This window comes from Rhodococcus sp. 14-2483-1-2 (assembly GCF_002259405.1).
Lineage (GTDB): Bacteria > Actinomycetota > Actinomycetes > Mycobacteriales > Mycobacteriaceae > Rhodococcoides.
In genome coordinates, this window is record NZ_NPFW01000021.1 from 1 (window position 1) to 230,686 (window position 230,686).

General features: G+C 64.6%; 185 protein-coding genes, 6 tRNA genes, 1 rRNA gene and 2 pseudogenes (1 of these 194 cut by a window edge). 110 read left to right on the forward strand and 84 right to left on the reverse strand.

The genetic code is table 11. The annotated features are described in order from the left end of the window. Positions 1 to 97, forward strand: a 5S ribosomal RNA gene (rrf, locus tag CH295_RS18590); the annotation flags it as partial. A 398-nt stretch (positions 98 to 495) separates the two neighbouring features. Here the strand turns inward: rrf and CH295_RS18595 are convergent. Continuing rightward, a complete protein-coding gene (locus CH295_RS18595; protein WP_094741819.1) occupies positions 496 to 2,085 on the reverse strand; it encodes an adenylate/guanylate cyclase domain-containing protein in 1,590 nt (529 codons plus the stop codon). A gap of 42 nt (positions 2,086 to 2,127) precedes the next feature. Between CH295_RS18595 and nucS the strand changes: the two genes are divergently transcribed. Then, the gene (gene nucS, locus CH295_RS18600) at positions 2,128 to 2,799 is read left to right on the forward strand and encodes an endonuclease NucS (RefSeq protein ID WP_032394670.1); all 672 of its coding nucleotides are present in this window, start codon (positions 2,128 to 2,130) and stop codon (positions 2,797 to 2,799) included. 41 nt (positions 2,800 to 2,840) lie between these two features. Then, positions 2,841 to 3,158 carry an Rv1322 family protein gene (locus CH295_RS18605; protein ID WP_094741604.1) on the forward strand — a complete coding sequence of 106 codons (318 nt, stop codon included), beginning with the start codon at positions 2,841 to 2,843 and terminating at the stop codon, positions 3,156 to 3,158. Between the two features lie 29 nt (positions 3,159 to 3,187). Here the strand turns inward: CH295_RS18605 and CH295_RS18610 are convergent, their stop codons facing one another. Together CH295_RS18610 and mce are read right to left on the reverse strand one after the other, a co-directional pair. Beyond that, positions 3,188 to 4,138 (reverse strand): coiled-coil domain-containing protein, encoded by a 951-nt coding sequence (locus CH295_RS18610; RefSeq protein WP_037193363.1) that lies wholly within the window; start codon positions 4,136 to 4,138, stop codon positions 3,188 to 3,190. 59 nt (positions 4,139 to 4,197) lie between these two features. Further along, entirely contained in the window at positions 4,198 to 4,680 is a 483-nt protein-coding gene (mce, locus tag CH295_RS18615; protein WP_373453564.1) for a methylmalonyl-CoA epimerase, read from the reverse strand. A 105-nt stretch (positions 4,681 to 4,785) separates the two neighbouring features. Here mce and CH295_RS18620 point away from each other — a divergent pair, with 105 nt between their 5' ends. The 3 genes from CH295_RS18620 to CH295_RS18630 all read left to right on the forward strand — a co-directional run bounded on the left by CH295_RS18620 (position 4,786) and on the right by CH295_RS18630 (position 7,407). After that, entirely contained in the window at positions 4,786 to 5,976 is a 1,191-nt protein-coding gene (locus CH295_RS18620; protein WP_037193362.1) for an acetyl-CoA C-acetyltransferase, read from the forward strand. A 67-nt stretch (positions 5,977 to 6,043) separates the two neighbouring features. Beyond that, positions 6,044 to 6,415 carry a DUF3817 domain-containing protein gene (locus CH295_RS18625; protein WP_170945994.1) on the forward strand — a complete coding sequence of 124 codons (372 nt, stop codon included), beginning with the start codon at positions 6,044 to 6,046 and terminating at the stop codon, positions 6,413 to 6,415. A 104-nt stretch (positions 6,416 to 6,519) separates the two neighbouring features. After that, a complete protein-coding gene (locus tag CH295_RS18630) occupies positions 6,520 to 7,407 on the forward strand; it encodes a tetratricopeptide repeat protein (RefSeq protein ID WP_094741820.1) in 888 nt (295 codons plus the stop codon). A 9-nt stretch (positions 7,408 to 7,416) separates the two neighbouring features. Here CH295_RS18630 and CH295_RS18635 read toward each other — a convergent pair whose 3' ends face one another. Genes CH295_RS18635 through CH295_RS18645 form a run of 3 tightly spaced genes read right to left on the reverse strand, consistent with a single transcriptional unit; the run spans position 7,417 to position 13,085 of the window. Continuing rightward, complete coding sequence (locus CH295_RS18635) at positions 7,417 to 8,865, reverse strand: neutral zinc metallopeptidase (protein WP_094635628.1); 1,449 nt, start codon at positions 8,863 to 8,865, stop codon at positions 7,417 to 7,419. Beyond that, positions 8,866 to 11,067: a 1,4-alpha-glucan branching protein GlgB gene (gene glgB, locus CH295_RS18640; RefSeq protein WP_094741821.1), complete on the reverse strand. Its 2,202-nt coding sequence runs from the start codon at positions 11,065 to 11,067 to the stop codon at positions 8,866 to 8,868. An 11-nt stretch (positions 11,068 to 11,078) separates the two neighbouring features. Beyond that, positions 11,079 to 13,085 carry an alpha-1,4-glucan--maltose-1-phosphate maltosyltransferase gene (locus CH295_RS18645; RefSeq protein WP_094635627.1) on the reverse strand — a complete coding sequence of 669 codons (2,007 nt, stop codon included), beginning with the start codon at positions 13,083 to 13,085 and terminating at the stop codon, positions 11,079 to 11,081. A 205-nt stretch (positions 13,086 to 13,290) separates the two neighbouring features. Here CH295_RS18645 and glgP point away from each other — a divergent pair, with 205 nt between their 5' ends. Continuing rightward, positions 13,291 to 15,819 carry an alpha-glucan family phosphorylase gene (gene glgP, locus CH295_RS18650; protein WP_094741605.1) on the forward strand — a complete coding sequence of 843 codons (2,529 nt, stop codon included), beginning with the start codon at positions 13,291 to 13,293 and terminating at the stop codon, positions 15,817 to 15,819. Between the two features lie 7 nt (positions 15,820 to 15,826). Here the strand turns inward: glgP and CH295_RS18655 are convergent, their stop codons facing one another. Continuing rightward, positions 15,827 to 17,875: an ATP-dependent DNA helicase gene (locus CH295_RS18655; protein WP_094741606.1), complete on the reverse strand. Its 2,049-nt coding sequence runs from the start codon at positions 17,873 to 17,875 to the stop codon at positions 15,827 to 15,829. Positions 17,876 to 17,925: 50 nt separating this feature from the next. After that, positions 17,926 to 19,182 carry a nicotinate phosphoribosyltransferase gene (locus CH295_RS18660; protein ID WP_252342119.1) on the reverse strand — a complete coding sequence of 419 codons (1,257 nt, stop codon included), beginning with the start codon at positions 19,180 to 19,182 and terminating at the stop codon, positions 17,926 to 17,928. Between the two features lie 150 nt (positions 19,183 to 19,332). Between CH295_RS18660 and clpS the strand changes: the two genes are divergently transcribed. The 8 genes from clpS (at position 19,333) to CH295_RS18700 (ending at position 25,182) form a co-directional block, all read left to right on the forward strand. Further along, a complete protein-coding gene (gene clpS, locus CH295_RS18665) occupies positions 19,333 to 19,692 on the forward strand; it encodes an ATP-dependent Clp protease adapter ClpS (protein WP_306437425.1) in 360 nt (119 codons plus the stop codon). A gap of 38 nt (positions 19,693 to 19,730) precedes the next feature. Then, complete coding sequence (gene aosR, locus CH295_RS18670; RefSeq protein WP_094741608.1) at positions 19,731 to 20,300, forward strand: oxidative stress transcriptional regulator AosR; 570 nt, start codon at positions 19,731 to 19,733, stop codon at positions 20,298 to 20,300. Positions 20,301 to 20,309: 9 nt separating this feature from the next. Continuing rightward, positions 20,310 to 21,395, forward strand: coding sequence for a P1 family peptidase (locus CH295_RS18675; protein WP_094741609.1), 1,086 nt, complete (start codon positions 20,310 to 20,312; stop codon positions 21,393 to 21,395). A gap of 59 nt (positions 21,396 to 21,454) precedes the next feature. Continuing rightward, positions 21,455 to 22,084: a rhomboid family intramembrane serine protease gene (locus tag CH295_RS18680; protein ID WP_037193347.1), complete on the forward strand. Its 630-nt coding sequence runs from the start codon at positions 21,455 to 21,457 to the stop codon at positions 22,082 to 22,084. Between the two features lie 112 nt (positions 22,085 to 22,196). Continuing rightward, the gene (locus CH295_RS18685) at positions 22,197 to 22,955 is read left to right on the forward strand and encodes a cyclic nucleotide-degrading phosphodiesterase (protein WP_179274635.1); all 759 of its coding nucleotides are present in this window, start codon (positions 22,197 to 22,199) and stop codon (positions 22,953 to 22,955) included. A 21-nt stretch (positions 22,956 to 22,976) separates the two neighbouring features. Continuing rightward, positions 22,977 to 23,762 carry a ribonuclease PH gene (rph, locus tag CH295_RS18690; protein WP_037193345.1) on the forward strand — a complete coding sequence of 262 codons (786 nt, stop codon included), beginning with the start codon at positions 22,977 to 22,979 and terminating at the stop codon, positions 23,760 to 23,762. Beyond that, positions 23,755 to 24,369 carry an RdgB/HAM1 family non-canonical purine NTP pyrophosphatase gene (rdgB, locus tag CH295_RS18695; RefSeq protein ID WP_094741610.1) on the forward strand — a complete coding sequence of 205 codons (615 nt, stop codon included), beginning with the start codon at positions 23,755 to 23,757 and terminating at the stop codon, positions 24,367 to 24,369. Before rph ends, rdgB begins: the two co-directional genes overlap by 8 nt. A 3-nt stretch (positions 24,370 to 24,372) precedes the next feature. Beyond that, complete coding sequence (locus tag CH295_RS18700; protein WP_094741611.1) at positions 24,373 to 25,182, forward strand: esterase/lipase family protein; 810 nt, start codon at positions 24,373 to 24,375, stop codon at positions 25,180 to 25,182. 2 nt (positions 25,183 to 25,184) lie between these two features. On the opposite strand, the gene CH295_RS18705 is transcribed toward CH295_RS18700, so the two are convergent. From CH295_RS18705 to CH295_RS18735, 7 genes are all read right to left on the reverse strand, one after another. Then, positions 25,185 to 25,538 carry a DUF3817 domain-containing protein gene (locus CH295_RS18705; RefSeq protein WP_037193340.1) on the reverse strand — a complete coding sequence of 118 codons (354 nt, stop codon included), beginning with the start codon at positions 25,536 to 25,538 and terminating at the stop codon, positions 25,185 to 25,187. Further along, positions 25,535 to 25,936: a transcriptional regulator gene (locus tag CH295_RS18710; protein ID WP_170945973.1), complete on the reverse strand. Its 402-nt coding sequence runs from the start codon at positions 25,934 to 25,936 to the stop codon at positions 25,535 to 25,537. Before CH295_RS18710 ends, CH295_RS18705 begins: the two co-directional genes overlap by 4 nt. A gap of 89 nt (positions 25,937 to 26,025) precedes the next feature. Then, complete coding sequence (locus tag CH295_RS18715; RefSeq protein ID WP_094741823.1) at positions 26,026 to 26,682, reverse strand: maleylpyruvate isomerase family mycothiol-dependent enzyme; 657 nt, start codon at positions 26,680 to 26,682, stop codon at positions 26,026 to 26,028. Positions 26,683 to 26,767: 85 nt separating this feature from the next. Next, positions 26,768 to 26,849, reverse strand: a tRNA-Leu gene (locus CH295_RS18720). A gap of 13 nt (positions 26,850 to 26,862) precedes the next feature. Continuing rightward, positions 26,863 to 27,327 (reverse strand): hypothetical protein, encoded by a 465-nt coding sequence (locus tag CH295_RS18725; protein WP_212556193.1) that lies wholly within the window; start codon positions 27,325 to 27,327, stop codon positions 26,863 to 26,865. Then, entirely contained in the window at positions 27,320 to 27,679 is a 360-nt protein-coding gene (locus tag CH295_RS18730) for a hypothetical protein (protein ID WP_094741612.1), read from the reverse strand. The genes CH295_RS18725 and CH295_RS18730 overlap by 8 nt, the downstream gene beginning before the upstream one ends. Continuing rightward, positions 27,676 to 28,983, reverse strand: a complete 1,308-nt coding sequence (locus CH295_RS18735; RefSeq protein ID WP_094741613.1) for a PepSY-associated TM helix domain-containing protein — start codon at positions 28,981 to 28,983, stop codon at positions 27,676 to 27,678. The genes CH295_RS18730 and CH295_RS18735 overlap by 4 nt, the downstream gene beginning before the upstream one ends. A gap of 255 nt (positions 28,984 to 29,238) precedes the next feature. On the opposite strand from CH295_RS18735, the gene CH295_RS18740 reads away from it, so the two are divergent. Continuing rightward, positions 29,239 to 30,030, forward strand: coding sequence for a TetR/AcrR family transcriptional regulator (locus CH295_RS18740; protein ID WP_037193335.1), 792 nt, complete (start codon positions 29,239 to 29,241; stop codon positions 30,028 to 30,030). Here the strand turns inward: CH295_RS18740 and CH295_RS18745 are convergent. Further along, positions 29,940 to 30,728, reverse strand: a complete 789-nt coding sequence (locus CH295_RS18745) for a DUF8548 family protein (RefSeq protein WP_094741614.1) — start codon at positions 30,726 to 30,728, stop codon at positions 29,940 to 29,942. The genes CH295_RS18740 and CH295_RS18745 overlap by 91 nt on opposite strands. 435 nt (positions 30,729 to 31,163) lie before the next feature. Between CH295_RS18745 and CH295_RS18750 the strand changes: the two genes are divergently transcribed. Then, complete coding sequence (locus CH295_RS18750) at positions 31,164 to 40,463, forward strand: type I polyketide synthase (RefSeq protein WP_094741615.1); 9,300 nt, start codon at positions 31,164 to 31,166, stop codon at positions 40,461 to 40,463. Next, positions 40,463 to 40,855 carry a holo-ACP synthase AcpS gene (gene acpS / locus CH295_RS18755; protein ID WP_008715184.1) on the forward strand — a complete coding sequence of 131 codons (393 nt, stop codon included), beginning with the start codon at positions 40,463 to 40,465 and terminating at the stop codon, positions 40,853 to 40,855. The genes CH295_RS18750 and acpS overlap by 1 nt, the downstream gene beginning before the upstream one ends. Before the next feature lie 77 nt (positions 40,856 to 40,932). Here acpS and CH295_RS18760 read toward each other — a convergent pair whose 3' ends face one another. Next, positions 40,933 to 41,574: a TetR/AcrR family transcriptional regulator gene (locus tag CH295_RS18760; RefSeq protein ID WP_371828451.1), complete on the reverse strand. Its 642-nt coding sequence runs from the start codon at positions 41,572 to 41,574 to the stop codon at positions 40,933 to 40,935. A gap of 380 nt (positions 41,575 to 41,954) precedes the next feature. Here CH295_RS18760 and CH295_RS18765 point away from each other — a divergent pair, with 380 nt between their 5' ends. Then, a complete protein-coding gene (locus CH295_RS18765; protein ID WP_141217056.1) occupies positions 41,955 to 43,346 on the forward strand; it encodes a hypothetical protein in 1,392 nt (463 codons plus the stop codon). 61 nt (positions 43,347 to 43,407) lie between these two features. Beyond that, on the forward strand, positions 43,408 to 44,772 hold the full coding sequence (locus CH295_RS18770; protein WP_094741617.1) for a dipeptidase: 1,365 nt from the start codon (positions 43,408 to 43,410) through the stop codon (positions 44,770 to 44,772). Between the two features lie 4 nt (positions 44,773 to 44,776). Here CH295_RS18770 and bcp read toward each other — a convergent pair whose 3' ends face one another. Next, positions 44,777 to 45,250, reverse strand: coding sequence for a thioredoxin-dependent thiol peroxidase (gene bcp, locus CH295_RS18775; RefSeq protein ID WP_094741618.1), 474 nt, complete (start codon positions 45,248 to 45,250; stop codon positions 44,777 to 44,779). A gap of 76 nt (positions 45,251 to 45,326) precedes the next feature. On the opposite strand from bcp, the gene CH295_RS18780 reads away from it, so the two are divergent. From CH295_RS18780 to CH295_RS27550, 3 genes and pseudogenes are all read left to right on the forward strand, one after another. After that, the gene (locus tag CH295_RS18780) at positions 45,327 to 45,548 is read left to right on the forward strand and encodes a DUF3618 domain-containing protein (RefSeq protein ID WP_032375974.1); all 222 of its coding nucleotides are present in this window, start codon (positions 45,327 to 45,329) and stop codon (positions 45,546 to 45,548) included. 92 nt (positions 45,549 to 45,640) lie between these two features. Continuing rightward, a tRNA-Lys gene (locus CH295_RS18785) sits at positions 45,641 to 45,714 on the forward strand. Between the two features lie 439 nt (positions 45,715 to 46,153). Next, a pseudogene (locus CH295_RS27550) lies at positions 46,154 to 46,429 on the forward strand (hypothetical protein); the annotation flags it as partial. Positions 46,430 to 46,536: 107 nt separating this feature from the next. On the opposite strand, the gene CH295_RS18790 reads toward CH295_RS27550, so the two are convergent. The 3 genes from CH295_RS18790 to CH295_RS18800 all read right to left on the reverse strand — a co-directional run bounded on the left by CH295_RS18790 (position 46,537) and on the right by CH295_RS18800 (position 48,785). Next, positions 46,537 to 46,797 carry a substrate-binding domain-containing protein gene (locus tag CH295_RS18790; RefSeq protein ID WP_252342126.1) on the reverse strand — a complete coding sequence of 87 codons (261 nt, stop codon included), beginning with the start codon at positions 46,795 to 46,797 and terminating at the stop codon, positions 46,537 to 46,539. Between the two features lie 321 nt (positions 46,798 to 47,118). Continuing rightward, positions 47,119 to 47,892, reverse strand: a complete 774-nt coding sequence (locus tag CH295_RS18795; RefSeq protein ID WP_094741619.1) for a 2,3-dihydro-2,3-dihydroxybenzoate dehydrogenase — start codon at positions 47,890 to 47,892, stop codon at positions 47,119 to 47,121. Next, entirely contained in the window at positions 47,889 to 48,785 is an 897-nt protein-coding gene (locus CH295_RS18800) for an isochorismate synthase (RefSeq protein ID WP_252342103.1), read from the reverse strand. Before CH295_RS18800 ends, CH295_RS18795 begins: the two co-directional genes overlap by 4 nt. 501 nt (positions 48,786 to 49,286) lie before the next feature. Here CH295_RS18800 and CH295_RS28290 point away from each other — a divergent pair. The 14 genes from CH295_RS28290 (at position 49,287) to CH295_RS18865 (ending at position 78,289) form a co-directional block, all read left to right on the forward strand. Further along, positions 49,287 to 50,996: an ABC transporter ATP-binding protein gene (locus tag CH295_RS28290; RefSeq protein WP_170945974.1), complete on the forward strand. Its 1,710-nt coding sequence runs from the start codon at positions 49,287 to 49,289 to the stop codon at positions 50,994 to 50,996. 11 nt (positions 50,997 to 51,007) lie between these two features. Further along, positions 51,008 to 52,768: an ABC transporter ATP-binding protein gene (locus CH295_RS18810; protein WP_094741824.1), complete on the forward strand. Its 1,761-nt coding sequence runs from the start codon at positions 51,008 to 51,010 to the stop codon at positions 52,766 to 52,768. Positions 52,769 to 52,832: 64 nt separating this feature from the next. Next, on the forward strand, positions 52,833 to 53,495 hold the full coding sequence (locus CH295_RS18815) for an isochorismatase family protein (RefSeq protein ID WP_094741622.1): 663 nt from the start codon (positions 52,833 to 52,835) through the stop codon (positions 53,493 to 53,495). Next, positions 53,492 to 55,111 carry a (2,3-dihydroxybenzoyl)adenylate synthase gene (locus CH295_RS18820; protein ID WP_252342104.1) on the forward strand — a complete coding sequence of 540 codons (1,620 nt, stop codon included), beginning with the start codon at positions 53,492 to 53,494 and terminating at the stop codon, positions 55,109 to 55,111. Before CH295_RS18815 ends, CH295_RS18820 begins: the two co-directional genes overlap by 4 nt. Next, positions 55,108 to 68,310, forward strand: a complete 13,203-nt coding sequence (locus CH295_RS18825) for a non-ribosomal peptide synthetase (protein WP_094741623.1) — start codon at positions 55,108 to 55,110, stop codon at positions 68,308 to 68,310. Before CH295_RS18820 ends, CH295_RS18825 begins: the two co-directional genes overlap by 4 nt. Before the next feature lie 83 nt (positions 68,311 to 68,393). After that, on the forward strand, positions 68,394 to 69,428 hold the full coding sequence (locus CH295_RS18830; RefSeq protein WP_094741624.1) for an ABC transporter substrate-binding protein: 1,035 nt from the start codon (positions 68,394 to 68,396) through the stop codon (positions 69,426 to 69,428). 81 nt (positions 69,429 to 69,509) lie between these two features. Continuing rightward, complete coding sequence (locus CH295_RS18835) at positions 69,510 to 69,737, forward strand: phosphopantetheine-binding protein (RefSeq protein ID WP_094741625.1); 228 nt, start codon at positions 69,510 to 69,512, stop codon at positions 69,735 to 69,737. Positions 69,738 to 69,764: 27 nt separating this feature from the next. Continuing rightward, the gene (locus tag CH295_RS18840; protein WP_094741626.1) at positions 69,765 to 71,576 is read left to right on the forward strand and encodes a siderophore-interacting protein; all 1,812 of its coding nucleotides are present in this window, start codon (positions 69,765 to 69,767) and stop codon (positions 71,574 to 71,576) included. A 670-nt stretch (positions 71,577 to 72,246) separates the two neighbouring features. Further along, a complete protein-coding gene (locus tag CH295_RS18845) occupies positions 72,247 to 73,428 on the forward strand; it encodes an alpha/beta fold hydrolase (protein WP_170945976.1) in 1,182 nt (393 codons plus the stop codon). 271 nt (positions 73,429 to 73,699) lie between these two features. After that, a complete protein-coding gene (locus tag CH295_RS18850; protein WP_170945977.1) occupies positions 73,700 to 75,082 on the forward strand; it encodes an alpha/beta fold hydrolase in 1,383 nt (460 codons plus the stop codon). Between the two features lies 1 nt (position 75,083). Further along, positions 75,084 to 75,923, forward strand: coding sequence for a trypsin-like peptidase domain-containing protein (locus CH295_RS18855; RefSeq protein WP_094741629.1), 840 nt, complete (start codon positions 75,084 to 75,086; stop codon positions 75,921 to 75,923). 73 nt (positions 75,924 to 75,996) lie between these two features. Beyond that, positions 75,997 to 76,167, forward strand: coding sequence for a KOW domain-containing RNA-binding protein (locus tag CH295_RS27870; protein ID WP_170945969.1), 171 nt, complete (start codon positions 75,997 to 75,999; stop codon positions 76,165 to 76,167). Positions 76,168 to 76,250: 83 nt separating this feature from the next. Next, positions 76,251 to 77,279 (forward strand): LLM class flavin-dependent oxidoreductase, encoded by a 1,029-nt coding sequence (locus CH295_RS18860; RefSeq protein WP_094741630.1) that lies wholly within the window; start codon positions 76,251 to 76,253, stop codon positions 77,277 to 77,279. Between the two features lie 194 nt (positions 77,280 to 77,473). Further along, positions 77,474 to 78,289: a universal stress protein gene (locus tag CH295_RS18865; protein WP_170945978.1), complete on the forward strand. Its 816-nt coding sequence runs from the start codon at positions 77,474 to 77,476 to the stop codon at positions 78,287 to 78,289. A 9-nt stretch (positions 78,290 to 78,298) separates the two neighbouring features. Here the strand turns inward: CH295_RS18865 and CH295_RS18870 are convergent, their stop codons facing one another. Next, positions 78,299 to 79,006: an enoyl-CoA hydratase-related protein gene (locus CH295_RS18870; protein WP_094741632.1), complete on the reverse strand. Its 708-nt coding sequence runs from the start codon at positions 79,004 to 79,006 to the stop codon at positions 78,299 to 78,301. Between the two features lie 59 nt (positions 79,007 to 79,065). Beyond that, entirely contained in the window at positions 79,066 to 80,184 is a 1,119-nt protein-coding gene (locus tag CH295_RS18875) for a hypothetical protein (protein WP_252342106.1), read from the reverse strand. Between the two features lie 122 nt (positions 80,185 to 80,306). Here CH295_RS18875 and CH295_RS18880 point away from each other — a divergent pair, with 122 nt between their 5' ends. Beyond that, positions 80,307 to 80,588, forward strand: a complete 282-nt coding sequence (locus CH295_RS18880; protein WP_094741633.1) for a DUF7218 family protein — start codon at positions 80,307 to 80,309, stop codon at positions 80,586 to 80,588. Between the two features lies 1 nt (position 80,589). Here CH295_RS18880 and CH295_RS18885 read toward each other — a convergent pair whose 3' ends face one another. From CH295_RS18885 to CH295_RS18895, 3 genes are read right to left on the reverse strand one after another with little or no spacing between them, the layout of a single operon-like run. Continuing rightward, complete coding sequence (locus CH295_RS18885; RefSeq protein WP_094741634.1) at positions 80,590 to 81,078, reverse strand: SRPBCC family protein; 489 nt, start codon at positions 81,076 to 81,078, stop codon at positions 80,590 to 80,592. A gap of 20 nt (positions 81,079 to 81,098) precedes the next feature. Next, the gene (locus CH295_RS18890) at positions 81,099 to 82,052 is read right to left on the reverse strand and encodes an ABC transporter substrate-binding protein (protein WP_252342107.1); all 954 of its coding nucleotides are present in this window, start codon (positions 82,050 to 82,052) and stop codon (positions 81,099 to 81,101) included. 41 nt (positions 82,053 to 82,093) lie between these two features. After that, entirely contained in the window at positions 82,094 to 83,782 is a 1,689-nt protein-coding gene (locus tag CH295_RS18895) for a nitroreductase family deazaflavin-dependent oxidoreductase (protein ID WP_094741635.1), read from the reverse strand. Positions 83,783 to 83,901: 119 nt separating this feature from the next. On the opposite strand from CH295_RS18895, the gene CH295_RS18900 reads away from it, so the two are divergent. After that, positions 83,902 to 84,489: a TetR/AcrR family transcriptional regulator gene (locus tag CH295_RS18900; RefSeq protein WP_230596355.1), complete on the forward strand. Its 588-nt coding sequence runs from the start codon at positions 83,902 to 83,904 to the stop codon at positions 84,487 to 84,489. Between the two features lie 98 nt (positions 84,490 to 84,587). Beyond that, positions 84,588 to 86,207, forward strand: a complete 1,620-nt coding sequence (locus CH295_RS18905) for an MFS transporter (protein ID WP_094741827.1) — start codon at positions 84,588 to 84,590, stop codon at positions 86,205 to 86,207. Here CH295_RS18905 and CH295_RS18910 read toward each other — a convergent pair. The 13 genes from CH295_RS18910 to CH295_RS18970 form a co-directional block, all read right to left on the reverse strand. Continuing rightward, entirely contained in the window at positions 86,200 to 87,096 is an 897-nt protein-coding gene (locus CH295_RS18910; protein WP_094741636.1) for an SDR family oxidoreductase, read from the reverse strand. The genes CH295_RS18905 and CH295_RS18910 overlap by 8 nt on opposite strands. A gap of 154 nt (positions 87,097 to 87,250) precedes the next feature. Then, entirely contained in the window at positions 87,251 to 87,613 is a 363-nt protein-coding gene (locus CH295_RS18915) for an STAS domain-containing protein (protein WP_094635597.1), read from the reverse strand. Between the two features lie 193 nt (positions 87,614 to 87,806). Beyond that, positions 87,807 to 88,736 carry an aldo/keto reductase gene (locus CH295_RS18920; RefSeq protein ID WP_094741637.1) on the reverse strand — a complete coding sequence of 310 codons (930 nt, stop codon included), beginning with the start codon at positions 88,734 to 88,736 and terminating at the stop codon, positions 87,807 to 87,809. 5 nt (positions 88,737 to 88,741) lie between these two features. After that, on the reverse strand, positions 88,742 to 89,314 hold the full coding sequence (locus tag CH295_RS18925; protein WP_252342108.1) for a giguanylate cyclase: 573 nt from the start codon (positions 89,312 to 89,314) through the stop codon (positions 88,742 to 88,744). 120 nt (positions 89,315 to 89,434) lie between these two features. Further along, positions 89,435 to 90,520 (reverse strand): glycosyltransferase family 4 protein, encoded by a 1,086-nt coding sequence (locus CH295_RS18930; RefSeq protein WP_094635594.1) that lies wholly within the window; start codon positions 90,518 to 90,520, stop codon positions 89,435 to 89,437. A 54-nt stretch (positions 90,521 to 90,574) separates the two neighbouring features. Then, complete coding sequence (locus CH295_RS18935; protein WP_094741639.1) at positions 90,575 to 91,834, reverse strand: hypothetical protein; 1,260 nt, start codon at positions 91,832 to 91,834, stop codon at positions 90,575 to 90,577. Beyond that, positions 91,821 to 92,930 (reverse strand): glycosyltransferase, encoded by a 1,110-nt coding sequence (locus CH295_RS18940; RefSeq protein WP_094741640.1) that lies wholly within the window; start codon positions 92,928 to 92,930, stop codon positions 91,821 to 91,823. The genes CH295_RS18935 and CH295_RS18940 overlap by 14 nt, the downstream gene beginning before the upstream one ends. Continuing rightward, positions 92,920 to 94,152, reverse strand: a complete 1,233-nt coding sequence (locus CH295_RS18945; RefSeq protein WP_094741828.1) for a YveK family protein — start codon at positions 94,150 to 94,152, stop codon at positions 92,920 to 92,922. Before CH295_RS18945 ends, CH295_RS18940 begins: the two co-directional genes overlap by 11 nt. A 273-nt stretch (positions 94,153 to 94,425) precedes the next feature. Further along, positions 94,426 to 95,952: a flippase gene (locus tag CH295_RS18950; RefSeq protein WP_094741641.1), complete on the reverse strand. Its 1,527-nt coding sequence runs from the start codon at positions 95,950 to 95,952 to the stop codon at positions 94,426 to 94,428. Next, positions 95,952 to 97,004 (reverse strand): glycosyltransferase family 4 protein, encoded by a 1,053-nt coding sequence (locus tag CH295_RS18955; RefSeq protein WP_094741642.1) that lies wholly within the window; start codon positions 97,002 to 97,004, stop codon positions 95,952 to 95,954. The genes CH295_RS18950 and CH295_RS18955 overlap by 1 nt, the downstream gene beginning before the upstream one ends. Further along, positions 96,914 to 98,287 carry an O-antigen ligase family protein gene (locus tag CH295_RS18960; RefSeq protein WP_094741643.1) on the reverse strand — a complete coding sequence of 458 codons (1,374 nt, stop codon included), beginning with the start codon at positions 98,285 to 98,287 and terminating at the stop codon, positions 96,914 to 96,916. Before CH295_RS18960 ends, CH295_RS18955 begins: the two co-directional genes overlap by 91 nt. Before the next feature lie 40 nt (positions 98,288 to 98,327). Continuing rightward, positions 98,328 to 99,767: a sugar transferase gene (locus tag CH295_RS18965; protein ID WP_252342109.1), complete on the reverse strand. Its 1,440-nt coding sequence runs from the start codon at positions 99,765 to 99,767 to the stop codon at positions 98,328 to 98,330. 196 nt (positions 99,768 to 99,963) lie between these two features. Next, complete coding sequence (locus CH295_RS18970) at positions 99,964 to 100,671, reverse strand: GAF domain-containing protein (protein WP_094741644.1); 708 nt, start codon at positions 100,669 to 100,671, stop codon at positions 99,964 to 99,966. A gap of 169 nt (positions 100,672 to 100,840) precedes the next feature. Here CH295_RS18970 and CH295_RS18975 point away from each other — a divergent pair, with 169 nt between their 5' ends. Together CH295_RS18975 and CH295_RS18980 are read left to right on the forward strand one after the other, a co-directional pair. Beyond that, positions 100,841 to 101,959 (forward strand): endo-1,4-beta-xylanase, encoded by a 1,119-nt coding sequence (locus tag CH295_RS18975; protein WP_094741645.1) that lies wholly within the window; start codon positions 100,841 to 100,843, stop codon positions 101,957 to 101,959. A 43-nt stretch (positions 101,960 to 102,002) separates the two neighbouring features. Beyond that, entirely contained in the window at positions 102,003 to 102,923 is a 921-nt protein-coding gene (locus tag CH295_RS18980; RefSeq protein WP_094741830.1) for an alpha/beta hydrolase, read from the forward strand. Here the strand turns inward: CH295_RS18980 and CH295_RS18985 are convergent. Continuing rightward, the gene (locus tag CH295_RS18985) at positions 102,917 to 107,068 is read right to left on the reverse strand and encodes a bifunctional nitrate reductase/sulfite reductase flavoprotein subunit alpha (protein WP_094741831.1); all 4,152 of its coding nucleotides are present in this window, start codon (positions 107,066 to 107,068) and stop codon (positions 102,917 to 102,919) included. The genes CH295_RS18980 and CH295_RS18985 overlap by 7 nt on opposite strands. A 259-nt stretch (positions 107,069 to 107,327) precedes the next feature. Between CH295_RS18985 and CH295_RS18990 the strand changes: the two genes are divergently transcribed. After that, positions 107,328 to 108,521, forward strand: a complete 1,194-nt coding sequence (locus CH295_RS18990; RefSeq protein ID WP_037193631.1) for a L,D-transpeptidase — start codon at positions 107,328 to 107,330, stop codon at positions 108,519 to 108,521. Between the two features lie 19 nt (positions 108,522 to 108,540). Here CH295_RS18990 and CH295_RS18995 read toward each other — a convergent pair whose 3' ends face one another. From CH295_RS18995 to orn, 3 genes are all read right to left on the reverse strand, one after another. Next, positions 108,541 to 109,290 carry a M23 family metallopeptidase gene (locus CH295_RS18995; RefSeq protein ID WP_230596352.1) on the reverse strand — a complete coding sequence of 250 codons (750 nt, stop codon included), beginning with the start codon at positions 109,288 to 109,290 and terminating at the stop codon, positions 108,541 to 108,543. Positions 109,291 to 109,615: 325 nt separating this feature from the next. Continuing rightward, positions 109,616 to 109,691 (reverse strand) — tRNA-His (locus tag CH295_RS19000). Between the two features lie 78 nt (positions 109,692 to 109,769). Continuing rightward, positions 109,770 to 110,381, reverse strand: coding sequence for an oligoribonuclease (gene orn / locus CH295_RS19005; RefSeq protein WP_094635673.1), 612 nt, complete (start codon positions 110,379 to 110,381; stop codon positions 109,770 to 109,772). A 95-nt stretch (positions 110,382 to 110,476) separates the two neighbouring features. Between orn and CH295_RS19010 the strand changes: the two genes are divergently transcribed. Then, the gene (locus CH295_RS19010; RefSeq protein ID WP_094741832.1) at positions 110,477 to 112,201 is read left to right on the forward strand and encodes a helicase HerA-like domain-containing protein; all 1,725 of its coding nucleotides are present in this window, start codon (positions 110,477 to 110,479) and stop codon (positions 112,199 to 112,201) included. 48 nt (positions 112,202 to 112,249) lie between these two features. Here CH295_RS19010 and cmrA read toward each other — a convergent pair whose 3' ends face one another. The 3 genes from cmrA to CH295_RS19025 are packed head-to-tail and all read right to left on the reverse strand — an operon-like array spanning position 112,250 to position 115,646. Next, a complete protein-coding gene (gene cmrA, locus CH295_RS19015) occupies positions 112,250 to 113,053 on the reverse strand; it encodes a mycolate reductase (protein WP_094741646.1) in 804 nt (267 codons plus the stop codon). Positions 113,054 to 113,076: 23 nt separating this feature from the next. Then, on the reverse strand, positions 113,077 to 115,122 hold the full coding sequence (locus CH295_RS19020; protein ID WP_094741647.1) for an NADPH-dependent 2,4-dienoyl-CoA reductase: 2,046 nt from the start codon (positions 115,120 to 115,122) through the stop codon (positions 113,077 to 113,079). After that, positions 115,119 to 115,646, reverse strand: a complete 528-nt coding sequence (locus CH295_RS19025) for a PadR family transcriptional regulator (RefSeq protein WP_094741648.1) — start codon at positions 115,644 to 115,646, stop codon at positions 115,119 to 115,121. The genes CH295_RS19020 and CH295_RS19025 overlap by 4 nt, the downstream gene beginning before the upstream one ends. An 83-nt stretch (positions 115,647 to 115,729) precedes the next feature. Here CH295_RS19025 and CH295_RS19030 point away from each other — a divergent pair, with 83 nt between their 5' ends. Next, a complete protein-coding gene (locus tag CH295_RS19030) occupies positions 115,730 to 117,052 on the forward strand; it encodes an MFS transporter (protein ID WP_094741649.1) in 1,323 nt (440 codons plus the stop codon). Here CH295_RS19030 and CH295_RS19035 read toward each other — a convergent pair. After that, entirely contained in the window at positions 117,049 to 117,873 is an 825-nt protein-coding gene (locus tag CH295_RS19035; RefSeq protein WP_037193197.1) for an alpha/beta fold hydrolase, read from the reverse strand. The genes CH295_RS19030 and CH295_RS19035 overlap by 4 nt on opposite strands. 29 nt (positions 117,874 to 117,902) lie before the next feature. Continuing rightward, a complete protein-coding gene (locus tag CH295_RS19040) occupies positions 117,903 to 118,553 on the reverse strand; it encodes a TetR family transcriptional regulator (RefSeq protein ID WP_230592413.1) in 651 nt (216 codons plus the stop codon). Positions 118,554 to 118,726: 173 nt separating this feature from the next. On the opposite strand from CH295_RS19040, the gene CH295_RS19045 reads away from it, so the two are divergent. From CH295_RS19045 to CH295_RS19055, 3 genes are all read left to right on the forward strand, one after another. Next, on the forward strand, positions 118,727 to 119,839 hold the full coding sequence (locus CH295_RS19045) for a ferredoxin reductase (protein ID WP_094741650.1): 1,113 nt from the start codon (positions 118,727 to 118,729) through the stop codon (positions 119,837 to 119,839). A 61-nt stretch (positions 119,840 to 119,900) separates the two neighbouring features. After that, positions 119,901 to 121,085: a fatty acid desaturase family protein gene (locus tag CH295_RS19050; protein ID WP_037193192.1), complete on the forward strand. Its 1,185-nt coding sequence runs from the start codon at positions 119,901 to 119,903 to the stop codon at positions 121,083 to 121,085. A gap of 23 nt (positions 121,086 to 121,108) precedes the next feature. Next, the gene (locus CH295_RS19055; RefSeq protein WP_032394788.1) at positions 121,109 to 121,342 is read left to right on the forward strand and encodes a hypothetical protein; all 234 of its coding nucleotides are present in this window, start codon (positions 121,109 to 121,111) and stop codon (positions 121,340 to 121,342) included. Positions 121,343 to 121,430: 88 nt separating this feature from the next. Here the strand turns inward: CH295_RS19055 and CH295_RS19060 are convergent, their stop codons facing one another. From CH295_RS19060 to CH295_RS19095, 7 genes are all read right to left on the reverse strand, one after another. Next, positions 121,431 to 122,558: a methyltransferase gene (locus tag CH295_RS19060; protein ID WP_094741651.1), complete on the reverse strand. Its 1,128-nt coding sequence runs from the start codon at positions 122,556 to 122,558 to the stop codon at positions 121,431 to 121,433. Further along, on the reverse strand, positions 122,555 to 123,697 hold the full coding sequence (locus CH295_RS19065) for a N(5)-(carboxyethyl)ornithine synthase (RefSeq protein ID WP_094741652.1): 1,143 nt from the start codon (positions 123,695 to 123,697) through the stop codon (positions 122,555 to 122,557). Before CH295_RS19065 ends, CH295_RS19060 begins: the two co-directional genes overlap by 4 nt. A 1,025-nt stretch (positions 123,698 to 124,722) precedes the next feature. Next, positions 124,723 to 126,480, reverse strand: coding sequence for a UvrD-helicase domain-containing protein (locus tag CH295_RS19080; RefSeq protein ID WP_170945979.1), 1,758 nt, complete (start codon positions 126,478 to 126,480; stop codon positions 124,723 to 124,725). Further along, positions 126,473 to 128,452: an ATP-dependent nuclease gene (locus tag CH295_RS19085; RefSeq protein WP_094741656.1), complete on the reverse strand. Its 1,980-nt coding sequence runs from the start codon at positions 128,450 to 128,452 to the stop codon at positions 126,473 to 126,475. Before CH295_RS19085 ends, CH295_RS19080 begins: the two co-directional genes overlap by 8 nt. Before the next feature lie 328 nt (positions 128,453 to 128,780). Continuing rightward, positions 128,781 to 129,587, reverse strand: a complete 807-nt coding sequence (locus CH295_RS27555; RefSeq protein ID WP_141217060.1) for a hypothetical protein — start codon at positions 129,585 to 129,587, stop codon at positions 128,781 to 128,783. 179 nt (positions 129,588 to 129,766) lie between these two features. Next, a complete protein-coding gene (locus tag CH295_RS19090; RefSeq protein ID WP_170945981.1) occupies positions 129,767 to 130,879 on the reverse strand; it encodes a DUF4062 domain-containing protein in 1,113 nt (370 codons plus the stop codon). Between the two features lie 593 nt (positions 130,880 to 131,472). After that, positions 131,473 to 131,548 (reverse strand) — tRNA-Arg (locus CH295_RS19095). A 160-nt stretch (positions 131,549 to 131,708) separates the two neighbouring features. Between CH295_RS19095 and CH295_RS19100 the strand changes: the two genes are divergently transcribed. Both CH295_RS19100 and CH295_RS19105 read left to right on the forward strand, forming a co-directional pair. Further along, on the forward strand, positions 131,709 to 132,866 hold the full coding sequence (locus tag CH295_RS19100) for an XdhC family protein (protein ID WP_094741658.1): 1,158 nt from the start codon (positions 131,709 to 131,711) through the stop codon (positions 132,864 to 132,866). Positions 132,867 to 132,910: 44 nt separating this feature from the next. Beyond that, on the forward strand, positions 132,911 to 134,989 hold the full coding sequence (locus CH295_RS19105) for a bifunctional copper resistance protein CopD/cytochrome c oxidase assembly protein (protein WP_094741659.1): 2,079 nt from the start codon (positions 132,911 to 132,913) through the stop codon (positions 134,987 to 134,989). Positions 134,990 to 135,002: 13 nt separating this feature from the next. On the opposite strand, the gene CH295_RS19110 is transcribed toward CH295_RS19105, so the two are convergent. Continuing rightward, positions 135,003 to 135,428, reverse strand: a complete 426-nt coding sequence (locus CH295_RS19110) for a MarR family winged helix-turn-helix transcriptional regulator (protein ID WP_052047913.1) — start codon at positions 135,426 to 135,428, stop codon at positions 135,003 to 135,005. A gap of 130 nt (positions 135,429 to 135,558) precedes the next feature. On the opposite strand from CH295_RS19110, the gene CH295_RS19115 reads away from it, so the two are divergent. From CH295_RS19115 to CH295_RS19150, 8 genes are all read left to right on the forward strand, one after another. Further along, a complete protein-coding gene (locus tag CH295_RS19115; RefSeq protein ID WP_094741660.1) occupies positions 135,559 to 137,307 on the forward strand; it encodes an ABC transporter ATP-binding protein in 1,749 nt (582 codons plus the stop codon). A 10-nt stretch (positions 137,308 to 137,317) separates the two neighbouring features. Next, complete coding sequence (locus tag CH295_RS19120; RefSeq protein WP_252342110.1) at positions 137,318 to 137,968, forward strand: IMPACT family protein; 651 nt, start codon at positions 137,318 to 137,320, stop codon at positions 137,966 to 137,968. A 165-nt stretch (positions 137,969 to 138,133) separates the two neighbouring features. Beyond that, positions 138,134 to 138,607, forward strand: a complete 474-nt coding sequence (gene ssb / locus CH295_RS19125) for a single-stranded DNA-binding protein (RefSeq protein ID WP_094635579.1) — start codon at positions 138,134 to 138,136, stop codon at positions 138,605 to 138,607. 125 nt (positions 138,608 to 138,732) lie between these two features. Then, positions 138,733 to 140,412 (forward strand): energy-dependent translational throttle protein EttA, encoded by a 1,680-nt coding sequence (gene ettA / locus CH295_RS19130; protein ID WP_032402531.1) that lies wholly within the window; start codon positions 138,733 to 138,735, stop codon positions 140,410 to 140,412. Between the two features lies 1 nt (position 140,413). Next, a complete protein-coding gene (locus tag CH295_RS19135; protein ID WP_094741662.1) occupies positions 140,414 to 140,824 on the forward strand; it encodes an acyl-CoA thioesterase in 411 nt (136 codons plus the stop codon). 139 nt (positions 140,825 to 140,963) lie between these two features. Continuing rightward, positions 140,964 to 145,802, forward strand: a complete 4,839-nt coding sequence (locus CH295_RS19140; protein WP_094741663.1) for an NAD-glutamate dehydrogenase — start codon at positions 140,964 to 140,966, stop codon at positions 145,800 to 145,802. Positions 145,803 to 145,866: 64 nt separating this feature from the next. After that, the gene (locus CH295_RS19145) at positions 145,867 to 146,331 is read left to right on the forward strand and encodes an acyl-CoA thioesterase (RefSeq protein ID WP_094741664.1); all 465 of its coding nucleotides are present in this window, start codon (positions 145,867 to 145,869) and stop codon (positions 146,329 to 146,331) included. Continuing rightward, a complete protein-coding gene (locus CH295_RS19150) occupies positions 146,324 to 147,013 on the forward strand; it encodes a DUF8185 domain-containing protein (RefSeq protein WP_037193180.1) in 690 nt (229 codons plus the stop codon). The genes CH295_RS19145 and CH295_RS19150 overlap by 8 nt, the downstream gene beginning before the upstream one ends. Here the strand turns inward: CH295_RS19150 and CH295_RS19155 are convergent. After that, positions 147,010 to 148,698: a glycoside hydrolase family 13 protein gene (locus tag CH295_RS19155; protein WP_502694515.1), complete on the reverse strand. Its 1,689-nt coding sequence runs from the start codon at positions 148,696 to 148,698 to the stop codon at positions 147,010 to 147,012. The genes CH295_RS19150 and CH295_RS19155 overlap by 4 nt on opposite strands. 106 nt (positions 148,699 to 148,804) lie before the next feature. Here CH295_RS19155 and CH295_RS19160 point away from each other — a divergent pair, with 106 nt between their 5' ends. Beyond that, complete coding sequence (locus CH295_RS19160; protein ID WP_094741833.1) at positions 148,805 to 149,272, forward strand: cupin domain-containing protein; 468 nt, start codon at positions 148,805 to 148,807, stop codon at positions 149,270 to 149,272. Between the two features lie 19 nt (positions 149,273 to 149,291). Here the strand turns inward: CH295_RS19160 and CH295_RS19165 are convergent, their stop codons facing one another. Together CH295_RS19165 and CH295_RS19170 are read right to left on the reverse strand one after the other, a co-directional pair. Continuing rightward, entirely contained in the window at positions 149,292 to 149,687 is a 396-nt protein-coding gene (locus CH295_RS19165; RefSeq protein ID WP_037193178.1) for a globin, read from the reverse strand. Between the two features lie 50 nt (positions 149,688 to 149,737). Beyond that, positions 149,738 to 150,667, reverse strand: coding sequence for a mechanosensitive ion channel family protein (locus tag CH295_RS19170; protein ID WP_502694521.1), 930 nt, complete (start codon positions 150,665 to 150,667; stop codon positions 149,738 to 149,740). 261 nt (positions 150,668 to 150,928) lie between these two features. On the opposite strand from CH295_RS19170, the gene CH295_RS19175 reads away from it, so the two are divergent. The 3 genes from CH295_RS19175 to CH295_RS19185 all read left to right on the forward strand — a co-directional run bounded on the left by CH295_RS19175 (position 150,929) and on the right by CH295_RS19185 (position 152,387). After that, a complete protein-coding gene (locus CH295_RS19175; protein WP_170945983.1) occupies positions 150,929 to 151,591 on the forward strand; it encodes an HNH endonuclease in 663 nt (220 codons plus the stop codon). An 81-nt stretch (positions 151,592 to 151,672) separates the two neighbouring features. After that, a complete protein-coding gene (gene ctaJ / locus CH295_RS19180; RefSeq protein ID WP_037193173.1) occupies positions 151,673 to 151,924 on the forward strand; it encodes an aa3-type cytochrome oxidase subunit CtaJ in 252 nt (83 codons plus the stop codon). Beyond that, positions 151,911 to 152,387, forward strand: coding sequence for a DUF5130 family protein (locus tag CH295_RS19185; RefSeq protein ID WP_037193172.1), 477 nt, complete (start codon positions 151,911 to 151,913; stop codon positions 152,385 to 152,387). Before ctaJ ends, CH295_RS19185 begins: the two co-directional genes overlap by 14 nt. Before the next feature lie 91 nt (positions 152,388 to 152,478). On the opposite strand, the gene pepN is transcribed toward CH295_RS19185, so the two are convergent. Then, positions 152,479 to 155,052: an aminopeptidase N gene (pepN, locus tag CH295_RS19190; protein ID WP_094741666.1), complete on the reverse strand. Its 2,574-nt coding sequence runs from the start codon at positions 155,050 to 155,052 to the stop codon at positions 152,479 to 152,481. A 158-nt stretch (positions 155,053 to 155,210) separates the two neighbouring features. Between pepN and CH295_RS19195 the strand changes: the two genes are divergently transcribed. Further along, the gene (locus CH295_RS19195; RefSeq protein ID WP_037193170.1) at positions 155,211 to 155,828 is read left to right on the forward strand and encodes a mycothiol-dependent nitroreductase Rv2466c family protein; all 618 of its coding nucleotides are present in this window, start codon (positions 155,211 to 155,213) and stop codon (positions 155,826 to 155,828) included. Between the two features lie 74 nt (positions 155,829 to 155,902). Here the strand turns inward: CH295_RS19195 and CH295_RS19200 are convergent, their stop codons facing one another. Then, positions 155,903 to 156,565 carry a DUF429 domain-containing protein gene (locus CH295_RS19200; protein ID WP_094741667.1) on the reverse strand — a complete coding sequence of 221 codons (663 nt, stop codon included), beginning with the start codon at positions 156,563 to 156,565 and terminating at the stop codon, positions 155,903 to 155,905. A gap of 16 nt (positions 156,566 to 156,581) precedes the next feature. Here CH295_RS19200 and CH295_RS19205 point away from each other — a divergent pair, with 16 nt between their 5' ends. Continuing rightward, entirely contained in the window at positions 156,582 to 157,061 is a 480-nt protein-coding gene (locus CH295_RS19205) for a ribose-5-phosphate isomerase (RefSeq protein ID WP_094741668.1), read from the forward strand. Beyond that, positions 157,062 to 157,856 (forward strand): Fpg/Nei family DNA glycosylase, encoded by a 795-nt coding sequence (locus CH295_RS19210; RefSeq protein ID WP_037193168.1) that lies wholly within the window; start codon positions 157,062 to 157,064, stop codon positions 157,854 to 157,856. Here CH295_RS19210 and CH295_RS19215 read toward each other — a convergent pair. Continuing rightward, the gene (locus CH295_RS19215; RefSeq protein WP_094741669.1) at positions 157,853 to 158,617 is read right to left on the reverse strand and encodes a hypothetical protein; all 765 of its coding nucleotides are present in this window, start codon (positions 158,615 to 158,617) and stop codon (positions 157,853 to 157,855) included. The genes CH295_RS19210 and CH295_RS19215 overlap by 4 nt on opposite strands. A gap of 109 nt (positions 158,618 to 158,726) precedes the next feature. After that, positions 158,727 to 158,800 (reverse strand) — tRNA-Gly (locus CH295_RS19220). Between the two features lie 169 nt (positions 158,801 to 158,969). Between CH295_RS19220 and CH295_RS19225 the strand changes: the two genes are divergently transcribed. The 6 genes from CH295_RS19225 to clpX all read left to right on the forward strand — a co-directional run bounded on the left by CH295_RS19225 (position 158,970) and on the right by clpX (position 163,535). After that, positions 158,970 to 159,043 (forward strand) — tRNA-Pro (locus CH295_RS19225). Positions 159,044 to 159,155: 112 nt separating this feature from the next. Next, positions 159,156 to 160,535, forward strand: a complete 1,380-nt coding sequence (tig, locus tag CH295_RS19230) for a trigger factor (RefSeq protein WP_094741670.1) — start codon at positions 159,156 to 159,158, stop codon at positions 160,533 to 160,535. Positions 160,536 to 160,635: 100 nt separating this feature from the next. Further along, a complete protein-coding gene (locus tag CH295_RS19235) occupies positions 160,636 to 161,268 on the forward strand; it encodes an ATP-dependent Clp protease proteolytic subunit (protein ID WP_032379221.1) in 633 nt (210 codons plus the stop codon). A 47-nt stretch (positions 161,269 to 161,315) separates the two neighbouring features. Further along, positions 161,316 to 161,957: an ATP-dependent Clp protease proteolytic subunit gene (locus tag CH295_RS19240; protein ID WP_008715342.1), complete on the forward strand. Its 642-nt coding sequence runs from the start codon at positions 161,316 to 161,318 to the stop codon at positions 161,955 to 161,957. Positions 161,958 to 162,021: 64 nt separating this feature from the next. Continuing rightward, positions 162,022 to 162,168 carry a hypothetical protein gene (locus tag CH295_RS27875; protein ID WP_155292938.1) on the forward strand — a complete coding sequence of 49 codons (147 nt, stop codon included), beginning with the start codon at positions 162,022 to 162,024 and terminating at the stop codon, positions 162,166 to 162,168. A gap of 86 nt (positions 162,169 to 162,254) precedes the next feature. Further along, positions 162,255 to 163,535, forward strand: coding sequence for an ATP-dependent Clp protease ATP-binding subunit ClpX (clpX, locus tag CH295_RS19245; RefSeq protein ID WP_027497577.1), 1,281 nt, complete (start codon positions 162,255 to 162,257; stop codon positions 163,533 to 163,535). Between the two features lie 77 nt (positions 163,536 to 163,612). Here the strand turns inward: clpX and CH295_RS19250 are convergent, their stop codons facing one another. The 3 genes from CH295_RS19250 to CH295_RS19260 form a co-directional block, all read right to left on the reverse strand. Then, on the reverse strand, positions 163,613 to 164,425 hold the full coding sequence (locus CH295_RS19250) for an N-acyl homoserine lactonase family protein (protein ID WP_252342111.1): 813 nt from the start codon (positions 164,423 to 164,425) through the stop codon (positions 163,613 to 163,615). Positions 164,426 to 164,433: 8 nt separating this feature from the next. Further along, positions 164,434 to 165,792, reverse strand: a complete 1,359-nt coding sequence (locus CH295_RS19255; protein WP_094741671.1) for an MFS transporter — start codon at positions 165,790 to 165,792, stop codon at positions 164,434 to 164,436. Between the two features lie 179 nt (positions 165,793 to 165,971). After that, positions 165,972 to 166,649 (reverse strand): TetR/AcrR family transcriptional regulator, encoded by a 678-nt coding sequence (locus CH295_RS19260; protein WP_052047858.1) that lies wholly within the window; start codon positions 166,647 to 166,649, stop codon positions 165,972 to 165,974. A gap of 110 nt (positions 166,650 to 166,759) precedes the next feature. Here CH295_RS19260 and CH295_RS19265 point away from each other — a divergent pair, with 110 nt between their 5' ends. Next, the gene (locus CH295_RS19265; protein ID WP_094741672.1) at positions 166,760 to 167,647 is read left to right on the forward strand and encodes a shikimate dehydrogenase; all 888 of its coding nucleotides are present in this window, start codon (positions 166,760 to 166,762) and stop codon (positions 167,645 to 167,647) included. Then, on the forward strand, positions 167,644 to 169,533 hold the full coding sequence (locus CH295_RS19270; RefSeq protein ID WP_094741673.1) for a sugar phosphate isomerase/epimerase and 4-hydroxyphenylpyruvate domain-containing protein: 1,890 nt from the start codon (positions 167,644 to 167,646) through the stop codon (positions 169,531 to 169,533). The genes CH295_RS19265 and CH295_RS19270 overlap by 4 nt, the downstream gene beginning before the upstream one ends. Before the next feature lie 4 nt (positions 169,534 to 169,537). On the opposite strand, the gene CH295_RS19275 is transcribed toward CH295_RS19270, so the two are convergent. The 6 genes from CH295_RS19275 to pcaH are packed head-to-tail and all read right to left on the reverse strand — an operon-like array spanning position 169,538 to position 175,458. Beyond that, a complete protein-coding gene (locus tag CH295_RS19275) occupies positions 169,538 to 170,749 on the reverse strand; it encodes an acetyl-CoA C-acetyltransferase (protein WP_094741674.1) in 1,212 nt (403 codons plus the stop codon). After that, the gene (locus tag CH295_RS19280; protein WP_037193155.1) at positions 170,742 to 171,563 is read right to left on the reverse strand and encodes an IclR family transcriptional regulator; all 822 of its coding nucleotides are present in this window, start codon (positions 171,561 to 171,563) and stop codon (positions 170,742 to 170,744) included. The genes CH295_RS19275 and CH295_RS19280 overlap by 8 nt, the downstream gene beginning before the upstream one ends. Further along, entirely contained in the window at positions 171,560 to 172,741 is a 1,182-nt protein-coding gene (gene pcaDC / locus CH295_RS19285; RefSeq protein ID WP_094635567.1) for a bifunctional 3-oxoadipate enol-lactonase/4-carboxymuconolactone decarboxylase PcaDC, read from the reverse strand. Before pcaDC ends, CH295_RS19280 begins: the two co-directional genes overlap by 4 nt. After that, positions 172,738 to 174,087, reverse strand: coding sequence for a 3-carboxy-cis,cis-muconate cycloisomerase (pcaB, locus tag CH295_RS19290; protein WP_094741675.1), 1,350 nt, complete (start codon positions 174,085 to 174,087; stop codon positions 172,738 to 172,740). Before pcaB ends, pcaDC begins: the two co-directional genes overlap by 4 nt. A gap of 23 nt (positions 174,088 to 174,110) precedes the next feature. Next, positions 174,111 to 174,749, reverse strand: coding sequence for a protocatechuate 3,4-dioxygenase subunit alpha (pcaG, locus tag CH295_RS19295; RefSeq protein WP_094741676.1), 639 nt, complete (start codon positions 174,747 to 174,749; stop codon positions 174,111 to 174,113). Continuing rightward, positions 174,742 to 175,458 carry a protocatechuate 3,4-dioxygenase subunit beta gene (gene pcaH / locus CH295_RS19300; protein WP_037193146.1) on the reverse strand — a complete coding sequence of 239 codons (717 nt, stop codon included), beginning with the start codon at positions 175,456 to 175,458 and terminating at the stop codon, positions 174,742 to 174,744. The genes pcaG and pcaH overlap by 8 nt, the downstream gene beginning before the upstream one ends. Before the next feature lie 108 nt (positions 175,459 to 175,566). Here pcaH and CH295_RS19305 point away from each other — a divergent pair, with 108 nt between their 5' ends. Then, the gene (locus CH295_RS19305) at positions 175,567 to 176,316 is read left to right on the forward strand and encodes a CoA transferase subunit A (RefSeq protein WP_179274629.1); all 750 of its coding nucleotides are present in this window, start codon (positions 175,567 to 175,569) and stop codon (positions 176,314 to 176,316) included. Then, positions 176,313 to 176,960, forward strand: coding sequence for a CoA transferase subunit B (locus CH295_RS19310; RefSeq protein WP_037193144.1), 648 nt, complete (start codon positions 176,313 to 176,315; stop codon positions 176,958 to 176,960). The genes CH295_RS19305 and CH295_RS19310 overlap by 4 nt, the downstream gene beginning before the upstream one ends. On the opposite strand, the gene fdhD is transcribed toward CH295_RS19310, so the two are convergent. Both fdhD and malQ read right to left on the reverse strand, forming a co-directional pair. After that, entirely contained in the window at positions 176,937 to 177,782 is an 846-nt protein-coding gene (gene fdhD / locus CH295_RS19315) for a formate dehydrogenase accessory sulfurtransferase FdhD (protein ID WP_094741677.1), read from the reverse strand. The two genes, CH295_RS19310 and fdhD, sit on opposite strands and share 24 nt — an antisense overlap. A 34-nt stretch (positions 177,783 to 177,816) precedes the next feature. Beyond that, a complete protein-coding gene (gene malQ / locus CH295_RS19320; protein ID WP_170945997.1) occupies positions 177,817 to 180,024 on the reverse strand; it encodes a 4-alpha-glucanotransferase in 2,208 nt (735 codons plus the stop codon). Positions 180,025 to 180,173: 149 nt separating this feature from the next. On the opposite strand from malQ, the gene CH295_RS19325 reads away from it, so the two are divergent. From CH295_RS19325 to proB, 12 genes are all read left to right on the forward strand, one after another. After that, complete coding sequence (locus CH295_RS19325) at positions 180,174 to 180,605, forward strand: ATP-binding protein (RefSeq protein ID WP_037193139.1); 432 nt, start codon at positions 180,174 to 180,176, stop codon at positions 180,603 to 180,605. Beyond that, on the forward strand, positions 180,605 to 181,390 hold the full coding sequence (locus tag CH295_RS19330; RefSeq protein ID WP_037193137.1) for a SigB/SigF/SigG family RNA polymerase sigma factor: 786 nt from the start codon (positions 180,605 to 180,607) through the stop codon (positions 181,388 to 181,390). Before CH295_RS19325 ends, CH295_RS19330 begins: the two co-directional genes overlap by 1 nt. Positions 181,391 to 181,450: 60 nt before the next feature. Then, positions 181,451 to 183,442 carry a S9 family peptidase gene (locus tag CH295_RS19335; protein ID WP_037193135.1) on the forward strand — a complete coding sequence of 664 codons (1,992 nt, stop codon included), beginning with the start codon at positions 181,451 to 181,453 and terminating at the stop codon, positions 183,440 to 183,442. 9 nt (positions 183,443 to 183,451) lie between these two features. Further along, positions 183,452 to 186,127, forward strand: a complete 2,676-nt coding sequence (locus CH295_RS19340; RefSeq protein WP_094741678.1) for a valine--tRNA ligase — start codon at positions 183,452 to 183,454, stop codon at positions 186,125 to 186,127. Next, on the forward strand, positions 186,128 to 187,558 hold the full coding sequence (gene folC / locus CH295_RS19345; RefSeq protein ID WP_094635560.1) for a bifunctional tetrahydrofolate synthase/dihydrofolate synthase: 1,431 nt from the start codon (positions 186,128 to 186,130) through the stop codon (positions 187,556 to 187,558). Then, a complete protein-coding gene (locus CH295_RS19350; protein ID WP_037193130.1) occupies positions 187,555 to 187,944 on the forward strand; it encodes a DUF4233 domain-containing protein in 390 nt (129 codons plus the stop codon). The genes folC and CH295_RS19350 overlap by 4 nt, the downstream gene beginning before the upstream one ends. Positions 187,945 to 188,012: 68 nt before the next feature. Beyond that, the gene (gene ndk, locus CH295_RS19355) at positions 188,013 to 188,426 is read left to right on the forward strand and encodes a nucleoside-diphosphate kinase (RefSeq protein WP_032394582.1); all 414 of its coding nucleotides are present in this window, start codon (positions 188,013 to 188,015) and stop codon (positions 188,424 to 188,426) included. A 503-nt stretch (positions 188,427 to 188,929) separates the two neighbouring features. Then, complete coding sequence (locus CH295_RS19360; protein WP_094741836.1) at positions 188,930 to 192,361, forward strand: translation initiation factor IF-2 N-terminal domain-containing protein; 3,432 nt, start codon at positions 188,930 to 188,932, stop codon at positions 192,359 to 192,361. Between the two features lie 234 nt (positions 192,362 to 192,595). Then, on the forward strand, positions 192,596 to 192,907 hold the full coding sequence (gene rplU / locus CH295_RS19365) for a 50S ribosomal protein L21 (RefSeq protein ID WP_032394581.1): 312 nt from the start codon (positions 192,596 to 192,598) through the stop codon (positions 192,905 to 192,907). A 59-nt stretch (positions 192,908 to 192,966) separates the two neighbouring features. Then, positions 192,967 to 193,230 carry a 50S ribosomal protein L27 gene (rpmA, locus tag CH295_RS19370; RefSeq protein WP_032379202.1) on the forward strand — a complete coding sequence of 88 codons (264 nt, stop codon included), beginning with the start codon at positions 192,967 to 192,969 and terminating at the stop codon, positions 193,228 to 193,230. A gap of 174 nt (positions 193,231 to 193,404) precedes the next feature. Continuing rightward, entirely contained in the window at positions 193,405 to 194,856 is a 1,452-nt protein-coding gene (obgE, locus tag CH295_RS19375; protein ID WP_037193128.1) for a GTPase ObgE, read from the forward strand. A 2-nt stretch (positions 194,857 to 194,858) separates the two neighbouring features. Then, complete coding sequence (gene proB / locus CH295_RS19380) at positions 194,859 to 195,998, forward strand: glutamate 5-kinase (RefSeq protein WP_170945984.1); 1,140 nt, start codon at positions 194,859 to 194,861, stop codon at positions 195,996 to 195,998. On the opposite strand, the gene CH295_RS19385 is transcribed toward proB, so the two are convergent. The 5 genes and pseudogenes from CH295_RS19385 to CH295_RS19400 all read right to left on the reverse strand — a co-directional run bounded on the left by CH295_RS19385 (position 195,971) and on the right by CH295_RS19400 (position 201,500). Next, the gene (locus CH295_RS19385; protein ID WP_037193597.1) at positions 195,971 to 196,837 is read right to left on the reverse strand and encodes a Sir2 family NAD-dependent protein deacetylase; all 867 of its coding nucleotides are present in this window, start codon (positions 196,835 to 196,837) and stop codon (positions 195,971 to 195,973) included. The two genes, proB and CH295_RS19385, sit on opposite strands and share 28 nt — an antisense overlap. 103 nt (positions 196,838 to 196,940) lie before the next feature. Further along, a complete protein-coding gene (locus CH295_RS19390; protein ID WP_032379201.1) occupies positions 196,941 to 197,339 on the reverse strand; it encodes an ectoine synthase in 399 nt (132 codons plus the stop codon). Between the two features lie 40 nt (positions 197,340 to 197,379). Next, positions 197,380 to 198,657, reverse strand: coding sequence for a diaminobutyrate--2-oxoglutarate transaminase (gene ectB, locus CH295_RS19395; protein ID WP_052058464.1), 1,278 nt, complete (start codon positions 198,655 to 198,657; stop codon positions 197,380 to 197,382). Positions 198,658 to 198,705: 48 nt separating this feature from the next. Further along, positions 198,706 to 199,278 (reverse strand): annotated as a pseudogene (gene ectA / locus CH295_RS28295) (diaminobutyrate acetyltransferase); the annotation flags it as partial. A gap of 104 nt (positions 199,279 to 199,382) precedes the next feature. Then, positions 199,383 to 201,500, reverse strand: coding sequence for a RecQ family ATP-dependent DNA helicase (locus tag CH295_RS19400; RefSeq protein WP_094741679.1), 2,118 nt, complete (start codon positions 201,498 to 201,500; stop codon positions 199,383 to 199,385). Between the two features lie 107 nt (positions 201,501 to 201,607). Here CH295_RS19400 and crcB (CH295_RS19405) point away from each other — a divergent pair, with 107 nt between their 5' ends. Together crcB (CH295_RS19405) and crcB (CH295_RS19410) are read left to right on the forward strand one after the other, a co-directional pair. After that, on the forward strand, positions 201,608 to 202,027 hold the full coding sequence (gene crcB, locus CH295_RS19405; protein ID WP_052047906.1) for a fluoride efflux transporter CrcB: 420 nt from the start codon (positions 201,608 to 201,610) through the stop codon (positions 202,025 to 202,027). Beyond that, the gene (gene crcB / locus CH295_RS19410; protein WP_094741680.1) at positions 202,024 to 202,398 is read left to right on the forward strand and encodes a fluoride efflux transporter CrcB; all 375 of its coding nucleotides are present in this window, start codon (positions 202,024 to 202,026) and stop codon (positions 202,396 to 202,398) included. The genes crcB (CH295_RS19405) and crcB (CH295_RS19410) overlap by 4 nt, the downstream gene beginning before the upstream one ends. 22 nt (positions 202,399 to 202,420) lie before the next feature. Here the strand turns inward: crcB (CH295_RS19410) and CH295_RS19415 are convergent, their stop codons facing one another. From CH295_RS19415 to CH295_RS19425, 3 genes are read right to left on the reverse strand one after another with little or no spacing between them, the layout of a single operon-like run. Then, positions 202,421 to 202,825: a VOC family protein gene (locus CH295_RS19415; protein WP_094741681.1), complete on the reverse strand. Its 405-nt coding sequence runs from the start codon at positions 202,823 to 202,825 to the stop codon at positions 202,421 to 202,423. Between the two features lie 9 nt (positions 202,826 to 202,834). After that, positions 202,835 to 203,296, reverse strand: a complete 462-nt coding sequence (locus tag CH295_RS19420) for a helix-turn-helix transcriptional regulator (protein WP_094741682.1) — start codon at positions 203,294 to 203,296, stop codon at positions 202,835 to 202,837. Continuing rightward, positions 203,293 to 204,120 (reverse strand): ribokinase, encoded by an 828-nt coding sequence (locus CH295_RS19425; protein ID WP_502694522.1) that lies wholly within the window; start codon positions 204,118 to 204,120, stop codon positions 203,293 to 203,295. The genes CH295_RS19420 and CH295_RS19425 overlap by 4 nt, the downstream gene beginning before the upstream one ends. A gap of 138 nt (positions 204,121 to 204,258) precedes the next feature. Here CH295_RS19425 and CH295_RS19430 point away from each other — a divergent pair, with 138 nt between their 5' ends. From CH295_RS19430 to CH295_RS19470, 9 genes are all read left to right on the forward strand, one after another. Continuing rightward, positions 204,259 to 205,524 (forward strand): aspartate aminotransferase family protein, encoded by a 1,266-nt coding sequence (locus CH295_RS19430; protein WP_037193116.1) that lies wholly within the window; start codon positions 204,259 to 204,261, stop codon positions 205,522 to 205,524. Next, positions 205,521 to 208,433 (forward strand): FAD-binding and (Fe-S)-binding domain-containing protein, encoded by a 2,913-nt coding sequence (locus CH295_RS19435; protein ID WP_094741683.1) that lies wholly within the window; start codon positions 205,521 to 205,523, stop codon positions 208,431 to 208,433. Before CH295_RS19430 ends, CH295_RS19435 begins: the two co-directional genes overlap by 4 nt. Next, positions 208,430 to 209,905, forward strand: coding sequence for an NAD-dependent succinate-semialdehyde dehydrogenase (locus CH295_RS19440; protein WP_037193114.1), 1,476 nt, complete (start codon positions 208,430 to 208,432; stop codon positions 209,903 to 209,905). Before CH295_RS19435 ends, CH295_RS19440 begins: the two co-directional genes overlap by 4 nt. Before the next feature lie 15 nt (positions 209,906 to 209,920). Next, the gene (locus CH295_RS19445; RefSeq protein WP_230596347.1) at positions 209,921 to 210,634 is read left to right on the forward strand and encodes a GntR family transcriptional regulator; all 714 of its coding nucleotides are present in this window, start codon (positions 209,921 to 209,923) and stop codon (positions 210,632 to 210,634) included. Between the two features lie 222 nt (positions 210,635 to 210,856). Next, complete coding sequence (locus CH295_RS19450; RefSeq protein ID WP_037193586.1) at positions 210,857 to 212,035, forward strand: M24 family metallopeptidase; 1,179 nt, start codon at positions 210,857 to 210,859, stop codon at positions 212,033 to 212,035. A 2-nt stretch (positions 212,036 to 212,037) separates the two neighbouring features. Next, positions 212,038 to 213,396, forward strand: coding sequence for an aminotransferase-like domain-containing protein (locus CH295_RS19455; protein ID WP_230596346.1), 1,359 nt, complete (start codon positions 212,038 to 212,040; stop codon positions 213,394 to 213,396). Then, positions 213,393 to 214,589 carry a M20 family metallopeptidase gene (locus CH295_RS19460; protein ID WP_094741684.1) on the forward strand — a complete coding sequence of 399 codons (1,197 nt, stop codon included), beginning with the start codon at positions 213,393 to 213,395 and terminating at the stop codon, positions 214,587 to 214,589. Before CH295_RS19455 ends, CH295_RS19460 begins: the two co-directional genes overlap by 4 nt. Positions 214,590 to 214,703: 114 nt before the next feature. Continuing rightward, positions 214,704 to 216,134, forward strand: coding sequence for an MFS transporter (locus CH295_RS19465; RefSeq protein ID WP_252342112.1), 1,431 nt, complete (start codon positions 214,704 to 214,706; stop codon positions 216,132 to 216,134). 2 nt (positions 216,135 to 216,136) lie between these two features. Continuing rightward, a complete protein-coding gene (locus CH295_RS19470; protein WP_094741685.1) occupies positions 216,137 to 217,096 on the forward strand; it encodes a D-2-hydroxyacid dehydrogenase in 960 nt (319 codons plus the stop codon). Positions 217,097 to 217,104: 8 nt separating this feature from the next. On the opposite strand, the gene CH295_RS19475 is transcribed toward CH295_RS19470, so the two are convergent. After that, complete coding sequence (locus tag CH295_RS19475; RefSeq protein WP_170945986.1) at positions 217,105 to 218,232, reverse strand: NADH:flavin oxidoreductase/NADH oxidase; 1,128 nt, start codon at positions 218,230 to 218,232, stop codon at positions 217,105 to 217,107. Positions 218,233 to 218,344: 112 nt separating this feature from the next. Here CH295_RS19475 and CH295_RS19480 point away from each other — a divergent pair, with 112 nt between their 5' ends. The 11 genes from CH295_RS19480 (at position 218,345) to holA (ending at position 229,033) form a co-directional block, all read left to right on the forward strand. After that, positions 218,345 to 219,622, forward strand: a complete 1,278-nt coding sequence (locus CH295_RS19480) for a glutamate-5-semialdehyde dehydrogenase (RefSeq protein WP_094741686.1) — start codon at positions 218,345 to 218,347, stop codon at positions 219,620 to 219,622. A 46-nt stretch (positions 219,623 to 219,668) separates the two neighbouring features. Further along, the gene (locus CH295_RS19485) at positions 219,669 to 220,550 is read left to right on the forward strand and encodes an AAA family ATPase (RefSeq protein ID WP_037193103.1); all 882 of its coding nucleotides are present in this window, start codon (positions 219,669 to 219,671) and stop codon (positions 220,548 to 220,550) included. Between the two features lies 1 nt (position 220,551). Then, positions 220,552 to 221,967 (forward strand): vWA domain-containing protein, encoded by a 1,416-nt coding sequence (locus CH295_RS19490; protein WP_094741687.1) that lies wholly within the window; start codon positions 220,552 to 220,554, stop codon positions 221,965 to 221,967. 107 nt (positions 221,968 to 222,074) lie between these two features. Continuing rightward, positions 222,075 to 222,788, forward strand: coding sequence for a nicotinate-nucleotide adenylyltransferase (nadD, locus tag CH295_RS19495; RefSeq protein WP_052047902.1), 714 nt, complete (start codon positions 222,075 to 222,077; stop codon positions 222,786 to 222,788). Then, positions 222,785 to 223,177 (forward strand): ribosome silencing factor, encoded by a 393-nt coding sequence (gene rsfS, locus CH295_RS19500; RefSeq protein WP_037193100.1) that lies wholly within the window; start codon positions 222,785 to 222,787, stop codon positions 223,175 to 223,177. The genes nadD and rsfS overlap by 4 nt, the downstream gene beginning before the upstream one ends. Beyond that, positions 223,174 to 223,827 (forward strand): histidine phosphatase family protein, encoded by a 654-nt coding sequence (locus CH295_RS19505; RefSeq protein WP_094741688.1) that lies wholly within the window; start codon positions 223,174 to 223,176, stop codon positions 223,825 to 223,827. The genes rsfS and CH295_RS19505 overlap by 4 nt, the downstream gene beginning before the upstream one ends. Continuing rightward, positions 223,814 to 224,560 carry a diglucosylglycerate octanoyltransferase gene (octT, locus tag CH295_RS19510; RefSeq protein ID WP_037193095.1) on the forward strand — a complete coding sequence of 249 codons (747 nt, stop codon included), beginning with the start codon at positions 223,814 to 223,816 and terminating at the stop codon, positions 224,558 to 224,560. The genes CH295_RS19505 and octT overlap by 14 nt, the downstream gene beginning before the upstream one ends. Next, positions 224,557 to 225,405, forward strand: coding sequence for a DegV family protein (locus CH295_RS19515; protein WP_094741689.1), 849 nt, complete (start codon positions 224,557 to 224,559; stop codon positions 225,403 to 225,405). The genes octT and CH295_RS19515 overlap by 4 nt, the downstream gene beginning before the upstream one ends. 109 nt (positions 225,406 to 225,514) lie before the next feature. Continuing rightward, complete coding sequence (locus CH295_RS19520; RefSeq protein ID WP_094741690.1) at positions 225,515 to 226,417, forward strand: ComEA family DNA-binding protein; 903 nt, start codon at positions 225,515 to 225,517, stop codon at positions 226,415 to 226,417. After that, positions 226,414 to 228,006, forward strand: a complete 1,593-nt coding sequence (locus tag CH295_RS19525) for a ComEC/Rec2 family competence protein (RefSeq protein ID WP_094741691.1) — start codon at positions 226,414 to 226,416, stop codon at positions 228,004 to 228,006. Before CH295_RS19520 ends, CH295_RS19525 begins: the two co-directional genes overlap by 4 nt. A 52-nt stretch (positions 228,007 to 228,058) precedes the next feature. Then, positions 228,059 to 229,033: a DNA polymerase III subunit delta gene (holA, locus tag CH295_RS19530; RefSeq protein ID WP_082323756.1), complete on the forward strand. Its 975-nt coding sequence runs from the start codon at positions 228,059 to 228,061 to the stop codon at positions 229,031 to 229,033. Positions 229,034 to 229,114: 81 nt separating this feature from the next. On the opposite strand, the gene rpsT is transcribed toward holA, so the two are convergent. Beyond that, complete coding sequence (rpsT, locus tag CH295_RS19535) at positions 229,115 to 229,375, reverse strand: 30S ribosomal protein S20 (protein WP_027497522.1); 261 nt, start codon at positions 229,373 to 229,375, stop codon at positions 229,115 to 229,117. Positions 229,376 to 229,589: 214 nt separating this feature from the next. Between rpsT and CH295_RS19540 the strand changes: the two genes are divergently transcribed. Further along, positions 229,590 to 230,686, forward strand: partial view of a circularly permuted type 2 ATP-grasp protein gene (locus CH295_RS19540; RefSeq protein WP_082323755.1) — the 5' portion only. Its footprint extends 598 nt past the window's final position; 1,097 of the gene's 1,695 nt are visible here — the first part of the coding sequence; the start codon lies at positions 229,590 to 229,592; the stop codon falls past the right edge of the window.

The following is a 230,686-nucleotide window of genomic DNA, read 5'->3' on the forward strand; positions in this document are numbered from 1 at the left end:
GGAAACGCCCGGTCCCATTCCGAACCCGGAAGCTAAGCCCTCCAGCGCCGATGGTACTGCACTCGACAGGGTGTGGGAGAGTAGGACACCGCCGAACACAATTTGCCAGAACACCCTCAGACCACTGGTCTGGGGGTGTTCTGCATTTCGAAACCACCCACACACCCCACCAATGAATGCCGACACGCGCGCGCATCCGCTATCCGCGTGCACAATCGCACCCCGAACACTCACCATTCCCCGCGCACCCGACATACGCACGCGCATTCGCTCGTCGCCAGGCCGGACGTGACCGTCACACCGACGCACCCCCGGCGCTGCCCGGCACCGCGACTGCCGCCCCCACACCCCGACAAACGCGCGCGCGTTCGCCATCCGCGCGCACAATCGCACCCCGAACGCTGACCATTCTCCGCGCATCTCACAAACGCGCGCGCATTCGCGGGCCGATGCTGACGCTGAGTCCGCATCGATGGAGACGACCGTCGACAGGAATCAGGCGTGCACGGCGACAGGCTTGTCGGCGGCGACTTTCGCATCCTTCGGATTCGCGAGGACCGTCTCGGCGGAGCGTCCACGGAGGGTTACTGCATCACCGAATTCCCAAAGGTGCGCCTCGTCGTCCGCGGCACCGTCGACTGCCGTTTTGGAGGCCAGGATCGCTCCTGGAGCGTTCTTCGCCAGTTCGGACAGGCGGGCGGCCTCGTTCACCGGGTCTCCGATGACCGTGTACTCGAATCGGGACTTCGCACCGACGTTGCCGGCCACGGCGCGACCTGCTGCGACACCGACAGCGGCACTGCATTCGGGTACTTCGACCAACAGCCGTCGGGCGATTGCCCGAGCTGCGGCCAACGCTGAGCCGCAGTGGTCGGCAATTTCGTTCGGGGCACCGAAGATGGCCAGCGCCGCGTCGCCCTCGAATTTGTTGATGAAGCCGCCGTGTTCGTCCACCTCGTCGACGACTACTGCAAAGAATCGGTTGAGTAGGTCCACGACCTCGGTGGGGGGCCGGGATGCCGCCAGCTCCGTCGAACCTACGAGGTCGATGAAGAACACAGCTATGTCGCGTTCCTGGCCACCGAGTTCGCTGTCGGACTGCAACGCCTTCTCAGCAACTTCGTGTCCGACATGTCTGCCGAACAGGTCGCGGATCTTCTCCCGATCGCGCACTCCGTCGGCCATCCGGTTGAACCCACTCTGCAGTTCCCCGAGCTCGGTGCCGTCGTACACCGCGAGACGGACATTCATGTTGCCCTTCTCCACCTCTGCCATGCCGGCCCGCACGTTGTTGATGGGGGAGGTGGTCGCGAAGCCGCCGAGGACGGTCAATGCGAAACCGAAGACGATGGTGATTCCGCCCAGAGCGAGGATGGACACGGCGAGTTGGTTGGCACTCGTCTCGGGTCGGAGGAAGCGGAAAACCGCGATCATCATGAGTCCGGAGACCGGAACGCCGGTTCCCAACAACCACGACAAAATGGAGCGACCCATGACACCGGCGATACGGATTCGACGTGGGTCACCCGCCTCGAGTGCTCGGGCCGCGATGGGGCGAAGCGCGAACTCACTGAGCAGGTAGCTGAACGCGCAGACGACTGTGCCGCCCGCGGCGATCGTGAATGCAACTTTGGGTATCGCCTGAGGATCGATGATGCCGTCGATCGTGGTCAACAGAATCAACGCGCCGATCCAGAGCGCTATCTGCATGCGCGTCAGGCGCCACGGCATCGCGAGAGTCGCCACCTGCTCGGATCGTGTGGGTTGGCGATCCTCGATGCCCCACCGCAGGCTGCTCAGCGCGCTCGTGGTGCCCCAGACGACGCCGACCAGGAATGCGAGGAAGACGTACACCGGGACGACGATGAAGTTCACCCACCAATAGCGATCCATCTCCAGAACGTCCGGTCCGGGAACGACGACGCTGATCAGAACGCCCACGATGACTGCGCCGATCAGGTTCGACAGGACCAAGAAGACGGTCAGCAGCAGCTGAATTCGGATCCGTCGTCGACGTGGCGACTCGGAGGTGTCGCCGAGCAGTCGGGAACCAAGGGGAGCGGCAGATCGTCTCAGTTGCGGCATGGTCGTCACAGACTAACGGGGCACCTGCCTTAAGGTGGTCGAGTGCGTCTAGTTATTGCTCGTTGCCAAGTCGACTACGTCGGCCGCCTCACCGCACACCTCCCGTCGGCTCGGCGTCTACTCCTCGTCAAGTCCGACGGATCGGTCAGCGTGCACGCGGACGACAGGGCCTACAAGCCGCTCAACTGGATGTCTCCGCCCTGCTGGACGGTCGAGACCACCGAGGGCGAGACGATCAAGTGGGTCGTCACCAACAAGGCCGGCGAGGAACTTCGCATCACCATCGACGACGTGGAGCTCGACTCGAGTCACGAGCTCGGCATCGATCCCGGTTTGGTGAAAGACGGTGTGGAGGCACATCTTCAGGAGTTGTTGGCCGAGCACGTCAGCACCTTGGGTGACGGATACACGCTCGTCCGACGCGAATACATGACGGCTATCGGTCCGGTGGACCTACTGTGCCGCAACGCCGATGGCGGAACCGTGGCCGTCGAGATCAAGCGACGTGGTGAGATCGACGGCGTCGAACAGCTGACTCGGTATCTGGAGCTGCTCAATCGTGATCCGCTGCTGGCTCCGGTCAGCGGAGTGTTCGCTGCACAGGTCATCAAGCCTCAGGCGAAGACGTTGGCCACCGATCGCGGCATTCGTTGTCTCACACTCGACTACGACGTCCTGCGGGGAACCGACAGTACCGAGTTCCGACTTTTCTGACGACTGTCGGCACGAATCGGACTGTTCTCTACACTGGACGGGTGCCCCGTCGTAACCAACCCCGCCGACCGAATCGGAGCGGCCCGAGTGACCTCGGTCCGGCGACCGACTCCGTGTTGGGCGGCAACCGGGTCGAGGTCGGTCCGGACGGTGACACGTACACGACGCCGATGGTTCCGGGTGCCAAGGCCGTGAAGACCTACCGATGCCCCGGCTGTGATCACGAGGTGCGGCCGGGCGTCGCACACATCGTCGCGTGGCCGTCGGACGATTTCGGCGGTGCCGACAATCGCAGACACTGGCATACCGGATGTTGGTCCGGCCGAAACACGCGAGGCCTCACCCGCAGATGGTCGTAGCGGGGAGGCCAGGCGGGGGATCTGCTTAGTCAGGACGCCGAGTCGGCCGATTCCTTCTCGGCCTCGGCTTTCGCGGCTGCCTTCTCTTCTTCCTTCTTCAGGATGGCCGTCGGGTCGGGATTGTCGAGCAGTTCGCTCTCGCGATTGACCGAGGCGAGCATCGCCGGAACCGAATCGAGCTGGCCCCGAATTCCGAGCAGCTGTGCCAGTACGCGACTGCGGAGCACACGCAGCTCCTCGGCCAGTTCTTTGGAGTGCGCGATGCGACGCTCGGCCTGCTCACTCGCGGACTGAAGCCGTCGAGCAGATTCGGTGGTTGCTTCCTCGATGCGGCGAGCAGCATCGGCCTTGCTGGACGCTTCGAGTTCCTCGAGGGCGGTGAGCACCTTGGTGCGGCGCTCGGCCATCGTGATCTCGAAGTCTTCCTGGACCTTGGCTCGCTTGGCCTCGGATTCGGCAGCCAACTTGTCGCGCTCGGCCTGCGCGGCCTCGACCACTCGAGCTGCTTCGGTACGGGCCTGAGCCATGGTCTGCTGGTGTTCGGCTTCGAGTGCCGTTCGGCGCTCTTCGAGTTCGGCCACCAGTGACTCGTGCCGGCCGCGAAGCCGGGCACTCTCTTGCTGCGCAACGGAGATCATTTCCTCGGACTCCGAATGCGCCTTGGCACGTACTTCGGATGCCTCGTCCGAGGCCAGCCGCAGCATCCGTGAGATCCGATCGCTCATCCCCTCCGCTGTGGTGGGCGGAACCGACAGCCGATCGATGTCCTTGCGCAGTTCGTCGATCTCGTCACGGGCGTCGTCGAGTTGCTTGGCTAGATCACGAGCCTGGGCTGCGGCCGCATCACGGTCAGCGGTTGTCAGCCGGAGCTCGGCGTCGAACCGCTCGAAGTAATTGGTGACTTCGTCGCGATCGAACCCCTTCCGGACGATGGAAAAGGGAAGTTGCACCGTGGAAGTGCGCTCATGATCGATGGCCATGGCCGTCAATTTACCGGTGAGTCAAGTGGAGAGCCATACGGCTGATTCACAGAGTTGGATCAGTGCGCGTCGGGGTTCGGTTCGACAAGTTCGATGAGCACGCCACCGGCGTCCTTCGGATGGACGAAGTTGATCCGAGAATCGGCGGTGCCCCGGCGTGGGGCGTCGTACAGCAACCGAACGCCGCGAGCGCGCAGCTCGGTCGAGATCTCTTCGATGTCGGTGACGCGGTAGGCCAACTGCTGCAGTCCCGGGCCGTTGCGTCCGATGAACTTGGCGATGGTGGACGACTCGTCGATCGGCGCGAGCAACTGCAGTGCAGCGGACTTCTCGGTGGCTCCGGGGAAGGAGAGCATCGCCTCGCGAACGCCCTGCTCCTCGTTGATCTCCTCGTGCACCGCAACCATGCCGAGGTGGTCGGTGTACCAGGCGATAGCGGCGTCGAGATCAGGCACCGCGACACCCACGTGATCGATAGCCGTCACCAGATCGGAGCGCAGTGGAGCTCCCGTGTAAGACTGCGTGCTGGAGGTCATGGCCATGACGTTAGCGCCAGCTACGTTTCGGTGCTCCGCCCGGCCGGTATCGGCAGGGGGCGTCGGAGCGTTGATCTCGACAAGGCCGTCTTCATACTTTCGGAGGAAATCGTGACCACAACAGTCATCGTCGCCGGCGCTCGCACGCCCGTGGGACGTTTTTCGGGTGCCCTGAAGGACTTCTCGGGATCGGACCTCGGCGGAATCGCCATCAAGGGTGCACTCGACAAGGCCGGTGTCGCGCCGGATCAGGTCGACTACGTCATCATGGGCCAGGTTCTCACCGCTGGTGCCGGCCAGATTCCGGCCCGTCAGGCTGCGGTTGCTGCGGGTATCCCGATGACCGTGCCTGCGCTGACGATCAACAAGGTGTGCCTGTCCGGCGTCGACGCCATCGCACTGGCCGACCAGCTGATCCGCGCCGGTGAATTCGAGATCGTCGTCGCAGGCGGTCAGGAGTCGATGACCCAGGCACCGCACATGCTCGAGAAGTCGCGGGCCGGATTCAAGTACGGCGATGTCACCATGCGTGATCACCTCGCCTACGACGGGCTGTACGACATCTTCACCGATCAGGCCATGGGTGCACTGACCGAGCAGCGCAACCAGAGCACCGAGGTCATCACTCGCGAGGAGCAGGACACCTTCGCCGCCGCGTCGCATCAGAAAGCTGCTGCGGCCTGGAAGAACGGCGTCTTCGACAACGAGGTGGTCCCGGTGTCGATTCCGCAGCGCAAGGGTGAGCCGATCCAGTTCACCGCAGACGAAGGCATTCGCGCCGACACCACCGTCGACTCCCTCGGCAAGCTCCGCCCCGCCTTCGACAAGGCAGGCACCGTCACCGCCGGCTCGGCGTCGCAGATTTCCGACGGTGCCGCCGCCGTCGTGGTGATGAGCAAGGAGAAGGCCGAATCGCTCGGACTGACCTGGCTCGCCGAGATCGGCGCGCACGGAGTGGTGGCCGGTCCGGACTCCACACTGCAGTCGCAGCCTGCTCGCGCGATCGCCAAGGCGTGCGAGAAGGAAGGCATCGACCCGAAGGACCTCGACGTCGTCGAGATCAACGAGGCTTTCGCAGCGGTCGGAATCGCGTCGACCCGCGAACTCGGCATCGACTCCGAGATCGTCAACGTCAACGGCGGAGCGATCTCCATCGGACATCCCCTCGGCATGTCCGGCGCTCGCATCGCCTTGCATCTGGCTCTCGAGCTGCAGCGACGCGGCGGCGGAGTGGGCGCGGCCGCACTGTGCGGCGGCGGTGGACAGGGCGACGCCCTCATCGTTCGAGTACCCAAGAAATAGCGCGTCGGTGGCTCTGGTCGTTGGTGAGACCAGAGCCACTACGTTCTGTCGTAGCAAAACGGGCACAATAGCGGGCATGACCAACTTCTTCGACCTGAGCAGCACGGCCAAACGTTTCCGTTTCATCGCTGTGCTCGAAGCGTTCACCTGGCTGGGCCTGCTGATCGGGATGGCGTTCAAGTACATCCCCGCCGACGGCAACGAGATCGGCGTGAAGATCTTCGGACCGATCCACGGTGGCGTGTTCGTGGTGTATCTGGCCGTTGCCGTATTGACGGCAGTGAAGCTCAAGTGGGACGTCAAGGCAACCTTGCTGGCGCTCGTTGCAGCGTTTCCCCCGTTCGGCACCGTCGTCTTCGAGATCTGGGCCGCGCGTACCGGCCGTCTCGCCGAGCTGAGCACCGGCCGGCCCGCCGCCGACGCGAAGGTTCTGTCCTGACCGCCCGCCAGTGGATGACGCATCGTGTTAGTGACAAACTGTAGGGCGTGACTCGACCCGGTTCCCGTCCTCCCGCCCGCCCGTCAGCCGTCGTTCCCGCATCCATTGCCGGTGCCGTCGACCTGTCCGTTCTCAAGGACCGTCCGGCACCTGCACCTGCGGCCGAATCCGGGGGCGACGCGGGAGGTCTGGCACCGATCGTCGACGTGACTGCGGCTACGTTCGAGGCCGAGGTTCTGCAGCGGTCGACGCAGGTACCGGTGATCGTCGACCTGGGTTCGGCGCGTTCGCCGCAGTCCCAGGCGTTGACGCGTCAGCTCGGACAGCTGGCCGTGGAGGCCGCGGGTACATGGGTGCTCGCGCGGGTCGACGTGGACTCCAATCCGCAGATCGCGCAGGCGTTCGGTGTGAAAGCCATTCCGACGGTGGTTGCCGTTGCAGCCGGCCAGCCCCTCGCCGACTTCGAGGGAACGCAGTCGGACGAGCAGCTGCGTCAGTGGCTACAAGCGGTCGAGCAGGCGACTGCGGGAAAGCTCACCGGGCCTCCCGGGGCGGCCGCTGCCGAACCGGAACCCGAGATCGAGGATCCGCGGATCGTCGCAGCCGAAGAAGCCATCGACGACGGCGATTTCGACAAGGCAGAAGCTGCCTATCAGGCCATCATCGACGCCGAACCGAAGAACACCGAGGCCGTCGCGGCGCTGCGTCAGGTCAAGTTCCTGGCTCGGGTGCAGAACCTGGCACCGGACGCGATTGCAATCGCCGACGCCGACGCCGGAAACGTGCAGGCTCGGATCGATGCAGCGGACGCCGAGATGGCCGGTCAGCAACCGGAACAGGCCTTCGCTCGTCTGATCGACGGGATCAGGATCAGCGCAGGCGACGACCGCACTGCGCTGCGCACCCGTCTGCTCGAGCTGTTCGAGTTGTTCGACTCGGCCGATCCTCTTGTGGTCTCCGCGCGGCGCAAACTCGCGTCCGCCCTGTACTGACAGCGGTACTCAGCTGTAGCGCGCGTCGCACCGATCCTTGCCGCCGAGAACTCCCGAACGGAACGCATCGACTCGGGAGAAGCCGGACGGCAGCGTCGTACCGTTGACGTCGCTGGCGGCGAGGCCGTCGTTGAGCAGTCCGGACACGGCTTCGTCGAGATCGCCGGGGGAGAGCCAGACTTCGAGGTCCGTCGTTCCGCTCTCGACGCTCATCGCCGAGGTGATCACTCCGGACAGGCAGGCCGAGCGTAGGGCGGCCTGCGGATCGTCGAGCGTCTGGCCTGCTTCCTTCTGCACCGCGAGCGTGTAGCGCGAGGCGAACAGTACGTAGGCGCTGTAGTCGCCGGAAACGTTGAGCGGCAAGATGTCTCCGCGTCGGGGAGTCTCGGGCATTCCCTGCTCGGCGAGGCCCTCGACGTCGACACCGATGGTGTTGGTCGCCGGGCAGTACGACACCGGTGCGGTGGCCTCTGCGTCGGAGCATCCGGTGGCCGAACCGGAGTAGTCGACGGTCGGCGGATCGGCGACGGGCAACACCTTCTCGAAGGATCGGGTGAAGGCACCGAGGGAATCCTCGGTCACCGGTAGCTCACCGGAGTCGTCGGGGTCGCTGAACTTCTGCGGCAACGATGCTCGACGCGAATCGATTTCGGCCTCATCGATGCCGGTGCAGGCCGCCGCGCCGTCGGTGAAGCCGATCTGAACGGCGGTGACGCGCTCGAATGCCGAGCCGTGCACCGATTCGGGATCGTTGGGATCGACGTCGCGCACGGCGACCGTCGCGGCGAGTACGCCGTTGAGTCCGTCCGAGGTGTTGATCGTGAAGTGCGGCGCATCGTCTTCGGCGACGTGGCGGATGAACGCACCGGCGAAACAGTCGGCCTGTTGCTCGGCCACGATGGTCGGGGTGTCGTCGCCGACGAGCCCCGACTGATGCTGAATGGCGTGGCCGTATTCGTGGGCGATCACCATCACGACCGACATCGGTCCGAACGCGTCGACCAGAGCCGGGAGCAGAATGGTCCGATCCCACCCGATCGAATCGTCACGGGTGCAGTAGGCGGCGTTGGGGATACCGCCGGTTCGGTCTCCGCAGAATCTGATACCCGATCCCTCGTCCTCGGACGCGTCCCACGAGACGACATTCGAGACCGGGGTGAACGACCCCTTGAACAAGCTGGAGTACTGCTCGGCCCAGAACTGTTGGATGTCGTCGATCGCGTTGGTGGCGAGAATGTCCGAATCGGTGCCCTCGGCGTTCTCCACCTCGATCGTCGAATCGGGGACTCCCGGACGCGGCCCGCTCGGTCCGCTCGTGACCGGGAGTCCTGCGACGGTGAACGGGTTCTCGTAGATCGATACCGCGTTCCCGCCGACGGTCTGCGCGCACGAGGTCAGCAGGAGCAACCCTGCAGTGGCGGCCGCGGCCAGTAGTCGGGGTGTGCGGCCGCCACTCATCTATCGCTCCAGTTTTATCCAGATCGCCCCGTTGGCGGGTAGTGCGACCTGGCCTGACGCCGGTCGACCGTGCCACGAGTGCGATGTTGCCGTCACTTCACCGAGGTTGCCCACGCCGGAGCCCCCGTACTCCGTTGCGTCGGTGTTGAGGATCTCTGTCCAACGGCCGGGTTCCGGTAGTCCCACACGATAGCTGCCGTGCTCGTTTCCGGAGAAGTTGAAAATACACGCGATGACCGAACCGTCGGATCCGTACCGCAGAAAGCTCAGCACGTTGTTCTCGGTGTCGTTGGCGTCGATCCACGAGTATCCACTCGGCGACGTGTCGAGCGTCCACAGTGCGGGGTGGGACTTGTACGTCGAGTTGAGATCGGACACAAGGGTTTTGACGCCGTTGTGCAGAGGTTCCTCGTCGATCTGGTACCAGTCGAGGCCACGCTCCTCGGACCACTCACGGGTCTGCCCGAACTCCTGTCCCATGAACAGCAGTTGCTTACCGGGGTGCGCCCACATGTAGGCGAGCATGCCGCGCAGGCCGGCCGCCTTGGCGTAATCGTCGCCCGGCATCCGCGTCCACAACGTGCCCTTGCCGTGCACCACCTCGTCGTGGCTGATGGGGAGAAGGTAGTTCTCACTCCACGCATAGACCAGAGAAAAGGTGATCTCGTGGTGGTGGTAACTGCGATGAATGGGATCACGCCCGAGGAAGCCGAGGGTGTCGTGCATCCAGCCCATGTTCCACTTCATGTTGAACCCGAGTCCGCCGACGTTCGTCGGGCGGGTGACGCCGGGCCATGCCGTCGACTCCTCGGCCACGGTGACGACGCCGCGGTGCTTCTTGTGCACCGTTGCGTTCATCTCCTGCAGGAAGGTCACGGCCTCGAGGTTCTCGCGGCCACCGTAGATGTTCGGCGACCAGCCGCCCTCGGGGCGAGAGTAATCCAGGTACAGCATCGACGCGACGGCATCGACGCGCAGTCCGTCGATGTGGAACTCGTCGATCCAGTACAGCGCGTTCGCGACCAGGAAGTTGCGCACTTCACGGCGCCCGAAGTCGAACACCAAAGTGCCCCAGTCGAGTTGCTCGCCGCGCTGCGGGTCGCCGTGCTCGTACAGTGGGCCGCCGTCGAACCGGGCCAGGGCCCATTCGTCCTTGGGGAAGTGCGCGGGAACCCAATCGACGATGACGCCGATTCCGGCACCGTGGAGGTGGTCGACGAAGTAACGGAAATCGTCGGGGCTGCCGAAGCGCGATGTCGGTGCGTAGTACGACGTCACCTGGTAACCCCAGGACCCGCCGAACGGGTGCTCGGCGACCGGGAGCAGCTCCACGTGGGTGAATCCGGTTTCGGTGATGTATTCGGCCAACTGCTCGGCGAGCTCGCGGTACCCCAGACCCGGTCGCCAGGACGCCAGGTGGATCTCGTACACACTCATCGGTGCCTGCGTCGGCTCGATGCCGGCCCGGGTGTCGAGCCAGGACTCGTCGTTCCAGTTGTACGAGGACGCGGTGACGACCGAGGCCGTCGACGGTGGGATCTCGGTGGCGAAGGCCATCGGGTCGGCCTTGTCCTTGACCGAACCGTCGGCACCGTGGACGCGGAACTTGTACAGCGCTCCCGGCGCGATGTCGGGAACGAAGAGCTCCCACACACCGGTCGAGCCCAGTACGCGCATCGGCCAGCTGCGGCCGGTCCAGCCGTCGAAGTCGCCGACGAGGGTGACGCCCTGCGCTGCGGGGGCCCAGACCGCGAACGAGGTGCCGGTCACGGCACCGTCCGGAGTCGCATACGACTGTTGGTGCGCGCCGAGAATGTCCCACAGACGCTCGTGCCTGCCCTCGCCGAACAGGTGCAGATCGAGTTCGCCGAGAGTGGGCAGGAAGCGGTATCCGTCGGCGGATTCGGAGACGTGTCCGCCGGGCCACGTCACCACGAGGCGGTAGTCGATCAGGTCCTCGAACGGGAGCAGCGCCGAGAAGACTCCGTGCGCGACGTGGGTCAACTCGTGGTCGACGCCACCGACGCGGGCGACGACCTTCTCGGCGTCGGGCTTGAGGGCGCGGATCGCCGTTCCGCCCGGCACAGGGTGGGCACCGAGGACGGAATGCGGGTTGTAGTGCCGCCCGGCAGCGATGAGGTCGAGATCGTTGTCGGACGGGGCTGCGACGGTGTCTTCGGGTGTTCTCGGATTCTCGGTCACGTTGAATCCACTCACTTTCGGTTGCCGCGGTAGGCCAGTTCGATACGAGCCGGGTATGGGATGTGGGGGAGCGTGAAGATGTGCGCCACCGACGTCCAGGGCTCGAGCCTGACGAAATTGGTGTGGCCCCAGTCGTAGTGGACGCCGCTCACTTCGTCCTTGATCGTGAGGGTGTCCTGCCAGTCGTGGCCGAGGGCAGGCATGTCCAGGTGGATGGTGCCTTCTTCGGCACCGAAGGGATTGAGGTTGATCACCACCAGGATCGAGTCACCGGTCTGCGGGTCGAACTTGGAATAGCCGATCAGCGCCTCGTTGTCGATGGTGTGGAAGTGGATGTTGCGGAGCTGCTGCAGCGCCGGATGCGCACGCCGAATCGCGTTCAGCGTGGTGATCCAGGGCTCGAGTGACTCGCCGCGGGCCAGCGCACCCTCGAAATCGCGTGGGCGCAACTGGTACTTCTCCGAGTCCAGGTATTCCTCGCTGCCCTCTCGCACCGCCTGGTGCTCGAACAGCTCGTAGCCCGAGTAGACGCCCCAGGTGGGTGCCATCGTCGCCGCGAGAGCTGCTCGGAGAGCGAACATTCCGGGTCCGCCGTGTTGCAGGCTCTCGTGCAGGATGTCCGGGGTGTTGACGAACAGGTTCGGCCGCGCGTCGTCGGCGCGTCGAGCATGCTCCTCGGCGAACTCGGTCAGCTCCCACTTGGCGGTACGCCAAGTGAAGTACGTGTACGACTGCGTGAAGCCGCGCTGCGCGAGCCCGTACATGCGCACCGGTCGAGTGAACGCCTCGGCGAGGAACAGCACGTCCGGGTCGGTCTTCTTGACCTCGGCGATGAGCCATTCCCAGAAGTCCGGCGGCTTGGTGTGTGGGTTGTCGACTCGGAAGACCTTGACCCCGAGAGAGATCCAGTATCGGACCACGCGCAGCACTTCTTCGTAGATGCCACGTCGGTCGTTGTCGAAGTTGACCGGGTAGATGTCCTGGTACTTCTTCGGCGGATTCTCGGCATAGGCGATCGTGCCGTCCGGTAGCACCGTGAACCACTCGGAATGTGTTGCAGCCCAGGGATGGTCGGGAGCAGCCTGAAGGGCGAGATCGAGGGCCACTTCCAGGTGGTGCTCCTGTGCGGCGGCGACGAACGCGCGAAAATCGTCCTCGGTGCCCAGTTCCGGATGGATGGCGTCGTGCCCGCCGTCCTCGGAGCCGATGGCCCACGGCGATCCGACGTCCTCGGGACCGGGGGTCAACGTGTTGTTCGGGCCCTTGCGGTTGATGGTGCCGATGGGGTGGATCGGCGGCAGGTAGACGATGTCGAATCCCATCCGCTCGATGCGGGGCAACTGCTCGATCGACGTCGCGAACGTGCCGTGTCGAGGAGAGCCGTCCTCGTTCCATCCGCCGGTGGACCGAGGGAAGAACTCGTACCACGCACCGTTGAGGGCGAGATTGCGATCGACCCACACGTTGACCGCGCGAGAACGAGTCACCAGTTCGCGCAGCGGGTGAGCGAACAGCAACTCGGCGACCGACGACGCGAACGCGGAGGAGACCCGGGCAGGCAGCGGGCGATCGGTGTCGCGCAACGCGGCCGCGACATCGGCCAGCATCTGCCTGCTCTCGGCAGGAACGCCGGTGGCAGCCCGCAGGAAGAGCCGCGCCCCGATCTCGAGATCGTTCGCGAGCTCGTGAGCACTCTGGCCCACTCCGAGCTTGGCTTCGACGGCATGGCGCCAGGTGCTGATCGGATCGCTCCACGCTTCGATGCGGCAGATCCAGTAACCCGGCCGAGAGGGGACGAACACCGCGTCGAACGTGTCGGGTTCGCGGCCCGGTGTCATCGGGATGCGTTCGAGTTTGCCTCCCGGTCCGCGCACCGACAGTGTCGCGGCCACCGCGTCGTGACCCTCGCGCCAGACGTCGGCGGAGACTGGAAACGTCTCGCCCACCACCGCTTTCGCGGGGTACTTCCCGGTCGTCGTATCTGGAAGGACATTGTCGATACCAAGTCGACCTGTCACTTCACACTCCATTCTTCGCTAGAGGTATGGCTGCGCGGGCGCAACCTCTGATCGAACCGATATTGGTGTGCTTCTATTCGTCAACCGTAATGCAGCAATGCAGATGGCGCGTGCGCCGACGCATACTGCCCGTGACGGGCACCGCGGAGCAGATTTCGTGCAAGCCGCCCATCGACACAGGTGTCCGTGGGTAGGGTTCGACCCTGTGAAAGCTTTGCGCCGATTCACCGTCCGAGCCCACCTTCCCGCCCGCTTGAATGCCCTCGCCGAGCTCTCGACAAACCTCAGGTGGTCGTGGCACTCGTCGACGCAGGATCTGTTCGAGCACATCGATCCACTGTTGTGGACCGAACTCGAGCGCGATCCGGTGGCCGTACTGGGAGCCGTCGCACCGGCGCGGCTCGAGGAACTCGCGGCCGACGAGCGCTTTCTGGCCGAGCTGGACGCCGCCGAGGCGGATCTGCACGACTACCTCGCCCGTCCGCTCTGGTACCAGAACGAACTGGCCGAGGGACGTGCTCTGCCGTCGGGCATCGGGTATTTCTCGATGGAGTTCGGCGTCACCGAGGTGCTGCCCAACTACTCCGGCGGCCTCGGGATTCTGGCCGGCGACCACCTCAAGGCTGCCTCCGACCTGGGACTGCCGTTGATCGGTGTCGGGTTGCTCTACCGCTCGGGCTACTTTCGCCAGTCGCTGACGGCCGACGGCTGGCAGGCCGAACGCTATCCGTCACTCGACCCGCACGGTCTGCCGCTGCGATTGCTCACCGACGACGGCGACTCACCGGTGCTCATCCACGTGTCCATGCCCGGATCTCGGGTTCTGCGGGCACGGGTGTGGATCGCCCAGGTGGGACGCGTCCCGCTGCTGCTGCTCGATTCCGACATCGCCGACAACGACCCGGAGCTGCGTGGGGTCACCGACCGGTTGTACGGCGGCGACCAGGACCACCGCATCAAGCAGGAGATACTCGCCGGTATCGGCGGCGTTCGAGCGATCCGGGCCTACACCCGTGCGCACGGACTGCCCGATCCCGAGGTGTTCCACATGAACGAGGGTCATGCCGGCTTCCTGGGCGTAGAACGTATCCGCGAACTCGTCACCTCGGGAACCCTGGACTTCGACGCGGCGCTGGCCGCGGTGCGGGCCGGCACCGTCTTCACCACCCACACCCCTGTCCCCGCCGGCATCGACCGGTTTCCGGCCGATCTGGTGCGGCATTACTTCGGTAGTGCGGACGGCGGCGCGGACTCGGCGCTGCTGCCGGGTCTGCCGATGGATCGAATCCTCGCCCTCGGCGGCGAGAGCGACGCGTCGGTGTTCAACATGGCGCACATGGGGTTGCGTCTGGGACAACGCGCCAACGGTGTGTCGAAGCTGCACGGCATCGTCAGCCGCGAGATGTTCAACGACCTGTGGCGGGGATTCGACGCATCCGAGGTGCCTATCGGATCGGTCACCAACGGCGTCCACGCTCCGACGTGGTCTGCTCGGGAATGGGCAGAGGGGGAGCCGGGGCCGCTGTCCTCGGATCAGGTGTGGTCCACACGCAACGCCCTGCGCGCGCAACTGGTCGACGAGGTACGGCGCAGGGTGCGGCGCTCGGCTCTCGAACGCGGCTCGACCGAGGCCGAGATCAGTTGGACAGCAAATGTTTTCGATCCCAACGTACTCACCGTCGGCTTTGCGCGACGGGTACCGACGTACAAGCGTCTGACCCTGATGCTCCGCGAACCCGAGCGGCTGCGCGCCATGTTGCTGGACCCGGTTCGTCCGGTCCAGCTGGTGGTCGCGGGCAAGTCGCACCCCGCCGACGACGGTGGAAAGGCGCTCATCCAGCAGATCGTCAGGTTCGCCGATCAGGCCGACGTACGGCACCGCATCGTGTTCCTGCCCGACTACGACATGTCCATGGCGCGATTCCTGTACTGGGGATGCGATGTGTGGCTGAACAATCCGTTGCGACCGCTCGAAGCGTGCGGCACCTCGGGCATGAAGTCCGCGCTCAACGGCGGCCTGAACCTGTCGATTCGCGACGGGTGGTGGGACGAGATGTACGACGGCGAGAACGGCTGGGCCATTCCCACCGCGGACGGCGTCACCGACGACAACCGCCGCGACGATCTCGAAGCCGCTGCACTCTACGAACTACTCGAACAGGCAGTGCTACCCAAGTTCTACGACCGCGGGGACGACGGTGTGCCGAGCCGCTGGATCGAAATGGTGCGGCACACGCTCGAGCAGTTGGGCCCGAAAGTGTTGGCGTCGAGAATGGTTCAGGACTACACACTGGGCTACTACGCGCCCGCAGCGGAATCCGCCCGCGCGGCATCGGCCGATGATCACCGCGGTGCCACGGATGTCGCGTCGTACCGCCGCCGCGTCGAACAGGCCTGGGGCGCAGTGAAAGTCACCCGCGTCGACAGCGAGGGTCTGCCGGACACTCCGGTGATCGGTGCTGAGCTCTCGCTGCGCGCCAACGTCGATCTCGGCGGCTTGGACGCGTCGGACGTGGTGGTGCAGGCGGTCGTGGGACGCGTCGACGAGGACGAGAACCTCACCGACATTCGCACGACAGCCATGACGCACGTGGGAACGGGCGGCGGCGAGCACGTGTATGCGGGCGAGACGCGGCTGCCGCACAGCGGCACGGTGGGATACACGGTGCGGGTGCTACCTCATCACCACGGTCTGGCCTCGGATGCCGAGCTGGGTCTGGTGGCGACGCCCTAGGGAGCAGCTACTTTCCGGCGAGACGGGTGAGGGCCTTGCGGACCACCTCCGGGTCCGAGGTCTCCCAGAACGGCGGCAGCGAGGCACGTAGGTAGTCGCCGTAGCGGGCGGTCGCCAGGCGCGAATCGAGAACGGCGACAACACCTTTGTCGTCGACGCTACGAAGCAGTCGGCCGACGCCCTGCGCCAGCAGCAGGGCCGCGTGGTTGGCGGCGACCGCGAGAAAGCCGTTGCCGCCACGTGATTCGACGGCCTGCTGCCTGGCCACCAGCAGCGGATCGTCGGGCCGCGGGAACGGAATGCGGTCCAGGATCACCAGACTCAACGACGGGCCGGGGACGTCGACGCCCTGCCACAGAGACAGCGTCCCGAACAGGGAGGTGGCCTCGTCGTCGGCGAACTTCTGCACCAGTGCGCCGGTGGAATCGTCGCCCTGGCACAGGATCGGCGTATCGAGGCGCTCCCGCATCTCCTCGGCGGCGGCCTTGGCGGCGCGCATGGACGAGAAGAGTCCGAGCGTTCGGCCGCCTGCGGCGCTGACCAGCGACTCGATCTCGTCGAGGGAGGACTTCGAGAGGCCGTCACGTCCGGGTGGCGACAGATGCTTGGCGATGTACATGATGCCGGCCCTGGCGTGGTCGAACGGCGACCCGACGTCGAGCGAATTCCACCTGATCGACCCGGTGTCGGACGGTGGTTCCACGCCCGATGCCATCGCGGTGTCACTGCGCGACGGCTTCTCTGCGGGAAGCCCCCAGTTGACGGCCAACCCGTCGAACGATCCGCCGACGGTCAAGGTCGCGGAGGTGAGCACCACGGTGGACTCGGCGAACAGGCGCGCTCGGAGCAGCCCGCCCACCGACAGCGGGGCGATGCGGACGGTGCGTTTGACGTTGCCGCGGAAATCGTCGACGGCATGCCAGACCACGTCCTTGCGTTTGGCCGGGTCGGGTTCGTCGAACGCCGTGAGGACGCGTACGGCACTGTCGTGCACCTCGTCGACCGCGACGAGTGCGGCGCTGCGAGCCGCGGCAGCCTCGGGATCGCTGGCCGCCATGCCCTGCTTGTTGGGGCCGATCGCGGTGCGGACCGCCCAGGCGGCGTCGCGAATGGAGGCGAGCGCGGGGCCGACGCCGTCGGGCAGAGACTGCCAGCGGCTCGGGGGTAGCTCGTCCAGAATCGCGGCCCAGTTCTCGGCGGCTCCTTCGAGCTGATCGACCGTCTCTTCTTCGATCAACTTCGCGCTACGGCGCGCCGCGGCGGTGACGGTCGCGGCAGACAGCTCCTCGGTGGCAACGCCGGTCACTCGGTCGACCAATTCGTGGGCCTCGTCGACGACCACGACATCGTGCTCGGGCAGGATCTGAATTCCGGTGATCGCGTCGATCGCGAGCAGGGCGTGATTGGTCACCACGACGTCGACCTGGGCAGCCTCGGTGCGCGCGCGCTCGGCGAAGCAGTCCTCGCCGACGGGGCAGCGGGACTTGCCCAGGCATTCGCGGGCAGTGACGCTGACCTGACGCCAGGCCTGATCGCTGACCCCGGGCACGACGTCGTCGCGGTCGCCGGTCTCGGTCTCGGACGACCACTTCGTCAGCCGTACCACCTCGCGTCCCATCCGCGAGACGGCGAACGGGTCGAACAGTTCCGCATCCGGTGCCTCTTGCGCAGCCCCGGTGTGGATCTTGTTCATGCACAGATAGTTGTTGCGGCCCTTGAGGATTGCGAACTTCGGGCGGCGGCCGACGGCCTCGGTCAAGGCGTCGGACAGGCGCGGTAGATCGCGGTCGACCAGCTGCCGCTGCAGCGCGATGGTGGCCGTGGAGACGATGACGGTCTTGCCGGATTCCACGGCGTGCCGAATGCTGGGAACGAGGTACGCGAGGGACTTGCCGGTTCCGGTGCCTGCCTGCACCGCGAGATGCTCCCCGGTATCGATCGAGTGCGCCACCGCCGAGGCCATCGTCAGCTGATTGCTGCGTTCCTTGCCGCCGAGGGAGTGCACCGCGACCTGCAGGAGAGCGGGAACGGGTGGCAACTCGGTCTTCGACGGCACCGAAGCAGACTACTGCCGATCGCCCACCCGGTTCGGTACCGACACCGCTGTCACCCCTCGACGAAGCGAGTGGGTATGGCCGGTTCGCCCTGGGACAGCTTCAAGCCCTCCCACGGGAGGCTGACCAGGCGTCGGGCCAGCAGGTCACGGCCGTCGGCGAGTGTCGGTAGGTCGGCGACTCGTTCTCCTCCGCGGACCAACGGCGTGGTCAACGTCTCCACCGTCAGATCGCTCTCGACGGTCGGGGGAGCGTCGAACGGGTGCACGATCTCCTCGACTGCGGTGCCGGTGCGGCGCGCGGTACGCAGTGCCGCCTTGGTGCCACCGCGCGACTCCTTGTGGCTGCTGCGCTTGGCGACGGGAATGCCGTCGACGGTGACCAGCTTGTAGACCATGCCCGCCGTCGGTGCACCGGAACCGGTGACGAGCGAGGTGCCGACGCCGTAGGAGTCGACCGGCTCGGCGCGCAATGCGGCGATGGCGTATTCGTCGAGGTCACCCGAAACGACGATTTTGGTCTTCGGCGCACCGAGGGCATCCAATTGGTCGCGTACCTGCCGCGCGAGTACACCGAGGTCGCCCGAGTCGATGCGCACACCGCCGAGTTCGGGGCCGGCCACCTCGATGGCGTTGGCGACGCCCTGGGTGATGTCGTAGGTGTCGACGAGCAGGGTGGTGCCCACACCGAGCGCACGCACCTGAGCCGCGAATGCGGACCGTTCGTCCGGGCCGTCGGCGGTGGTGTGCAGCAGCGTGAAGGCGTGCGCCGACGTACCCGCGCCTGGGACGCCGTGGCGTCGGACGGCTTCGAGGTTGGACGTCGCGGTGAACCCGGCGAGGTATGCCGCGCGCGAGGCGGCGACAGCTGCTTCCTCGTGGGTGCGCCGCGATCCCATCTCGATGATCGGTCGAGATTTGGCCGAGGTGACCATCCGGGCTGCAGCGGACGCGATGGCGCTGTCGTGGTTGAGGATCGAGAGCACCACGGTCTCGAGAACGACGCACTCGGCGAACGTGCCGCGGACCGTCAGAACGGGGGAGCCGGGGAAGTACAGCTCGCCCTCGCGATAACCGTCGATGTCGCCGGTGAAGCGGTAGTTGCGCAGCCACTCGACGGTATCTGCGTCGAGAAATTCGGCCACGATGCGTAGCTCGTCCGGGCCGAACCGAAAGCGCGCGATGGCGTCGAGTATCCGGCCGGTGCCCGCGAGAACCCCGTACCGGCGGCCTGCGGGCAACCTGCGCGCGAAGACCTCGAAGCTGCAGACACGATCTGCGTTGCCGCTGGCCAGAGCGGCCGACAGCATCGTGTACTCGTACTGATCGGTCAGCAGCGCGGTACTGACGTCGTCGGTGAAAATCGCGTGATCTGTGGTCGCGTCGTTGCTCACCTCGCCCACACTACGAGCGAAGGGGCGAGCGTGTGACGCTGGCCCGACACGCCGTACCCTGTGGACATGCCTTGGTTGACGGTGGATGGAACGCTTCTGCCCGTGGACGGCTTCTCGGCAGGTGGGGTCGTCGCCGCGTCACCGCAAGCGGTTCCGGCCCAGACCGAGGCCGTCGCTGCCGACGAATCCCACGACACCCCCTGGGTCACCATCGTGTGGGACGACCCGGTCAACCTGATGCATTACGTCACCTACGTCTTCCAGAAGCTCTTCGGCTACAGCAAGGCCAAGGCCACCGAGCTGATGATGCAGGTGCATTCCGAAGGCAAGGCCGTGGTGTCGAGCGGTGAGCGCGACGCGATGGAGAACGATGTTCGACGGCTGCACGCGGCGGGTCTGTGGGCCACCATGCAGCAGGACAAGTAGAAGCTCCCCCCTCTTCGTCAGACAGGACATCAGCAACAGTGCGCACGTGGACGAGACGGAATTCGCTGTCCGGGGTCAAGATCAAGTCCGAGATCGATGCTCGTGAGGCCGCCGTACTCCGTTCGCTGGTCGGCTCGGTTCTCGGATTGCTGCGCGACCGTTCCGCCGCTGCGCCCACCGACGAACTCGCGGCGCTGACCGGTCTGCGTACCGGGCACAACAGCCCGCCCGAGGACGCCGCACTGGCTCGGCTGCTGCCGGACTTCCACCGCGCCGACCCCGGCCGCGACGAGGAGGACCCGGCAGACCTCAACGGTGCACTGCGCGGACTTCACGAGCCCGAGATCATCGACGAGAAGATTGCCGCCGGATCGACGATCCTGGCCACCCTTCCCGAGTCCGGTGGCAAGATCGTGCTCACCCAGGAGCAGGCGGATGCATGGTTGACTGGCCTCAACGACGTGAGGTTGGCGCTCGGCACGACGCTGGGGATCAGCGCGGATACACCCGATGTCCTCGACGAGGGCGATCCCCGCGCTCCACATCTCGACGTCTACCACTGGCTGACCTGGATGCAGGATTCACTCGTACAGGTCCTCATTCCCTAGGACGCACGCGTGACCGCTGCATTCCAGACTCCCGGACCGCGGGATTCCCTGACCGACGTGGCAGGTCTGCTGGTCGGTCATCATCACGAACGAGACGACGATGCCACCATGGGTTCCGGTTCGGCGACCGGCTGCACGGTGGTTCGTGCACTCGGAGGTGCGACGGCGGCAGTCGATGTTCGCGGCGGCGGGCCGGGGACTCGCGAGACCGATCTGCTCGATCCGAGTCATTCCGTCCAGCACGTCAACGCGATCCTGTTGACCGCGGGCAGTGCCTACGGACTCGCCGCGGCCGACGGCGTCATGCGGTGGCTCGAAGAGCACGGCCAGGGGATTCCGATCGGCAGTCCCGACCTCGTCGTACCGATCGTGCCGGCCGCGGTGATCTTCGATCTTCCGGTCGGTGAGTGGACTGCGCGTCCGACGGCGGAGTTCGGCTATCTCGCGGCGGCAGCAGCAGCGACCGACTTCGCGACGGGATCGGTCGGGGCAGGAGTCGGTGCCCGCGCCGGAGTGCTCAAGGGAGGTGTCGGTACGGCCAGCACGGTGATCGAGGGCGGGCCGGCCGACGGGGTCACGGTCGCGGCGCTGATGGTCGCCAATCCGGTGGGCGCAGTGTTCGATCCGCGTACCGGACTGCTGTGGGGTGTCGGCACGCTCGGGCCTGCGGCGTTCGGTATGCGCAAGCCCGACGTGAATCAGCTGTGGGCCGCGCTCGCCCTCGAACCCAAAGGCACGGCACTGAACACCACGATCGGGGTTGTCGCCACCGACGCTGCGTTGTCGTCTGCGTCGTGCAAGCGGATTGCCGTCGCCGGTCACGACGGTCTGGCGCGGGCCGTTCGACCGGCACACTCGCCGCTCGACGGCGACACGATCTTCGCCGTGTCCACCGGCACCAGACCCGTCACCGCAGAGTCGTCGGTGCCCGCCGCGTTCTCGACGGAACTACCGATACTGGCCGCGGTCACCGAGGCCGCAGCGATCGTCGTCGAGCGAGCCATCGTCCGGGCCCTGCTCGACGCCACCTCGGTGGCCGGGATCCCTACCTACCGCCAGATCTTCCCGTCGGCGTTCGGTGGATCGGGAGCCTGAGCGCGGCTCACGCGATACCTCTGCCCGGTACCGTGGAGGGACCGAATCCGGAGGCGATCATGAGCGAGATCAGTAACCGTCCAGCCGAGCGTGAGCGGCCGGTCTGGATGCGGGCCGCGGTGCTGGTGGGAGCATTCACCGTGCTGCTGTGGGTCATCGAGTTCATCGATGTGGCCAGTGGGTCGAGGCTCGAACGCAACGGGATCCAGGCCCGCTCGGTCGAGGGGTTGTGGGGCATTCTGTTCGCGCCCGTGCTGCACGACGACTGGCAGCATCTGATCGCGAACACCGTGCCGATCGCCGTGCTCGGGTTTCTGGTGTTGCTCTCCGGACTGGCGCGTGGTCTGGCTGCCACCGGGATCATCTGGGTGGTCGGAGGGTTCGGTACCTGGCTCACCGCCGGTTCCTATACGAACACGATCGGTGCGTCGATTCTGATCTTCGGTTTCATCGCATACCTGTTGGTGCGTGGCTTCTTCACCCGCAAACTGGGGCAGATCGCGATCGGCGTCGTGGTGTTCCTGCTGTACGGCAGCGCCCTGTGGGGCGTGCTCCCGAGTGAGCCGAACGTGTCGTGGCAGGGGCATCTGTTCGGCGCGGTGGGCGGAGTGGTTGCCGCTCGGCTGTTGTCCGCCGACGCGCGAGCCGAGAGGGCGCGCGCGAAATCGCTCGATCGGCTCACTCCGTAGGCGCGAGGTAACTGCAGACACACCTGTGGTCGTCGGTGAATTTCGCCGACTCGCGCTGTGAATACTGCCCGAACGTTTCTGGTGATGCGCTCGGCGTGGCAGCATGGCTTTCATGCGAATTACCGTCCTGGGATGTTCGGGCAGTGTGTCCGGACCCGATTCACCCGCGTCGGGCTACTTGTTGGAAGAAGAGGAGACCGCGCCGGTCGTCCTCGACTTCGGTCCCGGCATCCTCGGGGCGTTGCAGCGCTACGCCGATCCGGGAGATGTGAGCGTTCTGCTCTCGCATCTGCACGCCGATCACTGCCTGGACGTTCCGGGTCTGCTGGTGTGGCGTCGCTACCACCCCACTCCGCCGGAGGGACGAGCGATCGTCTACGGACCCAAGGACACGGCGTTCCGGCTCGGAGTCGCCTCGGCCGAGTGCGGTGGGCAGATCGACGACATGTCCGACACCATCGACCTGCGTCGCTGGGTGGACGGACGCACCGTGGAGTTCGGGAAGTTGTCGATTCTGGCTCGGCAGGTGTTCCATCCGCCGGAGTCGTACGGCATGCGGGTCACCACTGCGCAAGGCCGTACGTTCGCGTACAGCGGAGACACGGGAATGTGCCAGGCAGTCCGGGATCTGGCGCACGGGGCCGACATGTTCCTGTGCGAGGCGTCGTGGACCGACAGTCCGGAGCGGCCCGAGGGTGTGCACCTGTCCGGCACCGAGGCGGGCCGAATCGCGCGCGAGGCAGGGGTAGGGGAGCTGCTGCTCACCCATATTCCACCATGGACCTCACGGGAGGACGTCATCGCCGAGGCGAAAGCAGAGTTCAGCGGACCGGTGCACGCGGTTCTGCCAGGGGACGTCTTCACCGTCTGACGACGCGCTAGGCTTCGAGTCGTGTCCAGACGAGAAGACGGCAGGGCGGACGACGAGCTCCGCAACATCAAGATCACCCGCGGATTCACCAGCCACCCGGCAGGGTCGGTGCTGGTCGAATTCGGCAACACCAGGGTGATGTGCACGGCCAGCGTCGAGGAGGGCGTCCCGCGCTGGCGGAAGGGATCCGGCCTCGGTTGGCTCACCGCCGAGTACGCGATGCTCCCCGCTGCCACCCACACCCGCAACGGCCGCGAGTCCGTCAAGGGCAAGGTCGGTGGGCGCACCCAGGAAATTTCTCGCTTGGTCGGGCGCTCACTGCGAGCATGCATCGACCTCGCTGCGATCGGCGAGAACACCATTGCCCTCGACTGCGATGTACTCCAGGCCGACGGCGGTACCCGCACCGCGGCTGTGACCGGTGCGTTCGTCGCGCTCAACGACGCGGTCACATACCTGCGAGCAGCGGGGCGACTGGCCGATCCGCAGCCCATCTCGTGCATGATCGCCGCAGTCAGTGTCGGCGTCGTCGACGGCCGAGTGCGCCTCGATCTGCCCTACGAAGAAGATTCGCGCGCCGAGGTCGACATGAACGTCGTCGCCACCGATACCGGCACGTTGGTGGAAATCCAGGGAACCGGAGAGGGCGCGACCTTCCCTCGAACCACACTCGACAAGTTGCTCGACTCCGCATTCGTCGGCATCGAGAAGTTGTTCGAGGTGCAGAAGGAAGCACTGGCGTTGCCGTACCCCGGCGAACTGCCCGAGCCTGCGGCCGCGGAACCGAAGAAGAAGTTCGGTGCCTGACTCGAAGCTTCTGGTCGCGAGCCGGAACGCGAAGAAGTTGCGCGAACTCCGGCGGGTGCTCGACGCCGCCGGAGTGGCCGGAATCGAACTGGTCGGCCTCGACGAGGTGCCGCCGTTTCCGGAAGCCCCCGAGACCGGAGCGACCTTCGAGGAGAATGCACTCGCCAAGGCGCGTGATGGCGCGGCGGCCACCGGATTGCCTTGTGTGGCAGACGATTCCGGAATCGAAATCGATGCCCTGAACGCGATGCCCGGAGTGCTCTCGGCTCGCTGGTCCGGTACGCACGGGCAGGACGAGGCCAATACCGCGCTGGTTCTGGCGCAGTTGAGTGATACCCCTGACGAGCGTCGCGGAGCCGCATTCGTCTCGGCGTGTGCCCTGGTGATTCCCGGCGGTGCCGAGACGGTGGTCCGCGGCGAGTGGCGCGGTGTGGTGGGCCGAGAGCCGATGGGGGAGAACGGCTTCGGCTACGACCCCATCTTCGTTCCCGAGGGCGACGGCCGCAGCGCCGCGCAGCTCAGCCCCGAGGAGAAGGACGGCGCCTCGCATCGTGGCCGCGCGCTACGCAAGCTCGTTCCCGCGCTCGAAGAACTGACGGGGCGGTAGCTCGTGCGGGCGCGTGCAGTGCTGGGGCGTACGTCGGTTGCACTCGCAGCCGGCGCGTTGTGCCTGACGGGTATCCCGGCCTCGGCCACACCCGCGGCAGGCTCGTTCGCCGAGGCCCTCGCCTACTCGATCGCGCACCCGGGAGTGACTCCTCCGGGCTCGAACGACTTCTCGTGTGTTCCGAGCGCGCACCATCCCGAGCCGGTGGTGCTGGTGCACGGATTCCTGGAGAACTCCTACGCCAACTGGGCGTCCCTGTCGCCGAAGCTGGCCGAGGCCGGATACTGCGTGTTTGCGATCGACTACGGCAACACCGGGCCGGTCCAGGCCCTCGGTGCGCTCGAACCCATCCCCGAGAGTGCTGCGGAACTGTCGACGTTCGTCGATTCCGTGCTCGCGGCGACGGGCGCGCAGAAGGTGTCGATCGTGGGCCACTCGAAGGGCGGCACGGTGCCGCGCTACTACGCCCGCTTCCTCGGTGGAGACCGCACGGTCGCGCGGATCGTGGCGTTGTCTCCGCCGAACTACCCGACGGCAGGCCCCCCGGTGCAGGACGACGTGCTCGAACGACTGAACGAGGGCGGCGATACCGTCTCGGGCATCGACTACACCACGATCGTCACCCGATACGACCAGGTCGTCGTTCCGTACACGGCCTCGTTGCTCAGCGGCGCGGGAAACACGAATGTGGTGTTGCAGGACGTGTGTCCGTCCAACGCCGTCGAGCACACGGGAATCTCGTACGATCCGCTGGCTCAGCGACTGGTGCAGAACGCATTGGATCCGAAGAACGCGCAGTCGATCGGCTGCTGACGTCAGACGCCGAAGTCGGCTTTGACCTGCTTGGTGCGCTTGTGCTCGACGTAGAAGGACAGGAACGGGATGGTCCCGGCGAGCAGTGTGCCGATCGTGCGGGCGGCAGGCCACCGCACCTTGATGGCGAGATCCACCGTGAGCACGAGGTACACGAGGTAGACCCAACCGTGCACGACGGCAATCCAATTGGGCACGTTCTCGACCTTGAAAATGTACTTCGCGACCATCTCGGTCACGAGAACGAGCAGCCAGATTCCCGTGGCGTAGGCCAGAACTCGATAGCGCAGCAACGCGGATGCGATCTTCTGGGTCTTGTTCGCAGACGCCTGCGCCTTCTCCGGTGCCGAACTCACGTGGTGCTCCTGTCGATCCCGCGGGATTCGTTCAGCTCCGCGAGGTAGCTGTTGTATTCGAGTAGTTGCCTGGCTTCGGGATCGTCGAGGTCCTTTGCGTCTGCCGCCGGCGCGCTGCGCTGGGGGAGCAGGTCGAGGGGTACCTCGGTGGGTCCGTCGGGCCGAGCTGCAGCTGCTTCGTCGGAGTCCTCGTCCTCGAGACGGACGAACTTGCGGTAGGCGTAGACCACGAACACTGCGAACAGGGGCCATTGGAACGCGTATCCGAGGTTCTGACCGTTACCGCCTACTGCCTCGAAGCGTTCCCACTGCCACCAGCCGAGGCCCAGGCACACCGCCGCGGACACGATGACCAGCGCGATCAGCGCTGGCCGACGGTTCGGGCGGGATGAAGTCACCCCTCGACGGTACCGGAGGTACTACTACTGGAGGTAGTCGCGTGCTGCGGCCCGGCGGTGATTCTCACCATGGACGGTTCGGGTGCGGCTCATGCCCGACGACGGTTGGCCCGTGCCTGGGCGAGTTGCTCGGCACCGGGCCCGGTCACGTCCGCCAGAGCGCTGCTGCGTCCGGTCAGAACCAGGGCCAGGGTGCCGGCCGATCCTTCGATGACCGGGCCCTCGCCGCGGCTCCAGTCGAGATCGGTCGCGCGCCACTGCAGACGAAGTTCGGGGCCCTTGAACGGTGCGGCACCGCTCGCGGGCACCAGGAAGTCGAGCATCGTGATCATGCGGTGGTCGGGAACGTGGTGCTCGATTCCCAGCGGCCTGCACACGTCGAGTCCGTGCACGATGACGTCGGACAAGGGGGCCAGCGGACCGTGGCCGGGCGGGGTGAATTTCTTGTCGGCGTGAGCGGTGAGCAAGGCAGGCAATTCGTCTTCGTGCTCGCGACGAACGCGTGTGGTCATCAGTTGATTGGCTCGGTCGAAGTTGCCTCGGGTGCGCACCATGACGAGTCCGAACTGCCAGAGCGGGACGATCAGTGGCACCACCAGATGGGCGGCGACGTCGCGGACCGTCCAGGCCTCGCACAGCGATGGGGTGTCCCATTGTTCAGGGGTGAGAGACTCGAGAGTTCTTGCGAGAGAACGTCTCTCGTCTGTGATCTCGGCGAAGATCGCGTCGTTCGCTTCCTCGGGCATTCGAACCGCCTTCACGTGTCGGTGCTTGTCGACCCTGGACCTGACCGAGCCAGGAGCATGTGAAAACCGGCCCGAACGACCGTCGTGCGCGAGGGGGGACTTGAACCCCCACGTCCTGAGACACTGGAACCTAAATCCAGCGCGTCTGCCAATTCCGCCACTCGCGCGTGCCGGTGCAGTCTACAACCGATCGATCTGCACCGGCGACGCGGTTCGTCGGCGGATCGATCTCGCATCAGCGGTCGCCCGGGCGGGTACGGCGGTCCAGAGCAGCGCCAGGATCGGCAGTACCGCTGGAAGGTAGCCGTAGCCCGAACCGAAATGCGACCAGACGGTGGGCTCGGGAAACGCCGCAGGATCGAGGTACGTCCACGATCCGACGATGAGCACCCCGATCAGTTCGATTGCGAACACCCAGCGGCGCGATCTTCTGTGTCGAGGTGCGCCTGCCGACGACGCTGCTCCCAGGCAATAGGTGATCGCGGCGACAGCCGACAGTGAATAGGCAAGCGGCGCGCGTGATGCCTCGGTGGCCAATTGCACTGCACTGCGGCCTCCGGCCGCGAGTACGAACACTGCGTAGATCAGTATCAGGACTCGTTCCGGCCCAGCGGTTTTCGGGTCAGCGTTGTTCGGATCAACCATGGGCCCATGTCGTCTGCATCCGCATGACCACCACCACGACCGCGACGAGTGCGACAGCCACCGCGGTCGACGCCCAGAACGAGGTGTCGCGACCGACCACACCGAAGGCGATGGGGATCAGCAACACCGACGACGCGGTGTAACCGAGGTGCACTGCGGGTTCGATGGGTGCGACGCCGTCGAGGCGGGCGATCACCACGTGCAGGGCCTGCGCCAGAAGGCACAGTTCGAGCACGGCAACGGCGGTGGTTAGATGCCGGGACCGCGTTCGTGCGCGCGCGCCGTCCACCAGAACGACCACCGCCAGTGCGAGCGCGTACAGCGCGCATGCCGCAGCGAACGTCGCATTCATACGGCTGCCGCTCGTGCCGCCCTGGCTGCCTTCTTGTTCTTCGTCACTCCTCGTTTGTAGAACCACGTCGACAGGCCGGTGATCATCAGTACCAGTGGAGTCGATCCGAAGACGAACCAGATGATGCGCCACCAGCCGTTGACGCCGAATCCGTAGTGCCCGTAGGGCGTCGACCATTCGTCGAGAATGCGGTTGGACAGGGAGCTGCTGTCTCCGACCAGAAGGGCCGTGTGGGTGGCGTCGTAGCGGTCGACGGCCACATATCGGTCACCCGGATACGGTCCGTGCTCCCACGGGTCGTTGCCCTCTGCGATGTAGATGCCGAAGTATCCGGCCGGGTCGTCCGCCTCGGGTGGATACACGTTGGCGACCGGGCCGGACACAACGGATTCTGCTGCCGCGACAGCGTCGTCCACCGAGATATCGGATGCGGAGTCACCCTCGGGCACAACGGATTCGAACTCGTATCGGCTGTCGGGAACTGCTGTACCACCGGTCAGCGCGTACCAACCGTTCGCAATCCCGGGAAACTCGAAGTTGGTTCCGGTCAACGCCCACATGAGCAGAAACGGGACGGCCACCATGCCGATCACCTGGTGCAGGTCGTAGTCGCGGGCGAACCGTCCCTTGGATGTGCGCACTCGAAACCCGTGGGTCCACCGTCGGATTCCCGGCCACCACAGCACGGCACCGGACACCGCCAGGAACAGCAACAGCAGACCACCGACGCCCAGCAGCAGCGAACTCCAGGTGATTCCGATCAGGAACGACGTCCCGAGTGTGGGAACGTCGTCGAGCAGAAATGGAATGTGCCCGGGGTATTCCTCGCACGCGAAGAAGCACTCGTGAATCTGGTTCATCAAGCCCATGAATCCACGGTTTCGGTCGAACGACCCCGTGATTCGTCCGTCGGAGGGGTCGACGCCGAAGACGGTGGGTGAACCGGTGGTGGTGCCTACCTCGTACACGCCACCGAAGACGTTGATCGTGTCTGCGCCGAGTTCCGGGTGAGCCTGCCGAACGATGTCCAGTGCCTGTCCGGCCGTCACCGTAGCGGGTGCGGCACTCGCGGAGTAGACATCCGAGTGTGTCCACCGTTGCCATTCGGGGGTGTACAGGACGATTGCGCCTGTTGTCGTGATCACCACGAGCAGGAGGCCGAGTGTCAGCGACGCCCAGCGGTGCGTCACGATGATCGAGCGCTGGACTCGCTTGCGTGGCTTGGCTCTGGTGCGTGCCGGTCGGCGAGCCACCGGAGGGACGGTCCTGGATCGGGGCGCTTCGTCGGGGGTGATCACGGACATGATCGATCTCCTCTGTGTCGCCGAAGCGAGTCGTTGCCGCGCTATGTAGGGCAGCCTTAATTAGGCAAGGCTATTCATAATGGGAGGCGTCTCGAAATGCAAGCGCGCGCAACGAATTTGAACTAGAGATTGCATATTCTTTAATCTCCTCGGGGGTGGCCGAGACTCGGCGCGTCGGGCATGCGCTCGTACGCCCGTCGATGGAACCGCCGAACCGGGGCACGGCGTGCGGTCGGGCACGTTTAGGCTCGCCGGGTGGCACCGAAGAAGGAGAACTCGTACGACCCAGCGCGCATTCTCGAGTTGCTCTGGCGAGTCGACGCCAAGCCGAGCCGTACCGGACTGAGCGTGGATGCGATCGTCGATGCCGCCATCGAGCTGGCCGACGCGAACGGTCTCGAGTCGGTGTCGATGCGGAACGTGGCCGAGCATCTCGGGGTCGGCGCGATGTCGCTCTACACGCATGTACCGGGCCGGGAGGAGCTGGCCGATCTGATGATCGATCGAGCGCGTGCAGACCTCTACTCGCACGTCGACGAGCCGTCCTCCGTGGTCGGCGGATGGCGTCCCGCGATGCGTTTCGTCGCCCAACGCAATTGGGCTCTGTACCAACGGCATTCGTGGCTTCTCGAAGCGGAGGGCGCACGGCCCGTGCTCGGTCCGCACACCAACGACAAGTACGAGGCCGAGGTGCGCCCCCTCGACGGCATCGGCCTGGGTGACGTCGAGATCGACTCCGTTCTCACGCTGGTTCTCACGCACGTCTCCGGTACCGCGCGAGCTCTCGCCGGCGTGACGCGTGTCAAGGAGCAGTCGGGCATGTCCGACGCCCAGTGGTGGGCGGCCACCGCACCGATCCTCGGACGGGTGATGGACCGCGAACGCTTTCCGGTGTCGTCCCGGGTCGGGACGGCCGCGGCGACGTCGTACGACGCCGCCAGCGACCCCGTGCACGCCTACCGGTTCGGGCTGGAGTGCATTCTCGACGGTGTGGAGGCTCTGATGTCTCGCGGTCGGCCTGCCGATCGCAGTTGCGCTTCGGAGTGACGCTGCTTCGCCCTGCGTGATGTGTGCTGGTATCGCCACACTGCGTGCTCGAGCGAGGCGAGGTCGGTGCCGAGTGCGTTCGCTGCGGCTCCGAGGATCACGGGGGAGCGGTCCTCGGCGACTCCTGCAGCGAGGTTGTGGTGCAGTGGTTCGAGCGCGTCGGCGACGAACGAGCGCAGGTGCTCGGCTGCTTTGTCGGTACGTACGCCGAGGTGCACGAGCATGCATTCCCAAGTGGTTTCGCCGAGACCGGGAATTGCGCAGAACGCGTCGAATTGCTCGTCGGTGTGCTGCTCGAAGTCGGTCGAACGGGTCAGCCCCACCGATACCAACGTCTGTGCCGCCACGGCCGCGGCCGCACCCTTGGTTCGACTGTTCCCCGGAACCAGTTGACGGTTGGACAGAATCTCCACGAGTAGATCCGGTGTAGTGGCCAGTTCGGCGAGGGTTGTCAAATCGTCGAGTCGGTTGTCGCCGCGATGCGATCTCCATCGCTGGACCACCGCGGGGACCCCGCTGGTGGGGCCGCCGTAGGGAGCGCGCGCCGAGAAGATCGCATCCAGCAACGCCACCTCGCTCTCGCCGCGCCATCCCGGCGTCCAGTGTGGCGAACGAGATTGTGGCGCATGCGTTTCGATGTGTTCGAGCACCGCGTCGAGTTCTTCCACGGTGCAGATGTCCGTTACCGATGAATACATGAATTCCCCCCGGATTTCGTCGACCGCTCCCCTGATGTGCGGCTCGCTCGCACAAGGCAGGGGACCGCACCGACAAGGTCGCGTATCGCTTGTCCGTGCTCGAGATCACATCACGAAAAGATAACGAAAAATGCGAGGCTTTCCTCATGTTCTGGCGTCCCGGTCGATGCTCTCGCCAGCGTGGATGCGGGTTACCGGCGAGTTGGGTAAACAAAAAGTAAAGCCGCCTGGACCGACGTACTCGCTGGTAGCACTCGGACGTCCGAGCAAACCTGAGGATTTCCTCATGATTTTGTGTCAACCTTGAGCAGCGCGGAAGAGACCTGTCGACGAAGACCGGCTCACCGCTTCGACCCTGTAGCCCACGACGCACCAGGGCAGTCATCACAGCGAACGCCCCGACCCCCGAGGCGTCCACGAGAGGAATCTTCAGCCTTGACGATCAACGAGAGCACACCATCACACGGACGAGGCTCGCGAAGCTCCGGCAACGCAGACAAATCCCCTAGAAGCAATGGCGGCTCTCGGACTCTGGCAGATCGTTTCGCCGCGGGCGAGCCGTACGCACTGGCCTTCGGTGGCCAGGGTGCACCGTGGCTCAGCTCCCTCGAAGAACTGGCTCGCGACTCCGCGCTCGAACCCGAACTGACCGATCTCGTCAACGAGGCTGCAGTCACTCTCGCACCCGTTGCCGACGAGCTGCTGGTCGTCCGCTCCGTCGGCTTCGACCCGATCGGCTGGATGCTCGAACAGGACCTCGCCGACGACGACACCGCCGGCTCGTACGGACCGTCCGAGGCCGCGCTGACCTCCGCTGCCGTCTCGCTTCCCGGAGTGTTCCTCACTCAGGTCGCAGCACTGCGCGCGCTGAAGCTGCAGGGACTCGATCCCGCCCAGACCCCGCCCGTCAAGGTCGTCGGACACTCGCAGGGTCTCATCGCCGCGGAATCCGTCGCCGCCGACGGCGCACAGGACGCGAGCTTCCTCGCGATCGCCCAGCTCGTGGGTGCTGCCGCAGGTCTCGTCGGCCGCCGCCGCGGCATCATCGGTGCCGGAGACCGCGCGCCGATGGTCTCGGTTGCCAACGTCGAACCCGCACGACTGCAGGCGATCATCGCCGAACTCGCGATCGACGGAGCGCCGGAGCGATCCGCCGCCCTCGCCATCCGCAACGGCCGTCGCCGCGTCGTACTCTCGGGACCGCCGGCCCAGCTGGCCCGCGTCCAGGAGAAGTGCGAGCAGATTGCTGCCGAGGAAGAGCGTGAACGCGACGCCAAGAAGCGTGGCGGCGCGGTGTTCGCCCCGGTCTTCGAGCAGCTTCCGGTCGAGATCGGCTTCCATCACCCCGCCCTGGCAGACGCTGTCGAACTCGTCAGCGCGTGGGCACAACGTTGTGGACTCGATGTCGAGCTCGCACGCGACCTCGCACAGAAGATCCTCGTGGACTCCGTGGATTGGGTCGACGCCATCGACGGTGTCGTCGACGCCGGTGCCGACTGGATCCTCGATCTCGGTCCGGGTGACCTGCTCACCCGTATGACCACCCCGGCTCTGCGTGGACAGGGCGTCGGCATCATCGCCGCGTCCTCGCGCGGCGGCCACCGCAATCTGCTCACCCCGGGAGCTGCTCCCGAGGTCCAGCCCGCATGGTCCGCGTTCGCTCCCACCCCTGTCACGTTGCCCGACGGCCGCGTCGTCGTCGAGACCTCGTTCACCAAGATGACCGGGCGCTCGCCGATCCTGCTCGCCGGCATGACACCGACGACGGTCGACGCGAAGATCGTTGCCGCAGCCGCCAACGCAGGCCACTGGGCCGAGCTCGCCGGTGGCGGACAGGTCACCGAGGACATCTTCACCGATCGTGTCGCCGAGCTTTCCACCCTTCTCGAGCCCGGCCGCGCAATCCAGTTCAACTCGCTCTTCCTCGATCCGTACCTGTGGAAGTTGCAGCTCGGCGGACGCCGCATCGTGCAGCGTGCCCGTGCAGCGGGTGCGGCCATCGACGGCGTCGTCGTCACCGCAGGCATCCCGGAACTCGAAGAGGCAGTGGCCCTCATCGAAGAGCTGTCCGAGGCAGGCATCAGTTACGTCTCGTTCAAGCCCGGCACCGTCGCGCAGATTCGCGCCGTCATCCGCATCGCCAACGAGGTTCCGTCCTACCAGGTCAACGTTCACATCGAGGGCGGCCGCGCAGGCGGACACCACTCGTGGGAGGACCTCGACGACCTGCTGCTGACCACCTACGCGGAGCTGCGGTCACGGCCCAACCTCGTCGTCTGCGTCGGCGGCGGCATCGGCACACCCGAGCGGGCAGCCGAGTACCTCACCGGAACCTGGTCGGCCGTGCACGGCTACCCGAAGATGCCGCTCGACGGCATCCTCGTCGGCACTGCAGCGATGGCGACCCTCGAGGCCACGACGGCTCCCGAGGTCAAGCAGCTTCTGGTCGACACACCCGGAACCCCCGACTGGGTCGGTGCCGGTACCGCGAACGGCGGAATGGCCTCGGGCCGAAGCCAGCTCGGTGCCGACATTCACGAGATCGACAATGCCGCGTCGCGGTGTGGCCGACTGCTCGACGAGGTCGCCGGCAACGCCGACGCCGTGGCCGAGCGTCGTGACGAGATCATCGCCGCGCTCGACGGCACTGCCAAGCCCTTCTTCGGCGACGTCGCCGAGATGACATACCAGCAGTGGCTCGTCCGCTACCTCGACCTGGCCATCGGAACCGACTCGCGCAGCGATTTCGATTGCGGCGGCGAGTTCACCGATGCCGTGTCCGAGGCACGCGAATCGGTGTGGCTCGATGTCACCTGGCGCACCCGCTTCCTGGAGATGCTCCAGCGCGCCGAGGCTCGGCTGCACCCGGTCGATCGCGGACCCATACCCACGTTGTTCGCCGACGCCGAGGTTCTCGAACGCCCGCGCGCAGCACTGAAGTCGCTGCTCGCACAGTTCCCCGACGCCGCCGACGTGGTTCTGCACCCGGCCGACATCACCTTCTTCACCTCGCTGTGCCGCATGCCAGGCAAGCCGGTCAACTTCGTCCCCGTCGTCGACGGTGATGTGCGCCGCTGGTGGCGCAGTGACTCGCTGTGGCAGGCACACGACGCGCGCTACTCCGCCGACCAGGTCTGCATCATCCCCGGAACCGTCGCCGTCGCGGGCATCACCCGTGTCGACGAGCCCGTGGGCGAGCTGCTGAACCGTTTCGAGAAGGCCACCGCCGACCAGCTTCTCGCCGAGGGCGTCGAGCCCACGGCCATCGCGAGCCGTCGCCACGCCGAGATCGCGCCCGGACTGCTGGGCATCGTGCTGGCTGCTCCCGACGTCACGTGGGCCTCGCGTATGACGCAGAACCCCGTTGCACGCCTGGGTGATCCGGCCGAATGGACCGTGGAATCCGAGACGGTTGCGGCGCACCCGCAGACCGGTTCGTCGCTGACCGTGCTCGATGCCGAGCACGTGGAGCTGCTGGTTCCACTCGCCCCGGGCAAGGAAGTTCGGATCCGTCTGACGGTTCCGGCCTCCACGATCGACGGCGGCGCTCCCGTCGTCACCGCGCAGGATGCTCAGCAGGCCATGTCGGCTCTGCTCGGAGTTGCTGCAGGCCAGGAGCTTCCGGCTGTCAAGGGCGGCGTTGCCCGGCTGAACATCGCCTGGATCCCCGATCTGATCGCCGATCACGCAGGCGTCACCGGATCCGGACTGCCGGACTCGCTGACCGTCAGCGGCAAGGCTGTTCCCGACGTTCTGGTCGGTGCCTGCTGGCCCGCCGTCTTCGCCGTCCTCGGCGCGACCCGTAACGCCGAAGGCATCGACGTCATCGAAGGCATGCTCGACCTGGTGCACCTCGATCACAGCGTGAATCTGGTCGGCGAATTGCCCACCGACACCTCGATTCTCGTGGTCAAGGCTGCGGCAGGAGAGGTGCTCGACACCGACCTCGGCCGCGTCGTCGAGGTCACCGTCGAGATCGGTGCCATGCTCGGCGAGGGCCTCGACGCTCCCGCCGTCGCAACTCTGGTGGAGCGCTTCGCCATTCGTGGACGCACCGGCAAGGGCGAGCTCGTCGACCCGGCTCGTGCAGGCGGCTCGGTGAGCGCCGACGCACAGGACACCCCGCGTCGTCGTCGCCGTCAGGCAACCATCGTCGCCCCGCGCAACATGGCTGCGTTCGCTCAGGTCTCGGGCGATCACAACCCCATCCACACCTCGGACGCCGCAGCACTGCTCGCCGGTCTCGGCAGCCCGATCGTGCACGGCATGTGGCTCTCGGCCGCTGCGCAGCAGACGGTCACCGCAGTCGACCACGCGGACACCAAGACTCCGCCGCGTCGCCTCACCGCCTGGACCGCGCGCTTCCTCGGCATGGTTCGCCCCGGAGCCGAGATCGACGTTCGCGTCGACCGCACCGGATTCGACCAGGGCGCCGAACTGATCGAGGTTTCCTGCCGTGTCGCAGGCGAACTGGTCATGGTCGCGACCGCTCGTACCGCTCCGCCGAAGACCGTCTACGCCTTCCCGGGCCAGGGCATCCAGCGTGCGGGCATGGGCCTGGACGCACGGGCTCGCTCGAAGGCCGCACGTGAAGTGTGGGAGCGTGCCGACAAGCACACCCGCAGCGCACTCGGATTCTCCATTCTCGCTGTGGTGCGAGACAATCCGACGTCGCTCAAGGCGCGCGGCGTCACCCACAAGCACCCCGACGGTGTGCTGCACCTGACGCAGTTCACCCAGGTTGCGATGGCCGTTCTCGGCGTCGCACAGGTTGCCGAATTGCGTGAATCCGGTGCGTTCGTGGAGAACTCGATTCTCGCCGGCCACTCCGTCGGTGAGTACAACGCCCTTGCGGCTGTTGCCGGTGTGCTCCCGCTCGAAGCAGTCCTCGAGGTCGTCTTCCAGCGTGGTTCGGCCATGCACGCGCTGGTTCCGCGTGATGCCAGCGGCCGCAGTGACTACCGCATGGCGGCCATTCGCCCGTCTCAGATCGGCCTGGCCGACCAGGACGTGCAGGGCTTCGTCGCCGGTGTCGCAGAAGAATCCGGTGAGTTCCTCGAGATCGTCAACCTCAACCTGCGCGGTTCGCAGTACGCCATCGCAGGCACGGTTGCCGGCCTCGGCGAGCTGGAGAAGAAGATCGCGATCCGCCGAGCCGAGTTCGGTGGCAAGGCCGCCTACATCATGGTTCCCGGCATCGACGTGCCGTTCCACTCCACGGTGCTGCGCGGCGGAGTCGACGATTTCCGCAACCGCCTCGAGACCCTGCTCCCCGAGCAGATCGATCCGGCGATCCTGGTGGGGCGCTACATCCCGAACCTGGTGCCCAAGCCGTTCTCGCTGAATCGCGAGTTCGTCCAGGAGATCGCCGATCTGGTTCCGTCCGAGCCACTGAACACCGTTCTCGCAGAATTCGATTCGTGGGCAGCACGGCCGAGCGCTCTGTGCCGGGTGATCCTGACCGAGCTGCTGGCATGGCAGTTCGCCAGCCCGGTGCGCTGGATCGAAACCCAGGACCTGCTGTTCGCAGACGAGTCCGACGGCGGCATGGGCGTCGAGCGCTTCGTCGAGATCGGCCTGGGGGCAACCCCGACCGTGGCGAACCTCGCGTCGCAGACCCTCAAGCTGCCGGGCCGCTTCGGCCACCCGGTCGAGGTACTCAACCTCGAGCGTGAGGCTGCGATCATCTACGGCACCGACACCGACCCGGCTCCGGCCGACGAGGAAGAGTCGACTCCCGTGGAGGCCGCTGCTCCTGCGGCGGCCGCAGCTCCGGCTTCGGCTCCCGCACCGGCAGCAGCACCGTCCGGCGGACCTCGCCCGGACGACATCGCGTTCGTCGCGGCCGATGCGACCAAGATCCTCATCGGCCTGTGGACCAAGCTGCAGCTCGATCAGATCGGGCCTGCCGACACCATCGAGGCACTGTGCGACGGTGTGTCCTCACGTCGTAATCAGCTGCTCGTCGACCTCGGTTCCGAGCTCTCGCTCGGTGCCATCGACGGTGCTGCCGATGCCGACATGGGCGCGCTCTCCGGCACGGTGAACAAGCTGGCTCGTACCTACAAGCCCTTCGGCCCGGTACTCAGCGATTCGATCAACGATCACCTCCGCAAGGTCTTCGGCCCCTCGGGTCGACGTCCGGCATCGATCGCCGATCGCGTCAAGAAGACCTGGGAACTGGGCGACGGCTGGGCGCATCACGTCACTGCCGAGGTCGCACTCGGCACCCGTGACGGTGCCTCGGTCCGCGGCGGTGCACTCGGCGGCCTGGCCGACGGCGCTCTCGCCGACGGCAATGCTGTCGACAACGTCATCGATGCGGCAGTAGCTGCGGTGGCCGCACGTCGCGGCGTCGCAGTCTCGATGCCGCAGGCAGGCGGCGGAGCCGGCGGAACCGTCGACGCTGCTGCTCTCGGTGAGTTCACCGAACACATCACCGGCCGCGACGGCGTCCTCGCCTCCGCTGCCCGGCTGGTGCTCGAGCAGCTCGGACTCGCGGATGCGCCCAACGCACTGCTGGCCGACGATCCCGATGCCGCTCTGGTGGAGCTGGTCTCGGCCGAGCTGGGATCCGACTGGCCTCGCCTCGTCGCCCCGGCGTTCGACGCCAAGCGCGCCGTCCTGATCGACGACCGGTGGGCCACCGCCCGTGAGGACCTGGCCAGGTTGTGGCTCGGTACCGCAGGCGATATCGCGGTCGAGTCCTTCGCCGGCGCGGGTAATGCCGCTGCGTCGCAGGCACAGTGGTGGAAGGCCAAGGCCGACTACGAGAACAAGACGGTGCTGGCCGAAACCTTCGGACGCATCGCGGACATCGCGGTCGCATCCGAGGACAAGGGTCAGTGGGCCGACGAGGTCGCAGTGGTCACCGGCGGCAGCAAGGGCTCCATCGCAGCTGCGGTGACCGCCAAGCTGCTGGGCGGGGGAGCGACGGTCTTCGTCACCACCTCCAGGCTCGACGACGAGCGACTCGGCTTTTACCGCAGTCTCTACCGCGACAACGCACGCAGCGGAGCGTCGCTCTGGGTGGTTCCGGCCAACATCGCGTCGTACACCGACGTCGATGCGCTCATCGAGTGGATCGGCAGCGACTTCATCGACACTGCCGGTGGCGCAAAGACTCTGGTCAAGGCCGGCGTCACACCGACGATGCTGTTCCCGTTCGCCGCACCTCGGGTCATGGGCGAGATGTCCGACGCCGGAGCTCGCGCCGAGATGGAGATGCGCGTGCTGCTCTGGTCGGTCGAGCGCCTGATCACCGGACTGTCGAAGGTCGGCTACGACAACGACATCGACACGCACCTGCACGTGGTGCTGCCGGGATCGCCGAACCGCGGAATGTTCGGTGGCGACGGTGCCTACGGCGAATCGAAGGCTGCACTGGATGCGGTTGTCGCCAAGTGGGGTTCGGAGAAGAACTGGGCCGAGCGGGTGTCCATCGCCCACGCTCACATCGGGTGGGTTCGCGGAACCGGCCTGATGGGTGGCAACGATCCCATCGTCGAGGCCGTCGAGGCCGAGGGTGTTCGCACCTGGTCGACCGACGAGATGGCGACCGAACTGCTCGAACTGTGCACGCCTACCGCTCGTCGTCAGGCCGCGCAGGAGCCGATCGTCGTCGATCTCACCGGTGGATTGGCCAGCACCAAGCTCAATCTCGTCGAACTCGCTCGGGACGCGGCTGCGGCCGCCGCCGAGAAGACCGAAGAGGCATCCGACGATTCGGTGATTGCGGCACTGCCCGCACCGCCGCGGCTGTCGACGTCGACCACCGCCCCCGCGTGGCCGACACTCGATGTCGACCCGAAGGATCTGGTTGTCATCGTCGGTGCAGGTGAGCTCGGACCGTACGGTTCGGCGCGTACCCGCTTCGAGATGGAGGTCGACGAGCAGCTCTCTGCCGCAGGCGTTCTCGAACTCGCATGGAACACCGGCCTGATTGCATGGGAGAACGATCCCAAGCCGGGTTGGTACGACATCGAGTCCGGTGACCTGGTGCCCGAGGAGGACATCGCCGACAAGTACCACGACATCGTGGTCGAGAAGTGCGGTATCCGCACCTACGGCGACGACGGCGCGATGGTCGGCAACACCGCTCCGCTGATGACCTCGATCTTCCTCGACAACGACCTGACGTTCGTGGTCGGAACCGAGATCGATGCCCGGTCGTTCGCAGCAGCGGATCCCGAGCACACGTTGATCACGCCGGTCCCGGATTCGAGCGACTGGCAGGTCACCCGCAAGGCGGGCACCGAGATTCGCGTTCCGCGCAAGATGAAGCTCACTCGCACCGTCGGTGGGCAGATTCCGACCGGATTCGATCCCACCAAGTGGGGCATCTCGCCCGACATGGCCAGCTCGGTCGACCGTGTCGCACTGTGGAACATCGTCACCACGGTCGACGCGTTCATCTCCTCGGGCTTCAATCCGTCGGAACTGATGCGCTGGGTGCACCCCACGCTGGTGGCCAACACGCAGGGCACCGGCATGGGTGGCATGGAATCCATGCGCTCGCTGTACATCGACACCCTGCTCGGTGATGCTCGTGCGAACGACATCCTGCAGGAGGCTCTGCCGAACGTCGTTGCCGCACACGTTGTCCAGTCGTACATCGGTAGCTACGGCGCGATGGTTCACCCTGTCGCCGCCTGTGCGACCGCGGCCGTCTCCGTCGAAGAAGGCGTCGACAAGATCAAGCTGGGCAAGGCTCAGCTCGTGGTCGCCGGCGGCTTCGACGACCTGAGCACCGAAGGCATCATCGGCTTCGGTGACATGTCGGCCACCGCGGACTCGGCAGCGATGACCGCCAAGGGCATCAGCGATCGACGGTTCTCCCGGGCCAACGACCGCAGGCGCGGTGGATTCGTCGAATCCCACGGCGGCGGAACGATTCTGCTCGCTCGCGGAGACCTGGCACTCGAGATGGGCCTGCCGGTCCTCGGAGTGGTGGCCTACGCACAGTCGTACGGCGACGGAGTGCACACGTCCATCCCGGCTCCGGGACTCGGCGCGCTCAGTGCCGGGCGCGGCGGCAAGGATTCGGCGCTCGCGCTCTCGCTGAACGCCTTGGGTGTCAGTGCAGACGACGTGGCCGTGATCTCCAAGCACGACACGTCCACTGCAGCCAACGACCCGAACGAGGCGGAACTGCACACTCGCCTCGCCAAGGCCATCGGCCGTTCGGACGGCGCTCCGTTGTTCGTCGTCTCGCAGAAGAGCCTCACCGGACACTCGAAGGGTGGAGCGGCTGCCTGGCAGCTGATCGGCCTGTGCCAGGTGCTGGCCAACGGCGTCATCCCGCCGAACCGCAGCCTCGACTGCGTCGACGACAAGATGACCGCGTTCGAGCATCTGGTGTGGGCACGGGAGCCGCTGCGCTTCGGTGACTCGGTGCCGCTCAAGGCAGGTCTGCTTACCTCCCTCGGGTTCGGTCACGTGTCCGGACTCATCGCTCTGGTGCACCCGCAGGCATTCCTCGAGGCCGTTCCGGCGGAACGGCGTGCGGAGTACATCGCCACGGCGAACGAGCGCCGAATCGCCGGTCAGCGCAGGCTGATCTCCGCGATGGTGGGAGGAGACTCCCTCTACGAGCGGCCCGACGATCGACGGCTCGGACATGACGGGACGCCGGCCAAGGCGTCACGCGAACTGGAGGCAAACGTGTTGCTCAACGAGTCCGCTCGCCTCGGCGAGGGCGATGTCTACTCCTCCGGTTTGCCGGGTGCCATCTGATGGCGATCCTGGGAGTGGGTTTCGACCTGGTGACGGTGTCCGACTTCGCCGAGCAGATGGAGAAGGTCGGCACGACGATGATCCGCGACAGCTTCACCGCGGGCGAGCGGCGTCATGCCGCGACGAAGAGTTCCGACCCGACCCGCCACTACGCAGCACGGTGGGCCGCCAAGGAAGCAGTGCTGAAGGCATGGGCGACATCGCGATTCGCTCGGCCGCCGCAGATCGGTGACAACCCGTATCCGTTGATCGAGGTCGTCAACGATGCGTGGGGCCGGCCGTCCATCAAATTGCACGGGATGGCGCAGGAGTTCCTGCCGACGGTGAAGATTCACCTGTCGCTCACGCACGACGGCGACATCGCCGCCGCGGTGGCAATTCTGGAGGAGTGAGTTCGCTCCGAAAACGAGTCAGGCCCGTCCGATCCAGGTGATCGGGCGGGCCTTTCGTCTGTGCGGGCTCGGGTTGCTCAGCCTTGCTCGTTCTCGCTCGCCGAGCCACCGGAACGCCTGCTCTCTTTCTCTGCGACGAGCAGATAGGCCATCATGATGCGTTTGAGCTCGGCGACGGCGTCCTCGTGGCTCTGGCCGTCCTGCACGGAGAAGTTGAGCATCGAGTAGACGATGTGCACCAACACCTGGGCCATGAGGTTGCGGCGATGCCGAGGCGTGCGGGGAGTCAGCGGTCCGAGCATGCGCGAGACCTGCTCGGCGAACTCCCGCTCGTGAATCACCCCGGTTGCGCGCGTCGACGGTGTCGACTGCATGGCGAGCCACACTTCACGGCGAGACGGATCGGTCATCCACATGCCGGCCATGTGGTCGACGAAGTTGTTGAGGAACCGCACCCAATCCAGAGATGGGACCTCGCCGTCGAACTCGGCGAGTTCCTGTTGCACCCCCACGAGGTCCTGGCGGTTGAGCTCGCAGACGATGACGTACTTGTTGGCGAAGAACTGGTACAGCGTTCCTATCGGGAGTTCGGCGCGCGACGCGACTTCCTCGCAGGTGAACGACTCGAAACCCACGTCACTGAGCAGCTCGCGTGAGGCCTGCAGCAGCGCATCGAACTTGCGCTGGCTCCGCTCCTGGGTCGGACGTCGTCGCGGCATGAGCTCCTGAGTCTGTGCCGTCGACTCGAGCGCGGCGTCGAGACGGCGCGAGGACTGGGCACGAGCAGAGGATTCCACCCGGTCAGGCTATCCGGCGAGAGCGCTCGTTATCCACAACGGTCCGGTAGGTCACGTCCGCAGTCTCCGGTTCCGGGTCGGAGACGTGGGTTTCAGCCGGAGGTTTCGAAGAAACCTGGGGTCGACGACAATTGCTGGTTCCCATTGCTGTGACAAACTCCAAGACGGATCTGGACCAATTTAACCGTCAACAGGTATGGTTCAGGTAACAGAATCAAATTCCGTGCAGGGTGCTCGTCGTTCGGATCCGCTGGATGACGTTCATGGTCGGGTGCCTCCACCCTGAGCACAGGGAGACTGCCATGGCAACCATTGGTATAGCGATCGAATCTGGCTCGATGCAGACGATTCTTGTCGAGCCGGCCTCAGGCGAGGTTCTCGCCGATCGGACGACGCCACTCGACCCAGACGCGGCCACTGTACTGACCGAAGCGATCGAGATCATGCGTGCCGAGGCCGCGACCCTCGACGCCGACGTCGACGCAGTGGGCGTGGTGTATCGAACCGAAACCGAGCGCGCCGAGTTCGCAGCAGCCCTGGGGGACGAATCCGCGGTGCTGTCGTCCGCGTCCGAGTCGTTCCTCGGCTGGCTCGCAACCTCGAAGGAGTTCGCCGACGCGAAGACCGTCCTTCTGTACTACATGGGCGAGGCGGGCGTCTCCATCTCTCTCGCCGACGCAGCCGACGCCTCGATCACTCCGGCGAAGACTGCTGCGCTGGACTCCATGTCGCCCGAGCGAATCGGCAGCACCATTCCACTGGCGTGGGAAGTGGTGGATCAATCCGGCAAGAAGCCCGAGTTCGTGGCCCTGTTCGGTGACTCGTCGAGTAGTCGAGACCTGGTCGACATCCTGTCCCTCGGGCTCGGCGTTGCCGTCGTACGCGTGGGTGCTGCGGACCAGGTCGCGGCGCGAGGAGCTGCGCTGCTGGCACGTCGGGACGAGCCGGCAGTGGTGGCCGCTGCGCCGGCTGCATCGGCGATCGCCGACTCGACGTCGGTCGAAGCCGCGGACGCCGAGGTCGTCGCAGCCGACGAGGCCGATGCCGAGATTGCCGACGCCGAAATTGCGGACGCCGAACCCGAGGCCGAGGAGACCGTCGAGGTAACGAAGGCTGCGGATCTCGACACGGCGGTAACGCCGCTTCCGGTGCCCGCAGTGCTTTCGGTTGCAGGCGCGAAGCCGGCCCGGTCGGCAGGATCCGGACGCAAGCTCGTGCTCGCCGCAGTGCTGCTGGCCGGGGTGCTCTCCGCAGGTGTCGCGGTCGCTGCGACGTTGCCGGGTGAATCCGAGACGACTGCAGAGCAGAGCGTCGATCGACGCGATGCCGGTGCGGATCTGGCGGGGGCAACCAGGCAGGCGGATCCGACGACGTCCGATCCCGTTGCGGTGGTGGTGCCGCCGGTGCCGGCCGTTGTGCCGCCGCTCGAGACGATTCCCCCGACAGTGGACGCATCGACAGTTGCCGAGCCTGCACCGACGACCCAGGCCTGGGCAACGCAGGATCCGCCACGTCCGGCTGCCGAAGCCCCGCAGCCGGCACCTGCACCGACCAGGGTGGATCCGCCACAGTTCACCGTTCCTGTTCCCGTTCCTGAGCCGGGCAAGTCACCCGAACAGCTCGAGCAGGAAGCGTGGGACCGGCACTGGCAACAGACGGGGCAGTGGTTCGAGCAGGAGTTCTCCGGCGGCTGACGGTGACGAGTGATGACAGACTGGCTACGGCCCGTCTGTCATTTTCTCGTTTGGAGGATTCATGCCCGCCGATGCGCGACCCGTCGACGTTCGATCTGCAATCGCATCGCAGATGCCCCGAGCGAAATCGGAGTTGGCAGAGTTGGTCCGGTTCGCCTCGGTGCACGATCCCCGGCAGTTTCCGGTCGAGGAATGCACGGGTGCGGCGCAGTGGGTGCAACGGGCCTTCGTCGACGCAGGCATTCCCGACGTCCAACTGATCGAGACGGTCGACGGCTCTCTGGCGGTGGTCGGTTCGCGGCCGGCTCGCGCGGGAGCGCCGACCGTTCTGCTGTACTCGCACTACGACGTTCAACCTCCGGGTGACGGATCACTCTGGGACACCGAGCCTTTCGATCTGACCGAACGGAACGGTCGTTGGTACGGGCGGGGTTCGGCGGACTGCAAGGGCAACGTGATCATGCATCTGCTGGCGCTACGGGCGCTGGGGGAGTCGCTCGAGGTCGGCGTGCGGATCGTCTGTGAGGGTTCGGAGGAGATGGGCACCGGCGGGTTGGAAGCGCTCGTGGAGCAGCGCCCCGAACTGTTTTCGGCAGACATGGTGGTCATCGCCGATACCGGCAACGCGAAGGTGGGTCTACCGACGGTCACCACCACGCTCCGCGGTATCGCGAACGTCGTAGTGTATGTGGAAACCCTTGCCGGAGAAGTGCACTCGGGCATGTACGGCGGGCCAGCGCCCGATGCTCTCGCCGCGTTGGTGCAGGTGCTCTCGACGTTGCGCAACGAGCAGGGCGACACCGTGGTCGACGGACTGGACGGAACGCAGACCTGGGACGGGGTCGAGTACGACGCCCAGCAGTTCCGTGCCGATGCCGGCGTGCTCGATGGCGTCGGGCTCGCGGGTTCGGGCTCGGTGGCCGAGGCGGTGTGGGCGCGGCCTGCTCTGACGATTCTGGGGATCGACTGCCCACCGGTCGTGGGTTCGGCTGCTGCGATCTCGCCTCGTGCGTCGGCACGGCTCAATTTGCGGGTGCCGCCGGGAATGGAACCGCAGCGGGCTCAGGATGCGTTGGTGGCTCACCTGGAGGCGCGTACGCCATGGAATGCGCGGGTCACCGTCGAGCGTGAGGCGATCGGGTCGCCGTTTCGGGCCAGAACCGACGGGCCGGGTTACGCGGCGCTGTCCGAGGCGTTGGAGGAGGCCTTCGGGCATCCCATGGGGACGGCGGGGCAGGGCGGGTCCATTCCGCTGTGCAACGCGTTGGCTCAGGTGCTGCCGGACGCCGAAATCGTGCTGATGGGCGTCGAGGAACCTCGGTGCCGGATCCACGCTCCCAACGAGAGCGTGGACCCGACGGAAATCGAGAAGATGGCCGTCGCGGAGGCGTTGTTCCTGCAGCGGTTGGCCGGCTCGGACGAGTGAGGTCTCAGACCGCTAGATCGCGGCGGAGCTTGGCGACGTGGCCGGTGGCGCGGACGTTGTACTGCGCCACCTCGATCTTGCCTGCTTCGTCGACGAGGAACGTGGAGCGGATGACGCCCTCGTAGACCTTGCCGTAGTTCTTCTTCTCCCCGAATGCGCCCCACGCCTGCAGGGTCGTCTTCTCCTCGTCGGAGAGCAGCGGGAACGTCAGCTCTTCCTTGTCGCGGAACTTGGCGAGCTTGGCCGGCTTGTCGGGGGAGATGCCGATGACCTCGAGGCCTTCGCCGTTGAGCTCGGCGAGACTGTCGCGGAAGTCGCAGGCCTGCTTGGTGCAGCCCGGGGTGCTCGCGGCGGGGTAGAAGTACACGATCACCTTCTTGCCTGCGTAGTCGGCGAGAGAGACGTCGTTGCCGTCGGCATCGGGCAGGGTGAACGCCGGAGCGGTGTTGCCCGGCTCGAGCTTGCTGTATTCGGTCACCGCACGAGAGTATCGAAATATCGTCGTGCTCTAGGCTCGACTGCGACCGAGACTATTTGCAACAGCTGGAGGACACGTGGCCAAGGACACCGACCGAATCGAGCGCGAGATCGAGGCCGCTCGCAATCAGCTCGCCAGCACCCTGGACGAGCTGAGCGTCCGTGCCAGCCCCAAGAACATCGTCGCCAACACCAAGCAGTCCGTGGTGGCCAAGCTCAACGAGCCGGCAGTGAAGTTCACCCTCCTCGGAGTGGGCGCAGTGGTGGCAGTTCTCGTGGTTCGCAGGATCTTCAACTGACACGACAGGCGCTCCGACCAGCCGATTTCACATCTGGCGGCATCTGCTGTTAATGTTTCTCCCGCACCGCAGAGAACACGCGGTGCGGATCGGCGCCATTAGCTCAGTTGGTTAGAGCAGCTGACTCTTAATCAGCGGGTCCGGGGTTCGAATCCCTGATGGCGCACAACGAGTGCCCTTGAACAGCGTTTACGCTGGTCAGGGGCACTTTTTGTTGTCCGTATATGTCTGGGAGTCGGCGAGCTTCGCGAAAATGGACAGCTCCGTGACCTGCGGGTTCTCAAGCGGCGTAGGGAGTTTCGGAGACTTGACTCTTAATCGCGAATACTGGGAGTCAGGTTCCGGCTGCTATGCCGATGACCTGCGAGTTGTGTACCGGATTCGCACCGCCGGGCAGCTGATGGACGCGTGTGGATGCTCCAGTCATCACTTACTCATCACTTTGAGTCTTCACGATCCCAACCGGCCAGTTTCCGTGGGCACTTTGCGTGGCCGCAGCCATTCCGCTCCACCGCGTTGGCCGTGGACCCGGGCTCGGGGAGTCCACGTTGACCACGCAGGACGACGTGCTGCTCACGGGCACATCGGCGCAGCCACGGGGTCGGCTCTACCACCTATTGTTTCCGAGTCCGGCCAAGGAGCGGGCCGAGCACCGCGACAAGTACGGCGACAAGTCCGGGTTATCGGCGAACCAGTTCTTTTACGGTCTGCGCCAGGGTGACGAACAGAGGGTGCGGTTGGAGAAAGGAGACGACCTGCTGATCGGACTCGAGGCCATCTCCGAGCTCGACGAGTCCGGGATGCGGACAGTGATGTGCATTCTAAACGGGCAATTGAGGCCAGTATCGGTGCGGGACAGGTCGATCTCCCCGACAACACCGCGTCCTGCATATCGGACGCTGGGTCGCCGGTTACGTAGTCCGAGATCGCGCCCACTCGTCGACTGCGCGGACTCGGGGATGGGGGCGATGTTGGTCAGTTCGCTGTATTACTCCTCGCCGATCGGTTGGCGGCCAACGATCAGGTCGGGTGCAGCCAGGGCGATCGCTTCTAGTTGCACGTCGCCGAGTGCGGTGACACCGATGGACGGTAGCTCCTGCGATGCGGTTCTGACGAGTGTGTGCAGTCCACCGCCGAGGGTTCCTGTCGCGACGACCGGGGCTCCGAGTTCGTCGAGTGTCTGCAATCCGACGTATGCGTCCAGGCTTACCACTTGCTTCGGGGTAGCCGGGATTTCGACTGGACCCATCGACGTGTCGATTGTGCGAGTGGGGTTTTGTGCGGTGGGGGATCCGCCTCCAGTTCGACGCCGTAGGCGGTCGAAGTCAGCGATCAGCCAGAAGGCCGACGTGCGGGGTTCGCTCGGCCAACCTGTGGATTTGGAAAAATCACGATGTCAGTATCGACCCTGCCCGGCAGTGAATTTTTACAACTCAGAGAGGTGAGCGCGGACTCGAACGGGCGCGTGCTGCCATGGAGTGCCTCAGCTCAGGATGGCTGCCCGCGATTGGTGTTTCGAAACGCGAGCGAATCTACAGGCGCACGCCGGGCCTCTCGTCTTCACGGAACGTCACGCACGCAATGTAGCTCCACCATCAACGTAGAGAGATTGCATGGTGATGTGGCGTGCGCGCGTCGACAGCAAGAACTCGATGGCATCGGCAACGTCCTCTGGTGAAGCGATACGTCCCAATGGAATCCCAACCTTGTAGGTTGGAAGGTCCCCGTCGATCACACCACGCGCATTGTTGTCGTCACTCGGGTCGTCCCACATCGAACGCTGCATGTCGGTGTCGGTGGAGCCAGGAGCGACGATGTTCGCTCGAATTCCATACTGAGCGAGTTCGAGTCCCAGGATCCGCGTCAGCATTGTCGACGCGGCCTTGGATGATCCGTATGCGCCCATCGACATCCTGGGCACCCCTGCGGAATTGGATCCGACGACGACGATCGACCCGCCGCGTCGCTGCCTCATCTCCCGGCCGACGGCCTGGACCACGTTCAGTAGTCCGAAGAAGTTGACGTCGAATACCTCTCGAAACTCCTCGATGCTCGAGTCGAGGATGCTTCCTGTGTCGAGTATTCCGGCGACGTGCGCGAGCGAGGTGATCGGGCCGACCGTCGATTCGATCTCGGTGACGGCGGAGAACACCGAGTCCCGGTCGCGTACGTCGAGCACATGGGTGGTGACGGGTTGCTGCGAGGTTTTTGTTGCGTCTGAAGTCTCGTCGAGCCGATTCTGATCGAGATCGACGAGTGCGAGGCGGTGGCCTGCGGTTGCCAATCCGGTGGCGACAGCACGACCGATTCCGCTTCCGGCACCGACCACGAGAGTGATTGTCACAGCTGCACTCCCAGTGCGTTCAAGACGGTGCCGAACTTTGTGGTCGTCTCGCGTAACTCCGCTTCGGGGTCCGATTCAGCGACAATTCCACCTCCCGCGTAGGCCACGACATCGCGGCCGTCGCCGCTGATCTCGGCGCATCGAATGGATACCATCCATTCGCCGTCGCCATTGTGATCGCACCAGCCGACGGCACCGGCATAGAAGCCTCGCTCGCCTTCGAGTTCGTCGATGAGGCCGTATGCCAGCTCGGTCGGGGTGCCGCATACGGCGGGCGTGGGGTGCAGGGCAAGGGCCAGATCGAGTGCGGTGGTTGTCTGCTCGCGTAAATCGCCGCGTATCGGTGTGCCGAGATGCCATAGCTGTGGTGTGTGGGTGACGGTGGGAGTGTCGGGTATATCGAGATCGTGGCAGAAGGGCGACAGCGCGGCACGAATGGCGTCGACGACGAACGCATGCTCGCGTAAGTCCTTCGGGGACTGCGAGAGGCGTTGGCACGCATTCCAATCCGTTGTCGGGTCGGGATCCCGTGGTGCCGATCCTGCCAACGGGTGGCAGGTCACGACTCGTCTCTGTTTGCGTACCAGTACCTCAGGGCTCGAACCCACCAGTGAGCGTCCGACGTACGAACCCCCGGCTGCGCCGAGGTCGACGTAATACCCGTTGCGGGAGGGGTTGTCGGCGATGAGTGCTGACAGCAATGAACGGGGATCGACGACGCCATCGGGTCGAAGGGTGAGTGTTCGCGCGAGTACCACCTTCTGCAGCGGTGTCGACTCGCAGCGTAGGACGTCCAGTGCGGTGCGGAGTCGGTCGAGGTGTTCGACCTCTCGAGGATCGTCGACGACGAATCCTGGCAGATCCGGCAGAGCGCTCGCTGGTGACCACGGCATCGCTGACACGGTGAACTCCAGCGGAGCAGTCAGCGCGCTCGGTGATCGCCTGGAGAATGGAAGTGCGCCGACGATGGCATCGACTGCTCGTCCATGAAGGGCCTCGGCGGCCGCTTCGGCGTCATCGAATTCTGCTCGGACACCAGCTGCTGTCACTGTCCGGTGGGGCCGAGACAGGACGAATGTGTCTGTGAGCCATGGTTTTGCAGTATCGATGGTAGAAAACGCCGTTGCGGAGTGAAAAGTCATGTCGTCCTTCGTCTAGTCCCGGCTCCAACTGTTGGCCGGCCCTCGCGGTTGAGCCCTGGGGTATGCACTCCCAAGCATGCTTCCATGTAGGTTAGGGTAGGTTACGCTAATTACTTCACCTGACAAGGATGCACTGTTTCGAATGAAGAGCTTCACTTGCGGCGTACCGGATACTCGGGGAACCGGTCTCGTGGCGTCCCTCGCGGAACTACCTGTAGGTCGTGCACCGCTCGCGGACGAACTCACATGCCGATGAAGCTACCGATCCTGTTCGACGCGCCCGCCGAGCCGCTGCGTACCGGTGACATCGCCGTCACGAGTGCGACCACCCCTCGTCAGCTGACGGTCCGCACCATGTTCTCGGCGAAGAAGTACACGGTCCCGGCTGGGGTCCTGCTCGTAACGCATCAACTGGGTGCTGCGCTGATTCCCGTCATCATGGGACTTGCGATCGACCGTGCGATCAGTGCCCGCGACCCGAGACAGCTGATTCTGTGGACTGCGGTGCTGGCCGTCGACTATGCGTTCGTATCGTTCACCTTTCGTTTCGGTGGCCGCATCGGTTTTCTGGGCATGAACGCTGTTCAGCACCGAGTGCGCACCGAGATCACCGACCGCATCCTCGATGCCCGAGGAATGGCCGGGCCGGACCGGCAGCCGGGCATGTTGTTGAGCATCGCAACCTCCGATGCCCGTCACATGGCGATGGCCGTCGCAATCGTTATCTACCCCCTGGGCGAGTTCGCAGCGGTGGTCTTTGCGGCGCTGATACTGCTGTACGTCTCCTGGCCGCTCGGAGTGGCGATCGCCATCGCGACTCCCCTGATGTTGTGGCTGATGGACCGCGCGGGCAGCCCACTGCGTCGACGCAGCGTTCGACAACAGCAGGTAGCCGGCGAAGCGGCGGGCACCGCAGCGGATCTCGTCAACGGCTTCCGCGTGGTCAAGGGCCTCGGTGCCGAACGCGAAGCGGGTCGTCGGTATCGCGCCGCCAGTGAGCGGGCGCTGCAGGGAACGTTGAGAGCCAATGTGGCGCGCGGCGGTTATCTCGGATCGATGGATGCCGTCTCCGGCTTGTTCATCGCCGGTGTTGCTGTCGCAGCCGGAATGATGGCGCTGAACGGTGCGATGACAGTAGGTCAGTTGATCACCGTCGTCGGGGTTACCCAATTCGTTCTCGGGCCCCTGCAAGCGTTCGCTTCGAACTTCGGGACGATCTGGGCAGGTGCACTCGCCTCGGCGGAACGCGTACTGACTGTGCTGCAGGCACCACCGAGGACGAGGAACACACAGACGCCGGATACTCCCCGCGGCTTCGATCTCGAAGTCTCCGCTGTGCCTTGCGGCCGCGAGTCTGTCGCCGACTTCCTGGTGCGTGAGGGAGAGCTCGTGGCCATCGAGTCGGATGCGCCGACGACGGCGGCGTTGGCGGAGGTGCTTGCGGGTCTGGTTCGGCCCGTCTCCGGAACGGCGACGATCGGCGGCGTCGGCATCGACAGTATCGAACGGAGTTGTCGCAGAAAGGCTTTGATTGTCGCGCCTCACGAAAGCGATTTGTTCGAGGGAACTATCGCGGACAATATCTCGATGTCCGGGCAAGTTTCGGGCGATGCGGTTGCCCGAGCACTCTTGGCCGCCGCGTGCGACGACGTGGCCGCATCGCTGCCGGACGGACTCGATACCGATGTGGGCGAAGCCGGTCGATTGCTCTCCGGCGGCCAGCGGCAAAGGGTTGCGTTGGCTCGGGCGCTGGCGTCGGACCCAGAGATTCTCGTTCTTGTGGATCCGACGACAGCCGTCGACTCGGTCACGGAATCGATCATCGCACAGCGTATTACGCAGGCACGCAGTGGTCGAAGGACTCTGATCTTCACTTCGTCACCAGCGTTGCTCGCTGTTGCGTCGAGACAACTCGGAGTCGGACCGACGTCGCAGGACGAGACTCTGGAGAACGCTCGGTGACCGTTCGCACAATGTCCGCACCTTCCGGGGCGCTTCCTGTCGCCGACGCACGCGCAGTGCGAGCGGAAGTTCTCCGTTCGCTGCGCGGACAGGGACTTCGACTTCTCGCTGTAGTGGTGACCATGGTGGTCGGAGCAGCGCTGGGACTCGTCGCCCCCTGGGCCCTCGGCCGGACTGTCGACACCGTTCTCGATGACGGCAGCGCGCGGGACATCTGGCAGCTGGGTCTTGCAATGGTCGCTGCCGCAGCGGGATTCGCCGCCTTCACAGCACTGGGCGTCGTGCTCTCGTCGAGGCTGTTCGAGACGGCGCTCGCTCGGCTGCGGGAAAAAATGTTCGCAACGAGTGTCGGTCTCCCGCTGGAGCGGGTGGAACGGTCGGGTAGCGGCGATTTGATCTCTCGCGCCACCGACGACGTCGACGAGGTGTCGTCAGCGATCGGAACCGTCGTCCCGGCGTTGTCGAGCTCGTTGTTCACCATCGCGGCGACCACCGTGGGGCTGACAGCGCTGGACTGGCGATTCCTCGGTGCCATCGTGTTGGTGGTTCCGGTGTACGCACTCGCAGTGAGGTGGTATCTGCGCACTGCGCCCGGAATATACGCGTCCGAGCGAGCGGCCATGGGTGCCCGGGCGCAGCAAGTTCTCGGTTCGGTCCGAGGCCTGCGCACAGTGCACGAGTACGACGTCGGCCCGACGCTGGCGTCCCGGATCGGCACCCACTCGTGGGAAGTGGTGCGATGGTCGATGCGCGCCCGGATCGTGCAAAATCGCTTCTACGGCAGATTGAACGCCGCCCAGTTCCTGTCCATGGCCAGTTTACTGGTGATCGGCTACTACCTCGTCGGAGCCGAGGCACTCACGGTCGGCGCAACGACGACGGCAATGCTGTTCTTTCTCAGGCTGTTCGAGCCGATCGAGAGCCTGTTGCTCGTCATCGACGAACTGCAGTCTGCGCTGGCATCCCTCGCGCGCATCGTCGGAGTGATCGACACCGGTGCCGACAAAGGAGCGCTCACGAGAACGCCGACGATGCCGGATTCCTTTGTGTTGGAGGCGAAGAATGTCACGTTCGGGTATTCGCCGAGCCGACCGGTTCTGAGCGGCGTCGACATCCGTCTGGAGCCAGGGGAGAAGGTCGCACTCGTGGGCGCGTCGGGAGCGGGAAAGACCACGCTTGCGGCCGTGCTTGCCGGGGTGCGGTCACCCGACTTGGGCCACGTCGACTTCGGTGGCATCGACCTCAAAGATGTTCCGGATACCGAACGTGCACAGTGGATCACGCTCGTGACGCAGGAGGTTCATGTGTTCACCGGTACGCTACGCAGCGATCTCGCGTTGGCGAACCCGAGCGCAGACGATGCCGACATGGAAGCAGCGTTGCGAACCGTTCTCGCGGGGGACTGGTTCGACCTACTTCCCGACGGGTTGGACACCCAGATCGGCGACGCCGGCCATCCGCTGACTCCGATGCAAGCGCAGCAACTGGCGTTGGCGCGCGTGGTACTCGCCGATCCGCCCGTCGCGATTCTCGACGAAGCGACCGCGGACGCGGGCAGTGCGGGGGCCTCCCTGCTGGAACGCTCGGCCGATGCTGCACTCGAGGGTCGCAGTGCGCTGATCGTGGCGCACCGCCTAGGGCAGGCGCGTCGAGCAGATCGAATTCTGTTGATGGACAACGGGAAGATCGTCGAAGAGGGCGTGCACGAAGCGCTGATGGAGAGTGGCGGCGAGTACGCGCAACTGTGGGAAGCCTGGAGTCGGCACCGCTAGTGACCGGGCTGCACGCGCACATCTCCGCAGAATGAGAACACATGCGAAACGAGAGGGACGAGACATGGCCATACCGAAGATTTCGAGTTACACCATCCCCGCGCGGGACGAGATTCCGGACAACACGGTCGACTGGGAGCTCGACACGAGTCGCGCTGCGTTGCTCGTGCACGACATGCAGAACTACTTCATCGACGCGTACGCCGATGCTCCCGAACTGATCACCCCCGTCGTCGCCAACATCCGTTCAATGCGAACGCTGGCTGCCGAACTCGACATACCTGTCGTTTTCACCATGCAGCCGGGAGATCAGCACCCTTCTCGGCGCGGCATCCTCGCCGATTTCTGGGGGCCCGGTCTCGGCGCCGGGCGTGACACCGAGGTCATCGACGCCCTCAGCCCCGAGCCTGGCGACATCGAGGTCACCAAGTGGCGTTACTCGGCGTTTCAGCGGACCGACCTACGCGAGCTGCTCGGACACCACGGACGAGACCAATTGATCGTCACAGGTGTGTACGCGCACATGGGGTGCATGCTCAGTGCGGCAGAGGCATTCATGTCCGACGTGAGTCCCTTCTTGGTGCTCGACGCGACGGCGGACTTCTCGAGGGACGAGCACATCATGGCAGCAACGTACGCCGCGAAACGCTGTGGCGCAGTTGTGACCACCGAGAATGTTCTGCGCTCTCTTCGACGTGAATCCGTGTCGGCCGGAGCTGCATCTTGAACGTATCCATCACCGAGCAGATCAATCCACTGGAATTACCAGGGGTAGTCGCCTATCCCGACGAGTTCGCTGCGTACTACCGCGAGAAGGGGTACTGGATCGGCCAGACTCATTCGGATCTGTTGGCATCGGCGGTGGCAGAGTTCGGTAGTCGTCTCGCAGTGGTCGACTCGGGCCGCAGTCTCACCTACGCCGAACTCTCCGCGCGCGTGCAGGTGATCGCGGGAGAGTTTGCGCGCCGCGGTATCAGCCGAGGTGACCGCGTCGTGGTGCACATGCCCAACACGGTCGAGTTCGTCGAGGTCGTGTTCGCGTTGTTCGAGATCGGGGCGCTCCCTGTCTTCTCTTTGGCTGCGCACCGCGCCGGCGACATCACTGGTTTTTGTGCTGCGACCGGAGCCGTTGCGTACGTCACCGTCGACCGATTCGGTGCAACCGATTATTCCGCCATCGCCGCCGAGATCGCACAGGCACACCCGGGTCTGTTTACAGTCGTGATTCCGGTCGGTGACGAGAGCTGGGCGATCGGTCCCGAATTGCCGCGGCGGAACAGGTCGTTGGCGTCGGATATCGCATTTCTTCAGTTGTCCGGTGGCACGACGGGAACCCCGAAACTGATTCCCCGCACGCACGACGACTACCTCTATTCGGTTCGCGAAAGCGCACGTATCTGCGGAATCGACGAGACGTCGGTGATGCTCGCGGTCCTCCCCATCTCGCACAACTTCACGATGAGTTCACCGGGGCTGCTGGGCATGATCGCGGCCGGAGGAGCAGTCGTCATGGCACCGGATCCGAGCCCCGACACCTGTTTCGCACTGGTGGAGCAACATTCGGTCACCCATGTGGCGCTTGTGCCTCCGCTGCTCGTTGCGTGGCTCAACTCGTCGCTGCGCAGCCAGCGCGACATCGGCTCGCTGGAAGCCGTCTGGGTCGGTGGTGCAAAACTTTCCGCCGAAGTGGCGCGGCGTGTCACCCCGGAGCTGGGATGCGTTCTGACCCAGGTGTTCGGCATGGCAGAGGGACTGGTGAACTACACACGAGCAGGCGACGACGACGAGACTATCTTCACCACCCAGGGGCGGCCCATCTCGCCCGACGACGAAGTGCGTGTGGTCGACGACGCCGGAGCCGAGGTAGCTGTCGGCGAGCCGGGGAACCTGCAGACTCGTGGGCCCTACACGATCCGCGGATACTACGACGCACCGGAACACAACGAGAAGTCCTTCACAGCCGACGGATTCTATTCCACCGGCGACGTCGTGATCCGCGATGATCGCGGATACCTCCAGGTAGTCGGACGTACGAAGGACCAGATCAATCGCGGCGGTGAGAAGGTGGCGCCCGCGATGGTGGAAAACCACCTCCTGGCGCACGAGGGTATCCACGACGTGTCGGTCGTGGGCGTGCCCGATCCTGCGCTCGGCGAGAAGACGTACGCGTACGTGATCCGGCGTGATCCGCACTCGGAGACGCCGACCGCATCGCAACTACGGTCGTTCCTTCGCGCCGAACGCAAGGTTGCCGCCTACACCATCCCCGACACGTTCGAGTTCGTGACCGAGTTTCCTACCACCTCGGTCGGCAAGATCGACAAGAAGAGCCAGAGCCGATGACCGTTACCGACGACACCCGTACCGACGAGTCCAAGTCGCTGCTGCCACTGACAGGGGCACAGTTGGGCATCTGGAATGCCCAACGCCTCGAACCGGATTCGCCGTACTACCTCGTCGGTGAGGTTCTCGAGATCGACGGAACCCCCACCGAGGTTCCCATCGACCTCGTCGCACTCGTCGACGCCATCGAGGCAACCGTCGGGGAGGCGGAGACCATGCGTCTGCGCTTCACCGATACCGAGAACGGGCCGCGTCAGTGGATCACAGAGGCGGGCTCGCTGACGATTCCCGTTCTCGATCTCTCCGAATCGGCGGATCCGTACGTGCGCGCCGAGGAGCGGGTGTTGCAGTGCCGTACCGAGGCCGCCGAGGCATGCCGAGAGATGGTGGACCGCCCCCTGTTCGCATACACCCTGCTGCAGCTCTCGCCCACGGAGGTTTGGTGCGTGCAGCTCTACCACCACCTTGTCGTCGACGGGTATTCCGCGGCGATGATCTCGCGCCGGCTCGCCGCGCGGTACACCGCGACCGTTGCAGACAAGCCGTTGCGTCCGAACGCATTCGGATCCTTCTCCGCAGTGGTGGCCGAAGACGTTGCCTACCGCGAATCCGAGGCCGCTGTCGCCGACCGTGAGTTCTGGTCTACCTCGTTGACACCATTGCCGGAGCGGCACGGGCGAGGCGGAGGAAGCGACACACCGGCGGAACGCACGCACTCGGCGAAATCCGTGCTCGACGCCGACGCGATGCACCGCATCAAGGACATCGCCGACGAATGCGGCTGCACCTGGGCCGATGTACTGATCGGCGGATACGCAGGATTCGTTGCGCGCGCGCTGGGCACCTCCGACGTCGTGATCGCCTTTCCGGTCATGGTGCGCACCACTCGAACGACACTGACCACTCCGTCCATGGCCGTCAACGTGTTGCCGCTCAGAGTGACGATCGGACTCGGTGACGACATCACAGCGCTGGCGACCGCGACGGCGTCGGCGTTGAAGGACTTACGGGAGCATCAGCGGTATCGCGGCGAGGACATCGTCCGCGACCTCGCTTCGCCCGGTGCCGGCGCGTTGTTGCACGGTGTCGGAATCAATCTGAAGGCATTCGACTTCTACCTGAACTTCGCGGGCGCTGTCGGCAGGCTACGCAATGTCGCCGGTGGCCCGCCCGAAGAATTCGGTCTCACAGCCACCCCCATCGACGGTGGCCGGGTGATGTTGGGATTCGAGGTCGACGCCAGGCAGCTGTCCGAATCCACGGTTCGTGCGCGTGCCGACGGTCTAGTCGGACTGCTGTCCGCGCTGTGTTCGCCGAAGCGACCCCCGCTGGGGAACATCGACGTTCGGCCGGGTGGGCTCGACCCTGCCTGGACGCCCGCACCGACCCCTGACGCAGGGCAGGAATCGGTCGCCGAGATGTTCGCCGCCATGGCCGCTGCGCATGCAGACGACATCGTGCTCACCGACTCCGGTAGGTCCTGGACCGCAGCGCATTTGGCCGAGCGAGTGCACAGGATCGCCCGCCTCGTCCGTAGCCGCGGAGTGGGACCCGACGACGTCGTGGCGCTTGCTCTTCCTCGCTCGCTCGACATGGTGGCAAGCATCTTCGCGGTCTGGGAGGCGGGCGCAGGCTACGTCGTGCTCGATCCGGCGTATCCCGCAGCGCGACTGAACGATCTCGCGCAACGTGCACGTCCATCGATTCTTCTGTGCGACAAACTATCTCCTGTTCCCGAGGTCGACGTGACAGTCATCGCGCTCGAGAGTGAACGCATTCGAGCCGAATTGGCGTCCCTCTCCGCCGGACGACTGGCAGCTCACGAGCTCGCAGCACCGCGGCACCGCGATCACACTGCCTACATTCTGTTCACGTCCGGATCCACCGGCACACCCAAGGGCGTCGTCGTCCGTTGCGGTGGCCTCACGCACCTCGCTGCCAGGCACCGCCACACGCTCTACGCCGACGCTGCGCGCCGAGCGGGCGGTCGCGCTCTCGCCATCGCTCACACGACATCGTTCGCGTTCGATGCATCGCTCGACCCGTTGCTGTGGATCCTCGACGGTCATCGGATTCATCTGTACGACAGTGATGTTCAGCGAGATGCGGATCTACAGGTCGAACGGTTCGCTGCCGACGGCATCGACGTCGTCGACACGACTCCTTCGATGGCGGCGTTTCTGGTCGACGCGGGTCTGGTCGGTGTAGGACCAGTAGGCCACAAGGCGGTGAGCACCATCGTCATCGGTGGTGAAGCGTTGCCCTCAGCGCTCGCCGGGCAGTTGAGTGCTGCCGATGCTGTCGTCCACAACATGTACGGACCCACCGAGGCCACCGTGGACGCCATCGTCGACCGGGTGACCGGAGCGGACGTCCGCATCGGGCGGCCGCTGGAGGGTACCGCGGCGTATCTTCTCGACGGAGCGCTGCGCCCGGTCCTCGACGGAGAGACCGGTGAACTGTATCTGGCCGGACCGCAGCTCGCCCGCGGGTACCTCGACATGCCGGGCGCTACTGCCGATCGCTTCGTCGCGGACCCGTTCGATCCGGCGGGCGGTCGGATGTATCGCACGGGCGACCTCGCTCGTTGGGACCCCGCGACCGGGTACGAGTACCGAGGACGCGCCGACGACCAGGTCAAGATTCGCGGACACCGCGTCGAACTACGGGAGGTCGAGACCGCGTTGGCCGCGATCGACGGCATCGGCGCGACCGCCGCAATGGTGACCGGAAGTGGTTCTTCGGCCAAGCTTCTCGGGTACGTGGTGTTCGAGACCGGCACAGTGTCCCTGTCCGGGGACGACATCCGCCGCGACCTGCTCAGACGGCTACCCGACCACATGGTGCCCTCGGTCGTCACGGTGCTCACCGAGATGCCGCTCACCGTCAACGGCAAGGTCGACCGCGCACAACTTCCCGCGCCGCGCGCGGTCGATGTCGGCGGTGGCCGGCTTCCGAGCACCGCGTCGGAGTTCGCTCTGTGCGCTGTTCTCGCCGACGTCCTCGGCCACGACAATGTATCGCTCGACGCAGACCTTTTCACGCTCGGCGGCGACAGCATTGCTGCCATCAGTATCAGCAGCCGGTTGCGCGCACACTCGGTGGTGCTGACGCCCAAAGAAATCCTCAGCGGACGTGATCTCGCAACCCTCGCCGCAACGAGCCGCACCATCTCGGTCGGCGTCGAAAACGCTGCCGAGGACGTGGCCTTCGGAATCACGCCGGCGACCCCGATCCTGCGACGCGTGGTGGAGAGCAATTCTCCGGCTGCGGTCGCCTCCTATGCACAGTGGACCGTCGTCGAGGTGACCGACGAGATCGAAACGGAGGCGCTGCGGACCGCGGTGTCGGCCGTCCTCGAACGGCATGCGGCACTGCGAATGCGCGTGACTGCGGTGAGCGATGTCGAGATCGAGCGGACCGCAGCACCGGCGGACGTTGTCGAGTACGGTCCGGTCGACTCCAGCCGATTCGGTTCGAATATCAAGGAATTGGCACGGGACCTCGCAGCCGACCTCGCACCCGCTGCCGGCCGTCTGTCGAAAGTGGCCCTGATCCGGATGTCCGACGGGTGCGACCGGGTACTGACGGTCGTGCACCACTTCGCCATCGACACCGTGTCGTGGGCGGTCCTGCTGACCGACCTGTTCGTTGCTGTCCGCTCTCGTGCGCTACCTGCCGCAGTGGGGGCGTCGTGGCGTCGTCGGGCCGAGGACTTGGCCGAACGCGGGTCGGCGCACCGGTACCTGAACGAACTCGACCACTGGACGGCCGTCCTCGGCGGCGAGCCGTCTCCACTGTGCGACGCAGTCCTACGGCCCGGGATCGACACACACGCGACCTCGTCGATCACCTGGACGAGATACTCGGCTGCGACTACCTCCGCAGTTCTCGACGACCTGTGCGCACAGTATCGAGCCCGCCCAGACGAGGTGTTGCTCGTCGCCGTGACCCTGGCCGTTCGGGCAGTCCGGGGGCGTGCCATGGGAGACTTCGCAGTGCTGATGGAGGGCCACGGGCGCGACGGCGACGGTGCCGAGGATTTCGGTTCGACCGTCGGATGGTTCACCACCGAGTACCCGATCTCGGTACCCGCCGGCGCAGTCGATTCGCCGGATCTCGTCGCGGAAGCATGGGCCGGGGGAGCTGTCGTGGCCGAACTCGTTCACGAGATCAAGGCGCGCCGCCGCGCCGGCCGCGACGAGGGGCTCGGGTATGGAGTCCTGCGATATCTCGACGACGCAGGCAGGGCGCTGGCGACGTCAGCGGAACCGCAGATCGTCCTCAACTACCTCGGCAAAGCCAGCGGGATGTTCGGGAACGGCTGGAAAACAGCATCGGCTGACGCGTTCGGCGTCGTGGAACCGCCAGATCGGATGCTCACGGAGGTGCTCGCGCTCAACGCCTTCGTCCGCGACTCCGACGAGGGCCCAACGTTGTCGGTCGAGTGGACGGCCGCGAACGAGCTCTTACCGAGCGACGACGTCGTCGTCTTGCAGGAGTATTTCCGGCAGTCGCTAGACGGCCTCGCGGCGCACTCCGCGCTGTTCGACGGTGGGCTCAGCGCCGTCGACGCCGAGGGCGTAGTCGTCACTCAACAGCAGATCTCGGCGCTGGAATCGCGGACGGGCCCGCTGGCTCGGCTGTTGCCGCTGTCGCCGCTGCAAGAGGGACTACTCGCCCACTCGGCGCGTTACAGCGACCAGGACGTGTACACGCTGACCGCCGTCGTGGACCTCGCAGGCAGACTCGACCCAGCTCGACTTCGGCGCGCCTTCCTCCATGTGGTGCGGCGTCACCCCAACCTGGCGGCGAGCTTTCATTTCGACTCTGTCGACGAACCCCTTCAGGCAATTCCCCGGACGGTCGAGATCGACTGGCGGTCTACCGACCTCTCGCACCTGACGGCATCCACGGCCGATGCTGCGGCGAATGAAGCCGGCCGGATCGCGGCGAGCCGCGTGTTCGACGTCGGCTCCGGCCCGCTACTGGCCGGACACGTTTTGTCGTTGCCCAGCAATCGAACGCGGCTGTTGCTGAACGCACATCACCTCGTGACCGACGGGTGGTCGACGCCGATCGTGCTGCGCGAACTGGTGCAGCTGTACAACGACGACGGTGCGCTTCCACCGCCGCCGGACTACGGCGACTACCTGGCGTGGCTTGCCGAACGCGATCGTGGTGAACAGCTGGACGCATGGCGTCGGCGACTGTCCGGGCTGACCGAACCGTCCTTGGTCGCGCACGGAGAGGCCACAGGTGAAGCCACGATCTCCCGGGAAGCTGCGTTACGCGACGGCGTGGGTGAGCAGCTCTCGACCTGTGCACGCGAGAACGGTCTGTCCGTCAACACCCTGGTGCAGGCAGCCTGGAGTGCGGTCGTGGCGGCGCTCGTCGGTCATCGCGACGTCGTATTCGGGACGACCGTGTCCGGTCGTCCCGCCGACCTTGCTTCGATCGAACAGATGGTGGGACTGTTCAGCAACACGGTTCCGGTTCGGCTGCAGTTGGACGACCGACCGCTCGCGGAGGTGCTGCGACGTAGTCAGAGCGAGCAATACGACCTCGGCGACGCCGAACATCTACCGCTGCCCGAGATATCAGCCTGCAGCGACGTGCCGAGCGGCACCGCATTGTTCGACACTCTCGTCGTGTTCGAGAACTACCCCAACCTCGTCGGCGACGATCCCGAGGAGCGGGAGGGGTATACCCGAATCGTCGACATCGGCAATCTCAGTCTCACTCAGTACCCACTGTCGTTGCTGGCTCCGCCGGGTGACCGATTCCGTCTCGTCGTCGATCACGACCCGACCGTCGTGGACAATGCCGTCGCGGCAGCGGTAGCCGAGGCGCTGCCGGCAATTCTCGAACAAATTCTGGTGGGACTCGGCGCTCCTGCGCACGAATTGATCCCGCAGTCGCTTCCGGTGCTACCGACTCGGGCACGCGGGCGGACTCTCCCGAGCCGTGTCGACCACACGACGTCGACGCCCGCGGTCTCGGCCGTGACGAAACTGCTGGCCGACGTGCTCGACACACCATTGGACGCCGACGACGACTTCTTCGAACGCGGCGGGCACTCTCTTGCAGCGATGCGCGCCGTCAGCGGACTGCGCAAGATCGGCGTCGTCGTGAGCGTGACGGACATCTTCGCCGCACGTACGCCGCGTGCCCTCGCCGCGAGGTCCGGTCAGGTGACCGAGGTAGAGGAACCGGTCGAGGAACTGTCCGTGGTCCCGGTCCTCTCGTCCGCTCAAGAGCGCCTCTGGATCGTGGCTCAGCTCGAAGAGCCGTCTCACACTCACGACGTCCCTGTTGTGCTCGAGCTGACCGGATCCGTCGATGTGGCAGCGCTCGGCCAGGCGTGGTCGGATGTGCTCGAGCATTGGAAGATCTTGCGCACGTGCTACCCGGCCACGCCCAGCGGAGAGCCGTCGGTGCGGGTAATCGATGCGGGCGACGCGCCGACGCTGTCGTGCGTCGTGACAGAGTTGCCGATGCAGGACGCCATTCGTGAGGTTCTCGACAGCCCCGAGTCGGTGTTCGACATTGCGAACGCCGCCCCGGTGCGCGCGGTTCATCTCGATGGAACCGATTGGGCAGCATTGATTCTGGTGGTGCACCACATCGCTATCGACGGTGCATCCGTTCCGATGGTGCTCGACGCGCTTGCCGTCGCCTACCGAGCACGAGCTGCCGGAAACCGGGTGCAGTGGTCGACACCGGGTCCCGATTTCGCCGAGTTCGCTGTCGCCGATCGCGCGCGCTCCCGCTCCGCAGACGTTCGCCGCGGATTGCAGTACTGGGTTTCGCAGTTGACGGCTCTGCCGACCGAGCTCGAGTTGCCGTTCGATCGGCCGCGCCCCCGGATCGCTACACACCGGGCGGTCGGAGCTTCTCGGGTGGTCCCCGCTGACGTGGCCGGTGGACTACGCGATGCAGCGATCACGCACGGCGTGAGCTCGCTGATGATCGTCGAAGCCGCTGTGGCGCTGACGTGGCAACGCTTCGGCGGCGGAGATGACGTTCCGCTCGGCACGACGGTGTCCGATCGAGAATCCTTCGGGAACGGGAAATTCCAGAACACCGTCGGATATCTGGTCAACACCGTGGTGCATCGAATCGACCTGTCCGGGAACCCAACTGTGTCACAGGTCCTGGACAGAGTGCGGGCGGCGAGCCTGGGGGCGCTCGAGCACAGCGGTGTTCCCTTCGATCGAGTGGTCGACGCGCTCGCACCCGACCGTGCGCAAGGACGTCATCCACTGTTTCAGACTCTTGTCGGTCACGAATTCGTCGGTGAGCCCATCGAACTGGGCGAGGCGCGCGCTGTACCGGTCGAACCCGTCGACCCACCCGCACGCATGGATCTCGTGGTGTGGTTGCGAGAGAACGGATCTCGGCCCGAGATCCGCGTCGGGGGTGCAGCCGATCTGTTCGACATTGCTACTATCGAACATCTGCTCGACGAACTGTTCCTAGTCCTCGGCCACGTAATTTCTGGGCCCGATTCCACCATCGATCGCATCGGTGCACGGGTCGCCCATTCGGACGCACGCCGCGGCAACAGGCCGCAGTCGGTGATCGCGCGATTCACCGAGCAGGTGCGCGACCGCCAGCACGAGGCTGCGATCGTCCACGACGACGTGACCATCAACTATGGCGATGCCGGCTCGATGGTGGATCGGCTTGCCCGCGAGCTACTTTCGTCCGGAGTGCGCGCCGGATCGGTGGTCGGGGTAGCAGTCGGCCGCGATCACCACCTTCCGGTTGCGCTTTTGGCGGTCCTTCGTCTCGGGGCTGCCTACCTGCCGCTCGACGTCGACTACCCTCGTGAGCGACTGCAATACATGATCGATGACGCCGACCCGGTCTGCGTCCTGGTCACTGCCGGAACGGTCGATGCGGTGTCCTGGATCGGAACAGCGCTCGTGCGCGCAGATTCCGCCGGTGACCCGGGTGACGGTGCGTTGCCGCCGATCCGCGCTGCCGGTGATGAGCTGGCGTACATCATTCACACCTCGGGGACGACCGGGCAACCCAAGGGCGTCATGGTCACGACGGCGAACCTCGCAGCATTCGCGGCGGCAGTCGAGGAGCAGGGTTGGGTGCGGCAGGAGGATCGGCTCGTCTCGGTGACCACTGTCTCGTTCGACATCGCCGTGTTGGAACTGCTGTGCCCGTTGACTGTCGGCGCGGCAGTTGTCGTCGCCCCGCGCGCCTCCGTCGTCGACCCGGCCGCATTGTCGGCGTTGATCTCTTCGTCCGAGGCGACGGTTCTCCAGGCGACTCCGTCGTTGTGGCGATTACTGGTCGGAGGCGGTTCCACCGCTGACCTCGGGTCGTTACGTGCCCTGGTGGGCGGTGAAGCGGTGCCGGCCGAACTGGCCGACAATCTGACCGGAGCATGCTCCGAGGTGTGGAATGTGTACGGTCCCACCGAGGTCACGGTGTGGGCCACGGCCGACACGCTCGTCCCGGGAGCGGACGTCACTATCGGCGCACCGTGGTCGGATGTGCGTGCCCGCGTTCTCGACCAACTGTTACGCGACGTTCCCGAGGGAGCTCACGGGGAGCTCTACCTGGGCGGAGCGCAGGTGGCGCGCGGATATCTGAACCGAGCTGCGCTGACGGCCGGACGTTTCGTTGCGGACCCCGATCATCCGGGCGAAAGGCTTTATCGCACTGGTGATCTCGTCCGACGCCGCGGTGGCCGCATCGAATATCTGCGACGTACCGACGATCAGGTGAAGGTCCGTGGGTTCCGTATCGAACTCGGCGAAGTCGACACTGCACTGCGGGCACTGCCGGGTGTGCTCGACGCTGCTGCCAAGGTTGCCCAGATCGACGACGGTTCTGCACGACTGTTCGGCTACGTCGTACTGGGCGACGGCGCAGTGCTCGATTCGGTGCGGATCCGCCGGAAACTCGCGGCCACAGTGCCCGATCAGTTCGTGCCGCAATCGATCACGGCGATCGATCGTCTACCGCGGACGCTGAACGGCAAACTGGACCGCGCCGCACTTCCCGAGCCGAAGGCGGTTGTGCAGGCCACCGAAGCCGCGCAGCGCGCTGCGACCCCGTTGTTCGACGACGTAATGGATTCTGCCGCCGAGGTTCTCGGCTTCGACGTCGACCCGAATTCCAGCTTCTTCGAGCTCGGCGGTGACAGTATCGCCGCGGTCCGCTTCGCGGCAGCGGCTGCCGGCCGAGAGGTGGCCTTCTCCGTGGCCGATGTGTTCGACGTGGGCAGTCTGTCCGAACTCGTCGAGAGGGCCACACGTGTGGCATCGGGTTCGACGGAACTCGATCGCACATCGGATCTGGTCGCTCTCGACGATGAGGCGCGCCGCACCCTCGACGCGGAGTACCCGGGATGGCAGCAGGTGGTACCGCTGACACCCCTGCAGCGCGGAATGTACTTCCAGGCGGTGTCGAGTGGGGTGCGCACGACCGACAACTACCACGTCCAGCACCGGTTCGTGTTTGCCGACGTAATCGATCGTGCCGCGCTGGTCAGCGCCACCGATGCACTGTTGGAGCGATACCCCAACCTCGGTGCAGCGTTCAACCACACAGCATCAGCCGAGCCTGTATCGATCATCGGCAGGTCTACCGTGACCATCGCCGAAGCAGATGCCGAATCCGTGTCGGCAACCGACGCTCTCGCGGCGACGGAGTTCGCGCGCCCGTTCGCGCTCGATCGTGCACCGCTGCTGCGGATGCTGATCGTCACCGAGGGAGACGGGCCGCAGACGCTTGTGGTCACCCAACACCACATCTTGACCGACGCGTGGTCTCAATCGATCATGTTCGGTGAACTGTTCGTGCTCTACGGGGTGGCTCGCCTGAGCGCGGGCCTACACCCCGACGGAACGGATCTGTCCGCAGCGCTGGCTCGTGTTCTGGACCCGGCTGCCGATTTCACCGATCACCTCAGAGTTCTCGCCGGGCGGGACGCGGCCGTGTCCACCGAGAAGTGGGCCGGCTACCTCGCTGAGCTTCCCGAGCCGACTTTGCTTGCGCCGGAGCCGGATCGACAGACGATGTCGCTGCCGAATCGGATCACGCGCACAGTCGAGTCGACGATCGTCGAGGCCGTGACCACACAGGCGGCGGAGTACGGTGTCACCGTCGGCACCGTGGTCGCGCTGGCGTGGGGTCTGACGTTGCGCCGTGCCACGGGCTCGGACGACGTCGTCTTCGGATCGACGGTGTCCGGTCGGGACCCGTCGGTGCCGTCCATCGACCGGATGGTCGGTCTGACGCTCAACACCGTTCCAGTTCGGGTGCGTGCCGCTCCTGGACTGCTGATACCAGATACGTTGTCGCAGATGCTCTCGGAGCAGGGCGCGTTGATCGAGCATCAGTACCTAGGACTGGGTGAGATTTCACGAGCCGCCGGATTCGCGACGTTGTTCGATACTTTGCTCGTGTTCCGCAACATCGGTGGTGACGCAGCCCGGTTCGGGGTGTTCGAGCGAGTAGGAATCACTGCGGCAGAGGCCACCGACGCGACCCACTACGCCGTCACCGTCGATGTCGACCCGCGCAGTCGGAGTGGCGGTTTCGAGGTGACGATCGAACATCGGCGTGATCTGGTCGACGACGAGGCCGCCGAATCGTTGCTATGCACGATGATCGACATGCTCGAGGGTATCACGGGAGTGAACTCGGCCGTTACGACGGTTGCCGATACCGGTCGATCTCGAACCGCGCTCGACCGGACGCCCTTGACCGCACCCCGGGTATCGGTGCCCGTGCCGGGCGAGCGCGGCGGCAGCATCGACGCGCTGTTGTCCGAGCGCGCTGCAGCAACGCCCGACACGCCCGCGTTGACGTGTGGAACACAGACACTCACAGCACGGGAGCTCGACGAGCGAGTGACGGCAATGGCTCGATATATCGGAGGTTCGGGTATCGGAGCCGGCGATGTCGTCGCACTGATGCTGCCGCGCATCGCCGATCACGTCGTCGCCATTTTCGCTGTGATGCGCACCGGGGCGGCGTATTTGCCGCTGGATCTGCAGAACCCACCGGAGCGTCTGCGAGAGATCGTGATCGACAGCGGAGCGTGTGCGGTCGTCACACTCGGCGGGGAGACCAGCGGTTCGAGCATCGTGGATCTCGATGGGATGACCGTGTTCGACCTTTCGGACTCTGGCTTTCGCGACGTGCTCGACGGACGTTCTCCTGCGCCGGACGTGCCCGCCGAGGGCCCCCGTCATGCCGATCAACTCGCCTACGTCATCTACACGTCGGGGTCGACCGGCAAGCCGAAGGGCGTACAGGTCGGCCACCGCGGACTGACTGCGATGTATCACAATCATCGTGACGAGATATTCGCTCCCACCGAAGAATCCGTCGACGGACGACAACTGCGAATCGCCCACACGGTGTCGTTCTCTTTCGACATGTCGTGGGAGGAACTGTTCTGGATGTTGGCAGGTCACCACGTGCACGTCATCGACGAGAACGCACGGGCGAACCCGCTCACACTGGTGCAGCACTACCGCACCGTCGGCATCGATGTCGTCAACGTGACGCCCACGTACGCCCGGGAATTGCTCGCAGCAGGTCTGTTGGACGACGATCATGGACCTGTACTGGTCATGCTGGGCGGTGAGGCGGTGCCACAGGAGTTGTGGACTCGGCTGCGTGAACAAGCCGGCGTCACCGGTTACGACCTGTACGGGCCGACCGAGTTCACGATCAACGCGATGGGATCGTCCGTCGAGGACAGTGCGAGTCCGTGTCTCGGCAGGCCGGTCCGCAATGCTGTTGCCCGCGTGCTCGATTCGGGTCTGCGCCCTGTCGCGATCGGGGCAGCGGGAGAGCTGTACATGTCCGGTGACGGAACGGCCCATGGCTACCTCGGCCGAACCGGCCAGAGCAGCGCTGTATTCGTGGCCGATCCATTCGGGTCGGGGGAGCGGATGTACCGCACCGGTGATCTAGTACGGTACGGGCGCGGCGGCCGACTCGAATACCTCGGGCGCGCCGACCGGCAGGTGAAGATTCGCGGGATTCGTATCGAACTCGGCGAAGTCGAATCTGCACTCGAAAGCCTGGACGGGGTAACGCGGGCAGCCGCTACCGTTCGTTCCGATGGTCCGGTGAGCAGATTGATCGGATACGTCGTCGGTGACGTGACGGAGCTGGGTGACCTCCGGGCCTTGCTGCGGGATCATGTACCGCCGCAGCTCATTCCGGCGCAGATCGTCGTCGTCGACTCGATTCCATTGACTGTCAACGGCAAGCTCGATCGGACTGCGCTGCCCGAACCCCCCAGCCGCGACGCAACGGCGACACTGCACACCGACACCGAGCACGCAGTGGCGGCGGTGTACAGCGAAGTGCTCGGCCTCCGTGACGTGGGCGCAGACGACGGATTCGCCGACTGCGGCGGAGATTCCCTCGCCGCGATGCGTTTGGTCTCACGGCTCGAACGTGAGACCGGGGTTCGATTGGAGGTATCGGAGCTGCTGCGCCGTCAAACGGTGCGCTCGGTGGCGGACTACACGGACCGTCACCGTGAGGGGAGAACGACCTCTCGGACTGATGTAATCGAATGGGGGCGCGAACGCAGCGGGTCACCCGTGTTCTGCGTCCATCCCGCCGGGGGGTACGCGTTCCAGTTCGCGCCTTTGGCGACGATGCTCGAGCGGCCTGTCGTCGGGCTGCAGCTGCCCGACGATCACCGTCCGACATCGTTCGACGGACTCGTCGAGCTCTACCTGCAGGCCGTTCGCCGCATCCAGCCGCACGGGCCTTACCGTCTGCTCGGGTACTCGTTCGGGGGCACTGTCGCCCACGCGATGGCTGCACTACTGACTGCGGACGGTGAGTCTGTGTCGTTCGTCGGTGTGGTCGACTCGGCACCGCTCGGCGACGACATCGAGTGTGAGGAACAAGACCCACAGAACCGCGGGCCGCGTGAGGTGCCTGCAGAGTTCGTCGACGCTGTCGAACGCAATATCGCCTATACCGCATCGTTGCTCCGAACGGCTACTGCGCCGAAGTATTCCGGCACAGTGACGCTGTTCGAAGCGCAACGACACAAGCCTGTTCGTGGATTCGCCGAGCGTTGGGCTCGAATTCACGACGCGGAACTCGTTGTCCATCAGTTGGACTTCGATCACGACGGGGTGGTGACGGCAGCGGGGTGGGAGCAGATCGTGCCCTGCTTGCCCGACTGAACCGCCATGTCACCCATCACCACCCGACGGCGGAGCGCCGTTCGGACTGAACCGAAAAACGATAATCCCGAAAGGATTTAGCAGTGTCCAATCCCGCAGTGTCCAATTTCAAGCCTCGACGACGAGGGATTCGCCTCCTCGCCAGTGTGTCGGTAGCGTTGATCGCCCTCGGTCTGACCTCGTGCAGTACCAGCTCGGACGGTGACGATGGTGCCCCGGCCGGTGAGTCGACGACCAGTGAGACCCGTGTGATCTCCACCGACAGGGGCGATGTGACGGTGCCGGCCGATCCGCAGAGGATTGCGGTTCTCTCTGCCGGCTTCGCCGGATATCTGTACACGCTCGACGCGCCCATCGCCATTACCGACACCCGGCTACTGGGAGTGACGAACCTCGACGGAGGGTTCCCTCCGCAGTGGGCCGAGAAGGCGAAGGCGCAGGGAACGAAAGAACTGCCCGCGGGCGAAGCGCTGAACATCGAGGCCATTGCTCAGGCCGACCCGGATCTGATCATCGGTGGCGGGCAGGGTTATTCCGCAGTACTAGCAAACGACGCGTACGATCAGTTGGCCGCGATCGCGCCCACCGTACTGATCCCGTCCTCGGTCAACACCTGGCAGGGTGAGCTGGAAGCAGTCGCAGACGCCGCCGGCGAAGCAGACAAGGTCGACGGTCTACTGCAGGCGTACGAGGACAAGGTCGCCCAGGTCAGCGATGCCATCACCGTCCCCGGTTCCCCCGTCGCGTACCTGTTGTCGCTCAGTACAAACGAGCCGTCATTCATTCCGCAGACCGCTGCGCTTCCGACGTTGTTGTCGGAGGTCGGCTTCGAGGCGGACGACATCATCACCAAAGCAGGCAACCCGGAGCTGTACGGTTCGGGTGACTCGTTCATCGTCAGCCCCGAGTTGCTCGGATCCGTTGCCACTGCGCCGGTGATGTTCGTCGTTCCGGTGGCAGGACGCACTCTCGACGAGTTGAAGCAGGATCCCGCATACGCGGGGCTTCCCGCGTTCTCGGACAACAAGGTCTACGAGCTGCCCGCGACGAGTTACCGTCCCGATTACGACGGAGTCATGTCAACCCTGGACACGATTCAGCAGACGTTCGCCTCGTAGCCGAACCGCGAAAACCTCGGAAGGGGGTCGGCGGCATAAGTTGCCGACCCCCGAATCGTAACTTCACAGAAAGGTCCCACCATGCTCACCCGCGAAATCGTCATCGGTGATATCGCCGCAGCCTTGAGTCGGTCACCGGATTCGATCGGTGACGACCTCGACTTGGCGGACGAGGGTTTGGATTCGATCCGGATCATGGACCTTGTGGAACGATGGCGTTCCGCAGGTGCTGCGGACGTCGACTTCCCGACGTTGGCGGCCGACCCCACCGTCGGGCACTGGGTTGCCGTCGCGCTCGGCGAATACTGAACCAGACCAAGGAAAGAGGGAATTTCGATGGCGGGGACTGTCCGCGAGGTACAAGTGTTTCCCATCTGTCTTCGTGAGCTCGACGTGCTCCGCGTAGAAGACGTGACTCCTGGGATGCGAAGAGTCGTCGTCGGCGGCCCGTCGATGGACCGGCACGTACGCGACGGAGTCGCGTTACCTCCAGTGCGCACAACCGGTTTCGACGACGACGTGAAGGTCTTGCCCGTCGATCCCAGCACCGGAACCCTGCCGTTTCCGGTGCCGACGAATCTCGACGACGGCACAGTCGATTGGCCCGCCGGGTCGTTCCCGTACGGGCGAACCTATACCGTGCGTAGGTTCGACGAAGACAAGCGCGAGCTGGTCCTCGACTTCGCGGCCCACGAGGGCGGTCTCGCGGCCACCTGGTCGCGCACTGTGCAACCGGGTGAAAAAGTTCTGATCGCCGGACCCAAACACTCTGCGAGTTTGCCGCGTGATGTGGACTGGATCCTGATTGCGGGGGACGAGACTGCGTTGCCCGCCATCGCCCATTGTCTGGAGAAGCTGCCTGCCGATCTGCCGGCCACCGTAGTCGTCGAGGTGGCCGAACCTTCGCACCACCAGGAGTTGACGTCAGCTGCTGCCGTGGACATCACATGGCTGTATCGCTCCGAAAACGGTGGTGATTCGAGGATTGTGGAGGCCGTGCAAGCCGCGCAGTGGCGTACCGGTCAGCCTTACGTGTGGGTGGCCGGCGAGGCGCTGACCATCAAGCCGCTTCGTCGATGGGCCAAGCAGGACAAGAAGATCGACAAGCAATTCGTCGAAATCGCGGGATACTGGCGCAGGCGCGAGGAGAGAGCAGCCGCGCCTGCCCTCGTCGAGGTGGATTCCGGTTCGCGTCTGCACGAGATGTCGGAGTTGCTGCCTCCGTTGGCAATCAGGGCAGCTGTCACCGTCGGAATTTTCGCTGCCGTCGACGGTGTTGCCGACACGGTCGATGCGATTGCCGCGGAGTGCAACACCGATGCGGGTGCCACCGCCAAGTTGCTGCGTCACCTGGTTCTGCTTGACCTGCTCGCGACCGACGGCGACAGATTCACACTGACCGAGATGGGGTCGATTCTCGCCGATCCGGATACGTTCACGAGTCAGGCGCTGCATCACGACAAGATCCACACCCAGCTGGAAATGTCGTTTTTGGGACTCACAGAAACCGTCAGGACCGGAAAACCGGCTCGGTCACACAGCTTCGCCGCCAAGTCCATCGAACCGGGTTTCGTCGCCGACTTCCACGAAGAAGCCGCATTCGGCGCGCTCTACCGCGCGCCTGCGCTTCCGGACGCGATCGATCTCGACGGAGTAGCCACAGTCGCGGTGTACGGCGAGGCTGCTGGAGTGTATGCCGACACCTTGGCTCGCATGCGCCCAGATATCGCGATCACGCTGGTCGGGCTTCCTGCCACGAATCAGCGAAACTTGGTGGACGTCGCCCAGGCGCGGCTCAGCGCAGTGCATTGGATCGACGCGAGCGAGTTCGCTCCGTTGCACACTCCCGTTGACCTTGCGATTGCTGTCGATCTGGTCGATGTGTACCCGGATGCCGATGCGCGCCTGCTACTTTCGTCGCTCGCAGCATCGGCCCGTCGAGTGGTCGTAGTGAACGACCTACTCGATCCGGCGACCAACGACGAACACGACAGTGAGGACGACATACTTCGATTGTGTTTGTACGGATCCGGACGTAGAACCGAAACCGAACTGCGCGAACTGATCACTGCTGCAGCGGGAGTCGACGCATGCGTCCGCAGCCTGGGTTGGGGATCGACAGCAGTCGAATTCCAAGGTTCCGCATAGTTGTTCGTCGCACTCGCACCGGCGGATGACGATCGTGCGCGCCAGTGCTGTCGCCCCCCGCGTGGCGGGTGGTACCACACGTGAGGTCGAGTGCTCTCGACTTTCCCACCCCAGCTACTCGGAGGAGACGATATCCAAGCTGCGGATTGCGAAACTACTGACGGACAAGAGCTTGGAAAATTACTTCTCGCAAGTCTTATTCGGTGCTGCGTGTTGGCAGCGTATTGTCGACTCGACGCCGGGGTTGAAGGCAGTCCGTAGGAGCTCATCACTTTGAAGCGCGGTGGAGTCGAAAGTTCACGGCGGTCCGTTTGGACGATGCCGAATCCTAGGGGACGCCGATGGACGGTGAGCGGGTCGCTGAAGGCCATCTTTTACTCATCACTTTGTGGCAGATACAGATGGATTCACGCGGACGCCGATGGTCACTCGATTCGCCGAACACCCAGCTCAACGGGTCGATGATGGACGCGGGTGCATCCACCTGAATTGTTATCTCTCGTACAGCGGGTCCGGGGTTCGAATCCCTGATGGCGCACAACAGATGCCCTTGCCAGTGGAAACACTGGCAAGGGCATTTTTGTGGTGTTTTTCCGACCGTGACGTGGGTGTCGCAATCCACGGACACAGAATGCGGATCCGCACTTCGGACCGCATACTGGCTCGCGAGATGAGACTGCCTTTCGTCACCTTCGCCGTGTCCGTCCTTGTCGGGTCTTTCGTCCTGTCGGCCGCACCCGTCTCGGCGGCTCCCGGCGGTGCCGATTTCTACGGTGAGCCCGTCGTCGGCCTGGAGGCATACGCATCCGGGTCAATCGTGCGCCGAGAACCCGTGCCGCAGCTCGACCTTCTGGGCTCGCACACCGAGCGCATTCTGTACCGATCTGCCGATCCCCGTGATCGTGCGGTGGCGGTGTCGGGACTTCTGATTACACCAACCCCTGCGTGGAGGGGGCCCGGGCCCCGGCCCGTGATCGCTTATGCGCCCGGTAGTTACGGGATCGCCGACCGCTGCTCCGGTTCGTCCGAGCAAGGGTTGACGACCACGATGCCGGCGCTGCTGCCGTTGTTGGCGCAGGGATACCAGGTGGTCACGACGGATTACCAAGGGCTCGGAACCCCTGGCGAATACGAGTTTCTGGGCCGGGTTGCCAGCGCCCGCGCTTTGCTCGACGCGGCCCGGACGGCAGCAAGTGAAACCGACGCGCCCGTCGTGCTCTACGGATACTCGGCGGGCGGTGTTGCTTCGGCCGCCGCCGCAGAGCTCGCCTCCACCTACGCGCCCGACCTGGCCGTGGTCGGTGCCTTCGTCGGTGCTGCACCGACCGATCCTGTGCTGCGCGTCGACGGCCAGGACGGCTCCGAGTCCGCCGCGACGATGCTGTACACGATCGGCGGCCTGATCGGCGCTCACCCCGACCTGTCCGAACAGATTCGGGCACTGTTCAACGATCGCGGGCGGGCAGCTCTCGATGCGGCACAAAATTTCTGCACGGTCGACGCTCTCACCTACGGACCGTTGCGGTCCGAGGACCTGACTGCTGACGGCTCTTCCCTGGGAGCACTCATGACGGGGCCCGTGCTGGGTCCGCTGACGGAGCAGAACACTATCGGGTTCACCGCGCCCGCCGTTCCCGTGATGATCGTGCACGGCCTCCACGACACCTCCGTCGAGATCGCGCAGAGCCGTCTCCTGGCGCAGCGCTGGCGCGCCGCCGAAGGTACCGACATCACCGTTCGGGAGTTCGACTTCGGAACCGATCTCGTTCCCGCAGTCGACCATACGGCCACCAACATCGCTGCCTACCCCGAGTTGCTCGAGTGGATTGCCAGGCTCGTCACCGGAGTCTGACTCGGAGAACGCTCCCACGACGGTCCCCTGCATTCGACTGTTACAGACTCCACGAACAATTGCTACGGATGCTGGACGCAACGAACACGGTGCGAAGACATCGGCAGGCGAAATTGGGAGCGTGAAACTTTCGAGAATTACTCGTGGGAGCGTCCGAGTGGCTGTGGTCGGTTCGGTTGTCGCGGCTGGTCTGACGTCGGGCGTAGCCCAGGCCGAGCCCGAATGGTCACCAGCCCCGACTCCTCGGGTCGACATGAAACCCTGCAACGACGTGATCCTGGACTTCGATTCGAAGATCGACGCACGCGGCGGAGGATCTGCGGCTCGAGAGTTGGAATGCGCAACCATCGAAGTGCCGATGGATTACGCCGTGCCCGACGGGCGAAAGATCGAATTCACGTTTTCTCGACTCCGTGCAGCGGACCCGGAAAAACGGCGAGGCGTGTTGATGACGCATCAAGGTGGACCCGGGCAGGGTTCCATCACGTATCCATTGGAGTTGGCCAACCGTCCGATACGGGAAGCGGTCCGTGAGTACGACATCGTCAGTTTCGACTACCGAGGCACTGGTGCCAGTACACCGTTGAACTGTCCGCCGACATCTGTTCCGTACCCCACAGTGACCGGTACCCAAAAGGTGGACTTCGATGCCGGCTTCGACTGGACGTCCCAGGCCAACAAGGCACTGGTCGAATGCGAGCCGGAGTATGTGCGTCAGATCACCACACCGAACATCGCCCGCGACGTCGATCGTGTTCGTGAGGCCCTCGGTGAAGAGCAGATGGCGTATTACGGCGTGTCCTACGGAACCGTCGTAGGTATGACATATCGAGCGATGTTCGACGACAAAGTCTCGCGAATGTGGCTGGATTCGATCCTGGATCCGGAGTTTCGCGACGGCTCCGACTACGTGTCCCAAGATGCGCTCAGCCGCGCATCCAATCGAAGACTCTTTGCGTACCTCGCGCAGAATCAACGGTTCTACAACCTCGGGGACACCGAGGAATCGACCCGCGCTTCGGTCGAGAAGATCGTCGACGACGCGGAATCGAGGTACAAGAGCGGAGACACCGTTCTGATGCGCAACGACATACTCTCGCTGCTGCTCGACCAGCCTGCGATGGCGGCGCGGTCTTTGCTGACGTTGCGAGACGGACAACTGCCGTCGAAACTGATTCCTGTAGAGGGAGAAAGCAATCCTCTGTTCTCGGATGACAAGATCGATTCGAAACTGTCCGGCTCGAACGAGTCGTACACTCCTGTCTTCTGTGCATTGGCCGAGGGTGGTCGTGATGCGGACGACGTGTGGAATCGATACATGGAGTGGCGTGCCGAGACACCTGCCGACAATCTGGTGATCGAGCGTGTGCCGTCCTCGATCTGCGCGGGTTGGCCGTTCTCGACAGACCGCCCGGATTGGTCCGCGGCGGGAAAGAGCAGTCCGCTTCAGATCGGAGCACACCGGTACGAATCGACAACGCCGTATGCCGGAGCCGAAAAAGCCAGAATTATCTTGAATGGCTCGTTGTTCACCACGAACGATGCTAGGCACAGTGCATCGATTTTCACCGAATGCGGTGCGAAAAGAATATCCGAATTTCTGCAGGGATCCGCTCCGTACGATTCCGAGTGCCTGGCGCGGGAGGAGAGCTAGTATGCGAACGTTCATGTTTCGGATCGTCACAGTAAGCGCGCTGGCAAGTGTTCTCGTAGGCGTGGTCGGGTGCTCTGCGAATCCGGGAGATTCAGACCCGCCGCCGACTGCCGAGGATATTTCGTACCTTGGAACGGGCACCTTCGACGGCTGTTCGGGTTCACTCGTCATCGACGATGGAATGTCCAAGGACGACAAGGCTTTGTTCTTGACCAACGGGCATTGTTCGCTCGACGACAGCGTGCTCGGGAGGGCAAATATCGACAAGCCTTTGCAGGAATCGGTCAATCTATCGGATGCGGAAGGCGCAGGTATCGCCGCCGTGCAAATCGAGAAGCGCGTCTATTGGACGATGACCGAGACGGACGTGGCACTCCTCCAGTTGAGTAAGACCTACGGTGAGATCGATGCGGATTTCGGTATCCGGGGGCGCATGTTGGATCCCGAGCCAGCTAGGGTCGGCCAAGAGATCGAGGTGGTGGCGGCGGCTGTCGGAACGTCGGTCCAATGCTCGGTGGCGCGAGTGGTCCCCACCGTGATGGAGGTCGGGCTCCAAACGAGAGACGTCATGTCCTACTCACCGGAATGCTCCTCGCAGCCTGGCGCGTCCGGTGCGGCTGTGATAGATCGGAAGACCAACAAGATAATGGGAATCAACAACTCGCACAACACTTCCGGTGGTCAGTGTCTCATCGACGAACCCTGTGAGGTAGACCGAGATGGCAAGATCACGGTAGTGGCGGGCGCAAGTTATGCGCCACCGGTCGCGGCGTTGGCGACTTGCTTGAAGGCCGGGAAGCTCGACCTTGCAGCACGTGACTGTCTGCTGCCCAAACCGTAGTCGGCCACCACGGGATCGGACGTCGCGGTCTTCGATCTCGGGCCCTGGTCCGGTCCGTCTGTACGGTGCAGGCATGGACGGATTCGGAGTAGGCGACGGAGTCACACCGCTGAGCGGGCCCATGGCAGGTATGTACGGAACCGTGGTCTGGTTCTACGAGGAGAAGCAGCAGTTGCTCGTCCGCTTCGGCGCGTCGCAGCAGATGTACTACGCGGCGGAGGAGCTGAAGAGTTGGGGAGAGTAGTCGCCTGCTCGAACTCGCATCGGAATAATTGAATCTTCTCTGATGCTGTTGCAAGCGACCATCCCGACTCGAAAGGTCCCACCATGCATCTGGGCGTCGACAGCTTTGTCTCTTCCGTGACCGATCCGACCGACGGCCGGGTGATCGCTCCCGAGGAGCGAATGGGTCACCTGCTGGAGGAGATCGCCCTCGCGGATCAGGTCGGGCTCTATTCGTTCGGCATCGGCGAGCATCACCGCAGTGAGTACTACGACTCGGCTCCGTCGATTATTCTGGCCGCGGCAGCCGCGCGCACCGAGAACATTCGACTCGGCAGCGCAGTCAAGGTACTCAGCGCCGACGATCCGGTCCGGGTCTTCCAGGAGTTCGCCACTCTCGACCTGATCTCCAAGGGCCGGATCGACCTGGTCGTGGGACGCGGATCCTTCACCGAGTCGTTCCCGCTGTTCGGACTCGATCTGGCCGATTACGACTCGCTCTTCGCCGAGAAGCTCGACCTCCTGCTGCAGATTCGGGACAACGTCGAGGTGACCTGGTCCGGTCGGCACCGCCCGGCGCTGAACCGTCAGGGCATCTACCCACGTCCGCTGCAGGATCCGTTGCCGATCTGGGTCGGTGTCGGTGGGACTCCCGAATCCTTCGCTCGCGCAGGGCTTCTGGGGCTCCCACTGATGATCGCCATCATCGGAGGCGAACCGCGACAGTTCGCTCCGCTCGTCGATCTGTACCGGCGCGCCGGAGCCCAAGCGGGTCACCCTCCGGAGAAACTGAAGGTGGGTCTCCACGTGTTCGGCTTCGTCGCCGAGACCACACAGGCTGCGGCAGACACGATCTACCCCGGCTGGAACGAGATGTTCACCAAGATCTCTCGGGAGCGTGGATTCGCCCGACCGAGCAGGCAACAGTTCGACGCCACTTCCGGTCCGAACGGCGCGTTCTTCATGGGAGATCCGAAGACGGTGGCCGACAAGATTCTGCGAGTGAGCGAACAACTGGGCGGTGTGGACCGACTGTCGTTGCAGATGACAAATCCGCGGCTGGCCCACAGCGACCTTCTGCGCGGCATCGAACTACTCGGCACCGAAGTCGCACCTCTGGTTGCCCCGGCATAGCCGTTCCGACCCGAAGTGCCCGCAATCACGGTGGCCAAATGCCCTAGTGGGCCGTGGACGAAGCGTCGATCGTAGGAGACGACGCAGAACACCGTCTTCGGCCAACGGAGGAACGATGGACCACACGATCGCGGCAACCACATTCGACGGACCGCTCGCGGTCGTGGTCGACGGCTCGCCCACGGACAAGGGGGGTGGCCGAATGGGCGGCGCATTTCGCCGGGGCGGCCTCGACATCGGTGCGCCTCGTCCACGGTGCACCGAAAGACGAGTGGAGTGCGGCCGTCGCCGCCGAGCTGAACACCACCGACTTCCCGACGCGTCTGCGGCAGGAGGGTGAAGGCGTACTCGCTCGCGCTGTCGAGGTGGTGCACGGAGTCGATCCCCAGGTGGCGGTCGAATCGGAGGTATCGGAGCTGTCGGCTGCACGTATGGCCGAGGCGCTCTCCGCGGACGCGGCGATGCTCGTCGTCGGCGCGTGCCAGTCGGGTCCACTGCGCGACATCGTCTTCGGGTATTCGCCGACGGCAATCGTCAACGCCGCGACCTGCCCGGTGCTGGTGTGGCACGAGCGTCGCGACTCGGGATCCGAACCGGCACCCGTCGCGGTGGGGGTCGATGGATCAGAGCCGTCGAAGCGCGCACTGTCCGCAGCATTCGAGCTTGCGAGCATCCTGAATGCAGAGCTGCTCGCCGTCCACGTGGGTGCCGTGCACGAGACCGACCAACTCGACTACGGCACCTCCGTCGACTGGCAGCACCTTCGTGAGGCGGAACGACAGTGGTTGCAGGCCAACGTCGACGCCTACCGAGACAAGTATCCGTCGGTGCCGGTTCGGGCAGTGTCCGTCGGTGCCTCTGCGGCACACGAACTTCGGTCGATCTCCGCTACGTCTCAGGTGTTGGTCGTGGGTAGCCGTGGCCGAAATCGCTTCACCGCAGCGATATTGGGGTCAGTGAGCCAGAACTTGGTGCATCACGCCGAATGTCCGGTGCTCGTGGTGCACTGACGGCGTCACCTAGTTCGAGGCCCATTCCATTTCGTCGACGCCTGCGACAGGCGTCAGAAGGGAACGGATCTCACCGGCGTACATGGTGCGTTTGATCTCGCCCAGAACGTCGCCACGAGTTCCGGCCAAGTCGCCTGCGCGGGCGACGGCGTCGTCGAGCAGTGAATCGGCGGCCGATACGGCATCGACCAAACCGAGTGCCATGGCGTCGCCTCCGCCGTAGCGGCGGCCGGTGGTGAGCGCCTCGTGGAAGGCGTGCGGTGCCAGCCTCGCTCGCACCATGTCGACGGTTCCCGGGCTGTAGGTCGCGCCGATGTTGACACCGGGGAAGCAGAGGAAGCCGCGATCGGACCGCATGATTCGGTGGTCGTGCGCCATCACGAAGAATGCGGCACCACCGAACGTGTGTCCCTGCATGGCCGCGACCGTCTGCATCGGAAGTGTCAGAAAGCGCACCAACATCTCTTGCACTGTGCCGATGAACCGGTTGATCTGGTCGAGGTTCTCGGCACCCCACGACAGGTCCACTCCGGTGGAGAAGTACTTGCCCGTCGCTGTCGTGACGAGCGCAGCAGCGCCGGAACTGGCCTCGACCTCGTCGAGCAGGGTGTTTATCTCGGCAACCCAATCCGGGCTGATGCGATTCTCGGTGTCGTCGACACCTCGACTTCCGAGGTTCAGGACGAAGACATCGGCAACGCGTTCGAGGTATGGCATATCCCGAACGTACCCACATCTTGTTGTTCTCACTCACAACGCCGAGGGTTCGTCGGTGGTTACGAAGACGCGGTAGCCGACTCTCGACGAATGAGTTCGCGGTGACCGTAGGTGGCACCGAGGATGTCCTCGCGATCTGCCACTGAGGAGCCGACCGCGCCTGCCACCGTGCCCAGCGAAGCGGCAAGCCATGCCAGGGCGAAGTAGTCGCCGAGAGTCGCGTCGCGACCGATCTGCGTTGTCAGGAAGTCCGGTGAAATGACCACTGCTGCCGAGAACAGCACGACCGCGAACAGCAGCGCATACATGCAGAGCGCACCGGTCAGAACCGTTCCGAGGGTGGCTGCGTTGTACATCCAGCGATCGATCGTCGAGCTTCGGAACGAGCGTTTTTCCCACAACCCATTGGGGAAGATGACCCACACCGTCATGGCCATCACCGCGGTGACGCCGATCATCGCCAGTCGTCCGAGGCTCATCGACGCTGCCATCTGCCAGATGCTCGCGTAGAACACGCCGAAGGCGGACGCCGCGCTCGCGGCAGCAAGCGCACCCGACAAAGTGGGAACCAATCTCCACGGACGATTACACCGAATCATCCCTGATACCAACCTGGTTCGGCCGAACATGCTCGACGTCAGCAGAACTTCGGCACCTTCCCCGGAATCGCTCGGAGCCCAGCGAGACCGAGAGTATCTTCGCGGCTGCCGAGAGGGGTCGTCGGCTTCGATCAACTCGTGCAACACCGCGAGAGCGGCGGTGACGGCGCGTCGCCGGACCGCAAGCGTTCCGAATGAGGGCACATACAGCGCGCCTGTCGTGCCACCGCGAATCTCGGCGATCACCGGGCGCGACCCGAGACGGCGAGGTACCTCCGACACACACAACACGATGTCGTAGTTGTCGGTGGCTTGCACCGATGCCAGCCACTGACCGAGTGGGGCGGCACCGGTCGCGGTGGGTGGGAGCGGAACCGACGCTCCGGACACCCGTAGTTCCCGCCGGTGCCCGTCGATCATCGCGTGGTCGGGCAACTTCTCGATGATGGCGGACGCGACGTTCGACGCGAAGCCGTCATCACTGACCACGCCTACCGAGAGCGGTGAATCGTCTGCGTCGGTGGTGTCGTGGTGGCCGGTGTTGTCTCGGCCCGCAGAGGCCGATCGATCGAAGTGCATCTCGATCGCTTACCCGATGACGCTCGGTGCACACCACTCGTCTGTCGCGGAACGAGGTTTGTCGTCGTGCAGACCGGGTAGCGCATTCGATAAGTCGATGCAGTCCAGCGAGAGGAAGTTCGATGCCGGCGAAGAAGAACGAAACCGGGGACCAGCCGCAACTGAAGGATCAGGCCCTGAACGAGAAGCTTCGAGAAGAGGGCAACTCGAAGGAGAAGGCTGCTCGAATCTCGAACGCGGCCGCGAAGGAGGGCAGGGATCAGATCGGTGAGAAGGGAGGGAAGTCCGGATCCTACGAGGACTGGACCGTGGACGAATTGACCGACAGGGCCAAAGAACTGGGCCTCGAGGGTTACTCGAAACTGAAGAAGGAGGAGCTCATCGACGCGCTCCGACACCATTGATTCACTGCGGGCGCAGCGACGAATAGTACTCCTGCTGGGATGGGTAGTAGTCGTCGAAACTCGGGAGTGGGTCGCCGTTTCCGGCCGCGACAAACATGTCCAGGTAGTACTCCCACCCCGGTCCGATCTCTCCCAGACCGTCCGTGCTCGCGCAGCGGTGTACGAGCACGAGAACGGTCCCATGGCCTCGCTCGGTCAGACGGACCTCGAGAGGCCACTGGCCCTCGCCGGTCATCCGCACTGCCAGGAGGCCCGGCGGCTCACACGCGTCGATGATCATGTCCGACGCGGGCGCATCCTCCTCGAATGCCATCGTGACGCGAACGGTGTTGTGCGAGATCCGCTCCCACGGACCGAACCACAGTGCCGTCCGGGACGATTCGGTGAGGCGTGCCCATACGTCCTCACGTGGTGCCGAGATGGTTCTGCTCAATTCGAGGGCGAAGCCGGTGTCGGTGGTTCTCAGTGTGCCCAGGGGAGTCGGTGCCATCGAGTGATTATGCATCTCGGTCAGCTCCGGGCGTAGAGCTTCTCCACCAGGCCGAGGGTCCACAGCGCGGTCAGTGGTCCACCGTCGTTGGTGAACTTGTCGGTCCGCACGATGCGGTCGTCTCTCACGGCAGGCAGGCCACTCCAGATCGGATTGGCGTTCATGGCCTGCAGGTCCTGCTCCGAGGTGATCGAGGCAATCATGGCCACTGCGTCGGATGCGGCAGTAACGTTCTCCGGGCCGTACTCGATTTCGGGGTCAGCGTCGTTCCAGGCGGAAGCGAAGCGGGCTCCCACGTCTTCGAGCACGATGGAGGTCACCCGGTCGCGTCCTATCGAGATCCCACCTTCCTCGGACGTACTGATCGGCAGGACCGCGGTGTTCGCGATCGCGTCGGCATACTGCAACGTGAGCTCGTCGACGCGAGAGGTGTACTCGCTCAGTATCGTTTCCACCTCGTCCCGAAGATTCAGTGCCGCGCCGATCGTTGTGACGTCCTGCTGCCAGCTGACTCCGGTGCCGGTGGAGCCCACCGGCAGTACCGGCGCAATTTCACTGAGCTGGTCGTATATCTCCTCGACTACTTCGTCGCGACCGATGATCAAGTCCGGTTCCACTCGGGCAATTGCTTCGAGATCGACCGTGTTTCGGGGGTAGAGCTCTGGCACTCCGTCTGCAAGCAGCATCCTGGTGGGCTCGGTCAGTGGACCGGGAATTTCCGGCGGAGCCTCGGTTTCCACCGGAATCCCGACGATGGGCAAGTCGAACGCCAGGGCGATGTCCAGGTCGCGTCGTCCGTCGATGACGACGACCGACTCGATTCGATCCGGTACCTCGACGGTGCCGAACTGCGTGGTGGCCGAATGGGTCGCGGAGTTCGTGGCCGCCCGTTCGGTGTCGACACCACAAGCCGAGAGCAGAGATGCAACCAGGAACGCGCCGAGGGCGACGGACAAGTGGGGGACTGTCTTCACGACTTAAGTAAACCAAACCTAAGTCGATTGTGAAGAACTGGTCATTCGTCGAACTCGATGCGGACCGAGACCGGGTCGGTCTGGAGCGCTCGGAAGCCGGCTCCGATGATGCGTCCGAGGAGGGGATTGCCGGAGAACGACCTCGCTCTGACGACGACGTCGTCGTCGGGTACGAATGTGGCTGTGCCGCTGCGCCACTGGTTGCCCACTCGAATCCGGATTCCCGGTATGTCCGCGATATTGGCACCCCAACCGGACCTGGTGCCGTGCTGCGATACCAGCCACGCACCGGAATCGTCGAATGCCGCCGACACCGGCACGCGACGGGCGAGCCCGGTCTTGCGTCCCACGGTCTCGAGGTCGGTCACCAGGGAGGTCGTCACTCCCAGGGACGTCAATCCGTTCACGATGGGATTGGCGAGGTACTTCCCGATCAAGCGCTCGCGGCGGAACTTCGTCACGGCAGCAGATGTGTCCGCCCGAGCGGCACCTCGGCGGTTGCGAAACGCGTCCCAGCCGTTGCGCTGCATCATCGTGGCGGCAGTCTTCCACGCCGGGCGGCTGGAATTCGGCTGCCGTCCAGCGCCGATGAGCTGCAATTGGTCGGTGTGCCACTGCAGATCGAGTGCGCCGTTGATCTGTTTGAACGCGCTGGACTTCGACGGGACGCGAAGACCCACGCGCGGCGACTCGACCCGGTCCAGCGTGCCGTCGACCAGAGAGTTCGCGACGGCAGGGGCGAGGGCAGTCGGACGGCCGAGGCCGACCATGTCGCACTCACCCGACTGCACTGCCGCATTCATCACCGAGCGGGTGCGGAAGCCGCCGGTGACCGCCAGCGGCACGGTTCCTGCCGCGTCGCGCACCGTCCGCGCGTACTCGAGGAAGTACGCCTCACGATCGCGGGTGCTCGCAGTGCCCATCATCGCGGGTGATTCGTAACTGCCACCGCTGATTTCGATGAGATCGATGGATTCTCGAACGAGATGCTCGACGGTGATGCGTGATTCTTCCTCGCTGAAGCCGCCGCGTTGGAAGTCCGCGGAATTGAGTTTGATTCCCACTGCGAAACTCGGGGACACCGCTGCTCTGATTGCGCGGACGACTTCGAGTACGAATCGCATCCGTCCGTCGAGGTCGCCGCCCCAGGCGTCGTCGCGTCGATTGGACAGCGGCGACAGGAACTGCGAAACCAGGTATCCGTGCGCCCCGTGGATCTGGACGCCGTCGAAACCGGCCGTCTCGGCCACGGCCGCTGCGGTGGCGAATCGGCCGATGATGTCGCGGATCTCGTTCTCGCTCAACGCCCGCGGTGCCGGAATTCCCGGGATGTTGGGGGCGACCGCGGACGGTGCAACGGGCTTGGTGCGGGTGACGATCGGGTTGGCCTGCCGGCCCGGGTGATTGAGCTGCATCCAGATGGGGGCACCGCCGTCGGACGTTGCTTTCGCCCAACGGGCCAGAGCGTCGCGGTCGCGGTCGTCCTCGATGACGACATTGCCCGGTTCGCCGAGGTGAGATCGGTCGATCATCACGTTGCCGGTCACCACCAGGCCGTAGCCGCCCGCGCCCCACTGGCGGTACAGCGTTTCGAGGCGGGAGTCCGGACCGTGCTCGGCGGTGGACAGTCCTTCGCTGAGAGCTGCCTTCATCACACGATTCGGCAAGATCTGCCCGCCGGCGAGGGTGAGCGGGCTGCTCAGGTCGATCACGTCGGTGTCAGGGGACATGGCGTTTCTCCGGTTCCTGGACTGCGGCTCAAGCTATGATGGACAACATAGATACAGAGGGACTGTAGATGTAACGAGGCGTCACGTCAATCATTGTGGTGTCCTCGGGAGGGGTTCGGATGGCGAATCGAAGCAATGCTCGGGACGACATGTTGCGCAGCGCCGCGCACCTGTTTCGTCGACGCGGCGTGGACGCCACCTCGCTGGCAGACGTCATCGATCATGCGGGCGCGCCGCGCGGGTCGATCTATCACCATTTTCCCCGCGGCAAACCTCAGTTGGTGGAAGAGGCGACCCGTACTGCGGGTGCCGCGATGAGCGCGATGATTTCGGCCGGCCTGGCTTCCGCCGGTCCGTCTGCGACCGTGCGGGCCATTCTGGAGGGATTCCGCAGCGAACTGCTGGCCACGGATTTCGTTGCGGGCTGTCCTGTCGCGCCGGCCGCGCTCGAGGGGCTGCATGCGCCGCAGGCCGTGGCCGCGGCAGGTGAGTCCTTCTCGTCCTGGGAGGACGTGATAGCGGCGTCTCTCTGGCAGCGCGGATTGACTCGCGAGCGGTCGTACGCGTTGGCGACATTCGCGATCGCCGCCATCGAAGGTGCGCTGATCATGGCCAAGGCGCAGCGCTCCACCACGGCGTTGGATCGGACCGAGGGGGAGTTGTCGGCCCTGCTCGAGGCGGTGCTGGAGGCGTCGGCCGGCCGCTGATGCCGGCCAGGATGGGGCGGCAGGTGTTGCTATAACTTCGAGTTACAGCTAACTTCCCTTCATGAACTATGCCAACCGTCATAGTGGAAGGGATTCCGATGTCGTCACCCACCACCTCCCGTCACCTGGCGGATGTGCCCCAATTCCGTCGGCGATACCTCGCGCTGATCGTGATCTGCGCAGCCGAGCTGCTCGTCGTGCTGGACAACACCGTCGTCAACGTCGCGCTGCCCTCGATGGGACTGCAGCTGCGTGCCGAGATGAGCGGATTGCAGTGGGTGGTCGACGCCTACACGCTGACGTTCGCTGGATTGCTGTTGGCGTTTGGTCACCTCGGCGATCGCTACGGTCGTAAGAAGATCATGGTCGTCGGATTGGCGGGTATTGCGGTGATGTCGGTCGGCGGCGCCGTCGCAGCCGATCTGGGCCAGGTGATCGCGGCCCGAGCGGCTATGGGAGTGTGTGCGGCCGCGGTGTTTCCGGCGACCCTTGCACTGATCATCAACATCTTCACCGACGCCAAGGAGCGAGCGCTGGCCATCGCGGCCTGGACGGCCATGGCCGGGTTCGCCATCGCCATCGGCCCGACGGCTGGTGGATTCCTGCTCGAGCACTTCTCGTGGCATTCGGTGTTCTGGATCAATGTTCCTGTGGCACTGCTCGTTCTGGTGGCTGCGCTGGCCTGCGTGCCGGAGTCCAAAGCAGAGCATGTCGGCAAGTACGACCCCCTGGGCATCGCGCTGTCGTTGGCGGGCATCACCGTGCTGGTCTGGGCGATCATCGAAGCGCCACACAACGGTTGGTTGTCTGCAACGAGCGTCGGAGCCTACCTGGCAGGATCGGCTGCCATCGTCGCTTTCGTCTGGTGGGAACTGCGAACACCGTCTCCGGTGCTGGATTTGAATCTGTTTCGGAACCGGCGATTCTCACTGCCCGCGTTGGCAATTGCCGTGGCGTACTTCAGTATGTTCGGCTTCCTGTTCATGATCACCCAGTATTTCCAGGGGGTGATGGAGTTGACCCCACTGGAGTTCGGCATTCACTCGCTGCCCTTCGCTGTATCCATCGCAATCGGTGCGCCGCTGGCGACGATCGTTGCGCAACGCATCGGAACCACTGCCGTGATCTTCTTCGGGCTGATCGTGATGAGCACCGGAATGTTCATCGCAGGGCAGGTGGAAGTCGAAACGCCCTATCTGGGGCCGGTTCTCGTCTCGATGATTCTGATGGGCCTCGGCTTGGCGATCGTGCAGGGCCCTGCCACCGAGTCGATCATGTCCTCGGTGACGCTCGACGAAGCAGGTGCGGGCTCGGCGGTGAACGACACCACGCGAGAGGTCGGCGGGACGCTCGGGGTAGCCGTGCTCGGGTCGATCGTCGCATCGATCTACACCGCTCAGGTGAGTCCGAAGATCGACGCGATACCCGACGCGATCATGGAGCCGTATCAGAAGGCATTCGCGCGCGAGACGGTCGTCAGCGTGATCGAGATCGTGAAAGCGCCGACCAACCCGATCTTCGCGACACAGAAGGCCGACCTGATCTACGCGATGAAAGCTGCTTGCCTGGAGGGCTTTCAGCTCGCGTCGTTCGTCACCGTCGGAGCCGCTGTGGCATGTGCGCTTGCCGTCGCGCTGTTCCTGCCGTGGCGACGACCCGAGGGAAACGGTGTGCTGCTCGCGTGGCGCGCTGAAGGGGACGGCGACAGGATCAGTTGAAGGGCGTGCCACCGGTGACCGCGATGGTCTCGCCGGTGTTGTAGCTCGATTCGTTCGATGCCAGGAAGACATACGCCGGTGCCAGCTCTGCGGGTTGTCCAGGTCGCCCCAGCGGGACGGTCTCGCCGAACTTCTCGTACTTCTCCGCCGGCATCGTCGCGGGGATGAGCGGTGTCCAAATCGGTCCCGGCGCAACAGCATTGACGCGAATTCCACGCTCTGCAAGGTCGCCGGCAAGGCCCTTGGTGAAGGCCACGATTCCTGCCTTGGTCGTGGCGTAATCCATCAATTCCGGAGAAGGGTTCGATGCCTGAATCGAGGTGGTGTTGATGATCGTCGATCCTGCGTCCATGATCTCTGCAGCGCGTTTCGAGATCCAGAACAAGGCGTACAGGTTGGTCTTGAGCACCCGATCGAACTGCTCGGTGGTGATGTCGGCTATCCCGCCCATCTGGGCCATCTGGAATGCGGCGTTGTTGACGACGATGTCGAGCCCACCGAGTACCTCGGATGCGGTGTCGACCAATTGCACACACTGCGACTCGTCGGTGAGATCGCAGGCGATGGCTCTGCCTGCGCGGCCCGCTCCCTCGATGAGGTCGACAGTGGTCTGCGCGTCAGGACCCTCGGATTCGAGGTGTGCGATGACAACGTCGGCACCCTCGCGCGCAAAGGCAAGTGCAACGGCTCGGCCGATACCCGAGTCGCCACCGGTGATGAGTGCTCTGCGGCCGTGCAGACGATCCGATCCACGGTAGGAATCCTCACCGTGGTCGGGAACGGTGACCATGTCACGGGTCAGTCCTGGGTGCTCGAGACGTCCTTGCTCGGCCCGGTCGGGCATCGGAAACGCGGTTCTCGGGTCGGACTTGCTGAACTGGTCGGACATTGTCGATCCTTGCCTCGGTGTGCGTGAAATGCTCCACGCGGCAAGTCGAACGAGCCGCTTCGGTTCAGTGGAGACGACTCACGGTGAACGTGCCGTCCGGGGTCGCTGTCCTCCTGGGGTTTGCCGAATCGTGCGGACCGCAAACCTCCACCGGTCATGCAGCGCGCGGATCTGCCCCGATGGTCGCCGCGCCCAATGCGTCGAGAACGAGGCGTGCGGGCCGCGTCGGAGCGTAGATCTCGAGCCGGCCTGCACTGCGGGCGGCGGCATCGACGATCACGCATGCTGCCCCCGAGTACATGAAGGCGACCGCTGACAAGTCCAGCAGCACAACCGTTTCGCCGCGCAGAGCGTCGTCGAGCGCCTGCGCGAGATCGGTACGAGCCCCCAGGTCGAGATCGCCCGACGCACGGACGACAGTCAGGCGAGGGGAGTAGAACTCTGTGCCGATGGAGTAATGAGCATTGCCGCGCTCGACGGGGGCGAGGTGAGAATCGAAGTGGTCGGTGACAGTCACGGTGCGAACCTCTCAGTTCGGATGGCCTAGCGACCGACGTGCACGGGGTGAAACCCGAGGGCTACAGGTTCCGGTGCATGCCGTGCGGTAATCCTGACAGTGCAACGTCACCGAACCGAAGCTTGACCATCACGGACCGATAGCTAGTCGGTAACGATAAGGTAACGGAAGATGAGATGCTGCTGAGTGGCGTTCAGGGCAGTGTGTGGCCTGCCGTTCGGAACAGGCGGTACCACTCCTGCCTGGTCAGGCGTAGGTCCGAACCGCCGGCAGCTTCGACGACTCGATCGGGACTCGTGGTGCCGAGCACGACCTGGATGTCGGCCGGGTGCCTGGTGATCCAGGCCGTTGCCACCGCTGACGGGGTGGATCCGTGTGCGCCGGCGATCTCGTCCAGTGCCACATTCAGTTCGGGGTAGTTCTCGCGGTCGCCCACGAACACGCCGGAGGGCGTACCGCTCTGGAACGGTGACCACGCCTGCAGGGTGATGCCGCGCGTTCGCGCGTAGTCCAGCAAGCCGTTGTCGCGGTCGATCGATTGATCCTCGGTGCCCATGTTGGCCGTCAGACCCGCCGCGATCAACGGCGAGTGCACGATGCTCAGCTGCACCTGATCGAACAGAATGGGTTGACTGACAGCAGTTTTCAGTAACTCGATCTGGCCGGGTGTGTGATTGGAGACGCCGAAGCCCAGGACTTTGCCCGACGCGTGCAGGTGATCGAACGCTGCTGCGACCTCCTCCGGCTCGACGAGGGTGTCCGGTCGGTGCAGTAGAAGCGTGTCCAGGTACTCGACGCCGAGGGCCTCGAGTGACGCCTCGACAGTGGTGACGATGTGTTCCTTGGAGAAGTCGAACCAGCCCTCCCGAATGCCGACCTTGCTCTGAATGCTGATGTGCTCGCGTTGCGACGAAGTCAGGGTGATCGCATCGCCGAATCGCTTCTCGCACGTGTGCGGGGTACCGCCGTAGATATCGGCATGGTCGAACACCGTGACGCCTACTTCGAGAGCGGTGTCCACCAATCGTCTGATCCGTTCGTCGTCCAGATCGGTGATGCGCATGAACCCCAGCACGATGCTCGAGACGTCTGTCCCGGTGTGGGGGAGGGTGAAGGTGTGCATGTCGGTTACTCGAACTCCAGACGCATCGATTGGGTGGTTGCCTGCAGCAGCAGGGCGAAGCCGGTGAAGGAGATGACGATCGGAGCCCACAGGACCACCGCCACGAACGTGTCCACGCCGCGCTCGACCACGATATAGACCGCGACGACCGTGGTTCCGAGCAGGCAGAGAGCAATGTGCGTGGCCAACCGCCATTTGTCGAAGAAGAAGCCGGCAAGCATGCCGATCGGGATGAGGAACGCGCATTTTCCGAGCGTGACCTCGGGCGCGAAATCTGCCGTGATGGTGGCCCCGAAAATTGCGACGTTCGCGATGACGACGAAGGCGAACGCCTGCCCGAGCGTCGGCCACGGACCGAACCACCAGAACGCGCCCATGATGTATGCGGCGATCATGCACGTCCACTGCACGATCGACGGGATCGCCGTCGTGGCTCCGTAGCCGAATGCGAGCTCGAAGGTCACGACGACGGCCATGGCCAAGGCAGCAGCGGAGACGATGCGTTTGACCGCGGTGGTCAACGCGAGGCTGGTCATCACGCCGATACACCATTGATAATGCTCGTTGGATCTCGTCATGGCGCGAGTCACATCAGCCCCCATCGTTCCAATCGGGTCCCGATTGAAACACAGCCGCCTGCGCCGGGGTTCGACTTCGTTCATTTTCCCGCGCGGGTGCTCGCGCGATGGGCATGACTGTCAGCTGATGAGGCGGTGCAGCAAGGCGGGAAGTGTCTCGGCGATGTCGTGGCGGCTTGCAACTCGGTCCCTCGCGGCGTCCCCGAGAGTCCGCCGCCGATCCGAATCGGCCACCACCGTCGAAATGGCGGCCGCGAGGGCTGTGGCGTTGCCGGGCTCGACCAGTATCCCGGCACCGTCGACGAGGAATTCGTGGGTACCGCCGTGATCTGTTCCGATCACCGGCAACCCGTGCGACATCGCTTCGAGTACCGACAACGGGCCGGCCTCCGGAGACGTACTGGCCGAAATTACGACGTCCCACCTGCGGAGAGCGGACTGGGCGTCGGTGTGCCCGAGAAACTCGACCCTGCCGCCGAGGTCCGGTTCGGCCGCACGTGCGTGGAGCTCCGATACGTAGTCCCGATCGCCGGGGAAGCTGCCTCCTGCCAGCTCGACTCGGATGTCGGGAAGAGTGGCCACGGCATCGAGGAGAACTCGGTGACCCTTCCACGGTGTCAGCAGAGCCAACATACCGACGACCGGCGGGGTGTGAAGTTCGCCGCCGAAGCGAGGCACCGGCCACGGCACTCCGTTGTGGGATACCACCACGGGAAGGCCGGCCGCGCGGAGCGGAACTGCCGTTGCTTCCGACACCGACACCGCGACACGGACGGCGGGCCGCGCGAATCGAACCACCACCCGCTGCTTGAGCGAGTTCATGGTGTCGTGAACGAGCCACGACGCACCGCGGGTGGGCCTGCACAGTCGTACGACGGGGAGCGCGAACAGCGAGTTGACGACGGTTGCGGTTCCGGGGGCACGCGCGACGGTGCGCACTGCGCGCGCGGCTCCGATCCATCTGCCGAGCAGGCGTACGGCGGCGACGACGCGTGCGGCCCCGTGCTCACCTCCGAGGCCCAGCTCGTCGATCCGGATGTGTCGGGTTGCGCTCGGCAGGCGATGCGCCAGTGGTCCCGCGGGGCAGGCGATCACAGTTCTGTGGCCGCGGCGCTCGGCCTCGTCGATCAAATTCAGCAGTACCTTCTCGGCACCGGAGACCTGTCCCGTGTGGGCGAGGAAGAGCACGGTCGACTCGTCGGTCATGTGTGGGCCCGTCTGTGTGGCAAGGGTGGTTCGAGAAGTCGAACTCGTGACTCGTCATGCATGGTGCAGCAGAGCGACGGGGTCTTCACACATCCTCTGCAGCGCCGAATCGATGACCGTGACGTCGATCATCTTGCTGCAGAACGATGCCGTGTACGTTCGCCCACCGGCAATCTCGGCGATGAGCATGGTGCAGCCGTCCGGGCCGTCCGGTTCGAGCGACGCGGCCATCTGCGGCGGTCTGCCGTCGTCGAACCAGTCGAGATGATCGAACACCCGCACTCGCCCGAGGTCGCTGACGGCCAGCCTCAGTGTTTCGGGAACCTCGACGACCGAATCGGTCTGCGAGCGAGCAACAGGCCGAATTCGCGACGCAGCATCGCGCAGCAGTGACATCGCCAATACTGCTATCGGCCAACCCGATTCGATCACCTCGCGCATTGTCGCAGTGATGCCGACGGGTGACGTGCCCGACGGGAGGTGAAGTGGAATGCCGACGGCAAAGTTCCCGTGCGAATTCTGTTGCGCCGAATCGAGATAACGCCGACTGTTGAACAAGACCATGATGTGCTCGGCGACGTCGACGCCCTCGGCCCGCAGAGCCGCACTCCACAGTGCGATCGAGATCGACGCGGCGGTCGCTCCTGGCATGTGCTCGGCCGTCCAGTGTTTGAGTTCGTCCACACGGGCTCGGCTCATGTGCGCGGCTCGGCTGACCTTCGCGGCTTCCCAGTTCTCGATTCTGCGACGGGGAGCGGACTCGACGTCGGCCTCGGTTCGGTGGCGACCGCGCAGCTTCCAGAAGTCCGCCAAGGTCATCGGATTCCGAGAATACTGACGCCACAACGCTTTCCAAGTTGCGCTCGCCGGTAGTCCCACCGCGAGCCCGGGGACCAGTGACCCGTCGGCATCGTCGCAGAATGCCGCCAACATCATCACGCCGATCTGGCCGTCCCCGATTCCGTGCGAGTAGTCGATCGCGAGATGGTCGTCGAACACGACCACGTCGAGAGGGCTGCGTTCTCCGTGTCGAGATCGAATGTCGGTGAGCATCTTGCCCAGGTCGTCCGTGGGATCGGTGCTCGCGGAGACGTTGTCACCTGCGATGCCGGTGCGGTAGCGCCACAGACGAGCGTCCGACCGCGGTTCCAGGGCGAGGTGTGCCTCGGTACCGACCTGTTCGGCGGCCGTGAGCGTTCGTCTCGTACGTCCGACATCGAGACCACGAACGGGGCCGACCGCGGTGACAATTCGGGTATCGGCGAAGACACGATCCAGCGCAGTTGCGCGGTATCGACGCTCAGCGGACGGCATCGACGACCTCCTGCATCCGACTGCGGAAGTTTGCCCGCGAAAAGCCCTCCGCCCACGCGCGAATGCCGGCGCGGTCGTAGTCTGCGGGGTCGAAGGAGCGCATGGCCTCGGCAAATCCGGCGATCACTTCGTCGTCGGAGCCCGGAGCCACGTGCACCCCGGTCTTTCCGGGTACCACCGAGTCAATGGCACCGCCGTCGCCCAGGGCGATGACGGGTGTTCCGGTCGCCATGGACTCGACGGGGACGATGCCGAAGTCCTCGACTCCCGGCATCAGAAGGGCGCGCGTCGTCCGATGCAGTTCGAGAAGCTTCTCGTGTGAAACCCGTCCCAGGAAGGTCGTTTTCGGTCCGGCCAGTTTCCGGCAGGCGTCCATCGCACGGCCGTCTCCCGCCACCACGAGGGGAACGTCGGCCTCCGCGGCAGCGCGCACCGCGATGTCCGGACGCTTGTAGGGGACCAGGCGACCCGCGAGCAGGAAGAAGTTCTCTCGCTCGACGGACGGATCCGGCGTGAATCCCTCGGTGTCGACGGGAGGATGGACCACCACCGCGTCGTCACGGCCCCACCAGTCCTCGATGCGACGTGCCACTGCAGTCGAATTGGCCACCACGGTGGTCAGTTTCGGTGCGGCAGCGATCTCGCATCGGCGGGCAACGGCCGACAGTGCCGTCAAGATCGCTGCTCCGGCTCTACCGCCGCCTTCGCCTGCGCGTAGTTCGGGGTCCCAGGCCCACCGTGCCGGGCTGTGCACGTAGGCGATCACCGGGGAGTCCGTGGCGAACACGGCCTGGGTTGCGAAGGCGTGGTGGCTGACCACGACTGCATCGAAACCTTCGAGCGGCATGCGCCGAAATGCCAGCGGCATCATCGGAAGGACGGGCGCGTAGGACCGCTGCCCCAACGCGTTGTACAGCCGGTTCAGGCTCGACGTGTGCACCTCGCGGCCGATCCCCGACGGGACCCCGGCCGGCCTGGAGATCGGCGCGAACACCTCGGCCGCAGGCCAGTGCAATGCGAGCTGTTCGATGACGTGCTCGGATCCGGCGATCTCGGTGAATCTTTCGTGTACGACGGCAATTCTGTCAGCTGGCATGGCTGCGGCCTTCCGGCGCGATCGTCTGCGCGGTCTGTTCCACTCGTCGGGTCGAGTTCTTGCTCTGCAGGACCAGGTGCACGGGTATGTCGAAGTCGTCGAGCCGCCGCAGCGCGGCGGTTGCTGCCTTCTTGTCCCGTCCACGGCTGGACACCAGCACCACGACGGTCTCGACTTCGCCCACTTCCGTGTGCTGCCACCACTGCTCCGACAACCCGAATTCTGCGGTGCCTCGGCGATGTTCGGTTGTCCGATGCCGATCGTGAGTCGACTCCGACACGGCACCCTCGCCGACCAACAGGACGATCACGCTGTCGCCCCTGGGAGCTGCGTGTCGAGCCCCCCTCGAGGCGGGTCGATCGCCGCGTTCGAGTGCTGCCATCCGCGCAGCTACGGCCGGCGGCACCGCATCACCCGCCGTCGGGTCGAAGTGCGCTCCGTACTTGCGGGAGACCCGACGTGCCCAGGAACGAGAGGGCCTGCGTCCGAGGCGTCCTCGCAGCAACACGATCAGTTCGGCCGCGACGATGAGGGCTGCGAGAGCGGCTACGAGTGCCTCCGAGACCGGCTTCGGTGACACCGGTGTGGTGCTCTGCTCGGGGTTCGACAGCACGACCAGTCGATCTCCTCCCGCAGCGGCTTCGACTTCGCTCAGGCGGGTGCGCAGTTCGGCCAGTTCGGACACGGCCGCGGCCCGGCTCGGGTCGTCGGCGGGGAGAGCGTCCACTCGAGCCTGTTGCGCATCGATCGAGGACTGCGCTTCCTCCGTGCGCTCGCGAGAGTCGCGGATCGCGTTGGCAGTGCTGGTACTTGCCATGGTCGACACCATCGTGCGAGCCAGATCTGCGGCGAGCTCGGGAGATCGGGTCGTCACCGTGACGGTCAGCAGTGCAGGCGAGGTGCCGGGGGAGAGTTCGACGCTCGACGCCAGCTCGGCAGCGTTCAGTCCGGAGTCGACCTGCGTGAGGACCTCATCGAGCACACTGCGGTCGGTCGCCAACTCGACGAACGGTGCGCGCATCTGCTCGATGAACGCGTCACCGGGAACGAGGCTTTGGGCCGGTTCGATCTCGGCCACGACCGACGCGGCGTACTGCTTGTCGGTGAGTTCGCTTCTGAGGTAGAACACGCCTGCACCGACCAGCGCAGCAATGATCACGGCGGGCAGCAGTGCCCGGCCGAGTTCACGCATGTGTCCCGCCAGATCGATAGGTGGGGGCACGTCGCCCCGGTGTATGGCATCGTGGACGGACATCAACCGCGTACCCTTCCGTCGTCGATGCGAGCGGACGTACCGCTTCGGAGATTCGTGGAGCCGACAGGCTCGATGATAGCCGGGCCCGAGTGCAGTCCGCGTAACCGTGCCGCTCGTGAATGAAACTGCACATCAACAACATTCGAAGAACAAGCACGATGGTCAGCTACATCCGCGAAACCCGACTTCGACTCCGCAGGGCACGGCCGGAATCGGGCGATGTGTCCGTTGTGTCGGTGGTCATTCGGAGTGCGCACGGTGTCGTCCCTTCTCGGCCGGCCCCGGCAGTGGAGACTCGACGAGTCCGATGGCGACGAACGCGTAGAGCACGCTCGCGACCAGCAGCGCTGCCGCGACCGAGATGAGCAGCCACAGGCCGGGATGGTGCTGCACCAGGAACCAGCCGCCGACCGTAGTGGCCGCGGTCACCACGACTGTCACCGAAATGGACTGCACTGGAAGCAGTCTGGATACGGGCATGCTTCGCGCGATCACGATCCACAAGAGAACGAGGGTGGTGCCGATCGTCACGACGGTCGAGATCGCAGCTCCGTCGTACGACATCCGCGGGATCAGGAACAGGTTCAACCCGATGTTCAGGGCCAGACCGACCAATGCCACCACGGGGTAGTGCCGCTGCATTCCGGCCGACGCGAGCAGGAAAATTCCCAGCATCACCAACGACATCAGCGCCGCACCGATGACGAGCAGACGGGCTGCGTGAGCTCCGTCGGTGAACCGTTCGCCGTACAGCAGGCCGATCAGCGGCTCGGCCGACGGCACGAACGCCGCGACAGCCATAGCGCCGAAGAGCGCGAACAGCAGTGCGGCCGAACGTGAGCGTGCACGAAATGCTGTGGTGTCGTGGGGCCACGACGCGACGAGCAGGGTGCTGATCGGTGCAACCGCCGCCAGGACGAAGGTGTCGATCACGTCCGAGAACTTGTAGCCGATGGAATACAGTCCCACGGCCTCGAACGTGTCGAGCAGGCTGAGCATCAACATGTCGATCTTGAGCATGGCGATGGTGAGAGCGAAGCCGATCGCGAGTGGCACGGCCTCCTTCAGGTAGGGCCCCCAGCGACGAATTTCGATGTGCCGCGACGGTCGCAGGCCCATGGAACGGTTACCGATGCCGAAACCCTTGGTCACCAACTTGAACACTTCGTTGGCCACGGCCGGGAGAACGAAGATCAGCAGGGTGGGGGCCAGCACGGCCGCCAGCACGGTCAACGCCAATTGGATTGCTTGCCCGGCGCTTTCGGCAACGGCCACGAGTACCAGACGGTGACGACTCTGGAAGAGCACACTCAATGCGTGACCCGGCGTTGCGAACACGACCACCAGTCCGCCCACCACCGTCGCGAGGACCACTTCGCTCGGATACTGCAGCAGCAGAACGTATGCGACGGCCAGCACGTACCCCACCAACCCGAGAACGGTACGCAGAGCGAGAAACGACGACGCCGTTCGACCGATCTCCTCGGGATCGTCGTCCATCAATTTCGCCAGCACGACGCGTCCGACCCCCAGATCGGTCACGACGGACATCAAGCCGAGCAGCGCGAAGACGAAGCTGAACTGGCCCCACTCGTCCGGTCCGAGGGACCTCGCGACGACGACGCTGCCCACCCACCCCAACGTCGCGATGATCACTCTGCTGATCAGAACGGCAATCGTCGCTTTGGCCGCGGCTTTCGGATCCGCTGCGATGGCGCGGTAGTCCGGGGGCTGCTCGGTGCCGTCGAGCGCGAGCTCCTCGGCCATCAGACCACGCCTGCGGCTCGATACGCGTCGGCGGTGAGTTCCGCCGTTCGACGCCAGCTGATCTCGCGGGTGGCAACGGCTGCCGCGTCGACAAGAGCTGCGCGGGCGTCCCCGTCGAAAGCGATGGGTTTCATCGCATGTACCCAGTCGTCCACGTTCTCCGATTCGACGAGAACGGCACCGTCGCCGACGACGTCGGGGAGGGCGCCGACGGCGCTGGCGACAACCGCGCCGCCCGACGCCATGGCCTCGACGGGCGGGAGTCCGTAGCCCTCGTACCGAGACGCGTATGCGGTGACTGTCGCGGCAGCGTAGAGGGCGGGTAGATCCTCGACATCGACGTAACCGAGTCCCCGGGAATTGCGGGGAGCGTGGGGACCGGTCGAGCCTGCCCCGGCCAGCAGACACGGAATTCCGAGTTTCTCCGCTGCGTCGGCCACCAGCTGAACGTTCTTGCGAGGCTCCACCGTTCCGACCTGCATGACGAAACGGTCCGGCAAGTCGTACTTGGACCGAACGACGTCCACCCGGCTGTCGGTGGGGACGGTGGCCCAGGCTGCGGGTGCCAAGCCGACCACAGTGGCGTCGCGCCCGCTGACCGCCTTGATTCGATCGGCGGTGAACTGCGAGACCGCGATGAGCAGATCTGCGCGGCGCAGTGTGCGCCGTACCAGTCTCTGTTCGCCGAGCGCGCGAAATCGACTCGAGGCCGACGGCATGTCGATGACCGAAAGGTCGTGCACCGTCGCAACTGTGAAGGCCTTGGTGAGGAACGGCAGGTCGACGTCCAGACCGTGCACCACATCGCAACGACCGACAGGAAGGGCCCCGAGCAACGCACGAGCTGCACCGCTGGTGACAGGCCGCTCCATCGCCGTGACCGAGGGAGGGAGCTCACCGACGGCGTCGCGCTGCACCGACGCGGCGAGATCGGCATCGGGTAGGCAGTGCGGTAACTCGTTCAGGAGCTCGCGAATGTAGGTCTGTACTCCGCTTCCGCCCGGCCGGAGGGCGAGCGCCCCGAAAACGATTCGTGTTGCGCTGCTGCGCATCCCACCACTCCTAACAAGAGCCAGAAATAGACATCGATCGGAAAGATCTCGAAATACGTCGAGACGAGACTGGCGAACATGGCGGCAACGATCGAGGCACCGACACCGAGTGCCAGTGCGCCGTCTCTGCCCGGTAGCGCTCGGGACAGGCGAGTGCACCACAGCAGCGACGTCACGAGCAAAGCGATCACCGCCCACAGGCCGATCGGTCCGAGTTCGAGCAGTGCCTTCACGTAGTAGTTGTCGGGCTGGTAGTTGGTGGAGAGCCCCGATTGCGTGAATGCGACACCCTCGGCGGTGGAAATGCTGTCTGCCGCAGAACCACTCGACCCCAGCCCCGTCCCGAACGGATGGATCAGGATGCTGGCGATGGTGTTGGCCCAGCCGTCGCCGCGTTGACCCAGACTGCTCGACGAGAAGAAGACCGACGTGATCTTGGGGACGAAGGGAACCGTGACCGCCACGGCCAGCGCTACCAGAGCGAGCGGCGCGGCGAGGTAGCGGAAGCGCACAGCGATCAGGTAGATGGCTCCGACCGCGAGCCCCAGAATTGCTCCTCGCACGATCGAACTGGACATGGCGACGACCATCATCGGAGTCGCGCACAGAAACAACATGTTTCGCCGACGATGTGGATCGGCCAGCGCGACCGCACCACCGACGAGCAACGCCAACATCACGTACAGCCCGAACGGGAACGGCAGGTTGAACGTGCTGAACGTGCGGAGCAGTCCACCCGATGTTCGGACCTGGGTGCCGTATTCGTACCCCAACGACACCAATGCGGCGGGTCCGGCCAGGAGTTGTGCGATGCCCACCGCCGAGGTGAACACACCCATACCCATGAGAACGGAGACGAGGTGGTCGCGGTCCGTGGCGTCGAACGGTGCAAGCCACATGACGACCACCAGCAGGATGTAGAAGAAGGTCACCTTGATGCCGAACACGCCGACGATTCCGAACGTGGCGAACGCAGACACGCTGCCGAACACGACGAAGACGACGGCCGCGGGCCACCACGGCATGAACACCCGAGGCGTCGAGCCACGAACGTGTCGGGGTCGACGCAACCACGCGCACAGAACCGTGAAGACGACCAGGCCTTCCTTCCAGCCGGACACCACCCCGGGGAGGGGAACGAGAAACAGAAGGCCGTGCAGTGGAACCAATCCCGCCAACAGCAACACACCGCGTTGCGGCCGACGGTAGATGGCCGAGGCGACCGCGCAGCCCAGCGCGAGCAGCACCGCTGCGCCGAAAGCGAGCGCAACGTACGTGATCACGCGGTGACCCGAACGTGGCCGTGTTCGGCGTGGACCACGATCAGTCCTCGGCGCGCTTCAGAACGGCGAGAACCGTGAGAAACAGAATCTTGACATCGAGCCACACGGACCAGTTCTCGATGTAGAAATTGTCCCATTCGGCGCGGTCCGCGATGGATGTCTGGCCCCTCAGGCCGTGCACCTGAGCCCACCCGGTCACTCCGGCCTTGACGCGGTGCCGCTCTCCGTACCGACGGATCTGCATCTCGAAGAGATCGACGTACTCGGGGCGCTCCGGTCGCGGGCCGACCAGGCTCATGTCGCCGCGAAGTACGTTGAGCAACTGCGGAAGTTCGTCCAGCGAGGTCTGACGCATGATCTTGCCGATTCGCGTTCGTCTGTCGACTCCCTCGACACCGCCGGGCGCGTCCCCGGCCTTCCGCTCGAACTCGGCGTCGGACGCACGTGGAGGGCGCATGGAGCGAAACTTCAAGCAGTCGAACGGTAGTCCGTCGCGGCCGATTCGCTCCTGTTTGAAGAAGATCGGGCCGGGCGAACTCAGGCGCACGAGCAGTACGAGAGTCAGAAAGACAGGGGAGAGCAACAGAACACCGACTGCGGACAGGATCCGATCGAGAGCCCCTTTGACGGCGAACTGCCAGCCTTTGGGGTCGACGTGCGGAAGGACCATCAGGGGCAGTCCGCCGATGTGCTCGATGCGGGTGTGCAAACCGACGGTGTCGTACAGCCGCGGAACCACCCACACCCGCATACCGAGCCGGTGCGCAACCCTGATCGCAGCCACCAATTCTCTGTCCTGACTCGGTGCGAAGGCAACGATCAGTTCCTCGGCCCCGGTGCTGCGGGCGACTGCCTCGAAGTCGGTCGTGATCCCGAGGTGAACCAGGCTCGTCGGATCGTTGTCACTCGGGTCGAGCGTGGCTGCCGGTGCGTCGCCGACGTACCCGACGGGCGCGAGTCCGTACTCGGGGAACTGGCGCATTCGCGCGGCGAGTTGATGGGCGATGGGATCGTTGCCGACGACGATGGTCGGCGCGGCACATCCGTACTTGGAACGCATGACGCGCTGAAGCACGACCCGAGCGAGACGGGCGAGCGCGATCGTGACGGCACTCAACAGCCACAGCCTCAGCACAATGGCGCTGGGCCGATAGACGGTGTCGGACAGGAACATCGTGACGAGCAGAGCCAGTGACGCGAAGGCGACGGCCGTTTCTGCCGGCCCGATCTCGTCGAGAAAGTTGCGGCGGAGGCTTCGTCGGTACATGGACTTGCCGGCGAGGATGCCGATCAGCAACGGTACGAACAGCCAGGGGAGCAGCCCTGAGTCGGTGAGATTTCCGGCGTGCCACAGCAACGCTCCGACCACGGCCACGATGGCAGCGACCGAATCCAGAGCAACAGTGACCCCGGTGTGCCATGGATCGACTCGGAGACGGTCGGCGATAGCTCGCGGTACGGCAGACGAATCGGTTGTCACCGGCCGAGGCCGAATTCGCGCTGGTTCCAATATTTGGGGCACAACCACTTCCGGGGGCTCGGATCGATTCGGATTCGGTAAAGATATCCCAATCAATTCATACCGACACGGGCGCGTGCTAACGATCGAGTCACGCAAAAAAGACCAAGAGTTTGTTGAGAGTCCTGATTACGGAACGAATATTGATTCGCGTCGTTTATCCGAGTATCCGCTCGCGAATGATCCAGGCAAGGTCCTGAAGAATCTGAATGTGACCGGTCGTCCATTGCCGTGGTCGCTGATCCCACACGCACACAGTGCCCACCGAATGACCGTCGTCGTCGGTGAGTGGGACGCTGAGGTACGAGACCAACATGTTCGCCTGTACCGAAGGATGGTCCTTGAGTACGTCGTGCAATCGAACGTCCTCGACCACCAACGGCCGACCGGTGTCGATCACGTATCGGCAGATCGAACCCTCGAGGGGAACCTCCTGCGCGCCATCGAGTTCCGAGGGAAGCCCGACGGCACTCTTGAAGTACTGACGCCTGTCGTCGAGGAGCGAGAATGCAGCAGAAGGGGCACTGAGCGCGTCGGCCACCATGGCGACGACCCGGTCGTATCCGGCATCGGAGCCGGTGTCCATCAGCCCTGTTCGAGCCACTGCAGCAAGCCGATCCGGGTCGTCGATCGGAGTGCCGAACTCTCTGGTCGGCTCGGCCGGACCGGCACCGTTCTCGGTACTGTCCTCCAATGCTCTGAGAAGCGCACCGACCTCGGAATCGGGATCCTCGGACAGTTCTCGCACGATTCGATCGACAACAGCTCGCCGAATGTATGCCTCGGGAGACTGGCCTGATCTGTCCGCCTGTCGGGCGAGCACATCGTTCAGGCGGTCGTCGAAACCGGGAAATCCTGTCGTCATTGTCCAGATGGTAGTACAGGCCGAGTTGTCACACCGACGCTCGAGTCGGTGCATTTCACTATTCGTATTTCCGGGGATGTTCCGCAGCCGAGGAGTGAGACAAAGTGAGCAACAACAAAGTTTTGCCGGTACCCGTTTTCTGAATCACGGCAGTTGCTAACATCTGCCGATGAAACGGAGTTCACCGCGGCGAGCTATTGCGGCACTGACGGTCGTGTTGTTGTCGCTCTCGGCCGGGGCGGTGCCCGCTGCTGCATCGGTCCTGCGGGAGCAGCAGACGCCGGGCGGTAGTCCTTCGTGTGCTCGGCAATCGGACGCGGTGCGGATCGGAATATCACCCGGAGCGACGATAGGTGCTCTGTCCGCAGCGGATCTCGATCGGGAACTCACACTCGCCCGTGACGCGGGGACGTTCGCGGTTCGTCTCGACATCGATTGGTCTGCAATCGAGCCGACCCGGGGCAAGTTCGATTGGAGCCGAACGGATCGGGTGATCGATGCCGTTGTGGCCCACGGGATGTGCGTGCACGGCATTGTCGCGTACACCCCGAGGTGGGCACGCGTGGCTGCTGCCGTCAACGATTCGCACTCCCGTCCTGCGAACCCCGCCACCTTCGCGGCGTTCGCCAAGACCGTGGTTCAGCGATACCAGAGCCGAATCAACATCTGGGAAGTGTGGAACGAGCCGAACATCGTGACGTTCTTCAAGCCCGCTCCCGACGTAACGGCGTACTCGGCGCTGCTGCGCGCGACCTACACGGTGATCAAGCAAGTGCAACCCGATTCCACCGTGCTTGCAGGCGGGATGGCACCCTCCGAGGACAAGGACGGCAACATCGCGGGTACGACGTTCCTGTCGAAGATGTACGCGCAAGGATCCAACAAGTATTTCGACGCCTTCAACGTTCACCCGTACACGTGGCCGTATCTACCCAACGACCCGGACACGGCGTCGTGGAACACCGCCATGAAGATGTGGCCGATGCGAGACACCATGGTCGCCGGTGGCGACAGTGCGAAGCAGATCTGGATCACGGAGTTCGGAGCTCCCACCGGGACGGCCCCCAACAGTGTCAGCGAGCAGACGCAATCGGACAGCATAGGAATCGTCCTCGATGCCGTCCTCGGCAACGACTGGCTCGGTCCGGCCTACGTCTACAGCCTGCGCGACGCTGGTTCCAACACCGCCGACACCGAACAGAACTTCGGTCTGGTGCACAGAGACTGGACGCCCAAGATCGCCTACGGACGCGTCGACGCCTACGCCGCGGAGCATTCCGGTCGGTAGTCGACCTGTTCCACCGTCGACCGCAATGGGCTACTGTCTGCGCATGAATTCGCAGCCGGGGGGCTCGATCCCAGATCGCATCGATGTCACGTTCGATTCTCACGGAGACGTCTGCGCGGCGTGGCTCTATCTTCCGACCGGCACCGGCCCCGCTCCGGTGATGGTCATGGCGCATGGCCTCGGCGGAACTCGGGAAATGCGGCTCGACGCCTACGCGGAGCGTTTCCGCGCCGCGGGGTACGCCTGCCTGGTGTTCGACTATCGCTACTTCGGGGCCAGCGGAGGCGAGCCACGGCAGCTGCTCGACATCGAATCACAGCTGCAGGACTGGGCATCGGCCATCGACCACGCGCGTTCCCGTTCGGATGTGGACACCGCGCGAATCGTGTTGTGGGGCTCGTCGTTCGGTGGTGGTCACGTCATCGTCGCCGCCGCCCGAGACCGGAAGGTCGCGGCAGTGATCTCGCAGTGCCCGTTCACCGACGGGATTGCCTCCGGACTCGCGTCGAACACCTGGACGTCGACGAAACTGTCCGGCCGGGCTCTCGGCGATCTGGCGGGATCGGTGATCGGGCGACCGCCGTTGATGGTGAACACGGCCGGACGACCGGGGACGACCGCACTGATGACCTCGCCCGACAGCTACGACGGGTACCTCGCACTCGCGCCGGACGCCGACGAAACGTTCCACAACCGAGTCGCAGCAAGAGTCGCGCTGCAGATCGTGCGGCACCGGCCCGGGCGTCGGGCAAAGGACGTTCGCTGTCCCATCCTGTTCGTCGTCTGCGAGACGGATTCGGTTGCGCCGGCGAAGGCCACTCTGCGCTACGCGCGGACGGCACCGCACGGAGAGATCAAGACATACGACGCCGGCCATTTCGAGATCTACCTGGGCGAGGCGTTCGAGCGGGTCGTGGGGGACCAGATCGAGTTCCTGACCCGCACGGTTCCACCGACTCAGTAGACGTCGCGTACGTATCGCTTCTCTGCGGCAAGGGCTTTGACATAGGCCTCGGCACTGCTCGGCGCGAGCTTGCCGTGTTGTGCCACCACGCCCTTCAGTGCGGCGTCGACGTCCTTGGCCATTCTGGACGCATCGCCGCACACGTAGAAGTGCGCACCGCGGTGAATCCAGTTCCACAGCTCTGCCCCGTGCTCACGCATTCGATCCTGGACGTAGACCTTGTCCTTCTGATCGCGCGAAAATGCGACGTCCAACCGGTTCAACGAACCGTCGCCGAGCATCGCCGTCAGTTCCTCGCGATAGTAGAAGTCCGTGTCGGCGTGCTGTTCACCGAAGAACAGCCAATTGTGGCCGGTGTGCCCGAGTGCGCGACGCTCGTGCAGGAATGCGCGGAACGGGGCGACGCCGGTACCCGGGCCCACCATGATCATCGGGGTGGTGGGATCGTCCGGCGGTTTGAAGTGCGAGGTCTTCTGCACGAATATCCCCACGTCGTGGTTCGACGCATGGTCGGCCAGGTAGGTCGAGCACACCCCGCGCCGGGGAACTCCGTGCACGTTGTACCGCACCGCCGAGACAGTCACCTGTACCTCGTTGGGGTTTTCCTTCGGACTCGACGAAATCGAGTACAGCCGTGGTTGCAAGGGTTTGAGGACTCCCAACCAGTCGTCCACCGAGGCCCGAACCGGATGTGCAGCAAGCACATCGATCGACTGGCGACCCCACATCCAGTCGGACAGCGCATGCTTGTTGTCGGGATGCAGCATCGCCTCCAGGTCGTCGTCCGCAGTTCGTCGGTGGACGAACTTCAGTAGATCCGTTGTTGCACGAGCGATTTCGAGATGGCTGCTCAGCGCCGTGCGCAGCGACATCGGGCCGTATCCAGCGAGGTCGACAGCGGTGTCACGGTCCAGGCCGGTGGCCTCGAGCCACTCGTCGACGTAGGCGTCGCTGTTGCGCGGCCATACTCCGAGCGCGTCGCCGACCTCGTACTCGAGGGTCCCGTCGGGCAGATGGAATCCGAACTGGCGTACATCCTTGACGGATCCGCGTGCGGTCAGTACTCGATTGCGTACGAGAGTCGTCACCAGCGGTGACTTCTTGCTGTACCGCTCCGGCTCCGCTCGGGTCTGCGGGACGGTGCGCGCGGCCGACTCCACCCGTGCGTCGTCGGTGGTGGTGGTGGTGGTGGTGGAATCGGCATCGTGCCGGAGCCGATCGACCACCGCATCGAGCCACGCCGCGGCCTCGCTCTCGTAATCGGGCTCGCAGTCGACCCGCTCGAGCAGCCGTTGCGCACCCAACTCGGCGAGGCGCTCGTCGATCCTGCGGCCGTGGCCGCAGAAGTCCGCGTAGCTCGAGTCACCGAAAGCGAGTACGGCATAACGGATTTCCGGAAGCGTCGCCGCGGACTCGGCGACGAGGCTGTCCCAGAACGTCTCACCGTTGTCGGGCGCTTCGCCGTCACCGGTGGTACTGCTCACGATCAGCACGTCTGCCTCGGCGGGCAGACGATCGACGGTGAAACCGTCCATCGAGTGTTCGGCGATCGTCAGACCGGCTCCCCGTAGGTGGGAAAGGCAGGACTGGGCGTACTCCTCGGCGGTGCCGGTCTGCGAGGCCCAGAGCAGCAGCACCGGGCGTCGCCCCGCATCGGCGGTATCGGCCGATGCGCCGGGAGCAGCGCCGTCGGTGTCCGGTCTGCGCGAGAACAGTCCGGCGAGAACGCCGTCGAGCCATGCGTGGGTTTCGGGGGACAGGGGAGTCCGCGACGGCAGGGTGGGCGTTCCGGCTGCGCTGCGTCCGGCCTCACTGCCCAGACCTTCGAGAAATCCTGCGATGTAACGCTGTTCGACGGTGGTCAGCGGTTCCGACGGACGTGCTGGGCGACCGACGATCGTGGCGAGCGCCTCGACCGGATCGTGGGAACGTTCGTCGCCGACGGGTGAGGATGATTGGGCTGCAGCAACTCTGGTGAGTGTGACTGCACACGCCTTGAATTCGGGTTGTCGAGAATACGGATCGATGGCGTCGTTGGTGACGGCATTGATGGCGAGATACTCACCGAATTCGTCGTTCCAGTGGAAGGGCGCGAAGCAACCGCCCGGGAGCACTCGATCGGTGAGGACGGCTGGCAGGACGGCTCGGCCTCGGCGGGACGCGACCTCGATGCTGTCGCCGTCGATCACACCGAGCCGCTCGGCGTCGAGTGGGTGGACCTCGACGAACGGGCCGGAATCTAGTTTGTTCAGCTTGGCGACCTTGCCGGTCTTGGTCATGGTGTGCCACTGGTGTGGCAGGCGTCCGGTGTTGAGTAGAAACGGGTAGTCGTCGTCGGGCATCTCCGCCGGCAGCATGCTGGGCCGGGCGAAGAACTGGGCCCGACCGCTCGGGGTGGGGAAGGACAGTGCGGGGATCGAACCGTCATCGGACACCCGTTGCCGTTGGCTGACCCCGTCGTTGAGGTAGCGGATCGGGTGCCGAGTGGTTGTCGCGTCGGGCGGACACGGCCACTGGATGGGACTCTCACGCAGGCGTTCGTAGGTGACTCCGCGAATGTCGTAGCCAGTGTTCGGATTCCAGAACTGCTTGATCTCCTCGAACACCTCCTCGGCACTCGCATAGGTGAAGGCATCGGCATACCCGAGCGCGCACGCCATGTCGGCGATGATCTTCCAGTCCGGCAATGCACCGCCCGGTGCCTCGACCGCCGGTTGGAACAGCGTGAGGTTGCGTTCGGAATTGACCATCACTCCGTGCGCTTCCGTCCACAACGCGGCGGGCAGCATCACATCGGCGTAGTCGTTGGTTTCGGTATCGGCGAACGCATCCTGAGTGATGACCAATTCGGCGCGCTCGAGACCGTCGATCACCGTCGTTCGGTTGGCCACCGAGGCAACCGGATTGGTGCAGATGATCCAGCAGGCCTTGATCTCACCGGCAGCGAGCTTGGAGAACATCTCGATGGTTCCGCCGCCGACATCGGTCCGCAACGTTCCGTGCGGAATTCCCCATCGGTCCTCGACGAATTCGCGGTCGGCGTCGTCGAACACCGCTCGCTGTCCCGGCAGCCCGGGGCCCATGTATCCCATTTCCCGTCCGCCCATGGCGTTCGGTTGCCCGGTCAGGGAGAACGGGCCGCTGCCGGTCTTGCAGATGGCACCGGTCGCCAGATGGAGGTTGCACAGCGCGTTGGTGTTCCAGGTTCCGTGCGTCGACTGGTTCAGGCCCATCGTCCAGCAGCTCATCCAGTTCTGTGCACCGCCGATCATCGCGGCCGCGGCTCGCAGGTCTTGCTCATCGAGACCGGTTGCGGCGCAGACCTTCTCCGGGGTGTAGTCGTCGAGGAAGTCCGGCATGGCGTCCCACCCGTCGGTGAAATCCGCGATGAACTCGGGGTCGATGTCGCCGTTCTCCGCGATGAGCGCGAGCAGTCCGTTGAGCAGCGCCAGGTCCGAACCCGGCTCGAGTTGCAGATGCAGGTGGGCCTTGTCTGCGGTGGCGGTGCGACGGGGGTCGACGACGATCAGCTTCGCCCCTGCCTTGACGCGGTCCATCATCCGCAGGAACAGAATGGGGTGACAGTCGGCCATGTTGGAGCCGATGACGAAGAAGACGTCTGCGTGGTCGAAGTCCTGGTACGACCCGGGCGGACCGTCGGCTCCCAGCGACTGCTTGTACCCGGTTCCTGCGCTCGCCATGCAGAGTCGGGAATTGGATTCGATCTGGTTGGTGCCGATGAATCCCTTGGCGAGTTTGTTCGACAGGTACTGGGCTTCGATCGACATCTGCCCCGACACGTACAGCGCGAGCGCATCGGGGCCGTGTTCGTCGATGATGGTTCGCAGCCGCCGGGCGGTGTCGTTGATCGCCACCGACGTGTCCGTGCTCTCCGGGCGCTCGCCGCGGCGCTGCCTGATCTGGGCCTTCTCGAGCCGCCCGGGCCCGGCGAGCATGTCCGCGGTGGTGGTTCCCTTGGTGCACAGGCGGCCGAAGTTGGCCGGGTGGGACTTGTCGCCGACGGACTTGGTGACGACAGGCCTGGTCGGGGTGGCATCGGAGGATGTGGTCGGGCCGCCGATCTCGAGCACCATGCCGCATCCCACGCCGCAGTACGCGCAGAGTGTCTTCACCGTGGTGACCATGGATTCCACAGTGCCCGGCCCAGGGTGCGCCGTCATTACACGTCAGTTAGCCGGATATGACGTTGTCCTCACCGTGCCCCGCCAGGGGCGGTGATGTCCGCTCGGGAGCTGATGAGAGGCGGATGGGAGGTAACACGAACTTCCCGGTACGCGATTGGTACTCGAACGTTACTCATCGAACGGGCTGTCGAGTGGAGTGTCCGATTTTCCGCTGGCACAATCGTCCGGGTCGGGCTCGAAGTGGGAAGTGGTGTGGTTCATGAGGGTGTATCGCGGATTCGTACTCGCCGCGGTGGGAGTGGTTGCTTCGGTGGCAGTCCTGTCGGGATGTAGTTCTGCGTCGGACATCTCCGAGCCGTCGGTTCCGATCGACTCCAACCCGATGACCGAGCTGATGAAGCCGAAGCTGACGTCGAGCGTCCTCGACGGAGCCGTCGGATTCTCGCCGGCGGACCCGGTGACCGTCTCGGTTGCCGACGGCAAGTTGTCCTCGGTGACGATGCTCAACCCGGAGGGCAAGCCCGTCTCCGGAGCGATTTCGCCCGACGGATTGTCGTGGACCAACACCGAACCGCTCGGCTACGACCGCGAATACCGCGTCCAGGCCGATGCGTACGGACTCGGGGGAGCGTCGAGCACGGTATCGAGCTTCACCACCAGCCAACCCGGCAACTTCACCAAGCCCTACGTTCTGCCGAACCCCGGCGACGTCGTCGGAATCGGTCAGCCGGTCGCGGTTCAGTTCGACGAACCGATCACCGACAAGGTCGCCGCGCAGAACGCCATCACCGTCACCACGACGCCTGCCGTCGAGGGCGCGTTCTACTGGGTCAACAACAAGGAAGTTCGCTGGCGTCCGCAGAACTACTGGGCACCGGGCACCAAGGTCGACGTGGCGGTCGACGTGTACGGGCGCGATCTCGGGGACGACATCTTCGGCCAGGAGAACGCCACGACATCGTTCACGATCGGTGACGCCGTCATCGCCACCGCCGACGACAACACCAAGCAGGTGACGTTCAACGTCAACGGCCAGGACGTCATCACCATGCCGACGTCGATGGGCAAGGACAGCACTCCCACCGACAACGGCGTCTACATCATCGGCGACCGCTTCGAGCATCTCGTGATGGATTCGTCGACCTACGGTGTTCCGGTGAATTCGTCCAGCGGATACCGCACTCCGGTCGACTGGGCCACGCGGATGTCCTACAGCGGCATCTTCTTCCACTCCGCACCGTGGTCGGTGGGACAGCAGGGCTATTCCAATGCCTCGCACGGGTGCCTGAACCTGAGTCCCACCAACGCGAAGTGGGTCTACGACAACACCAAGCGCGGCGACATCGTCGTCGTGAAGAACACCGTCGGTGGAACGCTGTCGGGTACCGACGGCCTCGGTGACTGGAACGTCCCGTGGGACGAGTGGAAAGCCGGGAACGCCACCACGGTCTGATCGGACCCGATTCGGCCGATCAGCTTCGGTCGCGAGTCTGGTACAGCGAGGGATCGATGCCCAGGGTCTTCAGGTACGCCACCGGTTCGATGCTCGAACCGTTGTTGCGGACCTCGAAGTGCAGATGCGGTCCGGTCGAATTTCCGGTGCTGCCGACTGCGCCGAGAACGTCGCCCGGTGCCACTTCGTCGCCGACCGCGACGGCGATGCTGGACTGGTGACCGTAGTACGTCTCGGTGTTGCCACTCTTGACCCGGACGAGCTTGCCGTAGCCGTCGCCTGCGTCTCCGGCCTGAACGACGGTTCCGCCGGTCACCGCGTGGATGGGGGTTCCGCTGTCCGCCGCGAAGTCCACGCCCTGGTGGTACTGCGCTCCGTTGCCGGTCGGGTTGTTGCGTCCGCCGTAGCCCGAACTGATGCGGTACTTGCCTGCGTCGATGGGGAGCACTGCCCCGCCGAGCCCTACCGTCGGGGCCGCGGTCGGGAGTTCGATCTCGGGTACGTCCACTGTGCTCGGGGCGTCCGGTGAGTCCGGTGCGGTGAGTACGTCGCTGTCGAGAACGATGGCTGCCACCTGGTTGATGAGGACGCCGGTGGCGTCCAGGACAGCAGCGAGAATCGCGGCCCGTTGCTGCGCGTCGGGCTGCGGTATCGGAATCTGGGGGAGTTCGATCGTGGGTTGAGCGGTGGCCACCGCTGGGCTGAGCAAGCCGGTTGTGCCGATGCACAGTGCTGCCGACAAGATCGAACCCGCTATGACTCTGTGCATTCTGCGACCCACGAAAAGCCTCCTCGTCTGCGTCCTCCGCGCACCGTCGGATGGGTGCGAGCAGGACGTAAGAACATGTTCGGTGACGCTTCGGGGCACGCTGAATTCACGTAACAGAAAACACATGAATCACATTGGTACTTTTCTTCCCCAAAAGTGCCATTGGTAACCGTACGTCACATTAACCCCACAGGAAACCTGAATGTTGAATTACAACAACGTAATTCGAGGTCAGGGTGGTCGCGTCGGAACCGGGAAGGCTCACGGACCGGGAGATGGACGCACAAAAAAGGCCGGTCTCGCGAGGAGACCGGCCTTCTTCGTATGGGGTGAGCGACGGGACTCGAACCCGCGACATCCAGGATCACAACCTGGTGCTCTACCAGCTGAACTACGCCCACCATTGCACGCGTCCGCAGAACCTTTTTGGGCTCTGCATCAGCAGCGTCGACAATACTAGCGGGTTGAATCCGAGGTTGCTAATCCGCCCCCGATTGCGTGTCGAGTTCGGCAACAACTGCCGCGATGTCGCTGGTAGAGGGCCCCGGCGGAGCCACGAAGGCCGTCCGGCGGTAGTACTGCAACTCTTTGATCGACTCCTTGATATCCGCCAGGGCGCGGTGCGCAAGGCCCTTGGCCGGCTGCCCGTAGTAGATCCGTGGGTACCACCGTCGGGAAAGTTCCTTGATCGAGCTGACGTCGATCATTCGGTAGTGGAGGTAGGTGTCGAGCGCGGTCATGTCGCGAGAGATGAATCCGCGATCGGTCCCGATGGAGTTTCCCGCGAGCGGAACAGTTCCGGCCACCGGGACATGCTCCTTGATGTACGCCAGTACGCGCTGCTCGGCTTCCTCCAGCGTCACCGTCGATGCGCGCACTTCGTCGGTCAAGCCCGACTTGGCGTGCATGTCGGTGACGACGGCAGGCATGTTCGCCAACGCGTCGTCATCGGCGTGGATGACGATGTCGACACCCTCTCCGAGGATGTTCAGCTCACTGTCGGTCACCAGCGCCGCAATTTCGATCAGCTTGTCCTTGCTCAGGTCCAAGCCGGTCATTTCACAATCGATCCACACAAGTTTGTCCTGCACGCGCTCCACCCTAGTGCGAGCTGCGATGCCACTAGGGTTTGCGGTGGCGATCGAAACCAGTTCAGCACCAGCACACGTTCATGGAGGACGCGGACATGACACTCGACCCGACGCAGCCGGCACCCACGCTCAGTCCTGCCGAGAGGGCGAAGGCGGCCAAGGCGGCGGCCGTCGAAGCCGCACGGGTGGCTGCCGAAGCTCTGGCTGCAGCGGACGCGGCCGAAGCCGAGGCGCTTGCCGCGGAACAAGGGTCGACACCGACTGCGAACGGTAAGGCTGCCGAGATCTCTGCCGGATATGCCTCTGCGGGTGCAGCTTTGGAGCTGGGAACCGTAGTTCTCGACGGCGTCACCGATCCGGCTGCTCGCATCCGAATTCCGTTGGCGACGTTGAACAGGCACGGTCTCGTTGCCGGGGCCACCGGAACCGGTAAGACCAAGACCCTGCAGGGCATTGCCGAACAGCTTTCTGCGGCAGGGGTTCCCGTCGTCATGGCCGATGTCAAAGGCGATCTGTCGGGCCTGTCCGCGCCGGGGGAGGACAACGAGAAGATTCGCAGCCGCGCTGCGGACACCGGTCTGACGGACTGGGCTCCGGCCGGACACCCGGTGGAGTTTCTTTCTCTCGGCACCGAGGGAATCGGAGTGCCGGTCCGCGCCACCATCACGGCGTTCGGTCCGATTTTGCTGAGTAAAGTGTTGGGGCTGAACAACACTCAGGAATCCACCCTCGGTCTGATCTTTCACTGGGCTGATTCCCAGGGTCTCGCCCTGCTCGACCTCAAAGACCTGCGATCGGTGATCATGCACCTGACCAGTGACGAGGGCAAAGCCGACCTGAAAGGCATCGGCGGGGTCTCCTCGGCCACCGCAGGCGTCATTCTGCGCGCGCTGGTCAACCTCGAAGCAGACGGAGGAGACACCTTCTTCGGTGAGCCGGAACTCGAGACCGAGGATCTGCTGCGCGTCGGACCGGACGGCAGAGGGGTCATCACTCTGTTCGAGCTCGGGGCGCAGGCGTCACGTCCGGTGATGTTCTCCACCTTCCTGATGTGGGTGCTCGCCGACCTGTTCCAGACGCTTCCCGAGGTGGGCGATATCGACAAGCCCAAACTGGTCTTCATCTTCGACGAGGCACACCTGCTGTTCGCCGATGCGTCCAAGGCGTTCCTGCAGCAGGTGGAGCAGACCGTCAAGCTCATCCGATCCAAGGGCGTCGGTGTCTTCTTCTGCACGCAGCTGCCTACGGACGTCCCCAACGATGTTCTCTCACAGTTGGGGGCGCGGATTCAGCATGCCCTGCGCGCCTTCACGCCCGATGATCAGAAGGCGTTGAACAAGACGGTGCGCACGTACCCCAAGACCGATGCGTACGACCTCGAAAAAGCCCTGACGTCGTTGGGGACCGGCGAAGCCATCGTGACGGTGCTCTCGGAGAAGGGTGCCCCGACACCGGTGGCGTGGACGAAGATCCGCCCGCCGCGCTCCCTGATGGACACCATCGGCAACGACGCCATCGCGGCGGCCGCGTCGTCGAGCACGTTGTCCGCGAAGTACCGGGAGACCATCGACCGCGAGTCCGCCTACGAGCGCATGAACGCGCGGGTGGCGAATGTGCCAGCTCCGGCCGAGAAGTTCGACATCCCGCCCCTGCCTGCGGATCTGCCCGATCTGCCTCCGAGCGAGCCGGACGGGCCGTCGGCCGCGGAGCGCATCATGGGCAACCCAGCGGTCAAGAGCTTCCTACGATCGGCTGCCTCGGCGGCCGGCCGCGAGATCTCGCGCAGCATCTTCGGAACCGGACGCCGCCGGCGGCGCTGAGCTTGCTCAGTCGGGAGTGGAGCCCGCGGAACGACCAGGATTCGGGTATCAGTTGCCGAGCTTCTTGTAGAAGCTGCCGATGATCGGTGCGGAGATGCTGCGTGGGCTGTACTGCCCGGCTACCGACATGCCCTTGCTCAGCAGGCCGGGCACGACGCGCATCTTGTTCTTCGCCAGGCCGTCCAGCGACAGCTTCGCGGTGTAGGCGCTGTCGATCCACAGGAAGTCGGGAACCATCTTGTCCACGATCGACGCATCGGCCGGGTCCGGTGTCTCGGTGCGAACCGGGCCCGGAGCGAGCAGTGTGACGTTGACGCCGGTGCCCGCGAGCTCACCGCGCAGTGACTCCGAGAACGTGTTGACGAAGGCCTTGGTTGCCGCGTACGTCGCATTGTTGGGGATGGCCATGTTGCCTGCCGCAGATCCGGTGATGAGGATGCCGCCTGCTCCGCGACCGATCATGCCGGGCATGACCGCGAGCGTGAGGTCGTGTACAGCAACGGCATTGAGCTCCACCTGATCGCGCTCGTACGCGGGATCGAGCCCGGCCACCGGTCCGAACGTCGCGATGCCTGCGTTGTTGCACAGGATCGAGATCTCACGCTCGGACAGTTCGGTGACCAGCTCCTGGCGCTGCTCGCGGTTCGACAGATCCGACGCCCGCACCTCGACGGTGACGCCGTGCTCGGCCGTGAGCTTCGCGGCCAGCGCCTCGAGCAGTTCGCCGCGTCGGGCCACCACGATCAGCGAGTGACCACGGGCGGCGAGTTCGGTGGCCAGGGCTTCACCGATACCGGAAGAGGCTCCGGTGACGACGGCGCGGGCATCGGGGCTGGGCTTGGGCAGGCTCACGGTGAGACAGGCTAGCGGACAGATCAGATCGTGGCCGCGAGCCGGGTGCCTTGCTCGATGGCCCTCTTCGCGTCCAGCTCCGCGGCGACGTCCGCACCGCCGATGATGTGCGTGGTGGTGCCCGCGGCCTTCAGTTCGTCGACCAGGTCGCGAACCGACTCCTGGCCCGCGCAGATCACGACGGTGTCCACCTCGAGAACGCGCGGACGTTCGTGCTTGTCGCCGAACGAGATGTGCAGCCCCGCGTCGTCGATCTTCTCGTAGTTGACACCCGAAAGCTGATGCACGCCTTTGGCTTTCAGTGCAGCGCGATGGACCCAGCCGGTCGTCTTCGCCAGCCCGGCACCGATCCGACCCGGTTTGCGTTGCAGTAGATACACCTCACGCGGAGACGGTACGGGCACCGGAGTCGTCAACGCCCCCGGTGCGGCCTCGGGCTCGGTGACGCCCCACTCCTGCTTCCATTCCTTCAGATCCAACGTGGGGGAGGCGTCGGTGGTGAGGAACTCGGAGATGTCGATACCGATACCGCCGGCTCCGATGACCGCGACCCGATCGCCGACGGGCTTGCCGTCGCGCACCAGTTCCGCGTACGACAGCACCGACGGGTGCTCGATGCCGGGGATACGGGGAATCCGCGGGGTGACACCGGTAGCGAGCACCACTTCGTCGAACTCTCCTGCGACGAGTTCGGCGGCGGTGACTCGGGTGCCGAGGTGAACCGCGACGTCCGCGCTACGAAGTGCGCTGGAGAAGTACCGGATCGTTTCGGCGAACTCCTCCTTGCCGGGAATGAGTCGCGCGATTCCGAACTGCCCGCCGATTTCTGCTCTGGCCTCGAAGAGACTGACGGCGTGTCCGCGCTGCGCGAGATTGAGTGCGGCGGCCAGTCCTGCGGGTCCGGCTCCGACGACCGCGACCTTCTTGGTCCTCTTCGTCGGCAGTAGCTGCAGGTCGATCTCGCGTCCGGCACGCGGGTTGACCAGGCACGAGACCTTCTTGTGGACGAAGGCGTGGTCCAGGCAGGCCTGATTGCACGCGATGCACGTGTTGATCTGGTCGGCGTTGTCGGTGGCGGCTTTCTCGACCCAGAACGGATCGGCCAGCATCGGCCTGGCCATCGCGATCAATTGCGCGTCGCCGCGCGCCAGAATGTTCTCGGCGATCTCGGGCATGTTGATGCGATTGGACGCGGCGACGGGGATTGCCACGTGCTTCTCGAGTTTGCCGGTGATGTCCGCGAATGCGGCGCGCGGAACCGAGGTGACGATGGTCGGCACCCGCGACTCGTGCCAGCCGATATCGGTGTTGATGATGTTCGCGCCCGCAGCCTCGACGTCCTCCGCCAGCGCGACGATGTCAGGCCAGCTCTGGCCCTGTTCCACGAGGTCGGCCATCGACAGCCGGAACACGATGAGGAAGTCGGGGCCGACGGCTGCCCTCGTCTGCCGCACGATCTCGACGGCAATCCGACGGCGATTCTCCGCCGAACCGCCCCACTCGTCGCGTCGCTTGTTGGTGCGTTCGGAGAGGAACTGGTTGATGAAGTAGCCCTCACCGCCCATGATCTCGACGCCGTCGTAGCCGGCGCTCTGGGCGAGCCGGGCGGAGCGTACGTAGTTGCGGATCTGCCAGCGGACGCCCCTCGATGTCAGTCGCCGCGGCCGAAAAGGATTGATGGGAGCCTTGATCGACGACGCCGACACGCTCAGCGGCTGATAGGAATAGCGTCCGGCATGCAGGATCTGCAGTGCGATCTTGCCACCTTCGCGATGGACGGCCGCGGTGATCCGGCGATGCCGACGGGCTTCGATCCGATTGGTCAGCTTGGCTCCGAACGGCAACAGCCAACCGGTGCGATTGGGGGCATAGCCCCCGGTGATGATGAGTGCGACTCCGCCGCGGGCACGCTCGGCGAAATAGGCAGCCAGGCGTCCGGTGTCGCGGGCGCGATCTTCGAGGCCGGTGTGAATCGATCCCATGATCACGCGGTTCTTCAGCGTGGTTGCGCCGACATTCAACGGCGACAACAGAATCGGATACGGGCCAGCGGTCTGCTCGGTCTTCACAGCTTCTCCAATACCTCGGTGCACCACTCGGTGAATCCTTCTTCGACGCGAATTCCGCCGCGCAGCACCAGGTATTGATGCAACGCGGTGCCGGTGAGGGCAGCGGGGGCCGGAAAATCCTGCTTCTCGATCAGTCGGTAGACATCGAGGCGGGTGGCATGGACATCGCGATGGCGGGCAACTTCGACCTTGAGGGCATCGATGTCACCGTGGGCGGCACCGCGGATCTTGACGGCGAGCTCCTCGCGTAACTGCGAGGGATCGGTCGGCGCGGCGATCCAGCGATCGAGCTCGGCGCGACCCGCAGCGCTGACGGAGTAGACCTTCTTGTCGGGTCGACCGTCCTGCGCGACTGCCTCACCGGTGATCCACCCGGCCCCGTCCATCCGCGTCAACGTCCGGTAGATCTGCTGATGCGTTGCGCTCCAGAAGAATCCGATGGACTTGTCGAAGCGGCGGGCGAGTTCGTATCCCGAGCCACTGAGCTCGGTGAGGGAAACCAGAATCGCGTGTTCCAAAGCCACACCCGAGAGTATGTATGCAACACGGTGACTATGCAACTAGGTGCAGTAAAACCCGACGACGCCGCGGTCTAGTGTTGGCAACCATGGGAACCCAGCCGGAGGCCGCTGTCGTCGGAGTCGCCACAACGCGTAAGCAGGTCACCGCCTGGGGGTTCTGGGACTGGGGCTCGGCGGCGTTCAACGCCGTTGTTCTCACGTTCGTGTTCTCGGTGTATCTCACCGACGCCGTCGGCGACGACCTGCCCGGTTCGATCTCGGCCACCACCTGGTTCAGTTGGACGATTGCCGTGTCCAGCGTCGTCATCGCACTCCTCGCGCCCGTGTGCGGGCAATACTTCGACGCGCGCGGCAAGCGCAAGTGGCTGCTCGGGGTGTTGACCACACTGACGGTCGTCGCCATGGCCGGCCTGTTCTTCGTCAAGGACGACTACCACTATCTGTGGCTGGGCCTGTTGCTGCTCGGTCTCGGATCGATCATGTTCGAGCTGGCCAGCATCCCGTACAACTCGATGCTGCGGCAGGTCTCCACGCCGGCGAACATCGGCCGCGTATCCGGGTTCGGTTGGTCCATGGGCTATTTCGGTGGCATCGTACTGCTGCTCCTGTGCTACGTCGGTTTCATTGCAGGCGACGGCGACACCCGCGGTGTTCTGGGGCTGAGCACCGACGGCGGACTGAACATTCGGCTCGTCGCTCTGCTCGCCGCCGTGTGGTTCGCCGTCTCGGCCATCCCGGTGATGTTCGCCGTTCCCGAGGTACCGCGGGCCGTCGCCGATCCCAAGGCCGCCGAAGCCGGATTCGCGGCCTCGTACCGGGTGCTGTTTCGCGATGTCCGTGAGCTGTGGAGCGCGGACCGCCGCGCCGTCCACTATTTGATAGCCAGTGCACTGTTCCGGGACGGACTGGCGGGCGTCTTCACCTTCGGAGCCGTGCTCGCCGTCAGCGTCTACGGCATCGGTGCGGGCGACGTCCTGCTGTTCGGCGTCGCCGCCAACGTCATCGCGGGTCTCGGAGCCATCGTCGCCGGACGGTTCGACGACAGAATCGGGCCGAAGAAAGTCATCGTCTTCTCCCTCACCTGCATGATCGCCGCCGGGACAATTCTGCTGTTCGTCTCGGGACCGACGATGTTCTGGATCTTCGGGCTGATCCTGTGCCTGTTCGTCGGACCGGCGCAGTCGTCCGCGCGCACGTTCCTGGCCCGGCTGGCTCCACCGGGACGAGAAGGTCAGTTCTTCGGACTGTTCGCGACAACAGGACGCGCCGCGTCGTTCCTCGCGCCGTCGCTGTTCGGTCTGTTCGTGTGGATGTTCGACTCCGACCGCGCCGGTATCGCCGGGCTGATCATCGTCCTCGCTGCCGGACTGTTGGCGCTGCTGAAGGTGCGGGCTCCGGAGCGGGTCTAGACGGAGTCGATACGGGCCAGGATCTCGGCCGTCAGTTCCTCGGGCGCTTCTTCCGGGATCCAGTGCGAGATGCCGTCGAGTTCGACGAATCGGTACGGCGCATCGACGAATTCGCCGCAGCGCTCCGCTCCCGCTCGGCCGATGGCTGTGTCGCCGTTGCTCCAGACGTAGGTGGTGGGGACGGTCACCGGAGGAAGGTTCGCGAACTCCTTGGTCATCGCGGCGTACCAGCTCGATGCGGCCGTCAGCGCCCCGGGGACGGTGAGGTGCCGAACATATTCGTCATCGAGGCTGTCCGCACCGAACATCGCGCGCAGACGCTGTGCACCGTTCTCGACCAGAACTCGTTCGGCCTTCTCCGGTTCTCGAAGCAGGCCGAAGTACTGCGACCGCTCCTGCTGATCCGGATCCTCGCGGATGGCCCAGTTGAACGCGGCCGAGTGCGGGACCGATGCGGCAGTGAGGCTTCGGACTCGGTCCGGATGCTCGGCTGCGACATGCCAGGCGACCACCGCACCCCAGTCGTGTCCGACCAGGTGCGCCGACGGGAGATCGAGTACGTCGAGCAGGGCGAGGACGTCACCGGTGAGACGTTCGATGCGATAGTGCTCGACGCCGATCGGACGGGCACCGGGGGAGTAGCCCCGCTGGTTCGGCGCGATCACGCGACAACCTGCGCCGACCAAGCCGGGTGTCACCGCGGTCCACGATGCGTTGGTCTGCGGAAAGCCGTGCAGCGCAACCACCGGAACACCGTCCGGCGGTCCCGACATCGCAACGTCGAACACGTACTCGCCGACACTTACCTCGGTCATGAACATCCCTTCGTGGCCGTCTCGTTCTCGAACGGTCAAGCCCGTCGTGGTTCCCATCGGCTCATCCCGAGCATGATCATGCGGATCTGCTTCTCGGTCCGCTCGATCAGATCCTTCTCGTTCTGACTACCCGGTCTGTCGATTTCCAACAGGCCGACCACCGCAGTGAGCATCGTCGAGACCAGGAGATCGGCGGTCATCTCCAGATCGGCGACGTCCCACTGCTCGAGGCCGGGCATGCGAGAGAGGTCGATGGTCAGCTCGCTGACGAACAGTCGCAGCTCGGTGGCGAAGGCACGCCGGACCTCGGTGACGCCGCCGTACCGCTCGCGACTGAGAAAACGGAACTGATCCTCGTGGCTACGAACCTGGCGGACCAGGATGCCGAAGGATTCGGTGGCCGTCTTGGCGCTCGGGTTGCGTCGGGCATCGCGCAGCATCTGTCGCAGCATGCGCATGCTGTCCTCGACCAGGGCGACGCCCAGATCCTCCATGGAGGCGAAGTGCCGGTAGAACGCAGTGGGGACTATTCCGGCGGATCGAGCGACCTCCCGCAGGCTGACGCTGGCGAACGATCGCTCGCGTAGCAGATCGAGCGTGCCCTCGATCAGGGCCTGACGGGTGCGCTCCTTGCGCTCGGCGCGGGTCCCCGGTTCTGTCACAACGTCCAGTTTATGGGCGCGCATTCTGTGATCTCCCTTCCGGTTCCTCTCCGGCACCCCGCAGAACTGTCGATTCGTCCTGTAACGGCCGTCACATAAACGTTGACAGGTACCGGTGTCGCTCTGCCACACTCATGTTAGTGCACAATCGTTCACTGAATGGGTCGTAGGTTTTCGATCCGGTTAGGGAGGATGGAATGACGCTTCAAGAACGTCCGTCGCGGACCTCGGGTTCGCGCAAGTTCTCACTTCTTTCCCTGTTCGAGGCCATGGCCACGCCCCACGCGCTCGATCGGTACCTCGAACTCGTCGACCCCATGACGACCGTTCGTGACCTTCGCGGCGAAGTGACCGAGATACACCGGTCCACCGAAGACTCGTTGACTCTCACCATCCGTCCCACGCGTCAGTGGAAGGGATTCAAGGCCGGCCAGTTCGTTCAGGTCGGGGTCGTCATCGACGGAGTACGGCACACCCGCTGCTACTCACCCGCGTGCTCGCAGTACCGCAAGGACGGCCGGATCGAACTGACGATCAAGGCGCATCCCGAGGGCCTGGTGTCGCAGTACCTGCACAAGAACGCGCACATCGGCCTCGTGGTCAGCCTGTCGCAAGCGGACGGCACGTTCGAGCTTCCCGAACCACGCCCGGCAAAGACGCTGCTGATCAGCGGTGGCAGCGGCATCACGCCGGTGCTGTCCATGCTCAGGTCGCTGCTGGACGAGGGGTACAGCAGCGACCTGACCTTCCTGCACTACGCGTTCACCGAGAACGACGTGGCGTACAAGAAGGATCTGGAGAAGATCGCCGCCGAGCACGAGAACGTCAATATCGTGTTCGCGTACACCGAGCAGAAGACGGGCGGTGATCTGTACGGGTTCTTCGGCCAGGAACATCTCGACGCAGTGGCCCCGTGGTTCGCCGAGGCCGACACCTTCCTGTGCGGACCTCCCGGACTGATGAAGGGCGTGACGTCGTTCTTCGACGACGCAGGTCTGGGCGAGCGGCTGCACCTCGAGGAATTCACGCCCTCGTTCGCCACCGTCAGCGACGACGTCACCGGAACCACCACGTTCTCCGGCAGCGATGTGTCCTCGGAGAACGACGGCGAGACGCTGCTCGAGCAGGCCGAATCGGCAGGGCTCTCACCGGCCAACGGTTGCCGGATGGGTATCTGCTTCACCTGCACCTCGGTGAAGAAGTCCGGCTGCACCAAGAACATCAAGACCGGTGAGACCGACACCGAATCCGACAAGAAGATCCAGTTGTGTGTGTCCGTCGCCGTGGGCGACGTCGACATCGACATCTAGATCCACCTCGAACACCGACAACCCAGACCCATCTCGACCCGATCGAATTGGAGATCATCAGATGCTCGGAACGATTCTCTCGATCCTGCCCACCGCCGTCCTGCCCTTTCGCCGCAACGAGACCCTGCCGGACCAGCCGACCGTGCTGACCTTCGAGCAGGTCGAAGAGCTCGGCCGCGAACTCGACGCACTGCGTGCCCGTACCGTCGCCAAGCTCGGCGACGAGGATCGCGAGTACATCTACAAGATCATCAAGGCGCAGCGCGGCCTCGAGATCACCGGACGCGCGTTGATGTACCTGCCCTTCCTCCCGCCTGCGTGGCTGGCAGGCGTCGGTGCACTCGGTGTGGCGAAGATACTCGACAACATGGAGATCGGGCACAACGTCATGCACGGTCAGTACGACTGGATGCGCGAGCCCGGCCTCAACTCCGAGGTGTTCGAGTGGGACACCGTCTGCCCGGCGGATCAGTGGAAGCACTCGCACAACTACATGCATCACACCTTCACCAACATCGTCGGCATGGACCGCGACATCGGTTACGGCATCCTGCGCATGGACCAGGATCAGAAGTGGAACCCGTACTACCTCGGTAACCCGGTCTACGCGTTCCTGTTGATGACGTTCTTCGAGTGGGGCGTGATGCTGCACGACCTCGAGACCGAGAACATCGTCGCGGGCAAGCGCAAGTGGCACGACGTCAAGCCGCTGCTGCAGGGCATGTGGCGCAAGGCGGGCAAGCAGGCGCTCAAGGACTACGTGATCTTCCCCGCGCTGACCGGTCCGTTCTTCGCTTCCACCGTGGTCGGCAACGTCGCCGCGAACCTCATCCGCAACGTGTGGACCTACTCGATCATCTTCTGTGGTCACTTCCCGACCGGAGTCCAGACCTTCAGCCAGGAAGAGACTGCCGAAGAGACCCGCGGCGAGTGGTACGTGCGTCAGATGCTGGGATCCGCCAACATCGAGGGCACCCCGCTGTTCCACATCATGTCGGGCAACCTCTCGCACCAGATCGAGCATCACCTGTTCCCCGATCTGCCCGCACATCGCTACCCGCAGATCGCGCCCGAGGTCAAGGCTCTGTGCGAGAAGTACGACCTGCCGTACAACACCGGTGGCTTCTTCCACCAGATCGGCACCGTGTGGGGCAAGATCTTCAAGCTCGCGCTGCCCAACTCGCTCACGGGATCGGCGGCTCCGGCCGGTGTTATCGTCGAGCGTAAGAAGACCAGCGCAGCGTGACGACTTCGAAGGGGGCGGTCCTGTTGGTAGGAAAGTTCGAGCGCAACAAGGACACCGTGCAGGAATTCACCGAATCGGCCGCGACTCATGTCGGCCGGATCGTGGTGATCATCGCCGGAGCCGTCCGCGACGTCACTCGTGAAATCGGCGATCTGATCACCGACGGAATCGAGATGCGTGAGGCGGCGAAGAAGGCGGAGCGTGACGCACCGCTTGGCACCGTGATCAACGGAGAGTTCGAGACCCGCGAGCGGTAGAGCAATACCCGATCCACACAGCAGTACCAGATCCAATCAGCGCCGCCCGAGCATTGCTCGGGCGGCGCTGTTGTGTGCGGACCCACGGTCAGCGTGCGCGTAGCCGCCACAACGACGTGGTTTCGCGCGAGCGCGCCTCGTGCAGCACATCGGAGCTGTCGGTGACGCGCGAATGCGTCGGAGTGGTGTCGGTGCGGCCGACGACGGCCAGGCCCGCCGCGTCGATAGCCGTGAGAAGGTCTGCGCGAGTGACCAATTCGAGTAGCTCGGCGAGGTCGGAGACCACCAACCATGCCTCACCGTCGGGTGCCAAGTGCCCGCGAAGTCGGCTGAGGAAGGACTTGAGCATCCGCGAGCCGGGGTCGTACACCGCATGTTCGATGCCCGACGTCGGTTTCGTGGGAATCCACGGCGGATTGCACACGATCAGCCCCGCACGCCCGGACGGAAAGATGTCGGCCTGCACCACCTCGACCCGATCGGCGTACCCGAGCGCATCGATGTTGGCTCGTGCGCACGCGACCGACCGTGGATCCTTGTCGGTCGCGACCACCGAGGTCACGCCGCGGCGGGCGAGTACTGCAGCCAGAACGCCCGAGCCGGTGCCGATGTCGAACGCTCGCTCCGTATCCGGCAGTGGTGCGGCGGCGACGAGCTGAACGTACTCGCCGCGGACGGGAGAGAAGACACCGTAGTGCGGGTGGATCGAAGCGTCGAGCGCCGGAACGAAGACGCCCTTGCGTCGCCACTCGTGTGCGCCGACCATGCCGAGGAGTTCGCGCAACGAGAGCACGCACGGCGCAGCGTCAGGGCCGAGAGCTTCGGTCACCGCCGCCGATACGTCCGGTGCCCGGCCGAGATCGAGGCGGACTTCCGAATCGAGTTCCACCAGAAGCATTCCCAGTACTCGTGCACGTCGCGCTTGGTACTGGCGGTGCAGATGGAATCGCTCCGCGCCCGACGCGTCGGGCACGTGCTTGGCGGCCGGTACCCGCCGGGTCATCGCCGACAACAGCTGTCGAGCATTGTTGTAATCGCCGCGCCACAGCAGGGCCTCACCGATCGTGGCCATCTTGTACGCCACGTCGGCGGTGGTCGAATCGTTCACGATCCGCACCACACGGGGCGGGGGTGCACCGTTCTCGGACTGCCAGCGGGACGTCCGCTCGCTCCCGTTCTCGGTCCACGTGATGCTCGATGCTGCGTTCTCGTTCATGCTGCGGTGTGCGGGTACTCCGCACTGCGGTGTTGGAACGCAAGGATATTGGGGTTCACGATGACGCCGTTTCTGATCTCGATCGATCGCTCGATGGTGGCATCACCGCTCCAGGCCGTGGGGCCGTCGAGAACGGTTCGCAGATACGGCAGCAATGATTCGCTGATCTCCCAGGTGGCCGAGTTCCACAGATAGGAAGGGCTGTGGTCGACGGCGTAGTACTTGACGTTGTCACCGACGGTGAACATGGGATCGGTGAACGACGTGGGCCTGGCCCACTCGAAGCCCATTCCCTCGTCGCAGGAAACGTCGACCACGAGCGTGCCGGGTGCGAGAGTGGGCAGATCGTCGTTCATCAGGAACGTCAACGGTGCATTGGTGTCCTGCAGAACGCAATTGACGATCACGTCGTGGTCGGCGAGGAACTGCGAGAGTGGCACCCGTCCCTCGGGCGTGAGAGCACGGCTCTGTCTGGGATCGGCGTCGTCGAGATCGAAGTTCACGATGTTTGCCGAATGGATGGGCGAACCGACGGCAGTGACACCGCGTTGGGTCAACACGTCGACATCGTGGATGCCGTGCGCGTTCAGAGCGGTGACCGCACCGCGCGCCGTGGCTCCGAAGCCGATGACGGCGGCACGCAACCTTCGGCCGTAATCGCCGGTGGAACCGATCAGCTGCAACGCATGCAGCACCGAGCAGTAGCCGGCCAGTTCGTTGTTCTTGTGGAACACATGGAGATTGAACCAGCCGTCCGGCGTCCAGTGATTCATGGCCTCGAACGCGATCAGTGTCAGCTTGCGTTCGACGGCGATCTGGGTGAGCTGTTCGTCCTGTACGCAGTGCGGCCAGCCCCACAGCGTCTGCCCGGGTCGCAGCGCGGCAAGATCCTCGGCCTGTGGCTTGGGCAGCAGGATCACATCGCACTCGGCGATGAGCTGCTCGCGTGTGCGAATGCCCGCCACTTGGCCGGCCAAGTGCTCGTCCGAAATTCCGAACGGCTCGCCGTAGCCGGATTCGAGGAACATGCGGGCTCGGATGTCGGCATCGATGCGATCGAGATGAAGTGGATGAATCGGAAGTCGCCGCTCATTCGGCTTGCGTGAACGTGAGAGGACTCCGAGAGTGAGCTGATGCACGTGTGACCCTTCGTTATGCGAAGTCAACCACAGTGAGCCGAAGTGTCTTGCGTTCGTGCTGGTCAGAGGTGCGCCTCCGTGAATGGCTTTCACGCAAGGATACCCCGTTAGCGGCGCTGGCCCGGGGCGTCGAACTGCTGAACTTTCCAGAGCCAGGTAGCGAGAATGCGTAGGTTAAGCCGGAGGAGCGCCGCTGTCGGCCCCATCGTCGGCTGAGTGAATCGGAGGTGGATCTGCTGACTTCGGAGTTGGAAGGGTGCACAACCGCTCCGGAGGTGGCCGAGCTGTTCGGGATTCATCGGCAGACCGTCGCGCGACTGTCAGCGAGCAGGGGAGTGACGACTCGTTCGCGTGCTCGGATCGATGCTGAGCTCCTTGCGGAAGTGACCTGGAGCTACGAACGCGGGAGGTCCACCGTTGAGCTGGGGTGGCAGTACGGCCTTGCTGCCAGCAGTTTCGGCAAAGCCTTAAAGAAGTCGGGCGTGGCCCCTCGGCAGCCGAAGTTCAATCGGTGGGCTACAAGAGATGAGTAGCTACGTTCAGTCAGCTCGGTCGTCGGCTTCGTGTGGATCTTCTTGCCCAGCTGGCTCGGTCTCCTCCATGGCGAGTGCGACAAGCACCTTCGAAATTTGGTGGAGGTCGGGCTGCGGTTCGACGGCTGAGCGGACGTACACGACTGTGCCGCCACTGGTGACGGTTGGCGGGGGGAACGTAGACCTCACCGCGCGCATAGCGCATGTAGATCTTGTCTGCGCGATTCACGAGCGACTTGTTCCTGTGCAGACACCGCGTCGGCGTTGTATGAGTTTCTGATCAGTCAGATCCTCTAAAGGGCGATAGAAATCGTGAATGATGCGCTGATGTGCAGTGTCCATTAAGGAATGAGAGTCTTGGTGCTCTAGCTAGATTCTTCTAAGCTGGTGGTGCTGTGTGATGTAAGTTGAGATAAACAAGCATACCATTCATACCATTCATACCAGCATGACACGTCTTGTTGAGTAGTAGCTGGTAGATTCAAGTTTGTCTCAGTATGCGTCTTCGATCCGATTTTCTAATAATCGAATATACCTAAACGGAACAGTATCCCGCGTTAGTCGGGACAGTACCTTGTCGAGGTGTGACTCGTGAACTGCCAACATTAGTAACTTCTGTGCCCGCGTCGCTCCAACATACAACACGCGACGCGGTTCACCGTCTCGGTCCTCATGCCATAGGAGTACGCCCGATTGGTCACGGGTTCGCGATTCATGGTCCTCGGGAATTACCATGGTTACAAACTGCTGCTGAAGGCCCTTGTAGCTATGAATTGTTCCGTACTGAATCGACGTTTTCTTACCCCAGTTGGGCATGGCGGGCCACTTGTCTCCTCTCGGAATCGTAAGACTTCCGACCCAGTCGAACGAGTTCGAGGAAAGTGCTTGCATCAAACTATTCTTGAAAGTTGACGGATTTTTATCGAAAGCGGTTGAGGTGGCGACACGAAGAACTGAGGTAAGAAACTGCCTTTCGGAGAGGCCAATCTTTTCCAAAAAATCCATGAGCGCGAGCTTTCTAAGTTCCTTGTTCGATGATTCGTGAAGTGTATTCGCAAGGTCATGCAAGGCCGATTGTCGTAGTCGAGTATTGGTCTCGTCATGCAGACACCGGATAGCAGATGCTATGCGGACCAATTTGCTGTCGGAGTTCAGTTCTGGTTTACTGCCGCCCGCGACACTACGCGCTGTATTCCAGTTGTGAGAAAGGATGACCGTTTGGTCCAATCTGTATCCCTCGCTTGTCCTTAGTAACTCAATGCAAGGAGCGATCGACTTAATATCAGAATACCCAAAGATGTAGATTGGAGTCTCGCTGTTTCGGTTAGGCCCACGAGCAATGTCGACAGATGACGTGCTCACCCGCAAGCTGCCTGCAATAGCGCAGATAGCTGGTGTGCTACGAAAATTGCCGTCCAGTCGATCTCCTGTGGGAGCTAGGGTACTCAAGGCTGGAACCGGTGAGCTAGACTGTAACTGTCGGAAGTCGTAAATCGCTTGATCTGGATCACCGACCAGGACGATCATTACACCAGCTTCTTTAAACAATTGTAGTACATTGAAATCAGAACCTGAGCAATCCTGTACTTCATCTACTATCACCTCGCTAAATCGACTGCCGATGAGAGCGGTAAGTTTGGAGCGATCAGAAGAATCGGCAAGGATTGAGTCCGCAACTTGCCGGGATGCTTCTGCGCTGTAATAGCCACGATTAATGAGCGTCTTTCTGATACGTGTCGCCTCGGCTTCAAATTCTATGCGCTGGGTAGAGCTGAGCGCCTCGATCTTCTTCCTAGCAATGTAGGGCGCTGTTCGCCCGTGTAGAGTAGCGGTGTCGTCAGAATGGAAGTCGAACCAATCCAGTAAGAAGACCCCCTGTCTTCCTGTCAGTCGAACAGTTACGTTCGGTAGCTGTGACCAGGTATCAACGAAGTGAGTACGTACGCCATCACGAGACGTCGCGAATGGACTCACGATAAAGCGGTTAAGAAACTTATCGATAGTACCGACAAAATTTGGCGCTGTAAGTAGGCTGGGGTCTCCTGAGCAGCGCAGTCTAGCTTCATCGGCTGCGGCATTTGTGAACGATAGAAGTGCCACGCCTTTACGGGGATGTGCGTTTGGCCTGACTGCGAAGCGCTCAGCGATGGTTTGAGTCTTTCCCGCTCCAGGACATGCCTCGACGAAGATAGATCCGACCCGCTCTATTAGATTCAACTGACTTTTAGTGAAGTCGAAGTCGTCATTCATCTGATGTATTCTCTGCTCCGATAGCAAAACGAACTGCATCTGTAAGATATTCAGGACACTTATATGTCCCTGGTTTCTCCAATGCAATGGCGAAGTCGTGGGCAAACTGTCCTTTGCTTAGAAACTTTTGAATAGTTTGCAGGCATACGTAAAACTCTCGCGAAGGGTCGGAAGCCTCGACAATTGCCGTCATTCGTTTTTGCGAACCAGGCTTCTGGGCTAGGAATGCGGTGCTGAATACGCTCTCGTTCTTCTCGGCCGGGTCGAGTAGGTCTGCTTCGAGCGTATGAGGTGCTTCAGCAATATGGACGATGGTCCTTGCTCCGAGTTCATCGACGATTTTCTGTAACGACGAAGCACGATTGTAGGTGACCACCTCATTCGCCTCATCAGAGTCTTCTTTCGAGGTATCGGCGTCCGGCGCTTCAGTGTCTAAACTGCCTTTTTGGTCCTTCTTTGATTCGTAACCTTTCTTTCTCTTCTTTTCCTCCTCAGTAAGTAATGGGTCTGTATCTGTAACAATGACCAGTCGTTCAACAAGTCGGCAGCCGTTTACTTCCTGTAGCAACAGGCGAATGTAGGGTTCGAAATCCACCATCCCAATATTAATGAGTGACACACCACGGAATTTCCTCTGTTGTTCCTTCTCTTTCATTTTGTCTTCATGTTTCAATATAACATTTCGAGCGAGTGCGGGAATAATTATCTGTTCAGCGATTCCTTCCACTAAAATGACATGGCGAGCAAACAGTAGTTCGGCGCGGGTTACATCAAGATATTGATTTATCTTCCGCTTAGCCTTGGCATCGTCACCTAAAGTAATTCTCGCTAGTGGCAACGTCTTCGTCGCATGCGACGTAATGACGCTACCGGCTTCGTCCGTGGCTACCTGAGACTGCACGACGACGACAGGATCGAGGCCGGCGCTGCTTGCCAGGTTGGGCGAATGCGTAGTGGCGATGATCTGAATTCTGCCTGCCGGACCGTCACTGTCGTCTTTGACCGAACTGCGAGCCTGGTCTCTGAGGTAATCGAGGAGAACCGACTGTAGTTGCGGGTGGAGATGGGCTTCTGGCTCCTCCACTAAAAATAGAGTAAGTTCAGATTCGTCGGCATTACTCAGTTCGAGGACGACAGAGGCTAGGAAGAGTAGATTCGCGTACCCAAGTCCAGAATTAGCGAGATCAGAGGGATCGACTAAGTGCTCGTTCATCTTGAGCCTTAGGCTGCGCGTTAAGCGCGCAAGCTTTATCGTGTCAAAAGAAACAGTGACGAACTGCTTTCGAACCGCATCGGTAAGGAGTGTCAGCTCGGTCTGAAGGTTGCGATTGGTCTCGGTAATGGCTTTATGGGTTTCAAGTTCTGTATACTTTGTCTTCGCAGATTCTACGAAGTCGTCGCGAACCTCGGGCTTAAGTAGAGTATCCATAATCATGGATAGGCGGTTGCCTGTTGCGGAGTCGAGTTCTCGATTCGCATCACGTAGGGGCGCTAAATAGACATGGTTGATTTGATCCCTTTTGCTTGGCTCGGAGTCTGGCATTCCGACTTTACCTGCCAGATTTTCAACCCGAGATTTACGAGGATTGACCTTGTCGTAGGTGTACTTGGTGCTATAAGTGGCAGTGTCATCTTCGACATCCAGTGCGCCAATGTAGTGAGCCTTTTGGAATTCTGAAAGATTTGAATATTGTAGCTTTATATTGATCGGTGCGTCCGGTCGACTCTCCGAGACGTCCTCACCCTCGAAGTACCGAGTTCGTCGCTGACTAAGAGGGGTAGTTGCTAGGCGGAGCGCCTCGATAATATTTGATTTTCCTGCGTTGTTCTCGCCGACGAGTATTGTTATGTCACTCTGGAATTCAACTAAGGTATCGATGCATGAACGGAAGTTTTGTATCTGTAGGGATTCCAAAGACATCGCACTGTGAATTGCGTTTAATTCCGGAGATTTATCAGTTGTTTTTACCATTACTTTAATTTACCAGTCTCTGCGTTATGTAAACGATGACAGATTGACAACGGCTCCGGTATGACCATCCAGGGGTAGACCTGCAGTAGGTGGCGCGACAAAACTGCGTACCGGTGAGATGAACCCTCCCTTTACTTCGAACGCTGTCTCGTCTTGTGGTGTTGATGGGGTAATTTCCATAGTCAGGCCCCGCTTAACTTCTGGATCGCCGGAGGTGCTTGAGGCTTGAATGCTCAACTACGACTCCTGCTGACCCGCCCGCCTCCTTAAATGCGTCGCGAATCCCCTCACGAGTCTGCGGGGCGGCAGGCAGCGTGTCCGCTAAAGATCACGGGATAAGTACACAGATAGTTTTGTCGCGACCGTACGAGATTTCGCGATTCTGGTAGCGTGCTGGTACGTCGTTTATATCTCCTGCCGGAGCCTCTGCTAAAGCAAGCAACCCATCCGTCGTTAATACCTCAGGGTGGGACTTCATCCAACGCTGCCCGGTGGTCAAAACCGCGTCGTATATTCTCGCTGGGAGCCCCATTGCGATGCCAACTTCAGGAAATTCGCGGAAAACGTAACGCGTATCTCCTGAGGTCGAAGATTGAAGTCCACCAGACCGAAATTCTCCTTGCTCGCGGTCGGCGATTGCGGATACCAACGGCCAATAATGCAGAAATGAGCCAAGGCTTGGGTCCAACATCATTTCCGGTGACACCGGCGGTGGGTCATGAAGTTCTGCGACCCAGGATCCGTTTGGAAAATGGCCAACGTGCACATATGAGTGTTCAACTGTGGCGGGTGACCCGATTCGCATAGTTCGTACCTGGTCTTTTGCTCGAGCTTTTTCGGTGCCGCTGAGCGACGCTCCGAAACGACCCTTGGCTTCTACGTTCACAAAAACGCGCCCCCTGCGGTCGAAACCAATAAAGTCGGGTCGCGACTTGCTCATTGATTGACCACTCGCAAGCAAGTAGCTTTCGTAGTGGGCGAAGTAGTCAATGCCCAGCACTTCTTCGGCGAATAGCTTGGCCTGCAGCTGACCGAGAAAGAAGCTCACCATCCCCTTTTCGGTAGGGTTCATATGAATGTAGCTTGCGCTTCTTATCCAGTGATTCCGCGCCTCCACGAGGTTTGCGTCCACCATTGCTGCCCTCCAGATCAAGTCCAAGAAACGGGGTCGGAGGAGACCCGCCACTCCAAACGGAGTTACCTGAATGGTGCTGGCGGCGTGGAGCAGTCGGGCGCGGTCGACTGCAAAGCGGCTTGGTGTTGGAGCGGGTGGGGCGGGAAACGCATGCAACGAATAGTCTATGTAGGCCACTGCTACCGCAGCTTCTCAGAGATAGTCCGCGCAAGAAGCCGACTCACTTCCAGCGAACTTGTACTCAGTGCCGCCTGACTTACGCTCTCGTCTGGCTCCACGCGGATGGGCGCGTTTGAACGCGTGCCGAAGGAGGCTTGGTTCCGCGGAAGGTTGGCAACGATACCGATAGTGATGCTGGAGGTTGGGTCAATACCCACAGCGATGGCAAGTCGCTCTTGGGTTACGAGTCGGAGCGCGCCGACCAGCCGAAGGCACTCCGCGATCTGTTCGACTGACGCCTCCTGATCGAACAATGAACCAAGGCTGTCACCAGGGAGTTGAGCGAAAACGGAAACCTGTCCACTTTGGTTTGCGCGTACACCAGTGATGACTGCATGGCGCACGTCGTTCCAGGACCTTGATTTTTCTTGACGTTCGGGTATGGCGACCGACACCGAGTCTGTGTCTCGTTGAGCGCTGATGCCCACATCATCGGCGACCAATCCGGTCTCACGGATACGCCTCGCGAATGTGTCGGCAAGTTCGTGCATTTGCCTCGTCGTCCTACGAGTTGCGGGAACAGGTTGCACGTGTACCTCGAGAGTCGCCTGTTCGACTGCATTCCGGTAGTGCGGGTCAGTGCCGCGACGCCACTCGAAATTCACCTCGTCGGACAGGGGCGCGAAAGTCAGGTCGGACGGGGCTGCAGCTTGCGAGCGTAGCGCTCCGGCAACTTTGGTTTGTAGCTCGGCGACAGAGTCGAACGTATCGTAGAAAACGCCTGAGCCGTAGTTTCCAATTCTGTCAATGAGCGCTTGCTGGTCTGGTTCGACTTCCACGCCATTCTTCACGTATACCAGTCGAGGGATGCCGCGCTTAGTTGCGGCAACCCATTCGTCGTGTGTTGGGGACTGCATAGTGTCAGCGAATCGATGCCCGTAGTTAGGGCCGAGGAGCAATACATACACATCTGCACGGGCGACACCCTCAAGGCACGCCTCGCGGCTCGGCGTGGGGGACGCCCCGAAGTTTTCGAAGCGTATGGGCTCGAAACCAATTGCCGAGATCAAACCGGGCAGGGCATCGCGCTCCTCTTCAAGACCGCGACGAACGCTGCTGATGAATACGCGCACTACAAACCTTTCGTTATGTACAACTTCAAGACTAGCGGTTCCGTCCGCCGTAGCCTCGCGGTTTCCCTCAACGCGGCGTGCAGAGGTGAGAAACGTAGCGCCTCTGACGCCGAGCAATCAGCCATTGTGCAGCAGTGCCCGATCCAACTGCTTGCATGAGTCGAGGCCTTACGAGATTGGGACGGAGTCGAACCGTCTCGATGCGCAAAGTCCTACCGGTTTGTTCGCCGACGATTTGTGAGGAACGAATCGCTTCGTCTGCCGATACGGACATGAGGTGTCGACTCCTACGCCGGCTTGCTCACGACGGTGATCGAACCGGTGACGGTCGCCGGGGGAGGGGCTTGGGCAGGATCGCTGCTCAGAGGTGTGCTAAACAAGGCCCGGCCCGCTGGCACCGCCGCTGTGTATACGATTGCGACGTCGTGGCCAGTGAGTACAGGTCTGCCACCCTGTCGACGCAGTTGCCCACAGTTGAGCTTTCGCCGTTTTCAACGGCCGCGCTGGGGCAGAAGATATCCCTTCATTGGCGCTGACCAGCGAAGACATAGAAAAACCTGCGCCTCGCGGCGCAGGTTTGAATGTTACTGCTCTGGTGCCCCCGGCAGGATTCGAACCTGCGACCAAGGGATTAGAAGGCCCTTGCTCTATCCCCTGAGCTACGGAGGCTGGCGCATGCGGGCGGACCCGCGCGAGCACGGTTGACGAGTGTACCTCCCTGCATACTGGGTCGGCGCAGGCATGGGTTCGCACGGAAATGGGTGGATACCGATTGCGCGGGTAAGACTGTGAACTCGGAATCGTTCCGACCGATGCCGAAGGAGTTTCGATGCACGACATCCTGGACGAGGTACTGCGCATCTGGCAGTCCGGCGACGTGGCAGCGGTCGCGACGGTGATCCGCACCTTCGATTCCGCGCCGCGTCCGGTCGGAGCGTCCATGGTCGTTGGCTCGGACGGTGCCGTTGCCGGCTCGGTCTCGGGCGGCTGTGTCGAGGGTGCGGTCTACGAACTCGCACAGGACGTGATGGATTCCGGCGCCCCGGTACTCACTCGATACGGGATATCCGACGACGATGCCTTTGCCGTCGGGCTCACGTGCGGCGGAACGCTCGACGTATTCGTGCAAGGGATCTCTCGGCGCACGTTTCCCGAATTCGAGGCCCTCGTCGCGGACGTTCGCGGCAACGTGGCCGTGGCGATGGCGACAGTCGTCGCACACGCCGATCCGGAACGGCTCGGCCGCAGGATCGTCGTCGGAGAATCGGGCACCCGAGGCTCGCTCGGCAGCGAGCGCGCCGACGCTGCCGTCGCCGACGATGCGAAAGGACTTCTCGCCGCGGGCCGTTCGGCTGTCCTGACCTACGGGCCCGACGGCCAGCGACGGGGGGAGGGGATGGAGGTGTTCGTCTCGAGCCACGCTCCGCCGCCGCGGATGCTGGTGTTCGGAGCCATCGATTTCGCTGCCGCAGTGGCGCAGCAGGGTGCCTTTCTCGGTTACCGCGTCACCGTCTGCGACGCACGGGCAGTCTTCGCCACCCCGCAGCGGTTTCCCGCCGCCGAGCAGGTCGTGGTCGCGTGGCCGCACGACTATCTGTCCGAGCAGTTCGCAGCAGGGGAAGTGGACGAACGCACCGTCGTCTGTGTGCTGACCCACGACCCCAAATTCGACGTGCCGCTGCTCGAAGTGGCGTTGCGCATTCCCTCTCTGGCGTTCGTCGGTGCGATGGGATCGCGCCGTACCCACGACGACCGCACGGCACGGTTGCGAGCGGCGGGTCTGACGGAGACAGAGCTCACTCGTCTGGCCAGTCCGATCGGGCTCGATCTCGGGGCTCGGACGCCTCAGGAGACAGCGGTATCGATCGCAGCGGAGATCATCGCCCACCGTTGGGGCGGTACCGGTGAACCGCTGCGCGCCCGACACGGGCGCATTCATCACGACGTGACCGAAGCCGCGCGCACGACCGAGTACGACGCTCTGTAGGACTCGCGTTTCGAGTACCGTCGATCACCTCTTACTCTGGTGGTATGGCAACACCGGATCTCGAGAAGAACGAACCCTCGACCGCCGAACTCCGCGCGGACGATGTCCGGACGGATGATGGTTCGACGAACGAAGATCCGCGTTCAACCACGACGACGGTGTTCGTCACTGCCGGGGTCATCGCCGGTGTGGTGGCCGCGCTCATCGTGATGCTGTCGGCCTCCGACGCGCTGGTGCTGTTGGGCATTCCGGATCCGGGCCCGGCCACGACCTACGGTCTGCCTGCCCTGCGGGCAATAGGTGAGATCGCCGCCGTCATCGCCATCGGATCGTTTCTGCTGGCCGCGTTCCTCGTGCCGCCGCAGAAGAACGGCGTGCTCGACGTCGACGGCTACCGTGCCGTGCGCACCGGTTCGGTCGCCTCGATCGTCTGGGCAGTCTGTGCACTGCTCCTGGTGCCGCTGACACTGTCCGACACCTCGGGGCAGCCGTTCTCCGAAGCCATCAAGCCGGCGAACCTCTGGATCGCACTCGACCAGGTGGAGATCGCCAGTGCCTGGCGTTGGACGGCCATCATGGCCGTTGTGCTCGCCATCGCGTCACGCACGGTGTTGCGGTGGGCCTGGACGCCCGCACTGCTCGGATTCTCCCTGGCGACGCTGCTGCCCATCGCGCTGAGCGGACACTCCTCGGCGGGCGGATCGCACGACATCGCCACCAACAGCCTGATCCTGCACCTCGGGGCCGCGTCGCTGTGGGCGGGCGGACTGTTCGCGCTGCTGGCTCACGTTCGCAGGCGCGGTGCGCATGCCGATGTCGCGGCTCGCCGATTCTCCACGATCGCCGGAGTCTGTTTTGTGGTGATGGGCATCAGCGGCGTCATCAACGCCCTGGTCCGCGTCTCGATCGCAGACCTGTTCACCACCACCTACGGCCTGCTGATCGTGGGCAAGATCGTCGCCCTGATCGTGCTGGGCGGCTTCGGCTGGATGCAGCGTCGCCGCGCATTACCGGCCCTGGTCGCCGATCCCTCGGCCCGCGGGCCGCTGCTCCGCTTCGCCGGTGCCGAGGTACTCGTCCTCGCGGCGACCATCGGGCTGGCCGTCGGGCTCGGCCGCACACCGCCCCCCGCCGAGATCGACCCCAACCTCACGACCACGGAGGCGGCCCTCGGGTACAACCTGAGTGGCCCACCGACGTTCGCGCGCATGGCTCTCGACTGGCGCTTCGATCTGATCTTCGGCACCGCCGCGATCGTCATGGCCGTGGTGTATCTGATCGGAGTCCGCCGTCTGCGGCTGCGCGGCGACGCGTGGCCCGTCGGTCGTACCGTCGCCTGGGTCCTGGGCTGCCTCACGCTGCTGATCAGCACGTCCTCGGGAATCGGTCGCTACTCCACGGCCGTGTTCAGCGTGCACATGACCGGGCACATGATGCTCTCGATGCTGGCGCCGGTCCTCCTCGCGCTCGGTGGTGCGCTGACGCTGGCATTGCGGGTACTGCCGGCGGCAGGCAAGGACGGCGTGCCCGGACTGCGCGAATGGCTGCTGATCGGACTGCACAGCCGGATCTCGCAGTTCCTGACCCATCCGCTCGTCGCCTCGCTGATCTTCGTCGGCGGCTTCTACGTGCTGTACCTCGGCGGCATCTTCGGAGCGGTCCTGGACAGTCACGGCGCACACCTGCTGATGAACCTGCACTTCGTACTCAGCGGGTACCTGTTCTACTGGACCGTCATCGGCGTCGATCCGTCTCCACGCAAGATCGCGCCCGTCACCAAACTCGCCGTCGTGTTCGGTTCGCTGCCGTTCCATGCCTTCTTCGGTGTGGCGCTGATGAGCATGAACACCGTGATGGGTGCCTGGTTCTACCGGACGCTCGGGCTGGACTGGAACTCCGACCTGCTCGGGGATCAGAAGCTCGGCGGCGGTATCGCCTGGGCCACGGGCGAGGTGCCGCTGGTGCTCGTCATGCTGGCGCTGCTGATCCAGTGGTCTCGCAGCGACGATCGCGATGCCCGCCGCGGCGACCGCGCCGCCGAGCGCGATCACGATGCCGAACTGGCCGCGCACAATGCGATGTTCGCCGAGCTCGCTCGACGTGATCGGACCGGCGAGCAGTAGTCGGCGGGTCGGTTCAGCCGGTTTCGGCGATCTTGCTCAACAATCGGTTCAGCTCGATGCGTTCCGCCGGCTCCAGGCCGTCGAACATTTCCGACGACACCTGACGGCGCGCGTCGTCGATTCTGTCCAGCAGCGCACGGCCGGTGTCGGTCAGCTCCACCAGGACGGCTCGCCGATCGCTCGGATCCTGTTGCCGCGTCACCAGGTGCGCCGCCTCGAGGGAGTCGACGATGTCGGTGGCCGATCGCGCGACGATGCGCAGGTGCTCGGCGAGATCGCGCAGTCGCACGGACTCGGGCTCGCGCGCCAACACGTGCAGGGCACGGCTCTGCGAAGGATTGAGCCCGAACGGTTCCAACGCAGTCATGTGGCTGCGCCTGATCTGCCGCGCGACGGCCATGAACTGCTCGCTCAGGTTGGGCGAGTGTCCGGTTTCCATGTACGGGATCATAGCGACGGTTGCTCGTTACCTCATAGTGAGGTAGCCTCTGCATATTACTTCAGCTACCACGGAGGTCTACTTGGAAAGCCGACCCGAACGTTCTCTCCTCGCGTCCGACCCAGCACCCGTGCGCCGAGTCCTGGCTCTGTTCACGCCCTACCGACGGCGGATCGCAGTCGTCAGCGCGATCATCGTCGTCAGCGCGATCATCGCGCTCGCATCCCCACTGCTTCTCCGCGAACTCCTCGATCATGCGATACCCGACCGCGACGTCACACTCGTCAGCCTCATCGCACTCGGCATGATCGCAGTTGCAGTCGCCACCAACACTCTCGGTGTCGTACAGACCTGGATGTCCAACGGCGTCGGTCAACGACTCATGCACGATCTCCGCGTCCAGGTCTACTCGCACCTGCAACGCCAATCCCTCGGATTCTTCGCGCGCACCCGCACCGGCGAGGTTCAGTCACGCATCGCCAACGACATCGGCGGCATGCAATCGGTGGTCACCAACACCGCAACGTCCATCGCGCAGAACGCGACCACCGTTGCCGCGACGGTGGTCGCACTCTTCCTGCTCGACTGGAAGCTCGCCACGTTCTCGTTGATCATCCTGCCGGTCTTCGTCCGCGTCGCCCGCCGCATCGGCGACGAGCGGCGCAAGATCTCGACGAAACGACAGAAGTTGCTCAGCGACCTGTCGGTGCAGATCGAGGAATCGCTCTCGGTCAGCGGCATTCTGCTGGGCAAGACCACCGGTTCCGCCCAGGCACTCACCGACAAGTTCGCGGACCGATCCCACGAGGTCGCCGGCGTCGAACTCGCTGCGATGATGGCAGGAAAGTGGCGCATGGCCACGATCCAGATCAGCTTCGCCGTCATGCCGGCCCTGGTGTACTGGTTCGCCGGCATCACCATCGGGCAGGGGAGCGCACTGACGATCGGAACCCTCGTCGCGTTCACCGCTCTGCAGACCCAATTGTTCCGGCCCACCATGCAATTGCTCAACACCGGCGTCGAGGTGCAGGCCTCGCTCGCCCTGTTCGGCCGAGTGTTCGAGTACCTCGATCTACCGATCGACGTCGCCGAGCCCACTCACCCGGTGGCGCTGCCCCGCGAGACCGTCCGCGGAGACGTCGCCTTCCGTGCCGTCGACTTCACCTACACCGCAGCAACGGTCCCGACGCTGAGCGGCATCGACCTAGAGGTACCGGCGGGCAGCACGCTCGCTCTCGTCGGCGCAACCGGCTCCGGCAAGACGACGTTGGGCTATCTCGTTGCGCGGCTGCACGATCCGACGGCCGGATCGGTGACCATCGACGGTATCGACCTGCGCGAGATGGCGTCGGAGACCATCGCCGACCTGGTCGGTGTCGTCTCGCAGGAGACGTACCTGTTCCATGCCACGATTCGGGAGAACCTGCGATTCGCCAAACCCGACGCCACCGACGAGGAGATTGTCGTGGCCGCCCGAACGGCACAGATCCACGACTTCATCGACGGCCTCGACGACGGTTACGACACCATGGTCGGCGAACGCGGGTACCGCTTCTCGGGAGGTGAGAAGCAGCGCATCACCATTGCGCGGACCGTGCTGCGCAACCCGCCGATCCTGGTGCTCGACGAAGCGACGAGCGCCCTCGACAATCGCACCGAACGCGCAGTGCAGACCGCGCTCGACGGCCTGATGAAAGGGCGAACGACCATCCTCATCGCGCATCGACTGTCCACGGTGCGCTCTGCGGACCGCATCGCAGTTCTCGACCACGGCGTCGTTCGCGAGGTCGGAACCCACGAGTCCCTGTTGGAGAACGACGGTATGTACGCCCAATTGGTCCGAGCCGCAGACGATGTGGTGGACAGTGTGGCTGCATGAGAGTGGTCGGGTGACCCCACTTCGTACCATCGCGAGCCGCGTCGAGTGCGAGACCGAGGTCAAGAAGTCCAGGTTCGTCGCCGTCGTCGATCGCGCGTCGACCGAAGCGGAGGCGCGGGCCGTGATCGCCGCGGCTCGCAAGGCCGATCCTGCTGCCGGACATCATTGTTCGGCGTTCGTCGTGGATTCCTCGGCAGGCGATCCGCTCGCCGACCCGATGCAGAGCATCGAGCGATCCAACGACGACGGTGAACCGAGCGGGACGGCAGGCACGCCCATGCTCGACATGCTGCGTGGGCATCACCTGACCAACGTCGTTGCGGTCGTCAGCAGATACTTCGGCGGAACAAAGCTGGGCACCGGAGGACTGGCCCGTGCCTACGGCGGAGCGGTGACCGAGGCGTTGTCCCGAGCGATGTTCCTGACCCGGGAGCGACGCGAGGTCATGACTCTCGAACTCGACCACGCCGAGGTCGGTCGCGTGGAATCGGAATTACGCGGGCACGGAGTTCTTGTGCTCGACACCTCCTACGGCGCGTCCGCGGTACTGACCGTCGCGGTTCCGGACGCCGATTCGACTGCGGCGCTTGTTGCTTCGCTCACTGCGGGTCGCGTGATCCCCACGCTCGACGGCCATATGTACGCTGAAATTCCCGACTAGCACACCGCCCCGACATTCTCGGGTCGCGCGGGCCCCGATTCGGGTCGTTCATCCACAGGACGGGCGGTTGTCCACATTTCGCCAACTCGTTCACCACGGACGTTCCCCGCGTAGCAGTGTCGATCTCGATCGCAATCACGCGACATCGATCGAGGGGAAGACACCATGTACGAAGCACAGTGCGCAGTTGTCGGAACGGTCATCACCAATCCCGTCAAGCGCTCCACACCTACCGGAGACGAGGTCCTCAGCTTCCGGATGGCCAGCAACGCCCGACGCCAGGACCGCAACACCGGCGAGTGGACCGACGGCGGAACCCTGTACCTGACGGTCACGTGCTGGCGTCGCCTGGTGCGCGGCGTCGGAGCGTCGCTGATGAAGGGCGACCCGATCGTTGCCTACGGGCAGCTGCGGACCAACGAGTACACCAACCGCGACGGAGTCGAACGCGCCGATCTCGAGATGCGGGCCAGTGCCGTCGGACCGGATCTCGCGCGCTGCAACGTCTCGATCCATCGGACGAAAACGGTGTCATCCGACGCTCCGACGGACGGTGATTCGGAAGCGACCGAACCTGTGGACGGGGATCGAGATCACGATCGCATCGACGACGACGTGCGCGAGTCCGTCCCTGCCTGAGGGCTCGCTGCATCCGCCGTCCATGCTGCATCGGAACCTGCGATCGAGTGTGGACGGCGGCTGCGCGTCGGGCCCCGCTCGGGCGGTGGTGCCGGAGACCCGCTCGCACCGATAAGCTGGGCATCATGGCTGAATTCATTTACACCATGAAGAAGGTGCGCAAGGCGCACGGCGACAAAGTCATCCTCGACGACGTGACGATGAGCTTCTATCCGGGAGCGAAGATCGGCGTCGTCGGCCCCAACGGCGCCGGTAAGTCCAGCATCCTCAAGATCATGGCGGGAATCGATCAGCCCGGAAACGGTGAGGCGTTCCTCGCTCCCGGTGCCTCGGTCGGCATCCTCATGCAGGAACCGGTCCTCGACGACACCAAGACCGTTCGCGAGAACGTCGAGGACGGTCTCGGCGAGACGATGGTCCAGCTCAAGCGGTACAACGAGATCGCCGAGTTGATGGCCACCGACTACTCCGACGAGCTGATGGAAGAGATGGGCGAGCTGCAGGAAAAGCTCGACCACGCCGATGCCTGGGAGATCGACTCCCAGCTGGAGCAGGCGATGGACGCGCTGCGCTGCCCGCCGCCCGAGTCGCCCGTCACCAACCTCTCCGGTGGTGAGAAGCGCCGCGTGGCGCTGTGCAAGCTGCTGCTGAGCAAGCCGGATCTGCTGCTGCTCGACGAACCGACCAACCACCTCGACGCCGAGAGCGTGCTGTGGCTCGAGCAGCACCTGGCCGCATACGCAGGCGCTATCCTCGCCGTCACTCACGACCGGTACTTCCTCGACCACGTCGCGCAGTGGATTGCCGAGGTCGACCGTGGACACCTGTACCCGTACGAGGGCAACTACTCCACGTACCTCGAGAAGAAGGCCGAGCGTCTCGAGGTCTCGGGCAAGAAGGACCAGAAGCTGCAGAAGCGACTCAAGGACGAACTCGCCTGGGTTCGTTCCGGTGCCAAGGCGCGTCAGGCAAAGAGCAAGTCTCGTCTGGCTCGCTACGACGAGATGGTGGCCGAGGCCGAGAAGACCAGGAAGCTCGACTTCGACGAGATCCAGATCCCCAACCCGCCGCGCCTCGGCGACGTCGTGGTGGAGGTCAAGAGCCTGGACAAGGGCTTCGACGGCCGCGTGCTGATCAAGGACCTCTCGTTCACGTTGCCCCGCAACGGCATCGTCGGCGTCATCGGCCCCAACGGCGTCGGCAAGACGACGCTGTTCAAAACCATCGTCGGCCTCGAGGAGCCGGACGGCGGCGAGGTCAAGATCGGTCAGACCGTCAAACTCAGCTACGTCGACCAGAACCGCTCGGGCATCGACTCGAAGAAGACGGTGTGGGAGACGGTGTCCGACGGCCTCGACTTCATCACCGTCGGCAGCTCCGAGTTCCCGTCCCGCGCGTACATCAGCTCGTTCGGATTCAAGGGCCACGATCAGCAGAAGCCTGCCGGAGTGCTCTCCGGTGGTGAGCGGAACCGTCTGAACCTGGCGATGACGCTCAAGCAGGGCGGCAACCTGATCCTGCTCGACGAACCGACCAACGACCTCGACGTCGAAACGCTCGGATCGCTCGAGAACGCGCTCGAGGAATTCCCCGGTTGCGCTGTGGTCATCTCGCACGACCGGTGGTTCCTGGACCGCACTTGCACCCACATCCTGGCCTGGGAAGGTGGCTTCGGCGACAACGAGGCCGCGTGGTACTGGTACGAGGGCAACTTCGAGGGCTACGAGGCCAACAAGGTCGAACGACTCGGACCCGACGCGGCCCGTCCGCATCGCGTCACGCACCGGAAGCTGACCAGGGATTGACATGCCGGTGAAAACCTTCACCTGCACACTTCAGGTGCGGTGGGGTGATTCCGACCGTCTCGGCCACGTCAACAACACCCGCTTCGTCGAATACCTCCAGGAAGGCCGCGTTCAGTTTCTGAACGCGGTCTTCGGGGGGCCGGGCGTGCGTGGCGCAGCGGTGGTGCGCAAGTTGACCACCGATTTTCTGCATCCGATTCTCGACGACTCGGGTCCGCTGACGATCGAGCTGTGGATCACCCGCGTCGGTACCACCTCGTACGGCGTCCGGCACGTGGTGACCGACCGCGACGGAAAAGTCTGCGCCGATGCCGAGGCGTTGATGGTCGCCTTCGATCTCGATACCTCGTCGTCGCGTCCTCTGGACGAAAGCGAGCGCGGTCTGCTCGCCGAGTACCTCCACGTCGGATAGAGCCGTCGAGTAGTTCTGACGCGCTGGGTCCGCGGGGTCACTGCGGTAACAGGGTGTTCGACACTAAGGTCGAGGAGTCATCGACGACCGGCGATCGGCGGGCGTCGGGAAAATCCTCACGAGGGAGTACTCGAACACCATGCCACGCTCGCTGGACCTGCCCGACAACGACTGGGCCGACGGCCTCGACGACCGACTCCTGGCCGAGCTGGCGACACTGCGTACCGAGTATTTCGAGCACGTGGACACGACGGCAGTCGGGGCATCCGCGCACACTCCCGACACCACGTCCTTCCATCGACATGTTCGGTTGGCCGCTCGGCGGCTGCCCGAGACCGCGAACGTGGCGGTCCATCGACCCAGCGAGTCGAGTTCGGCCGCCCATCAGGCCGCGGGCAGCTACCTGCAGATCGTCACCGACGACATGCCGCTTCTCGTCGAGTCGGTCATCTCGCTGCTCTCGAGACTCGGCATCGAGTACACCGACGTGGTTCATCCCATTCTGTCGGTCGCCCGCGACGCCGACGGCGAGCTGACGGGTCTGACCGCCGACGGCCGACGCGAATCCTGGATTCACGTTCAGCTGCATCCCTCCACCTCCGATGACGCCCTCGCCCGCGTCGAGTCGGAGGCGAGCCGGGTATTGGCCGACGTGCGTCAGGTGGTCGGCGACACCGATCGCATGCGTCGGGTGCAGGCCGAGGTGGCCGATCTCCTCGACCTTGCGGCCCAGCGGGCCGGTGATGCGGAGTCCGACATCGCCGTCGAACATCGCGACGCAGCCGCGTTGCTGCGTTGGCTCGGCGACGGGCACTACACGCTCCTCGGGTACCGCCGGTACCGGCTCGGAGGCGTCGACGGCGCACGGACGGCCACCGGCGACGAGTCGAGCAGCCTCGGTGTGTTGCGCGACGCGGCGCACGACGTGGACGGCCCGGAACCGCTCGGTCGGCGCGATCTCGTCGCCCTGACGCAGGGAGCGAGTCCGGCCACCGTGCACCGCGCCGTCTACCCCTACTTCGTGAGTGTCCTCGACGCCGAGAACTCCGCCGAACACCGCTTCGTCGGAGTCTTCACCGTCACCGCCCTGCACGAGAACGTGCTCGACATTCCGGTGATCGAGCGTCGGGTGCGCTCGGTGATCGCCCGGGCCGGCCATGATCTCGGGTCGTTCTCGGGTCAGGCGATGCTGGAAGTGCTGCAGTCGATGCCGCGCTCGGAACTCTTCGCCACCTCGGCAGCCTGGCTGTTCGAGACCGCGAGTGCTGTTCTGGCACTGGGCCGTCGGCGCAAGGTCAAGCTGTTCGTCCGGCCCGATGCCAGCGGGTCCTTCGTCTCCGCGCTGGTGTACTTGCCGCGAGATCGTTACACCACCCGTGTTCGTCTCGCCATTCAGGATCGGTTGCTCCGCGAGCTGGGCGGTACCTCTCTCGATTACACGGCGCGCGTGACGGAATCGGACCTGGCTCTGTTGCACGTGACCGTCCGTCGCGCGCCGGGAACGGCGTCGACGGAGCTCGCTGCCGAGGACATCACCCGGATCGAGGCGGCTCTCACCGAGACCACGAGAACCTGGGAGGACTCCCTCGGCGACGCCGTCTCGCTCGACCGCACCGTCGACCCGCTGCGGATTCAGCGGTACACCGAGGCGTTCCCCGAGGCCTACAAGCAGGATTTCAGTCCGGCTCGGGCCGTGACCGACATCGCTCGCCTCGAAGCGCTCGGCGACGAGTCGATCGACATGCAGCTCTACCGCAACGAGCAGTCCGCCGTGGGCAGCTGGCGTTTCTCGCTGTACATCGGCGGCGCGGGCGTCTCGTTGTCTCAGGTGTTGCCCATCCTGCAGAGCCTCGGCGTCGAGGTCGACGACGAACGGCCGTACCCCGTGGTGCGACCGGACGGAATGTCCTGCTGGATATACGATTTCGGGCTCTCCGCTTCACGTGAGATGCTGCGCTCGGCAATCGACGGCGACATCGACGCGGAGTTGTCCGAGGCAGGCACCGCCGATCGCGAGAGCCGCGTGCAGCACCGCTTCACCGACGCGTTCGCGGCAGTGTGGAGTGGACAGGCGGAGGCAGACCGGTTCAACGAGCTGGTCATGCGCGCCGGCCTGCACTGGCGGCAGGCAGTGGTGTTGCGCGCGTACGCGAAGTACCTGCGCCAGGCCGGTTTTCCCTACAGCCAGTTCAACATCGAAGGTGTGCTGCTGACGCATCCGCGCACTGCCCGGTTACTGGTCGGGTTGTTCGAGGCGCAGTTCGATCCCGAGGCGAGCTCGGAGGAGAACGCGCAGTCGATCGGCACCCAGCTGGGGGAACTGATCGACGAGGTCGTCAGTCTCGACGCCGACCGAATCCTGCGCAGCATGTTCGAGCTGATCCGCGCGACCTTGCGCACCAACTACTTCGTCGTGGGAGTCGACGGCGAACATCGCGAGTACCTCTCGCTCAAGTTCGATCCGCAGTCGATCGCCGAATTGCCCAAGCCGAAGCCGAAATTCGAGATCTTCGTGTACTCGCCCCGCGTCGAAGGTGTGCACCTGCGGTTCGGGGCCGTGGCCCGTGGCGGACTGCGCTGGTCGGATCGACGTGAGGACTTCCGGACCGAAATCCTCGGACTCGCCAAGGCCCAGATGGTCAAGAACGCCGTCATCGTGCCGGTCGGAGCCAAGGGTGGATTCGTCGTCAAGCGCCCTCCGGTCGTGACCGGTGACGCCGATCGAGATCGTCAGGCCCATGCCGAGGAAGGCAAGGCCTGCTACCGACTGTTCATCGCCGGGTTGCTCGACATCACCGACAATCTCGACCGCGCTACCGGAACGGTGACGGTTCCCACCGGCGTCGTACGCCGCGACGGAGACGACACCTATCTCGTCGTCGCCGCGGACAAGGGGACCGCGACATTCTCCGACATGGCCAATGACGTCGCCGCGAAGTACGGCTTCTGGCTCGGCGACGCCTTCGCCTCCGGTGGTTCGGCCGGCTACGACCACAAAGCCATGGGCATCACTGCCAAGGGCGCGTGGGAGAGCGTCAAACGACACTTCCGAGAGCTCGGAATCGACACGCAGAGCCAGGATTTCACCGTCGTCGGCGTCGGAGACATGAGCGGGGACGTGTTCGGCAACGGCATGTTGCTCAGCCGGCACATTCGCCTGCTCGCCGCCTTCGATCATCGGCACATCTTTCTCGATCCCGACCCCGAGCGTGAGTCCTCGTTCGCCGAACGGGAGCGGTTGTTCGCGCTGCCGCGGTCGTCGTGGGCGGACTACGACACCTCGCTCATCAGTGCGGGCGGTGGTGTGTGGGAGCGGACGCGCAAGTCGGTCCCGATCAGTGCGGCCGCGCGCGCAGCACTCGGGCTGGGGGATTCCGTTGACGCGCTGTCTCCGCCGGAGCTGGTGAACGCAATCCTTCGGGCTCCGGCCGACCTGCTGTGGAACGGTGGAATCGGCACGTACATCAAGGCGTCGACGGAGACCAATGCCGAGGTCGGCGACAAGGCCAACGACGCGGTGAGGGTCGACGGAATCGACGTCCGCGCTGCGGTGGTGGGGGAGGGCGGCAATCTCGGTGCCACCGCGCTGGGCCGCATCGAATACGCCGCGGCCGGAGGCAAGATCAACACCGATGCCGTCGACAACTCTGCGGGTGTCGACTGTTCCGATCACGAGGTCAACATCAAGATCTTGTTGGAAACGGCCATCACCAACGGCAACCTCGCGCGCGAGGATCGGGACGAGCTGCTCGCGTCGATGACCGACGAGGTGGGCAGGCTGGTGTTGTGGGACAACATCATGCAGAACGAGCTGCTCGGCACGTCGAGATTCGATGCGCCGAGCCTGGTCACCGTGCACAGTCGTGTGATCGAGGATCTGGAAGTGCGCCGAGGGCTCGATCGTGAGCTGGAGGCACTACCGACCGAGGCCGACCTGCGCAAACGCAAGCAGGACGGCCGAGGGCTGACCTCGCCGGAACTCGCGACGTTGATGGCTCATGTGAAGTTGGCGTTGGAAGCGGAGTTGCTCGACAGCGAACTTCCCGACAGCGACGTCTTCGCTCCGCGGCTACCCAAGTATTTCCCCGAGCCGCTGCGCGAGCCGTATGCCGACGCGATCACCGCGCATCCTCTACGGCGGCAACTGGTGGCCACGACGCTGTCCAACGAGGCCATCGACTGCGGCGGCATCACGTTCCCCTACCGATTGACCGAGGATTCGGGTGCGGCCGGCACCGATGCCATTCGCGCGTTCGCTGCCGCCACCGAGATATTCGGACTCGACGAGGTGTGGAACTCGATCAGGGCAGCGGACGTGCCGACTGCAGTGTCGGCCGAACTGTTGCTCGAGTCGCGGCGCATGCTCGACCGCGTCTCGCGCTGGTTGCTCGCCAACCGTCCGCAGCCGCTGGCCGTCGGAGCCGAGATCAGCCGTTACGCCGGTCAGGTGCGGGCGCTGCAGCCGTCGGTGTCCACGTGGATCTCCGGGCATCAAGCGAGCGATCTGGACTCGCGATCGGCTGCGGCGATCGAACGCGGCGCGCCGGCCGAGCTGGCACGTCGGATCTACGGATTGCTCGATGTGTACTGCCTGCTCGACATCATCGATATCGCCGACATCGTCGACCGGGACGGAGCCGAGGTCGCCGAGCTCTACTTCGCACTGGACGCCCACATCGGCATCGACTGGTTGCTCACCGCGGTGTCCAAGCTGGCCCGCGGCGACCGCTGGCATTCGTTGGCGCGCTTGGCGCTTCGCGACGATCTGTATTCCTCGTTGCGAGGAATCACCCAGGCGGTACTGGCGGGCGGTGAGCCGGACGAGTCGGTCGCGGAGAAGATCGCGGAATGGGAGTCGACCAACTCGTCTCGCCTGGCGAGGTCTCGTGCGGCGTTGACCGAGATCGCCGAGTCGGGAACCCTCGACCTGGCCACCCTATCGGTCGCTGCCCGACAGGTCCGCAACATGGTGCCCTGACCTACCGCACCACATCGCAACTGCCGACACCGCCGACACTCGACCGAGAAGAGGGAACGACCACGTGAGTGTGCCCGACGCCCATCTGTCCGACAAACGACCTGCCACCCAGCGAGTGGGCTTTCACGCCACCGTCGATGTCCGGTGGTCGGATATGGACGTGTACCAACACATCAACCATGCCCGGATGGTCACGCTCCTCGAAGAGGCACGGATTCCCTGGCTGTTGGTGGACAGGAGGCCGACGGCGAATCTGCGCCACGGAGCGGTGATCGCGGATCTGCACGTGAAGTATCGGGGCCAGCTCCGGCACGAGGACGGCCCCCTCGATGTCTTCATGTGGATCGACGCCGTGCGGGCGGTGGACTTCGTCGTCGGATACGAGGTGCGGGCCCGCGGTGCCTCACTGGACACCCCTGCGGCCGTGGTGGCGTCGACGCAGATCGCGGCGTTCGATATCGATGCGCAGCGGTTGCGTCGGCTCACCCCGACCGAGCGTGAGTTTCTCCTGAGCTGGCAGCGTGTATGAGCGCGTACTGACCGTGCCCGATGCGGTCGAGCGGGAGAACCTCGCGACGTTCTGCACCAGGGCGCTGCGTCTGGACGAAGCTGCGGTGATCCGTATGCGGACCCGTGCGGGCGGCGGTGTGTCCTGCTGGGCCGCAACGGGTTTCGATGCGCTCGCGGCTCGGGTGATCACCGGAACCGTGGTGCCCGACGACACCAGCGCCGGTGCCGACGTGTTGGTCGCGGCAGTCCAGCAGGCGGTCGACGGTGTGATCGACCCGGGATTCTCGATGGATTCCGCCTGGCGCGGTGCCCTGCCGCCGGACGGCGGATTCGGCCACGTCGACGATGTGCCCGCCAGGGTGCTCGTGGAGCTCGCGCAACGGGGCGTCGCGCTGGCCAAGGAACACGGCAGCAGTCACGGACCGCCGAGTTCGTTGCTCGAACAGGAAGTTCTGCACGTCGCGGGCGACAGCGACGACGTCTCGATTTCCATGCGAACGGTATTCGCGCTCACCGCAATGGGTTTCGTTCCACACAGTGGCACCGATCCGATGACAGTCGACGTGGACCCGGATCGGATCGCGCCCGACGAGGTGGTTCGTGTGCGGGTGTCGAAGGTCTGGCTACGCCTCGATGCCCGCTACGGCTCGGTCTTCGCTCGTCGCGCGGGACAGCAGTTGTCGCTCACCGTCGAGCGTTAGACGAGCCACGCAGCAGCGTTCGCCGGAAGCCTGCCGTCCACCAGCGGAGCACTGGCCAGCAACAACTCGCCGGGAGGCAGCGGGATCGATTCCTCCGATGCGTTCAAGGCGCAGATCAGGCCGCCGCGTCGACGAAACGCCAGGCAGCCGGGAGGTGCTCCGTACCAATCGATTCCGTTGCCGGTGAACTCCGGTCGCAGAGCCCGCAGCTCGAAGGCGGTCCGGTAGAGGCTCAGCATCGAATCGACGTCTTCGAGTTGAGCCTCGGCGGTGTACCCGTCCCACTCCGGCGGCATCGGCAGCCAGGTTCGATCGGTGGCGGAGAACCCGAACGGCGGTGTGTGCCCCTCCCATGGCATCGGCACTCGGCAGCCGTCGCGGCCACGCTCGGCGTGCCCGGATCGCTCCCACACCGGATCCTGCAACGCACTGTCGGGAAGTTGCACGTTGGGCAACCCGAGTTCGGCACCGTTGTACACGAAAATCGTTCCGGGAAGCGCCAATTCCACCAGGATCATGGCGCGGGAGCGCGCCCGACCGAGCTCCCCACCGCCGTACCGGGTGACCTCGCGCTCGACGTCGTGGTTCGACAACGTCCACGTGGGAGTTCCGTCGACCAGTTCTACTGCGGCAAGGGAATTGGAGATGGCATCGCGGATGGTCGCGGCATCGAAATCGACACTGGCCAGCCGGAAGTTGAAGCCCAGGTGCAACTCGTCGGGCCTGATGTACTCGGAGAAGCGCACATTGTCCTGCACCCAGATCTCGCCCACGGTCACCGCGTGGGGGAACTCGTCCATGACTGCTCTGATGCGGCGATGCAGGTCGTGGACCCGAGGATTGTTGAACCGGGGATCGTCGTCGTCGTTCTTCATCAACGCGTTGAGTTCGAGACTCATGTCGGCCAGGTCCACCGGTTTGGCCATGCCGTGTGCCACATCGAGTCGGAAGCCGTCGACACCGCGGGAAAGCCAGAACCTCAGGGTGCGCGCGAAATCGTCGAACACCTCGGGATTGTTCCAGTTCAGATCCGGCTGTTCGGGCGCGAAGATGTGCAGGTACCACTGGCCGGGGGAGCCGTCGGCCTCGGTGATGCGAGTCCAGGCCGGTCCGCCGAAGATGCTCGGCCAGTTGTTCGGTGGCTGCGAACCGTCGTCACCACGTCCGTCTCGAAAGATGTAGCGGGCTCGCTCGGCACTCCCGCGCGCTGCCGTCAGGGCCGATCGGAACCACGGGTGCTCGCTGCTGGTGTGATTGGGCACCAGATCCATCGTGACCTTGATGTCGCGCGCATGAGCTTCGTCGATCAACGCGTCGAAGATCTCCAGGTTGCCGAACAGGGGGTCGATGTCACGGGGATCGGACACGTCGTACCCGTGATCGGCCATGGGCGACCGGGTGATGGGTCCGATCCAGACTGCGTCGATGCCCAGTAGCTCGAGATAGCCGAGCTTGTCGCGAATTCCGTCGAGGTCACCGATGCCGTCGCCGTTGGAGTCCGCGAACGAACGGGGATATATCTGGTAGAAGACGGCATCCTGCCACCACAACAGCTCGGAGCCTTCGATCGGATCGGTCACAAGGGGCAATAGTGCCAAACGATCGGCCGCGGAACGATTCAGGGGCGTTGGGCACGATCGGAAAGCGGGATTACAGGTCAACCAACAGTAAAGCTTTGTGCTCATTCACATGACCGACTCCTGTCAGTTCGTTGGGAAAGTGTTGTATGTTCTGCTCTGGAAACCAGTAGCGGCGGAAGCCGCGCCCGACGGTGAGGACGCGACGGAAACCATGATCACTTCGACCATCGAAGCCGTACGACTCGGCGATATCGCACTCGACGACAGCCCTATCGAGCCGGCCTGGATTCTCGACGGAAACCCGCAGGCGCGGCTCGCCGAGTGGTCGAAGAGCATCGACGGCACCACCACCACCAACGTGTGGGACTGCACGGCAGGACGCTTCCGCTGGTACTTCGCCGTCGACGAGATCGTGCACATCATGGACGGTTCGGTGACCGTTTCGAGTGACGACCACCCACCGCGCACCCTGCTCCCCGGCGATGCCGCACTGTTCCGTGCGGGCACCTGGTCGGAGTGGCACGTGGAGAACTACGTACGCAAGCACGCCATCCTGCGCCAGCACCTGCCCGCGCCCGTGAGCTTCGCTCTCAAGATGGCCGGTTCCGTTCGCGCCCGCGTGGGGAAGCTCAAGGCCGCCGTCGGCGGTAAGAGCCCGCAGCGCGTCGGATCGCTGTAGCCCACTCCGCTCCGGACCGTCAGATCGCCGAGTTCATCATCGAATTGGCGGCCATCTCCATGTAGTCGATCAACTGGGCTCGGTGTGCGGAGTCCATGACCTCGGTGCCTATCGACGCGATCGCGATGTGCATGCAACGAAGCCACGCGTCTCGCTCCATCGGTCCGATCCGAAACGGGTTGTGGCGCATCCTCAATCGAGGATGACCGCGCTCGTCGGAATACGTCCGCGGACCGCCCCAGTACTGCTCGAGAAACATCCGCATCCGCCGTTCGGCCGGTGCGAGATCCTCCTCGGGATACAACGGTCGCACTATCTCGTCCTTGGCGACTTCCTCGTAGAACTTCGCCGTGAGTGACCGGAACGTCTCGGCACCGCCTACCGCGTCGTAGAACGTCTGCTGCGGTTCGGTCATCACACTCTCTCTGTTCGATCCTGGTCGGCGTCGGTCACGTTCATTGTCCCTCAGCTGCTGCGTTCGACCGCAACCCCACCCGGACGGCCCAGTGCGTACGGTGCCTTGATGTCGGCATCGTCGAATGCCTGGAGTATCTCCTGGTGGAGTCGTCGCTGTACGGCCCATTGGCGTCCGGGGCGGGTCTTGATCGTGATACGGATGGTGACCGTGTCGGCGCTGACCGCGTTGACTCCGAGCATCTCGGGCGGCTCGAGGATGTCGCTGGCGAAGTCCTTCGACTCCACCACCGCCAGTGTGGTGCGTTCGGCGACTGCGCGGGCCTCGTCGATGTTGGCCGTGTGCGACACGGGCAGATCGAGAACGGCGACCGCGAAGCCCTGACTCATGTTGCCCACGCGCAGCACCTCGCCGTTGCGGCAGTACCAGACCGTGCCGTTGACATCCCTTATCGTCGTGACGCGAAGCCCCACGCTCTCGACCGTGCCGGTCGCTTCACCGAGGTCGACGACGTCGCCTACTCCGTACTGATCCTCGAGGAGCATGAAGATGCCCGACAGGAAGTCGCGGACCAGGTTCTGAGCACCGAAGCCCAACGCGACACCGACGATTCCGGCCGAGGCGATGAACGGAGCGACATTGACTCCCACGACATCGAGCACCGAGAGCACGAACCACGTGAGAATCATGACCGAGACGGCCGACTTGAGCACCGAGCCGATCGTGTTGGCCCGCTGTTTGCGTCGCTCGTTGAGAATCGCGCCCTTGACGGTGCTCGACGACCGGTCGCGGAGCGGACGCAGCAGCGTCGGAGCCTTCCCGACGTTGTTGCGGGTGAATCGGTCGATCAGTTTGTGCAGGACGAGGCGCAGCACGATGGCGAGGGCCAGATAGCCCAGAGCCTGCAGCGGACGATCGACCAACCAGTCGCGTCCGGTCTCCGTCAGCTCGAAAGCTCGGGTGTCGAGATCTCGCAACAGCGACGGTTCGGGAAGGGACGATGCGGACAGGAAGGTTGATACGGACACCCGAAAAGTCTACGGAGACGCAGAAATCTTGCCAGTCACGCAGCGCATGGAGCCGTCGATCGTCGATCGTGAACGCGAGGACGCGAAATGTTCACCGATCGGCAACAGAAAATGCCGAGAAAAAGGCTGTGCGTGGACGGTGCATTCGTGTTCCACTGTGACTCGTGTTCCACGCAAGCCATGCGCGGGCGCCAACTGTCTCTGGAGTAACGCATGAAGAACTCGCAACACCGCCATCGACAACTCCCGCCCACTGAGGGCCGCACCACGCACGACCAGCGTGAGACGGCCTCGGGGGCTTCTCCGCTGCGTGTGGTGCCGACGGCCCACAGTGCCACGGGCGACGACGCCGTACCGGCGTGGGTCAAGCGCCGTGTGCTGCTCCTCAATGCCACCTTCGAACCACTGACCGCGCTTCCCATGCGCCGGGCGGTGGTTCTTCTCGTTTGCGGGAAAGCCGACGTGGTGCACGACGATCCGGGAGGACCATTCATTCGCTCCGCCGACTTCTCGGTCCAGGTGCCGTCGGTGATCAGGTTGCGGACGTTCGTCCGTGTTCCGTACCGAGCGCGAGTGCCCATGACGCGCGCAGCGCTGATGCACCGCGACCGGTTTCGGTGCGCGTACTGCGGAAGCAAGGCCGAGACCGTCGACCACGTGGTGCCGCGCAGCCGTGGCGGTGGCCACTCGTGGGAGAACTGCGTCGCCTGCTGCGCCTCGTGCAACCATCGCAAGGCGGACAAGCTGCTCAGTGAGATCGGTTGGACGTTGCGCGCCCAATTGGTGCCGCCGAAGGGTCCGCACTGGCGACTGCTGGCGACGACGAAAGAGCTGGACCCCAGTTGGCTCGCGTATCTCGGTGAGGGCGCTGCCTGACGCGGGCGCGTCTGCACAATTGGGTCACAACACCGGCCCCGACGTGGTCCGACGCGCAATTGTCGACTAACGTCACACCCTGTGAGCATTTTTGAGACCACGCTGATATTCGGGGTGATTCCGGTTGCGGTGATCGGACTCATCGGCGCGTTGTCCTTCTTGACCGACAAGCAGCCCGGTATGGACGTTCCCCCCTACCGACTGACGGACGAGTGGACGCGCGAGCCATTGCTGTGGAGTGCTACGGACGAGGTGACTCCCTTCGGAGGCCACGGTTCGCACGACGCCGACACAGCCGATTCGATCGGAGGTTCTGCAAGTGGCAAGTGGTGAACTCGTCCGCAGTGACGTCAGAGAAGAAGACCTGCCCTTCGGTGCTGCGCTCACCGCGAGCGGCCGCGTCTCGGCTGCTCACGAGTTCGGGACGACCAATCCCGAGCACCTGCCGTTCGCGACGCAGGATCTGGTTGCGCTCGACGACGCACTGACGCAGGCGATCCGGCAGACCAAGATCCGGTTCAACGTCTACATCGGTGATCTCGGCGTCGATCCTGCCGCGGGTGCAGATTCGGTGTTTCCGGGCACACCCGATGCCATCCGCTCGGTCCTGATCGCCGTCGACCCCAATCGGCATGCCCTCGAGATCCGCACCGGCAAGCGAGTGTCCAACCGAGCCACCGACCGGGTTGCACAGTTGGGTGTCACCGCCGCGCTCGGCCCGTTCCGCGACGGCAACCTCATCGACGGTCTGGTCGCATCCGTTCGGGTGATGGCCGCGTCCATCCTCAGCCCGTAGGGCTTCGGCTCCGGACCGCGCACCTACGATGAGGGCCGGTTGCTTCACCTCCTGGTAAAGCAACCGGCCCTCGTCGTAGGTGCCGTCGAGATCAGCTCGCGTCGAACTCCCGCGCAGCGAGAGCGCGGACGACGCCTGCCCTGCCCTCGATCACCAACCGTCGAAGTGCGGGCGGCAGATCGCCGTCCAGGAACCCGTCCGCGGCGGCCAGCGACTGCTCACTGATCGACCAGGACGGGTACAGCCCGATCACCACGGTCTGCGCGACCTCGCTCGATCGACGAGACCAGACACCTTCGATGGCGTCGAAGTAGCGGGCGACATACGGTTCGAGCAGCTCGCCCTGACCTGGGCCTGCGAAGCCGCCGATGATCGAGCGCGCGGTGATGTTGGGAACGGCGTCGTCGTCGACCACTGTCGTCCAGGCCTGCTCCTTGACCTCTGCGCTGGGCCGAGCGGCTCGTGCCGCCGCTGCCGACCGAGCTCCGGCGGCAGTGTTGTCTCTGCCCGCCTCGGCGTCGATCACCGGTGAGTCCGAGCCGTCGGCGTCGATCGCACCGGCACCGGCCAGCGCCGTGACGATGCGCCAGCGCAGATCGGTATCCACATCGAGACCGGCCAGAGACTGCCCCTCGACATCACCGTCGAGCAGAGCCTTCAACACGTCTGTGTGACGGTCACCGAGTTCGGTGCCGGTGAGAGCATTGACGAAGGCCAGCTGGTGATCCGAGCCTGCTTCGGCACCGCGCGCCAACTCGAGCAGCGCATCGGCGAACTCGGGCGTACCGTGCTCGGTTGCCCATGCCGGATCGGCGTAGCTGGAGATGGCGGTCTGGGCTTGCAGCAGAAGGCGTTGCACCACACCCACTTCCGTCTCACCGCCGATTCCGCGCTGGACGAGGGCCACGAAGTCTCGTGCCTTCATCTCCGCGGACCGGGTCATCTCCCAGGCGGCCGACCACGCAAGGGTGCGGGGGAGTGGCTCGGCGATGTCGCCGATTCGAGAGAGGAGGACGTCGAGCGAATCCGGGTCGAGTCGGACCGCACAGTACGTCAGGTCGTCGTCGTTGACCAGGACGAGCTTGCCGCGCGAAACGCCCACCAGCGCGTCGACATTCGTCGACTCGGCAGCGTCGAGGTCGAGTTCGACGCGGTCCGTGCGCACCAGTTTGCCGTCGACGTCGTCGTAGATGCCGACCGCGATGCGGTGCACGCGATGCTCGCCTGCACCCGGGGCAGCTCCGGTCTGCAGCACGGAGAAGCGGGTGAACTTGCCGTCGGCGTCGACGTCGAAATCCGGGCTCAGCGTGTTCAGGCCGGTGGTGCGCAGCCACTGCGCGCCCCAATCGGAGAGATCGCGTCCCGACGACTTCTCCAGAGCGGCAAGCAGATCCGAGAACGTGGCGTTGGCGAAGGCATGATCGACGAAGTACGCGCGCAACCCGGCGAGGAAGTCCTCCTTACCGACGTAGGCCACCAGTTGCTTGAGCACACTCGCGCCCTTGGCGTAGGTGATGCCGTCGAAGTTGACCTCCACCGCCGCGAGATCGGGAATGTCGGCGGCGATGGGGTGCGTCGACGGCAACTGGTCCTGTCGGTAGGCCCAGGCCTTCTCGACGTTGGCGAAGGTGGTCCACGCGTTGGTGTATTCGGTTGCCTCGGATTGGCACAGCACCGACGCGAACGTCGCGAACGACTCGTTGAGCCACAGGTCGTCCCACCACGTCATGGTCACCAGGTCGCCGAACCACATGTGTGCCATCTCGTGCAGCACGGTCTCGGCGCGACGCTCGTAGGAGTAGCGCGTCACCTTGGAGCGGAAGACGTAGTCCTCCAGGAACGTGACGGCACCCGCGTTCTCCATGGCACCGGCATTGAACTCGGGAACGAAGAGCTGGTCGTACTTGCCGAAGGCGTAGGGAGTGCCGAAGTTCTCGTGGTAGAAACCGAAGCCCTGCTTGGTCTCGGTGAACAGGCGTTCCGCGTCCATGTGCTCGGCAAGTGATGCGCGGCAATAGATTCCGAGGGGAATGGTGCCGTGGTCGTCGGTGAACGAGTCGGTCCACTCCGCGTACGGTCCGGCGATCAGCGCGACGAGGTACGTGCTCATCAACGGGGTCGTGTCGAACACGTGCTCGCCCGCTGCAGGCTCGGCGCCGTGCGCGACATTGGAGATGACGGTCCAGCTCTCGGGTGCGGTGACCTTCAGGTCGAAGGTGGCCTTGAGATCGGGCTGATCGAAGCAGGCGAACATGCGCTTGGCGTCGGCGGTCTCGAACTGCGAGTACAGGTACACCGAACCGTCGGACGGGTCGACGAATCGGTGCAGGCCCTCGCCGGTGTGCGAGTAGATGCAGTCCGCGTCGATCACGAGCTCGTTGTGTTCGGCGAGATTCTCGAGAGCGATGCCCGTCGACTCGTCGTAGTTCGCAATATCGAGATCGGTGCCGTTGAGCGTCGCGGAGCGGATCGTGCTCGCGATGACGTCGACGAAAGTCGACGCCCCGGCGGTGGCCGCGAACGTGATGGTGGTGAGCGAGCGGAAGGTCTTCTCGCCCGGATTGCCCTCGCCGTCGGTGAGATCGAGAACGATCGCGTACTTCGTTTCCCCGATGATCGCCGAACGCTCGGAGGCTTGGTCACGCGTCAGGTTGGGAGCAACCACTTCAGTCGACACCTCTTCGTGTAGTTATGGATAGTGCCTTCCATCCCATCACGTCACGCGTACCCCGCGCTGGCCGACGGGCCGTGCGGAATGTCTGCGCGGTGGGCGGTTGTTACGCAATGAAGAGACGTTGACCTCGACTTCCAAGGAGTAGGACAGTGGCCGGTTCAGGACAGAAAGACACCGCGGATTTTTGGTTCGACCCACTGTGCCCGTGGTGCTGGATCACCTCGCGGTGGATTCTCGAGGTGCAGCAGGTGCGAGACATCGACGTGAACTTCCACGTCATGAGCCTGGCAGTGCTCAACGAGGGCCGCGATCTGCCCGAGGAGTACGCCGCAATGATGAAGAAGGCCTGGGGGCCGGTCCGCGTGGCGATCGCCGCAGCCAAGCTGAAAGGTGACGAGATCCTCGACCCGCTGTACGCGGCCATGGGAACGCGAATCCACAACGAGGGCAACAAGGATTTCGACGTCGTGATCGCGGAGTCGTTGGCCGAACTGGACCTGCCCGGTGACCTCGCGAAGGCCGCCGAGAGCACCGACTACGACGAGGACCTGCGGACCAGTCATCACGCAGGCATGGACAAGGTCGGACCCGACGTGGGCACCCCGACCATCCACGTCAACGGCGTGGCCTTCTTCGGCCCTGTGCTCTCCCGAATCCCGCGGGGCGAAGAGGCAGGCAAACTCTGGGACGCATCGGTGATCTTCGCGTCGTACCCGCACTTCTTCGAGCTCAAGCGCAGCCGCAACGAGGATCCGCAGTTCGACTGATCGTGCTACCCCTCGTGCGTCGAATGTTGTGGTAGGAGTGCAAGTTTGGCGCACGAGGGCGCGGGTTGATACAGCTAGGCGACGATCCGATCCGACGGGTCGGCGGTGCCGAACACTCGGTGCTCGCCGATGTGGAAGCGTCGCGCCGACCACGCCGCCGCGGCTGCGTCGAGGAAGTCGTCGACGGCGGGTCCGAGCGGTAGATCGTCCAGGCCGACGTGTTCGCTCCACCGCATCAGGGTGGCGAGCCGTTGTCCGACTCCGCGGCCGGTCTTCTTCGACGAGAAGACCGTCGTCGGTGACATGACCCGGAACGAGCATTCGGGATGTACTTCGACGTACTTGTGCGGGTCGAAGTTTGCATCCCGCCACGCCTTCACGGACGGCAGGATGTGCCACGTCTGCTTACTGATGGCTTTGCCGGTGATCGCCCGCGAGATCGAACACGCCTGGTCGTACGACGCGGCGTCGAGTACGTCGACGACGGGTGTGTGGAATATCGAGCTGCGTGCCGGGCCCAGGAACGTCTTGGCCTCCAGCTCGCTGACGCGATAGCCGCGCTCGGGCAACGACAGTGACATGTCCACGCCCACCCGTGCGCAGTCCCGTGTCTCCTCGAGCACCTCCGTCACCGACGCGCACTCGGTCCACGTAACGGTCGTCCCGGTGACGAACGCGACCACCCACGCGCCTTTCGCGCCGTCCACACCGGCGAATTTCTCGGCTTCGGAGTTCACCTGTCAGACTCTAGGCATGCGCGTATACCTGGGTGCCGACCACGCCGGCCTCGAGTTCAAGAATCAGATCATCGAACACCTGACGGCGACCGGGCACGAGCCCGTCGACTGCGGTGCCTTCGACTACGACCCCGTCGACGACTACCCGGCATTCTGCATCGACGCAGCACGCCGCGTCATCGCCGACCCGGGCAGCCGCGGCCTTGTGCTCGGCGGTTCCGGAAACGGCGAACAGATCGCCGCCAACAAGGTGCCGGGCGCACGCTGCGCGCTGGCGTGGAGCGTCGAGACCGCCAAGCTGGCCCGCGAGCACAACGACGCCCAGCTCATCGGTATCGGTGGCCGCATGCACACCCTCCCCGAAGCACTCGCCATCGTCGACGCCTTCCTCGGGACTCCGTTCTCGGGCGAGGAGCGCCACCAGCGCCGCATCGACATCCTGTCCGAGTACGAGCGCAGCGGCGAGGCACCCGTCGTGCCGGGAAAGCCCGAGTAGGTGCCCGAGGGGCACACCCTGCACCGACTGGCTCGGTTGCATCAACGACGGTTCGGCGGGGCACCGGTCCAGGCAAGCAGCCCACAGGGGCGCTTCACTTCCGGTGCCGCGCTGATCGACGGTCTCGTACTGGAGAAGGCCGAGGCCTGGGGCAAGCACCTGCTGCACCGATACGAGTCCGATCTGATCGTGCACATCCATCTCGGCCTGTACGGAAAGTTCACCGAACAGGCTGTGCCGCTGAACGATCCGGTGGGTGCCGTGCGGCTGCGCATGGTGGGGGAGACGTACGGTGCCGATCTGCGCGGACCCACGGCCTGTGAGATCTACACAGAGGAGCAGGTCGACGCCCTGGTGGCGCGCCTGGGGCCGGACCCGCTGCGCAAGGACGCCGACCCGGATGGGGCATGGGCGCGAATCTCCAAGTCGCGCACAGCAATCGGCACTTTGCTGATGGATCAGAAAGTGTTGGCCGGTGTCGGAAACGTCTACCGCGCCGAGATTCTGTTCCGCCACGAGATCAACCCGATGCGACCGGGCAAAGACCTCGACCGATCCGAGTGGGACGCGATCTGGTTCGACCTCGTCGAGCTGATGAAGATCGGTGTTCGACGCGGTCGCATCATCACCATTCGGCCCGAGGACGATCACGGCGACACCTACGGTGCACGACGGCCACGCTCGTACGTCTACCGCAGGCAGGGATATCCCTGCCGGGTGTGCGGAGCAGACATCCTGCACTCGGTGATGCAGGCGCGAAACCTGTTCTGGTGCCCCGTGTGTCAGGCGACCTAGAACCCGAAGTCCATTCCGCCGATATCGTCCCCGCCGCTGTAGTCGCCGCCGCTGTAGTCGTCACCGCCGGAACCGTCACCGTTGTAGTCGTCGCTTGCGGATCCATCGCCGGAGCCGTCCGCTCCCACATCTCCGCCGGCTGCGGTTTCGTCGGGCACTCCGGCCATGCCGGAGAACATGGCCGAGAACAGGAACATCGAGCCCATTCCCCATGCGCCGGCGACCAGGGCCGGCCGCCACCACGGCTCGGAGTACCAGCCTGCGGGCACCGGTCGGCCCGCGACTCGGCCACCCGGGTAGTAGTTCGGGGTGCGATCGGACGGATCCGGTGACGCCGCGATCTCACGGCCCTCGAAGTCGACCTTGCGATCCTCGGTGACTCGACCCGCCTGCTGTTGGCCGTCGATGCCCTGCACCTCCGGGCCCGGGTCCATTCCCATCGCCAGGCGCGCGGCGCGGATGTAGTAGAGCCCCTCGAGCGCTGTCTGCTTGGCCAGTCGAGCCTGTTCGGGGGTAGTGGCCTGGTCGATCTGCGAACCGGCGGCGATGTTGCGCTCGGACGCGTCGGCCAGGGCCTGCTTGGACGGTGTGTCGGTGCCGATCAGGTTGTAGACCTGGCCGCCGAGGCGTTCGATCGATTGGCGGGCATCGGCCTTGGCGTCGGCCAGCGCGGTTTCGGCCGCTGCGGCCGAGTTCTTCTTGCTTCGCAGCACCAGTAGGGCCACTGCGGCGACGACGAGAATGATCAGGACTATTTCCACTGCGGGCCTTCCGCCGACGGTGCATGCCCGGTTCGTACGGACAATTCGGACACCGTCCAGGGTACGCGGACACGAAAAAGCCCCGCACTGACAGTGCGGGGCTTCTCGATGGAGCCGATGACGAGAATCGAACTCGCGTAGCCTGTTTGGAAGACAGGGGCTCTACCATTGAGCTACATCGGCGTGCAAACAACAGTCGTGGGATCGCCAGTTCCGTCGCCTGCGTTTCAAGACTGTACCCAACGCCGCTGCCGGATTCCAAACCGGCATGCCGCGCAGGTTCGGCCGAACGCCTTCGGTGGGGCGCCGATGAGGGGCTACTATCGGTTGCTGTTCAATGGTGTGGGTACGACGGGGTGTGGCGCAGCTTGGTAGCGCATCCGCTTTGGGAGCGGAGGGTCGCAGGTTCAATTCCTGTCACCCCGACAAATGAGGGCCGCAGGCACGGTTCGCCGTGTTCGCGGCGAGCGAGGTAAGACCGCAAGCCAGCACCGTAAGCACCACCAGCAAGCAAGAATTACCAGAAGGAGCATGTTCCGTGAAGAGCACCGTCGAGCAGCTGAGCCCGACGCGAGTCCGTATCAACGTTGAGGTGCCCTTCGAGGAGCTCAAGCCTGATTTCGACCGCGCGTACAAGGCTTTGGCTCAGCAGATCCGCCTCCCCGGCTTCCGTCCCGGCAAGGCTCCGGCCAAGTTGCTCGAAGCGCGCGTCGGCCGTGGAGCAGTTCTCGAGCAGGTCGTCAACGACGCTCTTCCCTCCCGTTACTCCGAGGCCGTGACCAACGAGAAGGTCAAGGTCATCGGCCAGCCCGAGATCGAGATCACCAAGATCGAGGACGGCACCGAGCTCACGTTCACCGCCGAGGTCGATGTGCGTCCCGAGATCGATCTGCCCGACTACTCGACCATCAGCGTCGTCGTCGATCCGCTCGAGATCAAGGACGAGGCCGTCGACGAGCAGCTGCAGTCGCTGCGCCAGCGCTTCGGCACCTTGACCGGTGTCGATCGCCCGGTCCAGTCCGGTGACTTCGTCTCGATCGACCTCTCGGCCACTGTCGACGGCGAGAACGTGGAAGAGGCAACCGCGAGCGGACTGTCCCACGAGGTCGGCTCCGGCCAGCTCATCGAGGGACTCGACGACGCGATCATCGGCGTCTCGGCCGACGAGTCGAAGGAGTTCACCTCCACCCTGCTCGCCGGCGAGTACGCGGGCAAGGAAGCTGTCGTCACTGTCAAGGTCGTGTCCGTCAAGGAGCGCGAGCTGCCCGAGGCCGACGACGAGTTCGCTCAGCTCGCCAGCGAGTTCGACACGTTCGACGAGTTGCTCGCCGACCTGAAGACGCGCGTCGAGCGAGTCGCGAAGGTCGAGCAGGCCGGTCAGATCCGCGACAAGGTGCTCGAGACGCTGCTCGAGACCCTCGACATCCCGGCTCCCGAGGCCGTCGTCAAGGCAGAGGTCGATTCTCAGGTGCACGAGGCCATCCACGGCCTCGACCACAACGAGGAAGCACTCGCCGAGCTGCTCGAATCGCAGGGTTCGAGCCGCGAGGAATTCGACAAGGACGTCAAGGAAGGTGCCGAGAAGTCGGTGCGTACCCAGCTCCTTCTCGATGCGATCGCCGAGGCCGAGAACACGCAGGTCGGGCAGGAAGAGCTCACCGAGCGGATCATCTTCCAGGCGCAGCGCTACGGCATGCCGCCCGAGCAGTTCATTCAGCAGGTGCAGCAGGCCAACCAGCTCGGTGCCGTCTTCGCAGACGTCAAGCGCGGTAAGGCCCTCGCATCGGTCGTCGAGCGGGTGACCGTGACCGACACCAACGGTGCGAGCGTCGATACGGCCGAGCTGTTCGGCAGCCCCGCCGATGCCCCCGACGAGGTCGAAGCAGCAGATTCTTCCGAGGGCGAACAAGAGAAGTAACGCTCACAGCGAACGACGGCGGTTCCGGGACTCCGGAGCCGCCGTCTTTCGTTAGTGTCTGTGTCAGGAACCAACGATTTGTTATGAAAAGGCAGGTACCGTGACTGTTCAGAATCCGGCGGCTTCGCACGAGCAGAGTCCCGTCATGACCTCGGCCGCAGCAGGCCTGAATCTCAGCGACTCCGTGTACGAGCGTCTGCTTCAAAACCGCATCATTTTCCTCGGTACCCAGGTCGACGATGACATCGCCAACAAGTTGTGCGCGCAGATCCTGCTGCTCTCCGCCGAGGATGCCACCCGCGACATCTCGCTGTACATCAACTCGCCCGGTGGCTCGGTCACCGCGGGTATGGCCATCTTCGACACGATGGAATTCGCCGAGTGCGACATCGCGACCTACGGAATGGGTCTGGCTGCCTCGATGGGTCAGTTCCTGCTCTCGGCCGGAGCCAAGGGCAAGCGCTACGCGCTGCCGCACGCGCGCATCATGATGCACCAGCCCTCGGCCGGAATCGGCGGCAGCGCTTCCGACATCGCCATCATGGCCGAGCAGTTCGCGCACACCAAGCGTGAGATGGCCGAGCTCATCGCTCAGCACACCGGCCAGACCGTCGAGCAGATCACCGAGGACTCCGATCGCGACCGGTGGTTCACCGCGCAAGCAGCCAAGGAATACGGGTTCGTGGACCACGTCGTCAGCCGCGCGCAGCAGGCCGGCGGAATCGGCGAGTAATTCGGCCGCTCCCGGCGACCCTCGATCACTTACATCTTGGAGAAACGATGACAAACCTGTTCGACCCCAATCAGCTGCCGTCCTCCCGATACATCCTGCCGTCCTTCGTCGAGCACTCCAGCTACGGCGTGAAGGAATCGAACCCGTACAACAAGCTGTTCGAGGAGCGCATCATCTTCCTCGGCGTCCAGGTCGACGACGCGTCCGCCAACGACGTCATGGCACAGCTGCTGGTGCTCGAGGGACTCGATCCCGACCGTGACATCACCATGTACATCAACTCGCCCGGTGGCTCGTTCACCTCGCTGATGGCGATCTACGACACGATGCAGTACGTTCGCGCCGATGTTGCGACCGTCTGCCTCGGCCAGGCCGCGTCTGCCGCCGCTGTCCTGCTCGCCGCCGGTACTCCCGGTAAGCGTGCGGCACTGCCCAACGCACGCGTGCTGATTCACCAGCCCTCGAGCGGTGGCATTCAGGGCCAGGTGTCCGACCTGGAGATCCAGGCCGCCGAGATCGAGCGCATGCGTCGACTCATGGAGACCACTCTCGGCCGCCACACCGGCAAGGATCCCGACGTCATCCGCAAGGACACCGATCGCGACAAGATCCTCACCGCGGAGCAGGCCAAGGACTACGGGATCATCGACACCGTGTTCGAGTACCGCAAGCTCTCCGCCCAGAAGTAGCAGAGCGAGTACCACCGGTCGGACCGGATCGGTCCGGCAGAAGATTCCGACGCCGGGTGTGAGTGTGAAACTCCGCCCGGCGGTCGCGATCGACGACCCGAATGCTGCATTCGGCGAAATCGGGTGGCGAATCACCGGAAACAACCCGCCCATGTTCGGCGAACACGGGTACCGTCGCATCCAAGAACTCGGTCGACCGAAGTCGGCATGACGACAGACCGAGAAGTAGCCCACGAAGGTTTCGGCCACACCCGGTCGGCGTGGGTCGTACGCGGACAAGGAAGTAGGAACCTCCGAATGGCACGCATCGGTGACGGTGGCGATCTGCTGAAGTGCTCCTTCTGCGGCAAGAGCCAGAAGCAGGTCAAGAAGCTCATCGCTGGACCAGGGGTGTACATCTGCGACGAGTGCATCGACCTCTGCAACGAGATCATCGAAGAGGAATTGGCCGAATCGAGCGAAGTCAAGCTCGACGACCTCCCCAAGCCCTCCGAGATCAAGGACTTTCTCGAGAACTACGTGATCGGTCAGGACGCTGCCAAGCGCACGTTGGCCGTTGCGGTCTACAACCACTACAAGCGCATCCAGGCCGGTGACAAGGCGCGCGACGTGCGAGGCGAATCCGTCGAACTGGCGAAGTCGAACATCTTGATGCTCGGACCGACGGGGTGTGGAAAGACGTACCTCGCGCAGACCCTGGCCAAGATGCTCAACGTGCCCTTCGCCATCGCCGACGCCACCGCCCTCACCGAGGCCGGCTACGTGGGCGAGGATGTCGAGAACATCCTGCTCAAGCTGATCCAGGCCGCGGACTACGACGTCAAGCGCGCCGAGACCGGCATCATCTACATCGACGAGGTCGACAAGATCGCGCGCAAGAGCGAGAACCCGTCGATCACGCGCGACGTGTCCGGCGAAGGCGTGCAGCAGGCGCTGCTCAAGATCCTGGAAGGAACCCAGGCCAGCGTGCCGCCGCAGGGCGGTCGCAAGCATCCGCATCAGGAGTTCATCCAGATCGACACCACCAATGTGCTCTTCATCGTCGCCGGTGCATTCGCCGGACTCGAGAAGATCGTGTCCGATCGGGTCGGTAAGCGCGGGCTCGGCTTCGGAGCCGAAGTTCGCTCCAAGGCCGAGATCGACACGCAGGATCACTTCGCCGAGGTGATGCCCGAGGATCTGATCAAGTTCGGTCTGATTCCCGAGTTCATCGGTCGACTGCCGATGATCGCGTCGGTGACGAACCTGGACAAGGAATCGCTCGTGACGATTCTGTCCGAGCCGAAGAACGCGCTGGTCAAGCAGTACCGCCGCTTGTTCGACATGGACGGCGTCGAGCTCGAGTTCACCAGCGAGGCCCTCGAGGCAATCGCCGACCAGGCGATTCTGCGCGGAACCGGTGCTCGTGGATTGCGCGCCATCATGGAAGAAGTTCTGCTTCCGGTGATGTACGACATCCCGAGCCGCGACGACGTCGAGAAGGTCGTCGTGACTGCCGAGACCGTCAACGACAACGTGCTGCCGACCATCGTGCCGCGCAAGCCCGAGCGTCCGGAGCGCCGCGACAAGTCCGCCTGACACGCGCCGATCCATCAGCTGAACGACGAATCCCCGACCTCATCGCGAGGTCGGGGATTCGTCGTTTCTCGCTGTGTTCAGCCGATGATCACCGCGTGCGCGCCCGGTGCGTCGGGCACGGCGGGAAATCGGCGTCGAACCAGTGGGTCGTGGCCTGGTACGACGATGCCGGTGCCCGCGGCGAGCTCCCGGATTCGGTCGAAGGCCCCGTACATGTCCGGCAGAGCATGCAGGATCGCGAACGGGCTGTCGTCCTCGATGTTCTCGTAGAAATGACTGGCGTCGGAGGCCAACACCACCGGGCCGCGCTCGGTGTTCACCCTGACCACCTGCATGCCTGCGGTGTGTCCCCCGACCGCGTGGACGGACAGCCCGGGAAACAGGTCCAGATCGCCGTCGACGAGGTCGAGCCGAGCGCCTCGATCGGCGGATTCGATGTGTTCGGTGTCGGCTCCCGAGTGCAACCACTGTTCTCGGGTGATGCGGGTGGCCCACGGCCCGGTCCAGTATTCGAGCTCTTTGCGCTGCACCACGTATCGCGCGGTCGGAAGTTCCGCGACGACCCCGGTGTGGTCGTAGTGCAGGTGGGTCAGAATGCAGGTGCCGATGTCGTTCGGTGTGAGGCCGAGTTCGCCGAGCAGGTCGATCGGTGACCCGTGATAGTCGAGCCCGTCCATCGATTCTGCTGTGGCGGGGGATATTCCGGCGTCGATCAGCACCGTGCGGGTGTCCGACAGGGCGAGCCACACGTAGTAGGCCACCGCCTGGTTTTCGGTGCTGCGCTCGTCACGTTGATGAAAGAGATTGCTGCGCAATGCTGTTCGGCCGGCATACTGCAGGGCGAGCACCGTCCAGGTGCCCGCCGCTGCAGGTCGAAGTGCGTCGATCACGATCTCGGTCAGATCGACGCGACGCGTGCGCTGTCGGTGGTGCGGGTCGGGACACCGAGCTCGTCGGTGGGGGTACGGAAGGTCTCCCTCGAAGTCGCGACGATGATGACGTTGATGGTGCAGAAGACCGCGGTGACGATCGCGACGGGTAGCCACGCACCGACCTCGGCTCCGGCGATCGCCCCTGCGATGGTCGGCGCGAATCCTGCGATGGCGAAACCGATCTGGGTTCCCAGCGCTGTTCCGGTCAGGCGAACCCGGGCCGGGAACATCTCACCGTAGAACGAGGGCCAGACGCCGCCGGTGGCGCTGTGCACGAATCCGAACATCACGATGCCGAAGACGAAGATGAGGACGTAGTTGCCGCTCGAGATGGACCACAGGTAGCCGAACATCAGGATCGCGCAACCGATGGAGCCGAACAGGAACACCGGCTTGCGTCCGATGCGATCCGACAGGGCGCCGAAGAAGGGCAACGCGAAGAGTGCGACGACGTTGGCGAGAACGCCGACCCACAGCATGGGAGTGCGTTCGAGGCCGACGGTGTTCACGGCGTAGGACAGGGCGTAGACGGTGAAGATGGTGCTGACGGAGGCGATCATGGCGGCCAGCATGACGCGGACCACGGCCGGTCGATGCTCGCTGAGCAGCTCGGTCACGGGCAGGCGCTGCGGTTCGTTGGAGGCCACTTCTTCCTCGAAGACCGGGGTCTCGTCGAGCGAGCGGCGGATCACGAAGGCGGCGACGACGACGAAGGCGCTGAGGAAGAACGGGATTCGCCAACCCCAGCTGAGCAGCGCTTCCTCGGGGAGCATGGCGACGGGCAGGAACACCGCGGTGGCGAGAATCTGTCCGCCCTGGGTGCCGCTGAGGGTGAAGCTGGTGAAGAACGCGCGCCTGTTGTCCGGGGCGTGTTCGAGCGTCATCGAGTTCGCTCCGGCCTGCTCACCGCCGGCAGAGAATCCCTGGCACAACCGAAGCAGCACCAGGATGATGGGCGCGGCGATGCCGATGGATTCGTAGGAGGGCAGGACGCCGACGCCCAGGGTGGCGATACCCATCAGCAGGACGGTGGCGACCATGACCTTCTTGCGTCCGTAGCGATCACCGATGTGGCCGAGGACCAAGGCGCCGAGCGGACGTGCGAGGTAGCCGACGCCGAAGGTGGCCAGGGCCAGCAGGGTTCCGGTCGCCGGGTTGGAGCCCGGGAAGAACACACGGCCGAAGACGAGTGCGGCTGCGGTGCCGTAGATGAAGAAGTCGTAGTACTCGAGGGCGCTTCCGACCCACGCGGCGGTCGCCGCTTTACGCGGGTTCGCCCCGGGGCGAAGCGGCGTCGGGTGGGTGCCAGGGTTGTGCGAATCCATCGTTCTCGTGTCTCTCTTCGTGAGGCGGGGGAGCTTAGGCGCTGGTCGACGACGCGTTCTACGGCGATCGGACCGCTAATGTACTAAACGGTTAACACCGGGTGCCTCTGAATAGTGAACGTGATCCATGCCACGTGTCAACCCCTGAAGTGACGAGACCTACCGAGACGGCGTGAATATCAGCGAGAAGGCGAGGTCAGGAACGCGATGATCATGTCCCCGAGCATCGAGCGCAGACGCTCGCGATGCTGGGGATCGGTGAGGTCGCGGCCGAAGAGGGCCTCGAAGGTGTACCGGTTCGACAGCCGGAACACGCAGAAGCTGCTGATCGTCATGTGCACGTCGAGGGCATCGACATCCGTTCGGAACACCCCGTCGGCCTGTCCTCGGGTCAGGATCCTCGACAGCAGTTCCGCAGCGGGATTGCCGAGGTTGCTCAATGCCTCGGACGTGGAGATGTGTTCGCCGCGCAGGATGTTCTCGGTGGAGACCAGGCGGATGAAGTCGGGATTCTCCTCGTGGTGGTCGAACGTCAGTGATGCGATGGCGCGAATGGCTTCGATCGGTCCGAGGCCCTCGACGTCGACGTCTCGCTCCCGCTCACGAATGCGCAGGTAGGACCGCTCGAGAACGGCCTTGTACAGGCCTTCCTTGTCGGTGAAGTAGTAGTACAACATCCGCTTGGTCGTGTGCGTGCGCTGGGCGATCTCGTCGATGCGCGCCCCTGCAAATCCTTTGTCCGCGAACTCCTCGGTGGCCACCTCGAGGATGTTGTGCCGGGTCAGGTCGCTGTTGCGTCGACGTTTGACGGTGGGTCCGCTGGTGTCGTCGGACGTGTCGGTTGCGCGCGGAGCCATGGATCAACTCTATCGGCGCCGATTGTGGCGAAAGGGTTGGGCGCGAGGCGGACGCGTAGTACCGTCGAGCTAATTCACCAATTCGTACATTAAGGCTCGAGGAGATCGACATGCCGGAATCCCTGCTCTGCGGACTGATCGGGACGGGTATCGGCAAGTCGCTCACGCCCGCGATGCACGAACGGGAGGGCGCCGAGCACGGGCTGACCTATCAGTACCGGATCATCGATCTGGACAGCCGAGGACTGACCGTCATGGACCTGCCCCGTCTCGTCTCGACCGCCGCAGACCTCGGATTTCGAGGACTCAACATCACGCACCCGTGCAAACAACGCGTCATCTCCACTCTCGATGCGCTCTCCGAGGACGCAGCCCGACTCGGAGCCGTCAACACCGTGGTGTTCGCGGACGGCCGAGCCGTCGGCCACAACACCGACTGGTCCGGATTCGATCGCAACTTCGGCCGCGGCCTACCCGGTGCCGACATCGGTGACGTGGTGCAACTCGGTGCCGGGGGAGCGGGGGCGGCCGTCGCCTACGCGATGGCCCGCCGCGGCGCAGGCAGGCTCACTCTCGTGGACGCCGATCCGCTTCGGGCGCAACAACTCCGTGAATCCCTGTCGGTGATGTTCCCGGACGTCGAGATCCTCTCGGCGGGCCTCGACCGGCTCGCCGCCGTTCTCGACACGGCAACCGGGCTGGTGCACGCCACTCCGATCGGAATGGTGGAACATCCCGGATCTGCTGTGCCCGAGGCACTCCTGCATCCGAACATGTGGGTTGCCGAGGTCGTCTATCGACCCGCCGAGACCGAGTTGCTCGCTGCTGCATCCCGAGCGGGGTGCCGAACGCTCAGTGGAACCGGAATGGCGGTGTTCCAGGCCGCCGACGCCTTCGAGATATTCACCGGACGCACCGCCGACGCCGATCGCATGATCGCCCACATGAGTTCGCTGATCGCACTGGAGGATCGTGCGACCGCAGGTGCTCTCGCATGACGCACATCGCCACATCGGTGGCCACGGTGTCGCTCAGTGGTTCGCTGGACGAGAAGATGCGCGCCATCGCAGACGCCGGGTTCGACGGCTTCGAGGTGTTCGAGCCGGACTTGATCAGCTCACCTGACCTTCCCGAGGACATTGCGAAGAAGGCAGCCGACCTCGGTTTGACCCTCGATCTCTATCAGCCCTTTCGCGACGCCGACTCGGCCGACCCGGACCAGTTCGCCCGCAACCTCGTTCGCGCCGAACACAAATTCGACGTGATGGAACAGCTGGGGTGCGATCTGCTGTTGGTCTGCTCCTCTCCGCTGGCCGGTGCCGTCCGTGACGACGCCCTGCTGGTCGAACAGATGGCAACCCTCGCCGAGCGTGCGCATCGGCGCGGAATGCGACTCGCGTACGAGGCGTTGGCGTGGGGTGCCCACGTCAACACCTACCGCCACGCCTGGGACATCGTCCGGCAGGTCGATCATCCCGCGCTGGGAACGTGCCTGGACAGCTTCCACATCCTCTCCCGCGGTGACGATTCCGCAGGCATTCGCGAGATCCCCGGTGAGAAGATCTTCTTCCTCCAGTTGGCCGATGCCCCGCACCTGGTGATGGATGTACTGCAGTGGAGCAGGCATCACCGATGCTTCCCCGGTCAGGGCAGTTTCGATCTGGCGCGCTTCGGTGCCGATGTCGCGGCCTCCGGGTACTCCGGCCCGTGGTCGCTCGAAATCTTCAACGACGTCTTCCGACATTCCGACACCGGCCGCACGGCATCCGACGCGCATCGGTCGCTGCTGTACCTCCAGGAGCAGGTGCGCAGCGTCGAGACACCCTCTGCCGGCAACGATCTGTTCGCACCGCCACCGCCGGGCCCGATCGAGAACGTCGTCTCCCTGCGGATCGCGGCAGGGCCGGCGAAGGCAGCACAGCTGGGCACCACATTGCGGCACCTGGGCTTCGATCTGACCGCAGCACACAGCGAACACGGACTGAGCCTGTTCACCCAGGGTCCGCTGGCCGTCGCCGTCGACACCACGGTGGACACGCTGTGGACCGCACCGGGCGTCCCGGCTCACCTACCGGCGTTGGCGCAGATCGGGATTCGCAGCGAACGACCGGATCTGTGGCTGACTCGGGCACGCGCACTGGGAGTCACCGCGTCCACCGTCTCGATGCCCGGTGTGGCAGACGCGACCGATGCAGTGGTGCGCCTGGCCGTGACCGGTGCGACGTCGCTGGACCTACGCACCCGCGACAGCGCGGGTGCCTGGCAATCGGCATTCGATCTGGTGCCGAGGGTCGTGGAGGAGAACCGGGCGTGCGTCTCCCACGTGGATCACATCGCCCTCGCCGTGCCCGCCGAGAGCTGGGACGGCGTGATGCTGCTGCTGCGCTCGGTGTTCGGCATGGTGCCACACGAGGGCCAGGACGTCGTCGACGCGATCGGCCTGGTACGTAGCCGAGCACTCACACTCGCCACCGCCAACGGCACGATCAGGCTCTCGCTCAACATGGTTCCCGGCCGCCCGTCCGACTCGGACCCTCTGCCCGCGGCCCGGCGCGGAGGCGTCGGACATGTGGCGTTCGGGTGCGAGGACATCTACGCCGCCGCGCGAGCCACGACCGAACGCGGCCTCACCCCGCTCCGGATTTCGCCCAACTACTATCGCGACCTCGACGCGCGATTCGGACTCGGCTCCGAGACGCTGGAGGCGATGCAGCGTCTCGGGATCCTGTACGACGCGGACGCGACCGGCGGTGAGTTCTTCCACTTCTTCACCGAAACCGTGGGCGACGACCTGTTCTTCGAGGTGGTCCAGCGAGTGGGTGGCTACGAGGGCTACGGGGAGACCAATTCGGCTGTGCGACTGGCGGCGCAACTGCAGTCCTGATCGATCAGCCGATTCGCTCGAACACTGCAGCAAGTCCCTGGCCGCCGCCGATGCACATCGTCTCGAGTCCGTAGCGGACCTCTCGTCGGTCCATTTCGCGCAACAGCGTTGCCAGGATGCGGGCACCGGTGGCACCGACGGGATGGCCGAGCGAGATGCCGGAACCGTGTGGGTTCAGCCGCGGATCGTCGGACTCGATGCCCCACGACCGGGTGACGGCGAGAGCCTGAGCGGCGAACGCTTCGTTGAGTTCGATGACGCCCATGTCGTCGAGACTCAGTCCGAGCCGCCCGAGCGCCTTCTCGCTCGCCGGTACCGGTCCGATGCCCATCGTCCGTGGGGCAACACCGGCCACGCCCCAGCCGGCCAATCGCGCCAGAGGCCGAAGGCCCAGCGCGGCAGCTCTTTCCGGGGTGGTGACGATCGCGATCGCGGCGCCGTCGTTCTGTCCGCTGGCGTTTCCTGCGGTGACGGTGGACTCCGGGTCCACCGACGCGCGGATCGCCCCTAGCTTCGCCAGTGACTCCACGGTGGTGTCTGCCCGCGGATGCTCGTCGGTGGTGACGAGCATCGGATCCGATTTGCGTTGGGGGACCGACACTCCCACGATCTCCTCCGCGAACACACCGCTGTTCTGTGCGGCCACTGCACGTCGGTGGGACTGGACTGCGAGTGCGTCCTGATCGGCGCGGCTGATGGAAAATTCCGCGCGCAGGTTCTCTGCGGTCTCGATCATGCCGCCGGGTACCGGAAAGTTCTTGCCGCCCGCGGTCACTCGCGCTCGGGCGAGTCGGTCGGACAGGGCCACTGCCTCGGCCTTGACGCCCCACCGCATGCCGGTGGCGTAGAACTCGGTCTGACTCATACTCTCGACACCGCCGGCCAGAACCAGATCGTTGCCCCCGGATTGCACTTGCATGCACGCTTGCAGTACCGCTTGCAGCCCGGAGCCGCAGCGGCGGTCGACCTGCATCCCGGGGACGTCGATACCCAGATCGGCATCGAGTGCGGCGATGCGTCCGATCGCCGGTGCATCACCGTTGGGGGACGCCTGACCCAGGATGACGTCGTCGATGTCGGCACCGGAGATGCCTGTTCGGGCAACGAGTTCGGAGATGACGGTGCTGGCCAGGGCCTGGGCGGAGATGTCTCGGAACTGACCGCCGAAGCGGCCGACCGGTGTTCGAAGGGGTTCGCAGATCACGGCGTCAGGCATGGGTGTTTCCTCGCTTGTCGTTGGGCCCGGTGCTCACCCGGAGCAGGTCGATCTCGATTGCGCGGGTGGCGTCGAGCAGAGCCGGGAGTAGTTCGGTGCGGACGGCATCGGCGGAATGACGCGCAGCTTGCGTCGAGACGTTCGCTGCGGCGACAACCACGCCGTTGTTGTCGTGGATGGGTGCGGCGATCGACCGCAGTCCTTCTTCGAGTTCCTGATCCACCAGACAGAAGCCCTCGCTCCGCACTCGTGCGAGTTCGCGTCCGAGCGCATCGGCAGTGGTGATCGTCTTGCCGGTGAGAGGTGTCAAGCGCACCCGATCGAGGTAGGCCGCGAGTTCCTCGGCAGGCAGTCCGGCCAGCAGCACACGACCCATCGATGTCGCGAACGCGGGGAACCGGGTGCCGATGTTGATGCCGACGGTCATGATGCGGCTGACCGGAACACGGGCGACGTACACCACGTCGTCGCCGTCGAGAATCGAGACTGAGGACGACTCGCGAACCCGTTCGGCGAGAGCCTCGAGGTGCGGCCCCGAGACTTCCGGGAGCGACAGGCTGGACAGATAGCTGTAGCCGAGCTCGAGCACTCGTGGGGTGAGCCAGAACATCGAGCCGTCGGTACGGACGTAGCCGAGTTCGACGAGTGTGAGCAGGAAACGCCGGGCCGTGGCCCGGGTGAGGTCGGTTGCTCGGGCGACATCGGAGAGAGTTCGACGCGGATGCTCGGCGTCGAAGGCTCGGATCACCGCAAGACCACGACCGAGGGACTGGACGTAGTCCGAGGACGGCGGCGGCGATTCCGCGGGGTTCACGAGGTACCCGGTTCGGTCTCGGCCGAGGTCTCGGCGATGGCCGCGTTCGCGAGACCGAATGCGCTGTTGCTGTTCGGAACTCCCGCGTACACCGCGGTGTGCAGGAACACCTCCGCGAGGGTGTCCGGCGCGGTGCCTGCTCGTAGGGCCGCCCGGATGTGCATGTCGAGTTCGTGTTGATTGCCCACGGCCGTCAGGATGGCCAGGGTCAGCAGTCTGCGGGTGTGGTGATCGAGTCCCGGGCGATTCCAGATGTCACCCCATGCGGTGCGGGTGATGAAATCCTGGAACGGTGCGGTGAAATCGGTTCGTGCGGCGATGCTGCGGTCGACGTGCGCATCGCCGAGGATGCTGCGCCGCACCGCCATACCGGCATCGTGGGCCGCCGCGCGTCCGACGGCATACGCATCCGATCCGATGTGTGCGGCAACGGCCGCGGTGACCGGTCCGGCTTGTTCGACGTTGGCCAGATGCGCGGCCGGGTCGAGTACCCGGAACGTCGATCCGGCGACGCCGTCGGCGATGATCTTCAGGTCCGCGGGGGTGGTCGAGGGATCCTGCAGTCCCGCGATCACCAGGGTCGGAGCGGTGATTCGGCTCAGATCCGAACGAGAATCCCAGTCCGACAACGCCTCACAACATGCTGCGTAGCCCTCGTCCGAGGTATCGACGATCATCCGGCGATGCCGGTCGACGAGATCGGTGTCGCGATCGGCCAGTTCGGGGGTGAACCAGCGCGCGAGTACGGCGTCGGCAACCGACGCCGTTCCCGCCGCTCGGACAGCGGCGGCTCGTTCGAGCCATTGCGCCGGCTCGCCGAACTTCGCCGAGGTGCACAGCAATGTCAGTGTCCGCACTCGCTCCGGGCGATGGATGGCGATCCACTGCGAGACCGCACCGCCGAGGGACAGTCCGACGATGTGCACACGGGCCAGATCGAGTGAATCCAGCAGTGCCACCACGTCTTCGGCGAGTTCGCTCACCGAATAGGGGCCGGGTGGGACCGGAGACCGTCCGTGCCCGCGAAGGTCGACGGAGAGAACGTGAACGGAGGCGGAGAGCGTTCCGATCTGCGGGTTCCACATCGATCGATCCGAGCCGAGCGATCCGATCAGCACGACGGTCTCCGCGTCGGGGCCTGGCCCCTCGGTGCGTTCGTGTGCAAGTGCGACGGTCATCGTGAATCCTTCGATTCTGTGGTGTGTTCGGTGTCGAGGGCATGCTCCGCGAGGATCGCGTCGACCAGTTCGGGTGCGTGGCCGAGATACGCGGCCGGGTCGAGTAGTTCGCGCACCGTCGACGGTGGAAGAAATGCCGTGATGGCAGGGTCGCTGTCCAGCGGGGCTCCCGCCGCGCATCGTGCGGTGACTATGTCCCGGGCCTGCTCGGTGTGCGTTGCCAGTGCCGCGGTGACACGTTCGGCGAGCAGAGCGCCGCCCGTTGCGTCCAGATTTCGGGTCATCTCTTCGGGATGTACGTGTAACCCGCTCAGGCTCTGCGAGAGTCGATGAGCGGCACCACCGGTGAGGCGCAGCAGATCGGTGATGGTCTCCCATTCGGCATGCCACGCTCCCGCGGCGCGCTGGTGTTCGTGGTCCATGTTCGACAGCACCGTCGCCACTGCACCCGGGACCCGCCGGGCCGCGGCGCGAGCCGTGACGGCGGCAACCGGATTGCGTTTGTGCGGCATTGCCGACGATCCACCCGGCGCGTCCTCTGAGACCTCGCCCAGCTCGGTGGCGGACATCGCCACGATGTCCGCGGCGATCTTGCCGATCGTTCCTGCCGCGATGCCCAAGGAGCACGCGATGTCGGCTATTGCGGTGCGGTCGGTGTGCCAGGGCGCGGTCTGTCGAGCCAAGCCCAGTTCGACGGCAAGCGCCGCGGCAATGGCCGGTCCGTGTGGATGCACGGCCGCGAGAGTGCCTGCAGCTCCGCCGTACTGGATGGTGCACGCGCGTCGAACGGCAGCAACCCTGGTCCGCGCGCGGCACAGCCCCGAGAACCAGTTCGCAGCCACCAGGCCGAAGGTGGTGGGCAATGCCTGCTGGCCGAGAGTGCGGGCCGCCATCGGGGTGGTCCGGTGGGCCAGGGCGAGACCTCGCGCAGCGGCACTCGCAGCGTCGAGCGAGGCCTCGATGACACCGAGTGCATCGCGGGAGACGAGCATCAGTGCGGTGTCCATGACGTCCTGGCTGGTGGCCCCCGGATGTACTGCGGTGGCAGGAACCCCGGCCTCGGCCACCTCGTTCCGAAGGATCTTCACCAGCGGGATCACCGGATTGCCCCCGGCCGCCGCATCCACTCCGAGCCTCGCGATGTCCAGTTGCGCCCCGAGTTCGGCCGCAGCAGTGGTGATGACCTCGGCGTGACCGGCGTCGACGAGACCGACCGAGACTGCGGACCGGGAGAGCGCCGCCTCGACGGCGAACATCGCTGTCACCCAGGCCCGGTCGCCCACGAACGGCGCAACCTCGTCGCTACCGAACGTCGGATCGAACAGTGCCCCTCGTTCGGATTTCATCGTCCCCTTTCGCCAATCGTGTGTCACAGCGCGAAGAACGGAGTCTCGTCGCCGTCCGGATCGGTGTTCTGCAGCACGATGTCGAGGTGATATCCGCCGTGCACCGGTGCTGCGACGAGTCTGGCACGCTTGTGCTCCGGCATGGCGGACAACACCGGATCGACCGCATTGACCTCGGTTTCGTCGGGAAAATACACTCGTGTCACGGCTCGATCGAGCATTCCACGGGCAAAGATTGCAACGTCGATGTGCGGTGCTTCGACGGCACCGTTCTCGGCGGGCAGAGCCCCCGGCTTGATCGTCGTGATCGCCATCGTTCCGGTCTCGTCGGCGAACGCTCGCCCGAAGCCGCGAAAGCCTGTGGTGCGCGACGGCACCGCGCCGCGCGGATCGTCGGGGTGATCGAACCGGCCGTCGCCGTCGGCCTGCCAGGTCTCGATCATGGCGTCGGACATGGGGTTTCGGGCTCCGTCGACCACGGTGAACGACACGGTGATCTCGCCGTCGGTGCCCTGCGGGACCACGCTCTCACCGTCGGGCCACAGCAATCCGATATGAACGTACGGGCCCACTGTCTGGGACGGGGTCTGGCCGAACGGTGCGGTACCGAAGTCGGCACCTGCGTTCACCGGGTAGCGCGGGGCGAACTCGGGATCAGTCATCGTGGTCGTCCTCCTCGAAGGGGGTTGCGTTTCGGCCGCGCAGCACGATGTCGAATCGGAATCCCAGGGCCCAATTTTCCTGTGTCGCTTCGTAATCGAACGTGCTGATCATTCGAGCACGCGAGTCCTCGGGCACGGCGTTGAAAATCGGATCCTGGAAGAACATGGGGTCGTCCGGGAAGTACATCTGGGTCACCAGTCGTTGGGTGAACGCCTGGCCGAACAAGGAGAAGTGAATGTGAGCGGGTCGCCACGCGTTGTGGTGGTTGCCCCAGGGGTACGCGCCCGGCTTGATCGTGGTGAATCGATACCTGCCCTCGGCATCGGTGAGTACACGACCGTTGCCGTTGAAGTGCGGATCGAGCGGTGCAGGCCACCGGTCACCGGTGTGACGGTATCGGCCGCCTGCATTGGCCTGCCATACCTCGACGAGAGTGTTCGGAATCGCCTTGCCGTCGCTGTCGAGCACGCGGCCGTGCACGATGATCCGCTGCCCCTGTGCCTCACCGTTGTTCGCCAGGGTGAGGTCCGAGTCGGCGGCGGTGACGCGTCCCTCGCCCAGCACCGGTCCGGTGATCTCGGTGAGTCGCTGGGGGAGCAGGGTCAGCGGTTGAGCGGGATGCCGAAGGGCGGTGGTCCGATACTCGGGGAAGTCGAGCGGGGCATGGACCCCCGATTGATCCCGATACTCGGGCGGGAGATGAAGCATCGAAGGTTCCTCACGATTGTGGTGATCTACGCAACAGCCAGAATAGCGAAATGTTCGCATTGTGGCAACCTGTTCATATTCCGCACAATATGCGGTAACGTGCGTCTCATGTTGGACAAAGTCGTGGCCAGCGCCACCGAAGCCGTAGCGGACATTCCCGACGGATCGTCGATTGCCGTCGGCGGATTCGGATTGGTCGGAGTGCCGGAGATCCTCATCGACGCCGTACTCGCCCAGGGCGCGACCGATCTGGAAACCATCAGCAACAACTGTGGAACGGATGGATTCGGCTTGGGAGTGCTGTTGGCACACCACCGCATTCGCCGGACCATCAGTTCGTACGTCGGCTCGAACAAGGAGTTCGCGCGGCAGTATCTCTCCGGCGAACTCGAAGTCGAATTGACCCCGCAGGGCACCCTCTCCGAACGACTGCGAGCAGGCGGTGCCGGCATACCGGCGTTCTTCACGCCCGCAGGGGTCGGAACTCAGGTCGCAGACGGCGGATTGCCGCTGCGGTACGACGGCAGCGGCGGGATCGCACTGGCCAGTCCGCCCAAGGAAACCCGTGAATTCGACGGTGTCACCTACGTGATGGAACGCGGAATCGTCGCCGACTACGCGCTCGTGCACGCCTGGAAGGGCGACCGTCACGGCAACCTGGTGTTCCACGCCAGTGCCCGAAACTTCAATCCGCCTGCCGCCGCGTCGGGGCGCATCACCGTCGCGCAGGTCGAGCATCTCGTCGAGCCGGGCGAGATCGGACCCGACGAGGTGCACACCCCGGGTATTCACGTGCAGCGGGTGGTCCATGTCGGACCGGTCGAGGTCGGCATCGAGCAGAGGACGGTACGAGCATGAGCGAGAAGATGACCCGCGAACAGATGGCGGCTCGGGTGGCGCAGGAACTCAGCGACGGTCAGTACGTCAATCTCGGCATCGGCATGCCGACTCTCGTGCCCAACTACATCCCCACCGACGTCTCGGTGATCCTGCATTCGGAGAACGGAGTGCTCGGCGTCGGACCGTATCCCACCGAGGACGAACTCGACGCCGAGATCATCAACGCGGGCAAGGAGACCATCACGGTCCTTCCCGGTGCGTCCTACTTCGATTCCGCACAGTCGTTCGGAATGATCCGTGGCGGTCAGGTCGACGTCGCGGTACTGGGGGCGATGCAGGTCAGCGCCACCGGTGATCTGGCGAACTGGATGATCCCCGGGCACATGGTCAAGGGGATGGGTGGCGCGATGGATCTGGTGCACGGAGCGCGACGCGTCATCGTGATGATGGAGCACGTCTCTCGCAAGGGTGAGCCGAAGATCGTCGAGCGCTGCACCCTGCCGCTCACCGGGAAGGGCTGCGTGCACAGGATCATTTCCGACATGGCCGTTCTCGACGTCACCGCGAACGGGCTGCGTCTCGTCGAGACCGCGCCCGGTGTGTCCGTGGACGAGGTCAGGAACGCGACCGCTGCCGAACTACTGGTCGACGCTGCCCTCTGAGACGAGAACGCGGTCGGCGTGTGAGTAGATGTTCATCGACCGACCGCGGAGGAAGCCGACGACCGTCAGGCCGGATTCGGTCGCGAGGTCGACCGCGAGCGAGGACGGGGCCGAGACCGCCGCGAGAATCGGTATTCCGGACATCACCGCCTTCTGAGCCAATTCGAACGAGGCGCGGCCGCTGACCATCAGTACCGTGCCCTGCAGCGGAATCCGATCGTTGGTCACCGCCCAGCCGACGACCTTGTCGACGGCGTTGTGGCGTCCGACATCCTCACGCAGAACAAGCATCTCGCCGTCTGCGGTGAACAGGGCTGCGGCATGCAGACCGCCGGTGGTGTCGAAGACCTTCTGCGCAGCGCGCAGCGTGTCGGGTAGCCCGGACAGAGTTGCCGACGTCACGACGACGGAATCGGCCACGGGGGAGTGTTGGGTGCGCAAACGAATTGCGTCCAACGACCCCTTGCCGCACACCCCGCACGAGGACGTCGTGTAGAAGTTCCGTTCGACGCCGGTCTCCGGCGGAGCGACTCCCTCGGCCAGGGTGACATCGAGGACGTTGTAGGTGTTCGCGCCCTCGTCGTCGACTCCGTCGCAGTAACGAGCCGCTGCGATGTCGGCTCCCGAGGTGATCACACCTTCGGTCAGCAGGAAGCCGTGAACGAGCTCGACGTCGTGTCCGGGAGTGCGCATGGTGACGGCCAGCGCTGCGCCGTTCACCCGCAACTCGAGGGGCTCCTCCACCACGAGGGTGTCGGGGCGTTCGACGCGGTGCTCACCTCGGAGTCGGACGACGGGCCTGCGGGTGGTGATGCGGCCCATCAGTATCGGCTCGATTCGCGGTGACTTCGGTGACTCATTCTTCGATTGTGGACCCCGGCGTTCTCGGGCCGTCGACTCGGTGGGCCATTGCGCTCACCAACGAGACCATGCGGGGGTGATCGACGAGATCGTCGACGAGCACTCGCTTGCCTTTCGCGTCGGCCAACGGGATCTTCCAGTTCTCGTACTGGGTTTCGTCGGTACCGGGCTGGTTCTGAATGCGGTGTTCTCCGACGGCGTCGACGAGAGCGACACCGATCAGCAGGGATGGACTGCGCTGGACGAGGCGATGCAGAGCTTCCACCGTGTCGTGGTTGTCGGCGTCGGCGCCGAGCAATCCGCGCTCGCGCGCCATGTCGAGAACTGCCTCACGTTTGCGCGCGTCGACCTCCTTCTCGGAATCGATATCGCGCTCGAGCAGGCCGAGACGTGATCGCAGGTCGATGTGTTCGCCGTCGAGATAACCGGCCGTGGGCGGCAGATCGTGCGTGGTCACCGACGTCAGACACAGAGTGCGGTAGTTCTCCGGCGGGATCGGCCCCGATTCGTCGGCCTCGAACCACAGGATCGAGGTGCCGAAGATGCCGCGTTCGGTGAGGTACTCCTGCACCATCGGCTCGAAGACACCGAGGTCCTCACCGACCACCACTGCGCCTGCGCGCTCGGCCTCCAGAGCCAGGATGCCGATCAGAGCCTCGTGGTCGTACTCGACATACGTTCCGCCGCCGGCATTCTCGGCCTCCTGTGGAATCCACCACAGGCGGAACAGGCCCAGGATGTGGTCGACGCGGATGCCGCCGGCATGACGAAGGATGGTGCGCAGCATGTCGCGGTAGGGGACGTACGCGAGTTCGCGGAGCCGGTCCGGATCCCACGGGGGTTGGTTCCAATTCTGGCCCTGCTGGTTGAAGTTGTCCGGCGGCGCGCCCACCGTGACTCCCGACGCCAACACGTCACCCAGAGCCCAGGCATCGGCTCCACCGCGCGCAACGCCCACGGCGAGGTCGTGCATGATGCCGATGTCCATCCCCGCATCGAGTGCCGAGCGTTGCGCGGCTGCCAACTGCTCGTCGCAGATCCACTGCAGCCACATGTGGAAGTCGATGCGCTCGGCGAGCTTGGTGCGCTGCTCGAGCACGAAGTCGGTCCGCGGGTGTGCTGCCTTGTCGGTCCAGGCCGAATTCTCGGGTCCGAACTTCTCCGCCAGGGCGCTCCACACCGCGAAATCGCGCAGTCCGGAACCCTCGCGTTCGACGAAAGCGCGGAATGCGGATTCGCGCGCCGGGCTCCGTTCCACCTTGTGAACACGTTCCAGGGCACGCAGTTTCGCCGTGAAAGTCGAGTCTCTGTTCAGCTTTCCGGTTCGCTTGTTGGCCTTGTCGAACCGCTTCGCCGCTTTCTGGACCTTGCCGAACTGTTCCGGTGACAGCAGCGCGGTTTCACGAATGTTCTCCACTCGGATGTAGAGCGAGTTGAAGAACCGGCGGGTGGTCGGCAGATAGGGCGACGCCTCGACCGGTGTGGTGGGTCGGTCGGCGTGCAGCGGATTGACGAGGAGGTAGTCGAACCCGTGCTCGCGGCCGGCGATGTCGGCCATGTCCTCGAGATCGGCGAGATCGCCGATTCCCCACGATCGTCTCGACCTCACCGAGTACAACTGGGTGAGCAAACCCGTCCGCTGCCGGTCTGCCAGTTCTGCATTGGGGGACAACGACTTCGGAGTGACCACCACGACCGCGTCCGATGTTCGGACCGTGTTGTCCTCGCTGATGGTCGTCGCGGTCAGGCTGTGCCAACCGAGCGGTGCATTACCCGGAACGACGAACGTGGCGCGACCCATGAGGCGGCCGTCGACCTCCCGGGGATCGACCCAGACGTCGGCCTGGGCCACCTCGATGGTCTCACCCTCCTCGGAGACCATCGAGACCTCGACCGGATTGCCGTGTGGCACATGCACCCACACCACGGCATCGGTGCCCTGCGTGGCCACCACCACGGGCGGAAGCAAGCGCCGCCACGGCGCGTTCTCGATGTCGGCAAGAGCGCGGTCGACGTCCTCGGTGGATTCGGTTGCGTAGCCGCGTGCGGCGAGCACCTGACGCAGGGTGTCGTCGCTCACTTCGTGTTCGGTGTCGTCCCAGCCTCGGTACGAGGTCGATGTGCCGAGGCGTCGGGCGAGAGAGCGAAGTGCCTGCGAGTAGTCCACATCGATGATCGTGCCAGTTCGCTGCGCCCGCGTCATGCCGGCCGGGACGTTGTTCACCTGCCATCGGTGCGAATCGAACGATCGGCGGGCCCGGTTGCTCGACTGCCAGGATTGAAACGCCGTGCGCTGGGTAGTCTGAGTCGGCGAACGGTAAGAACACTGCTCGGCGACGATGGGAAGTGCGGATGGCTGGGGTCAGCAAGATCGAAGAACTGGAGCGAGGTTCCGGTGCACCGGTCGAGCTGAGGGTGCGTGCCGAGGCCGACCAACTTCCGGTGGTTCGCGCGGTCGCCGAGACTCTCGCAGTGCTCAGCGACTTCACGCTAGACGACATCGCCGATGTGAAGCTGGTGGTGGACGAGGTGTGTTCGCAGCTGATCAAGGGCTCGGTCACCGATGCGGAGCTCTCCTGCACGTTCGCTGTGAGCGACTCCGGAATCCGGATCGTCGTCACATCCACGTTGACACCCACGTCCGTGCCGAAGAAGGACAGCTTCGGCTGGCACGTGTTGCAGACGTTGACCGACACCATCGAACTGCGCGCCGACGACGCGGTCGAGGGCCAGGCGGGTCGCGCGGTCGCGATCGACGTGGTCAAGCGGAGGAGCAAGGTCTAGTGCCTGTGCCGCACGAACGAAGCACACGGCGAGAGTCCGACGATTACAGCGACGTTGTCGCACTGATCCAGCAGATGCAGGCGCTCGACGAGAACTCTCCGCAGCGCCGAGTACTGCGCGATCGCATCATCACGCGCTGCCTCCCTCTCGCAGAACACATCGCGCGCCGCTTCGGCGGTCGCGGCGAGGCACACGAGGATCTCCTGCAGGTCTCACGTCTCGGTCTGGTGAACGCAGTCGACCGGTTCGACATCGAACGTGGATCGGATTTCGTGTCGTTCGCCGTACCCACGATCATGGGCGAGGCTCGCCGCTACTTCCGCGACGCCGGATGGTCGGTCCGGGTGCCGCGGCGCATGAAGGAACTGAACTCGATGATCTCCCAGGCGGTGGGGTCGTTGTCGCAGAAGCTCGGTCGAGCTCCGACCGCCAGCGAGATCGCCGCCGAACTCGGGATCGACGTCAAGGAAGCCTCGCAGGCATTGCTCGCGCGCAGCGCGTACCAGACCGTCTCGGTCGACTCGGTGGTCAGCGAGGATCGGTTGCCGCTGATGGACACCCTCGGTGCCGACGATCCCGAACTCGAGAAGATGGAGAGCTACCTCGCGGTGCGCCCCGCACTCGAGAAGCTGCCCGAGCGAGAGCGTCGAATCGTCGTCCTCAGATTCTTCGGGTCGATGACCCAGACGCAGATTGCCGAGAAGGTGGGGATTTCGCAGATGCATGTCTCGCGAATTCTGGCTCGCACCCTCGCTCAGTTGCGTGAGGACCTCGGCGAGGACTGAGGGCAGGAGTGGAGCCGCGGAACGACTCGATCGGTCGACCGGTGAAGCTAGGCTCGCTGGATGAGCATGTACGACGACGTCGACGAGTACATCGGAGCCCGTCGAGTCACGGGCCTGGCGGCATCGCACGATTTCTCGCGGGCGGTGATCGCGATTGCTGCACTGGACGATTCGCGGACCGAGTACCGAACGTCGTTGTGGGAGATCGATGTCGACGGTGGTTCGCCTGCCCGACGCCTCACCCACGGCGAGTGGGGTGAGAGCGCTCCGGTGTTCACCTCGGCGGGCGATCTGTTGTTCTCTCGCCGGTCCAGCAAGGACGATCCGGCCCGGCTGTGGATTCTGCCTGCGTCGGGCGGCGAGGCGCGAGTGCTCGAGACTCGGTCGGCCGGTCTGAGCGAGGTCCGAACCGCCCGATCCGGACTCGGGCTCGTCGGGTTCTCGCCGGTGTTCGGATCGTCGAGCACCGATGAGGACGACGACGCCCTGCGCACCGAGCGCAAGGCGAACAAGGTGGATGCAATTCTGCACACCGGGGTTCCGGTGCGTTTCTGGGATCACGACCTGGGCCCGGCGACCCCACACTTGTTCTCGGGATCGGCGGAGGGTTCCACCGGACTGCGCGATCTCACCCCCGGTGCGGCCGGGGCACTCCACGAAGCGGCATTCGATGTCGTTGCCGACGGTTCTTTCGTCGTGTCCACCTGGGCCGTCCCCGGCGCTCTGGCGACCGTGCGGACCGTGCTGGTGCGCATCGACACCGCGACGGGGGAGCGCACCACGATCGTCGACGACGTCGATGCCGACCTGGGCGCGCCTGCGATCTCGCCCGACGGCGCGTCCGTGGTGTTCGTGCGTGAATCGCTCTCCACTCCCGAGGACGCGCCGCGAATGACGCTGCAGCGCTACGATTTCGAGTCCTCCTCGGTCGTCGACGTCGCGCCCGGCTGGGATCGGTGGCCGATCGACCCGGTGTGGCTGCCGGACGGGTCGGGGGTACTGGTCACCGCGGACGACGACGGCCGGTCCCCGATATTCGTCGTCCGTGACGGCGCGGAGCCGCGTCGGCTGACGAACACCGACGATGCGTACACCCACGTGCACGTGTCCCCGGACGGAACCAGGGTGCTGGCACTCGCCGCGTCCTATCTGGCCGCTCCGCATCCGGTCTCGATCGACCTGTCCGACGGCACCGTCGTCGACCTCGACACCTCCATCGACCGCTGTCCGTTGCCGGGAACTCTCACCGAGATCGACACCGTCGTCGACGACGGTGCCCGGGTGCGCGGCTGGCTGGCACTGCCCGAGGGTGCCTCGGACGCGGCGCCCGCACCACTGCTGCTGTGGGTGCACGGTGGTCCGCTCGGTTCGTGGAACACCTGGTCGTGGCGGTGGAATCCGTGGCTGATGGTGGCCCGCGGATACGCCGTGCTGCTGCCGGATCCGGCCCTGTCCACCGGGTACGGCCAGGAGTTCGTGCAGCGCGGCTGGGGAGCGTGGGGCAAGGCCCCGTTCACCGATCTGATGGCGTTGACCGATGTCGCGGCCGGGCTACCCGAGATCGACGACACCCGCACCGCGGCGATGGGCGGATCCTTCGGCGGCTACATGGCCAACTGGATCGCCGGACACACCGACCGGTTCGACGCCATCGTCACCCATGCGAGCCTGTGGGCGCTCGATCAATTCGGGCCGACCACCGATGCGCCGTACTACTGGGCCCGCGAGATGTCTCCGGAGATGGCGGTGGAGAACTCCCCGCACCTGTTCGTCGCGGACATCGCGACGCCGATGCTGGTCATCCACGGCGACAAGGACTATCGCGTGCCTATCGGCGAGGGCCTGCGGCTGTGGTACGAACTGCTCAGCGAATCCGGTCTGCCCGCCGACGACGAGGGCAACACCGAGCATCGTTTCCTCTATTTCCCGGCCGAGAACCACTGGATTCTGAGCCCCCAGCACGCCAAGGTCTGGTACGAGGTGGTGCTGGCATTCCTGGCGGAGCACGTGCTGGGCGAGAGGGTGTCGATGCCCCGAATCCTCGGCCACTAGAATCGACCGGTGACCAGTTCAGCGCCAGAGCACTCAGAGAACCCCGCCGATTCGATCGACCTGCCCAAGAGCTGGGATCCCAGTGCGGTCGAGGCGGAGCTGTACCGGTCCTGGGTCGACGCCGGGTACTTCGAAGCCGACGCCACCAGCGGCAAGCCGCCCTACTCCATAGTGCTGCCCCCGCCCAACGTCACGGGCAGCCTGCACATGGGTCACGCTCTCGACCACACGTTGATGGACGCGCTGAGTCGTCGCAAGCGGATGCTCGGGTACGAGGTGCTGTGGCTGCCGGGTATGGACCACGCGGGAATCGCCACGCAGACCGTGGTGGAGAAGCAGCTCGCCGCCGACGGAAAGACCAAGGAAGAGTTCGGCCGCGAGCTGTTCATCGACAAGGTCTGGGACTGGAAGCGTGAATCGGGCGGAACCATCGGTGGGCAGATGCGGCGCATCGGCGACGGTGTCGACTGGAGCCGAGAGCGTTTCACCATGGACGACGGCCTGTCCGAGGCCGTGCAGACCATGTTCAAGCGGATGTTCGACGACGGTTTGATCTACCGCGCCGAGCGACTGGTCAACTGGTCGCCGGTGCTGCAGACCGCCATCTCCGACATCGAGGTCAAGTTCGAGGACGTCGAGGGCGAACTCGTGTCGCTGCGATACGGCTCGCTCGACGACTCCGAACCACATGTCATCGTCGCGACAACCCGCGTCGAAACGATGCTCGGCGACACCGCAGTTGCGGTCCACCCCGACGACGAGCGGTACAAGGCCCTCGTCGGCACCACCCTCGAGCACCCGTTCACCGGACGCCGGATCCCGATCATCGCCGACGACTACGTCGACCCCGAATTCGGCACCGGCGCAGTGAAGATCACGCCGGCTCACGACCCCAACGACTTCGAGATGGGCGTGCGGCACTCGTTGCCGATGCCCTCGATCATGGACAAGGCAGGCCGGATCGCCGAGACCGGAACGCAATTCGACGGTATGGACCGCTTCGAGGCGCGTGTGAAGGTTCGTGAGGCACTGGCCGAGCAGGGCCGCGTCGTCGCCGAGAAGCGCCCCTACCTGCACAGCGTCGGCCACTCCGAGCGCAGCGGTGAGCCGATCGAGCCGCGCCTGTCGCTGCAGTGGTGGGTCAAGGTCGACACCCTGGCGAAGGCGGCCGGTGACGCAGTCCGGAACGGCGACACCGTCATTCATCCCAAGAGTCAGGAACCGCGCTGGTTCGCCTGGGTCGACAACATGCACGACTGGTGCATCTCGCGTCAGCTGTGGTGGGGTCATCGGATTCCGATCTGGTACGGACCCGACGGCGAGACCGTCTGCCTCGGACCGGGGGAGAGCGCACCGGAGGGCTGGGAGCAGGATCCCGACGTCCTCGACACCTGGTTCTCGTCCGGGCTGTGGCCCTTCTCGACGATGGGGTGGCCCGACGCCACGGCCGATCTCGAGAAGTTCTATCCCACCGGCGTTCTCGTCACCGGATACGACATCCTGTTCTTCTGGGTCGCCCGCATGATGATGTTCGGCACCTACGTCGGAGCGGACGACGCGATCACCGCAGGTAAGCAGGGGCCGCAGGTTCCGTTCCGAGATGTGTTTCTGCACGGCCTGATTCGTGACCAGTTCGGCAAGAAGATGTCGAAGTCGCGCGGCAACGGAATCGATCCTCTGGACTGGGTCGATCGTTTCGGTGCCGACGCGTTGCGCTTCACGCTCGCTCGCGGTGCGAACCCGGGTGCCGACATGTCCGTCGGCGAAGACCATGCGCAGTCGTCGCGCAACTTCGCCAACAAGTTGTTCAACGCCACCAAGTTCGCTTTGATGAACGGCGCGGCACCGGCAGATCTGCCTGCCCGTGCCGAGCTGACCGACGCCGACCGATGGATCCTCGATCGACTCGAAGAGGTTCGGGCAGAGGTGGATTCGGCGTTCGATCGCTACGAGTTCAGTAAGGCCTGCGAGGCGCTGTATCACTTCGCCTGGGACGAGGTCTGCGACTGGTACCTCGAGATCGCCAAGGTGCAATTCGCCGACGAGACCATCGCCGCCACCACGCGCGGGGTTCTCGGTAACGTCCTCGACGCTCTGCTTCGGCTGCTGCATCCGGTGATCCCGTTCGTCACCGAGACGCTGTGGAAGGTGCTCACCGGCGGCGAGTCGCTGGTGATCGCGGCGTGGCCGAGTCCGGCCGTCGAGTCTCTCGATCCCGTTGCGGCACAACGCATCGAGGATATGCAGCGACTCATCACCGAGATTCGCCGATTCCGCAGCGATCAAGGACTCAAGCCGTCCCAGAAGGTGGCGGCCCGCATCGTCGGAGTGTCCGAATCCGATCTGGACGGGCAGATTTCGGCAGTCACCGCACTGGCTCGACTGACCGAGCCCGCCGAGGACTTCGCCGCGACGGCGTCGGTCGAGGTGCGCCTGAGCAAGGCCACCGTGGTCGTCGAACTCGACACCTCGGGCACCGTCGACCTCGTCGCCGAGCGGGCCCGGCTGGTCAAGGATCTCGCCGCTGCGGAGAAGGAACTCGCGCAGACCACCGGCAAGCTCGGCAACGAAGCGTTTCTCGCGAAGGCACCGGATGCGGTGGTGGACAAGATCAGAACACGCCAGACGATCGCGGGCGAAGAGATCGCACGCATCTCGGCGCGGCTCGAATCGATGGGAAGCTAAGTGACCGAACCCGACGCCGCCCTGCCCCTACCTCCGCCGAGTCCGGTCGATCTGGCCGAGCTCGCTCTCGTGGAGGCCGAGCTCGACAAGCGTTGGCCCGAAACGAAGATCGAACCGTCGACTGCTCGAATCTCGGCGCTGATGGATCTGCTCGGCTCCCCGCAGAAGGCGTACCCGTCGATTCACGTCGCCGGCACGAACGGCAAGACCTCGGTGACCCGCATGATCGATGCGCTCCTCACCGCATTCCATCGGCGTACGGGCCGCACCACCAGTCCGCACCTGCAGATGGCGACCGAGCGGATCAGCATCGACGGGCGGCCCATCTCGCCCCGGCTCTACGTCGACACCTACAACGAGATCGCACCGTTCGTGGACATGATCGACGCGCAGTCCGAGGCTGCGGGTGGACCTCGCATGAGCAAGTTCGAGGTGGTCACGGCCATGGCGTTCGCGGCGTTCGCCGAGGCTCCGGTCGAGGTAGCCGTCATCGAGGTCGGGCTCGGTGGGCGTTGGGACGCCACCAACGTCGTCGACGGTGAGGTTGCCGTCATCACCCCGATCGGCCTCGATCACGTCGAGTTCCTCGGCGACGATCTCGCGGGGATCGCGGGGGAGAAGGCTGGGATCATCAAGAAGGCACCGGAATCGCTCGTGCCGCGTGACACGGTCGCGATTCTGGCGAAGCAGCAACCCGAGGTCTCCGAGGTCCTGCTGCGGGCAGCAGTGCAGGCGGACGCCGCGGTGGCGCGGGCCGGATCGGAATTCACCGTGCTCGGCAGGCAGATCGCCGTGGGTGGCCAACAACTGGAACTGCAGGGGCTCGGTGGGGTGTACACCGACGTCTTCCTTCCGTTGCACGGCGAGCATCAGGCGCACAATGCGTCCCTTGCACTCGCTGCGGTCGAGGCGTTCTTCGGTGCCGGGCCGGATCGCCAGCTCGATCAGGACACCGTGCGCGCTGCGTTCGCCACGATCGTCAACCCCGGTCGACTCGAGCGAGTACGCAACGCCCCGACAGTGTTCCTCGATGCCGCGCACAACCCGCACGGGGCAGCAGCGCTTGCAGCCGCCCTCACCGACGAATTCGACTTCCGCAAACTCGTCGGCGTCGTCAGCGTCATGGCGGACAAGGACGTCGGAGCGATTCTCGAGGCACTGGAACCGGTGTTCGACGACATCGTCGTCACCCACAACGGGTCGGCGCGGGCGATGGACGTGGACGCGTTGGCCGACATCGCAGTGGCCAAGTTCGGCGACGAACGGGTCGTGGTTGCGTCGACCTTGCCCGATGCCCTGGAGACTGCCATCGGCTTGGCCGAGGAAGTCGCCGAGCCGGGCGAGGCCGTGTCCGGTGCCGGAGTCGTGGTGACCGGATCCGTGGTGACCGTCGGTGCAGCTCGCACTCTGTTCGGAAAGGACCCCGCGTGAGCGAGACAGAGTTCAGACCACCCACGAACGATCCGTGGAAGGGCTTCCGCGGTGTCGCGGCGGGCACTCTCGTGCTCGAAGCCATCGTGACGCTGCTCGCGCTGCCGGTAGTGGCCACCCTGGGTGGCGGTGCGACCTGGTTCTCGACGACGTACATCGTGGCGTTGGCCGTGGTGATGATCCTGGCTGCAGGAAAGCAGGGGGAGCCATGGGCGATGAAGCTCAACCTCGTTCTCCAGGTGTTCGTTCTGGCCGGGGCCGTGTTCCACCTTTCCATCGGAGCCGTCGGCCTGATCTTCATCGCGGTCTGGCTGTATCTGCTGTACCTGCGCCGTGACATCACCGAGCGCATCCGACGAGGAATGCTGCCGGGGCAGCGCGACTGACAGGGAAGCCCGTCGGTTTCGGCGATGCGCCGCGCGCCGCATCGCCGTGTTCCATTAGTGTCGTCGACGTGACCGACCGCACCCTTGTACTGATCAAGCCCGACGGAGTTGCCCGGCGTTACGTAGGAGAGATCCTCGGCCGCGTGGAGAAGAAGGGTCTGAGCATCGTCGCACTCGAGCTCAAGACCGTCTCCCGCGAATTGGCCTCGGCTCACTATGCGGAGCACGAGAGCAAGCCGTTCTTCCCCGAACTTCTCGAGTTCATCACGTCCGGACCGGTGGTGGCCGCGGTACTCGAAGGCCCCCGCGCCATCGCTGCGTTCCGCCAGATCGCAGGCGGCACCGATCCCGTGGCCAAGGCGGTTCCCGGCACCATCCGCGGTGACCTCGCGCTGGACGGTCAGCAGAACCTGGTACACGGATCGGATTCCGTGGAATCGGCCGAGCGCGAGATCGCACTCTGGTTCCCCGGTCTCGCCTGACCGTTCCACCCTCGACAGAAAAAGCAGCGTTCTCGTCGTCACGCCGCATCCGCTCGGAACCCGATCGGTGCGGCGTGGCGAGTACGCATCACAGCGTGTGGGATACTCGACAACAGATCGACTCCACGTCGCCAGTAGGTACAGGTTTCACGTTCCACCCGAAGCCCAGGCTTCACCGAAGTTCGCTAGACCGGTGTCGTGGATTCGATCGGATGACTGTCGTCTATCCGCTGCCCGTCATCGCAGATGCTCGAACGAGAGACAGGCTCGTTCGCGTTCTTGCTTGATGATCAGGCGCTCGGATCGCCGGTACACCACCATCCAGCCAGGCACTGCACACGCTGTCGTCGACCATCGAGAACTACGAAGTGGTCATCGGCTCGGGTGCGGAGCGAGACCGAACAGCTGACGTCCAACCCGACGTGAGTACACAAGGATTGCCCTCGCGTGGCCGCGTCACACCCGAAGTCGGATGGACGCGCCCGGGGGCCCGAGGAGACTACGTGGCCGATCAAAGCCCGCCCGAAGATGTACAGAACGCAAACGCAGATCGTACGGAGCCCTCCGGCGCGGTGTCGTCTGCGGAAACCGACACGGTGTCGTCGGTACAACCCGACACCATCGAGCTGCCGACCAGGCTGCGTGTTCACGCACTGGCCAAGATTCTGGGTGTCACCAGCAAACAGTTGCTGGTCACCCTCGGTGAGCTCGGCATCGAAGCGCGCAGTGCTCAGTCGAGCCTGAGCCGTGACGTTGCGGAGTCCGTTCGCGATTCGGTCAACGCCCCCGCAGTGCCGACGGTCGATTCGTCGATTGCCGAGCCGACTCCGGTGCCCGGTGCCGATGAGCCCGCAGGCGAGCTTCCGTGGTCCGAGCCGCAGCTGTTCACCAACGCGCCGGCTCCGGAGCAGCAGGCTGCCGAGCCCGAGGCAACGGCCGACCAGCCCACCGCGACGACGTTCGCCACCCCACTGTTTCTGCAGCCCGCCGCCGTGGATGCCCCGGCAACGGAATCGACGGAGTCACCGACCGAGCCCCCGGCTCGGCGTCGCCGCAGCCGCAAGGCCGCGCCCAAGGACGAGGTCGCGAACACCGAGAGCAGCGCTGACACCGACAGCAGCGAGTCCGCGGTGACGCCGGAGACCGGTGCGCCGGAGATCTCTGCCGTCTCGACCGACCGGTCCTCCTCTTCCGAGGCCGACGAGTCGGCCGCGGCCGAGAGCTCGACCGACGGTGACGGCGACGACGATCAATCTCAGCCTCGACGCCGTCGTCGTGGCCGCCGTGGCCGCGGCCGTGGTCGCGGCGAGCAGTCCTCGGACGAGAACTCGAACGACGACAACTCGAACGACGAGAACTCGAACGACGATTCCGGAGACGACTCCGACACCGAAGAGTCGACCGAGGCGGACTCGAACGGCAGCGCAGACTCGGACGAGTCCTCGTCAAGTGACGAGCAGCAGTCGAACTCGGGACGACGTTCGCGTCGATCACGCACTCGCAGCCGTACCTCGGACCGGCAGAACTCGGATTCGTCCGACTCCTCCGACGACAGCCGCACCGCAGACTCCTCGGCCGAGGACGACGACGAGTCCGATTCTGGTGCCCAGGACAACTACGACGACTCCGACAACGGTGGTTCGGACGGAGACGGATCCAGCCGCCGTCGCCGTCGCCGTCGTCGGCGCAAGACCGGAGCCGAGGCCGCTGCCGAGGGCGCGTCGTCCGAGGACGATCCGCCCAACACGGTCGTGCACGAGCGTGAGCCGCGCAACAAGAGTCGGGCACCCCGGGACGAGGTCCAGGGAATCACGGGCTCGACGCGTCTCGAGGCCAAGCGCCAGCGCCGCCGCGACGGGCGCGATGCCGGCCGTCGTCGGCCGCCGATCCTCACCGAGTCCGAGTTCCTGGCGCGCCGCGAATCCGTGGACCGCGTCATGGTCGTGCGCGAGAAAGCGACACCGGATCACCCGCTGACCACACAGGTTGCCGTGCTCGAAGACGGCGTGCTGGTCGAGCATTTCGTCACCAGCAGTGCCACCGCGTCGATGGTCGGCAACGTCTACCTGGGCCGCGTTCAGAACGTGCTGCCCAGCATGGAAGCAGCGTTCATCGACATCGGCCGTGGCCGTAACGGTGTGCTGTACGCAGGCGAGGTCAACTGGGACGCCGCCGGTCTCGGCGGAAGCGCGCGCAAGATCGAGCAGGCCCTCAAGCCGGGCGATCAGGTTCTCGTCCAGGTCAGCAAGGACCCGGTGGGACACAAGGGTGCTCGCCTGACGACGCAGCTGTCGCTCGCCGGTCGCTTCCTCGTCTACGTGCCCGGTGGAAGCTCGACCGGCATCAGCCGCAAGCTGCCCGATACCGAGCGCAAGCGGCTCAAGGAGATCCTCCGCGACATCGTGCCTCCCGAGGCAGGCGTCATCATCCGCACCGCAGCGGAGGGCGTCAGCGAAGAAGAGCTCGCACGTGACGTGACTCGCCTGCAGGCGCAGTGGGCCAGCATCGAAGAACGCTCGGCCAACGCCGAAACCGGCAAGGGCGTGCAACCACAGACGCTGTACGAAGAGCCCGACATGCTGGTCAAGGTCATCCGAGACCTGTTCAACGAGGACTTCTCCAAGCTCGTCATCGAGGGCGACAAGGCATGGACGACGACGTCCAACTACGTCGAGACCGTGGCCCCGGACATGATGGAGCGGCTGCACCGATACGAGGCCGACGGCAGTTCGGTCGACGTCTTCGCTGCGCATCGCATCGACGAGCAGCTGGCCAAGGCTCTCGATCGCAAGGTCTGGCTGCCCTCGGGCGGCACACTGGTGATCGATCGCACCGAGGCGATGACCGTCGTCGACGTCAACACCGGCAAGTTCACCGGTTCGGGCGGCAACCTCGAAGAGACGGTCACCCGCAACAACATCGAGGCGGCCGAGGAAGTCGTTCGCCAGATGCGTCTGCGAGACATCGGCGGCATGATCGTCGTCGACTTCATCGACATGGTGCTCGAGTCCAACCGCGATCTCGTACTGCGGCGCCTCACCGAGTCCCTCGGACGCGACCGGACTCGCCATCAGGTCTCCGAGGTGACCTCCCTCGGACTGGTGCAGATGACCCGCAAGAAGCTCGGTACGGGGCTCGTCGAGGCGTTCTCCACCACGTGCGAGCACTGCCAGGGTCGCGGCATCGTCGTGCACCCGTTCCCCATCGACGCCAAGCCGGACAACGACGGCGGTCGGTCGAACTCGTCGCGTGCGGAGTCCAGCAACTCGGGGACGAGCAGCAGGCGTCGACGTGGCAAGGACAACAAGGCCGACGGCAACGACCGGACGGACGGCAACGATCGGGCTTCCTCGAACGATCGGGCAGACGGACACGATCACCCCGTGGTCGATCCGTCGATCAAACGAGCGCATCCGGTGGCACTGGCCATGGCGGCGCATCACGACGACGTGGTGGCCGACGTCAGCCCCGCCGATGTCGAGACACAGGCACCGGCCGAAGCACCCGACGGCGACGCCGTGGTGACCGTGGTCTCCGCCGATGATGTACAGGTAGCGGCCGCAGCGGTGGCCGACGCGGAGACGAACGTCACGGCAGCCGACGAGGCCACCGAGACTCGGACCGATCAGCCCTCCGACGAGCCGTCGGTGCCGGTGGCACCGAAGGCTCGACGCGGACGGCGGGTGGCACGCAAGGCTGCCGCGCCCACCGGCACTGCGCCAGACGCGGGCATGGTCATCGTCGTACCTGCCACGGAGGATTCGGTGGACACCACGTCTTCCGACCAGCCCGGGGCTGCACCCGACGAGGCGTCGGCACCGCTCACGGCGGCGGCCGATCAGCCCGTGGAGCCGGTGGACGTGCCCGCAGCACGGCCTCGCAGACGGCGCGCAGCAGCTCGGCCTGCAGGTCCTCCGGTGGACATCGATGCCTAGCAGTTCAGGCAGTTTGACCCTGGCCGTCTCTCTGCCGTAACCTTGATAAGTCGCTCCCGGTGACACCGTTCTGCTGTGCCGTAGTGGTCCTGTAGGAAACAACGGTTCTCGAGCGGGTCGAGATGATCATCATCCCGGCCGGCCGATAGGGAGCAAGCAAACACGTTTTACCAGACCAGTCGTGTTGCCATGCGCAACGCGAGCAAGTTCGAAGAAGCAAGGGGTAGCCCTCCGATGGCAACGTACGCGATCGTCAAGACCGGCGGAAAGCAGTACAAGGTCGCTGTTGGTGACCTCGTCAAGGTCGAGAAGATCGAGGGAGCGCCCGGCACTGCTGTCTCGCTTGCTCCGGTCCTCGTCGTAGACGGATCCGACCTGACCACAGATGCAGACAAGCTGGCGAAGATCTCGGTCGCCGGTGAGATCGTCGAGCACACCAAGGGCCCGAAGATCCGCATCCACAAGTTCAAGAACAAGACCGGATACCACAAGCGTCAGGGACACAGGCAGAAGCTCACTGTCCTCAAGGTCACCGGCATCAAGTAACCAGGTCTTTCCAGACCCGCGTTCTTCCAAGCTGATTCACCCCGAGGAGGGTATGCAACATGGCACATAAGAAGGGTGCATCAAGCTCCCGTAACGGTCGCGACTCGAACGCTCAGCGCCTCGGCGTCAAGCGCTTCGGCGGCCAGACCGTAGGCGCAGGCGAGATCCTGGTTCGTCAGCGCGGCACGCACTTCCACCCCGGCGTCAACGTCGGCCGTGGCGGCGACGACACCTTGTTCGCACTGGCCCCGGGCGCAGTCGAATTCGGTGCCAAGCGCGGTCGCAAGACCGTGAACATCGTTCCGGTCGCTGTAGAGGCCTAGTCCTTCTGCAGCGCTCGCGCTCACGATGGCCGACGCGATCGGGCAACTGCTCGAGTCGACCATCCAGGGCGTACGTTCACAGCTCCCGATAGGGGCGGACCAGGGTCATGAGACCGGTCCGCCCCTATCGTGTTTTTTCCCCGCTTTTTCTTTCAGAAAGGATCGAAGACAGCTATGTCACGATTCATCGACCGCGTGGTGCTGCACGTCAGCGCCGGCAAAGGTGGCAACGGCTGCTCTTCGGTTCACCGCGAAAAGTTCAAGCCTCTCGGTGGCCCGGACGGTGGTAACGGAGGACAGGGCGGCGGAGTCGTCTTCGTCGTCGACAGCAACGTCCACACCTTGCTCGACTTCCACTTCTCCAGCCATGCCAAGGCAGGCAACGGAACTCAGGGCATGGGTGGCAACCGTGAGGGTGCCAACGGCGAGGACCTGATTCTCAAGGTCCCCGACGGCACCGTCGTCCTGGACAAGAAGGGCAACGTGCTCGCCGACATGATCGGCGAGGGAACACGTTTCGATGCCGCTCCGGGCGGCCGCGGTGGCCTCGGCAACGCTGCTCTCGCATCGAAGGCTCGGCGGGCACCGGGGTTCGCGCTACTCGGCGAAGAGGGTATCGAGCGCGAGCTCGTCCTCGAACTCAAGTCCGTCGCCGATGTGGGCCTCGTCGGTTTTCCGTCGGCCGGTAAGTCGTCGCTGGTCTCGGTGCTGTCCGCAGCGAAGCCGAAGATCGCCGATTACCCCTTCACCACACTGGTGCCCAACCTCGGAGTGGTCTCCAGCGGAGACACCACCTTCACCGTCGCCGACGTTCCCGGGTTGATCCCCGGAGCGAGCCAGGGCCGAGGTCTCGGTCTCGACTTCCTGCGTCACCTCGAACGCTGTGCCGTTCTCGCACACGTCGTCGACTGCGCCACACTGGATCCCGGCCGCGATCCGATCTCCGACGTCGACGCCCTCGAAGCCGAGTTGGCCGCGTACAAGCCGGCTCTGTCCGGGGATGCCAGCCTCGGCGATCTGGCCGATCGGCCCCGCATCGTGGTGTTGAACAAGGCCGACATTCCGGAGGGTGCCGAGCTCGCAGAGATGGTCACCGCCGAGTTCGAGTCCCGTGGCTGGCCCGTGTACACCATCTCGGCGGTGACGCGTGCCGGTCTCAAGCCGCTGACGTTCGCGTTGGCGAAGCTCGTCGAGGAGTACCGCACTGCGCATCCGGCTCCCGAGCCGCGGCGTCAGGTGCTGCGCCCGGTCGCTCGGAACGACGACAGCTTCAAGGTCGTCAAGGATCCGGACATCCCGGACGGCTTCATCGTTCGCGGAACCCGACCGGAGCGGTGGGTGCGCCAGACGCAGTTCACCAACGACGAGGCCGTCGGCTACCTCGCCGACCGTCTCGCGCGGCTCGGAGTCGAGGATGCGCTGATCAAGGCCGGCGCTCAGCCCGGTGCTTCGGTCACCATCGGCGACGTGTCGTTCGACTGGGAACCGCAGACTCCGGCCGGTGTCGAGATCACGATGACAGGCCGTGGTACCGATGCCCGTCTCGATCAGGTCGAGCGCATCGGCGCATCCGAACGCAAGCATGCCCGCCAGGTACGTCGCGGGCTCGATACCGAACAGGAGTAGACGTGGTGGCGGTGCGTGAATCCGATTCGCTCGCAGAGGCTCTCACCGATACCCGTCGCACGATCGCCGACGCCAAGCGCATCGTGGTCAAGATCGGTTCCTCGGCGCTCACCAGCCTCGACACCGGTCTGGATCTGGGTCGACTCGATCTGCTCGCCGACGCCATCGAATCGCGGATGCGTAGCGGCACCGACGTGGTGGTCGTGTCCTCCGGTGCGATCGGCGCAGGGATGGCACCGCTGGGCCTGACCAAGCGTCCACGAGACCTGGCGACCAAACAGGCCGCAGCGAGCGTGGGTCAGCTCGCTCTCGTTCATGCGTGGAGCTCGTCGTTCCACCGGTACGGGCGCACGGTCGGACAGGTTCTGCTGACAGCCGAGGACATCGCGCGGCGAACCAACCATCGCAATGCTCAGCGCACCCTCGACCGGCTGCGATCGCTCGGTGCCGTGGCCATCGTCAACGAGAACGACACGGTCGCCACCGCGGAGATCCGGTTCGGCGACAACGATCGCCTGGCTGCTCTGGTTGCCCACCTCGTCGGTGCGGATGCACTGTTCCTGCTCTCGGACGTGGACGGGTTGTACGACGGTGATCCCCGCAAGGGGAAGGCGACACTGATCCCGGAGGTGACCAGCCCCGAGGATCTCGACGGCGTCGTCGCCGGTTCGGGAGGAGCACTCGGCACCGGCGGAATGGCGTCCAAGCTGTCCGCTGCGCGTCTCGCGGCGGACGCGGGTGTTCCCGTCCTGCTGGCCGCGGCATCCGATGCTGCTCATGCGCTGACGACGTCCGCGGTGGGTACCGCTTTCGCGGCCCGGCCGACGCGGTTGTCGGCGCGCAAGTTCTGGGTCCGTCATGCCGCCGATGCTGCGGGAGAACTGCACCTCGACGCGGGGGCCGTACGTGCGGTGGTGGAGCGGCGACGATCGTTGTTGTCCGCCGGCATCACCTCGGTGACGGGATCCTTCCACGGCGGCGACGTGGTCTCGTTGGTCGACCACGTCGGCGTGCTGGTGGCTCGCGGAGTCGTCGCGTACGACTCGGGCGAGCTGGCCGGGATGCTCGGGCGGTCGACAGGGGAGTTGGCCGCGGAGCTACAGCGCCCGGTGGTTCACGCCGACGATCTGGTTCCGGCCTGATCGACGTCGTCGGCCAACGCGGTCGCCACCTCCGAGCAGCCGGCATGCACCGTGAGAGAAGCGAATTCGTCGCCGCGGGTGGTACCGCGGTTGACGATGACGATGGGCTTCGAAGTCTTGGACGCGTGCCTGACGAAACGCAAGCCCGACATCACGGTCAGCGAGGATCCGAGTACCAGCAGCGCGTCGCTTCGGTCGACGAGATCGTATGCCTCGGCCACGCGCGGTTTGGGCACGCTCTCACCGAAGTAGACGATATCGGGTTTCAGTATCCCCGAACATGATTCGCAGTCGACCATTCGAAAGTGCTCGGTCGAGGAAATGATCGCGTCGGCATCGGGGGCGATCTCGACGCCGTCCGCAGGCGCAACCGACTCGAGGAAGCCGGGGTTGGCACGATCGAGTCGCCGATCCAGCTCGAAACGCGAGATCAGTCGCTCGCAGCTCAGGCAGCGAACTCGGGCATAGACGCCATGCAGGTCGATGACGTGTCGGCTGCCTGCCTTGGTGTGCAGCATGTCGACGTTCTGGGTGATTATGCCGGTGACGACGCCCGCCCGTTCGAGTCGGGCGAGTGCTCGGTGGCCCTCGTTGGGCACCGCCGCGTCCATGTGTCGCCACCCGACGTGGTTGCGTGCCCAGTAGTGCCGACGGAATTCGGCGTCACCGATGAACTGTTGGAACGTCATCGGGTTGCGCGGCGGTGACTGCGGACCGCGGTAATCGGGAATCCCGGAGTCGGTGGACATGCCTGCGCCGCTGACGACGGTGACGGTCCTGCCGTCGAGCAGGGAAGTCAGTTGCTCGTACAGGGCCGCGGACACAGGGGATGCATTCACTTCGTCCAGGGTAGCGACCCGTCGCCGGATGAGCACCGTACCGACGTCGACGGCCCGCACGGACGTGGAATGCGTCGGTGCGGGCCGTGAGGACGTGCTGGAGTTACGCGGGTACCTCGACGAGGGGGTACACGCCGTTCTCGTCGTGCGTCTCGTTACCTACGACGGGAGGATTGAACACGCAGAGCATGCGCATCTGAGTACGCGGCTCGACGGTGTGCCGCTCGTGCCCGTTGAGCAGGTACATCGATCCCGCACCGAGCTCGTAGGTCTCGCCGGTCTCACGGTCGGTGAGCGTTCCCTCGCCTTCGATCAGCCAGACGGCCTCGACGTGGTTGGCGTAGTGGAAGTTGTTCACCGTGCCCGCTTGGATCGTGGTCTCGTGGAACGAGAATCCGACCTTGTCGCCGCCGAGAATGATTCTCTTGCTGCGCCAGTTGCCGTCTTCGCTCGAGATGTCGCGGTCGGTGCCGGTGATCTCCTGCGTGGTACGAACGATCATTCGATGTCCTCCTTCGATATCGGTGCGTGCGAACGGGTCTCTAGGACAGGACCTTCGCAACGGCACTTTCGATGATGTCCAGGCCACGATCGAGTTCGTCGATCGTTGTGGTCAACGGGGGAAGAAGCTTGACGACCTCGTCCTTCGGTCCTGCGGTCTCGACGAGCAGACGCTCGTCGTAGCACAGCTGAGACACCTTGCCCGCCAACTCGGCATCGTCGAACACCAAGGCTTGAACCATGCCGCGACCGCGGGTCGAGATGCCGTCGAACTTTGCGCACAGCTTGATGAATCGATCCTGGATGTGCTCGCCCTTGGCGAGGGTTTCCTTCTCGAACTTGTCGTCGGACCAGTAGTGGTCGATGGCTGCCTTCGCCGTGACGAACGACGGGTTGAAGCCGCGGAAGGTGCCGTTGTGCTCGCCCGGTGCCCAGACGTCCAGCTCGGGCTTGAACAGTGTCAGCGCCAGCGGCATGCCGTAGCCGCCGATGGACTTGGACAGCGTGACGATGTCCGGGGTGATGCCGGCTTCCTCGAACGAGAAGAACTGGCCGGTGCGTCCGCAGCCCATCTGCACGTCGTCGACGATCAACAGGATCTCACGTCGCGAGCACAGCTCGGCCAACGCGCGCAACCACTCCGGGCGCGCGACGTTGATTCCGCCCTCGCCCTGGATGGTCTCCACGATCACCGCGGCCGGACGGTTGAAGCCACTGCCCGAGTCGTCGAGAACGCGCTCGAACCACTGGAAGTCCTCGGTGACGCCGCCGAAGTAGTTGTCGTACGGCATCGGAGTGGTGTGCACCAATGGGATTCCGGCGCCAGCTCGCTTCATCGAGTTGCCGGTGACCGACAACGCGCCGAGTGTCATGCCGTGGAATGCGTTGGTGAAGTTGATGATCGCCTCGCGCCCGGTGACCTTGCGAGCGAGCTTGAGCGCTGCCTCGACGGTGTTGGTGCCCGTCGGTCCGGGGAACTGAACCTTGTAGTCCAGGCCGCGGGGGTCGAGGATGTTCTTCTTGAACGACTCGAGGAACTCGCGCTTGGCGACGGTGGACATGTCGAGACCGTGGGTGATGCCATCGCTGGTGATGTAATCGACCAGCGCGCTCTTGATCATGTCGTTGTTGTGGCCGTAGTTGAGTGCTCCTGCGCCACCGAAGAAGTCGAGGTAGTCGTTGCCGTTCTCGTCGGTGATGACCGAGTTCTTCGCGGTGGTGAACACGGCGGGCCACTGGCGGCTGTAGCTGCGCACGCCGGACTCGACGGTCTCGAATACATCGGGCTTCTCTGTTGTCACGGTGTTCTTTTCGGTCATGTTCTGCTTGTTCCTTTCGTAATTCCGCGACGCGTCGGGGCCTACTGTGTAGAGCTCCTCGGCTTCGTGGCTATCAGGGAAATCGTTGGGCGCGAACAAATCCGACCTGACGATATCGGTGCCTCGCTTGCGTGCGAGGCTCGTGAAGGTTGCGATCGACGCTTCGTTGTCCGGGCTGATCGTCGTTTCGAGATGCGTGATGCCCTGTGGCTCGAGGCGGTCGAGCAGCTCCATCAGCATGCGACCGGCAAGTCCCTTGCCACGCTGGTCCGCATCCACGGCGACCTGCCACACGAACAGTGTGCGCGGGGCGTCTTGGCGGATGTATCCGGTGACGAAACCGACTGCGCGGCCGTCGATGTCGGATACGACGGTGGTGGCCGCGAAATCATGGCACCACAACACGTACGAGTAGCTGGAATTGAGATCCAGAACTCGCGAATCTCTTGCGATCTCCCAGAGCCGGACTCCGTCGGAGATCTGTGGCTTACGAAACTTCACTGCGTCCGGCGCAGTGAGTGGGGTACCTCTCAGCAATGCGGGCTTCATAGGAAATACAAACGTAACAAGGTCGCCCAGGCATATCGAGTGCGCCGGGAAATCGACCCCGGAATCGGACATGCTTCCCCAGGTTAACCGCCGAATGTGAGGCTGGTCACGTTGTTGTTGCCCGGCAGGCTGTACCCGCAGCCGCGAAATTCAAACCACCCACTTCGGATCGACACCTATTTCGGTGTCGCCAGAGCGAACGGCAGTACCGCCTGGGCACCTGCAGATCTCAGAACCGACGTGGCGCAGGTGAATGTCCACCCGGTATCGGTCACCAGATCGATCAACAGAATCGGCCCTGTCACGGACGATACGTCCGGAACGTCCCACGAGTCCACCAGCCCGGCGACCCGAAACGCCGAATTGGCGGCCGATACCGGCGGGTGACCGGGCCTGACCTGCATCTTCCCGAGATCCTGCAATTTGCCGACGGATGCCAAACGCGCGGCGATCGACCGCACCAGGAGCGGATGAGTAGGGGAGTCGAGAGCCAGAACGGCAGTGGGCCGCTGCTTCCAATCCCAGTTGGCGAGCACGTTGATGCACGCCTTCTCGAGAGCGTCCGTGGCCGGAGCATCGGGTGCATCGAGCAAGGCACGCAATCGGCTGCCCCAGCCCAGATCGGTGAGCCGGCCCAGTACGCGCCCGGGTTCGTGGGGGTCGGCAATCTTGCCCGAGAGCGAGACGCCCAGCTTCTTCATCCCGCTGGGCCACTGCTTTCTGGGCTGCAGATCTATACCCGGCCGATCCAGTCGTGCCCTCGCCGAGTCGACCGAGGCCGCATCCACCGATGCCGACAAGTGCTCACCCGTGCAGTTGTCGCACCGCCCGCATCTGTCGGACTCGCTACCGGGTGCGCCCAGATCCGGGTCGTCGAGTTGCCTCCGCAGGAATTCCATCCGGCAGCCGTCGGTGCCCTGGTAGTCGATCATGGCCTGCTGTTCGCGGTCTCTGGCCTCTTCGAGACGCTCGTAGCGGGCCGCGTCGTACGTCCATTGCTCGCCGGTCGCCATCCAACCGCCACGAACGCGTCTGACAGCGCCGTCGACGTCGAGAACCTTCAGCACCATCTCGAGCCTGCTGCGACCCAGCTCGACGAGAGGTTCCAGCGCCTGGGTCGACTGGGCCTTGTCGGTGTTCAAGGCATCGATGACCTGCCGCACCAAATGCTCGCGGGGGAATGCGACGGACGCGAAGTAGCTCCAGATCTGCCGATCCTCGTGACCGGGAAGCAGCACCACATCGGCTCGCTCGGTTGCACGTCCGGCTCGGCCGACCTGCTGGTAGTACGAAATAGGAGACGACGGTGCCCCCATGTGCACGACGAAGCCGAGATCGGGCTTGTCGAAGCCCATGCCCAGTGCGGACGTCGCGACCAAGGCCTTGACGCGGTTGGCCAGCAGGTCACCCTCGAGCGATTCGCGCTCGGTCGGGTCCGTCTGCCCGGTGTACGACGCCACGACGTGGCCCTGGTCGGTGAGCAGCGCCGCGAGGTCCTTGGCCGCCGAGACAGTCAGCGTGTAGATGATCCCCGACCCGGGCAGCGTCTTCAGGTGATCGCCGAGCCACGCCGCCCGTTCGGTGGCGTTGTCGATCTTCACCACCGCCATGCGCAGAGAGTCGCGTGCGAGCCCACCGCGCAGTACGAGCGTGTTGCCGCCGCCGACACCCAGCTGCGCCGCGACATCGTCCACCACGCGGTCGTTCGCCGTCGCCGTGGTCGCGAGTACCGGGATACCGTCGCGCAGCTCGGCGATCAGGGTTCTGATACGTCGGTAGTCGGGTCGAAAGTCGTGGCCCCAGTCGGAGACACAGTGAGCTTCGTCGACCACGACGAGGCCGGCGTCCCCGGCCAGGGACGGCAACACCTGATCGCGGAAATCGGGATTGTTCAATCGCTCCGGACTGACCAGCAGCACGTCGAGTTCACCGGAGTTGACCTGCTGATGAATGTCGTCCCATTCGGTCATGTTTCCGGAGTTGATGGTGGCCGCTCGGACACCTGCCCGCTCGGCGGAGGCAACCTGGTTACGCATCAGCGCCAACAGTGGCGAGACGATCACGGTCGGACCCAGGCCCTGCGCGCGCAGCAGCTTCGCCGCGATGAAGTAGACCGCCGACTTGCCCCAACCGGTCCGCTGGACCACCAGCGCCCGCCGCCGGTGCACCACGAGGGCCTCGATGGCCGTCCACTGGTCTTCCCGCAGCACCGCATCGGGGCCGGCGAGTTCGCGCAACAACTCCTCGGCGCTCTCGCGCAAGTTCCCGGTCGTGGGCTCCGTGGTCGTTGTCATAGGCTCCATCGTGCAGCAAGCATCCGACATCAACCGCGGCCCGGTCGGAAACGGTCGGGCCATGCAGCCCGAGAGGATCAGCGTTGGTCGATCCCGATTCCGATTCGATGCCGGCCGACCAGGGACCCGTGCACCGTCACCTGTGGGCACTGGCAGTGGTGTTCGCAGGCGGAGCGGTGGGTACGGCGGTCCGCTACGTGATCGAGGAGCAACTGCCGCATTCTGCATCGCAGTGGCCGACGGCAACCTTCGGGATCAACATCGCAGGCGCATTCGTCCTGGGCCTGCTGCTCGAATCGCTGGTTCGCGGCGGGCCCGATGCAGGAGTCAGGCGCAGGCTGCGGTTGCTGCTCGGTACCGGTTTCTGCGGCGCGTTCACCACGTACAGCACCTTCGCCCTCGAGACCGTGGACGGTATTCGGGGTGGGTTCACCGGGCTCGCAATGGCCTACGCCGTGGTCAGCGTGATTCTCGGAATACTTGCGGCCTGGGCTGGAATCGCTTTGGCGGGCAAGGTGATTCGATGATCGCGCTGTGGATTGCGGCGGCCGGCGGGTTGGGATCAGTCTTTCGCTTCTTCGTCGATGCGGAAGTGAAGTCACGTCTCGCGGCACGGACGAGCTTTCCCTGGGCGACGGTCGGCATCAACGTGTCCGGCTCGTTCCTGCTGGGCGTGCTGGCCGGATGGGTGATGTTCCGAGCCGGCTCCACCGACGTTCAAGCCGTCATCGGCACCGGGTTCTGCGGCGGGTACACCACCTTCAGCACGGCGAGTGTCGAGACCGTGCGGTTGCTACAGCAGGGGCGTCGACGCGATGCCGCCGTGAACGTGACAGTCACCGTGCTCGCGTCCGTACTCGCGTGCGCAGGCGGCCTGGCGCTCGCGTCGTCGATGTAGGACGGTCGATGCGAGGACGAGTTCACGCCTGACTGACGCGCACCATGTTGCCGGCGGGGTCACGGAATGCGGCGTCGCGCGCACCCCACGGCTGACTCGTCGGCTCCTGCAGAATCTCGGCGGTGCCCGACGCGCGGATTCTCTCGAAGGCCGCGTCGAGGTCGTCGGCACGAAACAACAGGCCCGGAAGCTCACCCTTGGCGAGCAGGGCTGCGATCTGATCGCCGAGTTCCTGCGAACGGCCCGCGTGGGGCTGCGACAGTACGATCTCGATCTCGGGTTGATCGTTGGGAGACAGAGTGATCCAGCGGTAGCCGTCGTTGGCGACTTCGCTCTTGACCTCCAATCCCAGGGCATCGCGGTAGAACGCCAACGAGGCATCGGGGTCGGCGGTGTAGACGTGTACGTGGCTCAGTGAAATATTCATGGGGAAAGGCTAGGACGCCCCGGCCGTCGACGCTTCTTCGATTCTGCTCGGTTCGGTGGCGGTGACGCTGCTGCCCCGCATCGGACGCCCCAGAATCATGGCCGTACACGTCGGGACCGCCTGACTGTCACGGTGGTCGCGGGCGCGGTACGCGCTCGGTGTCTCGCCGACGATCTCGGTGAACCGCGAACTGAACGATCCGAGACTGGTACAGCCCACCGCGAAGCACGCCTCGGTGACTGTCACATCACCGCGGCGCAGCAGGGCCTTGGCGCGTTCGATCCGTCGAGTCATCAGATGTGCGTAGGGCGTCTCACCGTAGGCCTCGCGGAAGCGACGACTGAAGTGGGCGGTGGACATCAGTGCCGTGCGGGCCAGAGTCGGGACGTCGAGTGGCTCGGCGAATTCGCGATCCATCCGGTCGCGAGCACGGCGCAGAAGTCGGAGCTCCTCGAGGTCGGGGGCGTTCATCCTGCGGCCGCATCTCGCAGTGCATCGATGTCGTCGCGAGTACCCGAGGACGTGCTCGCACCCGGCCTCGTCGCGGCGAAAGAGCCCGCAACGCAGGCCCATTCGACGGCCTGACGCGGGCCGTCGAACCAGGATGCGGCCAGTGCTCCGGCAAATGCGTCGCCGGCCCCGGTGGTGTCGACGGCGTCGACGCGCGGAGCGGGGACCTCGAACGACTCCGGGCCGCGGTATCGAGCGCCTCTGGCTCCGAGTGTGGTGATCACGTGCGTCACGTCGTTCACGCTGTGTCCGAGACGGTTTTCCTCGGCTTCGTTGACCACGAGCACGTCGGTGGCCGCCACCAGGGCGTCGGGCAGATCCTGAACCGGTGACGGGTTCAGCATCGTCACCACGCCCCGAGAGCGTGCGTACTCGAATGCGGTCACCACGGTGTCGAGCGGAATTTCCAACTGACACAACAGGATATCGGCGTCGGAGATGAGGGCGAGATCGTCGTCGGTGAGGTTTCGGACGCGTTCGTTGGCCCCGGGGACGACGACGATGCTGTTCTCGGCGTGATCGTCGACGGTGATGGTGGCGATTCCGCTCGAACCTGCCGCCGTGCGCAGCGCGCGGTCGTCCACGCCCGCGCTCGACAGTGTCCGTCGCAGTGTCACACCGAATTCGTCGTCGCCGACCGCTCCGATGAACGACACCGACACGCCGGCTTTGGCGGCGGCGATGGCCTGATTGGAGCCCTTGCCGCCCGGTGAGGTGGTGAACGATGTGCCCAGCACTGTTTCGCCGGGATCGGGCAGGGAGGGCGTCCGGGTGATCAGGTCCATGTTGATGCTGCCGAGAACGACGATGCGGGGGTTCGGTGCGGACACCGACGAACTGTATCGCTCCGACGGTTGCACCCGCCTCGAACTGCCAATTGCAGATTGTTGACAATCTGAATTCGGTGAGTGACGATGACAGGCATGACAGCGTCGACTCGCACTCACCTCAGCCCGGCACTCAAGCAGGCGACCCCGATCGTCGTCGATCACGGAAAGGGCAGCTGGATCATCGGCACGGACGGGCGCAAGTACCTCGACTTCACCACCGGTATCGGCGTCACCAGTACCGGGCACTGCCATCCCCGTGTGGTCGAGGCCGCCCGCGAGCAGGTGGGCAAGATCATCCACGCGCAGTACACGACCGTCATGCATCAGCCACTTCTGGCGCTGACCGACAAGCTCGGCGAGGTGCTGCCCGCGGGGCTGGACAGCGTGTTCTACGCCAATTCCGGCTCGGAGGCCGTCGAGGCATCGATTCGGTTGGCGCGCATGGCGACCGGACGGCCGAACATCATCGCGTTCCACGGGGGATTCCACGGACGCACGGTGGCGGCCGCGTCGTTGACCACCGCGGGCACCAAGTTTCGCTCCGGATTCTCACCGATCATGGGCGGTGTGCACATCGCGCCTTTCCCGTACGCCTTCCGGTACGGCTGGGACATGGACACCGCAGTCGCTTTCGCGCTCAAGGAACTCGACTACCTGCTGATGACGATGTCCAGTCCCGCCGATACCGCTGCGTTCATCATCGAACCGGTACTCGGTGACGGTGGTTACCTGCCCACGCCTCCGGCTTTCCTCGAGGGACTCCGCGAACGCGCGGACACCCACGGGATCGTCCTCATCGTCGACGAGGTTCAGGCCGGCGTCGGACGCACCGGAAAGTTCTGGGGCCACCAGCATTCGACGATCACGCCCGACATCGTCATCACCGCAAAGGGCCTTGCCAGTGGTTTTCCGATCTCGGCTATCGCGGCATCGACCGAGCTGATGGGAAAGGCGTGGCCCGGATCGCAGGGCGGTACGTACGGCGGCAATGCCGTCGCCGCTGCGGCGGGTGTCGCGACGCTCGACGTCGTGCGTGAGGAAGGTCTGGTCGACAACGCTGCCGCGCAGGGCCGAGTTCTGCTCGACGGCCTGCTGGCACTGAAGTCCGAGCACTCTGCCATCGGTGATGCACGTGGACTCGGCTTGATGCAGGCACTCGAATTCGTCGACAGCGCAGGCAATCCCGATGCTGCGGCGGCCCTGCGCGTGCAACAGGGTGCGATCGACGAGGGGTTGTTGCTGCTCACCTGCGGCGCGCTCGGCAACGTGGTCCGGATCATTCCCGCGCTGATCGTGAACGACGACGAGATGCGGCAGGGCCTCGACGCGTTGTCGCGCACGCTGAAGAACGTGCTGTGACGTCTGCTTCCGTTCGGTCTCCGGTCTCCGCACTCGTGCAGCGAGTGCAGGAGTTGGGCATCGAGATCGACGACTCGTCCCGGCGGCTCGCCGAGTACTCCTACGACGCCTCGAACTACCGAATTCCGCCTGCGGCCGTGGTCTTCCCACGCAGCGCCGACGACGTCGTCGCAGTGATCTCGCTGTGCGGCGCCGCTGGAGTCGCAGTCATCGGCCGCGGCGGCGGAACGTCCATGGCGGGCAACGCGATCGGCCGCGGAATCGTGCTCGACTTCTCCCGCCACATGAATCGCGTGATCTCGGTGGACACCGACTCGCGGACGGCTGTGGTGGAACCGGGAATCGTGATCTCGGAGTTGCAACGTGAGCTGGTGGCCCGGACGTCGGGGGCGTTCACATTCGCGCCCGACCCGTCCAGCAAGACACGCGCGACGGTAGGCGGGGCTGTCGGCAACGACGCGTGCGGCAATCACTCGGTGCGCTACGGACGAACAGCCGACCACACGGTGGCCATGGACGTGGTCACCGCCGACGGGCACCTTCTTCGCGTGACCCGTAGCGGTATGGAGGCAGTGCATTCGGATGATTCGGCAGCAACCGATGCCGCCGAACGTATCTCGCGCGAACTGCACTCGCTTGCGGCGGACAACCTCGCTCTCTTCAGAGTCGAACTGGGCCGCATACCGCGACAGGTGTCCGGCTTTCACCTGTCGCATCTGTTGCCCGAGAACGGATTCGACGTCGCCCGTGCACTCGTCGGAAGCGAGGGCACGTGCGCGGTGATCGTCTCGGTCACCGTTGCCGTCGTGCCCGTCCCGTCGGCTGCACTGTTGCTCTGCCTCGGCTACGACGACGTGGTCGCTGCTGCGGCCGACGTGACGGCCATACTCGAGTTCTCGCCTGCTGCGGTGGAGGGTATCGACGACAACATCGCCCAGACGATGGAGTATCGGCGCGGACCGGACTCCGTCCGCGGGCTGCCGGCCGGGAACGCGTGGCTCTATGTCGACCTCGACGGAGCCGATACCGCCGAGGTGGAGAACAAGGCCGCCCGTCTGCTCGAGGCGCTCGGTCGTCTCGGACGCGTGAAGGAAGGCCGTATCGTCACCGACCCGGCCGATCGAACAGCGCTGTGGCGAGTACGCGAAGACGGTGCAGGCCTGGCGACCCGCCTGTCGAGCGGGGTGGAGTCCTGGGGTGGCTGGGAGGACGCGGCGGTCGCACCCGAGAACCTGTCCGCCTATCTCGCCGACCTCAACGTGCTTCTGGCCGAACACGATCTGACCGGCGTGATGTACGGACACTTCGGTGCCGGCTGCATGCACGTGCGCATCACGTTCGATCAGCGTACGGACGCCGGGCGACGGGTGATGTACGACTTCCTGCGCGCCGCCGCGCGCGTGGTCGTCAAGCACGGCGGCAGCCTGTCCGGCGAGCACGGCGACGGCAGGGCTCGCTCGGAACTGCTGCCGGTGATGTACTCACCCCGCATGCTCGACGCGTTCGCGCGGTTCAAGCGCATCTGGGATCCCCGCGGGATTCTCAACCCGGGGTCGATCACCGATCCGGAACCGATGATGGACAACCTCATGCTGCAGGGCATCCCGCAGCGGGAATGGAAGACGACCTTCGATCTGCACCAGATCGGAACCCGGGCGGATCTGGATCCGTTCGTGCACGCGACTCAGTCGTGTGTCGGCGTCGGCAAGTGCCGCACAGCGTCGGGAGGCGTCATGTGCCCCAGTTTCCGCGCGACCGGCGACGAGAAGGATTCGACGCGGGGCCGGGCACGGGTGCTGCAGGAGATGGTGCGCAGCTCGCCGACCGTTGCCGACGGATGGGCATCGAAAGACGTGGCCGAATCGCTCGATCTGTGCCTGTCCTGCAAGGCCTGTTCGTCGGATTGTCCGGTCGGAGTTGACATGGCGACGTACAAGTCCGAGTTCCTCGATCATCACTATGCGGGGCGACTGCGACCGCTCTCGCACTATTCGCTCGGCTGGTTGCCCCGCTGGCTGAAGGTGACGCAGCGAACGGCACCGCTGCTCAACCGTCTGCTCACCCCGCGCATCGCGGCCCTGGCGGCTCGACTCGGTGGGCTGACCACCGAGCGGCCGTTGCCGCGCTTCGCGTCGGCGAAGGAACTGGCTCACGAAATCAGGATCGGCGGAGGCCGCGCCGCCGACGTGGTGTTGGTCGTCGACACGTTCACCCAGGGCTTTCGCCCCGAGGTCGCGGGCGCGGCGCAACGCGTGCTCGAGGATTCCGGTCGCAGCACCGAATGCCGGACCGACGTGTGCTGTGGTCTGACCTGGATTTCGACGGGCCAGCTGAAGGCCGCCCGCAAGCACCTCACGAAAGCCGTTGCCGCACTGGACGACGGCACCGACCGACCGATCGTGGTCACCGAACCGAGCTGCGCGGCGGCGTTCCGCAAGGACATGCCGGAGCTGGTTCCCACTGCGGCCGCGAGACGGGTCGCCGCGCGGGTACAGAGTTTCGCCGGCGCGGTGATCGATCAGGCCGCCGCCGGGTGGGTGCCCTCGGCCGAGGTTCCCGATTCGGTGACAGTACAGACCCACTGCCACGAATACGCGGTGTTCGGCAACGCCACTCAGCGCACGGCATTGGCGGCCGTCGGTATCGAGGCGGTGCGCGAGGCCACCGGGTGCTGCGGCGTGGCAGGCAATTTCGGCTTCGAGTCTCGGCACTACGAGCTCAGCATGGCCGTCGCAGAACAGGCCCTGGCGCCTGCACTGCGTGATGCCGAGCCAGACACTCCGATTCTGACCGACGGATTCTCCTGCCACATGCAGGTGCGTCAACTCACCGGTGACCTGACCAGCGATGCGTCCGTACACCTGGCGCAGATACTCGATCCACGTTCGACGAAAGGACCGCGGACATGACCGCCAGTTCGACCACCGGCCTCACTCGCCCCACCATCACTGCTCCGACCGAACTGTTCATCGGAGGCGAGTGGACAGCCGCAGCATCCGATGCCCGGTTCGATGTCATCGATCCCGCCAGCGGCGAGGTCATCGCCGGCGTCGCCGACGGCAGCATCGACGATGCCGAGAAGGCCATGGCCGCAGCGGTCGACGCCGCCGCCGACTGGGCCGCGATGCCGCCGCGTGCGCGCAGCGAAATCCTCCGCACAGCATACGAATTGATCATGGCGCGGTCGGAGGAGCTCGCTGCGATCATCACCGCGGAAATGGGAAAGCCGCTGGCCGACGCTCGTGGTGAGGTGGCGTACGGTGCCGAGTTCTTTCGCTGGTTCTCCGAGGAGGCGGTCCGCATCTCGGGCGATCACACCCTCACCGGAGACGGGAAGAACCGGATCGTGGTCACCCGCGCACCGGTGGGACCGTGCATCCTCGTCACTCCGTGGAACTTCCCGCTGGCCATGGGAACTCGCAAGATCGGCCCGGCACTGGCCGCAGGCTGCACCGTGGTGTTCAAGCCGGCCGAGCAGACGCCGCTGACAGCACTGGCTCTGGCGGGAATCCTGCACGACGCGGGGGTCCCGGCGGGAGTGGTCAATGTCGTGACCACCACCGATGCGTCGGGTGTCGTGGGCTCGTGGATGAGCAGCGGGGCGGCCCGCAAGATCAGCTTCACCGGATCGACTGCGGTGGGCAAGATTCTGCTGGAACAGGCTGCATCGACGGTGATGCGTACCTCGATGGAGCTCGGGGGCAACGCACCCTTCATCGTCATGGACGATGCAGATCTCGCACGCGCCGTGGACGGTGCGATGGTCGCCAAGATGCGCAACATGGGTGAGGCATGCACCGCCGCCAACCGATTCTTCGTACATCGAAGTGTGACAGCGCAGTTCGCGGACAAGCTCGCCGAGCGCATGGGTGCGTTGTCGGTGGGGGCCGGTAGTGCGCACGGTACCGAGGTGGGTCCGCTGATCGACGACGCAGGCCGCACCAAGGTGCAGACACTCGTCGACGACGCCCTGGGGCGCGGCGCGCGTGCGATCGTCGGGGGAGTGGCCCCGGACGGACCCGGATACTTCTACCCGCCGACGGTCCTCACGGACGTCGATTCGGCGTCGGATCTGATGTCACAGGAAATCTTCGGACCGGTGGCAGCAATCGTCCCGTTCGATACCGAGGACGAGGTGATCGCCCTCGCGAACGACACCGAATGGGGACTCGTCGGATATGTCTTCACCCAGGACATCGACCGGGCTCTGCGGATGGGGGAGCGCCTCGAGGTGGGCATGGTCGGCCTCAACACGGGTCTGGTGTCCAATCCGGCTGCGCCGTTCGGTGGCGTCAAACAGTCCGGGCTCGGCCGTGAGGGCGGAAAAGTCGGCATAGACGAGTTTCTGGAGTACAAATACTTCGCCATTCCCCGAGGCTGAGAGAGGTTTTCGATCATGCCCAGTTCGAGACGACTGACGCCCATCGACGCACGCAACACGTCGATGGTCATTGCCGACCAGATTCGCGACCGCATCATCGACGGGTCCTACGCCCCCGGTGAGCAGATCAACGAGGCCAACGTCGCCGCGGAACTCGAGATCTCGCGGGGACCGGTGCGGGAGGCGCTGCAGCGCCTCAATCAAGAGGGGCTGCTCGTCAGCTACCGAAACAGAGGCGTGTTCGTCGTCGAGCTGAGCAGTGAGGATGTCACCGAAATCTACGAATCCCGCGCGGCGATCGAGGTCGGTGCCGCATGGACTCTGGTGCACGGTGATCGTGCGCGCCTGGTGTCGGCCGCCGACGAGCTCTCGGCCATCGTGATGCAGATGCAGCCGTTCATCGATCGGGCGGATTGGCGAGGTCTTGCCGAACGGGATCTGGCGTTTCACACCGCACTGGTCGCGGCGACGCGCAACAGCCGAATGTCGCGGATGTACGCCACACTCGCTGCGGAGGCGCGTATCTGCATGGCCAACCTCGAAACCGCGTACTACCGGCCGGAGGCGTTGGTGGAGGAACACCAGCTGATCGTCGACCTGTTGCTCGGTTCGGATTGGGACGCACTGGAAAAGGGTGTACACGAGCACATGGACACCGCCATCCACGACCTGACTCGTGCCATGGACGAGGAGCAGGCCGAACACTCGGCACTGGCCACTCCGGGATAGTCGCCGGTCTGCAACACAGCATTTACATCCGAAGTCTTGCGAACCTCTCACGCCAGCGCCTAGCCTGATTGTCAACAATCTACTAAACCGACCTCACTGAAGGGGGTGCCCGTGAACGACTCACCCGACGCCGCCTACGTCACCGCACTCGGACCCGACGAAACCGCAGGACGGGCCGCTCCCGGCCTGGCTCGATACCCCGATGTCCCGAACAGCACGCCGATCACGTTCACCGACGAGGAGTACGCAGCCCGGCTCGCTGCCGTCCGAGAGCGGATGGCAGCGCAGAACCTCACCGCACTCATCGTCACCGATCCCGCGAACCTCTACTACCTGCTCGGGTACAACGCGCTCTCGTTCTACACCCCGCAGATGCTGTACGTCCCGCTCGAGGGAGAGATGTACTTCTTCGCCCGCGAGATGGACGCCAACGGTGCGTTTCGCACATCGTGGCTGCCGCAGGATCGCACCTTCGGCTACCCCGAAACGTTCGTGCAGCGCAAGGACACTCACCCATTCGTCTGGGTCGCCGCGAAGCTGCGCGAACTGGGGCTGGTGAACAACTTCGAGCACGGCCAGGTGGGTCTGGAGATGGACTCGTACTACTTCAGCCCCAAGGCATTCGAGGCCTTGGTGAAGTCGCTGCCCGAATACCGATTCACCGACTCCTACGAGCTCATCAACTGGGTCCGAGTGGTCAAGTCGCCCGCGGAGATCGCCCTGATGCGCGGTGCCGCGAAAGTCTGCGAGTCGGCGATGTCGGCTGCGTACCAGTCGATCTCGGTCGGTGAGCGGCAGTGCGACGCGGCCGCAGCCATCATGAACGCACAGGTGCGCGGCACCGAGGACTTCGGCGGCGACCATCCGGCCATCGTCCCGATGCTGCCCACCGGTGCCGGAGCCGACACCCCACACCTGACCTGGTCGCATCAACCCTTCGTGCGGGGCGAGACCACCGTCGTCGAACTGGCCGGAGTGTTTCGGCGCTACCACATCCCGATGGCACGCACGATCGTGCTCGGAAAGCCCAGTCCGCGTTTGGATTACCTCGCCAAGTCCACCGGGGAAGCATTGAACGACGTGCTCGCAACCGTACGGGCAGGCGTCACAGCCACCGAGCTGGCGCAGGTGTGGAACACCAGCCTGGCCAAGCACGGACTGCACAAACCGTCACGCATCGGTTACTCGATCGGCATCGCCTACGCACCCGACTGGGGTGAGCGCACCGTGAGCCTGCGCACCGACGACGAGACGGTGCTCGCCGAGAACATGACCTTCCACATCATCGGCGGAATGTGGATGGACGACTACGGATACGAGGTATCCGAAGCCGTTCGCGTCACCGACAACGGCCTCGAAACTTTCACCGCATACCCCCGAGAACTACTGACGAAGGAGTGAGCATGACCGCATCAACGAAGGGTCGTTCGGCCGGCTCCACTCCTGCCACCCAAAGTCGTTCCGCAGGCTCCACTCCTGCCACACCGAGTCGTTCCGCAGGCTCCACTCCTGCCACCCAAAGTCGTTCCGCAGGCTCCACTCCTGCCATTCCCTGGGCCCTGCGGACCGACAAACTGGTGGGATCGGTGATCGATTCCTCGACATCGCTGCTCGCTGCACAGAAGCACGACATCGTTCGATTCGCAATGGGATCTCCTGCCGCCGAGACGGTTCCGGCCGCTGCGTTCACCGACATCGCCGGCAGCGTGCTCACCGCGGACGCATTCGATTACGGTGCCACCGAGGGCGATCCGGGCTTGCTCGACGCGTTGCTCACCTATCTCGATTCGGTGGGTGAACCCACGACGGAGGAGCGGGTGGTGATCACCTCCGGCGGGATGCAGGGTCTCGACATCGCATGCAAGCTGTTCATCGATCCGGGTGACCTGGTGATCGTCGAAAGTCCCACGTACACCAACGGAACCGCCACCGTGCTCAGCTACGGAGGCGACATTCTCGAGGCCCCGATGGACAGTGACGGTCTCATCGTCGAGGCGTTGCCCGAGCTCGTCGAGCGTGCGGGTCGAGTGCCGAAGATGATCTACGTGATCCCCAACTTCCAGAACCCGTCCGGGGTCACCCTGTCGCTCGAGCGTCGTCGGCTGCTCATCGAGCTGGCGCACACGTGGGGATCGGTGATTCTGGACGACGATCCGTACGGTCTGCTCCGCTTCTCGGGTGATCCGATTCCCAGTTTCGGCACGCTCAGTCCCAACGACCCGTTGATCTTCTCGGTGCGGACCTTCTCCAAGATGATCGCCCCTGGCCTGCGAGTGGGGTGGGTGGACGCTGCCCCCGAGGCACGGCAGTTGATCGTCAACGCCAAACAGGCCATGGACACGTGCACCAATCTGCCCGGTCAGCGGATGGTGGCCGAGTACATTCGGCGAGGCCTGCTCGACGAGCATCTTCGATCGTTGGCCTCGGTGTACCTGCCCCGCAAGGTCGCGATGCAGAACAGCATCGAAAAATACTTCGGCGAGTCGATGTCGACAACGGATCCCGAGGGAGGGTTCTTTCTCTGGGCCACGTTGCGCGGCAACGACGTCGACTTCTCGACGCAGGACCTGTTCGAGACGGCGCTGGCCGAGGGCGTTGCCTACATACCCGGGCCGGCGTTGTCGGTGGGTGGGAAGTTCCACGATTCGTTGCGGCTGTGCTTCGCCTCGTCGACGCCCGAACGCATCGACGAGGGAATCCGACGACTGGCGGCCGCGGTGGAGAAGTCCAAGCACCTGCTCGCCTCCGATCCCACCCGATGACCGTTTCGACTTCCGAACGCGCTCTTCTCGGTTCGATCGACGAGCACGAGATCGTCTCTCTGACTGCGGCATTGATCGACGCCGGCGGCGAGAACCCAGGAGACACGGAGGAAAATACTGCGAAGGTGCTCGCCGAGCACTGTCGGGCACTGGGATTCGACGTTCGGACCGTCGAGGTGGCTCCGGGCCGGCCCAACGTCATCGTGTCCATCGGATCCGACGAGCGGCCGGGAGTTCTGTTCGTCGGTCACTCCGACGTGGTTCCGGCGGGGTCGGGCTGGACCACCGATCCCTTCTCCGCCGTGGTTCGAGACGGCCGGATCATCGGCCGCGGGGCCTGTGACATGAAAGGCGGCCTGGCCGCAGTGGTTGCGGCGATGACCGCAGTGCACCGTGCCGGTCTCGCGGACGAGTATCCGATGACCTTGGCGTGTCTGGTCGACGAGGAGGACACCGGTCTCGGTATCCGAGCGTTCGTCGCCGCGTCGTCGCAACGGAATTACAGCTGTTGCGTGGTGGCAGAGCCGACGGACCTGGTCACCATCGTCGGATGCCGAGGCGCGACGAACCTCGAGATCGAGGTTCGTGGCCGATCCGCGCATGCGGGTCAGCCACGCAACGGAGCGAACGCCATCTCTGCTGCAGCACGCATCATCGGAATCATCGAGGGCTCCCAGGCCGAGCTGGACGCGAACCCCGACCCCGAACTGGGTCCGGCCACCTGGAATGTGGGGACGATAGCGGGAGGAACGGGCACTTCGATGGTCGCCGATCGGTGTGTCGTCACCGTCGACCGCCGTTTGTTACCCGGCGAAAGTGCCGCCGGCGTCGTCGGCGATCTGCGGGCACGCATCGAATCTGCGGAACTCACCGGGTCCGGTATCGATGTCGGCATCGGTATCGCGATGGAAATGCCGGGCTTTCTGACCAGCGTGAACAACGGATTGGTCACTACCGCAGTGCAATCGGTTATCGACAGCGGATTTGGCCGTTCCACTGACATCTGGACGGCATCGTGCGATGGTGGTTTTGTGGCACAGCAGATGGGAATACCCACCGTCGTGCTCGGTCCGGGGGAGATCGAAGAACAAGCACATCGGCCGGACGAGTCCGTCGCCGTGCGGCAATTGACCGACAGCGCAAGGACGTACGCATTGATCGCCACCAGAATTGCTGCACTACCAGGACTTTAGCGCTGCCCGAGGGGGTTGGCCGAAACCCATGTTCTGCATCGCCGTAATGTCGAACGCTGCGAAGTACCACACCGACGCTCCACTTTGTCCACAAAAGCGAGAGGTATTTCGACCGTGACCGAAAAATCAGGGTCGGCAGCATCGCCGACCGGATATCCCCCGAGCACCGACACTCTGAGCCCGGACGAGACCAAGGTTCTGCATCGCGCCATCGGCGGATCCGCTCTCGGTAACGCCGTGGAGTGGTTCGACTACGCGGTGTACGGCTACCTGGCCGTATACATCGCCGCAAACTTCTTCCCGTCCGAGGACGGGGGAGCGAGCCTGCTCTCCACCTTCGCCGTGCTGGCCGCGTCGTTCATCATTCGTCCCATCGGCGGCATCGTGCTCGGCCCACTCGGCGACCGCATCGGGCGTCAGAAGGTCCTGGTACTGACCGTCTCGATGATGACGTTGGCCACGGCGACGATCGGTGTGCTGCCCACATTCGACACCATCGGCATCGCCGCACCGTTGCTGCTGCTCGTCTGCCGATTGGTGCAGGGCTTCTCCACCGGTGGTGAGTACGGTGGCGCAGCAGTGTTCATGGCCGAATACGCGCCCGACAAACGCCGCGGATTCTTCGGATCGTTCCTCGAATTCGGCACCCTCGCAGGAACCGTGGGCGGTGCCACCCTGTGCACCCTGCTCAACGTCGGGCTCGGCGACGAGACCATGGAGGCCTGGGGCTGGCGAATCCCGTTCCTGGTGACGCTCCCGTTGGGCATCGTTGCGCTGTGGCTGCGGACCCGGCTCGAGGATTCACCGGTATTCGCCGAGGCCAAGGACGACGGCGGCACGGTCGAAGAGGGTGCAGGCGGAGCCGTCACCTCACTCAAGGCCACCATGACGTACTGGCAGCGGATCCTGATCCTGATGGGATTCGTGTTGCTGCTCAACATCGCGTACTACACCGTGCTGACGTTCTTGCCGTCGTATCTCAGCGACACGTTGGGGCACAGCACGACTCAGTCCAACTTCACCCTCGTGGCCATCATGATCATCATGATGGCGATCATCAACCCGATCGGCGCTCTGTCCGACCGGGTGGGCCGAAAGCCGTTGCTGCTGGCTGCCTGTGTCGGGTACTTCGTGTTCAGCGTTCCGCTGTTCCTGCTGATCATCAACACCGGATTGATCGGCCAGAGCATCGGCCTCCTCGGTCTCGGAGTGTTGCTGGTCATCATGTGCTCCTGTGTGTCGTCGACCCTGCCCGCGCTGTTCCCCACTCAGGTGCGCTACGGAGCGTTCGCCATCGGATACAACGTCTCGACGGCGCTCTTCGGCGGTACTGCTCCGCTGATCCTCACGTTCCTCATCGATCGAACCGGATCGAACCTGATTCCGGGTTGGTACATGATGATCGCGGCTGCCATCGCCTTCGTGCCGATTCTGCTGATGCCGGAAACGGCTGGGCGCTCGTTGCGCGGAACCCAGTGCCCCGGCGACAACGACGACGAGGTTGCGGCGTCCGGCGTCGAGCTCGTCGGATACAAGAAGAAGTAGCAGTGGCGCCGGTTCTCGTCGTTCTGCACGCCGGCGATCTTCCCGACGGACTCGACTCCGTCGCGGAGGTCGCCGACGTCCGGTACGCCACCGCCGATACCCTCGGCGATGCGGTCGACGGTGCCGACGCGTTGCTGCTGTGGGATTTCTTCTCTCCCGCAGTCGAATCGGCGTGGCCGCGCTGCGGCTCGCTGAAGTGGATCCACATCGCCGCCGCAGGCGTCGACTCGTTGATGTTCGACGACCTGGTCGATTCCGATGTGATCGTGACCAATTCGCGGGGAGTGTTCGACCGACCGATCGCGGAGTTCGTGCTGGCCCAGATTCTGGCGTTCGCCAAGGACTCCGAACGTTCGCGCGCACTGCAACATTCGAAGGTCTGGCAGCACCGCGAGACCGAGCGCATCGACGGTGCCCACGCGATGATCGTGGGTACCGGTGCGATCGGCCGTGCCATCGCGAGCCTGCTGACAGCGGTGGGAATGTCCGTCTCGGGTGTGGGCCGGACGGCACGAGAGGGCGACCGAGATTTCGGTACCGTTCATGCCAGTGCCGATCTGGCGTCCGAGGTAGCTCGGGCCGACTACCTGGTGCTGGTCGCCCCGCTGACCGATCTGACGAGGGGACTGGTCGACGATTCGGTGCTGGCCGCGATGAAACCCGGTTCACGCGTCGTGAACGTGGGCCGCGGGGAGTTGCTCGACACCGAGGCACTGCTGGCACACCTGGCAACCGGGCACATCGCAGGTGCCGCACTCGATGTGTTCGAGACAGAACCGCTCTCGGCCGACCATCCGTTGTGGACGGCCGAGAACGTGATCGTCACACCGCACATGAGCGGCGATGCCTCGGGGTGGAAGCAACGGCTCGCAGAGCTGTTCGTGGACAACGCACTTCGGCATTTCCGAGGCGAACCGCTGCGCAATGTCGTGGACAAGAAACTCGGCTTCGTGCCGACCTGAGCGGAGACTCAGTAGGCCCGCTCGTACTGCGGTGCCACGGCCGGGAGCATCTCGACACCGAGTTCGCGGGCGGCGCGCCGTGGCCAGTACGGATCACGCAGCAGCTCACGTGCCAGCAGCACGGCCGTTGCCTCGCCCTGTGAGACGATCTCCTCGGCCTGCTTGGGTTCGGTGATCATGCCGACCGCAGCGGCGGGCATCGCGGTCTCGTTCTGGATTCGCCGTGCGAACGGAACCTGGTAACCGGGACCGACCGGAATCTTGGCGTGCACGTTACCTCCGGTCGACGTATCGACCAGATCCACTCCGTGCTCGGTGAGGATCTGCGACAACGCAACAGTCTGATCCGACGTCCAGCTCGGGGGCTCCAATTCGGCTGTGTTTCCAGCGTTCTCGCTGTTCTCGGGCTCGTCGAGCCAATCCGTCGCCGACAGTCGCACGAAGACCGGCAGCTCCGCAGGCCACACCTCACGCACGGCGTCGACGACCTCGATCAGCAGACGCGTGCGGCCCGCGAAATCCCCGCCGTACGAGTCGGTACGGGTGTTGCTGGCAGGAGACAGGAATTGGTGCAACAGGTAGCCGTGCGCACCGTGGATCTCGGCTACCTGGAACCCTGCTTTCACTGCGCGCTGCGCGGCAGTACGGAAGTCCTCGACGATCTTCGCGATGTCCTCGGCCGTCGCCTCTCGTGGGGTCGCGTAGTCACCGAATGCCACTGCCGACGGGCCAACGGTCTCCCAGCTTCGGGAGTCATCGGCAGGCAAGGACTTGCCACCCAACCAGGGCGCAGCGGTCGAGGCTTTGCGCCCCGCGTGAGCGAGCTGGATGCCCGGGACGGTTCCGAAGGACGAGATCTCGGCGACGATCTTCGCCAATGCATCGGCCTGGGTGTCGTTCCAGATGCCCAGGTCCGACGGGCTGATGCGGCCCTCGGGGCTCACTGCGGTGGCTTCGGTGATGATCAGTCCGGCACCGCCGATCGCCCGGCTCACCAGGTGGGTGCGATGCCAGTCGCCCGCGACGCCGACATCGTCGCCCGCCTCGTCGGCCGAGTACTGGCACATCGGTGCCATCCACACCCGGTTCGGGAAGGTGACAGTGCGCAGGGTCAGAGGCTCGAACAGGACACTCACAAGTGGTTCCTCCGGTCTTCGGGCAGCATCGACGGTCGGTCGACGATCTTCACGCTGTGCTGCAACGACGCGGCGATGCCGCTCATTCCCGGCCCCTATTAGTGTGTAGTTCATGACAGCTTCCGTCTCGGCCGAACCGGTGACCACGACTGCCGACGAGCGCGAGAACGTGCACGCCGCAGCGCGCCGAGCGCGCACCGCATCACGGGCGCTCGCACTGCTGACGACCGCAGAGAAGGACGCTGCGCTGCATGCCGCGGCCGACGCTGTGGTCGCTGCGGCGGAGTCGGTACTCGCCGCGAACGCAGTCGACATCGAGAACGCGCGAGCGGCCGGTACCGATGAGGGGCTGCTGGACCGTCTACGGCTGACTGCGTCGCGCATCGACGGCATCGCGGCCGGGTTGCGGCAGGTGGCCGGGTTGCCCGATCCGATCGGCGAGATCATTCGCGGTTCGACGTTGCCCAACGGGCTCGAGATTCGGCAACTGAGAGTTCCGCTCGGAGTCGTCGGCATGGTCTACGAGGCTCGGCCCAACGTCACCGTCGACGCGTTCGGCCTCGCGTTCAAGTCCGGCAACGCGGTGCTCCTTCGCGGTTCGTCGTCGGCGGCACAGTCCAATGCGGCGTTGGTCGAGGCACTGCAGGGAGCGTTGCGCGAACACGGTCTGCCCGAGGCGGCGGTGCAGCTTCTGGGGAGTGCCGACCGTGCCACGGTCACCCACCTCATTCAGGCCCGCGGACTGGTGGACGTGGTGATCCCGCGCGGTGGAGCGGGTCTGATCGCTGCGGTCGTGCGTGACGCCACGGTCCCGACCATCGAGACCGGCGTCGGAAACTGCCACGTGTACATCCATTCCTCTGCCGATCCGGACACGGCCGAGAAGATCGTGCTCAACGCCAAGACCCGTCGAGTCAGCGTCTGCAACGCCGCCGAGACCGTGCTGGTCGACGCTGCGATCGCCGAGACCATGGTTCCGCGGTTGCTCCAGGCATTCCAGATGCACAGCGTCACGGTGCACGGGGACCTGCCCGGGCTCGTGCCTGCACACGACGAGGACTGGTCGCAGGAGTACCTCTCACTCGACATCGCTCTGAAGGTGGTGGACGGCATCGACGAGGCGATCGAGCACATCGACCGATACGGCACCGGCCACACCGAGGCGATCGTCGCCGCCGACATCCGGGCCGCGCGTGAGTTCACCCAGCGGGTCGACGCGTCCGCGGTCATGGTCAACGCCTCCACGGCGTTCACCGACGGCGAGCAGTTCGGCTTCGGAGCCGAGATCGGCATCTCGACTCAGAAGCTGCATGCGCGTGGACCCATGGGCTTGCCCGAATTGACCTCGACCAAGTGGACCGTGTGGGGCGACGGACACGTCCGAGACTGACACCCCTCGCAGTACCCGGCCAGACCCGATCATCAGGAGCTGTGACATGGATCGTGCCCTACCGACGACACCCCCGCTGTTCGCCAGCGTGGACGACGTCCAGAGGCGCCTGGCCGAGACGGGCTATCTGGCCGACAAGGCCACCGCCACCTCGGTGTTTCTCGCCGATCGCCTCGGCAAGCCGCTGCTGATCGAAGGTCCGGCGGGAGTCGGCAAGACCGAGCTGGCCCGCGCCGTCGCGCAGACGACCGGGGCCGAGCTGGTGCGTCTGCAGTGCTACGAGGGTGTCGACGAGGCCCGCGCGCTGTACGAGTGGAACCACGCCAAGCAGATCCTGCGCATCCAGTCCGGCACCGCTGCCGATTGGGACTCGACCAAGCTGGACGTGTTCTCCGAGGAGTTCCTGCTGGCGCGCCCGCTACTGCAGGCCATTCGCCGGACCGATCCGACGGTTCTGCTCATCGACGAGACCGACAAGGCCGACGTCGAGATCGAAGGACTGCTGCTCGAGGTACTCAGCGACTTCGCGATCACCATTCCAGAACTCGGCACGATCGTGGCCGAGCGGACGCCGTTCGTGGTGCTCACCTCCAACGCCACTCGTGAACTGTCCGAGGCCCTCAAGCGCCGCTGCCTGTTCCTGCACCTCGATTTTCCCGACGCCGATCTCGAGCGCCGGATTCTCGCCAGCAGGGTTCCCGAACTGCCCGAGGCCATCGCCGAGCAGATGATCAAGACCGTGCGGGTACTGCGCGCGATGCAGCTCAAGAAGTTGCCCTCGGTGGCCGAGACCATCGACTGGGGACGCACTCTGTTGGCGCTCGGTATGGACACCCTCGACGACGATGCGGTTCGCTCCACACTCGGTGTGGTGCTCAAGCATCAGTCGGACCAGGTCCGTGCAGCAGCCGAACTCCGGCTCAACTGACATGCAGGCCCCGCACGGAATTCCCGGTCACCTCATCGGTTTCGTCGACGCACTGCGTCGGCGTGGAATTTCGGTGGGGCCGTCGGAGACGGTCGATGCCGGACGCGTCCTGTCGGTTCTCGATCTGCTCGATCGAGAAGCCGTTCGCGAGGGTCTGGCCTGTGCGCTGCTGCGCCGTCCGACGCATCGCGGAGTGTTCGACGCCCTGTTCGACCTGTGGTTTCCGGTGGCATCGGGCACCAGGGACTCGGGGCAGATCGATACCGCGCTGCCGCGCACCGACGCCGGCGACGTCGACATCGATGCGCTCCGCGAGCTGTTGGTGGATCTGCTCTCGGACGATTCGGCCGAGGCCGCGGAGTTGACCCGGATGCTGGCGGCGCAGATGGTCGAGGAGCTCGGACAGTACAAGTCCTCCAACGGGCCGTCGTTCTCGGCATATCAGGCGCTGCGCGACGTTGCGCCCGAAACCTTGCTGCGCAAGATTCTCGACGGATTGCTCGGGCGCAGCGACGACGCACCCGATCGTCCCACCGACGACTACGAGTCCGAGGTTGCCAAACGCACTGCAGCGCAACGTATCGCGGACCTGCGCAAGATGATCGAGAGCGAGACGAGGCGTCGGTCGGCCGAAAAGCTGGGCCGTGAGCGAGTAGCGAGCTACGGGGTGCCCAAGCTCGCGGAGGAAGTCGATTTCCTGCGGGCCTCGGACACGGAGATGGCGGCGCTGCGACGCAACGTCACACCTCTCGCCCGATTGTTGGCATCGCGACTCGCGGTGCGGCGCAGCCGAAGCAGGCACGGCTCCATCGACCTGCGTCGGACGTTGCGCAAGTCGATGTCCACCGGCGGCATCCCGATCGATCTGGTCGAACGCAAGCCTCGGCGGGCACGCCCCGAACTGGTTGTGCTGTGCGATGTATCGGGGTCGGTGGCAGGATTCAGCAATTTCACTCTGCTGTTGGTGCACGCACTGCGAGAGCAGTTCTCGCGCGTACGCATCTTCGCGTTCATCGACTCCACCGACGAGGTCACCCAATTCTTCGATTCCGGTTCCGACCTCGGAGCCGCGATGAGCCGCATCATCCGTGAGTCCGATCTCGTGACGTACGACGGACACTCGGACTACGGCCATGCACTGACGACGTTCGACGAGAAGTACGCGCATGCGGTCACCAGTCGCAGCTCGGTGCTGATTCTCGGTGACGCCCGCACCAATTACCGCGAACCGAAGCTGCCGGCGTTGGCGCACATCGTGTCGGTCGCCAAGCATGCGTACTGGCTCAATCCCGATCCGAAATCGCAGTGGGGTTCCGGCGATTCGGCGGCCAAGGTGTACTCCGACGTGATCGCGATGCACGAGTGCCGATCGGCTCAGCAGCTCGCCACCGTGGTCTCGCGTTTGCTGCCGGTGTGAGGCGTGTGACGCCCAGCGGCACCTCGGACGTAGAATCGGCGGTTGTGCAGCGCGAATCCGACTCCGGCGACGACACCGGTGGGCAGCCCGTCCGCCGTTTGGGCGTGATGGGTGGCACCTTCGACCCGATTCACCACGGGCACCTCGTCGCAGCCAGCGAAGTGGCGAACAAGTTCGGCCTGGACGAGGTCATCTTCGTCCCGACCGGAAACCCGTGGCAGAAGGAAGGCAAGTCGGTCAGTCCGGCAGAGGATCGCTACCTGATGACCGTCATCGCGACGGCGTCCAATCCGCGTTTCTCGGTCAGCCGAGTCGATGTGGATCGGGAGAAGTCGACCTACACGGTCGACACACTGCGTGATCTGCGATCGCAGCATCCCAATGCCGAGCTGTACTTCATCACCGGGGCGGACGCGCTCGAGTCGATCCTCACGTGGCAGAACTGGGAGGAGCTGTTCGAGCTCGCCAAGTTCGTCGGTGTCTCGCGTCCCGGGTTCGAGCTCGGCGTCGAACATCTCGCCAACCACCTTCGATCGTTGCCCGCGGACACTCTCACATTGATGGAAATCCCGGCACTCGCGATATCGTCGACGGACTGTCGACTTCGAGCCGGTGAGAATCGGCCGGTCTGGTACCTCGTACCGGATGGCGTCGTGCAATACATCTCGAAGAGGAATCTCTACAGACCACGAGGCGCTCAGCGTCTCGACGGATCCGTCACCATGTCGGAACCAGCGCCCCAGAAGAAGCAACCGGCAGGGTCGGTCACCAGCGCAATGACCGCGAACCCGAGCCATACGAGTGGGAGTACACCGAAGTGACTGCAACAGCCGAAGCCGCCGAGATGGCGCGGATCGCCGCGCTCGCAGCCGACGACAAACTGGCCGGCGACGTGGTGATTCTCGACGTGTCCGATCAGCTCTACATCACCGATTGCTTCGTCATCGCCTCTGCGCCGAACGAGCGTCAGGTCAACGCGATCGTGGAGAACATCGAGGATCAGCTGCGTGAGGCCGGACACAAGCCGGTCCGCCGCGAGGGCACCAGAGAAGGCCGTTGGGCGCTGTTGGACTACTCCGACATCGTCGTGCACGTTCAGCACAACGAAGAGCGGAACTTCTACGCACTCGAGCGGTTGTGGAAGGACTGCCCGACCATCGAGGTTCCCGGTCTCGGCCAGCATCCGGCGGCTCCGGAATCGGAGCAATGATCAGACGGCTCATCCTGCTTCGGCACGGTCAGACGGAATACAACGCCACCGACCGCATGCAGGGTCAGCTCGACACCGATCTGTCCGAGCTCGGCCGCAGTCAGGCGAAGACGGCCGCCGCCGAACTGGCGACGCGTGAGCCGATCAAGATCGTCTCGTCGGATCTGCGGCGCGCGCTGGACACCGCGAACGCGCTCGGCGATGCAGCCGGCATGGCGGTGTCGGTGGACGAGCGTCTGCGCGAGACTCATCTCGGTCAGTGGCAGGGACTTACCCACACCGCGGTCGACGACATCGCCCCCGGTGCACGGCCGGCCTGGCGCGCCGACGCCACCATCGCCCCACCCGGTGGGGAGAGTCGCATCGACGTCGCCCGACGCAGTGTGCCGCTGGTTCGTGAACTCGCGGCAGGCGTCCCCGAGTGGGGTGCCGACGGCAACGAGCGCCCGCTCGTCCTCGTCGCACACGGAGGTCTGATCGCGGCACTGACCGCCGCGCTGCTCGATCTGCCGACCGATCGCTGGCCGGTGCTCGGAGGCCTCGCGAACACCAGCTGGGTTCAGCTCGGTGCGCACGGACCCGGCGAGAACCCGTCCTGGCGACTGGACGTGTGGAACGCCTCGGCGCGGGTGGCCAGTGACGTCCTCTGAGACGGCGCGACCCGCGCTGCTCGTGCTCGCGGACTCGTTGAGCTACTACGGACCCGAGGGCGGCCTACCCGTCGACGACCCGCGGCTCTGGCCCAATCTCGTTGCGGCGGAACTCGGTTGGACGGTCGAGTTGGTTGCGCGGATCGGCTGGACGAGTCGGGACGCGTGGTGGGCTCTGACCCAGGACCCGCGAGTGTGGGCAGTCATTCCCCGTGCCGGTGCCGTCGTGCTCGGAATCGGCGGCATGGATTCACTCCCGTCGCCGTTGCCGACTGCGCTCCGGGAGCAGATCAGATACGTCCGACCGCCTGCCCTCCGGCGCGTGGTTCGCGCGGGATACCAAGCGGTACAACCTGTTCTGTCGCATCTCGGTTGGCCCGTGGCACTGCCGCCACGGCTCAGCGTCGAGTATCTGGAACAGACCCGCGCGGCACTGGCGTACGTGCGTCCCGAACTTCCCGTCATCGGTACCTATCCGTCCGTGCACCGCTGCGATGCCTACGGCAAGGTGCACTCGGGTCGCGAACCAGCCGTTCGCGCGCTGCGTGCCTGGAGCGCGGACAGGAACGTCCCGATGGTCGACCTCGCCGACGCCGTACGACCGAACATCGAGTCCGAGAACGCGAACCCCGACGGCATCCACTGGGGATGGGACGCCCACATCGCGGTCGCCGACGCGATGCTGGAGGTCCTGCGACCCGTCGCCGCCGGAACGTCGACCGAATTGCCATGACCGTCGCCGTCGTCACCGACTCCTCGTCCTGCCTGCCGGCCACACTCGCCGCCGAGCGAGGCATCGCGATGGTGCCACTGCATGTGCTGGTCGACGGGATCGACCATCGCGAGGGCGTCGACGACATTCCCGAGCAGTCCACCTCGGGCAAGCCGGTGACCACCGCGGGGGCCTCTCCGGGCGAGCTGACCGAGGTCTATGCCGCGGCGCTCGAACGCAGCCGAGGTGCCGGTGTGGTGGCCTTGCACATCTCCCGGGGACTGTCGAGCACGTGGGAGGCAGCACGCCAGGCCGCAGAGCACGTGGGCTCGGCCGTCCGAGTCGTCGATTCCGCCTCGGCCGGAATGGGACTCGGCTTCGCGGTGCTGGCCGCGGCGGACACGGCCGCCGGGGGAGCAGAGCTGGACGAGGTGTACCGCGACGCGGTCGCCTCATCGACGGCGTCGAGATGCTTCATCGTCGTCGACCGACTCGACCACCTGCGACGGGGAGGCCGAATCGGCGCGGCCGCGGCCTTGCTCGGCACTGCGCTGGCCATGAAGCCGGTGCTGCACATCAGCGACGGCAAACTGGTGTTGAAGGAGAAGGCGCGGACCTCGTCCAAGGCGCTGAACAAGCTGGTCGACGCCGCCGTCGTTGCCGCGACCGAGGTCTGTGACGAATCGGGGGTTGCGCTCGCGGTGCACCACATGCAGTGCCCGGAGCGAGCCGAGGACGTAGCCGCGATGCTGGCCTCCCGAATTCCGCACTCGACCAGCATCGACGTCTACCCCTTCGGTGCCGTTCTCGGCGCTCATGTCGGACCCGGCGCGGTCGGTGTCGTCGTGGCTCCGGGACGCCGATAATCGGGTCGAGCCCTCGGTCGATCCACAGCCTCAGGGTTTGTACACAGGGCAATCGGCGACCTGCGTACGTCGGTGACTGAACCGATCGCGGGCACTAGCGTCCTCGAGCATGGGCGGCAACGACGATCGGGCGCACACGGTGGCGCGATTGAACTCCGTGCGCAGACAACACGATTCCGCCCACGATCGCGTCGGGCCCGAGGATTCGCGATCCGACGCCGGGTCCACAGAACCGGATTGGCTGCTGCCGGAAGCACAACGAACCGGCACCCCGTGGTCGACCCTGCTGCCATCACGGTGGCGATCCGCCCGCGTCGACCCGGGGAAACAGGGGGCAGTGGCGATGGCGGCGGCCGGGGTCTTCGTCGTGCTGGTGGCGGGATTCGCGGTGTTTCGAGACGCACCGACTCCGGCGCCTGCGCCGCCGCTCGCTGTGGTCGCGACCGACGCGGTGGATACCGATGGAACCGTGGATACCGATGGAACGGTGGATACCGACGACGCAGTCGATCCTGTGCCGAGCGCCGAGGCCGAACTCGTGGTGAGCGTCGTCGGACTCGTGACGCGCCCCGGATTGGTTCGGCTGCAACCGGGTTCGCGAGTCGCCGACGCGGTGGCCGCGGCAGGTGGCGCAGTCGAGGGTGCCGACTTGCTGGCGCTGAACATGGCCGCGCGAGTCGCCGACGGTGATCAGATCGTCGTCGGAGTCGTGCCGCCGGAGGCAGCTCCACCGGTGAGCAGTACGACATCCGGGGTCGGCACATCGACAGGCGGTAGCGACGGCGCACCGGCCGGTGTCGGAGGTGCCGCGCCCGGCGGGACGGTGGACCTCAATGCCGCGACCGTCGCAGAACTGGACGCGTTGCCCGGGGTCGGGCCGGTCACCGCAACCTCGATCGTCGGTTGGCGAGAGACCAACGGCCGCTTCGCAACCGTGGATCAGCTGTCCGAGGTGGACGGTATCGGGCCCGGCAGACTGGCGAAGATCCGAGACCTGGTGCATGTCGGGTGACCACCGATACCGCGTCGACCGGTGCGCCGCAGACCGAGGATCGTCTGCCGTTCGACGTGCGTCTGGTTCCGGCCGCTGCGGTGTGCTGGTCGATCACCGCGATCGGAATTCTCGGAGGACCCGGTGCTGCCCTCGCTGCCACCGCGTCGGCGGTTGCGTTGGTGCTGGTCGTCGCAGTAGTACTGCACGGGTTGGCGATTCGGCACGCCTGGCCGGGGCCGAGTCGGTCCGGTGCGGTCGCGGTGATCGTGCTGGCGTTGTGCTTCGGGGGAGCGACCTGGCTCCAGATGCGCTCGTTGGCAGAACATCCCGTCGCTGCGGCGGCGGAGAAGCGGGCGTGGGTGACCGCGTCGGTGCGGCTTGAGGACGACCCACGCCTGCTGTTGTCGGCCGGGCCCTCGATGGTGATGACGAAGGCCGAGATGACTCGCGTGGACGTCGGCGGTGAGGCGCTGTACGTGGGCGGACGGGTGTCGATCATCGCCCCGGAATCGAGTTGGTCGGCATTGCTGCCGGGCCAGGAGGTCACCGTGCGGGGAAGGCTCGGTGTGCCGCTTCGACCGGACATGAGCGTGGCCGTCATCCGCACTTCGGGTCCGCCCGTCACCGTGAACGAGCCCGGGGCGATCTCTGCTACCGCCGGCACCTTCCGGTCGAATCTTGCTGCGGTTGCGCAGAATTCGATGCCACCGGATCGTGCAGGTCTGCTACCCGGTCTCGTGGTCGGGGACGTTTCCCGGTTGGACGAGACGGTCACCGAGAACTTCCGGGCGGCCGGGCTGACGCATTTGACAGCTGTGTCGGGCGCAAATTTCTCCATCGTGATCGGGGCGGTTCTGTTGGTGCTGCGAGGAATCGGAATCGGTCCCCGCGCAACGGTCGCGGTGGCATTCGTCGTACTCGTGGCCTTCGTGATCGTGGCCCGGCCGTCGCCGAGTGTGGTGCGGGCGGCAGTGACGGGGTCGATCGGTCTGGTGGCGTTGGTCACCGGCCGACGAAGGCAGGCGGTTCCGGCGCTGTGCGGCGCGGTGTTGGGTCTGCTCGCGTGGTGGCCGAGGCTGGCGGTGGATGTCGGATTCGTACTGTCGGTGTTCGCCACCGCGGGGCTCGTGCTCGTCGCTCCGATCTGGGGCGACTGGCTTCGCGCACGTGGGTGGCCGAGGGCGGCAGCGGAGGTGGTGGCGGTCGCAGCGGCAGCACACGCGGTGACGGCACCGGTGGTCGCGGCCATGACCGGAACGTTCAGCGTGGTGGGCGTCGCAGCGAATGTGCTGGCGGCACCGGTCGTCGCTCCGATCACGGTGGTGGGGATCGTCACAGCAGTGATCGCCACCGTCAGCGGGTCGCTCGCGGAACTGGTGGCGCAGCTGGCGTCCGCACCACTGTGGTGGTTGATCGCGGTGGCGGAGGAGGCTGCGTCGGTGCCGGTAGCGGGCGTTGTGGTCCCCGACGGCGTCCGGGGCGCAGCGTTGGCAGCGTTGTCGACTGCCGCCCTGCTGACGGCCCTGCGTTTCATCGTGTTCCGGTGGGTGGCCGCGGCGGTGGCCCTGGCGGCACTCGCATTGTGGACGGCGCACGTTCTGTGGTGAGTGCTCGGACTTCGAGCGGATGGTCGCAGTGTCGGCCACGCATGGCACGATCATGGTCGTGACTTCGAGTGTGGCTCCTCTGCATCTGGTTCTCGGCGACGAGGAACTTCTGATGGATCGCGCGGTAGCCGCGATCGTGGCTCAGGTGCGTGCGAATGCTGCGATTCCGGGGGAGGATCTGCCGGTCACGCGGTTGCGCACCGGTGATGCCAGTGCCCCGGAACTCGCCGAACTGCTCAGTCCCTCGCTGTTCGCCGAGGACCGTGTTCTCGTGCTCGAGGCCGCAGCCGAGGCAGGCAAGGACGCTGCCGCGCTGGTACTCGACGCCGCTACCGATCCGCCCGAGGGTGCTGTGGTGGTGGTCATGCACTCCGGCGGCGGCCGGGCCAAGGCGATGGTCGGTGCACTGCAGAAATGCGGAGCACAGGTGCACGAGTGCGCCAAGCTCACCAAGCCCGCCGAACGCATCGACTTCGTCCGCGGAGAATTTCGTACCGCAGACGTCCGGGTGAGCGGCGACGTCATCGAGGCGGTCGTCGAGTCCGTCGGCAACGAACTTCGTGAACTTGCCTCGGCGTGTTCGCAATTGGTCTCCGACACCGGCGGCAAGGTCGACCTCGCCGCGGTGCGTCGCTACTACTCCGGCAAGGCCGAGGTCTCCGGATTCGACGTCGCGGACAAAGCGGTGATCGGTGACCGTGCCGGCGCTCTGGAGGCTCTGCGCTGGGCGATGCACCGGGGCGTGGCGCACGTGCTGCTCGCCGACGCGTTGGCCGATGCCGTTCGCACCATTGCGCTGGTGGGGTCGGCGGGCCGCGGCGACCCCTTCCGAATGGCAGGGGAGCTGGGTATGCCGCCGTGGAAGATCAAGAAGGCGCAGGGTCAGGCGCGCGGCTGGAACGGCCGATCGATCGCACAGGCGCTGCGCGTTGTCGCGCAGCTCAATGCCGACGTCAAAGGTCAAGCAGCGGATGCGGACTACGCGGTGGAGAGAGCAGTGGCCGAGGTCGCATCACTGGGTAGGTGACGTCGGCAGAGTGCAGAGAGCACGAAAGAGCCCGCCGCATCCTTGCCGGATGCGGCGGGCTCGATCGAGCTCAGTGATGTATCAGAGCTTGTTGACTGCGAGAGCCAGTGCCGACTTCTTGTTGGCTGCCTGGTTCTTGTGGATGACGCCCTTGCTGGCTGCCTTGTCGAGCTTGCGGCCTGCATCGAGAAGAATCTCGGAAGCCTTGTCCTTGTCGCCCGCAGCCTGTGCCTCGCGGAACGAGCGGATGACGGTACGAAGCGAGGACTTCACCGACTGGTTGCGCAGGCGTGCACGCTCGTTGGTGAGAATCCGCTTCTTCTGGGACTTGATATTGGCCACGCGTAAAATCCTTGTCGTCTTCGTCGGTATTCCGGTCAGGGCGATCCATGCTGGAATGCCCGAAGTCTGCTGCTGAGCGTTGGAGCCCTGCGCCGAAGATCGAGAATACCAGCACGGTCGGCCAGAACCCAATCCGGAGTGGGGTGACGATGCGTTTCAAGAAATTAACGCTTCTACCGCGCCTAACTCCTGTCTCTGTAGCAACATGGCCAGAATGAGTCCGCGATCGGCAACGCCTGCCACCACCAAGGCCAAAGCGACCAAAACCAAGACAGCGGATCGTGTCGAACCCGAAGCCGACGGAGTGTTCGGAGGGTATTCCGACGTCGGAAAGTACAGTCTCGCCTTCGACGAGATGTTCGACGCGGACGGGCGCACCCGAACTCCGTACAAGGGCATCCACACCGCACTCGCCCCGGCGAACGCGGTGGACCTGGACGCGAGATCCGACGCGCTGGGACGAGCCTTCATCGACCAGGGCATCACGTTCTCCCTGTCCGGTCAGGAACGCCCCTTCCCGCTCGACCAGGTTCCTCGCGTCATCGCAGCAGGGGAATGGTCACGACTCGAGCGCGGCATCAAGCAGCGTGTCAAAGCCCTCGAGATGTTCCTCGCCGACATCTACGGCGACCAGGAAATTCTGCGCGACGGCGTGGTACCCAAGCGGCTGGTGACCTCCTGCGAGCATTTCCACCGCGAAGCGGTCGGCATCACGCCACCCAACGGTGTGCGCATCCACGTCGCCGGCATCGACCTCGTCCGTGACGCTCAGGGCACCTTCCGAGTGCTGGAGGACAACCTGCGGTCGCCGTCGGGCGTGTCCTACGTGATGGAGAACCGGCGCACCATGGCCCGGGTGTTCCCCGACCTGTTCGCCAGCCACCGCGTCCGCGCCGTCGGCGATTACGCCTCGCACCTGCTGCGAGCACTGCGCGCATCCGCCGCCCTCAACGAGGCCGACCCGACTGTGGTGGTTCTCACTCCAGGCGTGGCCAACTCGGCGTACTTCGAGCACTCGTTGCTCGCGAGACTGATGGGTGTCGAACTCGTCGAAGGACGAGACCTGTTCTGCCGAGACAACATCGTCTACATGCGCACCACCGAGGGCGAGCGTCAGGTCGACGTCATCTACCGACGTATCGACGACGACTACCTCGACCCCATGCAGTTCCGTCCCGACTCGGTGCTGGGAGTGGCAGGTCTGGTCAACGCCGCCCGCGCAGGCAACGTCGTCATCTCGAGTGCCGTCGGAAACGGCGTCGGCGACGACAAGCTGGTCTACACCTACGTTCCGACGATCATCGATTACTA

What these genes read in the sequence shown, in the direction of transcription:
- CH295_RS18895 (WP_094741635.1), bottom strand. Translation starts at nt 83,782, where the DNA reads ATGTCCCCTGACACCGACGTGATCGACCTGAGCAGCCCGCTCACCCTC.
- CH295_RS19505 (WP_094741688.1), top strand. Translation starts at nt 223,174, where the DNA reads ATGATCAGACGGCTCATCCTGCTTCGGCACGGTCAGACGGAATACAAC.
- CH295_RS18815 (WP_094741622.1), top strand. Translation starts at nt 52,833, where the DNA reads ATGGCCATACCGAAGATTTCGAGTTACACCATCCCCGCGCGGGACGAG.
- CH295_RS18715 (WP_094741823.1), bottom strand. Translation starts at nt 26,682, where the DNA reads ATGCCCGAGGAAGCGAACGACGCGATCTTCGCCGAGATCACAGACGAG.
- CH295_RS18730 (WP_094741612.1), bottom strand. Translation starts at nt 27,679, where the DNA reads ATGAATGCGACGTTCGCTGCGGCATGCGCGCTGTACGCGCTCGCACTG.
- CH295_RS18860 (WP_094741630.1), top strand. Translation starts at nt 76,251, where the DNA reads ATGCATCTGGGCGTCGACAGCTTTGTCTCTTCCGTGACCGATCCGACC.
- CH295_RS18940 (WP_094741640.1), bottom strand. Translation starts at nt 92,930, where the DNA reads ATGCCAGCTGACAGAATTGCCGTCGTACACGAAAGATTCACCGAGATC.
- CH295_RS18760 (WP_371828451.1), bottom strand. Translation starts at nt 41,574, where the DNA reads ATGCCGCGACGACGTCCGACCCAGGAGCGGAGCCAGCGCAAGTTCGAT.
- CH295_RS27555 (WP_141217060.1), bottom strand. Translation starts at nt 129,587, where the DNA reads ATGGTGGACGCAAACCTCGTGGAGGCGCGGAATCACTGGATAAGAAGC.
- CH295_RS19050 (WP_037193192.1), top strand. Translation starts at nt 119,901, where the DNA reads ATGCTCGGAACGATTCTCTCGATCCTGCCCACCGCCGTCCTGCCCTTT.
- CH295_RS19260 (WP_052047858.1), bottom strand. Translation starts at nt 166,649, where the DNA reads ATGGCTCCGCGCGCAACCGACACGTCCGACGACACCAGCGGACCCACC.
- CH295_RS19205 (WP_094741668.1), top strand. Translation starts at nt 156,582, where the DNA reads ATGCGCGTATACCTGGGTGCCGACCACGCCGGCCTCGAGTTCAAGAAT.
- CH295_RS19485 (WP_037193103.1), top strand. Translation starts at nt 219,669, where the DNA reads ATGGATCGTGCCCTACCGACGACACCCCCGCTGTTCGCCAGCGTGGAC.
- CH295_RS18970 (WP_094741644.1), bottom strand. Translation starts at nt 100,671, where the DNA reads ATGACGACAGGATTTCCCGGTTTCGACGACCGCCTGAACGATGTGCTC.
- CH295_RS18725 (WP_212556193.1), bottom strand. Translation starts at nt 27,327, where the DNA reads ATGGTTGATCCGAACAACGCTGACCCGAAAACCGCTGGGCCGGAACGA.
- CH295_RS19110 (WP_052047913.1), bottom strand. Translation starts at nt 135,428, where the DNA reads ATGGAAACCGGACACTCGCCCAACCTGAGCGAGCAGTTCATGGCCGTC.
- CH295_RS19415 (WP_094741681.1), bottom strand. Translation starts at nt 202,825, where the DNA reads ATGAATATTTCACTGAGCCACGTACACGTCTACACCGCCGACCCCGAT.
- CH295_RS19480 (WP_094741686.1), top strand. Translation starts at nt 218,345, where the DNA reads ATGACAGCTTCCGTCTCGGCCGAACCGGTGACCACGACTGCCGACGAG.
- CH295_RS18735 (WP_094741613.1), bottom strand. Translation starts at nt 28,983, where the DNA reads ATGTCCGTGATCACCCCCGACGAAGCGCCCCGATCCAGGACCGTCCCT.
- pcaG (WP_094741676.1), bottom strand. Translation starts at nt 174,749, where the DNA reads ATGACTGATCCCGAGTTCGCCCCGCGCTACCCGGTGAACGCAGGTGCC.
- holA (WP_082323756.1), top strand. Translation starts at nt 228,059, where the DNA reads ATGGTCGTGACTTCGAGTGTGGCTCCTCTGCATCTGGTTCTCGGCGAC.
- CH295_RS19040 (WP_230592413.1), bottom strand. Translation starts at nt 118,553, where the DNA reads ATGCGCGCCCATAAACTGGACGTTGTGACAGAACCGGGGACCCGCGCC.
- CH295_RS19305 (WP_179274629.1), top strand. Translation starts at nt 175,567, where the DNA reads ATGTTGGACAAAGTCGTGGCCAGCGCCACCGAAGCCGTAGCGGACATT.
- CH295_RS19390 (WP_032379201.1), bottom strand. Translation starts at nt 197,339, where the DNA reads ATGATCGTTCGTACCACGCAGGAGATCACCGGCACCGACCGCGACATC.
- CH295_RS19010 (WP_094741832.1), top strand. Translation starts at nt 110,477, where the DNA reads ATGACACTCGACCCGACGCAGCCGGCACCCACGCTCAGTCCTGCCGAG.
- rplU (WP_032394581.1), top strand. Translation starts at nt 192,596, where the DNA reads ATGGCAACGTACGCGATCGTCAAGACCGGCGGAAAGCAGTACAAGGTC.
- CH295_RS18765 (WP_141217056.1), top strand. Translation starts at nt 41,955, where the DNA reads ATGGCAACCATTGGTATAGCGATCGAATCTGGCTCGATGCAGACGATT.
- CH295_RS18745 (WP_094741614.1), bottom strand. Translation starts at nt 30,728, where the DNA reads ATGTATTCATCGGTAACGGACATCTGCACCGTGGAAGAACTCGACGCG.
- CH295_RS19430 (WP_037193116.1), top strand. Translation starts at nt 204,259, where the DNA reads ATGACAGCGTCGACTCGCACTCACCTCAGCCCGGCACTCAAGCAGGCG.
- CH295_RS19045 (WP_094741650.1), top strand. Translation starts at nt 118,727, where the DNA reads ATGACGCTTCAAGAACGTCCGTCGCGGACCTCGGGTTCGCGCAAGTTC.
- rpmA (WP_032379202.1), top strand. Translation starts at nt 192,967, where the DNA reads ATGGCACATAAGAAGGGTGCATCAAGCTCCCGTAACGGTCGCGACTCG.
- CH295_RS19325 (WP_037193139.1), top strand. Translation starts at nt 180,174, where the DNA reads ATGGCTGGGGTCAGCAAGATCGAAGAACTGGAGCGAGGTTCCGGTGCA.
- CH295_RS18800 (WP_252342103.1), bottom strand. Translation starts at nt 48,785, where the DNA reads ATGCCGTGGTCACCAGCGAGCGCTCTGCCGGATCTGCCAGGATTCGTC.
- CH295_RS19275 (WP_094741674.1), bottom strand. Translation starts at nt 170,749, where the DNA reads ATGCCTGACGCCGTGATCTGCGAACCCCTTCGAACACCGGTCGGCCGC.
- CH295_RS28290 (WP_170945974.1), top strand. Translation starts at nt 49,287, where the DNA reads ATGAAGCTACCGATCCTGTTCGACGCGCCCGCCGAGCCGCTGCGTACC.
- CH295_RS18900 (WP_230596355.1), top strand. Translation starts at nt 83,902, where the DNA reads ATGGCGAATCGAAGCAATGCTCGGGACGACATGTTGCGCAGCGCCGCG.
- CH295_RS19425 (WP_502694522.1), bottom strand. Translation starts at nt 204,120, where the DNA reads ATGGACCTGATCACCCGGACGCCCTCCCTGCCCGATCCCGGCGAAACA.
- CH295_RS18930 (WP_094635594.1), bottom strand. Translation starts at nt 90,520, where the DNA reads ATGACCGACGAGTCGACCGTGCTCTTCCTCGCCCACACGGGACAGGTC.
- CH295_RS18885 (WP_094741634.1), bottom strand. Translation starts at nt 81,078, where the DNA reads ATGGCACCGACTCCCCTGGGCACACTGAGAACCACCGACACCGGCTTC.
- acpS (WP_008715184.1), top strand. Translation starts at nt 40,463, where the DNA reads ATGGCGATCCTGGGAGTGGGTTTCGACCTGGTGACGGTGTCCGACTTC.
- CH295_RS18810 (WP_094741824.1), top strand. Translation starts at nt 51,008, where the DNA reads ATGTCCGCACCTTCCGGGGCGCTTCCTGTCGCCGACGCACGCGCAGTG.
- ettA (WP_032402531.1), top strand. Translation starts at nt 138,733, where the DNA reads ATGGCTGAATTCATTTACACCATGAAGAAGGTGCGCAAGGCGCACGGC.
- CH295_RS18990 (WP_037193631.1), top strand. Translation starts at nt 107,328, where the DNA reads ATGAGGGTGTATCGCGGATTCGTACTCGCCGCGGTGGGAGTGGTTGCT.
- mce (WP_373453564.1), bottom strand. Translation starts at nt 4,680, where the DNA reads ATGGCCATGACCTCCAGCACGCAGTCTTACACGGGAGCTCCACTGCGC.
- pcaB (WP_094741675.1), bottom strand. Translation starts at nt 174,087, where the DNA reads ATGAAATCCGAACGAGGGGCACTGTTCGATCCGACGTTCGGTAGCGAC.
- nadD (WP_052047902.1), top strand. Translation starts at nt 222,075, where the DNA reads ATGGGTGGCACCTTCGACCCGATTCACCACGGGCACCTCGTCGCAGCC.
- CH295_RS19085 (WP_094741656.1), bottom strand. Translation starts at nt 128,452, where the DNA reads ATGGTAAAAACAACTGATAAATCTCCGGAATTAAACGCAATTCACAGT.
- CH295_RS18870 (WP_094741632.1), bottom strand. Translation starts at nt 79,006, where the DNA reads ATGCCATACCTCGAACGCGTTGCCGATGTCTTCGTCCTGAACCTCGGA.
- ectB (WP_052058464.1), bottom strand. Translation starts at nt 198,657, where the DNA reads ATGACCGAAAAGAACACCGTGACAACAGAGAAGCCCGATGTATTCGAG.
- obgE (WP_037193128.1), top strand. Translation starts at nt 193,405, where the DNA reads ATGTCACGATTCATCGACCGCGTGGTGCTGCACGTCAGCGCCGGCAAA.
- CH295_RS19135 (WP_094741662.1), top strand. Translation starts at nt 140,414, where the DNA reads ATGCCGGTGAAAACCTTCACCTGCACACTTCAGGTGCGGTGGGGTGAT.
- CH295_RS18610 (WP_037193363.1), bottom strand. Translation starts at nt 4,138, where the DNA reads ATGGCCATCGATCATGAGCGCACTTCCACGGTGCAACTTCCCTTTTCC.
- CH295_RS18880 (WP_094741633.1), top strand. Translation starts at nt 80,307, where the DNA reads ATGCCGGCGAAGAAGAACGAAACCGGGGACCAGCCGCAACTGAAGGAT.
- CH295_RS18935 (WP_094741639.1), bottom strand. Translation starts at nt 91,834, where the DNA reads ATGCCGTCCGCTGAGCGTCGATACCGCGCAACTGCGCTGGATCGTGTC.
- CH295_RS19030 (WP_094741649.1), top strand. Translation starts at nt 115,730, where the DNA reads ATGGGAACCCAGCCGGAGGCCGCTGTCGTCGGAGTCGCCACAACGCGT.
- CH295_RS18845 (WP_170945976.1), top strand. Translation starts at nt 72,247, where the DNA reads ATGAGACTGCCTTTCGTCACCTTCGCCGTGTCCGTCCTTGTCGGGTCT.
- CH295_RS19310 (WP_037193144.1), top strand. Translation starts at nt 176,313, where the DNA reads ATGAGCGAGAAGATGACCCGCGAACAGATGGCGGCTCGGGTGGCGCAG.
- clpX (WP_027497577.1), top strand. Translation starts at nt 162,255, where the DNA reads ATGGCACGCATCGGTGACGGTGGCGATCTGCTGAAGTGCTCCTTCTGC.
- CH295_RS18920 (WP_094741637.1), bottom strand. Translation starts at nt 88,736, where the DNA reads ATGCACACCTTCACCCTCCCCCACACCGGGACAGACGTCTCGAGCATC.
- CH295_RS19445 (WP_230596347.1), top strand. Translation starts at nt 209,921, where the DNA reads ATGCCCAGTTCGAGACGACTGACGCCCATCGACGCACGCAACACGTCG.
- CH295_RS18680 (WP_037193347.1), top strand. Translation starts at nt 21,455, where the DNA reads ATGAGCGAGATCAGTAACCGTCCAGCCGAGCGTGAGCGGCCGGTCTGG.
- CH295_RS18995 (WP_230596352.1), bottom strand. Translation starts at nt 109,290, where the DNA reads ATGCACAGAGTCATAGCGGGTTCGATCTTGTCGGCAGCACTGTGCATC.
- crcB (WP_052047906.1), top strand. Translation starts at nt 201,608, where the DNA reads ATGCCGGCCGACCAGGGACCCGTGCACCGTCACCTGTGGGCACTGGCA.
- CH295_RS18685 (WP_179274635.1), top strand. Translation starts at nt 22,197, where the DNA reads ATGCGAATTACCGTCCTGGGATGTTCGGGCAGTGTGTCCGGACCCGAT.
- crcB (WP_094741680.1), top strand. Translation starts at nt 202,024, where the DNA reads ATGATCGCGCTGTGGATTGCGGCGGCCGGCGGGTTGGGATCAGTCTTT.
- CH295_RS18825 (WP_094741623.1), top strand. Translation starts at nt 55,108, where the DNA reads ATGACCGTTACCGACGACACCCGTACCGACGAGTCCAAGTCGCTGCTG.
- pcaH (WP_037193146.1), bottom strand. Translation starts at nt 175,458, where the DNA reads ATGCTTCATCTCCCGCCCGAGTATCGGGATCAATCGGGGGTCCATGCC.
- CH295_RS19255 (WP_094741671.1), bottom strand. Translation starts at nt 165,792, where the DNA reads ATGGATTCGCACAACCCTGGCACCCACCCGACGCCGCTTCGCCCCGGG.
- CH295_RS18910 (WP_094741636.1), bottom strand. Translation starts at nt 87,096, where the DNA reads ATGTCCGACCAGTTCAGCAAGTCCGACCCGAGAACCGCGTTTCCGATG.
- CH295_RS18875 (WP_252342106.1), bottom strand. Translation starts at nt 80,184, where the DNA reads ATGCACTTCGATCGATCGGCCTCTGCGGGCCGAGACAACACCGGCCAC.
- ssb (WP_094635579.1), top strand. Translation starts at nt 138,134, where the DNA reads ATGTACGAAGCACAGTGCGCAGTTGTCGGAACGGTCATCACCAATCCC.
- CH295_RS19080 (WP_170945979.1), bottom strand. Translation starts at nt 126,480, where the DNA reads ATGAATGACGACTTCGACTTCACTAAAAGTCAGTTGAATCTAATAGAG.
- CH295_RS19520 (WP_094741690.1), top strand. Translation starts at nt 225,515, where the DNA reads ATGGGCGGCAACGACGATCGGGCGCACACGGTGGCGCGATTGAACTCC.
- CH295_RS18635 (WP_094635628.1), bottom strand. Translation starts at nt 8,865, where the DNA reads ATGAGTGGCGGCCGCACACCCCGACTACTGGCCGCGGCCGCCACTGCA.
- malQ (WP_170945997.1), bottom strand. Translation starts at nt 180,024, where the DNA reads ATGACGCGGGCGCAGCGAACTGGCACGATCATCGATGTGGACTACTCG.
- CH295_RS19035 (WP_037193197.1), bottom strand. Translation starts at nt 117,873, where the DNA reads ATGTTCATGACCGAGGTAAGTGTCGGCGAGTACGTGTTCGACGTTGCG.
- CH295_RS19165 (WP_037193178.1), bottom strand. Translation starts at nt 149,687, where the DNA reads ATGACCGAACCGCAGCAGACGTTCTACGACGCGGTAGGCGGTGCCGAG.
- CH295_RS18975 (WP_094741645.1), top strand. Translation starts at nt 100,841, where the DNA reads ATGAAACGGAGTTCACCGCGGCGAGCTATTGCGGCACTGACGGTCGTG.
- CH295_RS19175 (WP_170945983.1), top strand. Translation starts at nt 150,929, where the DNA reads ATGAAGAACTCGCAACACCGCCATCGACAACTCCCGCCCACTGAGGGC.
- CH295_RS18925 (WP_252342108.1), bottom strand. Translation starts at nt 89,314, where the DNA reads ATGACGAGATCCAACGAGCATTATCAATGGTGTATCGGCGTGATGACC.
- CH295_RS18770 (WP_094741617.1), top strand. Translation starts at nt 43,408, where the DNA reads ATGCCCGCCGATGCGCGACCCGTCGACGTTCGATCTGCAATCGCATCG.
- CH295_RS19490 (WP_094741687.1), top strand. Translation starts at nt 220,552, where the DNA reads ATGCAGGCCCCGCACGGAATTCCCGGTCACCTCATCGGTTTCGTCGAC.
- fdhD (WP_094741677.1), bottom strand. Translation starts at nt 177,782, where the DNA reads ATGGGCCGCATCACCACCCGCAGGCCCGTCGTCCGACTCCGAGGTGAG.
- CH295_RS19140 (WP_094741663.1), top strand. Translation starts at nt 140,964, where the DNA reads ATGCCACGCTCGCTGGACCTGCCCGACAACGACTGGGCCGACGGCCTC.
- CH295_RS18595 (WP_094741819.1), bottom strand. Translation starts at nt 2,085, where the DNA reads ATGCCGCAACTGAGACGATCTGCCGCTCCCCTTGGTTCCCGACTGCTC.
- CH295_RS19400 (WP_094741679.1), bottom strand. Translation starts at nt 201,500, where the DNA reads ATGACAACGACCACGGAGCCCACGACCGGGAACTTGCGCGAGAGCGCC.
- CH295_RS19515 (WP_094741689.1), top strand. Translation starts at nt 224,557, where the DNA reads ATGACCGTCGCCGTCGTCACCGACTCCTCGTCCTGCCTGCCGGCCACA.
- CH295_RS19155 (WP_502694515.1), bottom strand. Translation starts at nt 148,698, where the DNA reads ATGAGCACAAAGCTTTACTGTTGGTTGACCTGTAATCCCGCTTTCCGA.
- CH295_RS18790 (WP_252342126.1), bottom strand. Translation starts at nt 46,797, where the DNA reads ATGGGTCCAGTCGAAATCCCGGCTACCCCGAAGCAAGTGGTAAGCCTG.
- CH295_RS19420 (WP_094741682.1), bottom strand. Translation starts at nt 203,296, where the DNA reads ATGAACGCCCCCGACCTCGAGGAGCTCCGACTTCTGCGCCGTGCTCGC.
- CH295_RS18660 (WP_252342119.1), bottom strand. Translation starts at nt 19,182, where the DNA reads ATGCTGTCGGCCGCTCTGGCCAGCGGCAACGCAGATCGTGTCTGCAGC.
- CH295_RS18835 (WP_094741625.1), top strand. Translation starts at nt 69,510, where the DNA reads ATGCTCACCCGCGAAATCGTCATCGGTGATATCGCCGCAGCCTTGAGT.
- CH295_RS19440 (WP_037193114.1), top strand. Translation starts at nt 208,430, where the DNA reads ATGACCGCCAGTTCGACCACCGGCCTCACTCGCCCCACCATCACTGCT.
- CH295_RS19100 (WP_094741658.1), top strand. Translation starts at nt 131,709, where the DNA reads ATGCACGACATCCTGGACGAGGTACTGCGCATCTGGCAGTCCGGCGAC.
- CH295_RS18855 (WP_094741629.1), top strand. Translation starts at nt 75,084, where the DNA reads ATGCGAACGTTCATGTTTCGGATCGTCACAGTAAGCGCGCTGGCAAGT.
- pcaDC (WP_094635567.1), bottom strand. Translation starts at nt 172,741, where the DNA reads ATGACCGTCGCACTTGCACACGAACGCACCGAGGGGCCAGGCCCCGAC.
- CH295_RS19160 (WP_094741833.1), top strand. Translation starts at nt 148,805, where the DNA reads ATGATCACTTCGACCATCGAAGCCGTACGACTCGGCGATATCGCACTC.
- CH295_RS18905 (WP_094741827.1), top strand. Translation starts at nt 84,588, where the DNA reads ATGTCGTCACCCACCACCTCCCGTCACCTGGCGGATGTGCCCCAATTC.
- CH295_RS18950 (WP_094741641.1), bottom strand. Translation starts at nt 95,952, where the DNA reads ATGGCCGAGGAGCTCGCGCTCGACGGCACCGAGCAGCCCCCGGACTAC.
- CH295_RS19240 (WP_008715342.1), top strand. Translation starts at nt 161,316, where the DNA reads ATGACAAACCTGTTCGACCCCAATCAGCTGCCGTCCTCCCGATACATC.
- CH295_RS19270 (WP_094741673.1), top strand. Translation starts at nt 167,644, where the DNA reads ATGACGCACATCGCCACATCGGTGGCCACGGTGTCGCTCAGTGGTTCG.
- CH295_RS18840 (WP_094741626.1), top strand. Translation starts at nt 69,765, where the DNA reads ATGGCGGGGACTGTCCGCGAGGTACAAGTGTTTCCCATCTGTCTTCGT.
- CH295_RS18955 (WP_094741642.1), bottom strand. Translation starts at nt 97,004, where the DNA reads ATGCGCAGCAGCGCAACACGAATCGTTTTCGGGGCGCTCGCCCTCCGG.
- CH295_RS18985 (WP_094741831.1), bottom strand. Translation starts at nt 107,068, where the DNA reads ATGGTCACCACGGTGAAGACACTCTGCGCGTACTGCGGCGTGGGATGC.
- CH295_RS19335 (WP_037193135.1), top strand. Translation starts at nt 181,451, where the DNA reads ATGAGCATGTACGACGACGTCGACGAGTACATCGGAGCCCGTCGAGTC.
- clpS (WP_306437425.1), top strand. Translation starts at nt 19,333, where the DNA reads ATGCCTTGGTTGACGGTGGATGGAACGCTTCTGCCCGTGGACGGCTTC.
- CH295_RS27870 (WP_170945969.1), top strand. Translation starts at nt 75,997, where the DNA reads ATGGACGGATTCGGAGTAGGCGACGGAGTCACACCGCTGAGCGGGCCC.
- CH295_RS19060 (WP_094741651.1), bottom strand. Translation starts at nt 122,558, where the DNA reads ATGAACGAGAACGCAGCATCGAGCATCACGTGGACCGAGAACGGGAGC.
- CH295_RS19455 (WP_230596346.1), top strand. Translation starts at nt 212,038, where the DNA reads ATGACCGCATCAACGAAGGGTCGTTCGGCCGGCTCCACTCCTGCCACC.
- CH295_RS18980 (WP_094741830.1), top strand. Translation starts at nt 102,003, where the DNA reads ATGAATTCGCAGCCGGGGGGCTCGATCCCAGATCGCATCGATGTCACG.
- CH295_RS19265 (WP_094741672.1), top strand. Translation starts at nt 166,760, where the DNA reads ATGCCGGAATCCCTGCTCTGCGGACTGATCGGGACGGGTATCGGCAAG.
- CH295_RS19105 (WP_094741659.1), top strand. Translation starts at nt 132,911, where the DNA reads ATGGCAACACCGGATCTCGAGAAGAACGAACCCTCGACCGCCGAACTC.
- CH295_RS19460 (WP_094741684.1), top strand. Translation starts at nt 213,393, where the DNA reads ATGACCGTTTCGACTTCCGAACGCGCTCTTCTCGGTTCGATCGACGAG.